The following is a 227,532-nucleotide window of genomic DNA, read 5'->3' as shown; positions in this document are numbered from 1 at the left end:
CGCGGCTAATCCCGTTGCGCGCGCCGGGGCCCGACGGCAGGCTTCAGGTCGCCCGCCCGCCCCTCCCCGTGACGGAGACCCGCTTGTCCTTCGACATCACCCCGCTCGCCGACCCCGAAGCCTCCGCCTCCAGCCGTCGTGTCGCCTGGATCGCCTCCGGGGACGACGGCGTGCCGCTCGGATCGGCCTTCCTGCGGCTGTTCACGAAGGCGGGACAGGAGCACCTCGCCGAACTCCAGCTCGCGGTGCACGGCGCCGAGCGACGGCAGGGCGTCGGAACCCGGCTCCTCGAGGCCGCCGTGGAGGCGGCGAGGTCGGAGCGGCGACGGTCGGTGATCGCACAGGCCGTCCAGGGCTCCCCCGCCGACCTGTTCCTGGCCGCACGCGGCTTCCGGCAGGTCCTGACGCTCACGTACGCCCGTCTCCCGCTGGCCGACGTCGACCGGGCCGCCGTCGAGGCGCTCGTCGAAGTGCCCCACCCCGGCTACCGGTTGACCGAGTGGGAGGGCACCGTTCCGGACGAGCTGGCGCGGTCCTTCGCGGAGTCCCGGCGCGCGATGGACGACATGCCGATGGAGGGCACGGACTTCGGCACGGTCGTCTGGGACGTGGAGCGCGTGGTCGAGGCCGCGGAGGCCGTCGCGCGGCGCGGCGAGCTGCTGCACACCGTCGCCGTCCTGGACGCGACGGACGGCGGCGTGGTCGGCTTCTCCGAACTCGTCGTGCCGGGCGACGGGTTGGGCGACGGCCAGCACTACGGCACCGCCGTGGTCCCCGCGCATCGGGGGCGCGGGCTGGCCCGCTGGATGAAGGCCGCGGCCGTCCGCCACGTCCTTGCACGGCATCCGGCACTGTCCGGCCTGCGCACCGACACCGCGCAGAGCAACGGGCCGATGCTCGCCGTCAACGACTCCCTCGGATACCTGCCGACCCACCATGCGGTGGAGTACCAGCTCGACCTGTGACCACCGGGTCGGTCACCGGGTGGCGGCCCGCAGTGCGGCCAGACCGTCGCGGCAGGAGGGGTACCTGGGCGTCCAGCCCAGTTCCCGCTCGGCCTTCGCCGCCGACACCCGCATGCTCGACGAGAACATGGTGTGCACGTAGGCCATCGGCCTGGTCGTCCACAGCGGTACGGTCAGCGGCTCGGGCACCCCGAACTCCTCGGCCACGCACAGCAGATGGGCCCGGAAGCCGAGCGGGTCGCCGTCCACGACGTTGTACGCCTGCCCCGGGCGCCCGTGTTCGACGGCGGCGGCCACCGCGCGGGCCGCGTCCGTGAGCTCGATCCACGGCAGGACCCGGCCGCGGTCGGCGGGGGCGGGCAGTTGCCGCTTGCGCAGCAGGGGCAGGAGTGCCTCGGTGCCGCCGGGGCCGTAGAAGAGCCCGAAGCGGAGCGCGATTCCCTCCAGACCGGACGCTTCGAAGGTGAGTCGCTCCTTGGTGCGCATGCCGGCGACGTGCCGTTCGAGCCGCGGGTCGGTGCCCTGCGGTCCGAAGTCGTCGTCCTCGGTGATCAGGCGGTCGCCGAAGTCGCCGTAGCCGTATCCGAAGACCATGGACTCGCTGACGAAGCGGCGGGCCCCGGTGGCCCGGGCCGCCTCGATCAGATGGGCGGTGCCCTCGACACGCAGGGCGTCGGTGGCGTACATGTCGCGGTGGCGCATGGGCGCCTTGCGCAGGGCGGTCGCCGCGTGCACGACCGTGTCGAAGTGCTGTCCGTCCACGGCCCGCAGCAGGGCGTCACGGTCCATGAGGTCGGCCCGGACGCCGTTGACCGGGCTCCGGCCGAGGGCGGTGACCTTGTGGCCCGCGTCGGTCAGCGCCTTGGTGATGTGGCGGCCGAGGACGCCGCTCGCGCCCGCGAGGAGGACGCTCTGGTTCTGGTTCGTCGTCATACCGGTGCGACGGACGGGGCGAGCCCGGATGTGACATCGGGGCCGCCGGCCCGTCGTGCGGCGCCCGGCTCTACGGCTGGTACACGTGCGGTTGCGTGATGGTCAGCGGCTCGAATCCGAGGCGTTCCAGGATGGGGCGGCTGGTGGCCATCGCGTCGACCTGGAGGTAGCGGTAGCCCCGCTCCATGGCGGCGCGGGCGCGGTGGGCGACCAGGGCGCGGTAGATGCCACGGCCGCGCCAGCCCTCGACGGTGCCGCCGCCCCACAGCCCGGCGAAGCGGGTGCCGGGCACGAGCTCCATGCGGGCCGCGCTGACCGGCACGTCACCGGCGAGCGCGACGACCGCGACGACGGTGTCGGGATCGTCCCGGAGCCGGGCGAGCAGTTGGTGCCGCAGCCGGGAGCTGTCGGTGCCGAACGCCTTCTCGTGCACGTCCGCCACGAGGTCGACGCCCGCGCGGTCGGTGACCGGGAGGAAGCGGACCCCCTCGGGCGGCTCGACGTCCAGGGTGAGGTCGGCGACCTCGGCGATCATCAGCGTCTCCTCGGGCTCGGGCGTGAACCCGGCCGCCCGCAGCCGCTGTCCGAGGTCGACGGGCAGGTCGTGGCCGTACAGCTTCCACTCGAACTCCCGGCCGAGCCCGGTGTAGTACGCGATCTGCTCGGCGATCGCCGCGTCGGCGCTCGATGCGTCCAGGCCGGACCAGACGACGCCGTTCCAGCCGTGCTCGGCGGCGACCTGACGGACCACGCCGCCGACTCGCTCCACACGTGCCCCGGGACCGTCCGGCTGTGCGCCTTCGCGCATGTCCCGGTCGTAGAGGGCGAGTACCGCAACATGATCCATGTGCTCACTTCACCACCTGGACGCCCGCGCGGCAACGATGTTTACGGCCGCCCGGCCACCGCGCACACCACCGTTCCAGGGGGACCGCGCGGCCGGGGTCCGGCGGCCGGCGGAACGCGTTTCCGCCCGGGCCGTGCTGATCCTAGGCTCGGGGCATGGTCGTGAAAGAGAGCGAACTGCCGTATCTGCGCCGCTGTGTCGAGCTGGCCGCCGAGGCACTGGAGGCCGGGGACGAACCGTTCGGCTCGGTCCTGGTGGGCGCCGGGGGCGAGATCCTCGCCGAGGACCACAACCGCGTGGCCTCCGGTGACCGTACCCGCCACCCCGAGTTCGAGCTGGCCCGCTGGTCCGCGGCGCACCTCACGCCCGAGGAGCGGGCCGCGGCCACCGTGTACACCTCCGGCGAGCACTGTCCGATGTGCGCCGCCGCGCACGCCTGGGTGGGCCTGGGACGCATCGTCTACGTCGCCTCGTCCGCGCAACTGGCCGCGTGGCTGGAAGAGTCGGGCGTCCCGGCACCGCCGGTGCGGACCCTGCCGGTCAACGAGATCGCCCCGGGCGTGGTGGTGGAGGGCCCGGTGCCCGAGTTCACGGAACGTGTACGAGAGTTGCACCACCGGTTCCACCGGCGCTGACCGCCGTCCTCCGGGATGCAGGCCGTCACTGCCCGTGCCTAGGATCGGAAGGTCCCGGACCAGGTGGAAGACCCGGTCTCCTCCAGTGGCCAGTGGGGGGAGGCGCTCGCCTTGCAGTGGGCACGCCGGGCGACGGCAGCCCATGTCTGTCTGGTCGCCGTCGCCACGCTCGTCTACATGACGGTCCCCGCCGCGCGCACACCGCTGTGGGCCGTGATCGGCCTCTCCGGCGTCTGCGCCGTGCTCGTCGGCGTCCGGCTGCACCGGCCCGCCCACCGCTGGCCCTGGTGGGCGCTGGCGGCGGGCCTGCTCACCTTCATCACGGGCGACACGTACTACAACGTCCTGGAGGAGTACTTCGACGCCTCCAACCCCTTCCCCTCCCCCGCCGACGCCAGCTACCTCGCCACCTACCCGCTCTTCGCGGCCGGCCTGTACGGCCTCATCCGCTACCGCCGGGCGAGCCACGACCTGCCCAGCCTGCTCGACGCCCTGATCTTCACCGCGGGACTCGCGCTGCCCGTGTGGGTGTACCTGGTGCAGCCGCTCGCCGAGGTGGAGGGCCTGACCTGGCAGCAGCGGGCCATCAGCATCGCCTACCCCCTCGGTGACGTGCTGGTCCTCGCCCTGCTGGCCCGGCTGCTGACCACGAGCCCGGTCGACGGGCCCAACCGGTCGGTGCAGCTCCTGGTGGTCGGCACGCTGACCCTGCTCGGCTTCGACATCGCGTACGGCATCCTCCAGCTCAACTCCCTCTGGCAGGCCGGCACCCTGATGGACTCCGGGTGGATCGTCTTCTACACGGCCTGGGGCCTGGCCGCGCTGCACCCCTCGATGGCGGCGCTCACCGCCGCCGTGCCCCAGCGGCAGGCCCCGCTCCCGCCGCCCCGGCGGCTCGTGATGCCGGCGGCGGTCACCCTCGTCGTGCCGGGGATGCTGCTGTACGAGGCCGTCACCCACAGCGCCCACCACGCGGCGGTGATCGGCGCCTTCTCGGCCCTGCTGTTCGTGCTGGTCATCCTGCGGCTGGCGGGCATGGTGGTGGCCCACCGGGGCGCGGTGGCCCGCGAACTGGCCCTGCGCCGGGCGGCCGGGTCCCTGGTGTCCGCGGTCCGGCAGCAGGACGTCGTACGGTCCTGCGAGGTGGCCGTCGCCATGCTGCTGGGGCCGGCGGTCCGCCACCGCACCCTCCTGCTGTCGGCCGAGGAGGCCGCGCCCCTGCATCCCCGCGAGGCCCGCCGGGCGGCCCCGCCCGACCTCGGGCCCGATGTCGCGGAACGGCTGGACGGGCTGCCGGCGGTCCAGGTGTGCCCCATGACCTCGCCCGACCGCCCGGCCACCCATGATCCCGGCGTCCTACTGGTCGCCGGGCCGCCCGGGCCGCTCACCGAGACGCGCGGCTCCCTGGAGATCCTCGCCTCCCACGCCGGGCTCGCCATGGAACGCGTCCTGCTGCGCCAGGAGGTGATCCGCCAGGAGAGCGAGGCCTACTTCCGCACCCTGGTGCGCAACACCTCCGACGTCATCCTGATCGTCGAGGACGACGACACCATCCGGTACGCCAGTCCCTCCGCCGCGGCCGTGTTCGGCACCGCGGACCTCGTCGGCACCTCGCTGCCGGACCTGGTGGACCCCCGCGACCGGCACCGGGCGGCCCGCGAGCTGACCGCCGTACGCGACCACGGGCCGAGCGTCTCCCACGACCACTGGTGGGTGCGGCACCGGTCCGGGCGGGTGGAGGTGGAGGTGCGGTGCAGCGACTTCCGCGACGAGCGGACCGTGGCCGGCCTGGTGGTCACCCTGCGCGACGTGACCGAGCAGCGCAGGCTGGAGCACGAGCTGACGCAGCGCGCCTTCCACGACTCGCTGACCGGTCTGCCCAACCGGACACTGCTCCTGGAGCGGATCGAACGCGCCCTGTTGCGCGGCAGCCGCGAGTCGTCCCTGACCTGTCTGCTCTTCATCGACCTGGACGACTTCAAGCAGGTCAACGACACCATGGGGCACTCCGCGGGCGACCATCTCCTGGTCGACGTCGGCAACCGGCTGACCCGCACCCTCCGGCGTACCGACACCGCGGCCCGGCTGGGCGGCGACGAGTTCGCCGTACTGATGGAGGACGCCCGGGAGCCGTTGGACGCCGAACTGCTGGCGGCCCAGGTGGTGCAGACCCTCACCCGGCCCTTCGTGCTGGGCGAGGAGTCGGTCACCGTCTCGGCCAGTGTGGGCGTGGCCACGGCCCGCGACAGCACCGACGCCGAGGAGCTGCTCGGCCATGCCGACCTGGCGCTGTACGCGGCCAAGGCGGCGGGCAAACGGCAGTGGCGGCGCTACCGGCCGATGCTGCACGCCCGCATGGTGGAGCGGCACGACCTGCAGAGCCGGCTCGCCCGGGCGGTCGCCGCGCAGGAGTTCGCCCTGCGCTACCAGCCCGTCGTGGACATCGACGCGGGCGAGGTGGTCGGCTTCGAGGCGCTGGTGCGCTGGCCGCGGGCCCCGCACCAGCCCGTCTCGCCCGAGCAGTTCATCAGCCTGGCCGAGGAGACCGGGCACATCGCCCCGCTGGGGTCGTGGGTGCTGGAGAACGCCGTCGTCGACATCGCGGGCCTCCAGCGGCTGCCGGCGCCCGCGGCTCCGCCCTACGTGAGCGTGAACGTGTCCGCGCGGCAGTTCCGGGACGCCGGGTTCGTGGACCAGGTGGGCCGGGCGCTGCGGACCCCCGGGCTGGCCCCGGGGTCCCTTCAGCTGGAGCTGACGGAGACGGTGCTGCTGCGCCGGGACGCCCAGATCCAGGGTGTGCTTCAGGCCCTCAAGGAGCTGGGGGTGCACATCGCGGTCGACGACTTCGGCACCGGGTTCTCCTCGCTGCGCTACCTGCGGGACTTCCCCATCGACATGCTGAAGATCGACAAGACGTTCATCGACGACATCACGCGTGACGCCCGGCAGGTCGCCCTCGTCGAGGGCATCGTCCGCATCGCCGACACGCTCGGGCTCCAGGTGATCGCCGAGGGCATCGAGGATCCGGCGCAGCGGGACATGCTGGCCGCGATGGGCTGCCGGTTCGGGCAGGGGTTCCTGTTCGCCCGCCCCATGACGGTTCTGCAGAGCGAACGGGTGCTGCGCCAGGACGGCGGCCGCTTCGCCCCGGGTTCCGGTGGCGCGAACGGGCGCCCGGCCCGCCGTTCCGCGCCGTCGGCGGCCGCCGGGAAGCGCTCGGCGGACCTGGAGCACCTGCGGCGCACCAGTCCGATGAGCGACGCGGTCATCGACGAGGTGCGCGGTCGCCGCATCCGCTGCCGCGACCACTGGCTCACCGACTTCGCCTCCTGCAACTACCTCGGCTTCGACTGGGACCCGGAGATCGCCGCCCGCATCAATCCCGCGGTACGCCGGTGGGGCACCCACCCCAGCTGGTCGCGGCTGCTGGGCAGTCCGCGGCTGTACCCCGCGCTGGAGGAACGCCTCGCCGCGCTGCTGGGCGCCCCCGACACCCTGCTGCTGCCGACGCTGACCCTCATCCACGCCTCGGTGATCCCGGTCCTCGCCGACGGCGGTCACGTCTTCGTCGAGGCGAGCGCCCACCGCACGGTGTACGACGGCTGTGTGGTCGCCCGCGGCCAGGGCGCCACCCTGCACCGCTTCCACGCCGAACGGCCCGAGGAACTGGACGCGCTGCTCTCCTCCGTGCCCGGGCGCACCACCCGGCTGGTCTGCATGGACGGCGTGAACAGCATGACCGGCAACATCCCCGACCTGCCCGTGCTGGCCGCGCTGTGCCGCAGGCGGGGTGCGACGCTGTACGTCGACGACGCGCACGGCTTCGGGGTGATCGGGGAACGCGCCCCGGACGAGCCCTGTCCGTACGGCCGGCGCGGCAACAGCGTGGTGCGGCACACCGGGGAGTCGTACGACGGAATCGTGCTGGCCGGCGGTTTCTCCAAGGCGTACTCGTCGCTGCTCGCGTTCCTCGCGCTGCCCACCGCCCTCAAGAACCGTCTCAAGACGACCGCGGCCCCCTATCTGTACTCGGGTCCCTCGCCCACGGCGTCGCTGGCCACCGCGCTGGCCGGCCTCGAGGTCAACGACCGCCGGGGGGACGCGCTGCGGGCCGACCTCTACCGCAAGACCCTGCGGGTGCTCGACCATCTCGCGGAGCTCGACGTGAGCACCCTCAACCGGGACCGGCTGCCCATCGTGGAGATCCCGCTGGCCGACCCGGCCGATCTCGACGCGGTCGCCGCGTTCCTGTGGGAGGAGGGCATCTACGTGACGCTCGCCGCCCATCCGCTCGTGGCCCGGGACCGGGTCGGTTTCCGGGTGCAGATCACGGCACTCAACTCCGACGAGGACATCGACCGGCTGAACGCCGCGCTGACCGGGCTGGCAGGGCGCTTCCGGCTGCGCCCGCGGACCTGAGGAGGTGGATGCGACGGTGACGACGCACAACGACGACGTGGACTGGGACCGCTGGCCGGTCGCCGACTACCTCGCCGAGAACTACCGGGAGTTGCACCGCGCGGACGCCGAGGTGATCGCCCACCACTCCGCGTTCTACCGGCGTCTGCCCCCCGGCGGGATCGCGCGCTCGGTGGAGTTCGGTGCCGGGCCCAACGTGTACCCGCTGATCCTCGCGTCCGCGGCGAGCCGGCACGTGGACGCCGTCGAGGCCGGCGCGGGCAACGTGGCCTATCTGCACCGGCAGATCGTCTGCGGTCCGGACGCGAGCTGGGTGCCGTTCCACGCCCTGTGCCGGCGTCTCAATCCCGGTCTGCCGCGGACCCTCGCGGGATCGCTGGCGCAGGTGCACGTCGTGCACGCGGACGTCCGGGACCTGGAGCCGGGAGGGTACGGGCTGGCGTCCATGCACTTCGTCGCCGAGGGGGCCACGGAGGACTTCGCCGAGTTCGCCGACTTCTGCCGGGCGTTCGCCCAGTGTGTGGTGCCGGGCGGTTACCTGGTGGCCGCGTTCATGGAGAACATGCCGACCTACCGCATCGGACCGACCTCGCGCTGGCCGGGCTGTCCCGTGTCCCCGGAGTCCGTCACGGAGGTGTTCGCACCCCTCACCCGGGAGCTGTCCGTCACCCGCGTCGACGCCGATCCGACGCTGCCGGACTACGGGGACTCCGGGATGGTGCTGCTCACGGCGGTGACGGCGGACGGGCGGCGGTGAGCGGACACGGACGGTGAGGTCCGTCGGTGATCGCTCGTCCGGAGGCGTACGGCCACAGGGCCGCTTATCGTGATCGAGGGCGCCGATGGGCGTCCTTGGAGGCATGGATGCTCGCCAAGGTGACGAGGCGGCGATGCGCCGTGTCCGGAGCCGTGGGGCTCGCCCTGCTCGGCGCCGGGCTGCCGGCCGTGGCCGCGGACGGCTCCGGACCGGACCTGTCGCGCTTCTACAGCCAGAGGATCAAGTGGTCGAAGTGTGTGGGCATGGAGACACCGAAGGACCTCCAGTGCGGAAAGGTCACGGTGCCCCTCGACTACACGAGGCCCCGCGCGGGCACCCTCGACCTGGCACTCGCCCGCTACCGGTCCACGGCCCGGCACAAGCGCGGTTCGGTACTGATCAACTTCGGCGGCCCTGGCGGTGCGGGCGTCCCCGCGCTCGCGGCCGGCGGCGACGACTTCATGGGCCTGACCGACGAGTACGACGTGGTGTCCTTCGATCCGCGCGGCGTGGGCAGGTCCTCGCCGGTGAGCTGCGGCGCCGGCACCGACGAGGCGCTGGCGGCCACCGACGACGAGACGGCCGTCGCCCAGGACCCGCGATCGGTGCTCGGGAGGCTGCGGGACGCGGCCGCCCAGTGCGCCAAGCACTCCGGGCCCGTGCTCCGGCACATCGGCACGGTGAACGTCTCGCGCGACCTGGACGTCATGCGCCAGGCCCTCGGCGACAAGAAGCTCAACTACCTCGGCTTCTCCTACGGCAGCCGGCTCGGGGCGGTGTACGCCGCCCAGTTCCCGAAGAAGGTGGGCCGGCTGGTGCTGGACGGGGTGGACACCCTGACCGAGCCGCTGTCCGAGCAGGGCGTGGCGGGCGCCGCCGGTCAGCAGACGGCGCTGGAGGACTTCGTCGACTGGTGCGTGAAGGACATCGCCTGTCCGTTCGGCACCGACGCGCGCGGGGCCCGGGAGCAGGTCCTGCGCCTGGTGGCGTCGCTGGACGAGGACCCGGTGCCGACGGACTTCGGCCCCGCCTTCACCGGCCAGGACCTCGTGGGCGCCATCAGCCAGGCCCTCTACAGCGAGGATCTGTGGCCCTCACTGGAGCGGGCGCTCGCCGAGCTGGTGGAGGACGGCGACACGACCGGCGTCATCGCCTTCGCGGGCGGCGGCTCCGGTTTCCTCACCCGCGCGCGCCCGCCCTCCGACGACCCGACGCACACCCCCCTCTCCGACGTGGAGGACGTACCCTTCGACAATCTTCCGGCGGCGCTGATGGCGGTCAACTGCGCGGACGATCCCGACCGCCCCGGCGCCGACCGGATCGCCGGGGAGATGACCCGGCTGCGCGCCGCCTACGAAGAGGCGTCCCCGGTGTTCGGGCGCTACCGGCTCACCGAGTACCTCATGTGCTACGGCCGCCCGAAGGGCACCGACTTCATCCGCGAGAAGGTCCGCGACGTCCCCACCCCGAAGATCCTGCTCGTGGGCACCCGCGGCGACCCGGCGACGCCGTACCGCTGGACCGTGGAGACCGCCGAGCGCCTCGGCGACTCGGCCGTGGTCCTCGACAACAAGGGCGAGGGCCACACCGGCTACGGCTCCTCCAAGTGCGTGCACCGCAAGGTCGACGACTTCCTGCTGTACGGCAGCCTGCCGCCCGACGGCAGCTCGTGCGGGGCCGAGAACGAGGACTGAGAGCGGCCCGCTAGGACTCCCAGTGGGCGAGCCGGTGCATGGCCGTCGCCGCGCCGGTGAAGCCGTCCTCGCCGAGCAGTTCGCGCAGTTCGGCGTTGAAGCGGTCGATCTCCGGCCGGGCGGCCCGCAGGGCGTCGGTCCCGGCATCGGTCAACTCCAGGACGACGGCCCGGTGTTCGCGCGGGTGCGTGTCCTTGGTGACGAGGCCCGCCGCGGTGAGCCGTCCGACCAGCCCGGTCACGGCCGACTCGCGCAGGCCGAGTGTGCGGGCCAGCCGCTGCTGGGTGATCCCCGGCTCGTCGTGCACGGCGAACAGCGCGCCGAGCTGGGCCGTGGTGACGCCCGCAGCGGCCAGGCAGCGCCGGTCCGCGGTGGTGCGCAGGCGGTGGGCGGCCCGCTGGAGCAGGAAGTAGAGACGCTGGTCGTCGGGCTCGGACATGGGCCGATGTTGACAGACCGGAGGGACGGGCGCCACTCTCACTTCACCAGTGAAGTGAGGTGGAGTGGGATGACCCGGACCCTGGATGCGGAGCTCGCCCGGAAGGTGCTGGCGGATCAGCCCTTCAGCAGGCTGGTCGGCGCCCGGCTGACCGCCTTCGAGGAGGGCGCGGCGACACTCGAGTTCGACATCCGCGCCGACCTGCTCCAGCAGCACGGCACCGTGCACGGCGGAGTGCTCGCTTACGCGGCGGACAACGCGCTCACCTTCGCGGCGGGTTCGGCGGCCGGCCCGGCGGTGACCACGGCCGGCTTCTCCATCGACTTCCTGCGGCCGGCCCGCGGTGAGGTGCTGCGGGCCCGCGCCCGGGTCGTCCGGGCCGGCCGCACCCGCGTGGTGTGCCGGTGCGACCTCAGCACCGTGGACGCGGAGGGCGCCGAGACCCTGTGCGCGGTGGCCCAGGGCTCGATCGCCGTCCTCGGACCGCTGCCTGCGTGAGCGGTCAGAACTCCACCGGGTCCCGCACGATCGGGCAGGTCATGCAGTGCCCGCCGCCGCGGCCGCGCCCCAGTTCGGCGCCGACGATGGTGACGACCTCGATCCCGGCCTTGCGCAGCAGGGTGTTGGTCTGGGTGTTGCGGTCGTAGGTGAAGACCACGCCGGGTTCCAGGGCGACGGCGTTGTTCCCGCTGTCCCACTGCTGGCGTTCCGAGGCGTAGACGTCCCCGCCGGTCTCCACGACCCGCAGCTCCGCCAGTCCGAGGGCCTTGGCGACGACGTCGACGAAGGCCGCCGAGCCCTCGTCGACGACCTCGATGCCGGGCGCCTTGTCGGAGGGCCGCAGGGAGAAGGTGTGGACGGCTTCCATGATGGCCGGGTAGAGGGTCACGAGGTCGCGGTCGGCGAAGGTGAAGACGGTGTCCAGGTGCATCGCGGAGCGCAGCCGGGGCATCCCCGCGACGACGACGTGCTCGGCGGCACCGTTCTCGAACAGGGCGGCGGCCACCTGGGTGATCGCCTGCCGGGAGGTGCGTTCGCTCATGCCCATCAGGACGACGCCGTTGCCCACCGGCATGATGTCGCCGCCCTCGAACGTCGCCTGCCCCCAGTCCCGTTCGGGGTCGCCCCACCAGACGGTGGCTCCCGCGTAGTCGGGGTGGAAGGTGTAGACGGCCTTCATCAGCAGCGTCTCGTCGTGCCGGGCCGGCCAGTACAGCGGGTTGAGGGTGAGGCCGCCGTAGAGCCAGCAGGTGGTGTCCCGGGTGTACAGGGTGTTGGGCAGCGGCGGCATCAGGTACTCGCGGACGCCGGTCGACTCGCGGGCCAGCGCGATGTGGGCGGAGCGGTACTCCTCGGGCAGGTCGGTGGTGGCCAGGCCGCCGATCAGGTAGCGGGCGAGCCGGTCGGGTTCGAGGGTCTCCAGGTAGGCGCGGGTGGCGTCGATGAGGCCGATGCCGACCTCGTTGGCGACGATCTTGCGGTCGAGGAGCCAGTCCCTGGCCCCGGGGACCGCCATCGTCTGCGCGAGCAGGTCGTGCAGCTCGACGACGTCCACGTCCCGTTCCCGCAGCTTGTTGACGAAGTCGGCGTGGTCGCGCTGGGCGTTCTCCACCCACATGACGTCGTCGAAGAGCAGGTCGTCGGAGTTGGTGGGGGTGAGTCTGCGGTGGGCGAGTCCGGGCGCGCAGACCAGCACCTTGCGCAGCCTTCCGACCTCGGAGTGGACGCCGTATGCGGTACCGGTCACGAGGTGCACCTTTCCGAGCGTGTACGAGGGTCAGAGGCTGATCCAGCCCAGCGCGAGAGCGACGATCCCGAGGACCGCGCCGGCGATCGAGACGCCGAGGACGACGAGTTCGCGCGCCGAGAACAGCCGTCTGCCCTGCTCCTTGCGGGCCATCACGAACAGCGCGGTGGCGGGGGCGTAGACGATGAAGGAGACGAGGACGAACTTGAAGCCGGCGGCGTAGATGAGGAACGCGGTGTAGAGCGTGGCGAGGACGGCGACCACCAGCTCGCCCCGCACCCCGATCCGCACCGCGAACGCGGCCGCGAGCAGGAAGGGGATCAGGGTCAGCGCGCTGGTGAGGTCCAGGGCGAAGTTGAAGGCGTCGTCGGAGAACAGGGTGACGACGAGGAAGAGCTGGCTCAGCAGGGTGGTCAGGACCAGCGCGGGCACCGGGACGTCGGCCGCCGTCGAGCGCCTCAGGAACCGCGGCATGTCGTCGTCCTTGGCCGCCACGAACAGCACTTCGGCGGCCATGAGCGTCCAGGCGAGGTAGGCGCCGAGCACGGAGACGATCAGGCCGACGCTCACGAAGACCTTGCCCCAGGTGCCGACCGCGTGCTCCAGGACGCCCGCCATGGAGGGCTGGCGCAGCTCGGCGATCTCGCTCATCGGCATGAGGCCGTACGACACGATGGTCACCGAGGCGAAGGTCGCGAAGACACTGAGGAAGCCCAGCACGGTGGCCCTTCCGACGTCCTCGCGGCGGCGGGCGTGCCGGGAGTAGACGCTGGCGCCCTCGACTCCCAGGAAGACGAAGACCGTTGCCAGCATGGTGCCCTTGACCTGCTGGAACAGTGAGCCCGCGTAGTCGGCGCCGCCGAAGTTGTCGGCGAACACGGACGGCCTGAGGTAGAAGAGCGCGAGGATCACGAAGACGAGGATCGGCACCACCTTGGCGATGGTGACGATCCGGTTGATGGCCGCCGCCTCCTTCACTCCCCGGCTGATGAGCGCGAAGAACAGCCACAGGCCGGCCGAGGAGAGCACCACCGCGAGCACGGTGTCGCCCTCGCCGAGCGCGGGCGCCAGGGTCCCGATCGTCGACATGATCAGCACCCAGTACGTCACGTTGCCGACACAGGCGCTCGCCCAGTAGCCGAACGCCGAGAAGAAGCCGAGGTATTCGCCGAAGCCCGCCTTGGCGTAGGCGTACACGCCGGCGTCGAGGTCGGGGCGGCGGACGGCGAGGTTCTGGAAGACGAAGGCCAGCATCAGCATGCCGGTGCCGGCCACGGCCCAGGCGATGAGCGCCCCCGCCACGCCCGTCTCCTGGGCGAACCGTCGGGGCAGCGAGAACACACCGGCGCCGACCATGGAACCGACGACCATGGTGGTCAGCGTCGGGAGACTCAGCTTCGCCGGGGTAACGGGGGCCTGGATCTCGATGTCGTTCTTTGCCATGAGATCATCACGTTAACAATGAAATGACCTGATTGCCCGATCGAGTTGCCCCAAATGCCTGATCGGCGGATCGGTCCTATGGTGCTGTTATGGAGCACGCACTCAGCCCTGCGACCCTCTCCGAACTGCGCCGACCGCGCCCCTATCCGGCGGTGTCCGTGCTGACGCCGACCCACCGCCGCGAACCAGAGAACGCCCAGGACCCGGTCCGGCTGCGCAATGTGGTGGCCGAGGCCAAGAAGCAACTGGAGGCCGACCCCGCGGTCCCCCGGGAGCGGCGCATCGACGTCGTCCGGCAGCTCGACCAGGCCCTCACCGAGATCGATCTGGCGCACGCCGAGGACGGACTGGCGATCTTCGCCGCGCCGGGCGAGCACCAGGTGTGGTCCCTGGCCCGTGCCGTTCCGGAGCGCGTGGTGCTCTCGGACACCTTCCTGACCCGCAACCTCGTCTCCGCGCAGGCCTCCGAACGGCCGTTCTGGGTGCTGTCGGTCTCCGCCGACCGCGCCACCCTGTGGAACGGCGGCGTCGACCGGGTCGTCGAGCACCGGGCCGGGGGCTTCCCGCTGACCAGGACCCGGGTGAACTTCGACGCCGAGCGCCTGGAGCGGATCGGCGACATGCCGAGCACCTTCCGGGACGAGGACACCCGACACTTCTTCCGGGACGTCGACGCCGCCCTGGCGAAACTCCTGCGCGAGGAACCGCGGCAGTTGTACGTCACCGGCGAGACCGGGGCGTTGTCCGCCCTCGACGACGTCGGCAGCGTCACGAAGGAGGCGGTGCACGTCCCGCACGGCGGGCTCACGCACGGCACCCCGGACGCGGTGTGGCAGGCGATCGCTCCGGTGGTCGCCGCGGAGGCGCGCAGGAGCACCGACGCGGTCACCCGCGAGCTCGAATCGGCGCGCGGGCGGCGGGCGTTCGCGGCCGGCGTCGACGAGATCTGGCAGAGCGCCCGGGAGGGCCGGGTACGCCTGCTGGCCGTCGAGGAGAACTACCGGGTGACGGTCCGCGACGAGGGCGGCGACCATCTGGTCCCGGCCGAGAGCGGTGACCTCGACGCCCGCGAGGACATCGTGGACGAGATCGTCGAACAGTGCCTGGAGACGGGCGCCGACGTCCGCTTCGTCCCGGACGGCACGCTGGGCGGCGCCGACGGGATCGCGGGCGTGCTGCGCTACTGAGCGGGACGACGGTGACCGGGCCGCCGCTCACACGCTGCCGAAGAGGGCGCTGAGCCCCCGCTCGACGGCCTCGCCGAGGTCCTCCTGCCCGGCACCGACGACCGCGTAGCTCCGCAGCAGGAAGTCGCGCAGGGTGGGCGTGGGGAACTGGAGGAGGGCGAGGCCGTACGGCGAGTGGAACTCCACGACCGTGACGTCCCGGCCGCACGGCCAGATGTGCACGTCCCCGCCGCCGGCCGGTCCGCGCAGCCCCTCCTCGAGCAGGGCGCGGGCGAAGGTCCATGTCACCGCCTGCCCGTCCAGGCAGACCTCGGCCGGGAAGTCGACGCACACCGCCAGCGGGTCGGCGGAGCCGTAGCGCAGGGTCGCGGGGACGGGCAGCTCCCGGTTCTCCGCGGTGATCAGACGGGCGGGGGCGGGCTGCTCGAAGGTCGTGTCCATGTTCTTAGGAGCTCGCAGGGGCCCTTTGCATTACGTCTGAACGGGGGCGAATTATGTGACCTGCATCACACTGATGGCCGCACGATCCGCCCGTGCCACACTCCTTAGAACACAGGGTCGTCGAACGCACGAATGAAGAGCCCCTCGGCCACCCCTTCGGCCCCTCAAGTCACGTACGCCCCCTACGACTTGAGGACCGGAAAGGGGTGGACAACCCGCCCGGTACGAGCACTCCGTGAAGACTGTGGCATATGCCAGAAGCACCACCGGATCGTGTGTTGCCAAATCCCTTACAGCGCGTCGCGGCCTGTGCAACAGTCGTAACGGTCCCTCCGTCCCGCCTTGGTCGAACCGTCCCCGCATCGGAGTGCGTCATGCCGTCCCACCTCTCCGCGGACCGCCCCGCCGCCCAGCCGCCCGGACGCGGCTCGGTCGACGCGCTCATATCGCAGACCCGACGGCTCAAGGGTGAGGTGGACGCCGTACGACGGGACGCGCCCATCGACGACACAGACCCCCAGGAGCGCTGGCAGCGCGCGCTCTACGACCTCGCGCTGCACCAACTCAGCGATCTGGACGAGCACTTGGCGCAACTGCGGGACGGCCCGCCGCCCGTGCCGTCGGCATCCGGCGCGGAGACCGCCGCGCGAACCGCGCCGCCCGCTCCCCGGCGCGGCTCGCTGCTCAGCCGGGTCGGCAGCGCGGAGTGGAACCTGCTGACGGACGAGGCCAGTTGGTCCGGGGAGCTGTACGAGATCCTGGGCCGCGACCGCAGCGCTCCCCCGCTCACCCTCGACGAGCTCCCTTCCCTGGTGCTCGACGAGGACCGGCCGCAGCTGACGGTCATGGTCACGGCCTGTCTGGTCGACGCCAAGCGCATAGACGGCGAGTTCCGGGTCGTGCGGCCGGACGGCGAGGTGCGCACCGTCCACATGATGGGCGAGCCGGTGCTCGCCGCCGACGGCAGCACCGCCTCGATGTGGGCCGTGCTGCGGGACGTCAGCGAGCTGCGCCGCAGTGAACGGGCGGTGAGCGAGACCCGTGACTCGTTACAACGCCACCGGCAGCGCGCGCAGAGCGAACACCGGCTCGCGGTCGAGTTGCAGGAGGCCGTGCTGCCGCCGTGGCGCGGCTCCCTGCGGCTCCCGCACCGCGGCACCGAGACCCTGGACCTGGCCGCCCACCACCTGCCCTCGTCGGCGCACACCCTGATCGGCGGCGACTGGTACGACGCACTCGAACTGGCCGACGGCGAGACCCTTCTCAGCGTCGGCGACCTCACCGGCCACGGAGTCTCCGTGGCCTCCGGCATGGCGACCCTCCTCGGCGCCGTGCGCGGCATGGCGATGGCGGGCACCCAGCCCGGCCAACTGATGTCCCTGCTGAACCAGTTGCTCGACGCCACCGTGCAGCCGGCCCTCGGCAGCGCGGTCTGCTGCCGCTACCGACCCGAGTCCCGCACCCTGGTCTGGGCGCAGGCCGGGCACCCCGCCCCGCTGCTGTTCCGGGGCGGGACGGGGCGCAGGCTGGACTCCCCCGAAGGCGTGCTCCTCGGCGCGACCTCCGGAGCCGTCTACACGCAGGCCGAGGAGACCCTCGAACCGGGTGACCTCCTCCTGCTGCACACGGACGGACTGGTGCCGGGACACGGCGACACGGCTGCCGTGGACCGCCTCCTGGCCCTCGCCCCCCGGTTCGGCGGGGCGCACACCGCACAGGACTGCGTACGGACGGTCGTGGAGGAGTTCGGCGCCACCGAGCGCGAGGACGACGCCTGTGTGCTCATCGCCAGGGTGACTTCATAACAACCTCACGCACGTGCGCTGTTGCCACCCCTTCCCTTCGGCTTCGGCAGCGCCTGCCTGATCTCCTCGCGCAGTTCGTTGATCTTCGGGTAGCTGGAGTACTCGGCGGTGAGCCGGTACATCTGACGCAGCCGGTCCCAGGTGCGGTGGGAGGAGTTGGAGCCCATCGACACCAGCGCCAACCGCGCGTAGCGGTCCGCTTGTTCGGGGTCGTCGGCGATGAAGCAGGCCGAGGCCATCGACAGGAAGTCGAAGATCTTCGACCGCTGGCGTCCGTCGACCCGCAGGGCGAGGGCCTTCTCCGCGTAGTGCTGGGCGTGCGCGGCCGCACCCGGCTCGTGCTCCGCCAGCGTGCGGTAGGCCAGGGCCTGCATGCCGTACAGGTCCTCCTCCTTGAAGGTCTGCATCCAGCTCGGCGGCGGCACGTCGCTCTTGTCGGAGACGAAGAGGTCCTCCGCCTGTCCGAGGGTGCGGCGCATCGCCTGCCCCTTGCCCATGGACGCCTGTGCCCAGGCCTCGATGGTGTAGAGCATCGCCTTGGTGCGGGGCAGCACCTCCTCCCCGGAGCCGGACTGGGCGAGCTTCATCAGGTCGAGCGCGTCGTCGGGCCGGCCCAGGTGCACCATCTGGCGGGCGGCACGGGAGAGCGCCTCGCCGGCGCGGGGCCGGTCACCGCCCTCGCGCGCGGCATGGGCGGCGATCACGAAGTACTTCTGGGCGGTGGGTTCGAGGCCGACGTCGTGGGACATCCAGCCCGCGAGGACGGCCAGGTTGGCGGCGACGCCCCACAGGCGCCGCTGGAGGTGGTCGGGGTGCCGGTAGGCGAGCATGCCGCCCACCTCGTTGAGCTGGCCCACGACGGCCTTGCGCTGCAGCCCGCCGCCGCGGGCCGCGTCCCAGGCCCGGAACACCTCGACCGAGCGCTCCAGTTCCTCGATCTCCTGCGACCCGATGGGGGCGGCCTCGTAACGGTCGAACCCAGCGGGGTCGGCGTGCAGGGGGTCGTCGAAATGGGGGGCATCGGCGGTGAGGGCCGGATCGGTGTGCAGCCAGTCGTGCATGGCACTGGTGAGTGCGGATCCCGCGGCGAGCGCGGCACCCGCGCCCACCAAGCCGCGTCGGTTGAGCATGAGGTCCATTCCCGTGAATTCGGTGAGGACCGCGGCGGTCCGGTCGGGCGCCCACGGCATGCCGTCGGGATGTTCCGCGCTCCCGTCGCCCTGCCGTTTCCCCGTACGCCCGTGCCGGACCAGACCGAGGTCCTCGATGGTCACGACACGGCCGAGACGCTCGGTGAACAGAGCCGCCAGCACCCGCGGCACCGGATCGCGCGGGATCTCTCCCATGTCGATCCACCGCCGCACCCGCGAGGTGTCGGTCGAGAGCTGCGGATGGCCCATGGCCGCCGCCTGCCGGTTGACCAGCCTCGCGAGTTCACCCTTGGACCAGCCGGCCAGGCCGAACAGGTCCGAGAGTCGGGTGTTGGGTTGTCCGCTCACGTCAAGCCCCCAGGTTCTCGGCTGAGTTGACAGTAGCCCCGTGTCAGTTGCTCCGGGACTATTCGCCAGGGTTCGCCAGGGTGCGCCAGATGGTGTGCCACGCGGCATATGCGCTGAGGTAGGAACGCGCCACCCCGACCCGGACCGCACAGGGACATTCCCCAGGGTGCACCCGGTGGTCCGGGCCGGGCAGCGCGCTGCTTCTCCAGGCACAGCAGGCACACGAAGGGATCTGTCTCGCCCATGTACGCAGCATCGTCCTCCGTGTCCGCCCCGCCCCGGTCGCCGCACCTCCGCCCGGCGGGCGGTGGCGGCCCCTACCTCGACCCCGCGCGGCCGACGGCCCCCGTACCGGGTACGGGCAGGGCACGACGCGTCCCCGGGCTCGGTACCCAACCGCTCAGCGGGAGACTCGACTTGTCCGGCCCCCAGGGCGCCCAGCTCCGTACGGCGATCGCGTCGGTGCACCGGATCTGCCCGGAGTTCGCCCCGGTGCAGGTGCTGCGCCGCAGCGGGCGCTCCGTGCTGCTGGTCGGCACGACGGGGCGCAGCACGGCTGTCGCCAAGTGTTTACTCGACCACTCCCCCGTATGGGCCGACCGGATCCGGCACGAAATAGCCGCGTACCGCTCGTTCGTCCGGCACCGCCCTCCGGTGCGCGTGCCGCGGCTGATCGCGGCGGACCCGGACAACTGCACCCTGGTCATCGAGCGGATGCCCGGCCGCGTGGCGGCCCTGCACCGGCATCCGGCGGAGGCTCCGCCGCGCGCGGACATCCGGGCGGCACTCGGCGCGGTGTGCCGGCTCAACGCCTGGCGTCCGCCCGCGGGCACCTTCGACGCCCCGCTCGACTACGCGTCCCGCATCTCCCGCTACCACGAGCTGGGGCTGCTGACCGACCGGGACATGGGCGACCTCCAGAAGCTGCTGCACGGCATCGCGCACTCCGCGGGCCGGCAGGGCATGGGCCAGTTCTGCCACGGCGACGCACTGCTCTCGAACATCCTGCTCTCACCGGCCGGTCCAGTGCTGGTGGACTGGGAGCACGCGGGCTGGTACCTGCCGGGGTACGACCTGGCGACGCTGTGGTCGGTCCTCGGCGACGCCCCCGTGGCACGCCGTCAGATCAGCCAGATCGCCCAGTCCGCGGGCCCGGCGTCACGGGACGCGTTCCTGGTGAACCTGATGCTGGTCCTGACGCGTGAGATCCGTACCTATGAGACGGCCGTGCAGCGTTCGATGCACGACTCGACCCCGGCGGCACCGGGAGCGGCCCACCCCGGTGCTGCGCCGTCCGGCGAGGAACAGCGGCTGCTGCTGAGGCGACTGCACGACGACTGCCAGCTGGCCCGTCGGGCCGTACGCGCGGCGGTCGGCACTCGCTGACGGGGACGGTGGTCCGCGGTGCGCCCGGTGGAGCGGCGCACCGCGGACCGTCGTATGTCCGCAGCCCTTCGGCAACCGGTCAATGGTGTACGCCACTGACGCCCCGCAGGCCCGCGGGGCGTCCGCCACGAAACTCCCGTGAACCCGGATTGACGTGGGAAATCCCCTGCGCCTGGGCATGATTGACGGATCGTCGACAAGCCGGTAGCACTGACGCACGCCCGGCCCCGCTCGGCTCATCGCGCTCGATCGTCCCTGGAGGCTGCATTGCGAGGATCCGCCACCGACTCCAACAGAGCCACCCGGAGGGTGCTCGGCACGCTGGCCGGTACCGCCCTGCTGCTGCCCCTGCTGGGCGCGGCCCCGTCGTCGGCCGGGGACTCCTCGGCCGGTCTCCAGCGGGCCTTCGCCGCGGCGGCCGCCGAGTACCACGTGCCGCAGAGCGTCCTGCTGGGGGTCTCGTATCTCCAGTCCCGCTGGGACACGCACGCCGGTGCGCCCAGCGTGACCGGCGGCTACGGTCCGATGCACCTGACCGACGCCCGTACCGCGCTCGCCTCGGCGCCGCACCACAGCGAGGGCACGGAGGACGCGCGCGGCGACAGCGCCCGCGCGGCCCTGCTGCCCGACACGAAGGTCCCCGAGCCGGCCGGTCTCCCCGGCCGCCTGGAAACCCTGCCGAGGGCCGCCGAGCTGACCGGCCTGAGCGCACAGGACCTGCGCACCGACCCCGCGGCCAACGTCGCGGGCGGTGCCGCGCTGCTGGCCGCCGCGCAGAAGGACCTCGGCGAGCCGTTGAGCCAGGACCCCGCGGACTGGTACGGCGCGGTGGCCCGCTTCTCCGGCGCGGACGACAGCGCGACCGCGGCGGCGTACGCGAACGACGTCTTCGACGTGCTGCGCACCGGCGAGGAACGCACCACGGACGCCGGCCAGCACATCGCCCTGGCGGCCCGCCCGGAGCTCGCCCCGGACACCGCGCAGCTGGCCCGGACAGGTCTCAGGAAGCTGAGCGCGGCGAACACCGAGTGCCCGAAGAGCGTGTCCTGCGAGTGGATCCCGGCGCCGTACGAGCAGTTCGGGGACAACGACTACGGCAACCACGACCTGGGCGACCGTCCGGCGTCGCAGAGCATCAAGTACATCGTCATCCATGACACGGAGGGCGCCTGGGACGGTGTCCTCAACCTGGTGCAGGACCCGACCTACGTGTCCTGGAACTACACCCTGCGCTCGACCGACGGTCACATCGCCCAGCACGTGAAGGCGAAGGACGTGGCCTGGCACGCGGGCAACTGGTACGTCAACGCCAAGTCGATCGGCCTGGAGCACGAGGGCTTCCTGGCGAACCCGGACGCCTGGTACACGGAGGCGATGTACCGGTCCTCGGCGCGGCTGGTGAAGTACCTCTCCGCGAAGTACGGCATCCCGCTGGACCGGCAGCACATCCTCGGCCACGACAACGTGCCGGGCCCGACCACCTCGACCGTGGCCGGCATGCACACCGACCCCGGCCCGTACTGGGACTGGCGGCACTACTTCGAGCTGCTGGGCCACCCGTTCCGGGCGACCGCGCCCAGGCAGGGCGGCCTGGTGACGATCCGGCCCGACTACGCCACCAACCGGCCGCTGTACACCGGCTGCGTCACCAAGGGCGAGCCCTGCGCGGCCCACGGTTCGAGCGAGGTACGGCTCTACTCGGCCCCCGACGAGAACTCGCCCCTCATCACCGACGTCGGTCTGGGCGGCAAGGCCCCGACCGTCGACGTCAACGACCTGTCGTCGCGGGTCTCGACCGGCCAGCAGTACGCGGTCGCCGGGCGGGACGGCGACTGGACGGCGATCTGGTACCTGGGCCAGAAGGCCTGGTTCAGGAACCCCGCGAGCGACCCGACCGCGGTGAACGCCGCGGGCCTCGTGGTGACCCCGAAGGAGGGCCTCGACAGCGTCCCGGTGTACGGCCGCGCCTACCCCGAGGCCTCCGCCTATCCGACGGGAGTTCCCGCGCAGGCGGTGTCGCCGCTGCCGTACAAGGTCCTCAAGGGCCAGTCGTACGTGGTCGGTGACAAGGTGCCCGGTGAGTACTACTACGCGGTGACCTTCACGACGGACTCGCACAAGGTCGTCGTCGGCGAGGACCGGTACTACGAGATCCAGTACGGCCACCGGGTGGCGTTCGTGCGGGCGGCGGACGTCGACGTGAAGCCGTCCGTCCGGCGGTAGCGCTCCGGCTCCGCGGCGGGACGTGCTGTCCCGCCGCGGACAGCGTGCTGTCGGTGGAGGTTCAGCCCTGCTGGAACAGCTCCGCGGGCAGCGGCTTGAGGAGGGCGTAGAGGTCGTCCGTGATCGGGCGGTCCCAGGCGGCGATGGTCACCAGGACGTTGTCGCTGCGGTCGAACTGGACGCAGGAGATCCGGCTCTCGGACAGCTTGAGACGGCGCACGATGAGGAGGTTGTCGCCCTGCATCACCGGCACGTCCTCGGTGTCGGTGACGGTGACCTCCTCGTCGTTCTCCAGCGCGATCAGGAGCTGGGCCACCTCGAAGGGGATCTCGCACTCGCCGACCTCGCGGGCCGGGGAGCCCTCGGGGAGGTTGCCGATGATCATCGCGGGGCCGCGGCCGCCGAAGAGGTCGTAGCGCAGGAAGACGCCCTGGCAGGTGCCGTCGGGGGCGGGCAGGAGACCCGCGCCGAGGTTGCCGGGCCAGTCGCCCGGGTCCATGGCCAGCACGTCGAAGTCTGGACCGGCGGGGGTTGCGCTGCGGCGGCGGAGGAACGACATGCGCCCATGGTAATGGCGCCCAGGGGGTCGTGCGGGCGCAGGTGCACGGGGGTCGGCCGCCCGGTTTCGCGCACCGCTACGAGGGATCACTCACGGTTCGCAGGCCGGTGCTGTCCGTCCCCGGCTTGCGGCAGACGGCCGACAACAGCCGCGTCGCCGTCTGTTCCGCACGGGCGGTCTCGTTCAGGGCGTTAACGCCGCACTGGACGGCGGTGCCGGGGCCCCGGTGGAGGTGTTCGGCCGCCTCCCGGGCTCGGCCCGCGCGCCGGAGTTGCCGCCGGCCGCCTCCGACGTCACGGCCGCTGCACTTGGCTCCGGTGGCGTTCATGATGGCGTGCCACCCGGGCGCGGTTTCCGCAGGAGGGCTTGCACCACTCCTGCCGCGGATGTTCCTTCAGGAAGTAGCGCACGCAGCGCGGGGCGTGACAGGCGCGCAGCCGTCGCCGGTCGGCGCCGGAGAGGAACGCGATCGCGGCGTGCGCGAGCACGGCCGCGAGGTCGGTCGCCGGCGCCGCGGGCCGCCGGTGCACGGCGGGTTCGGCGTCGTCGGTCCAGCGCAGCACGGGGACGGTGGGGGTGCGGGCGGCGGCCGTGTTGAGGCGGGCGAGGGCCTCGGGCACCGGCAGGAGGCGTGCCGCGTCGGCGGGGCTGGGGGCGCCGGGGCGCACGGCGCGGGCGAACAGGGCGCGGACGGCGGCCCGCAGGTCACGCACCGCGGCGAGGGCGCTGTCGTCGAGGACGAGGTCCGGGGCGTCCGGCAACGCCTCGGCGTGTTCCCCGACCCACGTGGTGAGTCCGGCGAGGTCGCTCAGGTCGTCGGCGACTCCGCCGTGACCGTCGTGCCGGATGGTGAGGGCCAGGTCCAGGGCGAGCCGGGTGTCGCTGTCGATCGTGTCCCGCATGCGGCTGATGCTAGATGCCGACGCACGCGTTGACACGCCGCCGCCGCACCGCCTGCTCCGCCGAGGGGTCCGGTCGTCGCTCAGTCCTCCGGAAGGTCCTGCGGCTCCACCGCCCCGGGCGGCACCACCGCCACCGGGCTCGCCGCGTGCAGCAGGACGGCCTGGGTGACGGACCCCATCATGCGGGCCGGCGCCAGCAGGCGGCGCCGGTGCCGGCCGACGACGACCAGGTCGGCGCCCTGGGAGGCCGCGACCAGATGCCCGGCCGCGTCGCCGGGGAGCACGTGCGGCTCGGCCACGACTCCGCGGTGCCGGGCGCTGTGCGGGGCGAGGAAGCCCTCGGCGAGAGCCCGGGTCTCGTTCTCCACGGCGTCCTGGTCGACCTTCGGCGGGATCACCTCGCCCGGGGTCGCCCAGCCCTGCAGGGGCCACTGGTAGGCGGCGATCACCCGGAGGCGGGCGCCGCGCAGGCCGGCCTCGGTGTACGCGAAGTCGAGGGCGGCGTCGTCGGGGCTGTCCACGTGCAGGCCGACGACCACACGCGGGCCCGGCCCGGCGGGCGCCGCTCCGTCGGCCTGGCGTCCGGGGCGGGGCACGACGACCACGGGGCACTCGGCGTCACGGGCGGCGGCCATGCCGTTGGACCCGAGCAGCAGACTGGCGAAGCCGCCGCGGCCCCGGGAGCCGAGCACCAGGAGCTGGGCGCCGGAGCCCAGTTCGGGCAGCACGGCACCGGGCGCGCCCTCGACTCCGAGGTACTCCGTCCGCGGTGGGCCGGGACGGTCGGGGCCGTCGGTGCGGTCGGGGCGCTCCTCCAAATAGGTGCGCACCCGGTCGAGGACGGGATCGTCGTCCGCGTCGGGCGCACCGGCGACGAGGACGTCGGGCTGGGCCCAGACGGCGTACTGCCGGACATGCACCACCCGCAGCGGTGCTCCGCGTCGACGGGCCGCGTCGAGTGCCCAGTCCAGGGCGCGCAGGCTGTCGTCCGAACCGTCCACCGCGGCGATCACCGGCAGGGTGCTCATGTGTTCCTCGCTTCCGGAAGTCGACCCTTCCCCTCCTCGGGTCAGCCTGGCTCAGGCGTCGGCCCCGGGAAGGTGCTCAAGGTCGCGTGTCCGGAAAATCGGAAGGAACACCGCCGGATCGGCCCGTCGGTTCCCGCCCCCATGTGCTCACCCGCGGGTGAGGTCTCGCTCTCAGGTGAGGTCGAACTCTCCCTCCCGCGCCCCTGACACGAACGCGCCCCACTCCGCCGGGGTGAAGATCAGGGAAGGGCTCTCCGGGCGGCCGCTGTTGCGCATCGCGATGAACCCCTCGACGAAGGCGATCTGGACATCCCCCAGACCGCGGCTGCTCGAGTGCCAGTCGGCGTTGCTCAGGTCCAGCTCCGGCTTCTCCCAGCCCATGAGCGGCTGCTGCTGGATGGTGGTCTCGGCCACGTCCTGCTCCTCCCGATCGCTTCGTCCGCGGCCAGCCTAGCGATCGACTCCGACCGCCGACAGGCCACGTGAGGGGGACCTTTCAGGAGGCGTTTCAGGCATCCGGGGGCTCGGACCCCACGAGCCACATGGAGAAGAACTGGGATCCGCCGCCGTAGGCGTGTCCCAGCACCCGGCGGGCGCCCTCCACCTGGTGTTCCCCGGCCTGTCCGCGTGCCTGGAGGGCGGCCTCGGCGAACCGGATCATGCCGGAGGCGCCGATCGGATTGGTGGACAGGACACCGCCCGACATGTTGACGGGCAGGTCCCCGTCCAGCTCGGTGACCCCGGCCTCGGTGAGCTTCCAGCCCTCGCCCTCCTCGGCGAAGCCGAGGTTCTCCAGCCACATGGGCTCGTACCAGGAGAACGGCACGTACATCTCGACGGCGTCGATGTCCCGGCGCGGGTCGGCGATCCCGGCCTGCCGGTACACGTCGGCCGCGCAGTCCTTGCCGGCCTGGGGGGACACGGCGTCCTTGCCCGCGAACAGCGTGGGCTCGCTGCGCATGGCACCCCCCAGCATCCAGGCGGGCGGCCGGGGCGCGCGGGCGGCTCCGGTCCGGTCGGTGAGCACCATGGCGCAGGCGCCGTCGGAGGAGGGGCAGGTCTCCGAGTAGCGGATCGGGTCCCAGAGCATGGGCGAGGCCTGGACCTTCTCCAGGGTGATGTCGTGCTCGTGCAGGTGCGCGTACGGGTTCTTGAGCGCGTTGCGGCGGTCCTTGTACGCCACCAGGGAGCCGACCGTGTCGGGCGCGCCGGTGCGCCGCATGTACGCGCGCACGTGCGGCGCGAAGAAGCCGCCCGCCCCGGCCAGCAGGGGCTGCTGGAAGGGGATCGGCAGGGACAGGCCCCACATGGCGTTGGACTCGGACTGCTTCTCGAAGGCGAGGGTCAGGACGGTGGCGTGCACCCGGGCGGCCACCAGGTTCGCGGCGACCAGGGCCGTCGACCCGCCGACGCTGCCCGCCGTGTGCACTCGCAGCATCGGCTTGCCCACGGCGCCGAGCGCGTCGGCCAGGTACAGCTCCGGCATCATGACGCCCTCGAAGAAGTCGGGCGCCTTGCCGATCACCACGGCGTCGATGTCGGCCCAGGTCAGCTCGGCGTCTGCCAGGGCCCTCGAAGCGGCCTCCCGGACGAGCCCGGCGATCGACACGTCCCGGCGGGCCGCGACGTGCTTGGTCTGGCCGATGCCTACGACGGCCACGGGCTCCTTGCTCATCGGGGATCCCCTTCGAGTACGGCGACCAGGTTCTGCTGGAGACAGGGCCCGGAGGTGGCGTGGGCGAGGGCACGGTCGGACTCGCCCCGGTGGACACGGGCGGCTGCCTCGCCGATGCGGGCGAGACCGGCGGCCATCATCGGGTTGGCGGCGAGGGCGCCGCCGGACGGGTTGACCCGCGTGGAGTCGTCGAGCCGCAGCGCCTTGCGCAGGACGACCTCCTGCGAGGTGAACGGAGCGTGCAACTCGGCGGTGTCCACGGGTCGTTCGAAGACGCCGGCCTTCTCGGCCGCGAGGCGCGTGGAGGGTGAGTCCGTCAGGTCGCGGACCCCGAGCGAGTGGGCCTCGATGCGGTGGTCGATGCCGCGGATCCAGGCGGGGCGCCCGCACAGCTGCCTGGCCCGCTCCCCCGCCGCGAGGACCACGGCGGCCGCCCCGTCGCCGACGGGCGGGCAGTCGCCGGTGCGCAGCGGCCGTACGACGTAGTCCCCGTGCGGGACAGGGCCCTTGAGCTGGGCGCGCGGGTTGTCGGTGGCACGGCTGCGGGCGCCGATCGCCGCCAGCTCGTGCTCGTCGGTGTGGCCCGCGTCGATGAGGGCCTGGGCCTGGAGGGCGGCGAGGGCCACGGAGTCGGGCCACAGCGGGGCGAGGTAGTACGGGTCGAGCTGCCGGGTGAGCACGTCCCGGAGGGAACCGGGTGAGGACTTGCCGTAGGAGTACACCAGCGCGGTGTCGGCGTCCCCGGACAGCAGTTTGGTCCACGCCTCGTACAGCGCCCACGCCCCGTCCGTCTCGACGTGCGACTCGGAGATGGGCGGCCAGGCGCCCACGCCGTCGAGGGCGAGGGTGAAGGAGAAGGCGCGCCCGGCCAGGTAGTCGCAGGAGCCCGAGCAGGTGAAACCGATGTCGGCGGTCTTCAGGCCGGTCTGCGCGAGGACGTCGTGCAGGACCGGCATGAGCATCTCCACCTCGGACAGTTCGTCGGTGGAGCGCAGGGTGTCGGACTGGGCGAACGCGACGACCGCGATGTCACGGGTCACAGCAGCTCCTTGTAGGTGTCGTACTCCGCGTCGGGTTCGCCGGTCGGCCGGTAGTGGTCCGGGTAGCGGCCGCCCTCGGTCCACACCGGTTCGACCCGCAGGCCCATGCGGACCTGGTCGTAGGGGATGCCGCCGATCCGGCCGTGCAGCGCGAGGTCGGCGCCGTCGAGGGCGATGTGGGCGTAGACGTACGGCACTTCGATGTCGAGGTTCTTCGCCTTGATGTTGACGATGCAGAAGGTGGTGACCGTGCCGCCCGGGCCCACTTCCACCTGTTCCGACGTGGCGAGACCGCAGGTGGGGCAGGCGCCCCTCGGCGGGACGTACACCTTGCGGCAGGACGGGCAGCGCTCGCCGACGGCCCGGTGCTCGGCGAGGGCGTTGATGTAGGCGGTCTGGGCGCGGCCGGGCGAGTAGGTGTAGTCGAGGCGGGCCTCGGCGACGATGCCGCGGACGGGGTCCTCGAACTCGCCCGGGTGGGCGGGGACTTCGGAGTCGTCGCCGTCGTACGGCTCGAAGCAGGCGATGTCGGTGATGGCGCCGGTGCGTTCCCCGGCCCAGCGGACCCGGACGCGCATCCCGGTGCGGACGGCGTCGGGTCCGGGGGCGTCGAGGGCGTGCAGCAGGGCGGTGTCGGCGCCGTCCAGGCGCACCAGCACCCAGGCGAAGGGCGTGTCCAGGGGCTGGCCGCGCCGGGGCTCGTGGTTCCAGGCCCAGGTGGTGACGGTGCCCGTGAGACCGACGGCGACCAGCTCGCGGATCTCCTCGGCGGTGACGGGGTCGTACTCGACGGGCGGAACCAGCGTGCGCCCGTCACGGGTCCGCACCCCGAGGACCACCCGTTCCCGCAGGCCGGTCAGGAAGGCGCTCTGCACGGGCCCGAGGGAACGGGTGAAGGGGAATTCGACGACGAGCGGCGCCTTGAGTACGTCAGCCATGGGCGCGTGACTCCTTCAGAGGTCGGTGCGGGGGCGCCCCTTCGGGGGCCCGGGATACTGCGCGACCAGCCACGACGAACCCGCGGCCATGGACTGGTCCGCGCCACGCGGCACTACGCTCGCCTGTAACGGGGCGGCCGTTTCTCCGCGAAGGCACGCGCCCCCTCCTTCGCATCGGCGGTGTCGAAGATCGGCCAGCCCCGTTTCAACTCGGCGGCCAGCCCGTCGGTCTCGGTCATCTCGGCCGTCTCGTACACCGATGCCTTGACCGCCTCGACGGCCAACGGACCGCAGGCGTTGATCAGTTCGGCTATCTCCAGGGCCTTGGCGAGCGCCGTGCCGTCCGGGACCACGTGCCCGACGAGACCGATGTCGGCGGCCTCGCGCGCGGTGTACGGGCGCCCGGTGAGCAGCATCTCCAGGGCGTGGGTGCGCGGGATCTGGCGTTGCAGCCGGACCGTCGAGCCGCCGATCGGGAACAGACCGCGCCTGACCTCGAAGAGGCCGAAGGTCGCGGATTCGCCGGCGACCCGGATGTCGGTGCCCTGGAGCATCTCGGTGCCGCCGGCGACGCAGTGGCCCTCGACGGCCGCGATGACCGGTTTGCGGGGGCGGTGGTGGCGCAGCATCGCCTTCCAGTGCAGGTCGGGGTCGGCGGTCAGCCGCTCCCGGTACTGCTCGCCGCCGGTGTCCTTGCCCGCGAGCGCCTTGAGGTCCATGCCGGCACAGAACGAGCCGCCCGCGCCGGTGAACACGACCGAGCGGATCGAGTCGTCCGCGTCCGCCTCCACCCAGCCGTCGTACAGGCCGACCAGCATCGGCAACGAGAGCGCGTTCTTCGCCTCGGGCCTGTTGAGCGTGAGCACCAGTGTGGCGCCCTCGCGCTGGATGTCGAGGTGTTCCGTCCCACCCATGGACCTCTCCCCTCTGCCAGAACGAGAACAGGTTGCAGGAGGCGCCGATGCACTTCAAGGGTTTTCTGACAGACAGTCAGATTTATTCGCGCGAGCCCTTCCCAGTCGGGCCGCCCTTTGCTCTGATGACCCGCGAACCCTCGCAGAGCCGGGCCGGGACCAGTTCAGGAGGAACGGTGGAGTACAACCTTGCCGACCTGTTCGAGTCGGTCGTCGACGTGGTGCCGGACCGTGAGGCGCTCGCGTACATCGACGTTCCCGGTACGGGCGCGGAGCGCCGGCTGACGTACGCGGAACTGGACGCCGCGGCCGGCCGTATCGGCCACCATCTGCTCGACAGCGGGGTACGGGCCGGTGAGCACGTCGGACTGCACCTCTACAACGGAGTGGAGTACGTGCAGACGCTGCTCGGGTGCATGAAGGCGCGGATCGTGCCCGTCAACGTCAACTACCGTTACGTGGAAGAGGAGTTGGTCTACCTCTACCGGGACGCGGATCTGGTGGGTCTGGTCTTCGACGCCGAGTTCTCGCAGCGGGTGGCGGCCGCGCTGCCGCACACGGAACGACTGCGGCATCTGATCCGGGTCGGGGCGGCACAGCCGGGCGGACCGGCGGCGGTGGACTTCGCGGACGCCGAGGCGTCCGGATCGCCCCAACGCGGGTTCCCGAAGCGTTCGGCCGACGACCAGTTCATCATCTACACCGGCGGCACCACCGGGATGCCCAAGGGCGTGATGTGGCGCCAGGAGGACCTGTTCTTCTCCGGTCTGGGCGGGGGCGCTCCCACGGGCGAGCCGGTGCGGCGGCCCGAGGAGCTGGCCGAACGGGTCGCGGCGGGCGGGGCCGGGATCACCTTCTTCCCCACTCCCCCGCTGATGCACGGCACCTCGACCCTGACCGCCCTCATCGGGTTCAACTTCGGCCAACGGGTCGTACTGCACCGCAGGTTCGTCCCCGAGGAGGTGCTGCGGACCGTCGAGCGGGAGAGGGTCAGCGCCATGTCCCTGGTGGGCGACGCGATGCTGCGGCCGCTCATCGACGCCCTGGAGGGGCCGATGAAGGGCACCGACATGTCGTCGCTGTTCAGCGTGTCCTCGTCGGGCGCGATCATGTCGGACACCGTGAGCCGGCAGTTCCGGGCGCTCGTGCCGAACGCCGTGCTGCTCGACAACTTCGGCTCCTCCGAGTCCGGCTTTAACGGGACGGCGACGGACGACTCCGGCCCCGAGCGGGGTTTCCGGGTGCGGGTCAACTCCCGCACCCAGGTGGTCGATCCGGCCACGCACGAGCCGGTGGCCGTGGGTGAGGTGGGCCGGGTGGGGCAGTGCGGCCATGTGCCGCTCGGCTACTACAACGACCCGGGGAAAACCGCCGACACCTTCTTCGAGAAGGACGGGGAGCGGTGGGTGCTGCTCGGCGACATGGCCACCGTCGACGAGGAGGGCGTGGTCACGGTCCTCGGGCGGGGTTCGCAGTGCATCAACACGGGCGGCGAGAAGGTGTACCCGGAGGAGGTCGAGAAGGCGCTCAAGGCACACCCGGACGTGTACGACGCGCTCGTGGCCGGGGTGCCGGACGCCAAGTGGGGCCACCACGTGGCGGCCGTCGTGCAGTTGCGCCAGGGGGCGGGGCGGATGTCGCTGGACGATCTCCAGACGCACTGCCGGACGCGGCTCGCGGGGTACAAGGTGCCGCGCCAGCTCGTGATCACGGACTCCATCCGCCGGTCGCCGAGCGGCAAGGCGGACTACCGGTGGGCGCAGAAGGTGGCGGCGGGCGCGACCGGGGGCTGACGGCCGGAACCCGGCCCCGTGCGATTGAACCGAACGCGACGTGCGACCGTACTGGTGGTGGCAGGCCCGGTCACCGGGCGCTGTTCGTCATGCCGTCGCGTCAGAACCCGACGGCACCGGCACGACCGCACGTCACAGCACGACCGCACGGAAGGACCACCGGGTGTCGCTCTTCACTCGCTCAAGCCAACCGCAGGACATCACCGAGGGCGAGAGTGATGCGGACGGTGCGGGTGCGACGGGGGACGAGAGGACACAGGAGGCCGGGGAGCACGGCAACCCGGCGCGCCCCGGCTGGTTCGGCTGGCGCCTCCGCTGTCCCCGTGCGGCGCGCGGGGTGTCCGTGGGGACGAACGTGCTGGCGGGTCTGCTGGTGCTGCTGGTGCTGCTCTTCCCCAACCGGCTAGACCACATGAACCTGCGGTCGTTCCTGCGTCTGCCCGTCGAGGCGATCGTCATCGCGGCCGTCCTCCTCGTGCTGCCGCCGAGGGCGCGCCGGATCGCGGCGGTTCTCTTCGGGCTGTTCCTCGGCCTGTTCACCGTCCTGAAGTTCCTCGACATGGGCTTCTACCAGACCCTCGCCAGGCCGTTCGACCTGGTCTTCGACTGGATCATGCTGGGCAACGCGACGGACTGGCTCAGGGAGTCGTTCGGCCGCACCGGCGAGGTGCTCGCGGTGACCGGGGTGATCGTCCTGTTCCTCGCCCTGCTCGCGCTGAGCACATGGGCGGTGGTGCGGCTGGCTGACGTGATGTCCCGGCACCGCCCCAGGGCCGTCGGCACCACCCTCGTGCTCGGCACGGTGTGGGTCACCTGCTTCACGGTGGGCGTGCAGTTCGGCGGGGTCTCGTTCGCCACCAAGGGCAACTCCGAGTTCCTCGCCAACCGTGTCCAGCACGTGCGCAACGGGCTGGGCGACGCCAAGGTCTTCGAGAAGCAGTCCGCCGTCGACGCCTTCGCCGCCACCCCGCCCGACCAGCTCCTGACCGGACTGCGCGGCAAGGACGTCCTGTTCACGTTCATCGAGAGCTACGGCCGGGTGGCGATCGACGACCCGGCGATGGCACCGGAGATGGACGCGACCCTCAAGAAGGGCGACGCGACGCTCAAGGCGGCCGGTTTCGCCTCGCGCAGCGGCTGGCTGCGGTCCCCGGTGACGGGCGCCGGGAGCTGGATGGCCCACTCGACGTTCCTGTCCGGGCTGTGGGTCAAGAACCAGCAGCGCTACCTGAACCTCACCTCCAGCGACCGCGCGACGCTGACCAGCTACTTCCAGAAGACGGGTGACTGGCGCACGGTCGGCATCGTGCCCGGTGTGCGCAAGTCCTGGCCCGAGGGCAAGTACTTCGGCCTCGACCACATCTACGACTCCACGCACCTCGGCTACAAGGGCCCCTACTTCAGCTGGACGCCGGTGCCGGACCAGTTCAGCCTGGAGGCCTTCCAGAAGCTGGAGCACGGCAAGAAGAACCGCGACCCGATCATGGCCGAGATCATCCTGGCCTCCAGCCACAACCCGTGGTCGCCGATCGCCCACACGATCGACTGGGACGACCTCGGAGACGGTTCGGTGTTCGAGCAGATCAAGAAGGAGGGCACCGACCCGACGGAGGTCTGGAAGAGCCAGGAGCGGGTGCGCACCGAGTACCGCAAGGCCGTCCAGTACTCCGTGGACAGCCTGACCCAGTGGATGCAGCGCTACGGCGACGAGAGGACGGTCCTGGTCTTCCTCGGCGACCACCAGCCCGTCCCGACCGTCACCAAGGGCTCCACCAGCAGGGACGTACCGGTCACGATCGTCGCCAAGGACCCGAAGGTGCTGGACCGGGTCGACGGCTGGAACTGGACGGACGGCCTCAAGCCCGCCGACGACGCGCCGGAGTGGGGCATGGACAAGTTCCGCGACCGCTTCATGACGGCGTTCGCCAAGTGAGGTCCGGCGGCACGTCCGGTCCGCCCTGACGGTGTCCGCGGTCCGGCGGCACTGTTGCACCGCGCCGGACCCTTGCCTCGGGCCGCCTCGCCTGGATTACTGATCCCCAGCACATCGACCGAATGATCGGTCGCCCGTAATGATGTGGTTGGAGGGACGTTCCGATGGCGGATGCGGAGCTGCTGGACTCGGGGGAACGGCTGGACGCCGGGGCGCTGCGGGCGTTGCAGCTCGAGCGGTTGCGGGCGTCGCTGCGGCACGCGTACGAACACGTGCCGTTCTACCGGGAGTCCTTCGACAAGGCGGGTGTCCGGCCGGACGACTGCCGGTCTCTGGGCGACCTGGCGAGGTTCCCGTTCACCACCAAGGCCGACCTGCGCGAGAACTATCCGTACGGGATGTTCGCCGTGCCCCGGGACCATGTGCGCCGCATCCATGCCTCCAGCGGCACCACCGGGCGCCCCACGGTCGTGGGCTACACCGAGAACGACCTCTCCCTGTGGGCCGACATGGTGGCCCGTTCCCTGCGGGCGGCGGGCGCCCGGCCCGGGGACGTCGTCCATGTGGCGTACGGATACGGGCTGTTCACGGGCGGGCTCGGCGCGCACTACGGCGCCGAGCGGCTCGGCTGCACGGTCGTCCCGGCGTCCGGCGGCATGACGGCACGCCAGGTCCAGCTCATCCAGGACCTGGAACCCGGGGTCATCATGGTGACCCCGTCGTACATGCTGACGCTGCTCGACGAGTTCGAACGGCAGGGTGTCGACCCGCGGAGCACCTCCCTGCGGGTGGGTGTCTTCGGTGCCGAGCCCTGGACCGAGGAGATGCGCCGGGAGATCGAGGAGCGGTTCGCGATCGACGCCGTGGACATCTACGGGCTGTCGGAGGTGATCGGCCCGGGCGTCGCGCAGGAGTGCGTGGAGACCAAGGACGGGCTCCATGTGTGGGAGGACCACTTCTACCCCGAGATCGTCGACCCGGTCACCGGGGAGGTCCTGCCCGACGGTGAGCGGGGTGAGCTGGTGTTCACCTCGCTCACCAAGGAGGCGATGCCCGTGATCCGGTACCGGACGCGGGACCTGACCCGGCTGCTGCCGGGGACGGCCCGGGTGTTCCGGCGGATGGAGAAGGTCACCGGACGCAGCGACGACATGGTGATCCTGCGCGGGGTGAACCTCTTCCCCACGCAGGTCGAGGAGATCGTCCTGCGCACCCCGGGCGTCGCGCCCCACTTCCAGCTGCGGCTCACCCGCGAGGGCCGCCTCGACGCCCTGACCGTGCGGGCGGAGGCCCGGCCGGACGCCACACCCGAGACCAGGGACGCGGCCGCCCGCTCCATCGCGGCGGCAGTGAAGGACGGCATCGGGGTGTCGGTCGGCGTCGAGATCGTCGAACCGGAGTCCCTGGAGCGGTCCGTGGGCAAGATCCGCCGGATCGTCGACCTGCGTTCCCGCTAGCCCGTCACGACGAGAAACGGTCCCGCAGCTCCCGCTTGAGGATCTTGCCGCTGGCGTTCCGCGGCAGCTCGTCCACGAACAGCACCCGCTTGGGCGCCTTGAAGTGGGCGAGCTTCTCCCGGGCGTGGTCGAGGAGTTCGGCCTCGGTGACCTCGCCGCGCGGGACGACGACCGCGGTGACCGCCTCGATCCAGCGCTCGTCGGGCAGGCCGATCACGGCGACCTCGGCGACGCCCTCGTGGGTGTAGAGCGCGTCCTCCACCTGGCGTGAGGCGACCAGCACGCCACCGGAGTTGATGACGTCCTTGACCCGGTCGACGATCGTGAAGTAGCCGTGCGCGTCCCGCACCGCGAGATCGCCGGAGCGGAACCAGCCGTCCCGGAAGGCCGCTTCGGTCTCCTCGGGCTTGTCCCAGTAGCCCTCGCACAGCTGCGGTGACCGGTAGACGATCTCGCCGGGAGTGCCGTCCGGCACGTCCTTGCCGTCCTCGTCCACGACCCGCGCGTCCACGAACAGGACGGTACGGCCGCAGGAGTCCATCCGCCCCTTGTGCTCGTCGGGCGCGAGGACGGTGGCCAGCGGGCCGATCTCGCTCTGTCCGAAGCAGTTGTAGAAGGCGAGCTTCGGCAGCCGTTCGCGCAGTCGCTCCAGGACGGGCACGGGCATGATCGAGGCGCCGTAGTACGCCTTGCGCAGTCCGCTGAGGTCGCGGGTGGCGAAGTCGGGGCGGCCGGCCAGTGCGATCCACACGGTGGGCGGCGCGAACAGGCTGTCCGCGCGGCCCTGTTCGACCAGGTCGAAGAGGCGGTCGCCGTCGGGTGCGTCGAGGATGATGTTCGTCGCGCCGACCGCGAGGTAGGGCAGCAGGAAGACGTGCATCTGCGCGGAGTGGTACAGCGGCAGCGAGTGCACCGGGCGGTCGCCGGCGCTCAGGTCGCAGGCGGTGATCGCGCTCAGGTACTCGTGCACCAGGGCGCGGTGGGTCATCATCGCGCCCTTCGGCAGGGCCGTCGTCCCCGAGGTGTACAGCAGTTGGACCAGGTCCTCGCTGCGTGCCTCGGGGCCGTCGTACGGGTCGGTCGCGGCCAGCCGCGTCAGCAGGGAGTCGCCGGAGTCCCGCAGCGGCAGCGTGCGGACGCCCTCGGGGAGGCGCCCGGCGAGACCGGGGTCGGCGAGGACGAGGGTGCTGCCCGACTGGCCGAGGATGTACGCGAGGTCGTCACCGGTGAGGTTCTGGTTGACCGGCACATGGACCAGTCCCGCGCGGGCGCAGGCGAGGAAGGCGATCAGATACGCGTCCGAGTTGTGGCCGTAGGCGCCGACCCGGTCGCCCCGGTCGAGGCCCTGGTCGAGGAGCAGTCGCGCCGCGCGGGAGACGGCGTCGTCGAGGTCCTCGTACGTCCAGGAGCGCTCGCCGTACTCGACCGCGACGCGCGCCGGGGTGCGCCGGGCGCTGCGCCGCAGCACCCCGTCGACCGTACTGCCGTGTCCAGGCGTCATACGGGACAACCTACCGGTTGGTACGCTCAACCGCTCCTTCCCTCACTGACGTTGGGAGGCACGATGCGCACCCGCCCCAGACGCGCCGTCGTCGCGGCCGTGGTCCTGTTCGCCGCCGTCGGCACGCTGCCGTCCGCAGCCGCGCAGGACCGGCAGAAACAGGAACACCCGTCGCACGGCGGCCTGTCCGCCACCATCCGCTACACCGAGTACGGCATCCCGCACATCCTCGCGCGGAACTACGCGGACCTAGGCTTCGGCACCGGGTGGGCGCAGGCCGCCGACCAGGTGTGCACCCTGGCCGACGGGTTCGTGACCGTGCGCGGCGAGCGTTCGCGTTTCTTCGGGGCCGACGCGCCCTCCGACGCCGCGCTCTCCTCGGCCACGAAGAACCTCTCCAGCGACCTGTACTTCCGCGGGGTGCGGGAGGCGGGGACGGTGGAGAGGCTGCTGGCCACGCCCGTGCCTCGGGGTCCGAGCCGTGACGTGAAGGACCTGATGCGGGGCTTCGCGGCGGGCTACAACGCCTGGCTCAAGAAGAACCGGATCACCGACCCGGCGTGCCGGGGCGCCGACTGGGTGCGTCCCGTGTCGGTCCGGGACGTGGCCGCCCGCAACTACGCGCTCGCCGTCCTGGGCGGCCAGGGCCGGGCGGTGGACGGCATCACCGCCGCGCAGCCGCCCGCGTCCACCGCGCCCACGACCGGCGCACCCGACGCCCGGGACACCGCCCGCGCGGCCCGGGACCTGTTCGCGGCCGACTCGGCCGACATGGGCTCCAACGCCGTCGCGTTCAGCGGAGCCACCACGGCGAACGGCCGCGGGCTCCTCCTCGGCAACCCGCACTACCCCTGGCAGGGCGGCCGCCGCTTCTGGCAGTCGCAGCAGACCATCCCCGGCGAACTGAACATCGCGGGCGGCTCGCTGCTCGGCTCCGCCACGGTCTCCATCGGCCACAACTCCCGGGTGGCCTGGAGCCACACGGTGGCCACCGGCGTCACCCTCAACCTGCACCAGCTGACCCTGGACCCGGCCGACCCGACGACGTATCTCGTCGACGGCAGGCCGCAGCGGATGACACGGCGGGAGGTGACCGTCGCCGTCCGGGGCGGCGCACCGGTGACGAGCACCCAGTGGTGGACGCGGTACGGCCCGGTCGTCACCTCGCTCGGAGCCGCGTTGCCGCTGCCCTGGACGACCACGACGGCGTACGCGCTCAACGACCCCAACGCCGGCAACCTGCGTGCCTCCGACACCGCCCTCGGCTTCAGCAAGGCGCGCGGCACGAGCGACGTGCTGGACGCGCTCAGGCGCACCCAGGGGCTGCCGTGGGTCAACACCGTCGCCGCCGACTCGCGGGGGCACACCCTGTTCACCCAGTCCCAGGTGCTCCCCCGGATCACCGACGAACTGGCGCAGCGCTGCTCCACCCCCCTGGGCAAGGTCACCTACCCGGCCTCGGGGGTGGCGATCCTCGACGGCTCGCGCGGCGACTGCGCCCTGGGCAGTGACCCGGACGCCGTGCAGCCGGGGATCTTCGGGCCCGCGAGGATGCCCGTCCTGAAGGACGCGCCGTACGCGGAGAACTCCAACGACAGCGCCTGGCTGGCCAACGCCGAGCGGCCGCTGACGGGTTACGAGCGGATCTTCGGCACCGTGGGCACCCAGCGCTCGATGCGCACGCGGGGGGCCGTCCAGGACGTGGCCGCGATGGCCGCGCGCGGGAGGCTGACCGTACGGGACCTCCAGGCGCAGCAGTTCGCGAACCGGGTGCCCGCCGGTGACCTGGTGGCGGCCGACGCGGCGAAGGCGTGCGCGGCCCTGCCCGGCGGCACGGCGACGGGCAGCGACGGCAGGGCCGTCGACGTCCGCGAGGCTTGCGGGGTGCTGGCGGCCTGGGACCGCACCGCGGACACCGGCAGCCGGGGCACGCTGCTCTTCGACCGGCTGTGGCGGCGGCTGCCGACGGCCCAGTTGTGGAAGGTGCCGTTCTCCGCGGCCGATCCGGTGGGCACCCCGAACACGCTCGACACCGGCGCGCCCGCCTTCACGGCGGCCCTCGCGGACACCGTCACCGAACTGCGGGCGGCGGGCATCGCGCTGGACTCCCGGCTCGGCGAGCACCAGTTCGTCGTGCGGAACGGACAGCGCATCGCCGTGCCGGGCGGCACCGAGTCGCTCGGGGTGTGGAACAAGGTCGAGCCGGTGTGGAACCCGGCGGGCGGCGGATACACGGAGGTGACGACCGGGTCCAGCTACGTCCAGGCGGTGGGCTGGGACGGCGGCCGCTGTCCGGTGGCCCGGACCCTGCTGACGTACTCCCAGTCCTCGGACCCGAACTCGCCGCATTTCAGCGACCAGACCCGGCTGTTCTCGGCGGAGCGGTGGGTGACGTCCCGGTTCTGCGAGAAGGACATCCTGTCCTCGCCCGCGCTGCGGATCGTGCGGGTGCGCTCCTGAAGCCGCCGGGACCCACACTCACACCGGTCGCGAGCGCCCCTGCCAGTACGGGTCCCGCAGGCGTCGCTTGTACAGCTTGCCGTTGGGGTCGCGGGGCATCTCGGTGATGAAGTCGACGCTCTTCGGGCGCTTGTAGCCCGCGAGCCGTTCGGCGCAGTGGGCGAGGACGTCGGCGGCCAGGTCCGGCCCCGGGGTGTGGCCCGGGGCCGGTTCCACCACGGCCTTGACCTCCTCGCCCCAGTCGTCGTGCGGGATGCCGAAGGCGGCGGCGTCGGCGACCGCGGGATGCTGGAGCAGCACGGACTCGATCTCGGCGGGGTAGATGTTGACCCCGCCCGAGATGATCATGTCGATCTTGCGGTCGCGGAGGAAGAGGTAGCCGTCCTCGTCGAGGAGGCCGAGGTCACCGACGGTGAAGAAGTCACCGATGCGGTTCTTCCGCGTCTTGGCCTCGTCCTTGTGGTAAGTGAAGCCGCCGGTGTTCATCTTCAGGTACACGGTGCCGAGTTCACCGGGCGGCAGCCGGTTGCCGTCGTCGTCGAAGATCGCCAGCTCGCTGATCGGCCAGGCCTTGCCGACCGTCCCGGGCTTCTTCAGCCAGTCCTCGGCGGTGGCGAAGGCTCCGCCGCCCTCGCTGGCCGCGTAGTACTCCTCCACGCAGGGCCCCCACCAGTCGAGCATCGCCCGCTTCACATGCTCGGGGCAGGGGGCGGCGCCGTGGATGGCGTGCCGCATCGACGAGACGTCGTAGCGCGCCTTCACCTCCTCGGGCAGGGCCAGCAGCCGGTGGAACTGGGTCGGGACCATGTGGGTGTGGGTGCAGCGGTGTTCGTCGATCAGCCGCAGCATCTCCTCGGGCGTCCACTTGTCCATCAGGACCAGCGGGTGCCCGATGTGCAGGGACGCGGCGGCGAACTGGAGGACGGCCGTGTGGTAGAGCGGTGAGCAGACGAGGTGGACGTTGTCGTCGAAGGGCCGGATGCCGAAGATGCCGAGGAAGCCGCCGAGGTACGCCTCCTCCGGCAGCTTGCCGGGCAGCGGACGGCGGATACCGCGCGGGCGGCCCGTCGTACCGGAGGTGTAGTTCATGACCCAGCCGAGCTCACGGTCCGCGGGCGGCGACTCCGGTTGGCCTTCGAGGAGTTCGGCGTACGGCCGGAAGCCCTCGACCTCGCCGACGGCGTACCGGTGGCTCGCCGGGAGGCCGGCCTCGTCGGCGGCCCGGCGTGCGGTCTCCCCGAACCTCTCATGGGCCACGAGGACCTTCGCGCCGGAGTCGGCGACGATCCAGGCGATCTCGGGGGCGACGAAGTGGTGGTTGACCGGGACCAGGTAGAACCCGGCCTGGCTCGCGGCGAGATGGACGGCGAAGAACTCCGCGCTGTTGGGCAGGACGACGGCGAAGGCGTCCCCGCGTTCCAGGCCGGCGGCCCGCAGACCGTGCACGAGCTGGTTGGCGGCGGCGTGGAGGCGGCCCGCGGTCCACACCGAGCCGTCGGGGGCGACGAGGGCCGTGCGGGCGGGGTCCTGCGCGGCCTGGGCCCAGAAGCCCGCGGGAGGTGTGCTGGTCACTGGCCGCCCCTTCCGGCGATGCGGTTGATGCGATCGACGGCTTCCTCGAAGCCGCGGGTGAGGTCGTCGAAGACGGCCTGGACGCTGCGTTCGCTGGTCATCCGGCCGACGATCTGGCCGACGGGTGTGCCGAGGAGGGGCTCCACCTCGTACTTCTGGATGCGCGAGATTGCGTCGGCGACCAGCAGCCCCTGGAGGGGCATGGGCAGGGTGCCGGGCCCGTCGGCGGAGTCCCAGGCGTCGGTCCATTCGGTACGGAGCTGGCGCGCGGGTTTCCCGGTCAGCGCGCGGGAGCGGACGGTGTCGCCGGAGCCGGCCGCGAGCAGTTTCGCGATCAGCTTGGGCGAGGGGAGTTCGGCCTCTGTGGTGGTCAGCCATAGGGAGCCCAGCCACACGCCCTGGGCGCCGAGTGCCAGTGCGGCCGCCACCTGCCTGCCGCTGCCGATGCCGCCGGCCGCCAGCACGGGCAGCGGGTCCACGGCGTCTACGACCTCGGGCGTGAGGACCATGGAGGCGATGTCCCCGGTGTGGCCACCGGCCTCGTAGCCCTGCGCGACCACGATGTCGATGCCGGCCTCCTGGTGCTTGACCGCGTGCCGGGCGCTGCCCGCGAGGGCGGCGACCAGGACGTTCCGTTCGTGCGCGCGGGCCACCACGTCGGCGGGCGGGGAGCCGAGGGCGTTGGCGAGCAGCCGGATCGGGTAGTCGAAGGCGACGTCGAGCTGGTTGCGGGCGACCTGCTCCATCCAGCCCGTGATGCGCCACCCGGACGCCTCGCCCTCGGCGAGTTCGGGCACCCCGTACCTGGCGAGGGTGTCCTTGACGAACTGGCGGTGTCCCTCGGGGATCATCGCCTCCACGTCCGCCTCGGTCACCCCTTCGACCTTCCTGGCGGGCATGACGACGTCCAGGCCGTACGGCCTGCCGTCGACGTGGGCCTCGATCCAGTCGAGGTCGCGTTTGAGTTCGTCGGGGGCCGTGTAACGGACCGCGCCGAGCACTCCGAAGCCGCCGGCCCGGCTGATGGCCGCGGCGACGGCGGGGAACGGCGTGAAGCCGAAGACGGCGTGCTCGACTCCCAGGGTCTTGCTCAGCTCCGTCTGCATGGCCGCAGGATGCCGCAGACCCCCGGACGACGGAAGAGGTTTTCTGATGCTCCGTCAGATAAGCCGGAGCGCCCTCCTGCGACGAGGAGACGGCTACGGCCCTCCTGAGCGACCGCGCCTGGTACGTCATCGGCGCGGTGCTCCGGGTCGACGACGGCGGCCGGGCCTGAGCGCGCGCGGGCGGGGCCGTCAGCCGCCGAGGTCCTCCAGTACGGCCATCGCCGCGTTGTGCCCCGGCACCCCGCTCACCCCGCCGCCGCGCACCGCGCCCGCCCCGCACAGCAGCACGTTGGCGTGCCGGGTCTCCACGCCCCAGCGGCCGGTGCCCTCCTCGGCGTACGGCCAGGACAGTTCGCGGTGGAAGATGTTGCCGCCGGGCAGCCGCAGGTCCCGCTCCAGATCGAGCGGGGTCTTCGCCTCGATGCAGGGCCGGCCGTCCGCGTCCGTGGCCAGGCAGTCGGCCAGCGGCTCGGCGAGGTGGGCGTCGAGCCGGGCCAGGGTCGACTCGAGGAGTTCCTCGCGCACGGCGTCGTTGTCCCGGTCGAAGAGCCGGGCCGGGGTGTGCAGGCCGAACAGGGTGAGGGTCTGGTAGCCCTGCTCGACGAGGTCCGGGCCGAGGATCGTCGGGTCGGTGAGGGAGTGGCAGTAGATCTCCGAGGGCGGTGCCGCGGGGAGCCGGCCGGCGGCGGCCTGGGCGTGGGCCGTGGCCAGCTCCTGGTAGCCCTCGGCGATGTGGAAGGTGCCGGAGAACGCCTCGCGCGGGTCGACCTCGCCGTCCCGCAGCCGCGGCAGGCGCTTGAGCAGCATGTTGACCTTGAGCTGGGCGCCCTCGGCGGGGGCGGGCGGCCGGTCGCCGGTGAGTTCGGCGAGGGCCTGCGGGGAGGCGTTGACCAGGACGTGCCGGGCCTCGACGGTACCCTCGGTCTCGTCGGTCCGGTAGGTGACCTCCGCCGAGCTGCCGTCCGTGGAGATCCTCACGACCTCGTGTCCGGTGGCCAGGACGGCGCCGGCCTGCCGTGCCGCGGTGGCCAGGGCGTCGGTGAGGGCGCCCATGCCGCCGACGGGTACGTCCCAGGCGCCGGTCCCGCCGCCGATCACGTGGTAGAGGAAGCAGCGGTTCTGCTTGAGGGAGGGGTCGTGGGCGTCGGCGAAGGTGCCGATGAGCGCGTCGGTCAGGACCACGCCCCGGACCAGGTCGTCGGCGAAGCGGTCCTCCACGGCGACCCCGATCGGCTCCTCGAACAGGACCCGCCAGGCCTCCTCGTCGTCCACCCGCCGCCGCAGTTCGTCCCGGGTGGGCAGGGGTTCGGTGAGGGTCGGGAAGACCTTCCGTGCGACGCGGCCGGTCATGTCGTAGAACCGCTGCCAGGCGCGGTACTCGTCTTCGCCGCCGGTGAGCCGGGCGAAGGCCTCCCGGGTGCGGCGCTCGCCGCCGCCGACGAGCAGCCCGGTCGCCCTGCCGTCGCGTTCGACGGGGGTGTACGACGAGACGTCGCGGGTCCGGACGCGGAAGTCCAGGCCGAGATCACGGACGATCTTCCTGGGCAGCAGGCTGACCAGGTACGAGTAGCGCGAGAGCCGGGCGTCCACCCCGGCGAACGGCCGCGTGGACACCGCGGCTCCCCCGGTGTTCCCGAGCCGCTCCAGGACCAGTACGGACCGTCCGGCCCGGGCCAGGTAGGCGGCGGCGACGAGTCCGTTGTGGCCCCCGCCGACGATGACGGCGTCGTAGCGGCGGCGGTGTCCCTCGTGTGCAGGCATGGTTCTTCGTAACACGTGATGATCTAGGTCGGCCAGAGGTGCGCGGCAGTCGACCCACGGCCCCGCTCGAAGGTCACTGCGCTCCGGAGGCCCGCTGCTGCCGCAGTGCCGCGACCCGGCGGTAGAGCGCGACCGCCTCCGCGCCCCGGCCGAGCTGCTCCAGGCAGTGGGCCTCGTCGTTGCGGCTGGCCAGGGTGTCCGGGTGGTCGGCGCCGAGGACGCGTTCGCGGGCGGCGGCGACGGTGCGGTACTCGGTGAGGGCGTCCGTCCAGCGGCCGAGCCAGCCGAGCCCCACGGCCACCTCGCGGCGGCTGACCAGGGTGTCCGGGTGGTCGGGGCCGAGGACGCGCGCGCGGATCGCGCACACGTCCCGGGACTCGGCGAGGGCTTCCTCCCAGCGGCCCAGGCGGCCGAGGTTGACGCCGAGGCCGTGGCGGGCGCGCAGGGTCTCGGGGTGGGCGGGTCCGTGGACGCGGGTGCGGTCCTCGATCAGGTCGTGGTAGAGGCGGAGCGCTTCCGCGCTGCGGCCCAGGCGGCCGAGGCTGATGCCGACCTCGTAGCGGGCGGCGAGGGTGTCGGGGTGGTCGGGGCCAAGGGCCCGGGCGCGGGCCTCGGCGACCTCGTGGTAGGTGTGCAGGGCCTCCGCCCAGCGGCCCAACTGGCCGAGCGCGTAGGCGACTTCGTAGCGGGTGACGAGGGTGTCGGGGTGGTGGGGGCCCAGCACCCGGGCGCGGGCGGCGGCCACCTCGCAGGCCATGCGGTAGGAGTCCTCCAGACGGCCGAGACGGGAGAGGTTGAAGGCGAGGTTGTGGCGGCAGCGCAGGGTGTCCGGGTGGTCCGGTCCCATCTCGCGCTCGCGGGCGGCCAGGACCGAGTTGTAGACCTGGTGGGCGTCGAAGTGGCGGCCCAACTGGCCCAGCACGTAGGCCATCTCCTGGCGGGCGGCGAGGGTGTCGGGGTGGTCGGCGCCCAGCGTGCGGGTCCGGGTCGCGGCCACGTGCTTGTACTCGCGCAGGGCGTCGGCGGCGCGGCCGGTGCGGCTCAGGGTGAAGGCGACCTCGTAGTGGCTGGCGAGGGTGTCGGGATGGTCGGGGCCGAGCAGGTGCTCGCGTTCGGCGGCGACCGCGCGGTGCACCTCACCGGCCTCGGCCCAGCGGCCCAGGCGTCCGAGGCTGAGCCCCGCGTTGTGCCGGCCGGCGAGGGCCAGGAGGGCCTGCGCGGAGGGCACGGGCGGCCCGTCGGGCACGGGTTCCTCTACGCGGCCGGTGGCGGGGCGGGCCACCCACTCGCCGGTGAGGGCGGCCCCGGCGTCCGGGGGCGTGGTGACGAGGCCTGCGCCGGTCGCCTTGTGACCGGTGGTCATGCCGCGGGTCCAGGACGGCAGCCGGGTCTCGCGGTCGCGCTCCGGCTGCGGCCGGACGTCGGGCCGCGGGGTCACCACGGTGGGCACGTACGCCGGTGTGGTGCGGCCCAGGGTGATCCGGCGGCCCAGCTCCCGGGCGTCGGGCGGGCGTTGCCCGGGCTCCTTCGCCAGCAGGTCGAGGATGACCCTGTCGAGGTACTCGGGGAGTTCGGCGCGATGGCTGCGCGGCGGCCGGGGCGGGGTGTCGCGGTGGCCGACGAGGATCGCCCAGGCGTCCTCCAGGTCGAACGGCGGTGCCCCGGTGGCGATCTCGTACAGCACGCAGCCCAGGGAGTACAGATCGCTGCGCTGGTCGACCTCGGAACCCCCTATCTGCTCCGGCGACATGTAGTGCGGGGTGCCCATCGCGATGCCGGTGCCGGTCAGCCGGGAGGTGAAGTCGACGTCGTGGCCGAGCCGGGCGATGCCGAAGTCGCAGATCTTCACGGTGCCGTCGGTGAGCCGGACGATGTTCGCGGGCTTCAGGTCGCGGTGCACGATGCCCTGCTGGTGGGTGTAGGCGAGGGCGGCGGCCACCTGGTCGGCGATGTCGACGACGTCGGACACCGGCAGGGGGTGCTGTTTGTTGTCCTCCAGGAGCTGGCTGAGGTTGCGCCCCTCCAGCAGCTCCATCACCAGGTACAGGACGCCGTCGGACTCGCCGAAGTCGTGCACGACGGTCACGCCGCGATGGCTGAGCGCGGCGGCCACCCGGGCCTCCCGCCGGAACCGCTCCCGCAGGACCCGGGTGAAGGTCTGGTCGTGCTGCCCGCCCAGCGGCTTGAGGCACTTCACGGCGACATGGCGCCCCAGCGACTCGTCACGGGCCCGCCACACCTCGCCCATGCCCCCGCGCCCGATCAGGTCGAGCAGTCGGTACCGCCCCTGGATGAGCCTGCTGTCCCCCATCTTCCGCGACCGCCCCCGTCGAACTCGCCCCGCATCCCCTGGCCTGTCCAGTATGGCGACCTATCGTCCGAGTTTGTACGGGGCGGGACGGGTGCCCGGGCCGAGCCGTGCCATGGCACGCAGGATGTGTTTGGGCGGGAGTTGCCAGCGCAGACGTGCGGGGACGCGGCGCAGGACGGTGCCGGTGGCGCGCAACCGGCGGGTGACGGTGCCGGGTTCGGGGGCTTTTCTGCCGTACAGCTCGTGGGCGTACGGCGGCAGGGCGGCGTACGCCAGCTGCGCCACGCGCCGCCACAGCACCTCACGCGCCGGGACGAGGAGGGGGTGCGTCGGCGGGCGGAGCAGGAAGTCGTCCACCGCGCGGGCCTCGGGCGTAGCCGCGAGTTCGGGAAGCACCTTCTCGAAGTAGGCGCTCATCTCCGCCTGGTTCGCCGGTACGTCCTCCGGGTCCAGGCCCACCAGGCGGGCGCTGACCCGGTGTTCGCAGATGTAGCGGTCGGCCTGCTCGTCGGTGAGGCGGAAGCCGGAGCGGCGGACGACGTGGAGGTAGGAGTCGATCTCGGCGCAGTGCACCCACAGCAGGAGCGCGGGTTCGTCGACGCCGTAGCGTTCGCCGGTGTCGGGGTCGGTCGCGCCGAGCATGGCGTGGATCTTCCGGACCCGGGCGCCGGCCTTCTCCGCGGCCTCGGTGGTGCCGTAGGTCGTGGTGCCGACGAAGTCGGCGGTGCGCATCAGCCGGCCCCAGGCGTCCCTGCGGAAGTCGGAGTTCTGCATCACGCCTCGCACCGCGCGCGGGTGCAGTGCCTGGAGGTAGAGCGCGCGGATGCCGGCGACCCACATCATCGGGTCGCCGTGCATCTGCCAGGTCACCGACCGTGGACCGAACAATCCCGGATCACCCGTCATCCCGGAAGGCTAACGCCGTACGCGCGGCATACCCAGGCCGATCCACGAGATGAGCTCCCGCTGGATCTCGTTGTTGCCGCCGCCGAAGGTGAAGATGACGGCGGAGCGGTAGCCGCGTTCCAGTTCGCCGTGCAGGACGTCGCCGGCCGAGCCCTCCTTCAGCGCGCCGGCCGCCGCGACGATCTCCATGAGCCAGGCGTAGGCGTCCCGGCGGGCCTCCGAGCCGTAGACCTTGACCGCGGAGGCGTCCTGCGGGGTGAGGGTGCCGTCCTGGACGGCGTTCACCATCCGCCAGTTGAGGAGTTTGAGGGCGTCGAGCCTGGTGTGGGTCTGAGCCAGGCGGCGGCGCACCCACGGCAGGTCGATCACACGGCGGCCGTCGGCCAGCTTGGTCTCCGTGGCCCAGCGCTGGACGTCGTGCAGGGCGCGGATGGCCATGGTGCCGTGGGCGGCGAGGGTGACGCGCTCGTGGTTGAGCTGGTTGGTGATCAGCCGCCAGCCCTGGTTCTCCTCGCCGACCCGGTGCGAGACGGGGACGCGGACGTTCTCGTAGTAACTGGCCGTGGTGTCGTGCGAGGCGAGGGTGTTGATGACGGTGCAGGAGTAGCCGGGGTCGGTGGTCGGCATCAGGAGCATGGTGATGCCCTTGTGGGGCGGGGCGTCGGGGTCGGTGCGCACGGCGAGCCAGACCCAGTCGGCGGTGTCGCCGTTGGTGGTCCAGATCTTGTGACCGTTGACGACGTACTCGTCCCCGTCCCGTACCGCGCGGGTCGTCAGGGCGGCCAGGTCGGTGCCCGCGCCGGGCTCGCTGTAGCCGATCGCGAAGTCGATCTCACCGGAGAGGATCCGCGGCAGGAACCAGGACTTCTGCTCCTCGGTGCCGTACCGCATGATCGTCGGCCCGACGGTGTTGAGGGCCATGAGCGGCAGCGGTACGCCGGCCTGGGCGGCCTCGTCGAAGAAGATGAACTGTTCCATCGCGGTCAGGCCGCGGCCGCCGTACTCCTTCGGCCAGCCCACGCCGAGCCAGCCGTCGGTGCCGAGGCGGCGGATGGTGTCGCGGTAATAGCGCTTCTGGGCGTCCCGGTCGGTGAACCGGGCGTGCGCGTTGTCCGGGACCAGGCCGGTGAAGTAGGCGCGCAGTTCGGTGCGCAACCGCTGCTGCTCGGGCGTGTGGTCGAGATGCACGGCGCCTCCAGGCTCCCAGGCCGGTCCTGACGGCGCACACGGTAGAACGTGTTCCAGTAATTGGGAACGGCCAGGAGGAGGTCTCTGCCGCGCGGGCGGGCTCGGTCAGACCAGGGTGGCCATGAAGTCCGTGCACGCCTGGGCGCACTCCCGGCACGCCTTGGCGGCGTCCTGGGCACCGGCGTGCTGGTCCATGACCTGCGCGCACTCCAGGCAGACCGACCTGCACCATTCCAGCTGGACGCGGATGCCGGCCTCGTCGATGTGGTTCTCCTCGGACAGCACCCGGCAGGTCGCGTCGCACACCTCGGCGCACATGATGCCCTTGCGCCGCAGCAGTTCCTGGTCCTCGGTCCCGTCCGGATCGACCAGGCTCGCGCGCAGCGCACAGGCACGCGCACACTCGGTGCACGCCTGGGCACACGCGAAGCGGTCCTCCAGGAACCGGATGAGCTCCTGTTGCGAAGTGGAAGTCGTCACGGGGGGCGGGTAGCCGGGGGCCGAGCCGCCAAACCCGGAGTTCCCGGGGTTTCCGGGACTGCGGGGCAGGTCGGTTCGCTCGCAGGTCCCGGGGTACCCGCGTGACATGAACGAAGCCCTGAACAGCGAATGGATGGACCTGGCCGCGGGCCGGGGCGGCCTCGCGGCCGGAGTGATCGCGGCGGGTGTGGTGGTCGTGGCGGTGCTGATCGGCGCCTTCTTCCTGGGCTCCCGTGTCAGGCGCCGCGAGTCCCGTCCGCCCACGCCCGAGGAACAGCCGAGGCTGCCCGAGGGCGGGCCGGTCCGCGAGGTGAGGGAGCACCGGGAGCCCGACGAGGTGCCCCGCAGCGACACCCGGCTGACCCCGCACGAAATGCCCAACCACGGCAACAGCCCGACCCGGACCGGTACGGGCCGTGAACGTCCCCGCTGGGACGAGGGCAGCAGCGGTTCGTTCGGCAGCGGCGGCCCGGGAGGCGGCTGAGGTCAGCGGCACATGTCGCGGACCCTCTCGCGAAGGCCGTCCGGCAACCGTCCCGCACAGTTCTGGACCCGCTGGAGGCGGGCGCCCGGTCACTCACCGAGCCGGGCGGCCGCCTCCAGCAGCAGTGCGTGGACGAACGCCTGCGGGAGGTTGCCGCGGAGCTGACGCTGGGCGATGTCGAACTCCTCCGCGTGCAGCCCCGAGGCCCCGCAGGCGCCCCGGTTGCGTTCGAACCAGCGGTACGCCTCGACGGTCCGCCCCTGCTGGTGCCCGGCGAGAGCCATGACGAACCCGCACAGGACAAAGGGATCGTCGGCGGGCAGGGCCCGCGGACGCCGGGCAGCAGCAGGGCCGCGTCCACGGACGGGTCGTCGGGAGTGCGCTGCCGGCGGCCGTCGCGGGGAGGCAGGTCCGCTCGGCGGTGCGGAGGAGGGTGTCGGCCAGGGCGGTGCAGGTGTCGGCGAGTGGGTGACGGGGCGCCGCCGCCGCTACGGCCCGCAGACCCGCGACGCAGATGAGCCCGCTGTGGGTCCACTCCTGGTCGCTCAGCTCCCGGGTCGCTGCCCCTGGGCGGGCCCGCAGGCCCGCGACGCAGATGAGCCCGCTGTGGGTCCACCCCTGGTCGCTCAGCTCCCGGGTCGCTGCCCCTGGGCCCACGCCCGGCCAGGCACCCAGCCCGCCCCCGCTTCACCTGCCCCGTCAGCCCTCCCCGCGCCCCTCACCCCCCGGCACGGTCGCCGCAGCGACCTCACCCGGTGCCGTCCCCCTCTCTCGGCCCGACGCGGCGACCTGCGTGTGACCGGGGGCCGTGCCGCGGGGTCGGCGGAGCAGGACGAGGGCCACCGCTGCCGCCAGCAGGGTGAGGGACCCCGCGACCGTAAGGCAGAGCCGCAGTCCGTCCAGGAAGGCATCGGCCAGGGCGCCCATGGCCCGGCCGGTGTCCGCACCGAGGTCGAGCCCGGCGACCGCGCCCAGTCCTCCCTGGTCGGCCGCTGTGACGATCCGGTCCCGTGCCGCCCCGTGCAGACCGGCGTCGGCGAGGTGGCCGGGGAAGCTGTCCAGCGCCCGGGAGGTCAGCAGGGCGCCCAGGACGGCCGGACCGAGCGCCCCGCCGAGCTGACGGAAGGCGTTGTTGCCCGCCGCCGCCATCCCGGCCAGGTGGTGCGGCACGGAGGCCACCGCCGTCGCGGTCATCGGGGTCATGACGGCCCCGAGTCCCAGCCCCAGCGGCGCGAGCCGCCAGGCCAGGCCGGCGAAGGAGGTGTCCGCGTCGACACCGACGAGCGCGAACAGCGAGGCGGAGACGACCACCAGACCGCCCGTGATCAGCACGCGTGCGGAGATCCGGTGCATGAGGCGCCCGACGGGCCCGCCGACCAGGATGGCGCAGGCGGTCACCACCAGCATCCGCCAGCCCGCCTGGAGGGTGTCGAGCTGCTGCACCATCCCGAAGTAGAGGCTGAGCAGGAAGAAGAAGCCGATCAGCCCGAGGAAGGTGATCATCGCGACGAGCGTGGTGGCCGTGAAGGCCGGGCTGCGGAACAGCGCGAGGTCGAGCATCGGGCTGGGGCTGCGCCGCTCGGCGAGCACGAAGGCGGCGCCGCCTGCCACGGCCACCGCGAGGGCTGTCAGCACCTTGGGAGCGGTGAAGGAGTCCGCTCCGCCCTCGATGACGCCGTACACCAGGGCGGTGACCGCCACCGTGGCGGTGATCTGCCCCGGCCAGTCCAGCCGCCGCTCGTGGGGCGCGCGCGAGTCGGTGAGCAGCCGGGCCGCGAAGACGGTCGCGAGCAGTGAGACGGGGATCGGCAGGAGGTAGATCCAGCGCCAGGCGAAGTGGTCGAGGATCACTCCGGCGACCAGTGGTCCGACGGCCAGCGCCGCCATGAGCGAGGCGGCCCACAGGCCGATGAACCTGCCGCGCTCTCGGTGATCGGGCACCGCGTGGCTGATCAGCGCGAGCGTGGTGGGCAGCAGCGTGGCCGCGCCGAGTCCGGCGAGGGCCTGCCCGATCCACAACGCCTGCACCGACTGCGCGGTGAGCGCGACGGCGGCCCCGGCCGCGGAGGACAGCAGCCCGGCCTGGAACACCTTCTTGCGCCCGTGGACGTCGCCGACGACACCTGCGGTCAGGATGAACGCGGCCATGGGCAGGACGAACGCGTCCTGGACCCACGACAGTTGCGCGGTCGTCGCACCCAGCGCCGACTGGATCGCGGGCAGGCTCACGGCGACCGTGGTGACCGGCAGATAGGCGACGAAGACGCCGAGGCAGGCCATGACGAGCGTGGCGGCCCGCCGGTCGGCCGGCCCGCTCGCCGGGGTCGTGACATTCACGGGGATCTCTCCTCTACGGCGACGCGCGCCGCGGTCGTTCGGGATTTCTCGGGCGCCCCAGCTTCGGCGAAGGCGGACCCGATCCCCAACGTCACGCCCGGAAGTGGACACATACATCCACCGGTGCGCCAGCCGCTGACACACTTCTCCCATGTTCGACGAGATCGACGGAAAAATCCTCCGCGCCCTCCAGTACCGCCCCCGCGCCTCGTTCCGCCTCATCGGCGAGGTGGCCGGGGTGTCGGAGCAGACCGCCGCCCGCCGCTACCAGGCCCTGCGCCGCGAGGGGGTGATGCGGGTGGTGGGTCTGGTCAACCCCGAGGTGCACGGCCTGGCCCGCTGGATCACCCGCATCCGCTGCCGCCCCGACCGTGTCGCCCCGCTCGCGGACGCCCTCACCCGCCGGCCCGACATCTCCTACGTCGGTCTCGCCTCCGGCGGCTCGGAGATCGTCTGCCTGATCCACGCACCGGTCGACGCCCCCCGCGACGACGTCCTGCTCCGCCGGCTCCCCAAGGCGGCCTCCGTGCTGGACGTCAGCATCGACCTGCTGCTCCACCCGTTCGGCACGGTGGGCACCTCCGAGTGGTCCGGATACGGGGGCCGTCTGAGCGCCGACCAGGTGGCCCGGCTCACCGCGGACCCGCCGCCGGCGCCCACCGGCCCGGTGCAGCCGCCCACCGCCGAGGACACCCCGCTGCTCGACGCCCTGGCCGAGGACGGCCGTACCACCCACACGCGGCTCGCCGAACTCACGGGCTGGTCCAAGGCGCGCGTCGCCCGGCGGCTCGACGCCCTGGAGTCCTCGGGAGCCCTCACCTACGACGTCGACCTGCTCCCCGAGCGGCTGGGCCACCGCCTCAACGCGACTCTGTGGTTGCGGATGGCCCCGGCCCATGTCCACCGTGTCGGCGAGGAGCTGGCCGGGCACGACGAGGTGGCCTTCGCCGGTGCCATGAGCGGTGACCACAACATCATGGTGGTCGCCAACTGCCGTGACGCCGAGGACTTCTACCGCTACCTCACGACCCGGGTGGCGGCCGTCCCCGGGATCGACGCCTACAGCGTCAGCGTCCGCGTGCGCCGCCTCAAGCAGGCCGCTTCCCTCATCGCCGGCGGCCGTCTGATCCCCCCGGCCCCGGCGTGAAGGCGGCTCTGGGTGCGGCATACGTTCGCACCGGCCGGCGTGCCCGTCCCGAAGGCCACACCCCGCCGCCCCGACCGGCGCGTACAACGCCCGCACGCGGTTCGGCGGCGCCCGCGCCTGACCAGACACCTCTCACCTGCTCGGCGACCGCCCCAACTGCTGGTCCGCTCCCAAGCGTTGACCCACCCCCGCCGCGACAGCAGAATGAGCGCGCCGCTTTGAGAGCGCTCTCAGAACCAGTCGGCCCGACTTCCCGAGGAGACCCATGACCGGCAGCCCGCGCCCGTCCCTCAGCCGCCGCACCCTCATCGGGACCGGCCTCGGCGCCGCGGTCCTCGCCGCGACCGGCACCGGCACCGCCCACGCGGGGCCCCAGGGCGCCTCCGCGACCTCCGCGCCCCGCCGCGCGCGGGCCTTCCTGGCCGCCGCCATGGACGCCTACCCGGACCACGGGACGATCCGGCTCACCCAGAGCTACACGGACCAGGCGGGACTGTTCAGCACGGCGTTCACCTACGACAACGCGCTCGCGATCCTGGCCCACCTCACCTCCCCGGGCGGCCGGTCGCGGGCCGTGGCCCTCGGCGACGCGCTGCTGTACGCCCAGGCCCACGACCCGGTGCACGACGACGGACGGCTGCGGCAGGCCTACAACGTCGGGCCGTACACCTTCTACGACGGCTCCCCGCAGCCGGACGGGTTCGTCAGGGCGGACGGCACGGCCAACGTGGGCACGCAGTTCGGCTTCACGGGGACCGCCGTGGGCGACATGGCGTGGGCCGGCATCGCGCTCACCGCGCTCGCGGCGCGTACCGGTGAGCGGCGCTTCCTCACCGGCGCGTCGCGGATCGGCGAGTGGATCGAGCGGGTGGGACGGACCGACGAGCCGCTGGGCGGCTACAAGTTCGGGGTGGACGGGGCCGGCAACAGACTGCCGTTCACCTCGACCGAGCACAACACCGACCTGGTCGCTCTGTTCGGGCGGCTCGCCCGGCTGACCGGGGACAGGGTGTGGCGGGAGCGCCGTGCGCGTGCCAGGGCCTTCGTCGAGAAGATGTGGGAGCCGTCGGGGGGCTTCTTCTACACCGGCACCAACGACGGCGTGACGATCAACAGGTCTCCCGTCCCGGAGGACACCCAGACCTGGACCCACCTCGCCCTCGGCTCCCCGGCCCACTCCCGCTCCCTCGACTGGGCCGCGGCCGAGCTGGCCGTCCTGGACACGGCCGACCGCCCCAACAGCACGGTCCCCACCGGTCAGTCCTACGAGGGCGTCACCTTCAGCTCCGCGAGCCTGCTGGCGAACGAGGGCGCCCCCATCGCCGACGGCCAGCCCCGGCCGGACCGCAACGGCGTCTGGTTCGAGGGCACCGCCCACCTCGCCCTCGCGCTCCGCCACCGCGGACACCCCGGCGACGAGAAGCGCGCCCGCCGCCTGCTCGGCTCGGTCGAACGCGCCCAGGACCACCTCGGCGGCGCCCAGACCGTCGGCGGCAGGGCCCTGCCGGCCCGCTCCGGGGTCGTCTCGGCGAGCAGCCCGCTCGACACCGGTTTCGGGTTCGGCTACTACCCCTACCGGCACACCGGCGCCACCGCCTGGTACCTCCTGGCCACGGCCCGCGCCAATCCCTTGCGGGGCTGACGGACGTCGGGCGGCGCCTGGACGAGCCGGCCCGGACGCACGGCGGCAGCTGCCCGGTCGTCCGTCCTCCGGCCGCCGGACTCGGCAGGAGCTCGGGCTCCTGCCGCTCGCGACGAGGGGCCGGGCACGCCCGGGCCGCTCCGTTCACGTGACCTTCACCGGCACAGGGCCGATACTTCCGACAGCGGTGCCGCCGCTCCCGTTCGCCGCGGGGCGGCAAGATCGCCTACTGGTCACACTTGTTGTGAACTGTTAGAACGCAGACCACGAGCCCAACCGTTGTCGCACCCGGAGGTACCCATGAAGATGCTGATCAACGTTCCGGAAACCGTGGTCGCGGACGCCCTGCGCGGGATGGCGGCCGCCCATCCGGAGTTGACCGTCGACGTCGAGAACCGGGTGATCGTACGGCGGGACGCCCCCGTGGCCGGGAAGGTCGCCCTGATCTCCGGCGGTGGCTCCGGGCACGAGCCGCTGCACGGCGGGTTCGTCGGGCCCGGCATGCTCTCCGCGGCCTGTCCGGGCGAGGTGTTCACGTCCCCGGTGCCCGATCAGATGGTGCGTGCGGCGGCGGCCGTGGACAGCGGGGCGGGTGTGCTGTTCATCGTGAAGAACTACACGGGTGACGTGCTCAACTTCGACATGGCGGCCGAACTCGCCGAGGACGAGGGCATCCAGGTCGCGAAGGTGCTGGTCAACGATGACGTGGCGGTGACCGACAGCCTCTACACGGCCGGCCGGCGGGGCACCGGCGCCACGCTGTTCGTGGAGAAGATCGCGGGGGCCGCCGCCGAGGAGGGGCAGCCGCTGGAGCGGGTGGAGGCGATCGCCCGGCAGGTCAACGAGAACTCCCGCAGCTTCGGTGTCGCGCTGAGCGCGTGCAGCACCCCCGCCAAGGGCAGCCCGACCTTCGATCTGCCGCCCGGCGAGCTGGAACTGGGCGTCGGGATCCACGGCGAGCCCGGCCGGGAGCGGCGGGCGATGATGACCGCACGGGAGATCGCCGACTTCTCGGTGCACGCGATCCTGGACGACATGAGCCCGCGCAATCCGGTGCTCGTCCTGGTCAACGGCATGGGCGCCACCCCGCTCCTGGAGCTGTACGGCTTCAACGCCGAGGTGCAGCGGGTGCTCGCCGACCGCGGGGTCGCCGTCGCCCGCACCCTCGTCGGCAACTACGTCACCTCGCTCGACATGGCCGGCGCCTCGGTCACCCTGTGCCAGGTGGACGAGGAGCTGCTGCGCCTGTGGGACGCGCCGGTGCGGACGCCGGGGCTGCGCTGGGGCGTGTGAGCAGGTGATCAACGTACCGACCACGCAAGGAGATCCAGTGCTCGACGTCGATTTCTTCCGCCGTTGGATGACGGCGGCCGCCGCCGCCGTCGACCGTGAGGCGGAACGGCTCACCGCCCTCGACTCCCCCATCGGGGACGCCGACCACGGCAGCAACCTCCAGCGCGGGTTCACCGCGGTGGCCGCGGCCCTGGAGAAGGAGTCCCCCGGCAGCCCGGGCGCGGTCCTCCTCCTCGCGGGCCGCACCCTCATCTCGACGGTGGGCGGCGCTTCGGGGCCCTTGTACGGGACCCTGCTGCGGCGGACCGGCAAGGCGCTCGGGGAAGCCGGCGAGGTCAGTGCCGAACAGCTGACCGAGGCGCTGCGGACGGGAGTGGAGGCCGTCATGACGCTGGGCGGGGCCGCCCCGGGCGACAAGACCATGATCGACACGCTGGTGCCGGCCGTCGACGCGCTCGGCACGGGCTTCGCCGCGGCCCGCTCCGCCGCCGAGGAAGGGGCGCTGGCCACCACACCGTTGCAGGCCCGCAAGGGCAGGGCGAGTTACCTCGGCGAGCGCAGCATCGGGCACCAGGACCCGGGCGCGACCTCGGCCGCCCTGCTGATCGCCGCGCTCGCGGAGGCCGCCGGTGAGTGACGCAGGGCTGGTCGGGATCGTGCTGGTGTCGCACAGTGCGGAGGTCGCCGCGTCCGTGGCGGAACTGGCGAAGGGGCTCGCGGGCGGCGGCACGGAGGTGCCCGTGGCCGCGGCCGGCGGCACCGAGGGCGGCGGCCTCGGGACGAGTGCGGAGCTGATCGCCGGCGCGGCCGCCGCCGTGGACCGGGGCGCCGGGGTCGCCGTCCTGACGGACCTGGGCAGCGCGGTGCTCACCGTCAAGGCGCTGCTGGCGGAGGGCGACGAACTCCCCGCGGGCACACGGCTGGTGGACGCCCCGTTCGTCGAGGGAGCGGTGGCCGCGGTCGTCACGGCGGCGACCGGGGCCGACCTCGCGGCGGTGGAGTCGGCGGCCGCAGAGGCGTACGGCTACCGGAAGGTGTGACGGGCGCCTGTGGCGGGCCGGCCGCCCGGCGGGGTCACTTCCCCTGCGCGAACAGTGCCGCCAGCCGCTCCCCCGTGGCGACGGCGGCGGCATGGTCCTCGATCGGCTTCACCTGCGTGTCCCTGAAGACGATGTAGGTGACGCCGGAGGGCGTGCCGCCCCCGCGCGGATCGGGACGGATCCCGAGGGCCTTGGCGGTGGCGTAGGACGCCTCGCCGATGATGTGACCCGGCCCCACGTCCCCGACGACGGCGTACTGCACCCGGTCCCGGTACACGACGGCCGCGACCGCGCCGCCGCGCACCCCGTGCGCGCGGTGGTCCCAGACGGGGCTCGGGGCCGGCACCACGATGTAGGGCAGCTGTTCGGCGCTCAGGTAGCGGCCGTCGGACTGCTGGAAGGCGGTGGCGTCCGAGAACAGCGGGTCGGTGCGGCGGTTGCAGCGGCTGCCGGGCCGGCCGTCGCAGTCGATGTCCATGTCGGCCTTCCAGAAGACGGCCTCCCGGGTGCCGCAGACCGGGATGGTCGCGGCCGTGCCGTCGTCGCTGCGGTAGCGGCCGCGTGAGACGGGAGCGCACTCGCGCACCCTGGCCAGGAGGTCGGCGGCCGCGACCTTGCCCTCGCGCCGCACCACCGGCTCGCCGCGGGCGGCGGTGGGCTGCACGGCGGGGGACGTCGTCGGGGCGAGCAGAGCGGCACTTGCCGCGGCCAGCGTCAGCGACTGGGCACGCACGATAAGACCCTCTCCTCGGGGGCGTGACGGGCACTCAGCGCCCAATCTGATGCCGCTTCAGCCGGGCGGCCACCGCAGGGGGTCCGGACGGGGCAGGGGCCAGGGGCCGGAGCCCTCGACGAACCCCGGCCTCCCGGCCACCCGTACGGCGCGGGAACAGCGACGACAGCGGCCCGCGCCACCGGCGCGAACTCCGTTTCCCTCGTGGAGAGTTCGGCCGTGAGGGTGTTCAGCATACGTAATCCGGCCGAGTGCGCCCCACACGGTCCGCCCTCTTGCTGCGGGCGGGCGACCGGCGTCATATTGGTCCGGACCATTGCCGTGCCTGGTGTCCGGGAGGGCAGAGACGTGCGAGGTGTGCCCGTACCGCTGTCCCTCTGCGCCGTGCTGGTCCTCGTCGCCTCGTGCGGCTGGGCCGGATCGGACGGCACCGGGAGCGGCGGCCTCCCCGCCGCCCCGGTGGGAGTCACCGCCGCCGCGGGGAGTGCGACCACGGTGCACGTGATGTGGAACGCCGTCGGCACGGGGATCGAGCGCTACGAGGTGTATCGCGGCACCACGAAGATCGAGGACGTGCCGGGTTCGCAGCACATGGTGGATGTCGGCAGGCTGAAGCCCGCCGGCTCGTACGTCTTCACCGTGCGGGCCCGGGACACCGAGGGGCGCCTCGGCCCGCCCAGCCGGGAGGTGCGGGCGACGACCCCGCCGGCCGCGGCGGCCGACCGCTCCGCCCCGACCCGCCCCGGCGGACTGCGCGGACGGACCGTGGGCAGCCGAGCCGTCCAGTTGGACTGGGCCGCCGCCACCGACGACCGGGACGTGGCGTCGTACGACATCTACCAGGCCGGCACGAAGATCCACAGTGTGGGCGGCGAGCAGACGGCGGCCGTGGTCACCGGGCTGCGACCGGGCACCCGCTACTCCTTCACCGTCCGGGCGCGGGACGCGGCCGACAACGTCTCGCCGGCCGGGAACACCGTCCGCCTGACGACACCGGGCGGCGACGACGGCCGGGCCACGGCACCGACGGGGTTCCGCGCGGCCGCTCGGCGGGCGGCGGACGGCGCGTACTACCTCGACCTGTCCTGGACGCCGCCCCGGACGGACGGCGTCGTCACGGAGTACCAGGTCCACCTCGACGGCAGGGCGGCCACCTCACTGGTGTTCGGCGGGACGCCTCCGCGCGGCAGGGCGACGTACAGCTTCTACCTGGGACGCGCGGCCGGCGAGCGGCACCGGGTGCGGATCCGGGCGCGGCTGCCCGACGGCACCTGGGGCGGGTTGTCGGCGGAGCGGGCGGTGACGACGGGCGTCTCCGCTCCCCCGTAGCGGCTGTGCCGGACGGAGCAGTCCGTCACCTGTCCGGCGCAGCCCCGGGTGCGCGCCGGGCCCGGGGCGCATTGGCTGTCCCCGAGGCAGCACGGGCTTCCCCCACCTCGGCGGCGCCACGGATGTACCGCCAACCGTGCCGCCGGAGGGCAGTCCATGCGCACTGAAAAGCTACTTCTCCGCTCCGGCCTGACCGTCGCGGCCGTCGCCGCGCTGCCGCTCGTCCTGACCGCCGGGCCGGCCGCCGCGGCGTCGGGGATCTCCGTGAGCACCTCCGGATCCACGGTCTCCGTCACAACCACGGCCTGCTCCCGCACCGCCACCACCGGTGGCTGGGGCACCGCCTCGCTCCTGACCAGCAGTCAGGCGAACTTCAGCCAGGGCCGTCAGGTGGCCCTGTCCGGGACCACCTCGCTCCAGTCCGCGGCCTGGTCGAACGTGAGCCCGGGCACCTACACCGTCATCGTGATGTGCGCGTACAACAACAGCACGGCGGGCACCCAGTCGATCATCGTCTCGGGGTCCGCCACGCCCACCATCTCAGCGACGGCCACGGCCTCCCCGTCACGCGGTGTGATGGGCGGTCTGGGCGGCGGCACCGAGGACTACGGCACCCTGACACTGGTGGCCGGCGGCAGCCTGGTGGCGGTCGGCGCGGTGGCCGCCGGGTGGTTCCTGCGCCGCCGCTCGCGCCCGTACCGCCTCTGACGCTACGGCGCCTGGTCACCGGGCAGTTCGGCGAAGGCTTCCAGCGCCTCGGTGAGCCACTGCGTCCAGAAGGTCTCCAGCTCGATGCCCGCGCGCAGGACCAGGTGCTGAAGCCTGGCCTGCGCGCTGTCGTTGCCGGGCGGGAAGTCGCGCTGCTCGATCTCCTCGTACTCGGCCAACTGCCGCCGGTGCAGGTCGAGATGGCGGCGCAGGTCGGCTTCGAGGCCCGCGGTGCCGACGACGGCCGCCGCGCGCAGCCGCAGCAGCAGGGCGTCCCGGTGCGGCTTGGGGTCCTGCGCCGCGGCCGTCCAGCGCTCGAGTTCGGCGCGGCCCGCGGGCAGGACCTCGTAGCTCTTCTTCTGCCCCCGGGTCGGCCGGTCCTCCGGAATGGCCCGGATGTGGCCCTCGGCTTCCAGTTTCCCCAGCTCGCGATAGATCTGCTGGTGCGAGGCCGACCAGAAGTAGCCGATCGACTTGTCGAACCGGCGGGTCAGGTCCAGCCCCGCCGACGGCCTTTCGAGCAGTGCGGTGAGGATCGCGTGCGGGAGTGACATGGAGTCATCCTAGGGACGGCCCTCAGAGGGCGGCCGCGACCTCGGTGCCCTGCTTGATCGCCCGCTTGGCGTCCAGCTCGGCGGCCACGTCGGCACCGCCGATCAGATGCGCGCTGCGACCGGCGGCGAGGAGCTCCTCGTACAGGTCCCGGCGCGGTTCCTGCCCGGTGCACAGCACGATGGTGTCGACCTCCAGGACCGTGCTCTCCTCGCCGACGGTGACGTGCAGTCCGGCGTCGTCGATCCGGTCGTAGCGCACCCCCGGGACCATGGTGACGCCGCGGTGCTTCAGTTCGGTGCGGTGGATCCAGCCGGTGGTCTTGCCGAGCCCCGCGCCGACCTTGCTGGTCTTGCGCTGGAGGAGGTGCACGGTACGGGGCGGGGCGGGGCGTTCGGGGACCGTGAGTCCGCCGGGTGCCGTGTAGTCCATGTCGACGCCCCACTGGCGGAAGTACGTCTCGGGGTTCTCGTGGGCCTTGTCGCCGCCGTCGGTGAGGAACTCGGCGACGTCGAAGCCGATGCCGCCGGCGCCGAGGATCGCGACCCGGTCGCCGACGGGCGCGTTGTCGCGCAGGACGTCGAGGTAGCCGACCACGCTCGGGTGGTCGACGCCGGGGATGTCGGGGGTGCGCGGGGTGACGCCGGTGGCCACGACGACCTCGTCGTAGGCGTCCAAGTCTCCTGCCGACACGGGGGTGTTGAGCCGTACGTCCACGCCGTGGGCGTCGAGCCGGTGGCGGAAGTAGCGGATCGTCTCGTCGAACTCCTGCTTGCCGGGTACCTTGCGGGCGACGTTGAGCTGGCCGCCGATCTCGCTCGCGGCGTCGAACAGGGTGACCTGGTGGCCGCGTTCGGCGGCGGAGACCGCGCAGGCGAGACCCGCGGGGCCGGCTCCGACGACGGCCACGCGCTTCTTCAGCCGGGTCGGGGACAGCACCAGCTCGGTCTCGTGGCAGGCGCGCGGGTTGACCAGGCAGGAGGTGGTCTTCCCGCTGAAGGTGTGGTCCAGGCAGGCCTGGTTGCAGCCGATGCAGGTGTTGATGGCCTCGGGCGTCCCGGCGGCAGCCTTGTTCACGAACTCCGGGTCGGCGAGCATCGGGCGGGCCATCGACACCATGTCGGCGTACCCGTCGGCGAGCAACTCCTCGGCCAGTTCCGGGGTGTTGATGCGGTTGGTGGTCACGAGCGGGACCGACACCTCACCCATGAGCCGCTTGGTCACCCAGGTGTAGGCGCCGCGCGGGACGGAGGTGGCGATGGTGGGGATGCGGGCCTCGTGCCAGCCGATGCCGGTGTTGATGAGGGTGGCCCCGGCGGCCTCGACGGCCTTGGCGAGGGTGATCACCTCGTCGAGCGTGGAGCCGCCCGGGACGAGGTCCAGCATGGACAGCCGGTAGACGATGATGAAGTCGTCGCCGACGGCCTCGCGCACCCGGCGCACGATCTCCACCGGGAAGCGCATGCGGTTCTCGTACGAGCCGCCCCAGCGGTCGGTGCGCCGGTTGGTCTGCGCGGCGATGAACTCGTTGATGAGGTAGCCCTCGGAGCCCATGATCTCCACGCCGTCGTAGCCGGCCTGCCGGGCGAGGCGGGCGGTGCGGGCGTAGTCGTCGATGGTCCGCTCGACCTCGGCGTCGGCGAGCTCGCGGGGTACGAAGGGGCTGATCGGCGCCTGGAGGGGGCTCGGGGCGACGAGGTCGCGGTGGTAGGCGTACCGGCCGAAGTGCAGGATCTGCATCGCTATCCGGCCGCCTTCGCGGTGCACGGCCTCGGTGACGGTCCGGTGCTGCTCGGCCTCCGCGTCCGTGGTGAGCTTGGCGCCGCCCTCGTAGGGCCGTCCCTCGTCGTTGGGCGCGATGCCGCCGGTGACGATCAGGCCCACTCCCCCGCGCGCCCGCTCCGCGTAGAAGGCGGCCATGCGCTCGAAGCCGCGCTCGGCCTCTTCGAGACCGACGTGCATGGAGCCCATCAGCACGCGGTTGGGCAGGGTGGTGAAGCCCAGGTCGAGCGGGTTCAGCAGGTGCGGGTAACGGCTCATCGGGCCCCTCCGTCGCGGTCTCGTGCCTCTCTGTTGTAGAGGACCGCGACACTTTTATGCAACTAGTTGCACAACAGGGAGGGGGTGATCCGAGCCACGTGGTCGTCTCAGGTGTCGGCCGTCCGGTCCGCGGGGGCCTCGGCCGCGGCGAGGCTGCCCAGCAGGGCGAGCGCCTGTTCCGACGGGCTGCCCGGCTCGGCCTGGTAGACGACCAGCTGCTGACCGGGGGCGCTGTTGACGGTCAGCGCCTCGTAGTCGAGGGTCAGCTCACCGACCAGCGGATGCCGGAAGCGTTTGCTCTCGCGGGTCTTGCGGCGGATGTCGTGGCGGGCCCAGAGCGCCCGGAACTCCTCGCTGCGCAGCGAGAGTTCACCCACCGTGGTGATCATCCGCGGATCGTCGTGGGCGGCTTCGGCACCGGCCCGCAGAGCGGCCACGGTGTTCATGGCCACCGACTCCCAGTCCGGGTAGAAGTCCCGGGCGTCGGGGTCGAGGAAGACCAGGCGCGGCAGATCGCCGCTGTGGGCGTGGCCCGCGAAGAGGGCACCGCCCAGGACGTTGTGGGCGAGGACGGTCAGACAGCGGCCGAGGACCACGGCCGGGGTGCGGTGCCAGCCCTCCATCATCCGCAGCAGGGCCGGGCTGACCACCTCCCGCCGCGGACGTGGCCGGTTCGCGGCGGGGCGCGCCAGGCGGTGCAGGTGGTCGGCCGCGTCCTCCTCCAGGCCCAGGACCCGGGCCAGCGCGTCGACGACCTGCGCCGAGGGGTTGCGCTCGCGGCCCTGTTCCAGGCGGACGTAGTAGTCGGTGCTGACCCCGGCCAGCACCGCGACCTCCTCGCGGCGCAGGCCCGCCACCCGACGCCGGCTCCCGGCCGGCAGCCCCGCGTCCTCGGGCCGTACCAGGGCGCGGCGGGCACGCAGGAAGAGGCCGAGCCGGTTGTCGGTGTCCATACGCCGACCCTAGGTCCGCCCGCCGTCCCGCGGGAGTCCGCAAGGTGGCCGCGGTACTCCTACGATCCGCTCTCCTCGGCGCGGTACGGCCTGGTCAGAGCCCTGCACCGGCCCCACCGTGGACGGCATGACAGACACCTGGAACCTCACGAACCGCATCGCCGTCGTCACCGGCGCGTCCAGCGGGATCGGCGCGGCCACGGCACGCCGCCTCGCCGCCGGCGGAGCGAGCGTCGCCCTGCTGGGGCGACGCGAGGACCGACTCGAGCAACTGGCCGACGAGCTGGCCCGTACCGCCGACGGACGGATCCTGCCGGTCGCCGTGGACCTGACCGACGCCGAGGCGGTCGCGGAGGCGGCCGCCTCGGTCACCGGAACGCTCGGCACCGTCGACCTGGTGGTGGCCAACGCCGGCGTCATGCTCGGCGCCCCCTTCGAACGGGCCGCGACCGACGAGTGGGACCGCATGATCGACGTCAACCTGCGGGCTCTGCTGCACACCGCCCGCGCCTTCACCGACGGCCTGCTCGCCACGGCCTCCGGCGGCGGCCGTGCCGACCTCGTCCACGTCGGCTCGGTGGGCGGCCATCTCCTCTTCCCCGACTGGTCCGTCTACTGCGCCACCAAGGCGGCCGTCGCCCACCTCACACGCAATCTGCGGGCCGAGCTCGGCCCGCGCGGGGTCCGGGTGAAGAACATCGAGCCGGGGGTCACGGCCACCGAGCTGGGCGCGGACATGCGGGACACCGGGACCAGGGAGTCCCTGTCCCGCATGCGCGCCGGCCTGACCCCCCTGACCGCGACGGACATCGCGGAAGCCATCGCCTTCGCGGCGGCGGCCCCGCCGAACGTCAACGTCGCCGAGATGGTGGTGGTGCCGGTGCGGCAGGGCTGATCACCCGTAGGCCGGGCGCGCCCGTGCACAAGGGCGGAGGCGACACCGGTCGGCCGCGCGCGCCCCCGCGGAAGCGCGGGGGCGCGATGGCCGAGACGGCGGCACGGACGTCAGCGGCTCTCCAGCCGCACGTGCAGTTCCCGCTCCTGGTCACCCGACGCGGACGCGAGGTCCCGCACCGTGAACATCGAGTCCAGCGTCTCCCGGAGCTTCTCGATGGCCCAGTACCCGCCCTGCGCGTCGGCCTCCACGGACGACGACAACCGCGCGGGCGGCGGGCAGGACCGCGCCTCGGTGACCTCGAACGTCCCCAGCCACACCATCGGCCGCGTCTCGTGCAGTTGCTGAGGCACCTCGTCGGCTCCCCGGTCCGACTCGAAGCACGTGCTCAGTGTGTCGAGGACGATCCGGGCGTCCTCCGCGCTGCATCCGCTGATCTCCAGCGAGACGGACTCGTCGTGCGCTCGCTCACGATCCATCGTGGTCGCTCCTCTCGTGGCCATGACCGGTACCGCCGGGTTCCCCGCGAACCGCGCCACACCCCCAGAAAAGCACCCCGATTCGTGGAGCACTACCGGCGGCGGGGTCAGCGCGGCGGTCGGTCCCGGTGCGGATCGAACAACGGGACGGCGATACCGGCGAGGACGAGGCCGGCCGCCACGAGGATGCCTTCGGGCAGGGCCATGCCCGCGGCGAGGAGGCTCAGGGCGAGCGCGAGGGTCCCCCAGGCGCCCGCGCGCCGGTACTCGCGGGGCCGGGCGGGGCGGCCCGCGCCCAGCGAGCGGGCGAACCGCGGGTCGTCACGCTCCAGCCGTGCCGCGAGATCGATCAGGCGTTCGTCGTCGGGCTGGCGCATGACTCCTCCTCCACACGGCCCCTGCCGTTCGGCGTCCGCCCCCACCGCGACGGAGACCGGCGTGGACGCGGTGTCGTCCTCCTGCTTGCGGGCACGACGTGCACCCGGCCCTTGGGCCGGCGACGGGCCCGCCCCGCGGCCACGGAGCCGAGAACGGCCAGGATGAGGACATACCCGGTGACGAACGGCGCCAGACGTGCGTCGAGTCCCGCACTGGCCGCCGTCGCCCCGGGAATCAGGGCGGATTCGCCACGGCCGGCAGGGTCGCGGCGATGTCGGCGGCGGCCTGGGCGCCGGGCCGTGGAGGCGGGCGACGAGCACGCCGGCGACGACGTCCATGACCACCGTCGCGACGATGGGGTGTTCGTCGCCACCGTCGCATCCGGCCCAAGGGCCCGCCATCGGTGCCGGCCCCCATTTCCGCGAGGGCCCGCACTGCCCGTCAGGAGCTCAACTCCTGGTGAAGCGGTACGTCTTGCTGTCCGTCAGCACACAGAAGCCGGGTGAGACGACGATCACCCGCAGGGTTCCGGTGCGGCGGTCGTAGTCGATGCCCTCCGCCTCGAAGGTGCCGGAGCAGGAGCTGCGCAGGGGCAGTTGGCGCAGTGCCGTGACCTGTCCGGTGACGTTCCCCGAGCCGGTCGGGGCCGCGGACAGGTCGATCTGGAGGAGCGGCTTGGTGTAGCCGAACAGCGTGCCCGCCGGGTCGTCGGAGGAGCACAGCAGCCGGGTGGCGCTGAGGAAGTCGCAGCCCTGTACGTCCCGGACGGCGTGGTCGAGGGTGACGGTGGCCGCCTGCGGGAGGTTCGCCGAGGGCGAGGTGCTCGCGTTGACGCCGGGCGTGGGGAAGACCAGGAAACGGGTCATGGTGCCCCACTCGCCGGACAGCATCCACTGTCCGTCCGGCGAGATAGCGACCCAGGAGTTGTTGAGCGCCTCGCCGGGGCTGAGGGTGTGGACGTACTCGGACCAGGTCCCGTTCGGCGCCTGCACGCGGTACATCTTCGCGGTGCCGGAGTCGGCCTGGTAGGGCTCGATGTAGTGGCCGTCGTAGGAGGCGTCGGGGTCGCCCACGTGGTTCCAGCCGCGGGTGGAGACGCCGAACGGGATGGTGCCGATGCCGGTGTACCGGTTGGCGGATCCGGCCGGGACCTCGACCGAGGTGAGGCCCTGGCTCTCGGTGAGCGGGTCGGCGCGGTCGCTGCCGGCCTCGGTCCAGGTGTCCGCCGCGGAGGCCGGCGGCGCGGCGGCCAGGAGGGCCGTCGCGGTGAGGGTGACGAGGGCGGCGAGGACCGCGTGACAACGCTGTCTGGCGCGCAGGGGCATGGAGAACTCCTGGGGCTCCTGGAGCGGGGGTGAGCTGGGTCGGCGCACAGTCTGGCGCCCCTACGGCGGTCATGTACAGGCCAAACGAATGAACAAGCGGCCTTCGTCACCCCGGCGCACTTCACCGGACGCGCCCGCGCGTGTTGAGGGATGGTGGAAGAACACGACCACGTGGTCACGGAGACGGTTGAACGCGGTAGAACAAGGGGAGTCGGCACGGGGGTACGGCGTGCCGCGAGGACGGCATAAGGCGGTTCGTGCAATGGGTGCAGCCGGTATACCAGCGTCCGAGGGCGGTGAGCCCCCGCGCGGGGCGGTACGGCCGAGCGGGCTGCTCGACGAGTTGGGCATGGCCTCGGTGGTGCTGGACGCCGAGGGGCGCATCGTGCTGTGGAGCCCGCAGGCCGAGGAGCTGTTCGGGTACAGCGCCCAGGAGGCGCTGGGGAAGTACGCGGCCCACCTGATGATCCACGAGCAGCACGCCGATCTGGTCGTCAAGCTGTTCGCCGACGTCATGGAGACCGGGCAGAGCTGGGCGGGCGCGTTCCCCGTCCGGCGCAAGGACGGCGGCACCAGGCTGGTGGAGTTCCGCAACATGCGGCTGCTCGACGACCGCGGCGACGTCTACGCGCTCGGGCTGTGCGCCGACCAGTCGACCGTGCGCCGCCTGGAGCGGGACGTGGCGCTGTCGACACGGATGGTCTCCCAGTCGCCGATCGGGCTGGCCGTACTGGACACCGAGCTGCGGTACGTCTCGGTGAACCCGGCCCTGGAGCTGCTGAACGGCGTGCCGGCCGGGGAACACGTCGGGCGGAAGATCGGCGAGGTGCTGCCCCACCTCGACGTGGCCGCCTTCGAGGCCGCCGCCCGCGAGGTGCTGCGCACCGGCACGCCGCTGGTGGACCAGCACACGGTCGGCCGTACGCCCGCCGACCCCGACTCGGACCACGCCTGGTCGGTCTCGCTGTACCGCCTGGAGGACGCGCTGGGGACCGTCCTCGGGGTGGCGGCCTCGGTCCTGGACGTCACCGAGCAGCATCTGGCGACCGTGGAGGCCGAGACGGCCCGGCGCCGCCTGGCACTCGTCGCCGACGCCTCCGCCCGCATCGGCACCACCCTCGACCTGGACCGCACCGCCCGTGAGCTCGCCGCCGTGGCCGTGCCTGAACTCGCTGACGTGGCGGCCGTGGACCTGCTGGAAGCGGTGGCGCAGGGCAGGCCGAGCACCCTGCGGCCCACCGAGCCCGCCGTGATGCGCCCGCTGGCCGTCGAGGCGTCCGGTGCCCCCGACGCCCTGGGCGCGGCCGATCCGCCCGGCAAGGTCGCCCGGTACGCCCCCGAGCGCCTGGTCACGGAGTGCGTGCGCACCGGGAGCCCGGTGCTGGTGGCGCGGGTCGGACCGGAGGACCTCGCCCGTATCGCCCGCTCACCGGAGGCTGCCGCACTGCTGGCCAGGGCCGGTGTGCACTCCTATCTGGCCGTGCCGCTGATCGCGCGCGGCGAGGTGCTCGGCGCCCTCGACCTCAAGCGCGTCCACAATCCGGAGCCGTTCGGCGAGGACGACCTGCTGCTGGCGCGGGAGCTGGCGGCCCGCGCGGCGGTGCAGATCGACAACGCCCGCTGGTACCAGGACGCCCGCAACACCGCCCTCACCCTCCAGCGCAGCCTGCTGCCCAGCCATCCCTCCGTGACCGGCGGTCTGGAGGTCGCCTCCCGCTACCAGCCCGCGGGCGCCACCGCCGAGGTCGGCGGCGACTGGTTCGACGTGATCCCGCTGGACGAGGGCAAGACGGCGCTGGTCGTGGGCGACGTGATGGGCAGCGGCATCACCGCCGCCGCGACCATGGGCCGGCTGCGCACCGCCACGAACACCCTCGCCTCCCTCGACCTCGACCCGGCCAGGCTCCTCGAACACCTCGACCGGATCACCGAGGACCTGGACCACTCCATCGCCACGTGCGTGTACGCCGTGCACGACCCGCGGCTCGGCCAGTGCCGGATCGCCAACGCCGGGCACCTGCCCCCGGTACGGCTGCGCCCCGGCCGTCCGCCCGAGCTGCTCGAACTCCCCACCGGGGCGCCGCTGGGCGTGGGCGGTGTCGCCTTCTCCACGACCACCGTCGACCTCGCACCCGGCGACCGGCTCGTCCTGTACACGGACGGCCTGGTGGAGACCCGCCAGCATCCCCTGGACGAACGCCTGGACGCGCTCCTCGACCTGCTCGACAGCCCCGACGGGCCGCTGGAGGAGGTCTGCGACCTGCTGCTGCGCACCCTGCACCAGCCGGACAACTCCGACGACGTGGCACTGCTGATCGCCCGCGTGCAGACGCCTGCGGCCTGAGAGATGTGCGTCGGCGCGGGTACGCGGGTGCGCGGAACCTGAGTACGGCAGCCCCGCGGAACGCGCGCGCGGTGATCGCGGCGGCCCGGGGTCGGCGACGCGGGCCGGGACGGGACCACCGCTCGCACTGCGGCCCCTTCACCGCGGTCCCGCGGTGGCTGCAACCAGGAGCGCCGCCCGCATCCCCGCACGCGCCCGGGCCTACGACGACGGCCCGCCCCCAGCCGCAGTCCGGGCGCCCGATGTCATGAGGACCCCGCGCCGGAAGGCAGGGCTTCCTGGCTCGTCCCGGGCACGGGCGCGGGCCGTCGGGGCAGCAGGAGCGGGGTGGCCAGCAGCAGGAGACCGGCGAGGGCGATGGCCTTGCGGGTTCCGGTGAAGGTGGCCAGGAGGCCCCACAGGGCGGTCAGGGCCGCGGTGGTCAGCTTGCCGGTCATCGACCAGGCGGAGAGCGTGCGGACCACCCGGTCCGTCGGGGTCATGGTCAGCCGGTGGGTGGAGAACACCGGGTTGAAGACGGCGCAGGAGGTGATGACCCCGAGTTCCACGGCCATCACGAGCAGCAGTCCGGTCGTACCGGGGCCGACGAAGGCCAGGCCGAGCGGCCAGCACGAGCGCAGGACGCCCGAGGCGACCAGGACGCGGTGCTGTCCGTACCGGGCGACCAGGGGGCGGGCGAGCCGTGCGCCGAGCAGGCCGCCGAGGCAGGGCACCGAGAAGGCGAGGGCGTACTGCCAGGGGGCGAAGCCGAGGGGGCCGAGCATGAGGACGGTCAGCAGCGGCACCGGCACCATGATCAGGGCGTTGACGAGGACCGTGTTGAAGAACAGGGGCCGCAGGGCGGGACTGGCCAGGATGTGGCGCCAGCCCTCCAGGAGGGACCCCTTGGCCGCCCCCGTGGGCACCGGGTGCGGCTCGCCGCCGCCGCTCGCGCGGATGCCGAGCGCCGACAGCAGATAGCTCACCGCGTCGGCCAACAGGGTGGTCACGGGCCCGAGGAGCCCGATGGCGGCTCCGCCGAGGGGAGGTCCGATCACGATGGTGGTCCAGTTCGTGGCCTCGAACCGCGCGCTCGCGACCAGCAGGTCGTCCGGGCCGAGGAGGGACTTGAGGTAGGCCCCGGATGCGGCGGTGAAGGTGATGTCGGCCGCCGCGACGAGCACCGACACGAGCAGGAGCTGGACGAAGCTCAGCGCACCCAGCGCGTAGGCGGCGGGGACGCTCAGCAGGGCGGCGAACCGGACGAGGTCCATCGCGACCATCACCGGCCGCTTGCGGCGGAACTCCACCCAGGGCCCGAGCGGCACCGCCACCGCCGCCCCGACCGCGAGCCCCGCGGCCGCCAGCGCGGACACCGCGGCGGGTCCGGCGTGCAGCACCAGCACGGCGATGATCGGGAAGGCGCCGAACGACAGCGAGGTGCCGAACGCACTGACCGCGTAGGCCGCCCACAGCCACCCGAACCGCCGTCCCAGCGACCGTGTCCCGCCCACTCCGCATCCCCTCGCCGACAACCTCACGTTGACCGACGCCATCCAACCCAGTGCCGGGCCCGCCGATCAAACAACCAGGGCCCCGGTCGGCCACAACCCGGGGTTGTGCGCGGACGGCCTACGCTTCCCGCATGGATCTCGACGCCGTACGCACCTTCGTCGCCGTGGCGGACGCGGGGCGGTTCCAGGAGGCCGCCGACCGGCTGGCGGTCACCCAGCAGGCGGTGTCGAAGCGGGTGGCCGCGCTGGAGAAGGACCTCGGGGCACGGCTGTTCACCCGCACCCCGCGCGGCGCCCGGCTGACCATCGACGGACAGGCGTTCCTGCCGCACGCCCGCGAACTGCTCCGGGCCGCGGAACGGGCGGCGGCCTCGGTACGGCCGGGCAGCCGGGCCCTGCGTGTCGACGTGATCGGCCGCCGGCTCGCCCCCGCGGAACTGCTGCGCGCCTTCCACCGCGCGCACCCCGGCATCGAGCTCGACGTCGTCACCCTCTTCGACGCCGACGCGGCCCTCGCCGCGCTGCGGTCCGGCACGATCGACGCCACCTTCCGCGCCGTGCCGCACTCCGCGGGGCGGTCGGCCGACGGTGTCGAGTCAGCGCGGGTCTACGACGAACCGGTGCAACTGCTCACCGGCCCCGGCCACCCGCTCGCCGGGGCCCGCTCGGTGACCCCCTCCGGCCTGGCCGGGCACCGCATCTGGATGCCCGGCCTGGTCACCGGGACCGAGTGGGGCACCTACTACGACGACCTCGCCGCCGCCTTCGGCCTCACCATCGAGGTCACCGGCCCGGACTTCGGCACCGACCCCCTCCTGGACACCATCGCCGACTCCGCGAGCCTGGCCACGCTCGTCGGTGAACTGACCCGACTGGTCTGGCCGTCCGACCAGGACCTGCGCCGCATCCCGGTGCACGGGCCCACGCCGGTCTACCCCCACTCCCTGCTCTGGCGCGCGGACAACCCCCACCCGGCCCTCGCCGCCCTCCGGGACCACCTGCACGCCACACGGCCCGAACCACCGGGCGCGGGGACCTGGGCGCCGAGCTGGGCCTAGGTCCTGGTGCCGGTGACGACGTGGGCGTACAGCTCCTCCGAGACCGCGAGGCGGGAGGTGAGACCGCTGCGGGTGAAGGCGTCGAGGGCGGCGGCGGCCTGGCGTTCGCTGGTCTCGACGAGGAGGCAGCCGCCGGGGGCGAGCCACCGCGGGGCGCCGGCCGCGACCCGGCGCAGGACGTCCAGGCCGTCGGTGCCGCCGTCGAGGGCGACCAGGGGCTCGTGGTCGCGGGCCTCGGTGGGCAGGAGGGCGACCTCCTCGGTGGGGACGTAGGGGACGTTGGCCGCGAGGATGTCGATCCGTCCGCGCAGGCCGGCGGGCAGGGCCTCGAAGAGGTCACCGGTGTGGACCCGGCCGCCCGCGGCGGCGGTGTTGCGGCGGGCGCAGTCCACCGCGGCCGGGTCGATGTCGGCCGCGTGCAGTTCGACCGGGCCGAGCGCGGCCGCGAGCGCGGCGCCGACCGCGCCCGAGCCGCAGCACAGGTCCACGACGACACGGGCGCCCGGTGCCAGGGCGAGGGCCTGGTCGACGAGGAACTCGGTGCGGCGGCGCGGCACGAAGACGCCGGGGGCCACGGTGATGCGCAGTCCCCTGAACTCGGCCCAGCCGACGACGAGTTCGAGAGGGTGGCCGGCGACCCGGCGGTCGACCATGTCGGCCAGTTCGTCCGGGGTGCGGGCGGCGGCGAGGATCAGCCGGGCCTCGTCCTCGGCGAAGACGCAGCCCGCGGAGCGCAGGGCGGCGACGACGGCGTCGGGGGTGGCGAAGCGGTCGGAGAGTGAGGGCATGGAAGCCGAGAGCCTTTCGAGAGCCGAAGGGCGCTCCCGCGGTCACCTGGGCTACCGGCGGTGACCCGCGTCGACGCGAGGAGGGAGCACCCGGTCTGACACAGCGTTGATGGGTCTCACCTCCTCGGTGCCTCTCGGCCGGGACCTCCCCCGGCCGGACGGCCACCCTACCCCAGGGGCCCCTGAGTTGTACTCTGCAACCAGTACGGCGAAGGAGGTCCCGGTGGAAGCAGCCACGGCCGTGGAGACGATCCAGCGCGAGATGACGGTCTTCGCGCGACGGGCCCGCGCCTCGGCGGGCCGCCTGCATCCCGAGCTGTCGCTGGTGTCGTACACGCTCCTCGGGCATCTGGAGGAGCGCGACGGCTGCCGCGCCACCGACCTGGCCGCCCACTACGCCCTGGACAAGTCCACGGTGAGCCGCCAGATCACCGCCCTGGAGCGGGCCGGCCTCGTCGAGCGGCGCCAGGACCCGGAGGACCACCGGGTCCAGGTGCTGCATCTGACCGGGGCCGGCCGGCGCATCCTGGGCCAGGTCACCGTGAGCCGCCGCGCGGCCGTCGGCGAGCGGCTCGCGGACTGGTCGCGGGAGGACCTGGAGCGGTTCGCCGGGTACCTCGTGCGCTACAACGCCTGGCCCGGGCCGGCCGACGGTCCTCAGTAGGCCTCCTCCGGCAGCCGCTCGGGCACCCGTGCGGCGAGGAAGGCGGTGGTGCGCCGGAGCCGGAAGCCGAGGGACTCGTAGAGCCGGACGGCCTGGGTGTTGTGGGCGCCGGTGTGCAGGAAGGGCGTCTCCCCGCGCTGCCGTATGCCGTGCGCGACAGCGCGGACCAGCCGGGTCGCCAGGCCCTGTCCGCGGACCGCGGGGTCGGTGCAGACCGCGCTGATCTCGGTCCAGCCCGGCGGGTGCAGCCGCTCCCCCGCCATCGCGACGAGGGCGCCGTCCCGGCGTATGCCCAGATAGGTGCCCATCTCTATGGTGCGGGGCAGAAAGGGCCCGGGGCGGGTGCGGGCGATCAGGTCGAGGATCTCGGGCACGTCGGCGGGGCCGAGGCGGACCGCCTCCGGGTCGGGCGCGGCGTCGAGGCCGTCGTCCACGAGCTGCACGCCCTCGACGTGGAAGGTGACCTCCCAGCCCTCGGGCACCTGTCCGGAGTACGCCGTCAGCGGGACCTCCGCGCCGGCGCCCGCGAGCGCGGCGAGGTCGGCCCAGTCGCCCGCGTCGGGCTCGTCGGGCAGGGCCAGCCACGGGGAGACGTCGACGGGGTAGCGCAGGACCCGGCCGCGCTTCTCGGCGAAGTGGGCGTGCGGGCCGGTCAGGGAGGCGAGGGCCGGGTTGTCGAGGACGTGCGGTGCGCCGCCGGTCATCGGGCGACCTCGATGACGGTCTTGCCGCGGGCGTGGCCTTCCTCGACGGTGCGCAGCGCGTCGCCCGCCCTCTCGAGGGGAAACGTTTCGGTGATGTGCGGGTCCAGGTCTCCGGCGACCACGAGCCGCGCGACCTCCGCCAGGACGGCCCCGTTGCGGGCCCGCACCACGCGTGCGCCGCCCAACCGCCGCACGTCCTCCTCCGGGGCACCTGCGGTGATCAGCTTCGACCGGTCGGTGAGCAGCTCGGCGGCCTCGGCCAGCACCCGGCCCCCCACGAGGTCGTAGACGCCGTCCGGCGCGGTCGCCCGGGCCCGCTCCGCCCAGCCGGGACCGGAGGGGACATGGACCGCGCCGAGCGACTCGACGAAGTCCTTCTTGCCCGCGCTCGCCACGCCGACCACGCGCAGACCGACGGCACGGGCGATCTGCACGGCCGCCGCGCCGACTCCGCCGCCCGCGCCGGTCACCAGCAGCGTGGCGCCCGGGGGCAGGCCGAGCTGGCGGACGCCGTCGTAAGCGGTCGCGGCGGCCACGGGCAGGGTGGCGGCCACCGTGTGGGGCAGCTCCGCCGGCTTGTGCGCGGCGACGGAGGCCGGCACCAGGGTGTACTCGGTGTAGCCGCCCGCGAGCGCGGTGCCGAAGACCTCGTCCCCCACGGCGAACTCATCGACGCCGTCCCCGATCCCCTCGACGACACCGGAGACCTCGTTGCCGAACACGACCGGGAAGACCGGCTCCTCGTGCTCGCCGGGGCGCCGGAAGCCGTTGCGCTGCTTCCAGTCCACGGGGTTCACGCCGGCCGCGCGGACGGCCACCAGCAGCAGGCCGGGGCCCGGGCTCGGCCGGTCCACGTCCACGAACGCCTCGGTCTCCGGTCCGCCGTACCGCGTGAAGACGTACGCCTTCGGCATCTGCTCCCTCACTCTCCTCGCGCAGTCACCGGGCCACCGGCCCGGCACACCAGCGCCAAGGAGCGGCGTGCGACGGCTATTCCCGGGCCCTCCCAGTGTTCATACGGCTGCAACGATCGGGGCACTGACCTGGGACGGGGCACCCGCGGCGAGAGCGTACGGTTGAAGCATGAACGTCACCCGAGGCTTCACCGGACGCCCCCGCGTGGACAACGCCGGGCTGCCCCCAGGCCAGTACGACACGGGCGACGACTGGCCCGTCCTCTCCGCGGAGGTCACGCCGGACCTGTCACCGGCCGACTGGACGTTCCGGGTGGACGGGCTGGTCGAGCAACCGCACACGTGGGACTGGGACGAGGCGCACGCGCTGCCCGCGTCGGCCTACGAGGGTGACATCCACTGCGTGACGAGCTGGTCGAAGTTCGGGGTGCGGTTCGCGGGGGTGTCGCTGGACGCGTTCCTGGCCGTGGCGCGGCCCCGGGCCTCCGCCACCCATGCCGTCGCCCGCTCCCACACCGGGTACACCACGAACCTGCCCCTCGCGGACCTGACCGGCGGGCGGGCCTGGATCGCGTGGGAGTACGGCGGGAGGCCGCTGCCCGCCGAACACGGCGGTCCCGCGCGGCTGCTGGTGCCGCACCTGTACTTCTGGAAGAGCGCGAAGTGGATCGCGGGGCTGACGCTGCTCGACCACGACGAGCCCGGCTTCTGGGAGCGCAACGGCTATCACGCGCGGGGCAACCCGTGGGAGGAACAGAGGTACGCCGGTGACTGAGGCGCTCTCCTCCCCCGCCCCCGCTCCGGTCACCCGGTTCGCGGTGCCGGGGCGCATCGCGGTCGCCGAGGGCGTCGGCGCCGTGTGGCAGACCGCCACGCTGACCGAGATTCGCCGCGAGACGCCGTACGTGTCCACGTTCCGCTTCGCGGTGCCCGCCTGGCAGGGGCATCTGCCGGGCCAGCACTTGATGCTGCGGCTGACCGCCGAGGACGGCTACACGGCGCAGCGCCACTACTCGATCGCGTCCCCGCCGGAGGACACCGGGCACATCGAGCTGACCCTGGACCACGTCGAGGGCGGTGAGGTCTCGGGCTGGTTCCACACGGTCGCCCGGCCCGGGGACGAGATCGAGGTGCGGGGGCCGCTGAGCGGTTTCTTCGCCTGGCCCGGCGACCGGCCCGCGCTGCTGGTCGGGGCCGGTTCCGGGGTCGTACCGCTGATGTCGATGGTGCGCCACCACCGGGCCCGCGGGCTGTCCGTGCCGCTGCGGCTGCTGGTGTCGGCGCGCAGCCCCGAGGAGCTGGTCTACGCGCGGGAGTTCGGCGCCGAGACCACGCCTGTGTTCACGCGGAGCGCCCCGGACGGGGTGCCGGTGGGACGTCTGTCGGCGGCACATGTGGCCCCCCTCCTGGCCGAGCGGCCCGAGGGCGGCTGGGAGGCCTATGTGTGCGGTTCCAACGCGTTCGCCGAGCACGCCTCGCGGCTGCTGGTGAAGGCGGGTCAGCCGGTGGACCGCATCCGGATCGAGCGCTTCGGCTGACCGTGTGCGCCTGCACACCGCGGGCGGGTGTGTCCGCCCCCTGTACGTGAACGACGCGGATGGAGGGGTACTACATCTGTGTGACCACTCGCAGGGGTGCGCGGTGCGGAGGTCCCACGATGCGAACCCGGGTGCGCGGCTGGCGCTGGCGGCGCAATCCGCTCCGGCGCCGGTCGGACGTCGTCGAGGCGTGGACGGTGCTGGCCGTCGCCGTTCTGATGCTGCTGGGCGCCCCGCTGATCGGCGCGGTGGCGGGCCGGTGGGCGCATGACGACGCCCGTGCGGTGGCGGTCGAGCAGCGCTCCGAACGCCACCGGGTCCGTGTGGAGGTCGTGGGCAGGGCCCCGGACTCGCCGCCCACGGTCCCGGGCGCCCGGGAGCGCTCCTACCGGGTGACCGTGCGCTGGACGGAGGCCGGGGCCGCGAGGACCGCCGTGGCCCGGGTCCCGGCCGGTACCGACGAGGGCGAGAGGGTCGACGTGTGGTTCGACTCCCGCGGGCGGAGCGTGGCCCCGCCGCCGGACGAGACCGCGATCTGGCAGCACACCCTGGTCATGGGCGCCTGCGGCGCGGGCGCCACGATCGCCGTGATCCTGCTCGGCCACTCGCTCGTCCGGGCTGTGGCGAGCCGCCACCGGCTCGCCGAATGGGAACGGGACTGGGCGCTGACCGAGCCGCAGTGGACCCGCCGCCGGGCCTGACCGCGCCGGCCCTCGACCACGGCGGTGGTGACCCGACCATTCGCAACGGCCGTCGATCCCCCGCTCGCCGTGCCCGGCCGCCGGTCCCGCCCTCTTGACCAGCAGGTCCACGACCGTCGGGAGGCCGGCAGCCGGCCGGCCGGTGCCGCAAGGGCCTGGCGATTCGTCCGACCACCCACGTACGGTGTGATCATCCGGCACTGTCCCTTCGTGAAGGCGGTCCTGCATGGCCCTGTTCGACCTCCCCATCGACGAGTTGCGCGAGTACCGCAGCGCCTCCACCGAGCCCGAGGACTTCGACGCGTTCTGGTCCAAGACCCTCCAGGAGGCCCGCGAGCACGACCTGGACGCCCGCTTCGAACTCGTCGACACGGGTCTGTCCACGGTGAAGGTGTACGACGTGACGTTCGCCGGGTTCGGCGGCCACCCGGTCAAGGGCTGGTTCACGATCCCCGCCGAGGTCTCCGCCCCGGTACCGGTGGTCGTGGAGTTCATCGGGTACGGCGGCGGGCGTGGTCTGCCGCACGAGCACCTGCTGTGGGCGTCGACGGGCCGGGCCCACTTCGTGATGGACACGCGCGGTCAGGGCAGCGCCTGGGGCGGCGGCGGAGACACCGCCGACCCGGTGGCCGGCGCGCCCGCGTACCCGGGGTTCATGACCCGGGGCGTGGACGCACCCGAGAACTACTACTACCGCCGGGTGTTCACCGACGGTGTGCGGGCGGTGGAGGCGGCCCGTTCGCACCCGCTGACCGACCCCGCGCGCACGGTCGTCCTCGGCGGGAGCCAGGGCGGGGGCATCTCGATCGCGGTCGGCGGTCTGGTGCCGGACCTGGCGGCGGTCGCCCCGGACGTGCCGTTCCTGTGCGACTTCCCGCGCGCGGCGACCCTGACGGACCGTCACCCCTACCGGGAGATCGGCCTCTACCTCAAGACGCACCGCGGCCGCGCCGAGGACGTCCTGGGCACCCTCGCGTACTTCGACGGCGTGCACTTCGCGAGCCGCGGCCGCGCCCCGGCGCTCTTCTCGGCGGCGCTGGAGGACCAGACCTGCCCGCCCTCGACCGTGTTCGCGGCCTTCAACGCCTGGAACCACGCCGACAAGGCGATCGAGGTCTACGACTTCAACGACCACGAGGGCGGCGGCCCCTACCAGGAGGCCGCGAAGCTGCGCTGGCTGCGCTCGTACGCCTGAGTCCCGCCGGCAATCTTCCCTCCAGCCCGACCAGTCGGTATGTTCACGGGACCCGGATCGCGCTGCCGCGGTCCGGGTTTCCGGCGACGACGGGGGGCCCATGTCCGAGTACCGCCCGGCTGTCCACGGCCACTGCGACCAGCGCTTCGCGGCGGTGCGGACGGCGTTCGAGGAGAACTTCCGGGACCGGGCCGAGCTGGGCGCCGCGGTGAGCGTCACGGTCGACGGCCGGACCGTCGTGGACCTGTGGGGCGGCTGGGCCGACACGGCCCGCACCCGCCCCTGGGAGCGCGACACCCTCGTCAACGTGTGGTCGACGACGAAGGGCCCGACGGCCCTGTGCGCCCACGTCCTGGCCGACCGCGGCCTGCTCGACCTGGACGCCCCGGTGGCCGCCTACTGGCCGGAGTTCGCCGCGGCGGGCAAGGACAAGGTCCTCGTACGGCACCTGCTCTCGCACCGGGCCGGACTGGCCGGGCTGCGCGAACCCCACTCCCTCGCCGAGCTCTACGACTGGGAGCTGACGACCCGGCGGCTCGCCGCGACGGAACCCTGGTGGGAGCCGGGCACGGTGTCCGGGTACCACGCGTTCACGTACGGCTTCCTGGTCGGCGAGGTCGTGCGGCGGGTCTCGGGGCTGCTGCCGGGCGCCTTCCTGGCACGGGAGGTGACGGGACCGCTCGGCATCGACTTCACCGTCGGCCTGCCGGAGCAGGAGGCCGGGCGCGCCGCCGAGCTGGTGCATCCGCCCGCCCCGTCCGCGAGCGAACAGGCGGCCGTCTTCGCCCAGATGACTCCCGCGGCGATCGCCGCCCTGACCAACCCGGCGGCGGGCGCCGCGGAGGCGAACACGGCGGAGTGGCGGGCCGCCGAGATCCCCGCCGCGAACGGCCACGGCACGGCCCGGGCCGTCGCCGCCCTCTACGGGATCTTCGCCGGGCGTGGTTCCCTCGACGGCCACCGCGTCCTGTCCCCCGAGGCCGCCGAACGGGTCCGCGAGAGCCAGGGCAGATGCCGTGACCTGGTGCTGGGCGCGGGACTCGACAGCGACACGGAACTCGGGCTCGGTCTGTGGCTCAGCGGGCCGAACGGCTCGTACGGGCCCAATCCGCGGGCCTTCGGACACGACGGCTTCGGCGGGTCGTGCGGTCTGGCCGACCCGGAGGCGGGGATCTCGCTGGGCTATGTCATGAACCGGATGGGGCCGCACATCGCCGACGACCCGCGCAAGACGGCACTGATCGGGGCGTTGTACAGCGCCCTGTGAGCCCGGCCGCCCGGCACCGGCCTCAGGGACGCTCGCCGCGCACCACGCGGGACTGACGGCCCAGGGCCAGCAGCCGGCCGTCCGCCGCCCAGACGGCGCTGTCGTCGACCGCCCAGCCGGCGCCCGCGTGATCGGTCCGGATCCGCACCAGCGTCCAGCCGGTACCGGCGCCCTCGTCCAGGGCGTCGGTGAAGTGGACGGTGAGTTCCGCGCTGGGCACGGGGCGCGGGGTGCGCCAGACGGCGTACAGCGCGGGCGGGAGCACGTCAGTGAGGGTGACCACCGCTCCCGCGTCGAGCGCCCGCCCGTCCGTGAACCGCACCCAGGCGAGCAGTTCGGCCCGGTCACCGCCGGCCAGCGGGAGGTCCCCGGTGGCCGGCCGTATCTCCAACTGCCGGGCGAAGGGCGCCAGATGGCCCGGCAGCCGGATCGTCCGGCAGTCCTCCGGACCCGGCACGTCCGGGGCCGGCTGTCCGTCGTACGGCGTCCCGGGGCGCCCGGAGCCGAACAGCGCCGATCCGACGACGACCGGCAGGCCGTCCTGGTGGCCGGTGAAGACGCAGGCGGCGGTGCGGCGGCCGGAGGCGGGCGCGGTGCCCGAGACGTGCAGCGGGCCGGCGGCGGCCGGGGCCAGGAAGTGCGTGGTCAGGGTGCGCACCGGGTGGGCTCCCCCGGCGAACCGGGCGCGTACGGCTGTCAGGGCGACGGCGGCGACATGGCCGCCGTGCGCTCCCTCCCAGGACCGCCACAGGGGATCGATCCGCGGCTCGTTCTCGGTGGATGTGGTCACGCGCCTCACCATAACCTGGCGAGTTGGAAAATCAAACGGATCAGTTGGAAATCCGGACCGACTACAGCGGGCGCGTCGCCACGACCATCCGGACCCGTGGGCTGCCGTCCCGGCGCTCACCGAACTCGGGCAGGGCTCGCAGTTCCACGCGCAGGCCGGCCCGTTCCAGTTCCCGTCGCACGTCCCCGAGCCGGAAGGCCCGGTAGTACATGACGAAGGGCGGTCGCCACAGGGCGTTGCGCACCCGCATCACGGCGTCGAAGCCGAGGAGCGCCCAGTAGGCGGGGGACGAGGGGCGGGGCGGGGCGACGACCGGGAAGGCGAAGCGGCCGCCCGGCCGCAGCACCTCACGGACCTGCGCGAACAGGCCGGGCAGTTCGCGGGGCAGGAAGTGGCCGAAGGCGCCGAAGCTCACGACGAGATCGAAGGAGGCGGGTGCGAACGGCAGGGCGCGCGCGTCTGCCCGCACCCAGGACAGGCGCGGCCCCGCGGACCGGGTCCGCTCGCGCGCCACGTCGAGCATCCCGGCACTGAAGTCGATTCCGGTGACGCTCTCCCGGCAGACCCGGGTGAGCACTCCGGCTCCGGCGCCGGTGCCGCAGCACAGGTCGAGCCCCGCGTCGAAGGGGCCCGTCCTGCGCAGCGCGGACGCCACGGCGTCCAGCACCGGGTCGGGAGTACGGAAGGGGGTGTGGTCGAACTTCGGGGCGAGCAGGTCGTAGCCGCGCTCGACGGACGACAGCGCCTGGACGGCGAGTTCGCGGAGGCTGGGGCCTTCTGGGCTGAACATCCGCGTCAGCTTAGGGGAGCCCGGCGTTTCAGGAGGGCAAGTGCGCGCTCGCACCAGCGGACGGTCTCCGCCTCCAGGGCGATCCCGCCCAGGAGCGTGAGGTACGGGCCGATCCGGTCCGCCTCGGCGAGGTAGCGCTCCTCGGTGCGGCCGGCGAGGAGGCGCTCGCGGACGCGCTCATAGCGGGCCAGCTTGCCGCGCGCCCAGGACAGGCGCTCCTCGAACAGCTCCCGGGTGACCTCGGGATCGACGCCGTCCATGGCCTGGATCTTGATGAGGAACTCGTCGCGGAGGGCGGCCGGCCTGCGGGGCGGTTCGGCGGCGAACGCGCCCAGTTCGCGCCGGCCGGTCTCGGTGAGGGTGAACAGCCGCTTGTTCGGCCTGCGTTCCTGCTGCACCACGCGTGCCTCGATCAGCCCGTCCTGCGCGAGTCGCTCCAGTTCGCGGTAGAGCTGCTGGGGGGTCGCGGGCCAGAAGTTCGCCAGCGAGACGTCGAAGACCTTGGACAGTTCGTAGCCCGAGGCCTCGCCCTCCAGCAGGGCGGCCAGGACGGCGTACTTGAGCGACATGTGGACACGCTAACAGCCGGTGATTACTCTACTCCACACCTACTCAACAAATTGACTATGGAGGCTCGATGCGAGCGTTCCGAGAAGCGGTCGAAGCGGGCGACCTCGGCGCCGTGGAGGCGTTGCTGGCCGAGGACGTGGTCTTCACCAGCCCGGTGGTGTTCAAGCCGTACGCGGGCAAGGCCATCACGGCGGCGATCCTGGGCGCGGTCGTCGAGGTCTTCGAGGACTTCCGCTATGTGAGCGAGCTGAGCAGCGAGGACAGCCGCGACCACGCGCTGGTGTTCTCGACCCGGGTCGGCGAACGGGCCCTGGACGGCTGCGACTTCATCCATCTCGACGACGACGGCCTGATCGACCGGTTCATGGTGATGGTCCGTCCGCTGTCGGGTGCGCAGGCCCTCGCGGCGGCCATGGGGGCACGGTTCGAGCAGATCGCGAAGGAGGCGGAGGCGCGGACCGCCGCCGCCTCCTGACGTCACGCGCCGGTCGGGCGGGAGGTCGGCGTGACGGTCCGGTCAGCCTCCCAGGCGGAGGAAGGCCAGCCACACGTCGGGGGCGCTGCCGGTGCCGGACTCGCCCAGCAGGGCGGCGAGGGCGCGGCGGAGCCGGCCGGCGGGGCGGGTGCGCGGGTGAACGGTCATCAGGGCCTCCGGTGTCGTGGGGTCGCTCTCACCCCACCGACGAACGGCGCCCGGCCCTGTCGACACTCCGTGAGACGTCTTTCGAGGAATTTCCGCTCGGCGTCGTTCTCCACCAGCTCCAGCGCCCGCTCGTACGCCTCGGCCGCCTCCGCCGTACGGCCGCTGCGGCGCAGCAGGTCGGCGCGCGTGGCCGGGAGCAGGTGGTAGCCGTTCAGCTCGCCCTCCCGCTCCAGCTCCGCGACCAGCGCGAGCCCGGCGTCGGGGCCCTGGGCCATGCCGACGGCCACCGCGCGGTTGAGGCGGACCACGGCGGAGGGCACGAACCGCGCCAACTCGCCGTAGAGGGCGGCGATGTCGGCCCAGTCGGTGTCCTCGGCGGTGGGCGCCGTGGTGTGGCAGGCGGCGATGGCGGCCTGGATCTGGTAGGGCCCGGGGCGGCCCCGGCGCAGCGCGGTCTCCAGCAGGCCGGCGCCCTCCTCGGCCTCGGCACGGTCCCACGCCGTGCGGTCCTGATCCTCCAGGGTCACCAGCTCACCGTCGGCGTCGACCCGGGTCGCACGGCGGGCGTCGTGCAGGAGCAGCAGCGCGAGCAGGCCGAGGGCCTCGGGCTCGTCGGGCATCAGCCGGGCCAGGACGCGGGCCAGCCGGATTGCCTCCGCGCACAGGTTCCGCCGTACGAGATCGGCGCCCGAGGTGGCCGCGTACCCCTCGTTGAACAGCAGGTAGATCACGCCGAGCACGCCCGTGGTGCGCTCGGGAAGCAGGTGGGCGGGCGGTACCCGGTAGGGGATGCCGGCATTGCGGATCTTCTTCTTGGCACGTACCAGACGCTGCGCCATGGTCGCCTCCGGGACGAGGAAGGCGCGGGTGATCTCCGGCGTGCTCAGTCCGGCCAGGGTGCGCAGGGTCAGCGCGACGCGGGCCTCGATGTGCAGCGCCGGGTGGCAGCAGGTGAAGATCAGGCGGAGCAGGTCGTCCTGGACACCGCCGTCGTCGTACGGCTCCCCGGGTGCCGTGAGCACGGCCGCCTCCCGTAGTTTGCGCTCCCCGACCGCCTCCCGGCGCAGGACGTCCATGGCACGGTGGCGGGCCGTCGTGGTGAGCCAGGCGCCGGGGCGGCGCGGGACGCCGTCACGCCGCCACCGGTCGAGGGCCTGGGCGAAGGCGTCCTGCGCGCACTCCTCGGCGAGGTCCCAGTCGCCGGTCACCCGGATCAGGGTGGCGACGACCTGGCCCCACTCCTCCCGGAAGGCGGCGGCGACGGCCTCCTCCGGAGTCACTCCCACACCGGCCGCACTTCCACCGACCCGCCGCCGACCGCCACCGGGTGCCGGGACGCCAGCGAGATCGCCTCGTCCAGGTCGGCGACCTCGATGAAGTCGACGCCGGCGAGGTACTCCTTCGACTCGGCGAACGGGCCGTCGGTGAGCAGGACCTCGTCGCCCCGGACCCGCACGGTGGTGGCGTCCGAGGCCGGGCGCAGCCGGGCGCCGCCCCTGACGAGGTCCCGCCTGCGGACCTCCTCGATGTACGAGCCGAAGCGGGGGTCGTCGGCGGTCTCGGCGGCGCTGAGTTCCGCACCGTCCACGGGGGCGCAGATCAGCAGGGCGTACTTCATGACGTGGCCTCCGTGACGTGCTGGTGGACGATGAGCCAGCGGGGGCCGGTGTCGCGGTACCCGGTGGTGACGCGCAGCAGCCTGTCGCCGGTGCGGACGAGGGCGTGGCCGAAGGCGATGCTCTCGTCGACGTGGACACGGGACTCCAGCACCTCGCGGGCGACGGGCCCGGTCTCCTCGAAGAGCTTGCGGAGCGCTTCCGCGCCCTGGTGCGGCCGGCCGTTCTGCACCGCCTCCGCGTCCTGCGCGTAGCAGGCGACCGCACGCTCGACGTCCCCCGTACGCGCGGCCTCGGTCAGTTCCGCGTCGAGCCGGCGGATCTGTCCCTCGGCGTCCTCGTCCTCCCAGAACGGCCGTACCTCCATGGCGCCGATCGTCGCCACGGGGTGCTTCGCGGCCGCCTCGACCGCCTCCTCCAGGCTGTCGCACTCCAGGATGTCGAAGCCGGCGACGTACTCCTTCGTCTCCGCGAACGGCCCGTCGGTGCGCAGCACCTCACCGCCGCGCACCCGCACGGTGACCGCGTCGGCGGTCGGGGCGAGCCGGTGCCCGTGCAGGCGCACGCCACGGTCGCCGAGTTCCTCGACCCACGGTTCGACGGGGGCCATGCCCGAGGCGTCGGCGGTGTCGTCGCCGCAGACGAGCAGCATGTACTTCATGGTTCCTCCCGGTGCTCATGAGCTTCCTACACCCCGCCGACGAACGGGACCGGCCCGAATCGACACCCGGGCGAGAGAAAACTTCTCCGCGAGGTGACGGCGACGGAGCCGGGGTCGCGGTTGGATGGCCCCATGACGTCCGACGAGCACGCGCGGCTGATGCGGGTCAACCAGGCCAACTGGGACGCCCGCACCCCCGTCCACCTCGCCAGCCGGTTCTACGGCCTGGACCAGGACCTCGATCCCGAGCGCTGGTTCGCCGCCTTCGAGTGGGAGGACCTCGGCGAGCTCGCCGGCCGTGACGTGCTCCACCTCCAGTGCCATCTCGGCACGGAGACGGTCGCCCTGGCCCGCCGTGGGGCCCGGGCCGTGGGCCTGGACTTCTCGGCGGCCTCCGTCGCGGCCGCCCAGGGGATCGCGGCGCGGGCGGGCGTGGCCGTCGAGTACGTGCGGGCGAACGTCTACGACGCCGTGGAGGCGCTGGGCGGGCGGCAGTTCGACGTCGTGTACACCGGGAAGGGCGCGCTGTGCTATCTGCCGGACCTGGCGCGCTGGGCGCGGGTGATCTCCCGACTGCTGCGCCCGGGCGGCCTGTTGTACGTGGTCGAGTTCCATCCGCTGCTCAACTCCCTCGGCCCGAAGCCCGCTCCGGACGAGGGACCGGAACTGCTGTTGCGCCACGACTACCTGGGCGGCGCCGGCCCCGTGCACCGGGACGCCACCCACACCTACACCGACGGCCCGGCCGTCGAGGGCGCCACGGAGAGCGTCGAGTGGATGCACGGAATAGGCGAGGTCGTCACCGCGTTGACGGAAGCGGGACTAGGTGTCCTGCGGTTGCGCGAGGGTGATGAGCTGCCCTGGCCGCGCTGGCCGCGGATGACCCGTACGGCATCCGGCTGGTGGCGGCTTCCCGAACCGCGGATCCCGCTGCTGTACGGACTCCTCGCCACGCGCTGAGTCGCCGTGGTACCGTCCCGATAGCACTTGTGTACGCCCGTTTGTGGCGCCGGTGCCAGTTCTCCCTCATCCCGCCGGTCGACGTACCGGCTTCTCCGCAGCACCGCACAGGTCTTGTGAGTGCTGTCCTCCGCCGCCCGAAGGCGTTGTCCGCCTTCCCTCTCGCGGCTTCCTCCCTCCCTTCCGCATGTCCCGTGCCTTCCGTCCTCGAAAGGACAGACCACCATGACGACCACTCTCGAAACCCCTCCGGTCCAGCAGCAGCCCCCGGTCCGCGCCGTCACCGGCGTCCTCGACATCGACGCCGGCGGCAAGGGTCACCTGCGCGCCCCGGACCTGCTGCCCTCGCCCTCCGACCTCCAGGTCTCCCCCGCCCTGATCCGCAGGTACGGCCTGCGCAAGGGGGACGTCGTCGACGGGGTGCGCGGCACCCAGCGCGCCCTCACCGAGGTCGCCCGTGTCAACGGCCACGGCCCCGACCGGGGCCGTCGCGCCTTCCACGACCTCACACCGCTGCACCCGCGCGAGCGGATCCGGCTGGAACACCCGGCGTCCGGCCTGACCGGGCGGGTCGCCGATCTGATCGCGCCCGTCGGCAAGGGCCAGCGCGGGCTGATCGTGGCCCCGCCCAAGACCGGCAAGACGGTCCTGCTCCAGCAGATCGCGGCCGCCGTCGCCGACAACCACCCCGAGTGCCGGCTGATGGTGGTGCTGCTCGACGAACGCCCCGAGGAGGTCACCGACATGCGGCGCTCCGTGCGCGGTGACGTGTACGCCTCGACGTTCGACCGCACGCCCAGGCAGCACATCGCGCTCGCCGAGCTGGTGATCGAGCGGGCCAAGCGGCTCGTCGAGGCCGGCGAGGACGTCGTGATCCTGCTCGACTCCCTGACCCGGCTGTGCCGGGCCCACAACAACGCGGCCTCCGGCAACGGCCGCACCCTGAGCGGCGGCGTCGACGCGACCGCGCTGATCGGACCGAAGAAGTTCTTCGGCGCCGCCCGGCTCGCCGAGGAGGGCGGCTCGCTCACCGTCCTCGCCACCGCCCTGGTGGAGACCGGCTCACGCGCCGACGACTTCTACTTCGAGGAGCTGAAGAGCACCGGCAACATGGAGCTGCGCCTGGACCGCGAACTCGCCTCCCGCCGCGTCTTCCCGGCCGTGGCGGTCAACCCCTCCGGTACCCGCCGCGAGGAACTCCTGCTGACCCCGGCGGAGTTGACCGCCGTACGCGGCCTGCGGCGGGCGCTTCAGAACGGCGACGGCCAGGGCAACCTGGAGACGCTCCTGCAGCGGATGCGCGAGACGCCGGACAACGCGACCTTCCTGCGGCGGATCCAGCCGACCCTGCCCGCCGGCTGACGGACCATCGCCTGCCTGCTGATCGCCCGCCTGCTGACGGACCATCCCCCGTTTGGGTGCTCACGCGTCCCGCACGGCCCGGGCAGCACGGTGCACGGCCCGTCCGTTCCTAGCTTTGCGGTATGACTATCGGATTTCCCTCCCGGGTTGCCGTCTCGGTCTGCGCCCTGTGCATGACGGGACTGCTGGTGTCCGCCCCCGCGACGGCGGCCGCGCACACGGGCTCCGACCCCGGCGCGCCACCGGCCGCCGCCGCGTCGCCCGCCCTGCTGTACCGCTCCGGCGTCCAGGTCCGGCCGCACCGGGGCGCGCCCCGGGTCCCCGACGTGTCCGCCCTGTCGTGGGTGGTGGCCGACGCCGACAGCGGGGAGGTCCTCGCGGCACACGACGCCCACCGCCGGCTGCCGCCCGCAAGCACGCTCAAGACCCTGTTCGCCCTGACCGTGCTGCCGGTGCTGCCCGGCGGGCTCCGGCACACGGTCGCCGAGAGCGAACTCGCGGACATCGGGCCCGGCAGCAGTCTCGTCGGCGTCGCCGAGGGACGGACCTACCGGGTGGCCGACCTGTGGCGCGGGGTCTTCCTCAACTCCGGCAACGACGCCGTGCACGTCCTGGCCGGGCTCAGCGGCGGCTGGACCACGACGGCCGCCCGGATGCAGGCCAAGGCGCGCGCCCTGGGTGCCCTGGACACCCAGGTGCGCTCCCCCGACGGCTACGACACCCCGGGCCAGGTCTCCTCGGCGTACGACCTCGCGGTCTTCGGCCGGGCGGGGCTGCGCAACGCGGACTTCGCGCGGTACTGCGGCACCGCCGAGGCCACCTTCCCCGGCCGGGGCGGATGGCGGTACGGGATCCGCAACACCAACCGGCTGCTGACCGGCGCCGACGGCGTGGAGCCCTACTACGGGCTGATCGGGATCAAGAACGGCTACACGAGCCACGCGGGCAACACACTCGTGGCCGCCGCCCGCCGGGGCGACCGGACGCTCGTCGTGACGGTGATGAACCCTCAGTCGGGCGGCGGCTTCGCGGTCTACGAGGAGGCGCGCGCGCTGCTGGACTGGGGGTTCGGCGCGGCCGGGCGGGTGGAGCCGGTGGGCTCGCTGGACGCGCTCCGGGCGAAGCCGCAGCCGGGGCCCGAGGCCACGCCGGTCGCGGCAGCGGCGCCGGTGTCACCGGAGCACAAGGGGCCCGGCTGGCTGGAGACCTGGGCCGTCCTGGGCGCCGCCGGACTCGGTGCGGGCTCGATGGCGTTGGCGCTGCGGGCCCGGTTCGGGCGGTCGGCGCGCGACTGACCGGCCGGCAGCCACAGGAGCAGCCCGAGCGTGATCCACGTGTACGTGTTGGCGCCGAGGAGGCCGTCGACGCCGGACGCGTCGTCGAACCACAGCCAGACCACGCTGGTGCACAGCACGGCGTACAGGGCGCCCGCGATCCGCGGGTGCCCTGCGCGCACGAGAACGGCGAAGGACGGCAGCAGCCACACGAGGTGGTGCACCCAGGTGATCGGGCTGACCAGGCAGGCGGTCAGCCCGGTCAGCGCGAACGCGGCCGCCCAGTCGCCGGCCACCGTGGCCCGCCGGGCCCGTACGGCCCACACGCCCAGGGTCAGCAGCACGGCCACCGCCCACACCGCGCGGTCCGTCTCCCCGAGCCGGGCCAGGACGCCCTGCAGGGACTGGTTCGAGACGTAGTCCAGGCGGCCCACCCGGGACGTGTCCCACATCGCGTCGGTCCAGTAGAACCGCGAGGCGTCCGGCGCCGCGACGGCCGCGAACCCCGTCGCCGCCAGGGACACCACCGTGGCGACCGCCGCCGCCCGCCATCGCCGGGCGACGAGGAGCAGGCCGATGAAGAGGGCCGGCGTGAGCTTCACCGCGGCGGCCAGTCCGATCCCGGCACCGGCCCACCGCTCCCGGCCGGTGGCCAGCAGCCGCGCGTCGACCAGGACCAGGGCCAGCAGCAGAAGGTTGACCTGGCCGAAGCTGAAGGTGTCGCGCAGCGGCTCGAACAGCGCGAGCACGCAGGCGCCCAGGACGCAGCCGTACCAGCCGTAGCGCCGCCAGGCCCGGCCGGTGAGCAGCCGCACGACCACGGCCAGCGCCCCCAGGTTCAGCAGCAGGCCGACCGCGATCGCGGGGCGCAGGCCCAGCAGGGCCATCGGCGCCATGGCGACGGCCGCGAACGGCGGGTAGGTGAAGCCGTACGCCGTCCCCGGCACCCGGTAGTCGTAGAGCCGGCCGCCGTGGTGGACCCAGGAGTCGACGGCTCCGTGGTAGACGCGCAGGTCGAACCAGTCGCGCAGGAGCGGCACGGTCGCCGTGAAGACGGTGACGGCGGCGACGGCGGCGAGGGCCGTCAGCAGCCGGCCGCGGTCCGTGCCCGGCGCCCTCATGCCGGGCGTCCCGTCGCGGGGGCCCGGACCGTCTGATGCGCCTGGACGAGCACCACCAGGGCGAGCACGCCCCCGGAGACGGCGAGGACGAGTTGCCCGGCGTCGGCCGGGCCGCCGCTCGGGAGGGTGGCGAGCGCGAGCACACCCGTCACGGCGGCCACCCGGTGCCGTACGGAGGCGCTGGGAGCGGCGGCCGCTATGAGGAACAGGCCCCACAGGGCGTACCAGGGCCGGATCGCCGGGCCGAGGGCGGCGACGACGGCCAGGCTCAGGCCGAGGGCGTAGACGGGTCGGGGGCGCAGCCGCAGCCATATGTGGCCGATGAGGGCCAGGGCGGCCGTCACGCCGAGCGCGTGCCAGGCCGGGACGGCGAGCGGGGCCAGGTCGCTGCCTAGGCGCTCCAGCAGGGTTTCGGTGGCGCCGCCGAGGAGACTGGTGAGTGCCCAGTTCCCGGACGACACCGGGGTGTCGAGGGCGCCGATCCAGCCGTAGCCGGTGCCCGTGACGGCTGTCGCGGCGACGGTGGTCGCGGCGGCCGAGGCGAGGACCGTGAGGACGGCTCTCGCCGGTCGGTCGCCGGCCCGGACGCGGAGCACGACGATCGCGGCGAGTCCCAGGACGGCGGGCACCTTGACGAGGGCGGCGAGCGTCACGAGCACCGCGCCCAGGAGCGGCCGGCGGCCGAGGGCGGCGACCAGGCCGAGGCCGAGCAGACCGAGCATGACCGCGTCGTTGTGGGCGCCCGCGACCAGGTGGAGCAGCACGAGCGGGTTGAGGGCTCCGAGCCAGAGCGCCGCGACCGGGTCGGCGCCGCTGTGGCGGGCCAGCCGGGGCAGGACGGCCGCCATCAGGGCCACGCCGAGCAGGGCGACGAGACGCATCCCGAGCAGTCCGGCGGGGAGTTCACCGCGGGACGCCTTGGCCAGCGCGGAGGCCACCCCCACGAACACCGGACCGTACGGGGCCGCCGTGTCGCGCCACATGGGGGCGACCTCGGCGGCGAGGGGGCCGCCGAGCAGGGCGGGTCCGTGGGCGTAGACGTCCATGTGGGCGTCGGCCATGGCGCCCTGGGCGAGGTAGCTGTAGACGTCCCGGCTGAACAGGGGCGGGGCGAGCAGCAGCGGGAGCGACCAGACGACGAGGACGGCCATGAGCTCGCGCGGACCGGGCCGCTCGTCCGGGGCGCGCACCAGGCGGCCGAGGAGCAGCCAGGCCGCGATCAGCAGGACGAGGCCGAAGTAGGCGCCGACCAGGCCGAGGGCCGCCCGGGGCGAGGCGGGGGCGAGGAGTTCGCGGACGGGGAGGGCGCCCGCTGTCTCACCACCGGCGGCTAGGAAGGCGGTGCCGACCAGACCGAGGACCTGGCAGCGGCGGAGATCGACGGGGACGTTGACCGGCACGTCGGCAGCGTGGCAGTCGTGGGTGGCCGGAAGACGACGCGGCGGCGACCGGTCCGTGACGGGTGCGTGGTCGGTCGCGCGCCCGTCTCGGAACGGTCGCGCCCCGGCTCAGAACACGGAGAGGCCCGTCAGCGTCGTGAACCTGTCCAGCGCCGCCACCCCCGCCACCGAGTTGCCGCGCTCGTCCAGGCCCGGACTCCACACGCAGAGCGTGCAGCGGCCCGGCACGACCGCGATGATCCCGCCGCCCACTCCGCTCTTGCCGGGCAGCCCGACCCGGTAGGCGAAGTCGCCGGCCGCGTCGTACGTGCCGCAGGTGAGCATGATCGCGTTGACCTGCTTGGCCTGGCTGCGGGTGAGCAGGCGGCTGTCGTCGGCGCGGATGCCGTGCCGGGCCAGGAAACCGGTGGCGAGGGCCAGGTCGGCGCAGGACGCCCGGACCGAGCACTGACGGAAGTACTGGTCGAGCAGGACCGGGATGTCGTTGTCGATGTTGCCGTAGGCGGCCATGAAGTGGGCCAGGGCGGCGTTGCGGTCGCCGTGGGAGGCCTCGGAGGCGGCCACCTCCTCGTCGAAGTCCAGGCCCGGGTTGCCGCTCTCCGCGCGCAGGAACGACAGGAGCTCGCCCGCCGCGTCCCCGGTACGGGTCTGGAGGCGGTCGGTGACGACGAGGGCGCCCGCGTTGATGAACGGGTTGCGCGGGATGCCGTTCTCGTACTCGAGCTGCACCAGCGAGTTGAAGGGGTTGCCGGAGGGTTCGCGGCCCACGTGCTCCCAGAGTTCGTCGCCCTCGCGGGCCAGGTCGAGGGCGAGGGTGAAGACCTTGGTGATGGACTGGGTGGAGAAGGGCTCGCGCCAGTCCCCCACGCCGTACACCGTGCCGTCCAGCTCCGCGACGGCCATGCCGAAGCTGCGCGGGTCGCAGGCGGCGAGCGCCGGGATGTAGTCGGCGGCGCGGCCGCGGCCCGGAGTGCGGCCGATCTCCTCGGCGATGCGCTCCAGGACCGGCTGGAAGGTGAGCGACGACGTCGTTGCCATGATCACCATTGTGCCTGCGGGCCGGTCCTGGCGCGTGTCCTCCCGGGTGGGGCCGTCAGGCCAGGGGGGAGCCGCTGCCCGCGAGGATCTCCGGGCGCAGGAGTTCGGTGAGCGTCTCGGCGGGCAACAGGCCCTTCTCCAGGACGAGTTCGGCCACCCCGCGGCCGGTGGCGAGGGCTTCCTTGGCGATGTCGGTGGCGGCCGTGTACCCGATGTGCGGGTTGAGGGCGGTGACCAGGCCGATGGAGTTCTCCACCGTCCGGCGCAGTGCCTCGGTGTTGGCGGTGACGCCCTCCACGCAGCGCTCGGCCAGCGTCAGACAGGCCGCCCGCAGGTGGGTGATCGACTCCGACAGGGAGTGCAGGATGACCGGCTCGAAGGCGTTGAGCTGGAGCTGTCCGGCCTCGGCGGCCATGGTGATGGTGACGTCGTTGCCGATCACCTCGAAGGCGACCTGGTTGACGACCTCGGGGATCACCGGATTGACCTTGCCGGGCATGATCGACGAACCGGCCTGCACGGGCGGCAGGTTGATCTCCCCGAGACCGGCCCGCGGCCCCGACGACAGCAGCCGCAGATCGTTGCAGGTCTTGCTCAGCTTGACCGCGATCCGCTTCAGCACGCCGGACATCTGGACGAACGCGCCGCAGTCCTGGGTGGCCTCGACCAGGTTGGCGGCGGTGACCAGCGGCAGCCCGGTGATGGCGGCGAGGTGGCGGCGGGCCGACTCGGCGTACCCGGCAGGAGCATTGAGTCCGGTCCCGATGGCCGTGGCTCCGAGGTTGATCTCATGGATCAACTCGACGGCCTCGTCAAGACGGGACCGGTCCTCGCCCATCATGACCGCGTACGCGGAGAACTCTTGACCCAGCGTCATGGGCACCGCGTCCTGCAACTGTGTACGGCCCATCTTGAGCACATCGCGGAACTCGACGGCCTTGCGGGCGAAGGAGTCCTGAAGTACAGCCATCGCCTTCAGCAGTCCACGCACCGCGTAGACCGTCGCTATCTTGACGGCGGTCGGGTAGACGTCGTTGGTCGACTGCCCCAGGTTGACGTCCTCGTTGGGGTGCAGGAACGAGTACTGCCCCTTCCGGTGCCCCAGCAGTTCCAACGCCCGGTTGGCGATCACCTCGTTGGCGTTCATGTTCGTGGAGGTGCCGGCCCCGCCCTGGATCACGTCGACCACGAACTGGTCGTGCAGCTTCCCGTCCCGGATCTCACGGCAGGCCTCGACGATCGCGGCCGCCTTCCTCGCCTCCAGCAGCCCCAGCTCCTCGTTGGCCAGTGCGGCGGCCTCCTTGACGGCGGCCAGCGCCTCGACCAGGTGGGGATAGGTGGAGATCGGGGTGCCGGTGATGGGGAAGTTCTCGGTGGCCCGCAGGGTGTGCACACCCCAGTAGGCGTCCGCGGGAACATCCCGGTCACCCAGCAGATCGTGCTCACGGCGACTGACGGCGGCGGTCATGAGGGTGTCCTTCTTCCGAGAGGGGCTCAGGTGAGTGCTTTGAGGGGCGCGGGGAACTGCGCGACGAGCCACACCGGCCCGCAGTCGCCCTGCGCGGGATTCCGGCTGCTTCTAGGCGCAGGCAGGCACGGCAAGGGGCTCCAGCGAACGAACGGGCCGCACACGCCCGACCTCGACACCACCCCCGAGCAGCGCCTCGCCCTGGAACCGCGTGAGCAGATCCGGCGAGACCCCGGCCCACGCGAGCGCCGCCGCGGCGACCGGCACCCGCGCCCGGTCCGCCCCGTCGGAGATCTTGACGGCGACGGCCCGACCGTCGGGCAGCGCGGCGACCTGCACGCCCTCGAAGCCGTCCTTGGCGAGCAGCCCCGGCACGGCCTTCATCAGCTCGGCCACGTCCCGCCCCGCCCCGGACGCCATCTCCGCATGCGCACGCATCGCGTCGGCGACCCGGGCCTCCGGCGTACCGGGGGCCGCCGAGGTGATCCGTGCGGCGGCGCGGGCGAGGCCGTGCAGCGAGACGGAGAACAGGGGCGCACCGCAGCCGTCGACGGTCACGCGCGCGATCCGCTGTCCGGTGAGGTCCTCGACGATCTCGGCGATCGCCTGCTGGAGCGGGTGCCCGGGGTCGAGGTAGCCCTCCAGCGGCCAGTCGTTGAGCACGCACGTGTACAGCATCGCCGCGTGCTTGCCGGAGCAGTTCTGGGCGAGCCGGGACGGTCCGCGCCCGTCCCGGATCCAGGTGTCCCGTACGGCCGGGCCGAACGGCATGTCGGGGACATTGCGCAGGGTGTCCTCCGAGAGGCCCGCCAGCTCCAGAATCCGCCGGGTTCCGGCGAGGTGGCGTTCCTCGCCGGAGTGGCTGGCCGCGGCGAGCGAGAGGAGCTCTCCGTCGAGGGGCAGCCCGGCCCGGACCATGGCGACGGCCTGGACCGGCTTGAGCGCGGACCGCGGATAGAACGCGGCCTCGATGTCGCCGAGTTGGAAGCGGACGTTCCCGTCGCCGTCCAGGACGACGACGGAACCGTAGTGGGTGCCCTCGATCAGCCCGCCGCGGATGAGGTGGGCGACGGGGGCGTGGAGGGGCTCACGGACCAGGGGTGCGGCCGCGACGGAACTGCTGTACATCACTTCCTGCTTCTCCGGGGACGCCACGCGGGTCACGCGTGCGTGCCGGTCGGTTCGGGCTGGGGACGCGCGCGGGCTGTCACGCGCCGGTCGGTTCGTTCTCGGTGGAGGTGCGGGAGACCCGGCCGCGGACGGCGAACCATCCGGCGACCAGGGCCGCGACGATCAGCGGGAGGCACAGCACGGTGGTGCGCCCCGCGCCGCCGTCGGCGTACATGAGGACCAGGACGGAGGCGAGGAAGGCCAGCGTCACGAGTTCGGTCCAGGGGGAGCCCGGCATTCGGTAGCCGGGGCGGGTCAGGTCGCCCTTCTCGGTCCGCTGCCAGAAGAGCAGGTGACAGACCATGATCATGCCCCAGGTGGCGAGGATGCCGAGGGCGGCGAAGTTCAGCACGATCTCGAACGCGTCGGCGGGGACGACGTAGTTGAGGCCGACGCCGAGGACGCAGACGCCGCTGGTGAGCAGGATGCCGCCGTAGGGGACCCGGCTGCGGCTCATCACGCCCGTGAACCTGGGCGCCGAGCCGGACACCGCCATCGAGCGCAGGATGCGCCCTGTGGAGTAGAGGCCGGAGTTGAGCGAGGACATGGCCGCGGTGAGGACGACGAGGTTCATCACGCCGCCGGCCGCCGGGATGCCGATGTTGGACAGGACGGTCACGAAGGGGCTCTCGCCGCCCGTGTACTTGTTCCAGGGCAGCAGCATCGACAGCAGGAGGACGGAGCCGACGTAGAAGAGGCCGACGCGCCACATGATCGAGTTGATCGCCTTGGGCATGATCTTCTCGGGGTTCTCGGTCTCGCCCGCGGCGACGCCGACCAGTTCGACGGAGGCGTAGGCGAAGACGACGCCCTGGATGATCAGCAGCATCGGGAGCAGGCCGTTGGGGAAGACGCCGCCGTTGCCGGTGATCAGTGCCGGGCCGGGGTGGTGGCCGTCGATCGGGTGCTGGGTGGCCAGCAGGAAGAGGCCGATCAGCATGAACGCCACGAGCGCGCCCACCTTGATGATGGCGAACCAGAACTCCAGCTCGCCGAACATCTTCACCGAGATGAGGTTGACGGTGAGGACGACGGCGAGCGCGATCAGGGCGATCACCCACTGGGGGATGTCGGAGAACATGCCCCAGTAGTGGGTGTAGAGCGCGACGGCGGTGATGTCGGCGATTCCGGTGGTGGCCCAGTTGAGGAAGTACATCCAGCCGGCGGCGTAGGCGCCCTTCTCGCCGAGGAACTCCCGGGCGTACGACACGAAGGCCCCGGAGGACGGGCGGTACAGGACGAGTTCGCCGAGGGCGCGGACGACGAGGAAGGCGAAGACGCCGCAGACCGCGTAGGCGATGAACAGGGAGGGGCCGGCGTCGGCGAGGCGGCCGCCGGCGCCGAGGAAGAGACCGGTGCCGATCGCGCCGCCGATGGCGATCATGTTGACGTGCCGGGACTTGAGGGACTTGCTGTAGCCGTCGTCTCCGGCGTCGACATGGCCGGAACGTTTCTGCACCCCATCGTGCAGGGACTGCTCGCTCACGCCTCTGATCCGCCTTCCGTGGAACTGTCCGTGCGCGGGGAACGCACGATGTCGGTGAGGGTGGTCTCGACGCGGTCGAGGTGGTGGGACATCGCCTCCACCGCGTCGTGCTCGGAACCGTCGATCAGCGCCTCGACGATCGCGCGGTGCTCGCGGTTGGACTGCTCCCGGCGGCCGCCCAGTTCGTTGAGGAAGGCCGACTGACGCGCCAGTGCGTCCCGGATCTCCTCGATGACCCGGCGGAAGACCGGGTTCTGGGCGGCCTCGGCCACGGCGAGGTGGAAGAGCGTGTCCATGGCGACCCAGGCCGTGGTGTCGGTCTCGCGTTCCATCCGGTCCAGGAGGTGGGCCAGGTGGTCCAGGTTCTCCGGGGTGCGGCGCCGGGCCGCGTACCCGGCGACCGGGATCTCGACGTGGCGGCGCACCTCCAGCAGGTCGCTGGCCGCGTAGTCGCCGAAGGTGGGGTCCTCCACCGCGTTGGCCACCACGAAGGTGCCCTTGCCGGTCTTGGAGACGGTCAGGCCCATGGTCTGGAGGGCCCTGAGGGCCTCGCGCAGCACGGGCCGGCTGATCTCCAGGGTGCGGCAGAGCTCCGCCTCGGAGGGGAGCTTGTCGCCGATGGCGTACTCCCCGCGCTCGATGGCGCCGCGCAGGTGCGCCAGCACCGCCTCCATGGCGCTGACACGCCTCGGCGGCTGACTGGCTGTCCGGCTGTCTGACAGGTTCACGGGAGTGATACTCCGGGCGGCGGGAGGGTGCTGTCAAGGGGCCGGGGCTACGGGGTGCGAGGTGCGGGAGCCGCCTCGCACCCCCATGGCGGCCGGCGGTGGCGGGTCAGCTCGAAAGCGTCCCCGTGGCCAGGAGGCCGAAGAGCAGCAGGCCCACGACGATCCGGTAGATGACGAAGGCGTTGAAGGAGTGCTTGGCGACGAACTTCAGCAGCCAGGCGATGGAGGCGTAGGCCACGACGAAGGAGACGGCCGTGCCGGCGGCCAGCGGGGCCGCGCCGACGCCCGCGCCCAGGGCGTCCTTGAGCTCGTAGATGCCGGCGCCGGTGAGGGCCGGGATGCCGAGGAAGAAGGAGAGGCGGGTGGCGGCCACCCGGTCGAGGTCCAGGATCAGGGCCGTGGACATGGTGGCTCCGGAGCGGGAGAAGCCGGGGAACAGCAGGGCCAGGATCTGCGAGCTGCCGACCAGCATCGCGTCCTTGAACGAGGTGTCGTCCTCACCGCGCTTGTGCCGGCCCATCTGGTCCGCCGCCCACATCACACCGCTGCCGGCGATCAGGGAGCCCGCGACCACCCACAGGGAGGCGAGCGGCCCCTCGATGAGCGGCTTGGCGGCGAGCCCGACGACGACGATCGGGACGGTCGCGGCGATCACCCACCAGGCGAACTTGTAGTCGTGGTGGTAGCGCTCCTCCTTGTGGACGAGCCCTCTCCCCCACGCCGAGACGATCCGCACGATGTCCTTGAAGAAGTACACGAGCACGGCGGCGATGGCGCCGACCTGGATGACGGCCGAGAACCCGACGACGGCGTCGTCGTCGACGGGGATGTTCATCAGCCCCTCGACGATCTTCAGATGGCCGGTGGAGGAGACGGGGAGGAACTCGGTCACTCCCTCGACGGCTCCGAGGACGACGGCCTGACCGACGCTGATGACGCTCATGGGATCCAGTTCTTCTCAGGGGAAGGCAGGTGCGGAGGGCACAGTCTTACTACACGCGGACAAGCGTCGAGGCTTACGTCCACACCGCCTGCGCCAGCGCCACTCCCGCGAAGGCCGCCCCGAGTCCGGCCACCACACTGGCGGCCACGTTGGCCACGGCGTACAGGCGTGCCCCGGTCCCGGCGAGCCGGAGGGTCTCGTAGGAGAAGGTCGAGTACGTCGTCAGGGCCCCGCACAGGCCGGTGCCCAGGAGAAGCCGGAGGTGGGATCCGGCCGCCCCGGCGGCGGCGGCGCCGGTGAGCAGGCCGAGGACCAGACAGCCCGTGACGTTGACGGCGAAGGTGCCCCAGGGGAAGACCGAGTCGTGGCGGGACTGCACCGCGCGGTCGGTGAGGTAGCGCAGCGGTGCGCCGACCATGGCACCCATGACGACCAGCAGCCAGTTCACAACGACTTCTTACCCTTCGCGTCCGCTATGTCCTGGTTCCCGTCGCGGCCCACGTACCGGATGACCTCGCAGTCCTCGAGGGTCACCAGGCCCTCGGTGACGAGTTCGTCGAGCTGCGGCAGGAACTCCCGTACGCGTGACTCCGTGTCGACGATGACGACGGCCACCGGCAGGTCCTCGCTGAGGGACAGCAGCCGGGAGGTGTGGATCAGGGAGGACGCGCCGAAGCCCTCGACGCCGCGGAAGACACTGGCCCCGGCGAGCCCCGCGGCGTGGGCGCGGTGCACGATCTCGGCGTAGAGGGGCTTGTGGTGCCAGGTGTCGTTCTCGCCGATGTGGACGGTCAGGCGCAGGGCGCTCCCGGTCAGCCTCGTCATGGCTGCCTCCGCTTCAGGACGCGGCGGGTCGCCGTGGACGCCAGCCACACCGCGGTGAGGGCCGCGAGCAGGGTCGCGGCGAGATAGGCCAGGCCCGTGCCGGCCCGTCCGTGGTCCACGAGTGTCTGGATGTCGACGGCGTAGGTCGAGAAGGTGGTGAAGCCGCCCAGGACCCCGGTGCCGAAGAAGGGCCGGACCAGGCGGTGGACGGCCCGCATGTCCGTGATGACGGCCATGAACACCCCGATGACCGCGCAGCCGACGACGTTGGTCCAGAAGGTCGCCCAGGGGAATCCGCCGGGCGGGGTGGGCCAGTGGAGGGCGAGCGCGTACCGGGCCGTCGCGCCCAGGGCGCCGCCGAGCGCGACCACGGCGACCACGGGTGCCTGGCCGCGCCACAGGGACGGACGCGCGGGTCCGGCGGGGGCACGCACACTCTGGGGGGCTGTCATGGTCGTGTCTCTCCTACTCGCCGGGGCCCGGGTGCACGGGCGCGCTCCATCGCAAGTAGGGACCGTTGGCGGCGCCTTCGCCGCGGTTCGGGTACGGCGGGCCCCACCGCCGTGCCGCGAGGGTGATCGCGACCGGGGACCAGCGTAACGCCGGGGCGCGACCGGGGTCACTTCGCGGCGGGCGGCTCGCACAGCGCGATGCCGCGCTCCCAGGGGTCACTTCGCGGCGGGCGGCTCGCACAGCGCGATGCCGCGCTCCCAGAGGCTGCCGAGGACCAGGTGGCCGGAGGCCTCGCAGACGCTGGTGACCATGCGGAAGCGGGACCCGCGGCGGGCGAGGTGGTGGACGATCTCGCCGGTGTCGTCGACGGCGAGGACACCGATGCCGCCCGTGGGCCGGTAGGGGGCGTGCACGGCGACGCGGGCGGCGGCTCGGCGGACGGGCGCCGCGGCGCGGTGCAGGAGGTCGAGCGGGGGGATGCGGGGGCCGGCCAGCGAGACCCAGACGGGCCCGTCGGGTCCGCCGCGCCAGATGTTGTCGGGCATGCCGGGGAGGTTCTCGGTGTGGGGTTCGGCGCGCCCGGCCCGCGGTCCGTCGAGCCGGTAGCGGGTGAGCCGGCGGGCCCCGGTCTCGGCCACGACCAGGAAGGATTCGTCGGCGCTCACGGCCAGGCCGTTGGCGAACCGGAGCCCCTCCAGCAGGACCTCGGGGGTGTCGTCGCCGGGTGCCAGGCGCAGCAGGCGGCCGGTCCCGGTGTCCTCGACGATGTCGCCGATCCAGTGGTCGAGGGGGTAACGGCGGCTGGAGACGGTGAAGTACACGCTGCCGTCGGACAGGGCGACCACATTGCTGGCGAACCGCAGCGGCTCCCCCGCCACCTCGTCGGCGATCACCCGCACGGTGCCGTCGGCGAGGTCGACGCCCAGCAGTCCGCGTTCCGCGTCGCACACCAACAGGGTCTCGTCCGGGAGGAGTTCGAGACCGAGTGGGCGGCCGCCGGTGTCGGCGAGCACCTCGACCCGGGCGGCGAGCGGTTCGGTCAGTCCGTCGACGCGCAGGATGCGTCCGTCCGCCACTCCGGTGAGCACCCGGCCGCGGGCGTCGGCGACGACGTCCTCGGGACCGTGGCCGCCGATCGCGACGTAGTGGCGGGGCGTCAGTGCGGTGGGACGGTCCATCGGGTGCCTGCCCTTCCGGCGTGGATCGCTACCAGCCCTTCTCGAACATGCGCGCCACCTCGGCGATGCGCATCTCGTCGCGACGGTAGTACGTGCGCCACCGGATCCTCCTGGTGCGCAGCAGGCCGATGTCCACGAGGAGGCCCAGGTGGGTCTCCGCGACCGAGCGCGGGACGCCGAGTTTGCCCGCGACCGCGTCGGCGGTGACTCCGTCCTGGGCGGGATCGCCGTGCCGCTGCGCCGGGAAGTGCGCGGCCGGGTCCTTCAGCCACTCCAGGATGTCCAGGCGCCCGTGGTCGGCCGGAGTCCTCAGCATCTCGTCCCCTCCGCCCCTCCTTCTGCGTCTGTCCACTGTCCCGCAGTCGAAGCCGCCCTGTCCCCGAGTCGCCGAGCTTGTCCGAGATCGTGCTCCTCGGTGGCGGAGCGCCGTTCGGCGACACGGCGGCCAACGGGCAAAAGTGCGCGGCCCAGGGGGAGTTGGGGCCCCCTCCGCCCGCGGCTCGTGGTCTCGCGGGCGGAGGGGAGTCGGTTCAGCCGTCGAGCCGTACGACCCGGACGGCGCCCGCGGGGACGGCGAGGCGGCCCGCGGCACGTTCGCCGGTCAGCAGTTCGGTGCCCGCCGCGTCCAGGGGCACCTTGGCCTCCGACGCGGCGTGGTTGACCACGAAGACGTAGGAGCCGGTCTCCCCGTCCCGCCGGACCACCTCGACATCGTGGGGCAGGTCGGCGCGCGCGGGGAGCTGTGCGTCCTCGGCGGCCCAGCCGAGCAGCGCGTCGAGGCCCTGGGCGGCCAGGCGCGTGGAGACGTACCAGGCGGTGCCCGCGCCGTGCCGGTGCCGGGTGACGGCCGGACGGCCGGCGGCCAGGCCGTCCGCGTACGTCCACACGGTGTCGGCCCCGCGCGGCACCACGAACTCGGTCCACACGTCGCCGGTGAGCTCGGAGCCGTCCGGCCCGGTGATACGCACCGACTGGTCCGGCAGCAGCGGCGAGAACTCCTCGACGGTCAGGCCGAGGACGTCCCTGAGCGCGCCCGGGTAGGCGCCCGGGTGGACGGCGTCGTGCTCGTCGACGATGCCGGAGAAGTACGACACGACGAGGGTTCCGCCGTTCTCGACGTACTCCCTGAGGTTGGTCCCGGCGGCCTCCGTCATGAGGTAAAGGGCGGGGACGACGACAAGGGGATAAGCCGACAAGTCGGCTTCCGGGTGCGCGAAGTCGACCGTGAGGTGGCGGTCGTAGAGGGCCTCGTAGAAGGAGTCGGCGCGCTCGCGCGCGTCGTGGTCCGCGCTGGGGCGCCAGTCGAGGTTCTGCGCCCACCAGGAGTGCCAGTCCCACAGCACCGCCACGTCCGCCCGGGTGCGGGTGCCGCGGATCGAGCTCAACGAGTCGAGGCAGGCGCCCAGTTCGACGACCTCGCGCCAGACGCGGGTGTCGGTGCCGCCGTGCGGGACCATCGCCGAGTGGAACTTCTCGGCGCCGCGCCGGGACTGGCGCCACTGGAAGAACATGGCGCCCTCGGAGCCGCGGGCCACGTGCGCGAGGGAGTTGCGGGCCATCTGGCCGGGGGCCTTGGCGGGGTTGCGGGGCTGCCAGTTGACGCCGGAGGTGGAGTGCTCCAGGAGGATCCAGGGGGCGCCGCCCGCGACCGAGCGGGTGAGGTCGGCGGCCATCGCGAGGTTGACGTGGGTGCGGCGGCCGTCGGTGATCAGGTAGTGGTCGTTGGTGACGATGTCGACCTCGCGGCCCCAGGCCCAGTAGTCGACGGAGTCGCACTGGCTGAGCGCGGTCATGAAGTTGGTGGTGACCGGGACGCCCGGGGAGAGCCGGTGCAGGATGTCCCGCTCGGCCACGAAGTTCTCGCGCATGGTGGCGTCGGCGAACCGCTTGTAGTCCAGCGCCTGGCCGGGGTTGCCGACGGTGGCCGCGGTGCGCGGCGGGTCGATCTGCGCGAGGCTCGTGTAGTGCTGGCCCCAGAAGGCGGTCCCCCAGGCCTCGTTGACGCCCTCGACCCCGCCGTACGTCGTCTCGAGCCAGCGGCGGAAGTGGGCGGCGCAGGAGTCGCAGTAGCAGGCGGACACGGGGACGCCGTACTCGTTGTGCACGTGCCACATCGCGAGGGCCGGGTGGTCGGCGTAGCGCTCGGCGAGCCGGGTGGTGATGTTCGCGGCGGCCGCGCGGTAGGCGCTGTTGCTGTGGCAGATGGCCCCTCGGGAGCCGAACGCGAGCCGGTTGCCGTCGGCCGTCATGGGCAGGGCGTCGGGGTGAGCGCGGTAGAACCAGGCGGGCGGGACGACCGTGGGCGTACCGAGGTCGACGCGGACGCCGTTCTCGTGCAGGAGGTCGAGGACCCGGTCCAGCCACCCGAAGTCGTACACGCCCGGCTCCGGCTCCAGGAGCGCCCAGGAGAAGATCCCGACGCTGACCATGGTGACGCCGGCCTCGCGCATCAGCCGGACGTCCTCGTCCCAGACGCTCTCGGGCCACTGCTCCGGGTTGTAGTCCCCGCCGAAGGCGAGCCCGGTGAGGCCCCTGGGGGTGATCTCCGGCATGGTCTCTCCCGTTTCGAGTGGTATGGGAACGTGCACACACGGTTCCAGACGTGTGCGGCCCAAGATAACCGCACGAAGGCGCCCCTTGCCAAGGGCCTGGCGACGCGCCCTCCCTGTGCACGATCCCAGTTCGCCCGCATCCCCTCGGTGCCGTGCCGCCGTACGGGCGCCCTCTCCCGCCCCCCCAGGGCCTTAGAGTCTTGACCATGAACAATGCGGGGGGCCGGCGTAGACCGCCGACGATCCACGACGTGGCCCGCGAGGCCGGGGTCTCGCGGGGCACCGTCTCGCGTGTGCTCAACGGCGGACACTACGTCAGCCCGCCCGCCCTGGAGGCGGTCAACGCCGCCATCCGCAAGACCGGGTACGTCGTCAACCGGCACGCCCGCTCACTGATCACCGGCCGCTCCGACTCGGTCGGCTTCCTGCTCACGGAGCCCCAGGAGCGGTTCTTCGAGGACCCCAACTTCAACGTGCTGCTGCGCGGCTGCACCCAGGCACTGGCCGCCCACGACATCCCGCTGCTGCTGATGCTGGCGGGAACCGAGGACGAGCGGCGCCGCATCAAGCGGTTCATCACGGCGGGCCACCTCGACGGTGTCCTCCTGGTGACCAGCCACTCCGCCGACCCCGTGGCCGAGGAGCTGCACAAGGCGGGTGTGCCCGTGGTCCAGTGCGGCAAGCCCATGCGGCCCGGCTCGAAGGTGAGCTACGTGGCCGCGGACGACCGCGACGGCGCCCGCGACATGGTCCGCCACCTGCTGTCGCTGGGCCGGCGCCGGATCGGCATCGTGACCGGCCCGCCGGACTCGCCCGGCGGGGTCGACCGGCTCGCCGGCTACAAGGAGGTCCTCACGGAGTCCGGCATCGAGATCGACGAGCGGCTCGTCGTCTCCGGCGACTACAGCCGGGCCGCCGGGGAGGCCGGCGCCGAACGGCTGCTCGCCCAGGCCCCCGACCTGGACGCCGTGTTCGTCGCCTCCGACCTCATGGCCCTCGGCGCCCTGACCGCCCTGCGCCGGGCGGAGCGCCGGATCCCCGAGGACGTGGCCGTGGGCGGCTTCGACGACTCCATCGCGGCCACGGAGGCCACCCCACCGCTCACCACCATCCGCCAGCCCTACGACCGCATCAGCGCCGAGATGGTCCGACTGCTCCTGGCCCAACTGGGCGGCGAGGACCCGGCGGCGGTGATCTTGCCGACGGAACTGGTGCGGCGGGAGTCGACCTGAGCGGGGGGCGGGGCGCGGGGGGGGCTCTTTGACGGCAGGCGGCACAGGGCTCTTTGACGGCAGGCGGCGCAAGACGCCAGGCTCAAGGCCGAGCGGGGTGGTCCTGAGCCCGCGTCCAGGTCGGGCCGGTCGCTGTCGGAGGGTTCACCGTGTCCGGCGAACCGGTCGGCGGCTGGATGCGTGAGGTGCCTGCACGGCGAACTTGCCGAGGGGCTGGTGCGGAGCGGGGCGACCTGAGCCGGGAGTTCAAGGCAGGTCGGCGGCGCGCGCCACAGGACAGTCGGTGCCGCCCCCCGGCAGGGAGCGGTAGTCGAGGCTTCGGCGGCAGCGCCTCCGCCGACAACGCCGTTATGGCGGAAGTCGAGGGAGGCGCGGCAGTCGGCCCTGCCCGTCGGCGGTGCGCTCACGCTGCTCGTCGAGCCGCGTCCAGGCACCACCGACGTCGACCGGAGAGGACGGACCGCTGATCCCGTCCGGCCCAGCGTCGGTCCGTTCGCGCAGCTCGGATGACCCGGGCAGCGGACCTGCCCCGTACGGGCGGCAGCACGCCGATCCCATCCCGCCGCACCACCACGCCACCGCACCGCACCGCACGGCACCGCACCGATCAGGATCGGAGAAGCGTCCCTCCCCTCCCCCGGCCTAGCGTGAAATCACCGACGCGGATCGTCGGGGACATCACACGGAGGAGCACACCATGACTGCCGGCCTGAAGACGATCATCTACCCGGTCAAGGACCTGGCCGCCGCGAAGGCCCTGTTCGGCGCGCTGCTGGGCGTGGAGCCGTATGCCGACGAGCCCTACTACGTCGGCTTCAAGGACGCGGGGCAGGACGTCGGACTGGACCCGAACGGGCACGCCAGGGGCATGACCGGCCCGGTTCCCTACTGGCACGTCGACGACATCCGCGCCACGCTCGCGGCGCTGGTGGCGGCCGGGGCGGAGACGCTCCAGGACGTCCAGGACGTGGGCGGCGGCAAGCTGATCGCCTTCGTCAAGGACGCCGACGGCAACCTGGTGGGGATCACCCAGGACCCGCAGGCCTGACCTTTCCTTGCACACGCACTAGTTGCACAGGCAACAACCGGCCGGAACGGTGTTACCGTGCATGTATGGCGGCGAACACGGTCGGAACCGGCCTCGAGGAGCAGTGGCGGGACATCCTGTCGGTGCACGCGCGCACGATGTGCGAGATCGACCGCGTGCTGCACCCGCACGGCCTGGGCGCGAGTGATTTCGAGGTGCTCGACATCCTCGCCACCGAGTCGCCCCGGGAGGGCGACCAGTGCCGGGTGCAGAACCTCGTCGGACGGGTGCATCTGAGCCAGAGCGCACTCTCCCGCCTGATCGGCCGTCTGGAGAAGGACGGCCTGGTGGAGCGGTCCGTGTGCGCTGAGGACCGGCGGGGCGTGTGGGTGTCCCTCACCCGCAAGGGCCGTGACCTGCACTCCGAGGTACTGCCGCTCCAGCGCGAGGTGTTGGCGAAGATGCTCGACGGCTAGCGCGACCTGTCGCGCGGATGCGTGAAGAGGAGAGCACGCCGGGGGTCGTCGAGCGCGAGATCACGGCTTCGTGCCCCCCACCCCCCCACCCCCCGGAAGAGCGCTGTGAAATCCGTGTCGGCCCTGGCAGGGCATGACCGGCCGTCCCCGGGTCATGCTGAACAGCAGACGCCGAGCGGGGAGGGGGCTGACGCGCCTTGGCCGGGGAAGAGGAGCGGGTCGCCGAGTTCAACAGCTACGCGACGACTTCGCTGGAGGAGGCGCACGACGCGATCGCGGCCCACTACTACGACCTGCGTCTCGAAGTCACCGGTCGGCGCGCGGAGTTCGCGACCACTCTCAGCGTCGTCGACCTGGGCGCGCTCGTCGTGGGCGACGTCCGCTTCGGCACCGAGATGCGGATGAGCTTCGGCGAGCCGGGCGTGTACCACGTCGCCGTGCCCTTCGGCGGCCGCTTCAGCGTCCAGGAGGGGCACGGGGGCGTGGAGTTCGCGACCGAGCGGCGGGCGGTGGTCTTCGATCCGGCCCAGGACATCCACATCGACACCTGGTCCGCCGACTGCCAGGCACTCACCGTGAAGATCGACAAGGCGGCGGTGCTCCGGCAACTGGAAGTGCTGCTGGGTCGGTCGGTGCGGCGCCCGCCGCGCTTCGAGCCGTACATGGACGTCTCGCGGGGACCGGGGCTGAGCTGGATGCGCCTCGCGCTGTGGAACCTGCGGGAGCGGGACGTGCCGCTCGGGCTGCTGAGCCATCCGATGATCCGCGGTCGTCTCGAACAGACCCTCCTGGAGGGGATGCTGCTCGCCACCGACCACACGTTCCGCGCCGCGCTGGACGCCCCTCCCCCGCCCATGCGCCCGGCGTCGGTGAAGCGGGTCATGGACGCCGTGCAGGAGCTGCCCGCCGAGCCGTACGACGCGAACCGGCTCGCGGCCATCGGACAGGTCAGTCTGCGCACCCTGCAGGAAGCTTTCCGCAAGTACGTCGGCATGTCGCCCATGGCGTACGTCCAGGAGGTGCGGCTCCAGCGCGTCCACCGGCAGCTGCGGGCGGCGACACCCGGGACGACGACCGTGACGGACGTGGCGCACGCGTGGGGGTTCGTCCACCTGGGCCGGTTCGCGCGGCGGTACCGGCAGCGCTTCGGGGAGTCCCCGTCGCAGACACTGCGCGCCGTGTGAGCCGTCGCGACCGCCGATCCGCCGCGTTTTGCGGACACGCGCCACGCATTCCGGAGCGACGGCCCGCCGGATCGGTCCTATCGTCGGGTCACGGCGATCGTACGGCGCGCCGGGGATGAGCAGGGTCGGCGCCGCTCATCCTCGTTCACGCCTGCGAGAACCCGTGGTGCGGCAGCGGGAGCAGGTCGCACCCCTTCGCGGGCCCGGCCGCTCCCCCCTCCGTCGCACGTGGTGGCCGGGCCCCACCGTGTGAGCCCGGCGTCCGGTTCAGCCCTGCGGCCGCGCAAGCAGCGTGCGCACGCCCTCGGACGTGAGCGTCAGCGGGTGCGTGGAGCTGGCGTCGATGGAGAGCGAGAGGTCGCCGTCCGGCCACTGCGCGGCGAGCGCGCCCAGCGGCACCAGGCGATAACGGGAGACGAACGGCAGCAGCTCGGCCATCTCCGTCTCGGAGGTGAACACCGGCACCACGGGAGCGCCGTCCTGCTGCTCCAGCACGGGCAGCGCCACGGTCGTGTCCTCGTCCGCGGCGTCGTCGGGCACCGGAATGAGCACGTCACTGGTCGCGAGCGTGTTCAGCGCCGTCGCGTCCTCGGTGTTCTGCGTCAGCGCGTCCAGCGCCCGCTGAGCCGGAGTGGCGTTGTGGTCGTTTGCGGGTGTGTCCATGGCAGATCCCCTGGTAGCGGCGGTCGTGCGTCGCGTCCGCGGACATGATCGCCCGGGGCACGGTTCTGCTCGCGTACCCGAGGGTGCCGGGGCCATGCGTTGAGGACCTCAGGGAATCAGCGCGATGTGTTCCGAGCGCAGGCCGAGGGCGTCGCACCCGACCCGGCGCACGAGAGGACAGATGCAGCGCTGCCGCCGTCGCGCGCGTGGCGGGAGCCGGCCGTGCGGAACACGATGCCCTGGAGGACGTCCCAGGCCATGCGCCCGGCGTTGAGAAAGGTCAGGGCGAGCCGGTTGTCCTCGGCCGTGGTGAACGGAGCCTCACCGCTCACGTCGCGGCGGCAGGCGTCCATGCAGTCCTCGGCGGTCTGCCTCAGACAGGCCTCGGCCGTCCGGACCACGCCGAGCGCCTCGCCGAGGTGGCGCTGGTAGTCGTGCAGGTCGGCGTGGGTGCGATCGGGTTCCAGGAGCAGGGACCTGCCGGCGACGATCCGGGCGTCCTCGTCGGCGGCGTACACGGTGCCGATCATGACGGCGGCCGGCTCGCCCTGGAAGAAGCTGGGCGCCCGGCCCGCGTACATCGGGTTGCCGTGCGGCTGGGAACCGACGCTGCCGCCCTCCACCGGCAGGTCCAGCAGGCTCGTCTCGTGCGTGAAGTGGACGACGTGGCCTGGGACGTCTGCCCGTGCCACGCCTACGGGGGCGACCGTGGAGGTGGCTATGAAGTCGCCTTCCGGGGCGAGGAGTTCGTCCTGGGCCTGCTCTCCGAGGACCGTGCAGACCTGGAGGACATGGGCCGCGGTCAGGGACAGGGCCCAGCCGGTGGAGGGGCAGCCGCGGGCGATCTCGACGACGACGCGGTAGAAGACGGGCAGGCCGAACTCGTGGCCGCCGTAACGGCGCGGCTGGAGGATCCGGTGGAAGCCGGCGTCCATGAAGTCGTCGCGGGTGGCCTCGGGGTAGTGCGTGAGCCGCTCGGTCTCCGCCTGGCGCGCGAGCAGCGCGGGCCTCAGGCCACGGCCCGTTCGATGAACTTCCGCTTGGTGGGCCGGGTTCGGGCACGGCCGCCACGCTGCCTCCTGACGTGGGGGGCTGTCCTGCCGTGCTGCGCTACCGGCAATGCAACACGGCCGAGCACCGCCCGGTACCGACCGGATATCGCCAAGTGCCGTCAGGTGCCGATCAGTTGGTCCACGGTGACGATCCGGATCAGCGGCCCGTACAGCTCCATGGCGGCCAGCGCCCTGGTGTGCGAGTCGTCGTCGGCCCCGGCGCAGGCGTCGGACACCACCAGGGTCTCGACGCCCGCGTCGGCGGCGGCGAGGGCTGTGGACAGGACGCAGCAGTCGATGCTCACACCGGCCAGGACCAGACGGCCCTCGGGGCCGACCCGGGCGGCGAGTTCGGGGGTCCACTTGCCGAAGGTGGTCGCGTCCATGATGTGCGGTGCCCGGTCGGCGAAGCCGTCGGTGAGGTGCCACAGCGGCGCGGTCGGCGGCTGGAGGGCGAAGGGCCACTGCGCGTAGTAGGCACGCCAGGCTCCGGTGGGCTCGGCGGGGGCGAGGAAGCGGGTGAATGTGACCCGTTCGGCGAAGGCCGGCAGCAGTCGTCGTACGCCTGCCGCCGCCTCGGCGTAACGCGGGGCGGCCCAGGGGCTGTCGGGCTCGGCGAAGACGCGCTGCATGTCGATGACGGCGAGCCACCCCGGCGTCATACGGCGCCCTCCTGTGCCCGCACCCGGCCGCGGCCGAGGACCAGGGTGCCGAGGAAGCCGAGCGCGAGTGCGGCCAGCACGCCCAGGTTGGCGTACGCCCAGGCGCCGGACGTGCCGCCGAGGCCGAACGGGTCGAGGAGGTAGCCCTGCCAGTCCAGCCAGCTCGCGGCCGAGTTGGTGACCAGGCCCCAGCCGAGGGCGGTGGCGAGGACCGTGAGGATCAGCGGGACGGGCGGTACGTCTCCGTAGCGGCCGCCGGGGCGGTAGAGGTCGGTCTCGTCGTAGTCGCGGCGTCGCAGGAGCAGGTCGGCGAGCATGATGCCGCACCAGGCGGCGATGGGGACGCCGAGAGTGGTGAGGAAACCCATGAACTGGCCGAGGAAGTCGTCGGCGAAGAACACGATGTAGACGGAGCCCGCGATCATCAGGACGCCGTCGACGAGCGCCGCCAGGGGGCGCGGGATCCGGATGCCCGCCGACAGCAGGGCGAGACCCGAGGAGTAGATGTCCAGGACCGCGCCGCCGACCAGGCCGAGGACGGCGACGACGGCGAAGGGCACCAGGAACCAGGTGGGCAGGATCGTGGTGAGCGCGCCGATCGGGTCGGCGGCGACGGCGTCGTCGAGCTTGCTGGACGAGCCGGCCAGCAGCAGTCCGAAGACCAGCAGGAGCAGGGGGGCCACCGACGCGCCGAAGGTGGTCCAGCCGACCACGCCCCGGCTCGACGAACTGCGGGGCAGATAGCGGGAGTAGTCGGCGGCGGCGTTGACCCAGCCGAGGCCGAAGCCGGTCATCATGAAGACGAGGGCGCCGATGAACTCCTGGGCGGAGCCGGCCGGGAGGGCGCTGACGGTGCTCCAGTGGATGTGGTCGGCGACCAGCCCGACGTACACGACGGTCAGGACGCCCGTCACCACGGTGATCACGGTCTGCAACCGCATGATCAGGTCGAAGCCCATGACGCCGCCGACGACGGTGAGCCCAGCGACCACGACCAGCGCGATCACCTGGGTCTCCGTCCCGCCGCCCCAGCCGAGCCGTCCGAAGACGGTCGCGGTGGCCAGGGTGGCGAGGGCGCACAGCACGGTCTCCCAGCCGACGGTGAGCATCCAGGACACGACCGAGGGCAGGCGGTTGCCGCGCACCCCGTAGGCGGCGCGGCTGAGCACCATGGTCGGCGCGGAGCCCCGCTTTCCGGCGACCGCGACGAACCCGCAGAGCAGGAACGAGAAGACGATCCCGATCACTCCGGCGACCAGGGCCTGCCAGAAGGAGATCCCGAAGCCGAGCGCGAAGGAGCCGTAACTCAGGCCGAGGATGGACACGTTGGCGCCGAACCACGGCCAGAACAGGGTGCTGGGGGTGCCCTTGCGCTCGGCGTCACCGATCACGTCCAGTCCGTGTGTCTCCACCTGGAGCTGCCGGGCGGTGGATCTGGTGGCGGTGGGTCCGTCGTCGAGGGACCCGTCGGGGGCCCCAGAGGAGTGCGTCATCGTCCACCTGCCTGTTCAGACGTGTTGGGGCGACGGTAGGCAGGGGGTGCGGCCGCGTCAATCGGGCGAGGGAGGCGTCGCTTCGGCCGGACGTCGATCACCCTTCCGCCGACCGCGGGCGCGCCGGCCCGAGCCGGGGCCGTGTGCGGGTCGGGCCGGCGGTCGCGTTCCGGGTGCCGCCTGGACCGGGCGGCCTGTGCGGGCGAGGTGGAGGTGGCTGAGGACGCCACCGTCACCCCCGGCTTCGTACGAGGCGCACCCGGCCAGGGAATCCTCGGCTCTGACCACGCGGTGGCGGTGTCGGTGTCGGTGAGGTGCGTGGCTCGGAGCAGTCCGGCGGTGTGCTGCCCTCGGTAGAGCGAGCGGCGGCCACCGCCGGGTGCGAGGAGTGGCCCGGCCGTGCGGGGTCAGCGGTGTTTGACGCCTGCCTGGGCGCCGGGGGCGAGGGTGGGTTCGGTGACGGGGACGTCGCCGAGGGCCCGGTCGACGGCCGCGAGCAGGTCGTCCGACAGCTCGACACCGGACGCGGCGGCGTTGGCGCGGACCTGTTCCGGTCGTGAGGCGCCGGTGATCGCGGAGGCGACCTCGCCGCGGCGCAGCACCCAGGCGAGCGCGAGGGTGGGCATGCTCATCCCGGCCTCCTCGGCGATCGGGACGAGACGCTGGACCGCTTCCAGGATGGCGTCGCTGTAGACCAGGTCCTGGGAGACCGCCATGTCGGCGGACGCGAACCGGCTTCCCTCCGGCACGGGCTGCCCGGGCTTGTACTTGCCGGTGAGCACGCCCTGCGCCAGCGGCGACCACACGATCTGGGAGATGCCGTTGGCCGCGCACAGTCCGAACACCTCGGCCTCCGGGGCCTGCCACAGCATGGAGTACTGCGGCTGGGAGGAGACGAACAAGTCGGGGCCGGCGAGGTCGATTGCCGCCTTGATCTGCTCCGGGGTCCACTCGCTGAAGCCGATGTAACGGGCCTTGCCCTGCTGGACGACCTTCTGGAACGCCTCGACGGTGTCCTCGACCGGCACCGTGGTGTCGAAGCGGTGCGCCTGGTAGAGGTCGACGTGATCGGTCCTCAGCCGGGTGAGGGAGGCGTCGATCTGCTGGGCGATATGGGCCGGGGACAGGCCCCGGTCGGCCGGGTCGTCCGACATCGGGAAGTAGACCTTGGTGGCCAGGACGTACGAGTCCCGCGGGTGGGCGGACAGGATCTCGCCCCAGGCGGTCTCGGCGGCGCCCCGGCCGTAGGCGTTGGCGGTGTCGAAGAAGTTGATGCCGACGTCGAACGCGGCCTCGGTGCAGGCGCGGGTGGCGTCCGCCTCGACACCGCCGGAGTAGGTGAGCCAGGATCCGAGCGAGATCTCCGAGACGTTCAGGTCCGAGCTGCCGAGTGTGCGGTACCGCATGGTTGTCGCTCCTTGTTTCGGGCCGGCCACCGGCTTGGGGCGGGTGGCGCACCTGCTGTCCACGCTGCTGTCCACGCGACGCACGACCATGCCACGCTCACCGCACGGTCGCCCCCTGTCAGTCGGTGTCGAGCTGGTGATCGGCCCAGACGTAGCTCTCGGGCAGCAGGTCGGTGATGCGCACCGTCCGGGTGCGGGCGCCCGTGCCGACGATGACCCGGAGGTCGGGGAAGTAGTCCAGCAGGACCTGCCGGCAGCGACCGCACGGCGGAACGACCCCGCGGTCGCGGTCGCCGACGGCGACGATCGTGTCCAGCTCGTAGGCGCCCACGGTGGCCGCCGCATCGATGAGGACCAGTTCGGCGCACGGGCCTCCCGTGAAGTGGTAGGCGTTCACGGCGGTGACGATGCGGCCGTCCCGGGCACGGGCCGCGGCCGCCATGGTGTGGTTGTCGCCCCGGCACCGCGTACGGGCGACATCCGCCGCGGCCTGGACGAGTTCGTGGTCGACGGGGTGGGTCTGCTCGACCGGGTGGGTCTGCGGGGTCAACTGCTCTGCCTTCGTCGTCGGTCAGGCGAGGTTGACCCGCGTGCCGGGCACATGCAAGCGAATATCCGCCCCTCGCCTCGGGAACCGGAGGCCGAGCACCACGTGGAGCACGTCCACACCCGGGTGGAGCAGCTCGTGCGGGCCGTACCCGGCGCCTCCCCGTCCGCTCGTCTACTGCGGGCGCAGTAGAGGCAAGTGTCTGCGGACGGCCGACGACGGGAGAACGCGCGGCTGCGAGCGTGAGGGTGGGCCGGGATAGCGCCGGCCCGATCACGTGGTGCACCCCTCGAAAGGCTCGTCGATGTCCCCTCTCGCCCGCTGGTGCCACCGGCACCGGCTCGCCGTCGTCCTGGTCTGGGTGGGCCTGTTGCTCGCTCTGGGAGCCGGGGTCGGCGCGGCCGGCAGCGCCTTCGGCAACAGCCCGACCTCGCAGGACACCGACTCGGCCAAGGCGACGGCCCTGCTCCGGCAGGCGTCCGACAGCGCGGCGGGCAAGAGCGGCAGGATCGTCTGGCAGGCCGACGGCGGCCAGGTCACCGGGCCGGGCACCGAGCGGACGATGAGCCAGGCGCTGGGGGGCATCGCCGAGGCGCCCGGTGTCGCCTCCGTGACCAGCCCGTACACCGCGGCCGGCGCGGCCCAGGTCAGCGAGGACGGCCGGACCGCTTACGCCACGGTCGCGTTCGACCAGGACGTGAGCGACGCCCAGATCGATCACGTCAGGGAACTCGCGACCGCCCCGGAGTCGGACCGTCTGCACATCGCGCTGAACGGGCAGGCGTTCACCGTCAACCCCGAGCCCAACGCGGTCGCCGACGCCATGGGCATCGCCCTCGCCTTCGTCGTGCTGCTGTTCGTCTTCCGCGCGGTCTGGGTGGCGGTCCTGCCGATCGTCACGGCCGTCGTCGGCGTCGGCACCTCCGCGGTCGCGGTGATGCTGCTCAGCCACCTCATCACCCTGTCCGACACCACCCTGACCCTCGGCTCGCTGATCGGTCTCGGGGTGGGCATCGACTACGCCCTGTTCATCGTCAACCGGCATCGCGCCAACCTGAAGGCCGGGCTGGGCGTCGCCGACTCCACGGCGAAGGCGCTCAACACCTCGGGCCGGGCGGTGGTGTTCGCCGGACTGACCGTCGTCGTCGCACTGCTCGGCATGCTCACCCTGAACGTCGGCATCATCAACGGCATGGCCATCGGCGCGGCCGTCACCGTCGTGCTGACCGTCCTGGCCGCCATCACCCTGCTGCCCGCGCTGCTCGGCATGATCGGACACCGGGTGCTCAGCCGTGGCGAGCGCCGCGCCCTCGCCGCCCGCGCCGGCGGCCCGGAGAGCGGGACCGCTGCGTGGAGCCGCTGGGCACAGCGGGTGCAGGACCGGCCCAAGGCCCTCGGGCTGCTCGCCCTGGCGGTGCTGGCGGCGCTCGCCTTCCCGACGCTCTCGCTGCGCCTGGGCGCCTCCGACGACGGCAACCTGCCCACCACCTCGACCAACCGCCAGGCCTACGACATGATCGCGGACGGCTTCGGACCCGGCTTCAACGGCCCTCTCGTCCTCGCCGTACAGGCCCCCACCGCGGCAGACAGGGCGGCCGCGGCGAAACTCGTCACCGCGCTCAAGAGCGTGGACGGCGTCGCCGGTGCCGACGCCGCCCCGATGCGGGAGGGCCGGACGGTCGGGGTCATCTCCGTCGTCCCGACGACCTCACCCCAGTCGGCGGCCACCTCCGACCTGATCGGCCACCTGCGCGAGGACGTGATCCCGCGGGCCGAGCAGGGCACCTCGCTGAAGGTCTTCGTCGGCGGTACGACCGCGAGCAACGACGACTTCGCGTCCGTCCTGATGTCGAAGCTCCCGGTGTTCGTACTGGTGATCGCGGGGCTCGGCTTCCTGCTGCTGACCGTCGCCTTCCGCAGCCTGCTCATCCCCGCCGTCGGCGCCGTACTGAACCTGCTCAGCATCGGGGTGGCCTTCGGCGCGATCGTGGTCGTCTTCCAGTACGGCTTCGGGGCCTCGCTCCTCGGACTCGGTGCCGCCGGACCGATCGAGTCGTTCGTGCCGATCCTGGTCGTCGGCATCATGTTCGGCCTGTCCATGGACTACCAGGTCTTCCTGGTCAGCCGGATGCGCGAGGAGTGGGCGCACACCGGGGACAGCCACCGGGCGGTCCGGGTCGGCCAGGCCGAGACCGGCAGGGTGATCGTCGTCGCCGCCGCCATCATGTTCTGTGTCTTCGGCTCCTTCGTGTTCGGCGGGATGCGGGTGATCTCCGAGTTCGGTGTGAGTCTCGCCGTGGCCGTCGCCCTCGACGCGCTGCTGATCCGGATGGTCGTCGTGCCCGCGCTCATGCACCTGTGCGGGCGGGCGAACTGGTGGCTGCCGCGGCGGCTGGACAGGGCGCTCCCGAACGTGTCCGTGGAGGGGCCGTCGGACGAGCCGGTGACCGCGCGGCACCCGGTGCGGGAACCGCAGCCGGCCGGACTGTCCGACTGAGTCCGTCCGTCACGTCGCGGCGGCGGCCCACGCGCGGGCCGGCACGGAGGCCGGGGCGGGCCCGGCCGCGCCGGCCCGCGCTCCTTCCCGTGCCCGCGCTCCTTACAGTGAGGAAATGCAGGTGACAGCGATGAGGCGGTGGGTGGCCCGTCATGACCGGTTCCGGGACGCGCTGCCCGCGATGGCGCTGATGGTCGTCGCCGTGGGCGCGGCGGCCGCCGGGGACTCCGGCTGGCACGCGCCGCGGGCGGCGGGGGTGGCCTGGACGGCGTTGTCCTGCGTGCCGCTGGTGTTCCGGAGCCGCCGGCCCCTGGCCGTCGTCGTGCTCACCCTCGCGGTCGACCTGACCGCCATGGCCGTGGTCCCCGACCGAGTGTCGACACCGGCGGCGAGCCTCGTCGCCGTGTACACCCTGGCCACCCGCAGCGATCGGCGCACCGCCTGGACCGTCGGCGCCCTCGCCGCCGTCGCCGTCACCGGCGTCTACGCGGCCACCCACGAGGAGCCGCTCCTCGTGGGGACCAGTCTGCTGCGGCTCGACTTCATGATCGCCGCCACCGCCCTGGGGGACGCCGTGCGCAGCCGCAGACTGCACCTCGCGCGGGTCGAGGCACGCGCGGACCGCGCCGAGCGCACCAGGGAGACGGAGGCCCGGCGGCGCGTCACGGAGGAACGGGTCCGTATCGCGCGTGAGCTGCACGATGTGGTGGCCCACCACATCACCCTCGTCAACGCGCAGGCGGGGGTGGCCCATCACCTCATGCGCACCGACCCCGACCGGGCCTACGAGGCCCTGGCCCACATCAAGGAGACCAGCCGTGCCGCGCTGGACGAACTGCGGGCCACCGTGGGCCTGTTGCGCCAGCCGGACGACGCTCCCGACTCCCGCTCGCCCCTGCCCGGGCTGGCCGACCTCGACGCCCTGGTCGGCGGGTTCCGGGCCGGCGGCCTGTCCGTGACGGTGACCCGCACCGGCCTCGTCCGGCCGGTGGCCCCGGCGACCGACCTGACGGCCTACCGCATCGTCCAGGAATCCCTCACCAACACCCACAAGCACGCCCGCGCGGCCCACGCCGACGTGCTGCTGGACTACGGTGACTCGACGCTGCGGGTCACCGTCGCCGACGACGGCCGCCCCCAGGCGGCCCGGGCTGCCGGTACCGGTCACGGGCTCATCGGCATGCGCGAGCGCGCCACCGCCATCGGCGGCTCCCTGACCGCCGGCCGGGACCCCGGCGGGGGCTTCACGGTCGTCGCCGAACTGCCGTTGTCCCTCACCCCCGCGACCGCCTGACCAGCCCCGGAAAGCGCCGCCCATGACGATTCGTGTACTGCTCGCCGACGACCAGGCCCTGCTGCGCGGCACCTTCCGCCTCCTCATCGACGCCCAGCCGGACATGGAGGTGGTCGCGGAGGCCGCCAACGGCCTCGAGGCGGTGCGCCTGGCCCGTTCCGAGCGGGCCGACGTGGTGGTCATGGACATCCGGATGCCGGAGGTCGACGGCATCGAGGCCACCCGGCTCATCTCCCGCGACGAGGACCTGGCCGGGGTGAAGGTCCTCGTCCTGACGACCTTCGAGGTGGACGAGTTCGTCATCGAGGCGCTCCGCGCGGGCGCCGGCGGCTTTCTCGGCAAGGGCGTGGAACCGGCCCAACTGCTCGACGCCATCCGCCTCGTCGAGGCGGACGAGGCGCTGCTGTCCCCCGCGGCCACCAAGAGCCTCATCGCCCGCGTCATGGCCCAGCCCGCGGCGGGCGACCTCGCCGACCCCGCCCGTCTGGCCGCGCTCACTCCGAGGGAACGCGAGGTGATGACCCTGGTGGCCACCGGCCTGTCCAACGACGAGATCGCCGAACGCCTTTTCGTCACGCCTGTGACCGTCAAGACCCACGCCAACCGCGCCATGGCCAAGCTCGGCGCCCGTGACCGCGCCCAACTCGTCGTCATCGCCTACGAGACCGGCCTGGTCCGCGCCGGAGAGCGCCCGGCCTGACGCGGGTCGTTCGATGCCGCCCGACGGCGGTGGCGGTCGAGGCGGCGGCCTGTTCCCCTCTATCGTGGAAAATCACATCATGATGGCTCGTGTCGAGGCAGGCTGCACATGAGGAAACCGCAGATCGACTACGCGGCGGTCTTCCGTGCCCTGCCCGGCATGGTGGCGCTGCTGACGCCCGAGCTGGTGTACGTCGACGTCAACGACGACTTCGTACGTCTCACCGGTCGCCCCCGCGAGCAGCTCCTGGGCCGCTACATCTTCGACGTCTTCCCCGAGAACCCCCACGACTCGGCCGCCACCGGGATGCGGGAGACGCGGGAGTCGATGCTGCGGGCGGTGGCCACCGGCGAGCGCGACACCATGGCGGTCCTGCGCTACGACATCGAGGACCCCCAGCGGCCCGGCCACTGGCGGGAGCACTTCTGGAGCCCGGTCAACGCGCCCGTCCTCGGCACCGACGGGAAGGTGACCCTTCTCGTGCACCGGGTGGAGGAGGTCACGGAGCTCATCCGTGCCCGCGGCGGACCGGGCGGCGACAGCCGGGCGCGGGTGCTGGAGGCCGAGCTGTACACCCGGGCCCGGGAGCTCCAGGAGGTGAACGAACGCCTGCGCAGGGCGCACGCCCGCGAACGCGAGGTCGCCCTGGCACTCCAGGAGGCCCTGCTGCCCGCCCACAGACCCCTGGACCACCATCAGGCGGCCGTCCGCTACCGGCCCGCCGTCGGCGCGCTCAACGTGTGCGGCGACTGGTACGACCTCGTCGACCTGCCCGGCGACCGCCTCGCCGTCGCCGTCGGTGACGTCGTGGGCCACGGTCTGGCGGCCGCCTGTGTGATGGGCCAGCTCCGCAGCGCGCTGAGCGCCGCCGCCCGTGTCGCCGACGGCCCGGCCCGGGCTCTGGAGGCCCTCGGGCTGTACGCCCGGTCCGTGGACGGCGCCGAGTCGACCACGGCGGCGACGGCCTTCATCGACTGGGACGCCCACACGCTCACCTACAGCAGCGCGGGCCACCTCCCGCCCGCGCTGCTGCATCCCGACGGCACGGTGTCCTTCCTGGACCGGGCCACCGACCCGCCGCTCGGCGCGAGTCCCGAGCACACCATCCGGCCGGAGGCCACCTCGTCCTTCGACGAGGGCGCCACGCTGGTCCTCTACACCGACGGTCTGATCGAGCGCCGCACCGAGGACATCGACACCGGCCTGGCCCGTCTCACCGACGCGCTCGGTCGCCACCGCCACGCCGCTCCCGAGGATCTGGCCGACGCCCTCCTGACCGAGCTGCTGCCCGCGACCGGCAACGCCGACGACACCGCTCTCGTCGTCATCCGCCTCTGAGCGGGGCCGTCGTGTCGCACGGCGCGAACCCTCAGTCCTCCGCGGGCATGACCCGGGTCACCTTGCCCTTGGGCGTCGCGTCCAGATAGCCGGACTGGCTGTACTCGTTGCTCAGGTAGACGGCCATGCCCAGGGGCGTGTCGAAGGTGTCGTTGGGCTGCCTGACCAGCACGTAACGGGTCTCCGGATCGTCGACGTTGAGCTTCTTCTGCGCCTCCGCGAGCAGCGCGGGCACCTTGCCCCAGTCGAAGTCGTCGAGGCGGAAGGGCCGGTCGCCGCCGGACAGGGTGCCCTTGATGATGCCCTTCTCCACGCCCCGTCCCACGCGGTACGTGTAGCTGTCGTACTTGCTGTCGCTGCCGTCGACCATCACCTCGGCCGACACGAAGTCGTCGTACACGGTGAAGTCGCCGAACCTGTCCCGGCCGGTCTCCTTCTCCAGCGCCCGGATGGCGGTGCGGATGCCGTCAGGAGTGAGCAGGCTCGTGGTCGTCGCGTCCTTCGACTGCCTCCCTGCCGGGGCGGTGACCCGGGAGCCGGCCGAGTCCGCGGTCGAGGTGACGGAGGACGAGGCACCGGCGCCCGCCGCGCCGCCCGCACCGCCCGAGTCGTCCGCGTCGCCCCCGATGGGCAGCAGCCACCACAGCAGGGCCAGGGCGCCCGCGAGCGAGGTTCCCGTGACGCCCAGCACGACACCCCGTCCGGACCGGTTCCCGCCGCCCGCCCGCACGGGCGCGGTCACGGACCGGCCCGGGCCGCCGAGCACGGGCGGCGGCCCGAATCCGGCGGGGGCGCCGGCGACGGGCGTGGTGGGCGGGGCGTAGGCCCCGGGGTAGGAAGGGGGCTGTGCCTGCGGGTGGGCGGTGGGCCGCTGCCAGGCCGCCGACGGGCCGCCCTGCCCCGACTCGATCTCGGCCAGCCGCCGGTCCAGCACGGCGGCCGGCGGGCGCGCCGCCGGATCCCGTACGAGCGCGCTCATGAGGACGTCGCCCAGGGCTCCGGCCCGCACCGGCGGCGGCACGTCGTCGTTGAGGACGGCGGCGAGGGTGGCGAGGGTGCTGCCACGGCGCAGCGGATGGTGGCCCTCCACGGCGGCATACAGCATCATCGCGAGCGACCACAGGTCCGAGGCGGCGCCGCCCTCGTGGCCCGAGATCCGTTCCGGTGCCATGAAGTCCGGTGTGCCGATGATGGAGCCGGTGACGGTGAGGCTGGTCGTCTCGCGGATCGCGGCGATGCCGAAGTCGGTGAGGACGGGGCGCCCGTCGGTCCGCAGCAGGACGTTGGCGGGCTTGACGTCCCGGTGCTGGATGCCGGCGTCGTGCGCGGCGGCCAGCGCGGCCAGTACCCCCCGGCCGATCCGCGCCGCCTCGGCCGGTGGCATCGGGCCCTGGGCGAGCCGGTCGGCGAGGGAGCCGCCGCTGACCAGCTCCATGACGATCCACGGGTAGGTGCCGTCGCCGCCGTCGACGATGTGGTGGATGGTGACGACGTTCGGGTGGTCGATGCGGGCCAGGGCCCGCGCCTCGCGCAGCACCCGCTCGCGCAGCGTCCGCGCGCTGTCGGGGTCGTACTCGGCGAGGTCCCGGTCGGGCGGGCGCACCTCCTTGACGGCGACCATGCGGTGCAGCGCCAGGTCCCTGGCCCGCCAGACCGTGCCCATCCCCCCGCCGCCGAGGCGGGCCTCCAACTCGAAGCGCCCGTCGACGACTCGTCTGCCGGGACCCTCGTCTGACTCACTCATGGGCGGGAGCTTACGGCGACGCGGCCGCCGCCTCCCAGCCGAGGTCGGCACCGGGCCGCCGGGGCCGCAGCCGGCTCGGGGTACGGGAGTTCAGTGGGCCGGGCTGCCCTCGGCCGTCCGCTGCGCGGCCGCCGGTTCTCCGGCCGCGGACCGGACGATGTGCTGGGCGGGCTCGGCCGGGGCGGCGGCGCTCCGCGCGGTGCCGTCCTCCTTCATGGCCTTGGCCTCGCTCTTGAGGATGCGCATCGACCTGCCGATCCCGCGGGCGGCCTCGGGCAGCTTCTTCGAGCCGAACAGCACGATGATCACGATCGCCACGATCAGCAGGTGCCAGGGCTCCAGTCCGTTGCGCAGCATGCCGCCCGTCCCTTCTCCGCACTCATTGTTGCCAGCTTGCGCAACTGTACAACCAAGGCACTGGTCCCCGCCTCACTTGTCGGAGTCCTTCTTGTCGGTCGCCTCCGCGTACGCCTGCGCCGGTGTCATCGCGACCCCGTTGAGCGAGACGGTCTTGTAGGGGCTGACCTTGGCGCAGGTCTTGGCCTCGTCGGCGGTCTGGGCGTGCGCGTTGGAGACCGCGGCCTTGGTGTCGGCGGGCGCCTGCGACGCCTTGCCGCCCGGGAACGTGGTGCCGCTCGTCCAGTCGGCGCCTATCACCAGGGTCAGGCCGGTACCGGTGCCCGCCTCCAGGTGCGAGGTGGGCAGCCCGAGCGCCTTGGCGACCGTCCGGGCCTCGTCCTTGTGGCCGGTGCCGTAGGTGAGCGTCGTGGTCGCCGCCGGGCTCGGCGCGTTGGCCGTGGTGGTGCCGGAGCTGAAGCCCTGGCCGGTGAGCGCGTTCGCCACGTCGGAGGCACGGCCGGTGATCGCGGTGCCGTTCTCGACGGTCACGGCGATGCGGGAGGCGGGGACGGCCGGGGCCGTGGCCGCCGCGGAGGCCGCCGCGGACTTCTTGCCGGACGTGGTGGTCAGCGACTGGTCGTCGGCGATGCTGGAGAAGAGGGCCTTGGCGCCCGCGCCCACCACCACCCGGTTGGTGTCGTTCGGGTCGGCGGCGGTCTGCATGGTGGTGAAGGTCATCCGCTTGGTGGGGACCTTGTTCACGTCGGCCGCGAGCCCGATCAGCTTCTTCACGCTGCCGAGACCGTCGTCCACGGTGAGCGCCTTGGTCGCGGCGTTCGCGAGGTCGTAGACCGCTGTCGGGTCGGTGAGCGTGCCCGCGCTCTTGAACTTCCGGATCATCGCGCTGAGGAAGATGTGCTGGGAGACCGTGCGCCCGAGGTCGCTGCCGTCCCCGAAGCCGTGCCGGGAACGGACGAACTCCAGGGCCGCCTCGCCCTTGAGGGTGTGGTCGCCCCTGGACAGCTTCAGGTGCGAGTAGGTGTCGTAGACGTCGTTGTTGACGCACACGGAGACACCGCCGACCGCGTCGGACATCTTGACCACGCCGGAGAAGTCGAGCTTGACGAAGTGGTCGATGGGGATGCCGGTGAGCTGGTGGATGGTGGCGACCTGGCAGGCGGGGCCGTACCGCAGCGCGCTGTTGATCTGGCCGTAGTAGCCGGGCGTGGACTGGCCGCTCTCGCTGTCCTTGCAGGCCGGGACGTCGACCATGGTGTCACGGGGGATGCTCATGACGGTGGCGTTGGAGCGGTCCGCGGAGATGTGGACCACCATCTGCACGTCGGCGTTGCCGTTTCCGCTCTGCACGCCGGTCCGGGAGCAGCCGCCGCCCAGTTTGCAGTCCGCCTTGCTGGTCCGGCCGTCGGAGCCCATGACCAGGATGTTGATCGGGGTGCGGCCGAAGGCGTCGGCCTTCTCCGAACCGCCCTTGCCGTCCAGCGCGACGCTGTTGATGTTGCCGTTGAGGTGCTGGTAGAACCACCAGCCGGCCCCGGCCGTGCCCAGGACGAGAAGCGCCAGGCATATCCCGACGATCTTCAGGACCCGCCTGCCGCGCCGTACCGGGCGGACCCGGCGCCGCGACCGCCTGCCGCCCTGCGAGCGGGCTGCCGCCCGGGCAGCGGCCCGGCCGCCGGGCTGCCCTCCACCGGCCTCGCCCTCCCGCTGCCCCGGCGCCCGGCCGGAGCGGCTGCGCGTGGCCTGACCGCCCGGGCTGTCCCACCGGTCGCTCATCTACCACTCCCACGAAACGGTCGGGCCCCTCAGGCCGGGCCATGAGGGAGGCGGCCGGGCGTGCGCGGCGGTGTACGGGCAGGCCGAGGGGGAACTCGGTCTAGGTTGCGTAGTTGCGCAATCTAACAAAGCCCTGGCCCGGCCAGCACGGACCGCGTCGCATTTCACGGGTGAGAGATCTCATGGAGGAACGCGGCAACCTCCTGGAGACCTCCGCCCTCGCCCACGGCCTGTCCCGCCTTCGCCCGGTGCGCTTACGGCCCGCCCCGCCTGCGGCTTGTCGAGGTACGACCGGGCCTGGCCGCCCGGCGCCGCACCGCGCGCGAAGACGGCCGGCCGGCCCGGCCCGGACACCGAGGACGGGCTGTCGGCCCTCCGCTGCGACACGCGCGCCGACAACGTGCTCGCTGCGGCTGTCGACGTCGGCGCGGGAGTGGACTGTGCGCTCGGGCCGGTGGCCGGCACCGGCGTGAGGGCGGCAGGCGTGGGGATCGAGGGCTCGCCCTGCGAGGCGTTCGTCCCCTGCATACAGGGGGGCGGACTATGACCCGCGTGAGGCGTTGCCGTGCGCGGCGGCCGGGACGGTACGGGCGGTCAGCTGGCCGACCATGACGCGGACGACGGTCACGATGTCGGGGTCGTCGACGAAGTAGACCTGCCGGCGGCCCTCGCGGCGGGACCGGACCAGGCCGGCGAGTTTCAGTTTCGCGAGGTGCTGGCTGACCGCGGGCAGCGCGCCGCCGACCCGGTCGGCGAGGTGGGTGACGTCGCTCTCGCCCTGGGACAGCGCCCACATGATGTGCAGCCGGGCGGAGGAGGCGAGCAGTCCGAACGCGGCCGCCGCCTCGGCGAGCACCTCGTCGGACGGGTCCTCGAAGCCACCGGCGAGTGTCGCCACGATCCCCTCCCGCCCCGGTCACCGTCACCGCACATGCGCTGTCTCAGTGTAAGGGGCCGGGTGGGGCCGACAGCCCGACTCCACTTCGTCGTTTGCGCAATGTAATAAGCGTGTGAAAGAACATCGACGACTCGCCATCAACTGCCGCTGGAACTCGTTGCCCATCGACCCCGATCCATAGACTTGCGCAATCAGGCAACCGAAGTGTCGGGCCGGGCGGACTCCGCCGGACCCGGCCCGACTGGAGGACTACCACGTGGGCATCATCGGCTGGATCATCCTGGGTCTGCTCGCCGGGGCCATCGCCAAGATCCTGCTGCCCGGCCGAGATCCGGGCGGCCTGATCGGCACCACGCTCATCGGGGTCGCGGGAGCGTTCGTCGGCGGCTGGCTCTCCGCCCGCTTCCTCGACCGTCCGGTGGAGAAGCACTTCTTCGACCTCTACACGTGGGGCGCAGCGATCGGCGGCTCGCTGGTCCTGCTCATCGGCTACCGCCTGCTCTTCGGCAACTCGCGGGACTGACCGGCGAGTTGTCCCGCAACGCCCAGCACAGGCAGGCATGGTGGCCGAAGGGATAGCCAACCGCAGAACTATGTTGTGCCGCCACATGTGCCCTTGACGTGCGCGTTCCTACGGTGTGCGAACACGTACCCGTCCCCACCGCACACGAGGAAGTGGCGCACATGGCCTCCGCAGCATCCGCTCCCCCGACGCCGAACAACCTGAAGCGCATCGTCGCCGCCAGCCTCATCGGCACCACCATCGAGTGGTACGACTTCTTCCTCTACGGCTCCGCGGCCGCCCTGGTCTTCAACAAGCTGTTCTTCCCCGACTCGGACCCGCTCGTCGGCACGCTGCTGTCCTTCCTGACGTACGCCGTGGGATTCGCCGCCCGTCCGCTCGGCGCCCTGGTGTTCGGGCACTACGGCGACCGGCTCGGACGGAAGAAACTGCTGGTCCTGAGCCTGCTGCTGATGGGCGGGGCGACGTTCGCGATCGGTCTGCTGCCGACGCACGCGACCGTCGGCACGGCCGCTCCCGTGCTGCTGACCGTCCTGCGCCTGGTCCAGGGCTTCGCGCTGGGCGGGGAGTGGGGCGGAGCCGTCCTGCTGGTGTCCGAGCACGGGGACGCGCGGCGGCGCGGCTTCTGGGCATCGTGGCCGCAGACCGGCGCACCGGCCGGGCAGCTCCTCGCAACCGGTGTGCTGTCGCTGCTCACGGCCGTCCTGTCGGACGCGGCGTTCGGGAGCTGGGGCTGGCGCATCCCCTTCCTGCTCTCCGGAGTCCTGGTGGTCGTCGGTCTGTGGATCCGGCTGTCCGTCGACGAGTCCCCCGTGTTCAAGCAGGCGTTGGCGCAGGCCGAGGCCCGCAAGGCGGCCCGGGACGGTGCGGCCGAGAAGCTGCCGCTGGTCTCCGTGCTGCGCCACCACTGGCGCGACGTGCTGGTCGCGATGGGCGCCCGCATGGCGGAGAACATCAGCTACTACGTCATCACCGCCTTCATCCTCGTCTACGCCACCACCTCGGCGGGTGTCTCCAAGCAGACCGCCCTCAACTCGGTGCTGATCGCCTCGGCCGTGCACTTCGCGGTGATCCCCGCCTGGGGAGCCCTGTCGGACCGCGTCGGCCGGCGCCCGGTGTACCTGCTCGGCGCGGTCGGCGTCGGACTGTGGATGTTCCCGTTCTTCTCGCTCGTGGACACCGGCGGCTTCGGCAACCTGATCCTCGCGGTGACCGTCGGACTCGTCCTGCACGGCGCCATGTACGCGCCCCAGGCGGCCTTCTTCTCCGAGATGTTCGCGACCCGGATGCGGTACTCCGGTGCCTCCATCGGCGCCCAGTTCGCCTCCGTGGCGGCAGGCGCCCCGGCCCCGCTCATCGCGACCGCGCTGCTCTCCGACTACGGCAGCTCCACCCCCATCGCCCTCTACGTCATCGGCGCCGCCGTGCTGACGGTCATAGCCGTGGGGGTCGCCAAGGAGACCAGGCACCGGGACCTGTCCGACGTCGAGCCCGACGCGGAGCCGGAGCCTGCGCCCGCCTCCGCCGCGGCGGACGCCCGGACCGTCTGAGTCCCGTCCTTCCGACCGGCCCCCGTACGCCCGTGCGTGCGGGGGTCAGGGCCGTGTCGGCGCCGACAGCCGGTGCAGCCGCAGCGCGAGCTGTATCTCCAGCGCGCGGGCCGGGCTCTGCCAGTCCTCGCCGAGCAGCCGGCCCACCCGCTCCAGGCGCTGGGCGACGGTGTTCACATGGACGTGCAGCTCGTCCTTGGTGCGGGCCGGGCTCATCCCGCAGGCGAAGTAGGCGTCGAGGGTGCGCAGCAGATCGGTGCCCCGCCGGTCGTCGTAGTCGACCACCTGGCCGATGGTGCGGTCGACGAAGCCCGCGATGTCCCGGTCACCGGCCAGGAGCAGCCCGAGGAACCCGAAGTCCTCGGCGGCGGCCCCGTCCCCCGAGCGGCCCAGGAGGCGCAGCGCGTCGAGGCAGCGCCGGCCCTCCTCGTAGGCGGCGGCCACCGCGTCCGGACGGACGGCGAGGTCACGGACCGGGGCCGAGGCTCCGACGGTCACCGCCTCGTGGACGGCTGTGCCGAGGTGCCCGGCGGTGCGGCGAGCCAGTTCGGTCGCCGTGTCCCCGGCGGCGAGGGGCAGCAGCAGGACGGTGCCGCCGTCGCGTGCGGCGGCCAGGCCGTGCCGCGTCGCGGCGAGGTGGGAGGCCGCCGACCACAGGCGCCTGCGGGCGGCCGCCTCCTGGTCGGCGTCGGCCGCGGGACCGTCGAGACGGGCGGCCAGCACGACGTGGGTGGCGTCGAGGTCGGCGTCGAGGCGGGCCGCCCGCTCGCGCAGCAGCCGTGGGTCCCGGTCCCGGGCGTCCAGCAGGTCGTCCAGGAGCTCGCCGCGCACCCGTTGTTCGGCCTCGGCGGCGGAACGTCTGGCCAGCAGGAGCAGCGAGGTAACCATCGCGGCGCGCTCCAGGGTGCGCTGGTCGACGGGGTCGAGCCCGGGGTGGCCGCGCAGCACGAGCGCGCCCAGGAGCTCTCCGCCGGCGGCCACCGCGGCGATCCAGTCGTCCCCGTGCCGCACGGCGTGGCCTTCGGCCCGGGACGCCTCCAGTGCCTCGGCGGGCGCGGTCTCGGCGAACTCGACGGTGCCGTCGAGGACCTCGGAGACGGCCGCCGCCACGTCGTGCACCCCGCCGCCGCGCAGCACCAGTTCGGCGAGCCGGTCGTGGACGTCGGAGGCGCGCTCGATGACACCGCTGCGGTCCTGGATGATCTCGTTGGCCCGCTCCAGCTCGGTCAGCGCCGAACGGGTCTCGGTGAGCAGGTTCGCGGTGTCGATGGCGGCCGCGGCCAGCGCGGCGAAGGACCCGAGGAGGGCGATCTGCTCCCGCTCGAAGACCCGGGCCCGCCGGTCCGCCGCGAACAGCACGCCGATGACGTGGTCGCCCAGGGTCAGCGGCACGCCGAGGATGGCGACCAGGCCCTCGTCGCGTACGCCGGAGTCGATGGTGAGGGTGTGCTGGAAGCGGTCGTCCTTGAAGTAGTCGTCGGTGACGTAGGGGCGGGCGGTCTGGGCGACCAGTCCGCCGAGCCCCTCGCCCATCCCGAGCCGCAGCTGCTGGAAGCGGGCCGCGACCGAGCCCTCGGTGACCCGCATGTAGGTGTCGCCCCGCGCCGGGTCGTTCAGGCTGAGGTAGGCCACGTCCGTACCGAGCAGGGAGCGGGCGCGCTGCACGATGGCCCGCAGCACCGCGTCCAGGTCCCGGAGGCCGGCCAGGTCGTGGGCGGTCTCGAACAGGGCGGACAGCTCGGCCTCCCGCCGGCGCCGGCCCTCCAGCTCGGAGCGCACGCGCAGCGCGACCGCCTTGGCCTCCTCGAGCGCGGCGATCCGCTCGGCCGGCCTGCCCTCGGCACGGGCGATCAGCACAGGCTGCTCGTAGGCGTCGGCGGACGCGCCCCTGGCCAGCAGTTCGAGGAAGGGGGCCTCGGCACTGCCGAAGGGTCGCCCGGCACTGCGGACAGGGCGCTCGACGGACTGCGTGTGATCGCTGGACATGCCCACAGGATTGCTCATCGCGCGCTCACCCCGTCAGGCCTGTGGAAAACTCCCGTCCGGTGCCGCTCAGTGCGCGGTCCAGCCGCCGTCGAGGACGAGTGACGTGCCGGTGACGAAGGACGCCTGCGGGCCGCACAGGTAGGCCACGGCCTCGGCGACCTCCTCCGGCTCGATGAGCCGCTTGAGTGCGCTGTCCTGGAGCAGCACCTCGGACACCACGCGCTCCTCGGGGATGCCGTGTGCCCGGGCCTGGTCGGTGATCTGCCGCTCGACCAGTGGGGTGCGCACATAGGCGGGGTTCACACAGTTCGAGGTCACGCCGTGGGGCGCGCCTTCGAGGGCCACGGTCTTGGACAGGCCCTCCAGCCCGTGCTTGGCGGCCACGTAGGCGGCCTTGTAGGCCGAGGCGCGCAGACCGTGCACCGAGGACACGTTGACGATCCGCCCCCAGCCCTGCCCGTACATGTGCGGCAGGGCGCCGCGGATCAGGCGGAACGGCGCCTCCAGCATCACGGTGAGCACCGTGTGGAACACCTCGGGCGGGAACTCCTCGATGGGGCACACCAGTTGGAGGCCGGCGTTGTTGACGAGGACGTCGGTGCCGGCGGCGGCGTGCTCGGCGGCGTCCAGGTCGGTGAGGTCGAGGACCCGCGGCTCGACGGTGCCCGCCAGGCCCGCGGCGCGTTCGGCGAGCGCCTCCAGACCGGCGGCGTCCCGGTCGACCGCTCTCACCTTGGCCCCGGCGGCGGCCAGCCGCAGCGCACAGGCGCGGCCGATGCCGCCGGCGGCGCCGGTGACGAGGGCGGTGCGGCCGCCGAGGTCGAGCAGGGGGGCGTGGGGGCCCGGGAGGGCGCTGCTGCCGGTCATGGTGTCGACCCTAGGCAGCGCCCCGTCCTGACCACATATGGTCAGGCCCCATACTTCACTCGGAAGTCGTGGGGTCGAACCATGTGGGTGCGTCCGTCAGTGCCTGCTTGATCCGCAGCATCCCGAAGTCGTCCAGCTCCGGCAGGGCGTCCACCGCGAACCACCCCACCTCCAGCGACTCGTCGTCGTTGACCCGCGCCTCGCCGCCGAGGGCCCGGCAGCGGAACGTGATGTCCATGTACTGGCAGACGTCGCCGTTCTCGTACGTCACGGGCTTGAGCGCCTGGACGACGATCACCCGCTCGACGGCGCAGTGCACGCCCGTCTCCTCCTCGACCTCCCGCACGGCGCAGGCCGCGGGCTGCTCTCCCGGGTCCGGGATGCCGCCGATCAGCGACCACTTGCGGGTGTCCGAACGGCGGTTGAGCAGCACTCTGCCTTCTTCGTCCAGGACGACGGCGCTGACGCCGGGGAGCCAGAGGGGGTCGTGACCGATGGACGTCCGAAGGGTGCGGATGAAGTCAGGAGTAGCCATGGAGCGACCCTAACCGCCGCCGACGACACCCCGGTGATCTTCCGGAGGGCGCGGGACCGGCGTACGGTCACACGTCCTGGGCGCGACGGCCGCGCAGTCCCGAGCCGATCGCCCAGCCGAGGCCGCCCGCGGCGACCAGCACCAGGGCCATCTCGGGCAGGATGCCGAGCCGGGTCGCCGGGGTCTGCGTCGAGCGCAGCGGCACCTTCTGCACCAGCGAGTCGGCCACGAACATGCCGGTCCTCTGGGTGATCCTGCCGTCCGGCATGATGATCGCACTGACGCCGCTGGTCACCGGCACGGTGACGGTCCGGCTGTGCTCCACCGCGCGTACCCGGGACATGGCGAGCTGCTGGTAGGTCATCTCGCTGCGGTCGAAGGTCGCGTTGTTGCTCGGCACGGAGATGAGCTGCGCGCCGTCGGTCACCTCGGAGCGCACGGCCCAGTCGAAGGCGGCCTCGTAGCAGGTCACCAGGCCGACCTTGGCGTCGGCCATCCGGAAGACGCCCGGCTTCGTGCCCCGGCTGAAGTCCTGGCGGACCATGGAGGTCCAGTTCTTGTTGATCGCGCCGACGAGGGAGCGCAGCGGCAGGTACTCGCCGAACGGCTGGATCTGCCGCTTGTCGTAGGTGTCGGTGGGGCCCTTGACCGGGTCCCACAGGATCTGCTCGTTGTAGAGCCTGCCGTCCCGCTCGACGACGCCGCCGACGGAGATCGGCGCGTCGATGGCCTTGGCCGCCTGTCCGATGACCGAGGCCGCCTCGGCGTCGGTGTAGGGGTCGACGTCGGAGGAGTTCTCCGGCCACAGCACGATGTCCGGTTTCGCGATCCTGCCGGCCTTCACCTCGGCGGCCAGCCGCTCGGTCTCACGCGCGTGGTACTCGAGCACGGCCCGCCGCTGGGCGTTGAACTCCAGCCCCGCGCGCGGCACGTTGCCCTGGATGGCCGCGACGGTCACGGTGCCGTCCTCGGCCTTGTCGCTCACCAGCGTCCGGGCGGCGAACGCCCCGACGACCGGTACGGCCACGCTCAACAGGGCCACGGCCGCGGCCGGGCGCCGTACGGCACCTGTCCCCCGCCGCTCCACGAGCAGCCGCACGATCTCGTACAGCCCGAAGCCGCACAGCACGACGGCGAAGCCCAGCACGGGCGTGCCGCCCACCGCGGCGAGCGGCAGGAAGACGCCGTCGGCCTGACCGAACGCGATCTTGCCCCAGGGGAAGCCGTGGAACGGCGCACGCGCGCGTGCCGCTTCCCCGGCGATCCACACGGCGGCCGCCCACACCGGCGAGCCGGGCAGCTTCGAGACGGCGGCGATGCCCACGCCGACCAGCGCGACGAAGATCGCCTCGATCGCCACCAGGGCGAGCCAGGGCCCGGGGCCGACCTCGACGCCGGTCCACACGAGGAGCGGCAGCAGGAAGCCCAGACCGAAGAGATAGCCGAGACCGAACGCCGCCTTCCAGCCGCGCCCGCGCAGCACCCAGCCGAGGACGGCGAAGGCGGGCAGAGCCAGCCACCACAGGGTGCGGGGCGGGAAACTGACGTAGAGCAGCACTCCGGAGAGCGCCGCTGCGGCGGCCGGGACGAGACGGCGGAGCCGGACGGCCCATCGGGAGGCGGGCGGGGACTGCGGTTCCAGCCGATCCGACTCGTCCACGGAAGTTGCGGTGACGGTCACTCCGGGAGTGTACGGCGGTTGACCTCGACGTCCACAGCGCGGTCCGCCCGCCGAGCGCGGCCCCGGGCACCCGCCCGGGTCCCGTGATCCCGCACAACTCGTCCACAAATCGCCCATGAGCGGTTACGGTGTGCCGGAGTCCTCGCCGTACGGGCTGTGCGCGTGCGCCGCTGGGGGCCACAGGTCGGGGGACCGGCGTTTCGGGGGGCGGGGTGGGTTCCACGGGGATGACGTCTGTGGCCGGTGCCGACGAGGACGGCGACAGACGAAACGTTTCCGACGTGGTGGGCGTCCTGGTGCTCGGCGCCTGTGCCGCCTGGTCGCTGATCACCGCGGCCGCTCACGACGGGCGCCCGGAGGGCGTGCTGCTCGCCCTGCTGGCCGTCGCCGCGGGTTATGCCGCCGGCCGCATCTCGGGGGCGCTGCTGCCGGTCGCCGCCCCGTGCGCCGCCGCCCTCACCGGAGTGGGTCTGGCTGTCGGACTGCCCCGTCTCGCGCCCGGACCGGAGATCGTCGGTCCGCTGGGGCACGCGGGCGCCACGGCCGCCCTGACCACGCTCGCCACCGGCGCCGCGTGCTGCGCCGCCTGGAGCACCGGCTCTGCGGGTCTGCGGGCCCTGCTGCGGCTGCTGGCCGCCGGCATCGCGGTGGCCTCGGCCGCCCTGGGCTCGGTGTCCGGGCTGATCACCTGCGCGGCGGTGCTGCTCTGCTCGCTCGCCGCGGGCCGGATGCGCCATCGCGGTACCGGCATCGCCGGTCTGGCCCTCGCCGCGACCGCGGTGACCGGTCTGACCTGGGCGGTGGCCGCGCACGCGGTGCCCGAGGGGCTCGCCGCGACACTGCGCGGCCGGCTCACCCCGCACCGGATCGACCTGTGGCACGACGCCCTCCGCCTGGCCCGCGAGGACACCGCCCTCGGGGTGGGTCCGGGCCGCTTCGGGGAGCTCAGCACGACCGCGGCCCAGTCCCTGCAACCCGACGGGAAACCGCACTCGGCGCCGTTGCAGATGGCCGCCGAGCAGGGCGTGACCGGGGTGCTGCTGCTGGCGGCGGCGTTCTGCTGGCTGCTGTACGCGCTGTGGCGTTCCCCCCGCGCCACCCCGGTCGTGCTCACCGCGGGCGCGGCCCTGACGGCACTGGCGGCGATCGCCGCGGTCGGCAACGCGCTGAGCTTCACGATGGTGACGGTGGGCGTCGGGTTCCTGGCGGGCCTGGCCACGGCCCACCCGCTCACCGACGAGCCGGCCGGAAAGTGAGCGAACGGCCCGGTCTCAGTGGCGCGGCCCCGCGGCCCTGGGCCGCAGCCGGTCGCGGATGATGCGCACGGCGGACTCCGCGTCGTCCACGGTGACCGTGAACGTGTGGCCGTCCCAGAGCTGGAGGACCAGGCCCTCACCGCGGCGCACGACGACGGCGGTGCCCTTCTCGGGGCGCCAGCGGTAGCCCCAGCCGCCCCAGTGCCGGGGCGTGACGTGCGGGACGAACTCGGCTCCGGCGACATGGGCCAGCGGGATCCGGCGGCGCGGTACGCCGATGTGGCCGCAGCGCACCTCCAGGTGGTCCATGTCGACCCTGAGGGCGACGTGGACGAAGGCGAGCGTGAGGAAGAGGACGAGCAGTCCGGCCGCGATGCAGCCGACCACGGACATGACGAGCGGGGCGATGCCGGAGGTCCACGCCGAGTCGACGGCGAGCTCGACGCCGAGCGCCACGATGGCGGCGCCCCCGAGCGCCAGCAGCCACTGGATCCGGTTGGACGCGCGGCCGGTCCAGACGTCGGTGTGGTGCGAGGTGTGCTCGCCGTGGAGGTGGTCCCTCATGCCTACGAGACTACTCAGGTTTCGCCCCGCGGGTAGGCCGTCGCACTGCGTGACTGCTCCGGGCGGGGCTTTCCGGCCGCCCGTGCGGCGGTCAGCGGGCGGGGGTGGCCGTCATCAGGAGGCGGCCCTCCGCGTAGGCCAGGGCGGGCGCGGGCAGGGCGGCACCCTCGCGTCCGCTCAGCAGCACCGTGAGGGTGCCGGTGGCCGCGGCGTCGGGCGCGGGCTGCTCGCCGAGCCGGCGCAGCGCCTGGGCGGCGACCGCTCCGGCGGAGCCGTGCAGGACGAGCGGCGGACGGCCGGGGCGCTGCACGGCGGCGCGGATGCGCTCGGCGACGAGTTCGTAGTGGGTACAGCCCAGGACGACGGTCGTGACGTCCTCGGGGGTGAGGGCGGCGGCCGCGGCGACGGCGGCGTCGACGGCCTCCTCGTCGGCGTGCTCCACCGCTTCGGCGAGGCCGTGGCAGGGCACCTCGGTGGCCGGCACGCCGTCGGCGAACTCCGCGAGGAGGCCGCGCTGGTACGGGCTGCCGGTGGTGGCGGGGGTCGCCCAGATGGCGAAGGGCCCGCCGGCCGCCGCGGCGGGCTTGATCGCGGGCACGGTGCCGATGACCGGCAGGTCCGGTTCGAGGCGGGCGCGCAGAGCGGTCAGGGCGTGCACGGTGGCGGTGTTGCAGCCGACGATCAGGGCGTCGGGACCGTGGGCGGCGGCGGCCTCGGCCAGATGCAGGGCGCGCCCGACGATGTCGTCCGGTGTGCGGGGCCCCCACGGCATGCCGTCGGGGTCGAGGGAGAGCACGAGATCGGCGTCGGGGCGCAGTCGCCGTACCGCGGCGGTCGCCGCCAGCAGACCGATTCCGGAGTCCAAGAGCGCGATCTTCACCCGGCCACGATAGACGATGAGCCTTCGGGGGCCGGTTCGGTGGGGCAGACTGCGCGCGTGAGCGCCATCGCGTGGACCGCCGCCGTGTCCCTTGCCGCCTGGTTGTGGCTGCTGCTCTGCCAGGGCTTCTTCTGGCGCACGGACGTGCGCCTGCCGCCGGAGCGGGATCCGGTGTCCTGGCCCTTCGTGGCGGTGGTGGTGCCGGCCCGTGACGAGGCCGGGGTGCTGCCCGCGAGCCTTCCCTCCCTCCTGGCCCAGGACTACCCGGGTCGGGCGGAGGTCTTCCTCGTCGACGACGGCAGCACGGACGGCACCGGAGAACTGGCACGCGAACTGGCGCGCCGGCACGGCGGACTGCCGCTGACCGTGTCCTCGCCGGGTGAGCCGCCGGCGGGCTGGACGGGCAAGCTGTGGGCCGTACGCCACGGTGTCGGTCTGGCACGCGCGCGTGAGCCCGAGTACCTGCTGCTGACGGACGCGGACATCGCCCACGGTCCGGACAGTCTGCGGCGGCTGGTGGCCGCCGCGCACGCCGGGGGCTTCGACGTCGTCTCGCAGATGGCGCGGCTGCGGGTGGAGAGCCTGTGGGAGCGGCTCGTGGTGCCGGCGTTCGTCTACTTCTTCGCCCAGCTCTATCCGTTCCGCCGGATCGGCAGGAGGGGGGCGCGCACGGCGGCCGCGGCGGGCGGCTGCGTCCTGCTGCGCGCCGATACCGCCGAGCGGGCCCGGATCCCGGACGCCATCCGGCACGGCGTCATCGACGACGTGGCTCTCGCGCGGGCGGTCAAGGGCGGCGGCGGCCACATCTGGCTGGGCCTCGCCGAACGGGTGGACAGCGTGCGTCCCTATCCCCGCCTGCACGACCTGTGGCGAATGGTGTCGCGCAGCGCGTACGCCCAGCTCCGCCACAACCCGCTGGTGCTGCTGGGCACGGTGGCCGGGCTCGCGCTGGTCTATCTGGTGCCGCCGGCCGCCGTCCTCGCGGGCCTGGCGACGGGGAGCGCGGCGACCGCGGTGACCGGTGCCCTCGCCTGGCTGGTCATGACGGGGACGTACGTGCCGATGCTCCGCTACTACCGGCAGCCGCTGTGGCTCGCTCCCCTGCTGCCGTTCACCGCGTTCCTCTATCTCCTCATGACGGTCGACTCGGCGGTGCAGCACTACCGCGGGCGTGGCGCGGCCTGGAAGGGCCGCACCTACGCGCGCCCGGACGCCGTCGTGGGCGAGGAGCGCTGACGGCTCACTTGCAGCCCGGTGTCCAGTTCATGCCCCAGCCGTAGACCTGGTCCACCGTCCGCTGCGGGCTCACCCCGCGCTCGGGCACCAGGTAGCGGGCCTCGCGCTGGACGACCAGGTCGTCGCCGGTACCGGTGATCAGGGCCAGCGCGCACACCGTCGAGGGCACCGTGCACTCGTCGAGGGAGAAGTCGATGGGGGCGCCGTACTGCGGCTGGAGGGTGACCGTGGCGTGCAGGTCGGCGAAGGAACGCGCGCCCTCGTAGATGGTCACGAAGACGAGGATGCGCCGGAAGTCCCGCTTGTGGTCGAGGTTGACGGTGAGGTTCTCGCCGCTCGCGACGGCACCGGTGCGGTCGTCGCCGTCGAGGTGGATGTACGGCGGCTGGTGCAGCGCCCCATAGGCGTTGCCCAGCGCCTGGACGACTCCCTTGCGGCCGTCCGTGAGTTCGTACAGGGCGCACAGGTCGAGGTCCAGGTCGGCGTGCATGGCCACCGCGCGTCCCCGCTTGCTGCCCCACCCCGAGAACTGTTTGCGCACCTGCCAGTTGAGGTTCACCCGCATCTCCCCCGAGCTGCCGCCCTGTTTGGCGAGGGAGACGGAGGGAGCGGACTTGGTCAGGGTGATTTTCGAGAGGCTGACAGGGGGCGCGGAAGGGGCGGGCGGCGGCTCCGCCGGGGCCGTCTGCTGCGGCTCGTCCACGGTGATCCCGAAGTCCGTTGCCAGTCCTTCCAGTCCGCTGTCGTAGCCCTGACCGACGGCACGGAATTTCCAAACACCCTGGCGTCGATAGAACTCCCCGAGCACGAAAGCGGTTTCTACCGTCGCGCCCGTACTGTCGAAGCGCGCCGCCACGTCACCGCGGGCCGCATCCCGCACCTCGATGTAAAGATCCGGGATGCGGGCGAAGGTCCCGCCGTCCGCGGAAGCGGCCAGTACGACGGTCTCCACCGACGGCTCCACGCGCGCGAGATCGACGATCAGGGTGTCGGTCACCCGGCCGCCGTCGGTCCGTTTGCCCTCGTGGCGGACGGCCCCCGAGGAGTGCTGGGGCTGGTTGTAGAAGACGAAGTCGGCGTCCGAACGGACCTTTCCGCCGACGAGCAGCAGGGCCGAGGCGTCGGCGTCGGGCACCCCCGGTCCGGTGCGCCAGCCCAATTCGACGCGCAGTGCCGTGGTGGGCACCGGAGCGTTCGATCCTTTCGGCATTGACATGTCCGCCCCCATCGGGTGTCGGCAGGCCAGGACGCGCCCCGGCGATCCATCGAGTTCTACCCGCTCAACCTATTCCCCGAGGGCGGCGAACTCCCATCCCGCGTACCTGAAGATCACCGGTCAACCCTCGGTAACCCGCTCGGAACTCGGCCTTTACCGGGATGGGACCTGGATTGGCGTCCTTTTTTGCCGAGTTCGCTCGCATTGGGGGTCCCAGGTCACTGCCGACACGGAAAACAACCCTCTTATCGGTCTCCCCAACCAGCACATCGTGGGCTTAACTTATGTGCCATGACCTCCCCCCGCTCCACTTATGGCGGCGGCTACTACTCCGCCTCCTTCCCGGACACTCCGATCTACGACTCACTCGTGGCCGAGCGGGGCACCCCGCAGATCGCCCCGATCCGGGTCCCGGCCGCGTACGACGTCCCGGCAAGCCACCTGCCCGCGCTGCCGTCCGCGCTGCCCGCCCTCCCCGCGGGCCCCTCCCAGTCCGCCTACGGCTACCCGCAGATGCAGCAGCCCGCGCCGCTGCAGCAGGCGCCCGCGGCGTACATCCCGCAGCAGGCCGCCGCCCCCCGCGGGTATCCCGGTCCGCAGCAGCAGCCGCGTCCGGCCGGCCCCGGCATGGCCACGGGCTACGAGGCGATGCGCCCCGCGGCTCCCCGGCCCGCCCCGGCGGCCCCCTACCAGGACCCGTACAACCAGCAGTACCGCGGGTACTGATTCCCCTCCCGGGCTGTCGGTGCCGCCTGGCACGATGGCCCCATGGGGAATTCACAACTGCTGTCGATCCATGTCCATCCGGTCAAGGCGTTCCGGGCTCTGGGGCTCCGGGAAGCCGAGGTGGAGCCCTGGGGGCTGGCCGGTGACCGGCGCTGGGCGCTGGTCGACGACGGGGGAAAGGTCGTCACCCAACGACAGCAGCCACGCCTCGCGCTTGCCGCCGCCGAGCTGACGCCCGGCGGCGGCGTCGTGCTGTCGGCGCCCGGCATGGACCCGCTGACCGTGCCGGTGCCGGAGCCGGGCGAGACCGTCACGCTGGACCTCTTCGGGGACAAGATCGAGGGCGTGCCCGCCGCCGACGCGGCCGCGCACGCGTGGTGCAGCGAGTACCTCGGCGCGCGAACCCTCCTGGTCCACATGGACGATCCCGCCACCCGCCGCCCGGTCGAGCCCGAGTACGCGCTGCCGGGCGAGACCGTCACCTTCGCCGACGGATACCCCCTGCTGCTCACCTCCGCGGCCTCCCTCGACGCCCTCAACTCCCTGATCTCCGCGGGCCCGCACGCGGCCGAGGGCCCACTGCCCATGAACCGCTTCCGGCCGAACGTCGTCGTGGGCGGCGCCGACGCCTGGGCCGAGGACGACTGGTCGCTCGTCGCCATCGGAGACGTCACCTTCCGCGTGGCCAAGACGTGCGGACGGTGCGTGGTGACCACCACCGACCAGGACCGGGCACTGCGCGGCAAGGAGCCCCTGCACAGCCTGGGCCGGCACCGGCGCCTCGGCGGCAAGCTCGTCTTCGGACAGAACCTGGTGCCCCGCTCCCGAGGCACGATCCGGGTCGGGGACCCGGTCACGATCCTCGAATAGGGCGCCGGCGCGGCGGCCGGAGGACGCGGTCCCGGCGGAGATCCACCCGGGGCCGGGCCGCGGGAACACCGCCCGGGGGCCCGCACGTTGGAGCCTGCGTGAGGAGTTCATGAGAGGACCCGGCCGCAGGTGATTTCGCTCTCTCTTCGGCAGGTCCCGCGCGTGGACGACTCCGTCAGGGGTTATCACGGAGCGGGAAGGGGGTGCGGACAGTGCGAGCGATCAGCGGACTCTGGCGTTGGCGGCACAACCCGCTGTGCCGTCGGACCGATCTGGCGGAAGCCTGGGCCGGCCTCCTGGCCCTGCTGCTGATCCTGGTCGTCGGACCCGTGATCGGCGCCCTCACCGGGACCGCGGCCCAGGACGCGCTCCAGCGGTCGGTCCGTGAACAGCAGGACTCCCGGCGGCTGGTGACGGCGACCGTGGTCCGCGAACTGGACCGGTCGCCGCTGGACGCCGACCCGGAGGCCGCCTCCGGGCGCGAGCCGCGCACCCGGGTGGTGGCCGACTGGACCGCCCCGGACGGCAGCACGCACCAGGGCACCGTCATGGCCGCCCTCAAGACCCCGCACCCCGGCGACCACTTCACCCTGTGGACGGACCTCCACGGCCGCACGGCGGCCCGCCCGCTGGACCCCGCCACCGCCACCACCCATGCCGTCCTCGCGGGCGTCGGGGCGGCCCTGCTGACCGCGGGCCTGATCGAGGGCGGCAGACGGCTCGCCGTCTGGCGCATGGTCCGCCGCAGGTACGCCCGTTGGGACCAGGCCTGGGACCGCGCGGGCCCGGACTGGGGCCGGACCGGCACCGGGAGCTGACGGCCTCACGGCTCTGGTCAACCCACCACCCGCGCGCACGCTACGGTGGACCGGCCGAGGTCCCTCGGCAGCACAAACCCGCGTACTACGAGGTGGGGGCACGGCAACGCCATGGCACAGGGCACGGTCCAGGTGACGCACACCGGCACATCGCGGTGGCGGCGCCGCACAGGTGAGTACGCGTCGCTCGCCGCTGCCCTGGAGGCCGCGGCGGACGGGGACGTCCTGACGATCGCGCCCGGCACCTACCGGGAGAACCTCGTCGTGCAGCGGGCGGTGACCCTGCGCGGCCCCGAGGGTTCACCCGGCTCCGTGCGGATCGCGCCCGTGGACGGGGTGCCGTTGACCGTGCGGGCCTCCGCCGTCGTCCAGGACCTGCACGTGGAGGGCCAGGACGCGGCCGCGCCCGCCCTGCTCGTGGAGGAGGGCACACCGGAGCTCACCGACATCCGGGTCGTCACGCGGTCCGCGGCCGGCATAGAGGTGCGCGCAGGCGCGCGCCCGACCGTGCGGCGCTGCACCGTCGACAACCCGGCCGGCATCGGCATCGCCGTACTGGACGGCGCGGGCGGGGTGTTCGAGGAGTGCGAGATCGTCGCGTCCGGCCAGTCCGGGATCGCGGTGCGCGGCGGTGCCCACCCCCGCCTGGAGCGCTGCCGCATCCACCACACCGGGGGCGCGGGACTGGCGGCGACCGGCGAGAACTCCGCGCTGGAGGCCGTGGGTTGCGAGGTGTACGAGGTCCGCGGCAGCGGGGTCCAGATCACCGGCCGGGCCACCGCGCACCTCACCGACTGCGATGTGCACCGCACCACCGGCGACGGCGTCACCCTCGACACCGACGCGGTGCTGACCCTGGCCGACTGCCGCATCCACGACATCCCGGAGAACGCGGTCGACCTGCGTTCCCGCTCGGTGCTCACGCTGACCCGCACGACGGTCCGTCAGTTCGGGCGCAACGGCCTGTCGGTGTGGGACCCGGGCACCCGCGTGGACGCCAACCAGTGCGAGATCTTCGACAGCACGGGCGACTACCCGGCCGTGTGGGTCAGCGACGGCGCCACCGCCGTACTGGACTCCTGCCGGGTGCACGACGTGCCGGACGCCCTGTTCGTCCTGGACCGCGGCTCCCGCGCGGACGTCGTCGACAGCGACATCTCCCAGGTGCGCAACACCGCCGTGTCGGTGAGCGACGGGGCCATCGCGCAGCTCGACGACTGCCGGATCCGGGACGCGGCCACCGGCGCCTGGTTCCGCGACCACGGCAGCGGCGGCACCCTCAACGGCTGCACGGTGGACGGCACCCAGACCGGAGTGATCGTCACGAAGGGCGCCGACCCGACCATCGAGCGGTGCACGGTCGACTCCCCCGCGGAGGCGGGCTTCTACGTGTCGGCGGGCGGCCGGGGCAGCTTCCTGAACTGCCGGGTGACGGGCAGCGGCGGGTACGGCTTCCACGTGATAGACGGCTGTCGTGCCACGCTCAGGAAGTGCCGCACCGAGCGCTGCGCGCGCGGGGGTTACGAGTTCGCGGACGCCCCGGACGCGGCCGCCGGATCGGGCCCCGTCGTCGAGGACTGCACCAGCGACGAGAGCGGCGGCCCGACCCCGCGCGCGGCCCGGGAGACGGTCGTGCAGACGGAGTCCCGCTCCCCCGGGCTGCTGGGGTCGATCCCCGGGCAGCGCGCCGCCGAGCCGGCGCCGCCGGCCGCCCCCGACGAGCCGGCGAAGCCCGCGCGCACCTCGAAGGACGTCCTCGGCGAACTCGACGCCCTGGTGGGCCTGGACAGCGTCAAGCGCGAGGTGCGGGCGCTCACCGACATGATCGAGGTCGGCCGGCGCCGCCGGGAGGCGGGCCTGAAGGCGGCCTCCGTCAAGCGCCACCTGGTCTTCACCGGCTCCCCCGGCACCGGCAAGACGACCGTCGCACGGCTCTACGGCGAGATCCTCGCCTCCCTCGGGGTGCTGGAGAAGGGGCACCTCGTCGAGGTGTCCCGGGTCGACCTCGTCGGCGAGCACATCGGTTCCACGGCCATCCGCACCCAGGAGGCCTTCGACCGGGCACGCGGCGGTGTGCTGTTCATCGACGAGGCGTACGCGCTGTCGCCGGAGGACTCGGGCCGTGACTTCGGCAAGGAGGCCATCGACACGCTGGTGAAGCTGATGGAGGACCACCGGGACGCGGTCGTGGTGATCGTCGCCGGCTACACCGCCGAGATGGAGCGGTTCCTTTCCGTCAACCCGGGCGTGGCGTCCCGTTTCTCACGGACCATCACCTTCAGCGACTACACCCCGGACGAACTCCTCAGCATCGTGGAGCAGCAGGCCGAGGAGCACGAGTACCGGCTGGCGCCGGGCGCCGCGGAGGCTCTGCTGAAGTACTTCACGGAGCTACCCAGGGGCGCCGCCTTCGGCAACGGCCGTACCGCGCGCCAGACCTTCGAGGCAATGGTGGAGCGGCACGCGAGCCGGGTCGCCCAGGTGGACGACCCGACCACGGACGATCTGACCCTGCTCTACGCCGAGGACCTGCCCGTCTCGTCCTGAGACCGCGGGCCCGGCACATCCGGCTGGAGCCGGCCCAGCAGTCGCGTCCGCTCCTCGGCGAAGACCGGGTCGGCCTGGTAGTCGGAGTGGCCGAGGATCGGCGCGGGCAGCGGGTGCAACCCGGTTCGGCCGTAGGCGAGCGGGTCCATGAGGGGCTCCCGGTCCACCTCGGGGCCGCAGTCGCCGGGCAGCCGCACGGGGCCGCCGATCGGGTCGGTGAGCCGGTAGAGGTTGCGCCAGCAGTCCACGTCGTGGTGCAGGGCGGTGAGCGCGGCCGGGCCGAAGTGGGCCGGGAACCAGCGGCCGTAGAGGCGCTCCAGCGGGGAGCCGTAGGTCAGCAGGGCGACCCTCTTGCGGACGGACGGCTCCAGCTGCCAGGCCGCCGCTGCCGCCAGGACGCTGCCCTGGGAGTGTCCCGAGATGACCAGCCGGCCGCGCGTGGCCCGGACCCAGGTCGCGATCCGCCAGGTCAGGTCCGGTACCGCGCGCTCGGCGTAGCAGGGCGGGGCGAAGGGGTGGGCGGCGCGCGGCCAGAAGGTGCCCACGTCCCAGAGGATGCCGATGGTCCGGCGCGCGGAGGGGTCCTTGTAGGCGCGGCGCCCCCAGGTGACGAACAGGATGAAGCCGAGGCCGATCAGCCAGGAGCCGAGTGCCTGCGCGGTGTCGGCGGCGCTCTGCACGAAGGCGTACGCCCCCTCGGCCGCCTTCGCGGGTGTCTCGCGGGAGGTCAGGGCGCCGACGAGCGCTCCGGCGCCGAGGAGCAGGGTGCTGGCGGACGTCACCCCGAGCAGGCGGGGCCCGCGGTCCGTCAGTGCCGCCATCGCGCGGGTGCGGGCGATGCGGCGGGTGCGTGCGGCGTCCTTGGGTTCCTCCGGGTACTCGCTCTCGACGGTGTCCAGTTGGGCCAGGCCGGAGCGCCAGGTGCGCCGGCCGAGCCAGGCGCAGTGCCCCAGCAGCACGAGGAGGACCAGCGGGATCACCGACGCCTGCCAGGTCAGCAGCACCGGTGGGCCCGGGATGGTGGCTCCGGTGCCGTCCAGCCAGTCCGCCACGCGCTGCGAGACGCCGCCGGACATCACACCGCCCAGGGCGCAGGCCAGTGTCGCGACGGCGGGTCCGGCCAGGCCGCGCATCGCGGCGCGCGGGTCGGGACGGGTGCGGTACAGCAGGTGGGCGACCACGGCCAGGGCGATCACCAGGAGGCCCTGCACGAAGGCGATGCCGCCGAAGGTGGCGTCCCCCGACAGCCGGCCGTGCGACTGCCAACCCGGCCGCTCCCAGCCGGCGTACACCGCGGCCAGGGCGAGCAGGCCGAGCGCGGCGAGCGGCAGGCGCCGTACGAGGTGCTCGTCGAGCCGGCGGTCGAGGTACTTCTCGCTGCGGCCGCGGCGGCACACCACCCAGACGACGGCGATCCCGGCGGCGACGAGACCGGTCTGCAGGAGCAGGCCGAGCGTGTCGAGGAGCGCGGGGCCGCCCGGGGCGCGGTCGTGGCGGGCCGCCGTGGAGCTGACCGCCGCGGCGATCGTGAGCAGGCCCGCCGCGGTGTGCGCGGCCCGCAGCCGGGCGACCAGGCGGCGGCCGTACCAGAAGCCGGGGCGGCCGAGCGCGGTGCGGCCGGGGTCCTCCTCCGGCTCGCCGCCGCGGGACATGGGCTGCTGGGACTCGTAGTCGCTCCAGGTGCGGTGGGACAGGTACCACAGGAGGCCGGTCAGCGCGGCCGGGACCAGGGCCGCCAGGGCGAGGCGGCGGCCCGGCCTGCTCCACCAGCCGCCGTCCGACACGTCGGGCGACAGGAAGCCGAGCCAGGTGTGCGACTCGGCGCACGCGCGTGTGCCCGCGCACTGCCAGGCGGCGAGGTCCAGGGCGACCTCGCAGGCGGCGGCGACCAGCAGAACGGTCAGGGTCAGGCCCGCGAGGCCTACCAGGAGGCCGTACAGGCGCACGGTCCGTCTGCGGCCGCCGGCCGCCGGGCGCATCCAGTGGGCGAGGTTGACCACCATGAACGGCAGCAACAGCAGCCACAGGGCACGGGTGCCGTTGCCGGAGGTGAGGTTGCACCAGACGTACGCCTCGGGCACCGGGCCGGTGCCCGCCTCGTGCGGTCTCTTCTCCGCGTCGACGTCGTCGGCGCGCCGGAAGACGGCCGCGATGCCGTCACCGGTGATCCGCACCGTGCGCGGATCGTCGAGCATCTGCTCGGGCGTGGTGCCGCCCACTCCGTGGACCAGGAGTTCCAGGGCGGCGGTTGCGGATTCTTCGGGCCCGGCGGACGAACCGCCGTCCTTGCCCGTGGTCGTGACACGTTCCACTGTCTTCTGCTCTTCCCCCGTGACGCGCGGCCGGCATCTGTCCGTGCGGGCACAAGGATCGCCGCTCGGCGCGCCGCGCACACCACTCGTCACGGAATCTCCCCCGATCCGTGCGCCGACCGGAACCCGGCTGTCACCCCTGTGGCGGGAGTGCGTCGGGGCGGTCGGTGGCGCTCCCGGTGGGGCCCCGTGCGAGTATGGGACGTCCCGCGCACCAGGGACGGGCAAAGTGTGCTTGTGGGAGTGGGTGCGCAGGGCGTGTCGGACAGCCCAGGCGAAAGGACCGGAGCGTACGTGAGTGAGAATCAGAACCTCCTCGCGGAGCAGCGGCGCGCCCTGATCCTGGACGAGGTCCGGCGCCGAGGCGGGGTGCGCGTCAACGAGCTGACCCGCAAGCTCGGCGTGTCGGACATGACGGTACGGCGCGATCTGGACGCGCTGGCCCGCCAGGGTGTGCTGGAGAAGGTGCACGGCGGCGCGGTCCCGGTGGTGGAGGCGAGCACCCACGAGCCGGGCTTCGAGGCGAAGTCGGGTCTGGAGCTGACCGCCAAGGAGGACATCGCGCGGTCCGCGGCGGAGCTGGTCGCCCCGGGCACCGCGATCGCCCTGTCGGGCGGTACGACGACGTACGCGCTGGCCCATCATCTGCTCGACGTGCCGGACCTGACCGTCGTGACCAACTCGGTGCGGGTGGCCGACGTCTTCCACGCGGCCCAGCGCACCACGGGTCCGCGCCAGGGTGCGGCGACCGTCGTGCTGACCGGCGGTGTGCGCACGCCCTCCGACTCGCTGGTGGGTCCGGTGGCCGACCAGGCCATCGCAGCACTCCACTTCGACGTGCTCTTCCTCGGGGTGCACGGGATATCGGTCGAGGCCGGCCTGTCGACGCCCAACCTCGCGGAGGCCGAGACCAACCGGCGGCTCGTGCAGTCGGCCCGGCGGGTCGTGGTGGTCGCCGACCACACCAAGTGGGGCACCGTGGGCCTGAGTTCGTTCGCCTCGCTGGAGCAGGTCGACACGCTGGTGACGGACGCGGGGCTGCCGGAGTCGGCGCGCGCGGAGGTCTCGGAGCATCTGCGGCGGCTGGTCGTGGCGGGCGACTCCCTTGACGGTACAGACATCTGACGGAGCGACAGCTAGGGTGGCATCTCCCGTTCACACCTGGGGGGTTGGCCATGGCTCACCAACTGCGCGAGGTCGGGCTCGACTTCATCGCGACCGCGCCTGTACGGATGGTGTTCGTGCAGGAGATGTCGGCGCCGCCGGGGGCGGTGTACCGGGCGCTCGCCGATGATGTTCCGGGCTGGGAGGAATGGTTCGCGGCGGTGACACTGGCCCGCTCGACCGGGGACGGTACGACGCGGGAGATACGCCTCAGGGGCGGCGGGCGCTTCCACGAGACGATCATCGCGGCCAAGGACCCGGAGGTGTACGCCTACCGGGTGGACGTGGCCAACGCGCCGGGTGCGCGTGCCATCGCCGAGGAGTGGCGGCTGACGCCCGCCGGGGCGGGCACCCAGGTCCGCTGGACGTTCGCCGTAGACGGCATTGCGGCCTTCCGCCTCGTGACCAAGCTGGGGCGGGCCGGGCTCGGCCGGGCTTTCCGGGACGCGGTACGGACCCTGGACCGGCGGCTCGCGGCTCGGAGCGCGTAGCCGGGGTCGCGGCTGGCGGGGGGCGGGGCCCTTGTACGTGCGCCTTGGGAGGCGCGCGGGCGGTCTGTTGCCAGGGGCGCACCTCGTCCATGGCATTGTCACCGCGGCGGGCATGAACACGCTCGCCGTCGACCCGTCCGACGTCGACCGCACGCGGCCCCGCATCGGGCAGACTCGGCACGGGTACGGCGCCCCCCTGCGCCGGCTACCTTGCCGGCAGCCCCGTCGTCCTGCGCAGACTGGTGAGCGACGTCTACGGGCCTTGCCCGCGGATGGGGTCTGAAGGAGGCAGAGGGCCGTGAGCCACGCTTCCGCGCCTCGCCTCAGGACGGAACCCACAGCAGGCGCAGGGCCGGGAGCGGGACAGGCGCAGCGCCCCCGGATCGAGCCCGCAGGAGGCGCAGGGCCGGGAGCCGCCCTTACACGCCTCCCTCCCCCGGACGGAACCGGCAGGAGGTACAGGGCCGGGAGCCACGCACACACACCTCACCCCCGGACCGAGACCGCAGCAGGCGCGGGGCCGGGAGCGGCCCGGGCGCAGCGCCGCGACGGGGGTCCGTCGCGTGCCGGTGACGGACCGCGAGGGCGTCGGGAACGCTCTGCGCCTCGACCGGACGTCCCGCGGAGAGCGGACGCCCGGGATCGGTCGATCGGGGGCCGCCGGAAGGGTCAGGTTGGCCCGATGCCGGGACTCTCGTCAGGGCCTAAGGGATGCCGGGACCGACCCGGCCGGGCCAGACCCCCGTCTCCAGCAGTGCGGCGATCGCCGCCGTGTAGGGCTCGATGTCGAGGCCCTGCTCGGCGAGCCACGCGTCCGAGTAGTACTTGTCCAGGTACCGGTCGCCGGGGTCGCAGAGGAGGGTGACGACGCTCCCCCGGCGCCCCTCGGCCACCATCTCGGCGATGATCTTCAGCGCGCTCCACAGGCCGGTGCCCGTCGAACCGCCCGCGCGGCGGCCGATGGCCCGCTCCAGGGCGCGCACGGCGGCGACACTGGCCGCGTCCGGGACCTTCATCATGCGGTCGATCGCCCCGGGCACGAAGCTGGGTTCCATGCGGGGCCGGCCGATGCCCTCGATGCGCGAGCCGCAGTCGCACGTGACGTCCGGATCGCCGGTGCTCCAGCCCTCGAAGAAACAGGAGTTCTCCGGATCGGCGACACAGATGCGGGTGTCGTGCTGCATGTAGTGGACGTACCGGGCGATGGTCGCCGAGGTGCCGCCGGTGCCGGCCGTGGCGACGATCCAGGCGGGCTCCGGGAAACGCTCCAACTCCAGTTGCCGGAAGATGGATTCGGCGATGTTGTTGTTTCCCCGCCAGTCCGTGGCGCGTTCCGCGTAGGTGAACTGGTCCATGTAGTGGCCGCCCGTCTCCACCGCGAGGCGGGCGGACTCCTCGTACATGGTGCGCGGGTCGTCCACGAAGTGGCACCGGCCGCCGTGGAACTCGATGAGGCGGATCTTCTCGGCGCTCGTCGTGCGCGGCATGACCGCGATGAAGGGCACGCCGATCAGTTTGGCGAAGTAGGCCTCGGACACGGCGGTGGAGCCGCTGGACGCCTCGATCACCGGGCGGCCCGGCCGGATCCAGCCATTGCACAGGCCGTAGAGGAACAGCGAGCGCGCGAGCCGGTGCTTGAGGCTGCCGGTGGGGTGGGTCGACTCGTCCTTGAGGTACAGGTCGATGCCCCACCTCTCCGGGAGGGGGAAGCGCAGGAGGTGGGTGTCGGCCGAACGGTTGGCGTCGGCCTGCACCTTGCGGACGGCTTCTTTCAGCCAGCCGCGGTAGGCGGTGTCGCTGTGGTCGATGTCGAGGGTGTCGCCGGGTCGGGTCTGCTGGGGGGTGCTCACGGCGGGGCTCCTAACACTTCGCGCCGACGGCGCGTCGCGCGGCCGACGGCTCGATCATAGACACCTTCCGCACGCTTCTCACCTGCATAAACACACCTTTGAGAGCCTCAAAGACACCCTGGGGGCACCCCCGCGCACAGGGGCGGGGGCGCATTCGGACGAGTGCTCCGGGCGCTTCCGGCGAGATGTCATGCGTACTGGTGCTCGACGCTCGTGGCGGGCAGACTGCACCGGGCGGGACGGACGTCTCGGACGGGGGCGCGCACACTGGATCACGACAGAGATGCCGGCTCTCGGTCCACGCGGGAGCACGGGCCGGCACACCACGCGCACAAGGGGGCGGGGCGGCAATGGCGGAGCCGGAGTTCACGGCGACGGGCGTGCGGATCGGGAAGCGGCTGCGATCGCTCACCCGGGCCGGTCAGGTCCGGATCAACGACGGCAGACTGGAACTGCTCACCAGCTACGGCAGCGAGATCGACAGCGCGCCGGTACAGGCGGTGCGCGCCTCCAAGCCCTGGTTCGCCTCGGACGACCGGGCCCTCGCCGACCTCAACGGCAACCGGTACCTACTGACCCTGGGCGAGCACGATCCCGCTCCGGGCGAGCCGGGGCCGCCCGCGGCCCGCCGGTTCATCGAGGCCGTCCGCAGGGCTGCGGGGCGTAGCGAATAGGCCACCGCGAGTTGCGGTGTCGCGCCTCCTGCGTCACGCTGGTCTCACATCACTCTGGGTTTACCGGCGATCACGCTGCAAACCAGCCCGCCGGGCACGACAGCAGGCGGCCGTTTCACGCAGGCACCTGCTGGATCGATCCGAACTCCGTGTTCTTCCGGACCTCACGTCGGGGAGTCGCAGCCGTGATCAGTCACCCAAGCAGGCATTGCACGGTGGAGCTCCAGGCTCTGCCCTCGCGGATCGGCCAGGTCCGCAGAATCCTTTCTGCGCAGTTGCGCTACTGGCACATGGATCCCCTCATAGACCGGGCCGTGCTCGGTGTGACGGAGTTGTTGACCAACGTCCACCGCCATGCCCAGCCGGACAAGACGTGCACCGTGGAGATCGAGCTGCTGCTCGACCGGCTCATGGTCTCGGTGCACGACCATGACCCGCGTCTGCCGGTCGTGGCCGACATCAAGGACACCGAGCCGCTCGCCACGTGCGGGCGGGGGCTCGCGATGGTCGCCGCGGTCAGCGAGAGCTGGGGCGTACGGCCGGACGGCGACGCGGGCAAGTTCGTGTGGTTCTCACTGCCGACGCCCGCCGCCGCGCGACCGCAGCGGCACACCGTCCTCGACAAGAGCGCGCTGCGGTTCACCGAGGTGCGGGCCGAAGCCCGCAGGCCCGAACACGCTCCCGCCCGGTCCGCCGTTGCCGGCTGACCGGGCGGTGACGGCTCCTCCTCCTGCACGTCATCCCGCGGGGTGCGCGCGGTCCGGGGCCGGGGCGAGGCTCGTGGCCGGCCCGTCGGCCTCGCCCCGCCCACCGCCCGGTCGGGCGCGTCGACTCAGCCGCCCCGGGTGGGTGCTCGACCGTTTCCCTCGGTGGGGCTTCCACGCGTTCGGCATTCCCGTAGGCGAGCGCTTCCGGTTCTGTGTCGGCCTGCGCCTCGGCTCGCGGACCGTCGGTGGCTCCTCGCCCGATCGCTCGCCGCCCAGGCGTTCGGCGCCGGAGTGCGCCGGCTGGTGAAGCCTCCGTGGCAGGGCGGCCGTACGAGACCCTCCCCAACGGGGCTTCCCACGACCGCCGTTCCGGCGTCTTCCACCGCTGTGCCCCTCCGACGCCCTCCCAGCCGCACGAGCCGGAACGGCAACCGCCGGTGGGCCCTGTCTCGTTCACTCGGTCGCGATCGCTCGCAGTACGTCGAGACGGGCCGCACGGTGCGACGGGCGCAGACCCGCGAGGGCTCCCGCGGCCAGGCCCACCAGGGCGACGATCGCCAGTTGCACGGGTGGCAGTGCGAAGGCGAAGGTGCTGTCGCTCGTGCCGTCCGAGGCCCTGACGAGGACCCAGCCCAGGAAGGCGCCGAGGCCGAGTCCGCCGACCGTGCCGAAGGCGGCGACCAGGACCGACTCCCAGCGGACCATGGCGCGAAGCTGGGAACGGGTCTGGCCCACCGCCCTGAGCAGACCGAGTTCGCGGGTGCGCTCGTGGATCGCCAGGGTCAGCGTGTTGGCGATGCCCAGCAGCGCGATGAGGACCGCGAGGGCGAGCAGCGCGTAGACCAGTGTCAGCATCATGTCGATGCCGCCCGCCGAGGACTGCGCGTACTCGTCACGGGTCTGCACCTCGGGACGGCCGTAGCGCGCCGCCGCCTTCTCCACCGCCGCCTTGCCCGTGTCGGCGCTCACCCCTTCCTTGAAGGAGACCGCGACGAGCGTGTCCGCGTCCTGGGTGCGGTGCGGGGCCCAGGCCGCCCGGGTGATGACGTAGTCCCCCGCCAGCTCCGACCTGCCGTAGACCGCGCGGACCGTGAAGGGGAGCTTCGCGCCGTCGGTGAAGGCGAGCCGGACCTTGTCCCCGGTCGTGAGACCCCGCTTCTCGGCCTCCGCCCGGGTGACGGCGATACCGTCGGTGCCGAGGTCGCTCAGGGAGCCGTGCACGGTGCCCAGGTCGAAGGTGCGCTCCAGGGCGAGCGGGTCGGTGACGGTCAACGCCCGTCCCTCGCCGTCGATTTCGGCGACACCGCGGCCGAGGCCGACGGCCGTGTCCACCTCGGGGAGGGACTCGAGCGCTCCGGCGAGCCGGGGGCTCAGGCCGCTGCCGCCCGCGCCGAACGACGGGGTGCTGACGGCGACATCGCCCGCGAAGGACCGGGAGACCGTCTGGTCCATGGTGGCCTTCAGGGACGCCCCGAACACCGTGAACAGCGAGACCACGGCCACGCCGATCATCAGCGCGCTCGCGGTGGCGGCCGTCCGCCTCGGGCTGCGCAGGGCGTTGCGCCGGGCGAGGGAGCCGGTGACACCGCGGAGCCGGTCGAGGGGACCGCCGAGGACACGTACGGCCGTCGTGGCGGCGACCGGGCCGAGGACCACGAACGCGGCGAGGGCCAGGACCGCGCCGGTTCCCGCGAGCGGGAGGGACGGCGACACCAGGACGCCGGTGAGGGTGATGGCCACCGCGAGCGCGGCCAGACCGGCCCCGGTGACGGCTCGGACGCGGGAGGCGCCCGACTGGTCGACGGCCGTCTCGCGCAGTGCGGCGAGGGGCGCGGTGCGTCCGGCGCGTACGGCGGGCAGCAGCGCGGAGCCCAGGCAGACCAGGACGCCGACCGCGAGGGGCAGCAGCATCGACAGCGCGCTGATCACCAAGTCGCCCTCGGGGAAGGGAAATCCGATCGCCGGGAACAGGCTCTGGAGGCCGGCCGCGATCCCGATGCCGCCCGCGAGGCCCGTGGCGGAGGCCGTGACGGCCACCACGCTCGCCTCGGTCAGGGTCGACGTGGCGACCTGGCGGCGGGAGGCGCCGAGAGCCCGCAACAAGGCGTTCTCACGCGTGCGTTGGGCGACGACGATGGCGAAGGTGTTGTGGATGGAGAAGGTGGCGACCAGGAGGGCCACGCCCGAGAACACCAGCAGGAAGGTCGTGAAGAGGGTCAGGAACTGGCTGGAGATCATGTCGGTGTTCTCCGCGGCCGACTCCTGGCCGGTGATCGCCTCGACCCCCTTGGGCAGGACGGGAGTCAGCCGGTCGACGAGTTCGCGCTGACTCACACCGGGCCCGGCGCGCACCTTGATGCCCGACGCCTCGCCGGGCCTGGCCGTGAGGTACTTCTCGGCGTCGGCCCGGGTCATGCCGGTGAAGGTCACCTGGGCCATGCCGTCCTCGCCGCCGAAGGTCGCGAGACCGACGACGGTCACCTCGACGGGGTCGGGCGTCCGCAGGATCGTCGTGTCGCCGATCCTCAGGCCGCCCTTCTCGGCGGCGCCGCGGTTGACGACGACCTCGCCGGACCGCTCCGGGGCGCGTCCCTCGGCGAGTCGGTACGGGTTGAGCTGCGGGTCGTCGATCCAGTTGCCGGCGAGGGTGGGCGGGCCCTGGCCTCCGACGGGCTCGCCGTCCGCGCCGACGAGCTGGCCCGCGCCCTGGATGTCGGGCGCGGCGGCCGCGACGCCGGGTACCTGCTCGACGGCCCTGACCAGGGCGGTGGCGACCGGCTCGCGCACCCCCTCGCTCTCCCCCGGCGTGGTGATGGCCTCGGCACTGCGCACCACGGCGTCGGTGCCGCTGGTCGCGTTGCCGAACATGGTGTCGAAGCCGGCACGCAGGGTGTCGCCCATGACGAGGGTGCCGGCGAGGAAGGCGACACCGAGGAACACGGCGAGGAAGGTTCCGGCGAAGCGCCGCTTGTGGGCGCGCAGGGAGGAGGCGCTCAGGCGGAGGGCGGCGTTCATGAGGGGTCCTCCGTCAGAGTGCGCGCGGCCCTTTCCGGCCCCGGACCGGAACGGGCCCGCGTGCGCGAGAGCGCCTCGGTCCGCGCGGGCGTCTCGAAGGCCTTCATGCGGTCCAGGACCCGGTCCGCGGTCGGTGCTTCCATCCGGTCCACCAGGCGCCCGTCGGCGAGGAAGACGACCTCGTCGGCGTGGGCGGCGGCGACCGGGTCGTGGGTGACCATGACGACCGTGCGGGCCGTGCGGCGCACGGTGCTGCCGAGGAGGCCGAGGACCTCCCCGCCGGAGCGGGAGTCGAGGTTCCCGGTGGGCTCGTCGGCGAAGACGACGTCGGGGCGGCTCGCGAACGCCCGGGCGACGGCGACGCGTTGCTGCTGGCCTCCGGAGAGCTCGGCCGGCCGGTGGCGGAGCCGGTCGCGCAGGCCGACGACGTCGATCAGCGCGTCGATCCACTCGGGGTCGCCGCTGCCGCCCGCGAGGTCCAGCGGCAGCCGGATGTTCTCCTCGACGGTCAGCGTCGGCACCAGGTTGAACGCCTGGAAGACGAACCCGACGCGGTCCCGGCGCAGGAGGGTCAGGCGGCGGTCGTCGAGGGAGCCGAGGTCGGTGTCACCGATGTAGGAGGCGCCCTCGGTGAGCGTGTCGAGGCCGGCCGCGCAGTGCATGAGGGTGGACTTGCCGGAGCCGGAGGGCCCCATGATCGCGGTGAAGCGGCCGGCCGGGAAGTCGACGCTCACCCCGTCCAGGGCCCGCACGCCGGTGTCGCCGCTGCCGTAGACCTTCACCGCGTCGACCACCCGGGCGGCCGGCGACGTCCCGGTGGAGGGGGTCGTGACGGTCATACCGCACCGCCCTTGCCCGCCGCACGACCGAACTGCTCGTCCAGGACGGACAGTCGGCGCCAGTACTCGTCCTCGTCGATCTCGCCGGAGGCGAAGCGGCGGCCGAGCACGGCGATCGGCGAGTCGCCCGAGGGGCCCGCGTCGGCCGTGGCGCGCCACGGCCCGCGGCGGCCGCGCCAGGCGGTGCGGCGCAGGACGGTGACGACGCCGAGCACGACGGCCGCCCAGATCAGCGGGAAGAAGAGGATCCACGGGCCCGGACCACCGTCCCAGTGCGCGAGTGTCTGCATGTCGGTCATCTCCCTGGAGTTGCTGAAGGTGTCGTTCGGAGCTGCTTCGAGACTGGCTTCAGGAAGGGGGCCGGGTCGTCGTACGGCCAGCGGCAGTGTGCGTACCTCCCGGGGAGTACGCGGGCCTGTTCCGCCTGCTCCCCAGGGGTCTCGACTTCTGTAACTACTAGTATGTACAGTGCCGGTATGAGCACCTCGGACCGACTGATCGAGTCCACGCGTGAGCTGCTGTGGGAGCGCGGATACGTGGGGACCAGCCCCAAGGCCATCCTGGAGCGCGCGGGCGCCGGACAGGGCAGCATGTACCACCACTTCAAGGGCAAGCCCGACCTCGCCCTGGCCGCGATCCGCAGGACCGCCGAGGAGCTGCGCGCCGCCGCGGAGGACGTGCTCGGCGGGCCCGGGACGCCGTACGAGCGCATCGAGGCGTATCTGCGGCGCGAGCGGGACGTGCTGCGCGGCTGCCCGGTCGGCCGGCTCACGATGGACCCCGACGTCGTCGCCAGTGACGAACTGCGCGCGCCGGTCGACGAGACGATCGACTGGATCCGCGAGCGCATCGCCGGGATCGTCGAAGAGGGCAAGGAACAGGGCCAGTTCGCGGCCTCGCTGGACGGCGAGGAGATCGCGGCGACCGTGCTCGCGACGGTCCAGGGCGGCTATGTCCTCGCCCGCGCGTCCGGCTCGCCCGCCGCGTTCGACACCGGCGTGCGGGGCCTGCTCTCGCTGCTCGCCGGCTCGCAGCCGGGGCGCGCGCCTTCCTGACCCGTCTCGCGGTCGCCGGGGCCGCGCAGGACGACACGACGGCCGACCGGGACGCGCACCCCGCCCGGAAGGACCACCACGCCCGAGGAGACGCCGATGCACGCCATGCAGTACGAACTCACCCTGCCCGCCGACTACGACATGGGCGTCGTCCGCGCGCGCGTGGAACGGGTCGGGCATCTGCTGGACGACTGGGAGGGACTCGGCTTCAAGACGTACCTGATGCGCGAGCGCGGGGTGCACGGCTCGCCCGTCAACCAGTACGCGCCCTTCTACCTCTGGAACACGATGGAGGGCATGAACACCTTCCTGTGGGGAGGTGCCTTCCAGGGGCTCAGCGACGACTTCGGGCGGCCGACGGTACGCCAGTGGACGGGTGTGGCGTACGAGGAGGGAGGCGCCGCGGGCCCCACCGCAGACCCCGCCGGTGCCGCCGTCTCCCCCGCCCGGTGGGCCGTGCGACGGCGGCAACCGGTGTCCGACGGCGTCGAGTTGGCCCTGGTGATGGCGGACGCGGTGGGTGAGACGGAGCGGCTGGCCGGGGAGGACGGCGCGGTGTGCGCGGCCGCAGTCGTGGACACCGCCCGCTGGGAACTCGTGCACTTCTCGCTCTGGACGCACGAGTCGCCCAAGGCGGACGGCGAGATGTTCGAGGTGCTGCACATGTCGGCCCCTGGCCGGGAGCGCCTGCCGCGGGGGCGGCAGTGGTGAGGGTGGCAGCCGTCCGCACGGTGGCCGGTGACGTCCCCGCCGAGCGGCTCGGGGTGTGCGACGCCCACGACCACCTGTTCTTCGGCAGTCCCCGGCTGCCCGGGCAGGAGCTGCACAGCGTCTCCGCGGCGCGGGCGGAGCTGGCCGCGTTCGCCGCGCAGGGCGGCGGCGCGGTGGTGCAGTGGACGCCGTACGGGCTCGGGCGGCGGGCCGCCGAACTGCCCGCGCTGTCGCGGGAGACCGGGGTGCGGATCGTCGCCGCGACCGGGCTGCACCAGGCCGTCCACTACGACGACGACACGCTCGCCGGGCTGCGCGGCAGGCTCGCCGAGGTGTTCGTGGCCGAACTGACCGAAGGCATCCGCGAGTCGGGGGTCCGGGCGGGACTGATCAAGGTGGCGGGCGGTTTCCACGCCCTGGACGCGCACGCCCGCTGGACGATGTCGGCGGCGGCCGAGGCCCATCGTGCGACGGGGGCGCCGATCGCCGTCCACCTGGAGCTGGGCACCGGCGCGCTGGACGTACTGGACCTGCTGTGCGGGGAGTTGGGGGTGCCGCCGGAGCGGGTGGTCCTCGGGCACCTGAACCGCTCCCCCGACTTCACCGTGCACCGCCAGGCCGCGGCGTCGGGCTGCTGGCTCGCCTTCGACGGGCCGTCGCGCGCCAACCACGCCACGGACTGGCGCATGCCGGACGCCGTACGGAACCTGGCCGAGGCGGGTCACGGGGACCGTCTGCTGCTGGGCGGCGACACCACGACAGCGGCCGCCCGGTCGGTCGACGGGGGCCCCGGGATGCCGTACCTGCTGCGCCGGGTGCGTCCGCGGCTCGCGGCCGAGCTGGGTGAGGACCTGGTACGACGCATCCTGGTCGACAACCCCGGTCGGGCGCTGGCCGTGGAGTGGACGCGTCCCTGACTCGGCCGCTCAGCGGCACCGGGCGGTCCGGGAGGCCGGCGTACGGCTCCTGCTCCATGACCCCCGTCGGTCCCGGTCCGTCCGCCGGCACCCACGGGAAGTCGGACAGGTTCACCGCGACGACACCGCGCTCGCCCTCAGAGCCCAGGAACACGGCGGGCTGCTCGACGTGCGGCTAGGTCCGGTCGGCGTCCAGGCGCTTCACCCGGGCCACGTTCTCGCGGTCCTCGGCGTCCTCGCTCGGCGCCGCGGCGAACCAGGCGTCGAGGATCTCCTTGAGAAGCGGCTCTGAGGTCAGGCGCAGGCTGAGGGCCAGGACGTTGGCGTCGTTCCAGCGGCGGGCGCCGTCCGCGGTGCGGGCGTCCGTGCACAGGGCGGCCCGTACGCCCGGGACCTTGTTCGCGGCGATGGAGGCGCCGGTGCCGGTCCAGCAGCACACGACGGCCTGGTCGGCCGTGCCCTCGGCCACGTCACGGGCCGCGGCCTCGGAGCAGACGGCCCACTGCGGGTCGGCGCCGGGGCGCAGGGCGCCGTGTGCGACGACTTCGTGGCCGCGTGCCCGCAGCTCGGCGAGGAGGGTGCGCGCGACCGGTTCGTCCATGTCCGAGGAGACGGAGATCCGCATGTCACGAGCCTACTCGGCGGTGCGTCCAACGGACCACGGGTTCCAGGTAGACCACGTGCGGGCCGGTGAGATCCGGCAGCTCGGCCGGTGAGCCGACGAGGGCGATCCGGTCGAACTCGGGGACGCGCCCGCGTGCCGTCTCGGCGGCCACGAGTGCCTCGAAACGCTCGTGGAGCAGGGGCGCGGGCAGGGGCGGCGCCAGGTAGTGGACGCCGACCTGGCCGTCCTCGCCGTAGGTCACCAGGCATCGGCTGAGGTCGGCGGGCGGCAGGTCGACGCCGGTCTCCTCGGCCAGTTCCACCGCGGCGTGGCGGCGCAGGGCGTGCTCGTCGAGCGGCTCGTCGCCGGTGGGCGGTTCCACCGATCCGCCGGGGAACTGCCAGCGGCCGGGCGCGGCGGTGGCCGGGGACATGCGGCCCACCAGGACGCGTCCGTCCTCCGTCGGCTGCACCACGCTCACGAACAGGGACCGCAGGACGGTGGCGCCCGGGACGCGGCGCAGGGCGAAGTAGCGGTAGGTCGTCCGGGACCAGGAGACGACCAGGGTGTCCGGGGCCGGCCGGGAGAGTCCCGCGCAGACCGCCACCGGGCCGTCGAACAGGGCCGGGTTGGCCAGGACGGCGTCGCCCCACGCGCGGTCCATGGCCGTCCGCGCCTCGGGCGGGAGCAGCGGGGCCGCCACCTCGACCAGGCGCAGTCGCCCGGCCTCCAGCAGTTCAGCCACGGGCCAGTGCCCCCAGTGGGTCGTCCAGCACCGGTTGCCACGCCAGCTCGGCCGCTCCGACGAGGCTGTTGTGGTCCAGGGTGCAGGCCAGGATGGGGACGCCGCCGCTCTGCCCCCACAGGCTGCGGTCGGCGACGACGGCCCGCAGACGCCCGGGGTCGGCGTCCAGGAGGGTGCGGTGGAGGCCGCCGAGGATGATCCGGTCCGGGTTGAGGATGTTGACCAGCCCTGCGAGCCCGAGGCCCAGGCGGTCGATCAGCGACTCGGCCGCCCTGCGGACGGCAGGGTCGTCGTAGTGGTCGCGCACGAGGTCGTCGGCCTGCCGGAGCAGGGACTGTTCGGGACCGGGGTCGAGTCCCGCGGCCGTGAGCAGGGCCAGCGGGTCGGCCTCGACGTCCAGACAGCCGCGGCTGCCGCAGTGGCAGGGGCGGCCCTCGGGGTTCACGGTGAGGTGGCCGACCTCCAGGGCGAGGCCCGAACTGCCGGTGTGCAGCCGCCCGTCGAGCACCAGGGCGCCGCCCACGCCCCGGTGTCCGGTCGCCACGCACAGCAGGTCGCGGGCGCCGCGGCCGGCGCCGTGGCGGTGCTCGGCGAGTGCGGCGAGGTTGACGTCGTTGCCCGCGAAGGCCGGTCCGGTGAGGCCGGCGGCGCGCACGCACTCGCCGAAGATACGGCGGACGGGGGCTCCCGCCGGCCAGGCCAGGTGCAGGGGGTTGAGGGCCAGTCCGTCGGGTTCGGCGACCGCGGACGGCACGGCGAGTCCCGCGCCCACGCAGCGCCTGCCCGTCGAGCGCAGCAGGTCGGCGCCCGCCTCCACGACGGAGCCGAGGACCTTCGCCGGGTCGGCGTCGATGGTCTCGCTGCCGGGGGCGGTGGCGACGATACGGCCGCCCAGACCGACCAGGGCGGCCCGGAAGCCGTCGGCGTGCACCTGCGCGGCCAGGACGACGGGGCCGTCCTCGGCGACCGCGAGCCGGTGGGAGGGCCTGCCCTGCGAACCGGCCGGCGCGGTGGGCCGGGCGTCGACGCGGATCAGCCCGAGCGCCTCCAGCTCGGCGGCGACCGCGCCGGCCGTGGCCCGGGTCACCCCGAGTTCGGCGGTGAGCACGGCCCGGGTGGGCGCCCGTCCGGTGTGCACGAGCTCCAACGCGGGCCCGAGCGCACCGCGCCCCCGGTCCAGCCGCCCCCTCGAGGGGGTCCCTTCCCCCGCCGTCCGGGGGTCCGCCTTGCCGCTCATGAGGGCGAGTCTCCCATGATCCGCCGGCCGTCCCGCGCTGGAGGCCGCTGACCCGCAGCGTGATGTTCAGCCGTCCCGTCAGCCCCAACTCGGGCGGCGCGGTGCCCGGATGCACACGGGGGACCCCGTGGTACGCGAGCCGCGAGGGGCCGCCGAAGACGAACAGGTCGCCGCTGCGCAGCTCGACGTCCGTGTACGGCCTGGTCCGGGTCTCGGGGTTGCCGAAGCGGAAGACGCAGGTGTCGCCGAGGCTCAGGGAGACCACCGGCGCGTCCGACTTCTCGTCGCTGTCGCGGTGCATGCCCATGCGGGCGTCCCCGTCGTAGAAGTTGATCAGTGCGATGTCGTATCCGGCGGCCTCGGCGTCCAGGGCGTCCCGCACGGCCTCCCGGCCCAGCTCGCCCAGCCACGGCGGGAAGGGCTTGACCGGCGCCCCGTCGCCGTCGACGACCGTGCGGGCGTAGGCGTACGGGTACCAGTGCCAGCCCAGGCAGACCTGCCGTGCGGTCATCGTGCCGCCGCCGGGGGTGCGGACCGTGCGCAGCCCCGCGGGCGGGCGCGCCCACCGGCGGCAGGCCGCCAGCAGCTCGCGCTGCCGTGCCGGGTCCAGCCAGTCCGGCACGTGCACCGCGCCCGGCGCGACCTCCGTACGGGCTCGGGGGAACAGCTCGGCGTCCATGGGTTCCATCCTGCCCGAGGGGTCTGAGCTGCGGCTCCGATAGCCTGGACGCACGATGGACGACCGAATGACGACGCCCTGGGGCGAACTCGCCCTCACCCGTTTCCCCGAGGACCCGCGCGACCTGCTGCGCGCCTGGGACGCCTCCGACGAGTACCTGCTGAGGCATCTCGCGGACGAGGGGGTGGCGCTGTCCGGCACCGTCGTGGTGGTCGGGGACCGCTGGGGCGCCCTGGTCACCGCGCTGGCGGCGCACCGGCCCGTGCAGATCACGGACTCCTGGCTGAGCCAGGAGGCGACCCGTGCCAACCTGGCACGCGCCGGTGTCGAGCCCGGCACCGTGCCGCTGCTCACCACGCAGGACCCGCCGCCCGACCGGATCGACGTCCTGCTGGTGCGCGTGCCGAAGAGCCTGGCCCTGCTGGAGGACCAGCTCTCACGGCTGGCGCCGGCGGTGCACGAGGGCACGGTGGTCGTCGGCACCGGCATGGTCAAGGAGATCCACACCTCCACGCTCCAGCTGTTCGAGCGGATCCTCGGCCCGACCCGCACCTCGCTGGCGTGGAAGAAGGCACGGCTCGTCTTCTGCACGCCCGAGCCGTCGCTCGAACGGCCCGCCAATCCGTGGCCGTACGGCTACACGCTCCCGGACGGCATCGGTGCCGTCTCCGGGCGGCCCGTCGTCAACCACGCGGGCGTCTTCTGCGCGGACCGGCTCGACATCGGCACCCGGTTCTTCCTCCAGCACCTGCCGTACGGCCGAGGCCACCGGCGGATCGTGGACCTGGGCTGCGGCAACGGCATCGTCGGTACGGCCATGGCCCTCGCCGACCCCGAGGCCGAGGTGCTGTTCGTCGACGAGTCCTTCCAGGCCGTGGCCTCGGCGGAGGCGACGTACAAGGCGAACGGGGTGCCGGGGCAGGCGGAGTTCCGGGTCGGGGACGGTCTGGCGGGGGTCGCGGCGGACAGCGTCGACCTCGTCCTGAACAACCCGCCCTTCCACTCCCACCAGGCCACGACCGACGCGACGGCCTGGCGGATGTTCTCGGGTGCACGCAGGACGCTACGGCCCGGCGGCGAGCTGTGGGTGGTCGGCAACCGGCACCTCGGGTACCACGTGAAGCTGCGGAAACTGTTCGGCAACAGTCAACTGGTCGCGAGCGACCCGAAGTTCGTGGTGCTCAAGGCGGTAAAAAGGTCGAGTGACTGAACCCCCGGCCTCCCCGGCTTTCCCGGCTTCCGCGGCTTCCCCGGCTTCCTCGGCGCGGGAGTTCTACGACTCGCTCGCTCCGGACTACCACCGGATCTTCGCGGACTGGGACGCGAGCATGGCCCGGCAGTCGGCGGCGCTGGGCGCGCTCCTCGGGCCGGGTCCGCACCGGGTGCTGGACTGCTCGTGCGGGATCGGGACCCAGGCGATCGGGCTGGCGCTGGCCGGACACCGGGTCGTCGGCAGCGATATCAGTCCCGTCGCGGTCACGCGCGCCGCGGCGGAGGCGGCATCGCGCGGCGCCCGGCTGCCGGCGGCGGCCGCGGACATGCGACGGCTGCCGTTCGCGCCGTCCGTCTTCGACGTGGTCGTCTGCGCCGACAACTCCGTGGCCCATCTGCTGACGGCCCCGGATGTGGCGGCCGCACTCGCGGACATGCGGCGGGTCCTGCGGGACGGGGGGCTGCTGCTGCTCACTCTCAGGGACTACGACGAGATCCGCAGGACCCGGCCCGGGGCCGCTCCCCCGCAGGTCTCGCAGGGCCCCGACGGCCGGGTGATCACCTTCCAGTTGTGGCACTGGCACCCGGACGGCGAGCGCTACGACCAGGAGTACTTCCAGCTCCTGCCCGGCGGCGGGGACGACTGGACGGTCCGCGTCCGCCGTACGACGTCGTGGGCGCTGACCCGCGCGCGGCTCACGGAGTTCGTGACCGCCGCCGGTTTCGCCGACGTGCGCTGGCACGATCCGGCGTCCAGCGGGTTTTACCAGCCCGTCCTCACCGCGCGAGCAGCTCGATGATCCGCCGGGCCGCCCCGGCCATGGCGTCCCGTCCGGTTCTCAGGTAGGTGCGCGGGTCCACCGCGTCGGGGTGGGCCGCGAGGTGGTCCCGGAGCGCGCCGGTCAGGGCGAGGTTGAGCGCGGTGCCGACGTTGACCTTGGCGATGCCGCCCGCGACGGCCGCGGTGAGTTCCTCGTCGCGGACTCCCGAGGAGCCGTGCAGCACGAGGGGGACGTCCAGGGTGCCGGACAGGCGCTTGAGGAGATCGTGGTCGAGCGTGGCGGTGCGCTCGGTCATCGCGTGGGCGCTGCCGACGGCCACGGCGAGGGCGTCCACACCGGAGTCGGTGACGAAGGCACGGGCCTCGCCGGGGTCGGTGCGGGCGCCGGGGGCGTGGGCGTCGAGCGGGGGTGCGCCGTCCTTGCCGCCGACCTCGCCCAACTCCGCCTCGATCCAGATCCCTTGGGAGTGCGCCCAGTCGGTCGCGGCCCGGGTCGCGGCGAGGTTCTCGGCGTAGGGAAGGTGGGCCGCGTCGTACATGACGGAGCTGAATCCCGCGTCGGCCGCCTGGCGCAGCAGGTCGTCGCTCCTGACGTGGTCGAGGTGCAGCGCGACGGGTACGGCGGCGCGTTCGGCCGCGGCGACGGCGGCCCGGGCGAGCGGGTGGAGGCGGCCCTGGCGGAACTTGACGGCGTTCTCGCTGACCTGGAGGACGACGGGCGTGCCCAGGGACTCGGCGGCGGTGACGACGGCCTCGACGTGTTCCAGGGTGATGATGTTGAAGGCGGCGACCGCGGAGCGGGTGCCGGCGGCGCGGGTGACGAGCTCGCCGGTGGTGACCAGGGGCACGACGTCTCCTAGGGGCGGGCGAGGATCACCGAGCGGGTGAGGTGGCGGGGCCGGTCCGGGTCGAGGCCGCGGGCCGCGGCGACGGCGACCGCGAGGCGCTGCACGCGGACCAGCTCGGCGAGGGGGTCCAGGGTGCCCGGCACCCACAGTGCGCCGGTCTCCCGCACCTGTTCGGCCAGGCCCTCGGGAGCCTCTCCGAGCATCCAGGTGGCGGTACCGCGCGTGGTGACGCTGATGGGGCCGTGCCGGTACTCCATCGCCGGGTATGCCTCGGTCCAGGCGAGAGCGGCCTCGCGCATCTTCAGTCCGGCCTCGTGGGCCAGTCCCACCGTCCAGCCGCGGCCGAGGAAGGTGAACTGCGTGCGGTCGACGAGCCCTTCGGGCAGGGGCGTCGCAAGCGCGGTGCGCGCGTCGGCGACCACGGCGTCGGTGTGCAGGCCCAGGTGGGCGCGGAGCAGGGTGAGGGCGGTGGTCGCGAACCTGGTCTGGACTACGGAGCGTTCGTCGGCGAAGTCGAGGACGACGACCTCGTCGGCTGCGGTCATGACGGGGGTGTCCGGGTCGGCGGTGACCGCGGTGGTGCGGGTACGGCCCTTCAACCGCCCGAGCAGCTCGAGTACTTCGGTGGTGGTGCCGGAGCGGGTGAGGGCGAGGACCCGGTCGTATGCGCGGCCGGCCGGGAACTCGGAGGCGGCGAAGGCGTCGGTCTCGCCCTGCCCCGCGCTCTCCCTGAGCACCGCGGCCGCCTGCGCCATGAAGTACGAGGTGCCGCATCCGACGATCGCGACCCGCTCCCCGGCCGCCGGAAGCGCGCCCGAGTGGCGTGGCACCTCGCTCGCGGCCCGGGTCCAGCACGCGGGCTGGCTGGTCAGCTCGTCCTCGACATGAGTCACGCCGTACCCCTCCCTCGTCATGATTGTTCTTGCAAGATATAGCTATGTTTCAAGCACAATCAAGCATTCCAACGGGGAAAGGGTGCGCTAGGGTCGCCGGGAGGGCGAGGGACGGAGGGTGCGGATGTCGCGGGACGCCCGTTGGAAGGCGCTGCTGGAACTGCTCGTCGAGCGGGGCCGGCTGGACGTCGAGGAGGCGGCCGCCGACCTGGAGGTCTCGGCGGCGACCATCCGCCGTGACTTCGACCAGCTCGCCGAGCAGCAGATGCTGGTGCGCACCCGGGGCGGGGCGGTCGTGCACGGCGTCTCGTACGAGCTGCCCCTGCGGTACAAGACGGCCCGCCACGCCTCCGAGAAGCAGCGCATCGCGAAGGCGGTCGGGGAACTGATCGCGCCCGGCGAGGCCGTCGGACTGACCGGCGGCACGACCACCACCGAGGTGGCCAGGGCCCTCGCCGTGCGCGGGGACCTCTCCAGCGGCTCCCCCGGCCTGACGATCGTCACCAACGCGCTCAACATCGCCAATGAGCTGGCCGTACGCCCCCAGTTCAAGATCGTGCTGACCGGCGGGGTCGCGCGTCCGCAGTCGTACGAACTCGTCGGGCCGCTCGCGGACGGGGTGCTGGGTCAGGTGACGCTCGACGTGGCGGTGCTGGGTGTCGTCGCGTTCGACGTCACGCACGGTGCCGCCGCCCACGACGAGGCGGAGGCCGCGATCAACCGGCTGCTGTGCGAGCGGGCCGAGCGGGTCGTCGTGGCCGCCGACTCCAGCAAGCTGGGGCAGCGGGCGTTCGCCCGGATCTGTGCCACCGGGCAGGTCGGCACCCTGGTCACGGACTCGGCGGCGGCCCCCGAGACGGTCCGGCGGTTCGAGGAGGCGGGGCTGCGGGTCCTCACGGTGTGAGGACCGTTCCCCTGACACCCGCGGGGAACCTGCCTAGGCTGATCGGCAGGAGGCTGCGATGAACGGATCAGCCAGGGATCACCTGGGCTACCTGCCGATCGCCGAGCACGGGCTGATCGGCGACCTGCGCAGTGTGGCGCTGGTCGGGACCGACGGCACGATCGACTGGTACTGCTGCCCGTCCTTCGACGCGCCGAGCGTGTTCGCGTCGATCCTGGACGCGGAGCGCGGGGGCAGCTTCGAGCTGGCGGCGGCCGTGCCGGCCCGGACCAAGCAGTTCTACTTCCCGGACACCAATGTCCTGATCACCCGGTTCTACACCGAGGACGGGGTGGGCGAGGTCCAGGACTTCATGCCGGTCGACGGCGACGCGGTGGAGACCGAGCGGCACCGGCTGATCCGGCGGGTGGTGTGCGTGCGCGGTTCGATCCCCTTCCGCACGCGCGTGGCGCCGCGCTTCGACTACGGCACCCAGCCGCACACCGTGCGCATGGTCGGCGATGTGGCGGTCTTCGAGTCCCCGAAGCTGTCGCTGGGGCTGACCGCGACGGTGGCACTGGAGACCGATGGCCCGGACGTACGGGCGGACTTCAAGCTCGCCGAGGGCGAGTCGGCGGTGTTCGCGCTCGATCAGGTCGGCGGCGAGGTGACCCCGCGCCGGTGCGCGCGCACCGAGGCCGAGGAGCAGTTCAACAGCACGGTCGCCTACTGGCGGCACTGGCTGTCCGCCTCCAAGTACCGAGGTCGCTGGCGGGAGATGGTGCACCGCTCCGCCCTCACCCTGAAGCTGCTCACCTACGCGCCCACCGGCGCCATCGTGGCCGCGCCGACCACCAGCCTGCCCGAACAGCTCGGCGGCGAGCGCAACTGGGACTACCGGTACGTGTGGGTGCGCGACGCGGCCTTCTGCGTCTACGCGCTGCTGCGGCTCGGCTTCACCAGCGAGGCCGAGCAGTTCATGGACTTCCTGATCCGGAACGTCAGCCCGGAGGGCCACGGCCCCTCGGGGCCGCTCCAGATCATGTACGGCATCGACGGCCGCACCGATCTGGCGGAGCGTGAACTGCCCCATCTGGAGGGGCATCGGGGCTCGGCGCCGGTCCGGGTCGGCAACGCCGCCGCCGACCAGCTCCAGCTCGACATCTACGGCGCGCTGATCGACTCGGTCTACCTCTACGACAAGTGGGCCAAGCCGATCTCCAGCGGCCAGTGGGACGACGTGTGCACGCTGGTGGAGTGGGTGTGCAAGCACTGGGACCAGCCCGACGAGGGCATCTGGGAGACCCGCGGCGGCCGCAAGAACTTCCTGTACTCACGCCTGATGTGCTGGGTGGCGATCGAGCGGGCGATCCGCATGGCCAACCGGCGCGGTCTGCCCGCCGACCTGAACCGGTGGCGCGAGTGCCGGGACACGATCTACCGGCGGATCATGGACCGCGGCTGGTCGGAGGCGCGGCAGGCCTTCGTCCAGCACGAGGACGGCGATGTGCTCGACGCGGCCGTGCTGATGATGCCGCTGACCAAGTTCATCGCGCCGACCGACCCCAAGTGGCTGTCCACGCTGGACGCGCTGACCGAGGAGCTGGTGTCGGACTCCCTCGTCTACCGCTACGACCCGATGGCGAGCCCCGACGGGCTGCGCGGCGACGAGGGCACCTTCTCGATCTGCTCGTTCTGGTACGTCGAGGCCGTGGTGCACGCCGGCCGGATCGACGAGGCACGGCTGGCCTTCGAGAAGATGCTCACCTACGCCAACCATCTGGGCCTGTACGCCGAGGAGATCAGCAACACCGGCGAGCAGCAGGGCAACTTCCCGCAGGCGTTCACCCATCTCGCCCTGATCAGCGCGGCGTTCAACCTGGACCGGGCCCTCGGCTGAGCACCCGGAATAGCCGCCGCCTGGTCCCATGTTGCCGTCAGACATGACGACGAACGCGCCCCGGCCCGAGGTTCTGCGCTACACCGCCTTCTCCAGCAGCCCCGAGGGCGGCAACCCCGCCGGCGTGGTGTTGGACGCCGCCTCTCTCTCCGACGGCGACATGCTGGCCGTCGCCGCCGAGCTCGGTTACTCGGAGTCCGCGTTCCTCACCGCCCCGCCCGAGGGGCTGGAGGGACCGGAGGGGCGGACGTTCCGCATCCGCTATTTCAGCCCCAAGGCCGAGGTGCCGTTCTGCGGGCACGCCACCGTCGCGACCGCCCTCGCGCTGGCCGAGCGGATCGGCCCGGGAGAGCTGGTGTTCGCCACCTCGGCCGGGACCGTGCCGGTGTCGGTGGCGGAGGAGGACGGGACCTTGCGGGCCACGCTGACCAGCGTCGAGCCACATGTCGAAGAGGTCTCCGACGCGGCCCTCGCGGAGGCGCTGGCCGCGCTCGACTGGCCGGCCGGCGATCTCGACCCGGCGTTCCCGCCCCGGATCGCGTTCGCCGGTGCCCGCCACCTCGTCCTGGGGGCGGCGACCCGCGCGCGCCTCGCTGAGCTGGCGTACGACTTCGCCCGGCTCGAAGCCCTGATGCACCGGCTGGACCTGACCACGGTCCAGTTGGTGTGGCGGGAGTCGGCCACCGTCTTCCACGTCCGTGACCCGTTCCCGGTCGGCGGTGTCGTCGAGGACCCGGCGACCGGTGCGGCGGCCGCGGCGTTCGGCGCGTACGCGCGTGACCTCGGCCTGGTGCCCGAGGACGCGGTCCTCACCCTGCACCAGGGCGAGGACCTGGGCCGCCCCGGCGAACTCACGGTGACCCTGCGCCCCGGCGACCCCAGGGTGCGGGTCGCCGGCACGGGAGCCCGCATCGGCTGATACCGAGCGGCCTTGCTCGGCGGAGGAGTCCGGGCACCCCGTCGGCTGACGGTCAGTGGCCGTGCTCGGCGGAGGAGTCGTGTGGGGCCTCCTGGGCCGGGGCGGCGGCCGCTTCTCCCGTCCTGACGGTGAACGCGGCGGTGTGCACCTTGCCCTCGTGCTTGAAGTCGAGGAACAGCCGGTAGCTGCCGCTGCTGGGCGCTGTCGCCGTGAAGGAGATGTCCGGGCCGGCGGGGGTGGTGCCCGGCTCGCCGTTCGGGTGGACGTGGAGGTAGGCGAGGTCGCCGGAGCGCAGGGCGACCAGGTGGCCGTAGGCGCCGAGGTAGGGCTGGAGGTCGGTGACCGGCCGGCCGCCCCGGGAGACCGTCAGCTTCAGTTCACGGGCGGCGCCGGGGCGCAGCGCTCCGCCGAGCTTGACCTGGTAGCCGTCGGTGGTGGCGGTGGCGTTCGGCGCGGGCAGGTCCCGCGGGGCGTAGCTGCCGGACACGGCCAGGTCCGCGCCGAGGGTGAGGTTCTCGGCGCCCTTCTTGTCGGGGGTGAAGTCGGCGAAGACCCGGTAACCGCCCGCCCGGGGCAGGGAGACGGGGATGCTCCAGGTTCCGTCGGCGGCCCGCGTGGGGTGCAGATGGCGGTAGGTGTTCAGGTCGCGTGAGGCGACGATCAGATGGAGCTCCTTGTCGTGCTCCCGGCGGAAGGCAGTGACCGGGCGGCCGTCGTCGCCCCGGACGGTGAAACGGAGGTCGGCGGTGCGTCCGGCCTCAAGGCGGGGGGTTCGCAGGTCGAGCGTGTAGCCGCCCTCGGAGATCTGGAGCCCACCGGCCGGGGCCGACTCCTGCCCGGAGTGCCCCGCGTGTCCCGACCCGCGTGCGGCCGGCGGTGACTGTGCGGCGTCTCCGCCGCTCGCGTGGGTGTCGTGGCGGGCGGGCGGCTCGTCGTCGACGACAGGGCCCATGCCCTGGCCCACGCCGTACGCGGTGCCGAACGTCGCTGCCAGCGCGGCGGCGAACGCGGTGATCTTCAGTCCAGCGTGCATGACCGGCTCCTCCGGCTCGACAGGGGTTCCCGATGCACTTCACCATACCCCTGGGGGGTATCAAGTCAAGCCGTTCGATCACTTGCTCCGGATACCTGCCCGGGGTATACAGGAGACGCGTCACAGCATACCCCCACCCCGTATCCACGAGGAGCGCCCGATGCCCACCACCGCAGCGGCCGAGACCGAGCTCGCCATCGGCGGCATGACCTGCGCCTCGTGTGCGGCGCGCATCGAGAAGAAGCTCAACCGGATGGACGGGGTCACCGCCACCGTCAACTACGCCACCGAGAAGGCCCGGGTCACCCACACCGCGGACGTCTCGGTCCGGGACCTGATAGCCACGGTCGAGAGGACGGGGTACACCGCCCAGGAACCGGCGCCACCCGAGCCGGCCGCCACCGACGAGGACGAGCCCGACGAACTGCGGTCCCTGCGCGAGCGGTTGGTGACCGCGGTGGTGCTGGCGGTGCCCGTCATCGCGATGGCGATGGTCCCGGCGCTCCAGTTCGAGTACTGGCAGTGGCTGTCGCTGACACTGGCGGCACCCGTGGTGACGTACGCCGGGTGGCCCTTCCACAAGGCGGCGTTCACCAACGCCCGGCACGGCGCGGCGACCATGGACACGCTGATCTCGGTCGGTACGACGGCCGCCTTCGGCTGGTCGCTGTGGGCGCTGTTCCTCGGGACCGCCGGCACTCCGGGCATGAAGCACCCCTTCGAGCTGACGATCGCCCGCGGTGACGGCACCGGGAACCTGTACCTGGAGGCCACGGCCGGGGTCACCGCCTTCATCCTGGCCGGCCGGTACTTCGAGGCCCGCTCCAAGCGCAAGGCGGGCGCGGCCCTGAAGGCGCTGCTGGAGCTCGGCGCGAAGAGCGTGACCGTGCTGCACCCGGACGGTCATGAACAGACCGTGCCTGTGGCCGAGTTGCAGGTGGGCGACCGCTTCCTCGTCCGTCCCGGCGAGAAGATCGCCACCGACGGTACCGTCGTCGAGGGCTCCTCCGCCGTGGACGCCTCGATGCTCACCGGCGAGTCGGTACCGGTGGAGGTCACCCCCGGGGACTCCGTCACCGGCGCCACCCTCAACGCGGGCGGACGGCTCGTCGTGGAGGCGACCCGGGTCGGCGCGGACACCCAACTCGCCAGGATGGCCAAGCTGGTCGAGGACGCCCAGACCGGCAAGGCGGCAGCGCAGCGGCTCGCGGACCGGATCTCCGGGGTGTTCGTGCCGGTGGTGATCGCGCTCGCGCTCGGCACCCTGGGCTTCTGGCTCGGCAACGGCGCCGGTACGGCCGCCGCGTTCACCGCCGCCGTCGCCGTACTGATCATCGCGTGCCCGTGCGCCCTGGGCCTCGCCACGCCCACCGCGCTGCTGGTCGGCACCGGGCGCGGAGCTCAACTCGGCATCCTGATCAAGGGCCCTGAGGTCCTGGAGTCCACTCGCGAGGTCGACACTGTCGTCCTGGACAAGACCGGCACCGTCACCAGCGGCCGTATGACCCTGCTGGCCGTGCACACCGTCCCCGGCACCGACGAGGCCGACGTCCTGCGGCTGGCGGGCGCCCTGGAGCACGCCTCCGAGCATCCGGTGGCCCGCGCGGTCGCCGGCGCGGCGCTGGAGAAGCTGGGTTCACTGCCCGCGCCGGAGGACTTCGCGAACGTCCCGGGGCTCGGTGTTCAGGGCGTCGTCGACGGGCACGCCGTCCTCGTCGGACGCGAGCGGCTGCTCGCGGACTGGGCCGTCGAGCTGCCGGAGGATCTGCGGCTCAGCAGGGCCGCGGCGGAGTCCTCCGGCCGTACGGTCGTCGCGGTCGCCTGGGACGGGGAGGCACGGGCCGTCCTAGAGGTCGCCGACGCGGTCAAGGACACCAGCCGCGAGGCCGTCACCCGGCTGCGGGGTCTCGGGCTCACGCCGATCCTGCTGACCGGTGACAACCGGGCCGTGGCCGAGTCCGTCGCCCGGGAGGTCGGCATCGCCGCCGAGCACGTGATCGCCGAGGTCCTGCCGCAGGACAAGGTCGACGTCGTCAAGCGCCTTCAGGGCGAGGGACGTTCGGTCGCGATGGTCGGCGACGGGGTCAACGACGCGGCCGCGCTGGCCCGGGCCGACCTGGGCCTGGCCATGGGCACGGGCACGGACGCCGCGATCGAGGCCGGTGACCTGACCCTCGTCCGGGGCGACCTGCGGGCCGCGGCGGACGCCATCCGCCTCGCCCGCCGGACCCTGGGCACGATCCGGTCCAACCTGTTCTGGGCGTTCGCGTACAACGTGGCCGCGCTGCCGCTGGCGGCGGCCGGACTGCTCAACCCGATGCTCGCGGGGGCGGCGATGGCGTTCTCGTCGGTGTTCGTGGTCGGCAACTCGCTGCGGCTGCGGTCGTTTCGGGCGGCCCACTGACCTGGCGGGCAGGGGAGCGCTTCCCCCGCCCGCCCCCTTCTCGTCAGCCGAACGCCTTGACCGCCTGGTAGTAGGTCCAGGCGGTGCTGTCGCACGCGGACTTCGTCCCGCCGCCGTACTTGGCGCAGACCCGCTTGAGGTCCTCGTAGAAGGCGCTGTCGAGGCGGGACTTGTTGGCGCTGAAGGCGCCCGCGGCCTTGTAGTTGCGGTAGCCGAAGTCATGGCGGGCGCAGGACATCGAGAAGGGGAAGCCGAAGGGGTTGTCCGGCGAGGAGGAGCAGTAGTCGGTCGACCAGTCGAAGGCGTAGGCGCTCCAGGGGGCCCGGTCGGCGCGGGCGGCGGCCCACGTGGTGTAACTGGACGCGCTGGTCTGCGTCCAGCTCGCGAGGACCTCGGGCTTGTCGGCGGGGGCGGCGTCGGCGGTGGCTGCGGTGGCGACGACGGTGACGAGGGCCAGCGTCGAGGCGCTCAGTGCGGTGGCGAGTCTGCGGTGCATTCCACACCTCCATGAGACCGCGACCCGCCCGTCGGGCCGCAGGTTCATGTCAAGATGATGGGCTTCGCGGATGTCGCCTACACTCCGTGCGCTCAAATGCCCGCTGAACTCCGCGGATTAGACCGGACTGGACGCCGTCAGCGCCGACGCGAGCGGTCGGACGCCAGAGCGACTCGGGGTGGGCGCCTGCGGGCAGGCCCGCCATCGGGACGGCAGCCCCGATACCGCCGAACTACCGTGCCCCGGCAGCGAGTCGGCCTCTCCCGACCCGCGCAGCACCCGTGGTCTGTCCGCGCCTCCTCGCAACTCCCCCTGTAACCAGTGGTGTCACCGGCCGTCGTACGGCACCGTCGTCCCCGGCAGGTTGTACTCGTCGCGTCTGCCGCACATCCCGAAGCCGCCGAGCCGGGTCGGCGCGGCCTCGTGGGCGGTCGCCTCGCCCAGGTACGCCGGTTCCCCGGACGCGAGCGCGTCGAGCTGGGCGCCGGTGCGCTCGGCGGTGGCCAGGGCACCGGCCCGCCACAGCTCGCGCCAATGAGGCACCTTGTCCCGCACCAGTCGGGCGGCGGTCCGCTGGAACTCCAGGAAGGGACCGTTGTCGCCGCCGGCCAGGGCCTCGCGCAGCACGAGGTAGCCCTCGACGGCTAGGTCCCTGCGGCGCCGGGCGGCGGCGGCCGTCTCCGGTCCGGTGCCCGGCGGGAGCAGGGCCGCGGCGGCGTACCGCGCCGGGTCGGCGAGGACCTCCGGCGGGAAGGTGAAGACGGCGTCCCCGGCCTCGGGCAGGCCGCTGTTCTGCATCAGCACGGTGATGCGCAGATCACCGCCCTGGACCATGCGGTGCACGGTCCCCGGGGTGAACCAGGCGATCGAGCCGGGCTCCAGGGGGATCTCGCGGTAACCGTCGGGGCTCAGCGTCTGCACAGTGCCCCGGCCGCCGGTGACGACGTACGCCTCGGTGCACACCAGGTGCAGGTGCGGGCTTCCGCCGCAGACGCCGTCGGCGGCCTCCCAGTCGTAGGCGCTCAGGTGGGACAGGCCCACGGCGCCCGGCAGCGGGTGGGGAAGGCCCGGCTTCACCAGGGCAGGCCTTCCAGGCGCGCGGAGACGCGGTCCGCGTCCCAGGCGCCGTCGGCCACGACCAGCCGGTAGCGGTATGCGAAGGACTCCCCGGGCGGCAGCTCGAACTCCTCGAAGAACGCCCACGAGAACGCGACCGTCGGGAAGGGCTGGGAGCGCACGAACCAGTGCGACTCGTGGATCGCGGTCCCCGGATCGAGGTTCTCCGGGGCGTGCGCGAAGACGAGCGTGGAATGGGCGTCCACGTCGTCGTGCTCGGCGCTGAAGGCGAGCCAGGGGCCCTGGCTGCCCATCAGCTTGTCCGCGTCCGCGTCGGTGTCCGGACCGAAGACCGCGCCACCGGTGAAGTCGCGGGGGCCGCGCCACTGGAGCCCCGTGTACCCGGCCATGTCCCGGCCCGCGGTGGTGGGGGAACCGAAGGCGAGCGGCTCGGCCCGCAGGTTGGTGAGCCGGATCGACCAGTCGAGCACCCAGGAGCCGGCCTCCTCGTCGACCGAGTGGACGGCGAGTCCGCGCTCCTCCCGGGCCCACTCCTCGCCGCCGTTCTCCACCCAGGTCAGCGCCTCGGTGACGTCCAGCCGGGCCTCGCCGGCCTGGAACGCGGTGAAGCCGTCGTGCCGCATCGAGCCGACGCGCTCCGGCAGGGGGAGGTAACCCTGGCCGTGGACATAACAGTTGCCGCCCCAGAAGTTCTGCCCGGACAGATGGCTCGCCGTCATCTGCAGACCCTTGTGCCAGCGGTGGTCGTTGGGCCGGTAGCCGGTCACCGTGCGGCCGGAGAGGGTGCGCACGGGGTGGGCGTACGGCTTCCGGGCCTCGAAGGCGTCGGGGTCCGGGCGGTAGACGTAGCGGAGGATCTCCGTGCCGTTCGCCGCCTCGACGGCGATGTGCTCGCCGTGGGCGTGGCTGACGCGGATGCTCATGCGCGCTCCTTGGGGGCCCAGTGGGGGTGGTCGCCGTGCATGGCCGGGTAGAAGGGGTCGCCGGGCGCGATCTCGCCCGCGTGGACGGGCTTCCCCGTGAACGCGGACTTGTAGAGCGCGGCGGCGAACTCGAGCGTGGCACGTGCGTCGGCGCCGCTGCCGGGGGGCCTGACACCGTTGTCGTACGCATCGAGGAGCGCGCCGAGCTGGGCCGTGTGGGAACTGGGCACGTCGGCGGCCGGCGTGCGCCAGGCGTCGACGCGGTCGGCGGCCACGTGGGGGGCGGGCGTGTAGGTCCAGTCCTCGTTGCGGTGTCCGTACAGATGGGTGAGTTCGACGGTGGCGTCGGCGCAGTCGATGCGGATGCGGCTCACCTCGTCGGGTGACAGCACGCTGTTGACGACGGTGGCGAGGGCGCCGTTCTCGAAGCGGACCAGTGCGGTGGAGACGTCCTCGCTCTCGGTGTCGTGGACCAGCCGGGCGGCCATGGCGCGGATCTCCGCCCAGGGGCCGAGCAGGTACAGGAGGAGGTCGTACTGGTGGATGCCGTGGCCCATGGTCGGGCCGCCGCCCTCGCTCGCCCAGGTGCCGCGCCACGGTACGGCGTAGTAGGCGGCGTCCCGGTGCCAGGTGGTCTGGCAGTGCGCGACCCGGGGGGCGCCCAGCTCGCCGCTCGCGATCAGCTCGCGCGCGTGGGCGGCACCGGAGCCGTAGCGGTGCTGGAAGATCACCGAGGCGTAGGCGCCGGACGCCGCCTCGGCGGCGGCGATCTCGTCGTACTCGGCGAGCGACAGGGTCAGCGGCTTCTCGCACAGCGCCCAGGCGCCCGCCTTGAGGGCGGCCACCGTCTGCTCCCGGTGCAGCGACGGCGGGGTGCCGATCAGGACCAGGTCGGGGCGTACGGCGTCCAGCATCTCGTCGACCGAGGCGTACCCGGCGACCTGGCCGCCCGCGAGCTCGCGGAAGGCGTCGAGTCTGCCCTGGTCCACGTCGACGGCGGCGACCAGTTCCGTGCGCTCGGCGTGAGCCCTGAGCGCGGACAGGTGGCTGCCGCTGACGATGGCGCCGGTGCCGACCACGGCTGCGCGGCGGCGGGCTGGACGGGGCATACGGTCCTCCTGGGACGTCCGGCGCGGGGACGCTGACATGCGGGGAAAGCGCTTGCTCCCCGGGTTGACCCTAGATCCCGGCGATTGTCCTAACAAGACCCCCGGCGGTGATATCGGTGAACACACCACGCACACCGTTCCCCACCCGCCCGACTCGGGTGAGCCGGTGCGCCCACGTCCCCGCCCCCGCCTCCCGGTGCTCCTGCTCCGGCCGGGGGCGGGAGATCCCCTCTCAGAGGGCGGCGAAGAGGTCGTCCAGCGGGGCCGGTACGCGGTCCGGGTCGAGGGCCTCCACGAGGACGCGGCCGTAGTGGATCTTCCGGCCCGACTTCGTGCCGATGAAGCGCCGCAACTGCTGCTGGGCCGTACGGTCCCGCTGGGCGGGCTGGGACAGGAAGGTCTGGAGTTGCCGCAGCTCGCCCTCCTCGCGCACGAGTTCCCGCACCCGTGGCACCCCCAGCGCGCGGATGAGCTCGTCCTCCAGGTCCGCCGCGCAGACGAAGTACCCGTCCGGCTCCGCACCGGCCCGTTCCCAGCCCCGGGCGTAGAAGGGCCGTTCCCGCTCGTCGCACAGTCCCGTCAGGCGCAGGCCCAGGCCCGACGGGCCCAGCAGCCCGGCGAAGCGGCCGACGCTCATCGCCCCGCCCATCGCCAGGACGCAGAGCCCCTCGGCGGCCAGGTCCCGGCCCCGGCTCGCGGCCAGCGCCTCGACCGCCGCCACGTCGCTGGGTCCTTCGAGCAGGACGACGGTCCGGACGGACAGTCGTGCGGCCAGTTCGCGTGCCGGCTCGCCGGGGCCACCCGCCGCCCACGCCGTGACCGCGTCCCGGAACTCCCCCATGTCAGCCATGGGACGAGTCTGTGCCCTCACCGGCCCCGGCGACAGGCAATTTTCACCGCCGCCACCGCACCGGCCCGCCACCCCGGGCAGTGTCCGGACCGGAACGGGCCCCGGCCCGTGCTTCCCGGCCACCCGGTGACCGCATCGCCGACCCCCTCTGTGCTCCGAACCAGCGCCGGCGTCAGGCCATTGCAGGGGCCTACGCCACCCCGTGCGTCACACGGATCTTGGACTGGCCGTGCGGCAGCTCCTCCCAGTCCTGCATGAACCTGGCGTGCAGACCGTGCTTCTCCGCCAGGGCCACGAGCGTCTCGACGCGGTAGTAGAAGTCCTCCCGGAGCACATGGTGCTCCTCGCCCTCGGTGCGGTCGAAGGTGAAGTCGAACCAGCCGCCCGGGGCGAGGACCCGGCCGACGTGCGCCAGGCACTCCTCGATCACGGGCAGCGGCGAGTGCGAGAAGACGCTGTGCGCGTGCACGACGTCGAAGTGGGCGTCCGGCAGGAAGCGCAGGGTCAGGTCGCGCACCGGCGTCAGGTTCGGCAGCCGCTTCTGGAGGGACATCTCGACAATGGTGTCCTGCGCGGCGAAGAGGATGTCGGGCGAGATGTCGATCCCGTAGTAGTGGCCGGGCTCCAGATGACGGATGAAGCGCCAGCCGCCGCGCAGGTTGCCGCAGCCGATCTCCAGCATGCGGTGCCCGGGACGCAGACCGTGGCCCACCAGGTAGTCGAACTGCATCGCGCCGAGCGCCAGCCAGCGCTCCCGGTTGCGGCTGCCGACGGCCGCGTCCGGGTCGGCGCGGGTGTCCGAGCGCATCACGGCCCGGTAGTAGGAGATGTGGTCCGGGTGCAGGCGACGCAGCCACAGGTCGCGGGCGGCGCGGGCCACGTGGCGGGGCACGCGGTCGGGGTGGCGCAGGGCGTAGCCGACACGGTGGCCGAGGGCGGCGCGGTTGGCGGTGAGGTTCCTGGCGGGCATCGGGAGGCCTTTCGGAGGGGTTCGCTCTGCCCCAAGCCTCGGTGCGGCGGCCGGGGGTCCGGCTCGGCCGACAGGCTCGTGCCGCGGGGAGGTCCGGGCGACGGCCGTGTCAGCCGATCGGTTGATGCGGTCCCGCGCCCGGCACGTTAGACACGGAGCATGGACCACACCGATCCGGACGCGCGCTGGCTGGGCGCGATCGTGCACGGCGCGTTCTTCGTGCTGCTGGGCTCGTCGTTCGCCCGCTTCCTGAGCCGCGACCAGGGCGGGGCGCGCACCGGCTGGGTGGTGGCGCTGTTCGCCATCTTCTGTCTGCTGTACGTGCTCGGCCACCTGCTGGCCCCGCCGCCCCGCCCGGGACTGCCGCCGACAGGCCGTCATCTGGTGTGGCTCGGTTCGGTCACCGCCGTGTGGGTCGTGCTGCTCGCGCTCGCGCCGAGCGCCACCTGGTGCGTGATGCCCCTGCTGTTCGCCGGACTGCACGCGCTGCCGCCGAGGATCGCGGTGCCCGTGGCTGCCGTCCTCACCGCGCTGGTCGTGCTCTCGGAGATGCGGGTGGCCGACGGGCCGCTCAACCCCAACATGGTCGTGGCCCCGCCGGCCGTCGCCGCGGTCGCCACCGCCGTGCTCGTGCATCTGCAACGGCAAGGTGCCCGGCAGCGCCTGCTGATCGGGGACCTGGTGCGCACCCGGCACGAACTCGCCGCCACCGAGCGGCGGGCCGGGGTCCTGGCGGAACGGCAGCGGCTGTCCGCGGAGATCCACGACACCCTCGCGCAGGAGCTGTCCAGTCAGCGGATGCTGCTCCAGGCCGCCGAGCGGGTGTGGGAGGCCGACCGGGGCGCGGCCCGGGAACACGTGCGGGCGGCGGCCGGGATCACCTCACGCGGCCTTGCCGAGGCCCGCCGCTTCGTGCACGACCTGGCCCCGGCCGACCTCGCCGAGCGCTCCCTCGCACAGGCCCTCGCCGAACTCGCCCGGCGCGAGAGCGGTCCGGGGCTGACCGTGGGGTTCCGGCTCGACGGGGAACAGGGGCCGCTGCCGGAGCGGGTGGCCGCTGCGCTGCTGCGGATCGCCCAGGGCGCGCTGGCCAACGTACGGGAGCACGCGGCGGCGACCCGGGCCGCGCTCACGCTGACGTGGCTGGACGACCAGGTGTCGCTGGACGTCGCCGACAACGGGCGGGGGTTCGAGCAGACCGGGCAGACCGAGCAGGGGGCCTCGCGGTCGTCGACGCGCGGGCACGGGCTTCCCGCGATGCGGATCCGGGCCCGCCAGGCCGGCGGCACCCTCACCGTGGAGTCCACGCCGGGCGAAGGCACCGTGGTGTCGGCCGCCGTCCCGCTCGTCGTCGAGGAGCCCGCCCTGTGAGTACGCCGCCGCGCCCCGTGAGTACGCCGCCGTCCTCCTCCCCCGTCCGGCTGCTGCTCTGCGACGACCATGCCGTGGTGCGCGCCGGGCTGCGGGCCCTGCTCTCCAGCGCGGACGGCATCGACGTGGTCGGGGAGGCCGCGACCGGCGAGGAAGCACTCGCCATGGCGGCCCACCTGCGCCCCGACGTCGTACTGATGGATCTTCAGCTCGACGGCGGTATGGACGGGGTCACCGCCACCCGGCGGCTCACCGCCCAGGGCGAGCGGGGCCCTCGGGTGCTGGTGCTCACCATGTTCGACACGGACGCCGACGTCACCCGCGCCGTCGAGGCGGGCGCCACCGGCTATCTCCTCAAGGCGGAGCAGCCGGAGGAGCTGTTCTCGGCCATACGGGACGCGGCGTCGGGCCGCGGCGCGCTGTCCGCCCCGGTGGCCGACCGGCTGCTGACCCGGCTGCGCAGCCCGCGCCCCGCCCTGTCCGCCCGCGAGCACGAGATCCTCGGGCAACTCGCCCTCGGCCTCGGCAACCGGGAGATCGCCCGCGCCCTGTTCATCAGCGAGGCCACGGTCAAGACCCATCTGGGGCGCATCTACGGCAAGTTGGGCGTCGAGACCCGGTCGGGCGCGGTGGCCGTGGCGAAGGAACGACGACTGCTGCCGTGACCGCAGGCGGGAACCGACGGCTCCCGGGCGGATCTCCCGCAAGTGCACCGTCAAAACCGGGCCGGACACGGTCACCGCCGCCAAGGAGCTGCGGCTCCCACCGTGACCGCAGGCGGGAAGGGCCGGCTCGGGCCGATCCACACCGAGCGGAACGCCGTGACCCCGCCCGGCACCGTCACCGTGGCCGGAGCTGCGACTCCCGCCGCTTGCCGGAGGCGGGAACCGGCGGCGTCCGATCCGCACTCTTCCGTTACGGCAGGCACCCTTGACAGCATGCGTACTGTTTGGCGACGTTTGATCCTTGCCGGCACTTCGACCGGCGGGACGCGGACGCCGCGTCGTGGGGGGAATTGGGGGGAACGATCGCCCATGCGGTCCATGAGCAGTGACACGGACATAACGATCCACAGACCCGGAGAACTCGACACCGCGCTCCGCACGGCCTGGCACCGGGCGATGGACGAGTCGCCCGACTACGCCAACCCGTTCCTGGCACCGGAGTTCGCGGCCGGGATCGACCGGCACCGCGGCGGGGCCCGGGTGGCGGTCCTGCACCAGCGCGGCGAGGCCGTGGGCTTCCTCCCGTACGAACGCGGCTCCTTCGGCGTCGGCCGGGCCATCGGCCTCGGACTGTCCGACTGCCAGGGCCTCGTGCACCGTCCCGGGGTCACCTGGGACACCCGGGCGCTGCTGAAGGCGTGCCGGCTCTCGGTGTTCGAGTTCGACCACCTCGTCGAGGAGCAGCAGCCCTTCGCCCCCTATGTCACAGGGACGTTCGCCTCCCCGGTGATCGATCTGAAGGTCGGCAGCGACAGTTACCCGGAGTGGCTGCGCGGCGCGTACCCGGGGCTGGCGAAGACGACTCTCAAGAAGGAACGCCGACTCACCCGCGACCTCGGCGAGATGCGGTTCGTGTTCGACGAGCGCGACCCGCGGGCCCTGCGCACGCTGATGCGGTGGAAGTCGGCCCAGTACCGCAGGACGGGCCGGATGGACCGGTTCGCGCGACCGTGGATCGTGCGCCTCGTCGAGGACCTCTTCCAGGTCCGCGAGGAGCACTTCACCGGGGTCCTCTCCGTGGTGTACGCCGGTGACCGGCCGGTGGCCGCCCACTTCGGGCCGACCTCGCGCACGGTGTTCGCTCCCTGGTTCACCGCGTACGACCCGGAACTGCGCTACTACTCCCCCGGCTTGATCATGCACCTGCGGATGGCCGAGGCCGCGGGCCGGCGCGGGATGCGGCTGATGGACATGGGGCGTGGCGACAAGGAGTGGAAGGACTGGCTCAAGACCCGTGAGCTGCGCGTGGCGGAAGGATTCGCCACCCGTCCGCACCCGGTCGCGACCGCACACCGCCTGTGGCGCCGGCCGGTGCGCGGCCTGCGCAACACGGTCAACGCCCACCCGGCCCTGCGCGAGCCCGCCGACCGCCTCCTGAAGACCGTCGGCACCCTGCGCACGTCCGGGCACCGCTCGGACTCCGGGAGCGCGGGACCGCTGGCGAGCTGACGCGAGCCCGCTCACCCGGTTCGCAACGGGGCGCCCGCGCGCGGGTCCTCTCCCCCGCCCCTGCCGCGGCCCGCCCAGGCCCATCTCTGGTCCTTCCCCGGTCCTTTTCTGGCCCGTCGACACAAGGGGTGCCGATGCCGTACGGCTCGCGGCTGGCCGCGACGATGACCCGCCGACTGGGACGCGAGTGCGTCTACACGCCCTCCGCCCGGCTGGCCCTGTACCTGGCGCTGCGGCGCTGGTGCCGGCCGGGCGCCCGGGTGCTGATGTCCCCGGTGAACGACGACGTGATCCTCTTCGTGGTCCTCGCGGCCGGACTGCGCCCCGTGCTGGCGCCGGTGTCCGTGTGGGACGGCAACATCGACCCGGCCGCTGTGCCGGAGTCGACCTGGCGCGAGGTGGACGCGGTCCTGACCACCAACCTGTACGGCGTGCCCGACCGGGTCCTCGAACTGCGTCGCCGTTGCGACCGGTTGGGGATCCCGTTGTTCGAGGACGCCGCGCACGCGATCGGCAGCCATGTGGACGGGCAGCCGGTCGGCACCTTCGGCAGGGCGGCGGCGTTCAGCCTGTCCAAGCACGTGGCGGGGATGGCGGGCGGTTTCCTCGCGGTCGAGGACGCGCGCACGCGCCGGGAGTTGGAGCTGCTGCGGGACGATCTCCTGACCCCCGGCAGGCTGCGCGAGGACCTCGCCACGACCCTGCGTCCGCTGGCCCGGTCCGCCGTCCGGTCGCTGCACCTGGTGCGCCCGGTGTGGCGGACCATGGAGCGCCTCGGGCTCATGGAGCGGGACGCGTTCCGGATGGCTCTGCACGCGCCCCGGCTCGCCGCCTCCGCCCGGGAGGCCCCGAGCCTGCCCGCCTACGAGGGCTGGGTCCGCGTCGACCTGCACGGATACCGTTCCCGGCACGGCGCGCTGGTCCGCGGCCAGTTGGGCCTGCGGATGGCCCGGCTCGACGAGGACCTGGCCCGGCGCAGGGCCGGCGTCGCGCTGCTGGCGGGCACGAAGTGGGCTTCCCCGGCACTGCGCGACCGGACGGCGCACGACGGCCCCCTCCCCCTGTTCCGGGTGCCGCTCCTGGTCCACGACCGCGACGCCCTGGTCCGGCGGCTGGTGCGGCACGACCTGGTCTGCGGATACGTCTACGACCCGCCGCTGGACGACTACGCGGGCGCGGAGTTCGTCGAGCCCTCCCCCGACCCGGCGCCCGCCCGCTGGTTCGCCGCGCACACGCTCCCGGCCGATCCGCTGCTGGCCCGACGGATCGTGGCCGCGTTCACGAAGGAACGGGTGGCCGACGCGCACCCCGCCCTGCTGCGGCCGGTCCCGGACGCCGCACCGCCCAAGCTGCTGGGGCAGTGAGCTCCGCCACCCCGACGATCGATCAAAACATCAGGGGGTTAGCATATGAGCGCTGCCTAGCTCGAAAGAGAATTCTGTGACTGTCAAGGACGACTCGTTCACCGACTGGAAGAACCGCGAAGAGATCGCGGAATCGATGATCCCGATGATCGGGAGGCTGCACCGGGAGCGTGATGTAACGGTTCTTCTCCACAGCCGTTCCCTGGTGAACAAGTCGGTGGTCAGCATCCTCAAGACCCATCGGTTCGCCCGGCAGATCGCCGGCGAGGAACTCTCCGTCACCGACACCCTGCCCTTCCTCCAGGCCCTCACCGAGCTGGACCTCGGCCCCTCGCAGATCGACATCGGCCGGCTGGCCGAGATCTACAAGGGCGACGACCGCGGCCTGTCGGTGGCCGAGTTCACCGCCGAGGCCGTGGCCGGCGCCACGGGCGGCAACAAGATCGACCGCCGTGAGCCGCGGGACGTCGTCCTCTACGGCTTCGGCCGCATCGGGCGCCTGGTGGCCCGGCTGCTGATCGAGAAGGCCGGCTCCGGCAACGGACTGCGGCTGCGCGCGATCGTCGTGCGGGGCGGCGGCGAGCAGGACATCGTCAAGCGGGCCTCGCTGCTGCGCCGGGACTCCATCCACGGCCAGTTCCAGGGCACGATCACCGTCGACGAGGCCGAGAGCGCGATCATCGCCAACGGCAACACCATCAAGGTGATCTACGCGAACGACCCCTCCGAGGTCGACTACACGGCGTACGGCATCAAGAACGCCATCCTCATCGACAACACCGGCAAGTGGCGTGACCGCGAGGGCCTCTCCCAGCACCTGCGCCCCGGCATCGACAAGGTCGTGCTGACCGCGCCGGGCAAGGGCGACGTCCCCAACATCGTGCACGGCGTCAACCACGACACGATCAAGCCGGACGAGCAGATCCTGTCCTGCGCGTCCTGCACCACCAACGCGATCGTGCCGCCGCTCAAGGCGATGGCCGACGAGTACGGCGTGCTGCGCGGCCACGTGGAGACGGTCCACTCGTTCACCAACGACCAGAACCTGCTGGACAACTACCACAAGGCCGACCGCCGGGGCCGTTCCGCGCCGCTCAACATGGTGATCACGGAGACGGGCGCCGCCTCCGCCGTCGCCAAGGCGCTGCCCGAGCTCAAGGCGCCGATCACCGGCAGCTCGATCCGGGTGCCGGTGCCGGACGTCTCCATCGCGATCCTGAGCCTGCGCCTGGGCCGTGAGACCACCCGTGAGGAGGTCCTCGACCACCTGCGGGACGTCTCGCTGACCTCCCCGCTCAAGCGTCAGATCGACTTCACCACGGCCCCCGACGCGGTCTCCAGCGACTTCATCGGCTCGCGCCACTCCTCGATCGTCGACGCCGGCGCCACCAAGGTCGACGGGGACAACGCGATCCTCTACCTCTGGTACGACAACGAGTTCGGCTACTCCTGCCAGGTGGTCCGGGTCGTGCAGCACGTGACCGGGGTGGAGTACCCGACCTATCCGGCGCCCGCGGCCTGATCCCGCCCGCGGGTCAGTGCCGGCGTTCCCGGTACAGGTCGCGCAGCAGGGCGATCTCGGCGCCGTGGTGCAGGACTTCCTGGTTGACCCACCACACGATGTCCAGGAAGGGCTCCTCGGCATCGCTGCCGTGCGGGTAGGTGCAGCGGCCCACGGTGTCGAAATCGCTGTCGTCGGTGGCGCGCAGCGTCGTGCGCCAGGCGTCGACGGCCACGTCGAAGGCGGCGATCGCGTCGGCGGCGGTGCCGCTGACGCGGTAGTCGTCGCGGGTGAGGGCGTGGCTGCCGGTCGTGTGGTCGGCGCGCAGGAGGAGCATCTCGCAAAGATGGCTCAGGCGCCACGCGAGGGTCGTGAACGGCGGCGGTACCGGGTGCGGGTGGGGTGCGGCGTCCCGGCCCCAGTCGCCGGCCCCCGTCAGGAAGGCCGCCCGCGCCCCGGGGCCGTCCGTACGCCGCCGGACCGACCAGCAGTTCGGCACCGGTTCCCAGAGGTACTCCTCGTCGGTCAGCGCGCCGACCGGGGTCCGTGAGCCGTCGCCGCTGTCCATGACCGGCCCGGCGAGCCGGCCGGCCAGTCGCTCGCAGGACCAGTCGAACTGGTCGAGCAGTGGGGCGAGGCGAGGTCCTGCGGTCATCGGTGCTCCCCTGGGTGGTCCGGCCGGCCAGGCTGGCACATCCCAGGGGCGCCCCGCCTCTGCTTTTCCCGCCTCCGGGCGGAGTGCGGGACTCCCGTGGCCGCCCTAGTGCCCCCGGAAGGCCTCCTCCAGCCACCACGCCCCGCGGTCCCGCACCACCTTGGCGTCGATCAGCAGCGGTGCGGAGCGCGGTCCCGCGACCCAGTCCGCCACGGGCTTCAGATCCGTCCGTGTGCGTACGGTCACCGCGTCGAAGCCGTAGCCGCGGGCCACGGCCGCGATGTCGGTCGGCGGGAACACCACCGTGTCGAGCGGGTGTCCGTCGGGTCCGAAGTGGTGCACCTCCGCCCCGTAGCCGTCGTCGTTGTACACGACGACGACCATGGGCAGCCCGAGCCGCCGTACGGTGTCCAGTTCGGCGGCGCCCATCAGCGCGCCCCCGTCGCCGAGCGCGGCCACCGGAAGCCGGTCCGGGCGGGCCAGGGCCGCGCCGATCGCGGTGGCGAGACCGAGGCCGATCGACTGGTAGGCCTGCGTGAAGCAGAAGCCGTCCTGGTCCGGCACCGACAGGAACATGCTCGGGTGGCCCATGAAGTTGCCGGAGTCCACGCCGATCACCCGCTCCGCCGGGAGGATGTCGTCCAGCGCGATGCTGAGGGTGCGGGGATCGATCCGGTCGCGGGTGCCCGTGTCCTCGTAGGGCACGTCGCGCCAGCGCACCCGCGCCGCGACGGCCTCGGCGATGTCGGGGGTGCGCAGGCCCTGCCGTCTGTCGCCGGAGGCCGCCAGGACGTGTCGCGCGGTGAGTTCGACGTCGCCGGTGACCCCGAGATGCAGCTCCCGGTGCGCGCCGAGGGCCGCGGGGTCGTCGTCGACCTGGACCACGGTCGTGCCGGCTCCGATGAGGGCGCCGTGCCGCATGGTCCACATGTTCAGTGCGCAGCCCCAGCCGACAATCACGTCGGCGCCGCCGATCAGTTCGGCCGCCAGGGGCGATGCGAAACCTCCGGAGACGTCGAGCGACCAGGGGTTGCCGTGGAACAGGCCGCGGGCGACGGCCGAGGTGGCCAGCAGCGCGCCGCAGTGCTCGGCGAGGGCTTCGAGCGCGTCCCGGGCGCCGGGTGAGCGGCAGCCGCGGCCGGCCACGAAGACCGGTCGCCGCGCCTGCTCCAGCACCCGCACGAGGGCCGCCGCTCCGGACGCGTCCGGTGCGACCGCGGGGCGGCGCGGCACGGGTGCCACCCGGGCGAGGGTCCCGTCGGGAACCTCCGCCGCCTGCACCTCCAGGGGGAGGTTGAGGAGCACCGTGCGCCGCTCGTGCAGAGCCCGCCGCACCGCCGCGACCGCCTGTTCCACGGCGTCCTCGGCCGAGGTGATCCGCAGCGGCATCGCGCCCACCGCGGCGCCCAGCGCGTCCTGGTCGACGTGGAAGTTGGAGGTCGGCCGGGTGACCTCGGCCGCGAGCACCACGAGCGGTGTGCGGCTCTTGGCCGCCTCGGCGACGCCCGTCATCGCGTTCGTCAGCCCGGGCCCCTGGTGGACGCTGACCGCGGCCACCGTGCCGCTCACGCGCGCGTAGGCGTCGGCCATCGTGGCCGCACCGCCCTCGTGGCGCGCGGCGACGAAACGCGCGCCGGCCGCGACGAGCGCGTTGGTCAGGTGGAAGTTCCCGGATCCGACGACGCCGAAGACCTGCTCGACGCCGGCCGTGTGCAGGGCCCGTCCGACGGCCTCCGCGACCCTCATGACCGCTCCACCAGTGCCAGCACGCGCGCCGGGGAGCCGGAGCCCGCGACGATGGGCAGCGGCCCCGCGACGACGACACTGCCCGTGGCGGGCAGCGCGTCGAGGTTCCGGAGCTGGGTCAGGCCGTACTTGTCGCTGCCCATCAGGTAGGAATGGCAGGGGAAGGCGGGCTCGAAGGAGTGCCCGCGCCCGGCGTCCGTGCCGACCGTCTCCACCCCGAGCCCGATCACGGGCGACTCCTCGGCCACCCAGCGCGCGCACTCCGGGGACAGACCGGGGGTGTGCGGGCCGTTCTCGTCGGCGTTCAGGAAGGCCTCCTGGGAGTGCGAGCGGGCGTCCCAGCCCGTGCGCAGGAGCAGCCAACCCCCGTCCGGCAGCGGTCCGTTGTGCTCCTCCCAGGTCTTCACGTGGTCCACCTCCACGAGGAAGTCGGGGTCCTTGGCCGCCTCGTCGGTGAAGTCCAGTACGGCAGCGGGGGCGATCAGCCGTCCCGGCGGTACGGACGCCACGTCGGCGAGGTCCTTTCCGGTCACCCAGTGGTTCGGGGCGTCGAAGTGGGTGCCGGTGTGCTCTCCGCTGCGGAAGTTGTTCCAGTACCAGGCCGGTCCGCGGTCGTCGTACCGGCTGATCTCCTCCAGTTCGAAGACCGCCGTCTGGCCGAACTCCGGCGGCAGTTGGATCACGGGCGTGGACGACGACAACGGCGAGGTGAGATCGACGACTTCGATCGAACCGGCCCGCAGGGCGGACACCAGCGCGGCGAGAAGGGACGGCTGCTCGTGCATGAGGGCCTCCTGGAACGCTCCGAGGCTGCCAGCATGGCATCGCGCGGGCCGTCGGCGTCACCGTCTTCCCTGAAGGAGCCCGCGGTGGGACCCGGGACCACGACGGGCCCCGGATCGGATGATCCGGGGCCCGTGGCAGGCGTGCGGTCAGTTCACGCCGACGTGGGCGTTGACGCCGAGCGCGACACCCTCGGCGGAGACGAAGGCACCGGCGTCGGCGCAGACCTCGAGGTGCGCCACCTGGAGGTGGACACCGGCAGCGGTCGCGGCGGCGACGCCACCGGCGACGGTGTCCAGGTCGGCGTCGGTGAGCTCGGCTGCCTCGATGTGGGGGGTGACGTTCATGGCGCGCGGTTCCTTTCGCATGAGCAATCCTCAAGGAGGGGGGACACCGGATGGAAGCACGCCGGGCATGAACACGGCCAGTCAGTCGGCCCTGCCCAGCCGTAAGTTGTCGGTATCGGCTTCACCGCCGTCGCAACACGGTCACCCGATCCCCCTGTTTCTTCACAGGATTTGCTGGAGCGGTTTCCGCGCCTTCAACTCCGTGAGGTGCCCAAGACGGACACTCCGCCACCAAAGAATCCCGCGCCGGGACGTTCATGACTACGGTTCAGTTTCCGCGTGGCCGGCCGGTGAACGGTGTGCAGGTTCGCCGGATTTTCGATGCGGAGCCCCATGGGAGTCGCAGCGGCCGCCCTCGGTCCTGCGCCGGCCCCGCCATCACACGGGGTTCTCCCGCGCCCCGGTGCGGAAAACGTTTTATCCACGGCCGGGGTAGACTTGCGTCGCCCGTCCGGAGGAGCGTCCGAGGACTGCGTCCTTCCTGGTCCTGCCTGGTCGTACGGCTGCAACAGCGAGGGGGTGGACGTCATTTCGGTTCGCCCCGCCCGTATCCAGGACGTCGCGGCCGCCGCCGGCGTCTCGGTCTCCACGGTGTCGAACGTCCTGAACCGGCCCGAGCGGGTCAACGCGCGCACCGCCGCCCGGGTCCGCGACGCGGTCGCCGCCCTCGACTACGTCCCCCATCCGGGAGCCGCCGGTCTGCGCACCGGGCACTCCTCGTCGATCGGCCTGGTGCTGCCGGACGTGGCCAACTCCTTCTACTCGCGCATCGCGCGCGGCGCCGCGGACGCGGCCTACGAGCACGGCTACTCCCTCGTCCTGTGCGACAGCGGGGACGCGCCGGAGCGGGAGGAGGGCTACTTCACCATGCTGATCGAACAACGGGCGGTCGGCGCGGTGGTGGTCCCGCTCAGCGCCGATCCCACCCGGCTCTCGAGGCTGCGCGAGCGCGGCATCCCGCTGGTGCTGGCGGACCGCGCGATGCCCGCCCAGGAGGGCTGCTCGGTCTCCGTGGACGACATCGCCGGCGGCCGCATGGCCGTGCAGCACCTCATGGACCGCGGGGCCCGGGACATCCTCGTCGTCAACGGCGAGCGCACCATCCGCCAGTGCGCCGACCGCTACCAGGGCGCCCGCCAGGCCGTGCGCACCCGGCGCGAGGCCCGTCTCGGCCAGGTCGTCGCCGAGGAGATGACGGTGGCGTACGGCAGCGCGATCGCGCACGACCTCGACGAGCTGCCCGACGGCGTGTTCTGCACCAACGACTTCCTCGCGGCGGGCCTGTGCCGGGCGCTGGGCGAGCGGGGGGTGAAGATTCCGGAGGACGTCCAGGTGGTCGGGTACGGCGACCTGGACATCGCGAGCTTCGTGGGCACCACCCTCACGACGGTTCGCCAGCCGGTCGAGGAGCTCGGCCGGGCGGCCGTGGAGATGCTCCTGGACGAGGTGGAGGCCCGCGCCGAACACACCCACGAGGCCCGGGTGTTCGCACCCGGACTGGTCCTGCGGGACTCCACGCGGACGTCCTCAGACGCGCCGTTCTAGCGTCACCGGTCCCAGCAGTCCGGAGGGCAGCTGGGAGGGGAAGGCCCAGGCGGTCGGCGTGGCCTCGGCGAAGTAGGGGGCCAGGGTGTTGCGGACGGTCACCTCCAGGCGGACGGTACGCCCGGCGCTCCCGCGCAGCTCGAAGCGGTACGGTGCGCAGAACGCCTCGCCGACGAATTCACCGTCGACACGTACCTCGACGCTGCCGCGCACCCGCCCCAGGTCCAGCACCGGGTCGGGCCCGGCCGGCACCGTGAGCGTCCGCGCGTAGGTCACGCCCCCGCTCCAGCCGCCCAGCCCCAGCGCGCCCCACTCCCCGAGCGGCAGGGGCGCCGGTACCGTGCGCACCCGTACCGGTCCGCGCCAGGCGGAGCCGCCGCGCAGCACGGCCGTGGGGGCGGTGACGACTTCGCACTCGACGGCCTTGCCGAGGGGCCGGTCCAGCCGCAACTCGTCCCCGTCCAGCTCCAGTTCGGGGCCGTCGTCGACGCTCACCCGGGCCGGGAGCTCCAGGGGCAGGTTTAGGGAGACGGTTCCCGCCGGCACGGTGAACCGGAAGCGCTGTCGCGCCTCCCGGACATCGTCGGTGGACCGCAGGGGCAGTACGGCGGAGCCGAGCGCCGGGTCACCGGCCAGCCAGGCGGCCCCGGGCAGCGGATGCGGGCGTACCGCGGCGCCGCAGTGCTGCAACTCCCCCCAGCGGCCCTCGTGTTCGACGGTCACGCCCTGCCACTCACCCGTCCGGGCCTCCCAACCGGGACCGCTGACCAGGGCCGTCGTGCCCGCCACGAGGTCGACGTAGATCCCGTCCCGTGCGTCGGTGCTGTCGGCCACCAGGTCGAGGACGTGGTCGCCGCCGTCCAGTGTCAGTTCGTGCCGGAAGAACATCGGCACCGCGCCCCAGTCGGACTCGTAGTACTCGGTCTTCTCCTGCCGGGCCACGACGGCTCCGTCGAGCAGGACGGTCACGCCCACCGCGGCGCCCACGACGAGGACCGCCGCCGCTCCCTCACCGGGGACGTCGATCCGGCCGCTGTAGGTCACACAGCCGTCCGGAGCTACGCCGTCGGGCAGCCGCATGAACAGCGGGCGGGGCGCGAACCCGTCCGGGTGGGACAGGCAGAAGTGGCTGCCCAGCGGGGTGTCGGCGGCACCCGAGATGGTCTGCGGCCGGTCCTGGGCGTCGGACAGCTCGTACTCCAGGACGTTGCGGGCCCGTTCGACCCGCACCCGGGCCGACGCCAGGTAGCCGCCGCCGGTCTCCAGCGGACTGCCGTTCCACCACACGCGTTTGACCGCCGCCGCGCCGACGTGCAGGTCGGCGGGTCCGCGATGGCCGGTCTCCACGACGGCCCTGACCCGGGCGACCGTCCCGGACACGGGCACGGCGACGCGCACGAACTCCTCGGGGACCAGGCCCTTGTTGCCGAGCAGACCGTCCGGGTCGGGGATGCCACGACTGGAGGAGTAGAGCGAGACACCCCAGTCGGAGGGGACCAACTTCCGCTCGCCGGAGAGGACTTGTGCGACGGCGGCACGGTCCAGGGGTGGCGGCGCCTGGTGGGCGGGCACGGGCGGCAGGACGCGGACGCGGTTGCCGTAGGTCGCCCGGGCCGGCTCCCAGGAGTCCCCGGTCTCGGTCCACCGCACGGTCCAGATCTGCGGTTCCTCCAGGGCGGCCCCGGCGGGCAGGGCCAGGTCGCCCCAGGTGTTGTCCATGGTGGGGACGAGGCTGCCCTCCCAGCCCTCCGACAGGTCGACGGTCTCCGTCGGTCCCGTGGGCGGCGCCGGCACGGTGGCCGCGGCCGGGCCCTCGCGCCATACGACGAGGGCGGCGGGGGCACCCTCCAGGGGCACCTCGACGGTCGAGACGCCGTCGGTGACGGTGACCCGCCCCGGTCGGCGGGTGCCGGTCGCCGGGTTCCAGATCTCGGCCTCGGCGACCGGGGCCCGCACGGTGACGGTGGAGGTGCGGGCGTAGCGCGCGGGGTCGATCTCGTGGCGGCCCTCCGGCGGGTGCGTACGCGCGTCCGGGAACGCCCCGGTGACCAGCGCGACCGCGACGTCGCCCTTCCGCCTGACCAGCAGCGGCACCTCCCCCGTCGCGTATCCGGCGGCGTCGGCCACCGCCGCCGCACCGGCCTCGGCGTCGGCCACCCGCTCCAGGCGCGGATGCTCCGCGAGCGCCGCCACCACGGAGTCGTCACCGGCGAGCCCGGCCGCCCGTTCCGGCGGGCGGCCGACGACCACGACGCGCCCTCCGGCGTCGAGGAGTTCCGTCAGCCGGCGGGCCGTCTCGTGCTCCAGGACGCTCGCGGAGGGCAGCAGGACCGCGGTGTACGCCAGGTCCCTGACGCGCAGGGCCCCGTCGCCGGCCTTGGCCGCCTGCACGGACGTGTCGTCGATGACGTCGAAGGAGACGCGGCGCCGGTCGAGGGCTCCGACGGCGGGCCGCAGCCAGTTGTTGGTGCCGCACAGCTCCAGGTAGTGGCGCTGGGTCTCGTCGACGTCGGCGTGGGCCGCGCCGAGGCGGCCGTCGCCGAAGTGCTGGACGGGGGCGTCCAGGGGAAGGAGCGCCTGCATGGTGGCGGTGGGGTGCAGGACCGCCACGTCGGCGCTGTACGTGCCCCAGGACAGGATCGAGCAGATCCGGGCGACGGCCCGGGAGAAGGCGGGGTACTGCCGCCAGTAGGGCTGGCGCCAGTCGGTGGACGGCGGCGCCCACTCGAACCAGCCGCCCGCGGTGCCGAAGTAACTGGCGTGCGGGTTGTAGAGGTTGGCGCCGCTGCGCAGGAACGGCAGCAGCCAGTCGTAGGTCTCCTCCAGCGTGCCGCCCCAGCCGGAGGAGTGGAACGACTCGATCCAGACCCGCTCGTGCCCGTAGAGGTGGGCCATGGACGAGTGCACCTTGGCGTCGCCGTGGTGGTCGCTGCCGGCGGCGCTGTACCAGCGGTGGGTGCGGAAGTAGTCGCTGTAGAGCTGGGTGGACTGGGCCGGGTAGCCGGAGCGGGCGGGGTGGCTCTGGTCGCAGCCCAGCAGCAGGCCACGCTCCTCGTGCCAGGCGGCCAGGGGGCGGAACAGGGCCTCCTCGGTGAGTTCGGCGCGGACGGCGTAGTAGTCGGCGCGGATCTTCCGGGCCCGGTCGGAGTCGTTCCCCGCGAAGAGGGCGGGGAGGTGGTCGAGGAGCTCGTAGCCGCGCCGGGTCCGGAACTCCTCGGGGAAGCGGGCGGTCCAGGAGTTGGTGGCCGGCAGTTCGTCCTGGAAGCTGCCCGCGATGACGTTGCCCAGGTGTTCGGGTACGCGGCGGTCGTACTCACGGTGAATGGCGTCGAACAGGAGTCCGACGGCTGTGGGGTTCAGGTAGTCGAACGCCGTGGGGACGGTGAGGACCAGGCGGACCTCGGTGCCGTCGGGGGCGTCGACGTGCGCCGGTCCGGTGACCGGCAGGCGTGCGCCCGAGCCGTCGTACGCTCCCAGCAGTGTCTCGCCGCCGTGCAGGGCGACCGTGCCGCCCGAGACCGCCGCGCGGCGCGAGCGCAGGGCGCGGCCCGCCGCCTCGGGCCGGCGGCGGGTGATGCCGCCCTGGACGTTGGCGCCGGAGAAGCCGATCTGGTCGTAGAACCACAGGCGTGTGCCCAGGTCCCCGGCGATCTCGCAGGCGTCCTTGAAGCGGGCCCACCACTCCTCGCCGAACCACACCGGGTCGTCGGTCCGGGCGCCGAAGGTCGGGCCGGCCGGGGCCAGGTTGATCACCACGAGGTTGTGCACGCCGCCGTCCGCGAACCGGCGGAGCTGCCAGGCCAGGCGGTCACGGGTGACCTTGGCGCCGGACCACCACCACAGCGGGGTGGGGCCGAAGTCCCGGGGCGGGTCGTCGAAGAGCCGTTGCAGGGCTGGAGAGATCACGGATGGGTCCTTCCGACTACGGCCGGGACACTCTCACGGATCAAAAACGTTTTACGTCAGCCTCACCGTAGGACACCCCCACGACCCTCACCAGAGCTGGGGGGCCGTCAGGTCGTCTCCACGGATGGCCGCATGACGTCTTGTTGGAACGTTTTTACCCTCCTATAGTCGCTGGACATCGGCCGAGAACAGCGACGTCCCCCTCCGCTCGGACCCTCTCTCCCCAGACGGAGCCGCATCATGGCCCGAACCTCGCCTGCCCCGAACCAGCCGGAACCGCCCGTCGAGAAGCGCCTGTGGAAGGTCGCGACCCTCTCCGGCATGGCGTCCTACCTCGATGCCGCCCTCATCGTGAGCATCGGCGTCAACCTCGCCATCTACCGGGACGCCTACGACATGGGCGTCTGGATGGCCGGTGCGATCAGCGCGATCGTCACCATCTGCATCGCCGTCGGCTCCCTGGTCGGCGGGCGTCTCGCCGACGTCTTCGGCCGACGCCGTCTCTACAACCTCGACATCCTCTGTTACGCCGTCGGGGCGATCATCATCACGCTCGCGCCCGACGACATCACCCTTCTGGTGGGCGTCCTGCTCGCCGGTCTCGCGGCCGGTGCCGACCTGCCGACGTCCCTGGCCGTGGTGTCGGACGCCGCCCCCGACCACGCCCGAGGACGCCTCATCGCGTTCACGCAGGTCATGTGGATGCTGGGCATCATCGTGGTGGTCTTCGTCGGCTTCGCCCTGTCGGACACGGGCATGCTCGGGGCCCGTCTCATCACCGGCCATCTGGCGGTCGCCGCCCTGGTGACCTGGCATCTGCGCGCACGGCTGGAACTGGCCACCGGGCCCGACCCGGAGCAGGACCGGGTCACGGTCGACAAGCCCGCCGCCGAGCGGGGTGTCGCACTCAGGAACGTCTGGACCCGTGCCGCCCTGGTGCCCATGCTTGCGACCTTCGCCTTCTACGTCACCTGGGGCCTGGGCGCCAACACGATGGGCCAGTTCACGACGTATCTGCTGGTGACCGTCAGCGGTGCCTCGCAGAGCGTGGCCACCGGCATCAACCTGGCCTGTCTGCCGATCGGCCTGCTGCTGACGCTCGCCTTCGTGCGGATCGCCGACGGGCCACGGCGCGACCGGATGTTCTACGTCGCCACGGTCGTGCAGATCGCGGCCTTCGCGATCGGCACGCTGACCCTGGGCGCCATCGTCGGCTTCCTCGTCTTCTACGTCCTCTATCAGCTCTCCTATCCCTTCGCGGGCGAGGCCAACTACAAGGTGTGGTCGCAGCTCACGCTGCCCGCCGACACCCGGGGCACCACGCAGGGGATCACCTACGCCGTCTCGCGCGGGGTCTTCGCGGGCGTCGCGTTCGTCACGCCCGCCCTGCTCGACCGGAGCCCCAGCCTGCTGCTCTGGGTGATCACCGGCTGCATGGCGCTGTCGGCGCTGGCCGGCCTGTACATCGTCCGCGTCCTCGTTCCCCGCGCGTCCCCGGCCGCCACCGCTCCGGCGGACCTCAAGGTCGCGCAGACCTGAACCGAATCCCGAAGGAGCGCCGACCATGGCGACGACCGAAGCCACCACGACGTACTCCGGTGAACGGGAGGCCCCACTGGCCGAGTTGCTGCCGCCCGTGACCCGGCGCCGGCCGCGGATCGGGCTGGTCTCCGGCGGACTCGGCACGTACTGGCCGCAGTTCCCGGGTCTGCTGCCGCAGTTGAAGGAGTCGGCGGCCTATGTCGCCGACCGGCTGGGGCAGTTGGACGCGGAGGTGACGGACGCCGGGTTCGTCTCCGACGCGCAGGAGGGCGCGGCCGCCGCCGAGCGACTGCGGCAGGTGGACTGCGATCTGATCGTGCTGTTCCTGACGACCTATCTGACCTCGTCGATGGTGCTGCCGATCGCGCAGCGCACCAACACCCCCGTGCTGGTCGTCGACCTCCAGCCGTCCGAGCGGATGGACCACGCCTCCTTCGGCACCGGCGACTGGCTGGCGTACTGCTCGCAGTGCTCGGTCCCGGAGGTCGGCAACGTCTTCCGCCGGGCCGGGATCCCCTTCCGGTCGGTGTCCGGGTGGCTGCGGCAGGAGTCGGCGTGGCGGCGCATCGAGCGGTGGGTGCGGGCCGCGCACGTCCGGGCCGCGCTCCGGCACGCCCGGCACGGGCTCATGGGGCACGTGTATCCCGGGATGCTGGACGTGCAGACCGATCCGACCCTGCTGTCGGCGACGTTCGGCTCGCACGTGGAGGTGCTGGAGTTCGACGATCTGCGGCACCGGGTGGAGAAGGTGACGGAGGCGGAGACCCGGGAGCGGGTGGAACTCGCCCGGCGGATCTTCACCGTCGACGAGAGCGTGGTCGACGAGGACTTCGCGTGGGGCGCGACGGTGTCGGTGGCGCTCGACCGGCTGGTGGAGGACTTCGGCCTCGACACCCTCGCGTACTACCACCGGGGGCTCGACGGCGAGCAGCACGAGCGGCTCGGCGCCGGCATGATCCTGGGTGCCTCGTTGCTGACCGCGCGGGGCGTCCCCGCGGCCGGTGAGTTCGAACTGCGCACCAGTCTGGCCCAGTTGGCCTCGCAGAGCGTCGGCGCCGGCGGCTCCTTCACGGAGATCCAGGCGCTGAACTTCGAGGACGGGGTGGTGGAGATGGGCCACGACGGTCCGGCCCACCTCGCGCTCAGTGCCCGTGATCCGCTGCTGCGCGGCCTCGGCGTCTATCACGGCAAGCGCGGCTGGGGTGTCAGCGTGGAGTTCGACGTCCGGCACGGGCCCGTGACCCTGCTGGGCCTCGGCCAGGACGCCGACGGCAGCCTGTCGTTCATCACGTCGCAGGGCACCGTCGTGCCGGGCCCGCTGCTGGAGATCGGCAACACCACCAGCAGGGTCGACTTCGGCCGGGATCCCGGCGAATGGGTCGACGCCTGGAGCGCGACGGGGGTCGGGCACCACTGGTCGCTGGCGGTGGGTCACCACGGCGCCGACTTCGGGGCCGCGGCGAGTCTGCTGGGGATCGAGCACCGGGAGGTGTGATCCGGGTTCCTCGCGGAACGGGCCGGTTCCGGGGTCTGCAGCCCCCGGGCCGGCGGCCGGCCGTCAGGCTCAGCCGAACTGGCCGACCACGTAGTCGCCGGCCGGCTGCTGGGTCATGACGTTGAGCCGGTTGAAGGCGTTGATGACGGCGATCAGGGAGACCAGGGCGAGGAGCTGCTCCTCGTCGTAGTGCTTGGCCGCGTTCTCCCAGACCTCGTCCGGCACGCCGGTCCCGTCGGCGAGGCGGGTGCCCTGCTCCGCCAGCTCCAGCGCGGCCCGCTCGGCCTCGGTGAAGACCTTGGCCTCACGCCACGCGGCGACCATGTGGAGGCGCTGAGCGGTCTCGCCCGCGGCGGCGGCCTCCTTGGTGTGCATGTCGAGGCAGAACCCGCAGCCGTTGATCTGGCTGGCCCGGATCTTCACCAGTTCCTGGGTCGTCATCGGCAGTCCCGAGTCCGTGACCACCTTGCCCGCGGCGGCGAAGTGCTTCAGCAGCTTCCCGGCCAGCGGGCTGGTGAAGACGTCGAGTCGGGCTTCCATGGTGTGCTCCTTCGGCCGTTGTCGATGGCTACACACCTATGACCGAACAGCACGGCCGTTTGTGACACGTTCCGATGTGACCTGCGTCTCCCCGCACTTCAGCCGCCGTACGCCTGCTTCCAGCGGGTCCGGTGCCGGGCGTCGCCCTGACCGCGGCCGTTGACGCCGGCCAGCGACAGCAGGGAGGCCCCGCTGTTCCACAGGCCGAGGAGGTCGCGGTGCACGGCGAGGATGCCGTGCTCCACCGCGAACCTCTCGGAGGGGCCGGTGAAGCGGGAGGTGGTCACGAACACGGCCACGTCGGCGTGGAAGTGCACGCGGGCGCCCAGCAGATCACGCAGTTCGCGGTTCGGGACCGCCCTGTTCGGCGCGTACCGCTTGCACTGGACGACCATGGTCCGGCCGTCCGGCAGCCGCCCGAGGACGTCGGCGCCGTTGTCGCCCGCGCCGCCCACCCGCCGGACCTCGGTGCACCCGTCCCGCCGGCACAGCCCCGCGACCAGTTCCTCGAACTCGGTGCCGGTCATGACGTCCACCTCGGCGAGGGTCCGCCGGCCCGCCGCCACCGCGTCCTCCTGGCGCCAACGGCGGTCCCGGCCGCGCAGCAGCCTGTCCGTGCGCCACAGCCGCCAGCCGATCGTCCCCGCGGCACCGACCAGCAGGAAGCCCGTCAGGTACGGCCACACGCGCGTCCAGAACATCACCAGGAGGACCAGCGCCACCGTGCCGCCTCCCGCGCCCCACCTGATCCTCCGCGCCCGCCTCCGGCGAGCGGCCGTACCCCGTCGACACCTGGCCACGGCGGCCTCCCCCCGATGTCCCTGTCCAGAAGTCTGGGCAGTTCGTGGAGGCGCGGGTAGGGCGCGAGTCGGCCATGTCCGGAGGGTTGCCGTGGACACCGGCCGGCCGCGGCACCGAAGGGCGCCGCGGCCGGCCGGGGCTGTGGGGGGGATCAGCCCTGGACGGGCCTGCCGCGGCCCCAGGCCCAGGCGAGGCGGTCGGCGCCGGACTGGTTGGTGGTCTCCAGCCACGGGCGGTCGGCGGGACCGACGAGCCTCTGCACCGAGTAGGTGTCGTCGGTGCGCAGGCCCGGCCAGTACACGGAGCCCATCTTCAGCTCGCGGAAGGTGTCGGTGACGGCCTGGATGAAGTTGACGTAGTTGTCGTCCGGAGTCTTCACGTCGTAGTTCAGGCCGGTCGTCATCGGCGCGCCGAACTCGTCCGCCACGGTCCGGTTCGCGCAGTCGCCGATGCGGACCTTCAGGTCGGCCACCCACTGGTCGTAGGTGGCGTACGACTTCCAGAAGCCGTAGTGGTGCAGCGACAGGTAGGTGCCCTTCAGGCGCGGGTCGGCGCACACCGTGGTGACGTGGTCGTTGTAGCCGGCGCCGCTGACGAAGACGCGGTTGCGCGGCACCGACCTGTAGGTGTCCAGCCACTTCGCGGCGATGTCGGCCCACGCGGTGTCGGTGTAGCCGTGGGGTTCGTTCATCGGCTCGAAGTAGACCCGCGAGTTGCCCTTGTAGGCCTTGACGACGGTGTTCCACATCGGCCAGTAGGTGGCCTCGTCGTCGATGAAGCCGTCCTTGCGGTCGCCGGTGCCCTCCCAGTAGGACACGATGACCTTGAAGCCGTGGGCGGTCGCGGCGTCGATGACGCCCTTGTACGACTTCCAGTAGGGGCCGTCGACGGTGTACGGGTTGATCGGCAGCCGGACCGTGTTGGCACCGAGGTTGGCGCGGAACGCCGAGATGATCCGGCTCGCCTTGGTGTACGTCTGCGTGTAGGTGTCGGAGGTCGACAGGCCCGAGAGCTGGAGCTCGTCGTCGGCGAAGTTGTCGCGCGGGTCTGCCCAGTTGACCCCCCTGAACTGGGTCGTGTCGGTGGTCGGCGCGGCGGAGGCGGGGCTGCCGGTGAGCGTGGCACCGCTGATCGCGGCGAGCGCGACGGCGACGAGGGAGGCACGCAGCCTCGGGGCGCGACGGGTGCTGACGGGGGTCTTGCGCATCGACCAAACCCTTTCGGAACGACAGCATGTTTACGTAAACATGACGGCGCCGGAATCGTGGCATCCGCCTCCGCGACCGTCAAGGTTCCGCACACGTACCATCCGGTGCGACACGCAACACGTTCGTGTGCGCACGGAGGAGGCAGCAGTGGTGGAGCGGGGAGGTTCCGGTGTCCCCGGAGGCCGGCGCAAGCAGCGCGTGTCCATGGCGGACGTCGCCAGGCGCGCGGGCGTCTCCTCGCAGACCGTCTCGCGCGTCTCCAACGGCCACCCCGGGGTGATCAGTTCGACGCGCGAGCAGGTCCTCGCGGCGATGCGGGAGCTGGGGTACCGGCCCAACAGTGCCGCCCGGGCCCTGCGGTACGGCCAGTTCAACACCATCGGCGTGATCCTGTTCAGCCTCTCCTCCACGGGCAACAGCCGCACGGTGGAGGCGATCGCCACGCACGCGGCGGCGGAGGGGTACGCGATCACGCTGATCCCCATCGACGTCCCGACGCAGGACAACGTCCTGGGCGCCTTCACGCGCATGGGCGAGCTGGCCGTCGACGCGGTCATCGTCATCATGGAGGTCCACCTCCTCGACACCGGGACCGTGCAGCTGCCGCCCGGGGTGCATGTCGTCGTGGTGGACTCCGACGCCGGCGACCGCTACAGCGTGGTCGACACCGATCAGGCGGACGGCGCCCGGCAGGCCGTACGGCATCTGCTCGATCTGGGCCACCGGACCGTGTGGCACGTCACCGGGCCGCAGGCGTCCTTCGCGGGGCAGCGGCGGGCCCAGGCGTGGCGTGCGGTGCTCGAGGAGGCCGGGCGGCCGGTGCCGCCCGCGCGGTACGGGGACTGGTCCGCCGAGTCCGGTTACGCGGCCGGACTCGCGCTCGCCGAACAGCCGGACTGCACGGCCGTGTTCGCCGCCAACGACCAGATGGCGCTCGGGCTGCTGCGCGCGTTCCACGAGCGGGGGCTGTCCGTGCCGCACGACGTCAGCGTGGTCGGTTTCGACGACATCCCCGACGCCGCGTACTTCGTACCGCCGCTCACCACCGTCCACCAGGACTTCGCGGAGGTGGGCCACCGCTGCGTCCAGAAGGTGCTCCAGCAGATCCGCGCGGGCGAGAGCGCAGGCCCCGGCACCGACCTCGTCCCGACGCGGCTGGTGGTGCGGGGCAGCACGGCGGGGCCGCGGGGGTGAGGCGGCCGCGCGTCCGACGGGCGTGGGTGTGGAACTGCGGCCGCGGTGGTTCGAGGCGCTGGTCCGCACGGCACTGGTCCACCCGAGCCACCTGGACGAGATCTTCGGCGCCCTGAAGGCCGCGGACATCGCCGTGCACCACTTCTTCCTCGAGGTCGCGTCAGAGGTCCTGGTGCCGCGGGCCTACGAGGAACCGGCCGGCCAGGTGCTCGCCCACGTCGGTTGACCTTGCCCCAAGGGGAGGCAGCAGCATCGGGCCATGGTGCGAGGGAAGCAGCTGTTGGTCGATGCCGGGCCGCTGCGGGTGGGCGGGTTCCGGCGGTTGTGGACGGCCGGGATCGTGTCCGCGCTGGGAGCCCAACTCACCGCGGTCGTGGTGCCGTTGCAGATCTACGAGGTCTCCGGATCGTCGGCCTCCGTGGGTCTGGCGGGGCTGGTGGGGCTGGCCCCGATGGCCGCGGCGGCGCTGTGGGGTGGGGCGCTCGCCGACGTACGGGACCGGCGGCGGGTGCTGCTGACGACCACGGCCGGCATCGGGGTGACGTCCTTGCTGCTGTGGGCGCAGGCGTGGGCGGATCTGCGGTCGGTGGGGGTGCTGCTCGTACTGGTGGGTGTCCAGCAGGCCCTGTTCGGCGCCCACTCCACGGTGAGCAGGGCGGTGACCCCGCGTCTGGTACGGCCCGAACTGCTGCCCGCCGCCAACGCGTTGCAGTCGGTGGTCCTCCTGTCGGCCGGGATCGCCGGACCGCTGCTGGCCGGTGCCCTGCTGCCGGTCGTCGGGAGCGCGACGCTGTACCTGGCGGACGCCGTCGCCGTCTGCGCGACGGTGTGGGCGGTGTGGCGGCTGCCCGCCCTTCCCGCGGTCGGCGGCGGTGAGCGGCGGCAGGACCCGGTGCCGCGGCAGATCGCGGACGGCGTACGGTTCGTGACGCGGCGTCAGGTGCTGCTGACGGTCTATCTCGTCGACTTCGCCGCCCTGTCGCTCGGTCTGCCCACGGCGCTCTTCCCGCAGCTGGCCGCCGAGACCTTCCACCCGTCGGACATCGGGGTGCTGTACGCGGCCGTCTCGGCCGGTGGTGTGCTGGCGGGGCTGTTCTCCGGGGTCTTCACCCGCGTCCGGCGTCTCGGTGCGGCGGTGGCGGTGTCGGCCGGGGGGTGGGGCCTGGCGGTGGCGGGGTTCGGCTCGGCCGGCTCGCTGCCCGCCGCGGTGGCGTGGCTGCTGGCGGCCGGAGGTGCGCTCCTCGCGCTGGGCGTCTTCCGCAAGACGGTGTTGCAGACGGCCGTGCCCGACGGGATGCGCGGCCGGCTCCAGGGGATCGACACGGTGGTGGCCGTCGGAGGACCGCGGCTGGGTGACCTCCTGCACGGCACGGCCGGCGCCGCCTTCGGGGTCACGTGGACCGTGACGGGCGGCGGCGCCCTGACCGTCCTGGCGGCACTCGCGCTGCTCCTGTTCTGCCCGCGGCTCCGGCACCATCGGGCACCGGACGGGGGCGGGGAGGAGGCGCCCGGCGTACGGCCGTGCGCGACCGGCAGGTCTTCCCGGTCGACGACGTGAGCTGGTCGATACGCCCGGTGGCCTCCGCGACGACGTCGACGGGGAGCACCTGGGAGTGCCGAGCGCGATCAGACGCCGGGCGGAGGACCAGTTGCGCCGAGAAGAGACCTCGGCCGCGGCCGAGGTCTCCGTCATCCGGGAGGGGCCGCGGCTCCGATGGGCCGGGTGCTGCCGGGAAGCCCCTCCCCCGCAGGTCTCAGACGTTGCGGCGGTACTGGCCGCCGACCTCGAAGAAGGCCTCGGTGATCTGCTGGAGGGAGCAGACCCGGGTGGCGTCCATGAGCACCGCGAACACGTTCTCGCCGCGCACCGCCGCCTCCTTGAGGGCGTCCAGGGCGATCCGGGCCTCCTCGTGGTGACGGGCGTGGAAGTCCCGCACGCGCTCCAGCTGGGACTGCTTCTCCTCCTCGGTGGCGCGGGCGAGTTCGACGACACCGGGCTCGGCGGTGTCGGCGTGCGGGTTGCGGAAGGTGTTGACGCCGATCAGGGGCAGCGTGCCGTCGTGCTTGCGCTGCTCGTAGAGCATCGACTCGTCCTGGATGCGGCCGCGCTGGTAGCCGGTCTCCATCGCGCCGAGCACACCGCCGCGTTCGCTGATCCGCTCGAACTCCTGGAGCACGGCTTCCTCGACCAGGTCGGTGAGTTCGTCGATGACGAACGACCCCTGGAGCGGGTTCTCGTTCATCGCCAGGCCCCACTCCCTGTTGATGATCAGCTGGATGGCCAGGGCCCGGCGCACGGACTCCTCGGTGGGCGTGGTGACGGCCTCGTCGTAGGCGTTGGTGTGCAGGCTGTTGCAGTTGTCGTAGATGGCGATGAGCGCCTGGAGCGTGGTGCGGATGTCGTTGAAGTCCATCTCCTGCGCGTGCAGGGAGCGTCCGGAGGTCTGGACGTGGTACTTCAGCTTCTGGCTGCGCTCCCCGGCGCCGTACTTCTCCTTCATCGCGACGGCCCAGATGCGGCGGGCGACCCGGCCCAGGACCGAGTACTCGGGGTCCATGCCGTTGGAGAAGAAGAACGACAGGTTGGGCGCGAAGTCGTCGACGTTCATGCCGCGGGCGAGGTAGGCCTCGACGTAGGTGAAGCCGTTGGCCAGGGTGAAGGCGAGCTGGCTGATGGGGTTCGCGCCGGCTTCGGCGATGTGATAGCCGGAGATGGACACCGAGTAGAAGTTGCGGACCTGGTGCGCGATGAACCACTCCTGGATGTCGGCCATCATCCGCAGGCTGAACTCGGTGGAGAACAGGCAGGTGTTCTGGCCCTGGTCCTCCTTGAGGATGTCGGCCTGCACGGTGCCGCGCACGTTGGCCAGCGCGTGCGCGCGCAGTTCGGCCGCCTCCTCCGCAGACGGGTCACGCCCCTCCTCGGCGCGGAACCGCTCGATCTGCTGGTCGATCGCGGTGTTGAGGAAGAACGCCAGGACGGCCGGCGCCGGTCCGTTGATCGTCATGGAGACGGAGGTCGTGGGCGCCACGAGGTCGAAGCCGTCGTAGAGCGCCTTCATGTCCTCCAGGGTGGCGACCGAGACGCCGGAGGTGCCGACCTTGCCGTAGATGTCGGGGCGCTCGTCGGGGTCGCGGCCGTAGAGGGTCACGGAGTCGAACGCGGTGGACAGGCGGGTCGCCGGCTGGCCCTCCGAGAGGAGCTTGAAGCGCCGGTTGGTGCGGAAGGGGTCGCCCTCGCCGGCGAACATGCGGGCCGGGTCCTCGCCGTCGCGCTTGAAGGGGAAGACGCCGGCGGTGAAGGGGAAGTGGCCGGGCAGGTTCTCGTTCCGCCAGAACCGGACCAGTTCGCCGTGGTCGGTGAAGCGGGGCAGGGCCACGCGGGGGATCTTGTTGCCGGACAGGGACTCGCGGGTCAGCTTGGTGCGGATCTCACGGTCACGGACCTTCACGACCTGCTCGTCGCCGGAGTAGGAGGCGATGACCGAGGGCCAGTTCTCGATCTGCCGCACGAGGTCGTGCGGGAGGCGGGTGCGGGCGTCCTCCAGCAGCGCGTGCACGTTCGCCGGGTCGGAGCCGGCGTCGGCGAGCTCGGCACCGACCAGTTCCAGCCGCTGCACCCGCCGGGCCGCCTCGGCCAGCCGCTGGGTGTCGGCGTGGTAGCCGCGGACGGTCTCGGTGATCTCCGCGAGGTAGCGCACCCGGCCGGGCGGAACCACCTGCCGGATCCCGGAGGAGTGGCGTACGTCGACCCGCGGCAGCGCGCCCTCGGACAGCGGCAGCCCCTTCTCGGCGAGCACGGCCGTCAGGTGCTGGTGGAGCGCGGTCACCCCGTCGTCGTTGAAGGTGGCCGCGGAGGTGCCGTAGACCGGCATGTCCTCGGGCCGCTTGCCGAACGCCTCCCGGTTGCGGACCAGTTGGCGGCCCACGTCCCGCAGGGCGTCCTTGGCGCCGCGCCGCTCGAACTTGTTGATCGCCACGACGTCGGCGAAGTCGAGCATGTCGATCTTCTCGAGCTGCGAGGCAGCGCCGAACTCGGGCGTCATCACGTACAGGGAGGCGTCGACGAACGGCACGATCGCCGCGTCGCCCTGGCCGATGCCCGGCGTCTCCACGATCACCAGGTCGAAGCCGGCGGCCTTCACGACGTCGATCACATCGGACAGGTGCTCGGGCAGCTCACGGCTGCCGCGGGTGGCGAGGCTGCGGAAGAACACCCGGTCGCCGTCGAGGGAGTTCATCCTGATCCGGTCGCCGAGCAGCGCTCCGCCGCCCCGCCTGCGGGTCGGGTCGACGGCGATCACGGCGATGCGCAGGGCGTCCCGCTGGTCGACCCGGAACCGGCGCACCAGTTCGTCGGTCAGCGACGACTTCCCGGAGCCGCCGGTGCCGGTGATGCCGAGCACCGGCACCTGCCGCGCGGCCGCCGTGGTCCGCAGCTCCGCGAGGAACTCCGGGGGCAGCTTGCCGAGTTCGGCCCCGGTGAGGGCGCGGGCGATCGCGAACCGGTCACCGGCCAGGACCGCGGTGAGGTCGGCCGGCCTGCCGTCCCAGAGGTCGAAGTCGCAGTCCTTGACGACCGTGTTCACCATCCCGGCGAGACCCAGTCGCTGACCGTCCTCGGGCGAGAAGATGGTCACCCCGCTCTCCCGGAGCCGGGCGATCTCGTCGGGCACGATGACTCCGCCCCCGCCGCCCACCACCCGGATGTGCTCCGCGCCCTGCTTGCGGAGCGAGGCGACCAGGTACTCGAAGTACTCCACGTGTCCGCCCTGGTAGGACGAGACCGCCACGCCGTGCGCGTCCTCCTCGAGAGCCGCGTCCACGACCTCCCGCACGGACCGGTTGTGGCCGAGGTGGATGACCTCGGCGCCCTGCGACTGGAAGATCCGCCGCATGATGTTGATCGAGGCGTCGTGCCCGTCGAACAGTGCCGAGGCGGTGACCAGGCGGACGGGGTGGACGGGGCGATGCAGATCGCTCATGGCGGAGCCTTCCCAGGACACGTCGAAGAACGCGGGCTGAGAAAATAGTAGGACGTCCTAGTAAATAAATGGGGCACCGGGTGAGCCAAAGCACAGCGAGTCGCCCGGCGCCGAGGCGGCTCTCACCCCGCCGGCCCGTTCCCGGCCGGGCTCCCGCGGACCGGGGCCGCCCGCGGACGGGTCGGCGGTCCGTCCGGGCGGACCGACTCCCGGTTGAGCGATCTTGATCGGTGATCTCTAGGATGAGAGCTCAAGACAACCATTCCGGCCGTCCGACGGGGGGAACCCAGAGGGACCGCCGGGGGTCGCCGATGCCAGGGTCCGCTCCCCGGGCTGCGGTGATCTTCCTTCCCAGGAGGACCTTCCGCATGTTCCGACGTATTGGCAACGTAGTCGTCCGACATCCCGTCTGGACGATCGTTGCGTGGCTGATCGCCGCTGTCGCGATCGTGGCCACTGCTCCGAGCCTGCCCTCGAACAGCGACGAGAGCAGTTTTCTCCCCAAGAGTTACGAGTCCATCAAAGCGGCCGAGGTCCAGGAGAAGGCGTTCCCCAGCGCCTTCACCCCCTCCGCGATCGCGCTGTACCAGCGCACCGACGGCGGCAAGCTGACCGCCGCCGACCAGAAGGACGTCGCCCGGATCACCTCCGAGCTGGGCAAGAAGAAGATCGACCAGGTGCAGAAGGTCGTCCCCGGCCAGCCGTCCTCGGACGGCAGGTACGCCCTCACCCTGGTCCAGATGGACAGCAAGAAGGCCGGCCAGCCCGAACAGGCCGACGCGGCCAAGGTGCTGCGTGACGACGTCAAGCAGCTCGCCAAGGGCACGGACCTCGAGGTCAAACTCGGCGGTTCCGCCGCCCAGGCCCTCGACCAGCAGGACTCGTCCAAGCGCGGCGAGGCCCTGATCGGCATCGGCACCTTCGTCATCATCCTGGTGACCCTGCTGATCATCTTCCGGGCGCCGATCCTGGCCGTCCTGCCGCTGATCACGATCGGCCTGGTGTCGGCGATCGCCAACGGGCTGATCGCGTACGCCACCAAGCTGTTCGACCTCCAGGCCAACAGCTCGATCTCGTCGATCCTGATCGTCGTGCTCTTCGGCGTGGGCACGGACTACTTCCTGTTCCTGATGTTCCGCTACCGCGAACGCCTGCGCCTCGGCGACGAACCGAAGCAGGCCATGATCAACGCGGTCGACCGGGTCGGCGAGGCCATCGCCTCCGCCGCCGGAGCGGTCATCATCGCGTTCCTCGCGCTGGTCCTGTCGACGCTGGGCTTCCTCAAGCAGATGGGCCCGGCGCTCGCGATCGCGGTCACCGTCACCCTGATCGCGGGTCTGACGCTGATCCCGGCCGTCGTCTCCCTCATCGGCCCGAAGGTCTTCTGGCCGTCGAAGTCCTGGCAGCGCGAGCCGGAGAACGCCCGGTTCGCCGCCCTGGGCCGTGGGGTGCGCAACCGTCCGGCGCTCACCGCCGCGCTCTCCGGGATCGTCCTGCTGGTGCTCTCGCTCGGGACGTTCGGCTACAACGCCACGTTCGACCTGGCGTCCGGCTCCATGCCCAAGACCAAGGAGTCGATGGTCGTCCAGGACGAGATGCAGAAGGCGTACTCGGCGGGTGCCGCCGCGCCGACCGACGTCTACCTGTCCAGCACCGACGGCAAGCCGCTCGACAAGGCCGCCTTCGGCGCGTACGTGAAGAAGCTCGGGGCCGTGGACGGCGTCGCGAACGCTCGGCAGTCGCAGGTGAGCAAGGACGGCACCACCGTCGACTTCACCGTCACCCTCAAGTACGAGGCGTCCACGGACAAGGCCATCGAGACGGTGGGCCGGGTCCGCGAGGTCGCGCACTCCGACGCCCCGGCCGGCACCGAGGCCCTGGTCGGCGGAATGTCCTCGATCTTCAAGGACATCGACACGGCGGTCAACCACGACTACCGGACGGTCTTCCCCGTCGCCGCCGCGCTCATCATGCTCATCCTGGGTCTGCTGCTGCGCAGTGTGGTGGCCCCCCTGTACCTGATGGCGTCGGTGGGTCTCGGCTTCGGCGCCACGCTCGGTGCCACGGTCTGGATCTTCCAGGACGGACAGGGACACTCGGGCCTGATGTTCATGCTGCCGGTGATCATGTACCTGTTCGTGGTCGCCATCGGCACGGACTACAACATCCTCATGATCGCCCGGCTGCGGGAGGAGGCGCGTGAGGGCCGCGAACCCCGTGAGGCGGCCGGTATGGCGCTGCGGCACGCCGGTCCCACGGTGGCCGCGGCGGGCTTCATCCTGGCGGCGACCTTCGCCACGATGATGCTGGCCGGCAACGCCCTGCTGACGGAGATGGGCTTCGCGGTCTCCTTCGGCATCGCCGTCGCCGCCTTCGTCATGGCGATGTTCTTCACCCCCAGCCTCACCGCCCTGATCGGTCACGCGGCCTGGTGGCCGGGGCACGCGGACCGGGCGAAGGAGACGCCCGCCTCCCCCGCTCCGGTCTCCGGCGGTGACCGGGAGACCGCGGTGCAGGACGCGGCGGGCCGCCGCAACTGACACCGCCGGACAGGACGGCGTCCGACCGGGCCGCGTGGCCCGGTCGGACGCCGTCGTTCGTCCCCGCCCACCACCGCGCCGGACGCCGTCGTTCGTCCCCGCCCGCCACCGCGCCGGACACGGCCGGTCTCTGCCACCCTGGACCCCGTGCCGAACCTCTCTCCCGTCACCCCGGACGCCCCCTCCCTCATACGGGTCCCGCTGCTCACCCAGCAGTGGCTCGACCTCGCCTTCGTCCACTGGGCCGTCGAACCGGCGGTCGTGGCGGGGCTGTTGCCGCGCGGCACGGTCCCCGACACCCACGACGGGCTCACCTACGTCGGGCTGGTCGCGTTCCGGATGCACCGGGTCGGCTGGCTGGGGCTGCCGGGGGTGCCGTATCTCGGGACCTTCCCGGAGACCAACGTGCGCCTGTACTCGGTGGACGGGCACGGGCGGCGCGGGGTGGTGTTCCGCTCGATGGACGCCTCCCGGCTGATCCCGGTGGTGATGGGACGCGTCGGCTTCCGGCTGCCGTACCTCTGGTCCCGGATGAGTGTCCGCACGGCGGGTGACACCGTCACCTACCGCAGCTCCCGCCGCTGGCCCGGGCCGCGGGGCGCCCGCAGCCTCATCACGGTCCGCATCGGTGAACGCATCGGGGAGCCGACCGCGCTCGAGCACTTCCTGACCGCCCGCTGGGGCATGCACAACGCCTTCTTCGGCGGCCCCGAGCCCCTGGCCTACCTGCCCAACGACCATCCGCGCTGGCCCCTGTACCGCGCCGACCTCCTCACCTGCGAGCAAAACCTGGTCACCGCGGCCGGCCTGCCCGCCCCCGCCGACGCCCCGGTCAGCGTCCTGTACTCCCCCGGCGTCCCGGTCCGCCTCGGCCGCCCGGCCCGTCCCGCGGGCATCCCCACCCCCTGACGGCGGAGGAACGGCGTTCCCCGGACATTCACGGGGGGATCACGTCCGGGGGGGGGGTTGAACCGGTCCGCGGCCCCGCTAGCGTCTGTGGGCGTCCCGACCCACTCGAGTGAGGTGCCGATGTCCGCAAGACATGTCCTCGCCGGCCTGGCGCTGGTGCTCGCCCTGTCCGCCGCCCCGCCCGTGACGGCGTACGACGGCCACCAACCCCCGAGAGGGAAGCCGCACTTCGACCTCCAGGCGCACCGCGGCGGTATCGGCATGACCACCGAGGAGTCCCTGGAGGGCTTCGGGAAGGCGATGCGCCTCGGGGTGTCCACGCTGGAGCTGGACACCCATGTCACCAGGGACCTGAAGGTCGTCGTCAACCACGACCGGCAGATCAGCGCGGTCAAGTGCCGCGACACCGGGCCGGTGACGGCAGGGGACCCGATGTACCCGTACGTCGGCAAGTACATCAAGGACCTGACGCTGGCTCAGATCAGGACGATGGACTGCGGTTACCAGCAACTGCCGGGCTTCCCCGAGCAGGAAGTGGTCAAGGGCTTCCGGATCGTCGAGCTGAAGGACGTGCTGAACCTGGTGAAGAGCTACCGCGCCAAGCGGGTCAGGCTCAACATCGAGACGAAGGTCGAGGCCGGGGCGCCCGAACAGACCGCGCCACGTGAGCTGTTCGTGCGGCGCGTCCACGACGAGATCCACCGCTCCGGCATCGAGGACCAGGTCACCATCCAGTCCTTCGACTGGGGCGCGCTCAGGGAGATGCACCGGCTGGCGCCGAAGTGGCCGCTCGTCGCCCTCACCAACTACGACTTCCTCCAGGTCGGCAAGCCGGGCGCGTCCCCGTGGCTCGGCGGCATCGACGCCGACGACTACGGCGGCGACTTCGTCCGGGCGGCCGCCACGATCCCCGGTGTCCAGGCCCTCTCCCCCAACTACGGCTTCCCGCAGAGCGGCAAGGTCGGCGACCCCGGCTTCCGCTTCTACGCCGACCGCACGATGGTCGAGGCGGCCCACGCCCGGGGCCTGAAGGTCATCCCGTGGACCTGCGACGACCCGGCCACCGTGGAGGCGCTCATGGACATGGGCGTCGACGGCGTCATCACCGACTACCCGAACCGGGTACGGCGGATCATGGCCGAACGCGGCATGCCCCTGCCGAAGGGGTACCGGCCCCGCTGACGCGCCACCGTCCCGACCGGCGGCCTTCGGAACGGCGCTTGACCGCCTCCGGCACGGCACTCGGCGGCTTCAGACGCTGTACTCGGCGGCTTCCGGCGCGGCGATGTCAACGTACGTCCACGGACGGCGGGTGTCCGCCGGAAAGGCCCGCGGGAACCGGACGCCTGCTCACCCAGCCGTACAGGACCACCGAGCAGACCGCCGCCAGCGCACACCAGGTCGACACGAACTCCAGCCGCCACAGCAGCCAGCACACCAGGGCGCCGGTCCCGGCCAGGACGCCGAGCACGGTCAGCCAACGGTCGCCGGAGAGCAGCAGCGCGCCGACCGTGGCGACCAGGTAGCCCGCCACGAGCAGTTCCGGCCTGGGCAGCCCGATGACATAGGCCATCGTGTGGCCGCGGATCTCGGCCCGGACGGGCCGGGTGGCGAGGCCGTGGGCGAGGAGGGCGGAGGTCAGCGCGCCCACCGCCACCAGCCCCGCCACCCGGCGGCGTACGGCCCGGCGACCGGCGGCGCACCACACGCCCACCGGCACCCACACGGCGAGCACGGGCAGGGCGATGACGGCCCAGGCGACGGTGGCCGCGCCGGTTCCGCCTCCCTGGTGCCAGATCCGTGCCTCGACGAGTTGGTGGGCGCCGAGCAGCAGGGGCAGCGCGGCCAGGGGCAGTTCCTCGGGGCGGCGGGTCCGGATCACACAGGCCGCACCGACGGACGCGACGGCCGCGCCCGCCACGAGATCCGCTGTCGCACTCCAGCACATGACACCACCATGTCAGGCCGGCCCTCGCCCACACACCGCGCCACGACGTGGACGTGCCCTGCCCGGACCGCTCACTCGCAGATGTGCTGCGGTGGCCGGAACGTGGGGTCGGTGCCGGAGTCCCTGTTCGCCTGGACCCGTACTGTCTCCAACTGCGCGAGGAGCGAGGTGAGTTGTCGCTGCGTCGGGTCGCGGAAGAACTCCAGGACCGCTCGGTGGAAGGCGTCGCGGAGTTCGGGCGGCATCACGTCGGAGGCGTCGAAGCAGAGGACGCGGGCGCCGGAGAGCAGGGAGTCGATCCTCCGCTCGACCGGCGTCGCGGAGTCCGGCGGCGACAGCCCGGCCGTGGCCGGGAACAGCGGCCGTACCGCGGGCTCCGCCTCCGCCCACCACAGCTCCCGCCCGGCCGGGCTGGACAGTCGCTCCACGAGCTGCTGGGCGTCCGGGTCGTCGCTGAAGACGGCGGCCATGTCCCCCGCCACCTCGAAGGCGTCCCGGTACGCGGACGGCCCGTCCAGATAACGGGCCGACGGCTCCACCTTCACGTCGTCGCCCGCGTAGACGTAGCGGATGAAGGCGCTCTGGTGCTCGTGCGAGCAGGCGAACCCGGGTGAGTCGAGCAGGCCGCGCGGCTGCCCGTCGGCCCCCGGCACGCCCTCGAACGAGGTCGTCAGGGAGCTTTCCACCGACTCCGGGGAACGCTTGCCGAGCAGGTGCGCCCAGGTCGTCCAGGCGCGTTCGACGGCCGGGTCGCGCCAGTCGAGGCGGCCCCTGGCCCACTCGTCGTAGAGGGTGGGGCCCGCCTGGTGGAGCACGAGGTCCTCGATCCAGTCGGTGCCGGGCCAGCCGGAGGTGGCCTGGGAGGCGAGCCCCACGCACCAGGCGGGCCGGTCGTCGGGCGCGTCCCGTTTGCTCCACACCAGGCTCTTGAGGTCGGCCTTCAGCGGCACCCAGTACGGGCGTGCCTTGTTGTCCACGATCAGCACCGGCACCCAGGGCGGGAAGGCGCGCTGGGCGGTCTCCGTGTCGAGCGGCCTGAGCTTGTCGCGGCGGGCGTACTCGGTGAGTTCGCCGATGCTGTTGAGGACCGCCACGTCGGGCGGGTCGTCGGCCTCCAGCTGTGAGACGAGCGTCTCGCGCAACGAGCGGGTGCCCTCGTAGGTGTACGTCCGTCCGGTCCCGTCGTCCAGTTTGTCGAGGACGGCTTCGAAGGCCTTGCCCTCCTCCCCGGTCCAGGGGCCGAGGACGACCAGCGGGTCGCGGCTGTCCGACCCGCAGCCGGGGACCAGGGCGAGCAGACACGCCACGAGCAGGACGCGCAGGACACGGCTCATGCGACGGCTCCCGGCCGGGCGACGACGAGGTACTCACGGCGGTAGGCGTGCAGCGTGCCGGCGATCACGGCCGCGCCGACCAGGCCCGTGGGGAACACGAACGGGGCGATGCCGTCGAGGAAGGCGAGCCGTCCGTCCGCCAGGCCCTCGTCGATCCGGGCCCGGAGCGTCTCGATGGCCTGCGGTTCCGGTCCGGCGAAGGGCCGCTCCTCGGCGACCGTCTCCGTCGCGGGCGAGGTCCGCTCGGCCAGCGCGTCCGCGACGGGGACCGTCTCGTGCTGGGCGTGCAGGGCGAGCAGGGCGTCGACCGCCAGGAACGGCACGGCGAGCAGCGGCAGCGCGGCGGCCGTGAGGGGGATGCTCAGCCGGATCCGGAAGCGGCGGCGCAGGAAGGACACCGTCCGCCACAGCCCGGTGCCGAGCAGGGCGAGGGCGAGCGTGCCGGTCACGGTCGCGGCGATGGTGTCCGCGCCCCAGGCGGCCCGGTCGGCGAGGCGTGCGCGCAGCCGCCCCTCCAGGCCGGTCACCCGGTCGACGATCGAGGTGGCGGCGGAGCCGGTCGCGGCCGGACAGGCCGGGTAGGGATCGCTGTCGGTCGCCGCGGCGGCCCGCGAGCAGAGCATGCTGCGCGCGTAGGTGAGTTCGGCGTCGCGCAGGACCAGGTCGGTGGCGTGGCCCTGGGCCCGGCCGATCCAGCCGGTGTAGTCGACGACCAGCGCGGACACGACCCGCAGTTCCTGTTCCTCGGCCACGGTGAGGGCTCCGCTGCGGGTGACCTGGTTCAGGCTCTGCGTGGCGCGGGCGATCCGGGTCCGGTACCGCTCGCTGAGCCCGCTGAGCTCGGCCGCCCGTCCCTCGGCGAGGTTCCGTTCGGCCTCGCCGTGCGCGATGAGCAGCGAGGCCCGGGCGTCAGCGAGGTCGACCAGCGCGGGCGCCGCGCGTTCCCGGATGTACGCCGAGTCGCCGCGCACGTCCGCGTAGGCCCAGCCGAGCGCGCCGAAGGCCAGCACGGCGAGCAGCGGCAGCGCGACGAGCCGGTCCCGCAGGTAGGCGCGGTTGGGCCGGCCGTGCTCGGAGGGCCAGGCGTAGCGGTGGACGCGGCGGCCGAGTTCGGCGGTTACGGCGGCGACTGCCCGCGTGAGGCGGAGGGTGCCTTGTGCGACGGTCCGTAAGCGGCCGTCCGGAGCCAGTCGGCGACTCTCTTGCCGAGCCATGGGCTGTCCCTGTGGTGTCGGAAGGCGAGCGGGCGGACCTCGTAGGCGCGGTCCAGGAGGATCTCGGCCACGGCCGCGTCCTCGGGGGCGGCGGAGCGGGCGGCCTGGTGGGCGAGGGTGACATAGCGGCGGGACAGGGTCTCCCGCAGGCCGTGTTCGTCGGGCGGGAGGCCGAGCCGGGGGTCCGCGCCGGCGGACAGGGCCGCGAGGCCCGCCGCGTCGAGGGCGCCGCGGGCGAGGGCGCCCTGTACGGCCTCCCAGACCTCGACGGTCATCCGCACCCTGGCCTCCTCGTCGGTCAGGCCGTGCGCGTGGAAGAGCAGGGCGAGGCGCCCGACCACCTCGTGGAGCCGCTGCGGCACCTCGTCGTCCCGTCCGGCCCTGCGCACGTACTCGATGCCGATCCGCACGGCCGCGGTACGCGCGGCGGTCCGGTGCCGCGAGTGCTGCGGTACGGCGTCCAGTTCGCGTACGGCCTCCTCGCGCGCCCTCTCGCCGTCCAGCGCGAGCCGGGACCGTGCGGCGCCGAAGGCCGCGCTGCCCAGGGACGGGTTGCGCAGCCGGACCGCCTCGTAGAAGGTCAGGGCCTCGTGCCGGCGTCCGAGGCGTTCCGCGCAGTGTCCGAGGGCCAGCTTGGGCGCGTACTCGCCGGGGATCGCCGCGTACACCCGGTCGAAGTGCCGCCGGGCCGCTGCGACTTCGTCGCGGGCGAGGGCGAGGAGGCCGTGGTGCCAGTCAAGCCGCCAGTCGTACGGGGCGCGGCGGGGGCCGATCCGGGCCTCGGCCGCCCGGAGTTCGCGTTCGGCGGCATCCGGTCCGTCGGCCGGGTTGCGCAACCGCAGCCGGCAGCGCAGGAGGTGGACCTCCGTGGAGGCCCGCCAGTCACCGATGTGCTGGAGCAGGGCCTCCGGGGCGGCGTCGGCGAGCCTGCTCAGTTCGGCGTGGTGCTCGTCGTGGGGGTCGGGGCGCGGCACGGGCAGGCGCTGGGCGACCTCGACGGGCGAGGGCGGGGCGAACGGGGAGGGCGCGTCGGGGGCGGTCCAGTGCACGAGGGGTGGCGCGGAGCCGAGGGCGCCGTCGAGGGCGTAGGCCGACTGGAGGAAGAGCGGCGACGGCTCGAAGGTCTCGGCACCGGTTCTCAGTGACCGCAACTCCCTGAACACGCCCCGCAGTTGCTGCTCCATCTCCCGGGCGTCGGCGAACCGTCCGGCGGGTCGGCTCGACGTGGCCCGGTGCAGCACACGGGCGAGCGAGAGGAGCCCGAGGCCACGAGGGACGGGGGCGGTGGCGTCGGTGGGCCGCCAGGGCTCTTCGGCGGGCGCCCCCGGCGGCGGTCCGGGTTCCGCCGCGTCGCCCCGGGCGGGTCCGGACCGCGGGACTCGTCCGTCGCCGGGTTCCTGATCCCTCCCCGGCGCCTCGGGAACACCCTGCGCCGGGGGCGCACCCGATGCCCCGCCGACGTCCAGCAGCCCCTCGGCGCCCGGTCCCGGGACGGCACCCCGCACGCCCTCGCCGCCACCCGGCTCCTCACCGGTCCGCGCCCTCCGGCCGGGCGGCGTCCCACCCGCGGCCAGGGCCGTCCGGACGACCCGCGCCTGTTCGGCGGCGGACAGGGCACCCCCGGCGGCCCGTGCCACCTCGCCGTTCGCCGCAGTGCCGGGATCGCCCTCCGCGGCCTTCCCGGCGCCCACCCCGGTCGTCCCCGCGGCGCCCGCCCCGGCAGGCCGGCCGACACCCTCCCGCGCGCTCCCCGCCCCGTTCACTCCGGCCGCCCTTCCGGGTCCGGCCCCCGTCGACCCGCCCACCCCCTCACCACCCGCTTCCCCCGCCGGTCTCCCAGCGCTCTCCCCCGCTCCCTCCCCCAACACCCCGAGGTCCCCCAACCGAGCCAGGTCCTCCGCCGACGTGCCCAATCCGCTCAGGCGGCGCAGGGTTTCGCCCAGGCTGAAGAGGTCGTCCTGCTGCCTGGACTCGCCGTTCGGGCCCACGGTCGGGGCGCTGAAGCCGGGCGTGGTCATCCCGGGTGCCCCGGCCGGCCGTACGCTGCCCACGTCGATGATCTTCGTCGTGGTGCCGTCGTGCATGACGTTGTCCGGCTTGAGGTCGCCGTAGACCTTGCCGGGCCGGTCGGCGTGCAGATACGCGAGGGCGGACAGGATCCGCACGCCGTAGGCGAGCACGAACTCGTGGAAGCGCTGGTCGCCGAACTCCGCGGGGTTGAGCCGCGCCCGCGCCCGCACCTCCTCCAGCGTGAGCCCGTCCACGTACTGGAGGACGAGGAAGTCGCCCACCTCCGGGTGATGCCCGTAGTTGAAGACGCGGATGATGTCGTCGTGGCCGAGGTCGACGAGGGCCCGCCGCTCCCGGGCCAGCGCACCCGCCGCGGCCGCCGCCTGGTCGGGGTGCAGCATCTTGATGGCGACCTCGCGGTTGTCGACCTTGGTGTCGAGCGCGAGGTACACCTCGCCCATCCCGCCGTACCCGAGCGGCCGGATCAGCCGGTACTGGCCGGCGAGCAACTGCCCGGGCGGCAGCGGGAGTTCACCGGGGTCGCCGCCGGGGCCCCAGCCGCGGCCCAGCAGTGTGATGGTGGGCAGCACGGTCGGGTCGGGGTTCTCCGCGGGAAGCTCGACCTGCGCGGCCCTCAGGTACATCGGCTGTCCGGCGACGACGAGCGGACCGAACGACCCCTCGGATTCAGGTGTTCCACCGAACGCACTCCCGCCCCGAGCCCCCTTCATGCCTCCTCAGAATAGGGCCACGTGCCGGGATCGACCCCTTGCGTTCCCCTGGAGAACCCTGGGACCGCGGCGTCAGGGGGACGGCAGGCCCGGGATCGGGGTCCCCGTGGACAGGGGCCCCTCTAGAGTGAGGGGTCCCTGTCAGAAGCGTCCGGACCGCAGTTGTCCTGGCCAGAAGCGGTGAAGGAGACACGGTGACCCTGCGCGAGAACGACCCGGAGTCCGTCGGCGGCTACCGGATCGAATCGCGGATCGGGACCGGCGGCATGGGTGTCGTCTATCTCGGCAGATCGGCCTCGGGACGGGCCGTCGCGGTCAAGGTCGTGCACACCCGGTACGCCGACAACCCCGAGTTCCGGGCCAGGTTCCGGCAGGAGATCGCCGCCGCGCGCCGGGTCAGCGGAGCGTTCACCGCACCGGTCGTGGACGCGGACCCAGAGGCGGTACGGCCCTGGATGGCCACCGCGTTCGTCCCGGGCCGCACCCTCGCGGAACTGGTCGACGGGTCCGGGCCGCTGGAGTGGCCCGCCCTGCGCCGGCTCGGCACCGAACTCGCCGAGGCCCTGCGGGAGATCCACCGTGCGCAGGTCGTGCACCGGGACCTCAAGCCGAGCAATGTGCTCCTCCTGGACGGCGAGGGGGACGACGGCGCCGTACGCGTCATCGACTTCGGCATCTCGCGCGCGGCCGACAGCGACGTGCGCACCCAGACCGGCATGGTGATGGGGTCACCGCCCTTCATGGCACCGGAGCAGTTCAGCCGCCCGCACGAGGTCGGGTCCGCGGTGGACGTGTTCTCGCTGGGCGCGGTGCTCGTGTACGCGGCGACCGGGCACAGCCCCTTCGAGGCGGAGAACGCCTACCTGGCCGCGTACAACACCGTGCACGGCGAGCCGCGGCTCGGTGAACTGCCCGCGCAGTTGCGTCCGTTGGTCTCCCGCTGTCTGGCGAAGGAGCCCGCGGACCGGCCGACGTCCGGCGAGGTCCTGGAGCTGCTGGCGGCGCTCCCGGCGGAACTGCCCGAGGGGCGGCCGGGCCAGGAGGTGTCACCGGCTGAGCCGCTGCCGCCGACGGACGCGGTGACCTCACCGCTCGGCGACGCCACCGGACCGGTCCGGCGCGGGCGCCGCGGCCGGAAACTGTGGGCCGCCGTGGCCGCCCTGGCACTCCTCGGCGGGGCCGGGGCGGCCGCGGTCGCCGTGGTGGGCGAGGAACCGGCGCGCTCGGGCGACGCGTTCGACGCCCTCGCTCCGCGGACGACGGCACCCGGCGGGACGGCACCGGCGGGCTGGCGCCCCTGGCACAACGCGCTGGAGTCGGACGGGAAGGACGCGCGGACGGGCCCCGGCGCGTCGTGCACCCCGGACGCGCTGGGCGTCTTCTGCGCCTCCGGACATGTCGCCCTGATGCGGCTCGACCCGGCGACGGGCGACGTCGACTGGACCAGGCCCATGAGCCGCGCGCAGGTCAGCGTTCTCTCGGTGCGCGAGCCCGTGGTCCATGACGGTGTGGTGTTCGTGTACAGCGCGGACCGTTCGCAGGGCGTCGACGCCTTCGACGGCAGGACCGGCGAGCGTCTGTGGCATCTGAAGGGCCCGCTGGGCGAGTTCACGTACCTGAGCGGTGTGCTCGTGGTCCGCCTGGACGAGCTGGGCCTGTCCGACACGGCTCGCTACGCCGCCTACGAGCCGCGCACGGGCAAGGAGTTGTGGCGGCGCGAGCTGACCTCCAGCTCGTCGAGCCCCTTCCACGAGGGCCCCGAGGACACGCTCTACGCCGATCTGCGCGGCGGCGAGGGCGGCATCGCCCGCCTCGACGCGCGCACCGGCAGGACTCTGGGCAGTGTCGACGCGCCGAAGGGTGACCTGTGGCTGGCGACGGTCCACGCGGGCACGGCGTACTACGCGCGCTGGGAGGACGACTCCGGCGTGTCCGCCGCCTTCTTCGTCCAGGACCTCAGCAGCGGCAGGACCCGCCGGATCGACTTCCCCTGGAGCGTGGAGCCCGAGGCGCCGCCGCTGGTGCACGGCGACACCATGTACATCTTCGACTACGGCAACGAGACCCTGCTCGCCCTCGACGTCAAGCGCGGCAAGCCGCTGTGGTCCAGCTCCCGCGACCTGCGCGTCTTCAGCGAACCCTCGTACCACGCGGGCCGGTTGTACGTGACGATGCCGGACACCAGCGTGCTGGCCCTCGACCCGGCGACCGGCAAGGAGATCGGCCGCACCGCCCCGTCCTTCGACACGGCCGGCCGATCCTTCGAGGAACTGTCACCGAGCGCGGTGCCCCCGCTCCTGGTGGGGAACGTCCTGTACGGGGTCAGCGGCCCGGGGGTGTTCTCGGTGGCCGACGTCACCTGACGGGCCCGGCCCGCGGGCCGGGCCCGGACAGGCGCTCAGGCCGTGTGCAGGGTCAACCCGTACCGGTTCAGGATCTCGTTGACCGGCTGGAACCAGGTCTCGCCGCCGCTGGAGCAGTTGCCCCAGCCTCCGGAGGTGACGCCCTGGGCCTGGTCGCCGCTGATGAACGAGCCGCCGGAGTCGCCGGGTTCGGCGCAGACGCTGGTCTTGGTCATCTGACGCACCGCGCCCTGGCTGTAGTTGACGGTCTCGTTCATGGCGAGGACCGTGCCGCAGTGCCAGTGGGTCGTCGAGCCCGAGCGGCAGATCGAGGCGCCGACGGGGGCCACGTTCGAGCCGCGCACGAGCTGGTCGGAGACGGTGCCCCAGCCGAGCACGACCGGGACGGTCCACCAGCCGCTGCCCACGTTGACCCAGGCGTAGTCGTTCTCCGGGAACGACGAGCCCTGGAAGTTGCCGACGTAGCTGCGGTCCCAGCCGTAGACGCTGCCGGTGTGCTGGTCGCAGTGGCCGGCGGTGACGAAGCCGCCGTAGACCGAGAAGCCGATGGAACAGCGGACGTTGCCGGTGTAGTAGGGGTCGCCGCCGACGGTTCCGGCGGCGAAGGTGGTCGGCGCGGCGGCCACCTCCCGCACGGTCACGGGGCCTGCCGCCCGGGCCCGTGCGACGAACTTCCGGACATCGTTGTCACGCTCCCGTCCGCTGACGACGTTCACCACGACCGTGGCGGCCTTGGGGTCGACGTGCCAACTGCTCACGGCGTCCGGTGCGGGGAGCGCGTCCAGGCGGGCCTGGGTGGCGGAGAGTTCGCGGGCGCTGTGGGCGACGGTGCGGACCGTGGCGCCGGTGGCGCGTATCTCGCGCAGGGCGGTGTCGGAGATGGCGGGGGTGACGGCGACGGTCAGCGTGCCCTTGGCGGCGTCGAACCAGGAACCGCCGTAGGAGGCGCCCGCGGTCCGGCGTACCTTCGGTTCGAGCGCCGTGGCCTTGCGCTCGGCGGCCAGCCTCGTCACGGCCGCCTGGGGCGAGAGGCCGAGGTCCCGCTGCATCGCGGTGAGGATGCCGGCGGAGGCGGGCGCCTTCTCGTCGGCGGTGGCGGGCACCGTGCCCGCGGCCGCGCCGGCGCCGATCAGAAGCAGCACGGCGAGGCCCGCGCGCATGATTCGGGTGCGTCTCATGGAGATTGCCCTTCGTCGTTCAACGGGATGGCAGTGTTCTCTGAGAGCGCTCTCAGTGTGGCCCGGCAGAGCCTAGCCACTGGTGATTGACAGGTCCATACCAAAGTCGAGATTGTCGAAATCCCGTCCCCGGTCCGACTGTTCGTGCCCGGGACCGGGTGCCGGAACGGGGATTTCCCCCGACCCGCCCGGGGGATCTCACCCAGGAAACCTGTCCCGGCCCGCGAAGGAACAAGATGACACGGAAGAAAGCCCTGGTGGTCCGAGGCGGCTGGGAGGGACACCAGCCGGTCAAGGCCACGGAGCTGTTCCTGCCCTTCCTGGAGAGCAACGGCTACGACGTCCGGATCGAGGAGTCCACCGACGTCTACGCCGACGCCGACGAGATGGCCGCCACCGACCTCGTCGTGCAGTGCGTGACCATGTCCGAGATCACCGCCGAGCAGGTGGCGGGACTGAGCGCTGCCGTGGTGGCCGGTACCGGCCTCACCGGCTGGCACGGCGGTATCGCCGACTCGTTCCGCGCCAGTTCCGACTATCTCCACCTGGTGGGCGGCCAGTTCGCGACCCATCCCGGCAAGGAGCCGTGCGAGCGGCGGGGCGGCGAGGAGGACAACTTCCTGCCGCACACCGTCACCGTCACCGGTCTCGGCCGCGAACACCCCGTCACCGCGGGCATCGAGGACTTCGAACTGCACACCGAGCAGTACTGGGTGCTCCACGACGACCTCATCGACGTCCTCGCCACCACCACCCATCCCGCCCGGCCGTGGCAGCCCTGGCACCGTCCGGTCACCTCACCGGCGGTCTGGACCCGCAGGTGGGGCGCAGGACGTGTCGTGGTGACGACTCCCGGGCACAGCCTCGACGTCCTTGAACACCCCGCCGTCCGTACCGTCATAGAAAGGGGCATGCTGTGGGCGACCCGCACCGCATCGGCGTCATAGGTCTCGGTGTCATCTCCCGCGCCTACCTGGACACGCTCGTCGGCCGCTCCGCCGTGCGCGTCACGGCCGTCGCCGACCTGGACGCCTCCCGCTCGGCCGCCGTCGCCGCCGAACTGCCGGGCGTCCGGGCGCTGTCGGTCGCGGAACTGCTGAGCAGCCCGGACGTCGACACGGTGCTGAACCTGACCGTCCCGGCGGCGCACGCCGAGATCGCCCTCGGTGCCGTCGGCCACGGCAAGAACGTCTACGGCGAGAAGCCGCTGGCCGCCGAACTGGCCGACGCCCGCGCCGTGCTGGAGGCGGCGGACAAGGCGGCGGTCGGAGTGGGATGCGCGCCGGACACCGTCCTGGGCACCGGCGTACAGACGGCACGGGCGGCGGTGGAGGCCGGAGCCGTCGGCCGCCCGCTGTTCGCCACGGCCGTCATGGTCACCCCGGGCCACGAACGGTGGCATCCGCACCCGGACTTCTACTACACGGCCGGTGGCGGCCCCCTGCTGGACATGGGGCCCTACTACCTCTCCTCCCTGGTGCACCTGCTGGGTCCGGTGCGTGCCGTGACCGGAGCGTCCAGCCGGCTCCGCACCGAGCGGGTCATCGGGTCCGGCCCGCGCGCGGGCGAGCGGATACCGGTCGAGGTGGACAGCCATGTGTCCGGGGTCCTGGAGCACGAGGGCGGGGCCCTGACGACGATCACGACGAGCTTCGACGGGGTCGCCACCACGGCCGCGCCGATCGAGGTCCACGGCGACCGGGGCACCCTCACGGTCCCCGACCCCAACCACTTCGACGGCGAGGTACGGCTCCTCGAACTCGGCGCGGCCGAGTGGCGCACACTCCCGCCCTCCGCCGGCTACGCCGGTGCCGCCCGGGGTGTCGGTCTGCTCGACTTCGTCGCCGCCGACGAGCGGCGGGCACCGCGCGCGAGCGGTGAACTCGCCCTGCACGTCCTGGAGACGATGACCGCACTGCTGCGCTCGTCGGCCGAGGGGCGGCGGATCGAGCTGTCGACGTCGGCCGAGCGGCCGGATCCGGTGCCGTTGACGTCCGCGGAGGAGTGGCGCTGATCAGTCCACGGGCCAGGTGTGGGCGGGTGCGTTGAGGTGCATGTAGTCCATGTACGTCATCGTCATCCGCCGCAGCGCCTCCTGGCGGTCGCCGGCGCCCGTCTTCTCCAGGTGGTGGACCATGTCCGCCTGCCACAGCGCGCCGTTGCGGGCGGTGACGCACCGCTGCTCGACGACGCCGAGCAGCGGCTCACGCCACTCCGCGTCCATGCCGGCCAGTTCCAGGCCCCGGTGGGCGAGGGGCAGCAGTCGCCGCAACACCAGTTCGGTGACCGGCACTTCGCCCACGCCGGGCCAGTACAGGCGGGCGTCGATGCCGTCGCGGGCGGCGGTGTGCAGGTTCTCCTCGGCGACCGAGAAGGACATCCGCGTCCACACCGGCCGGTCCTCGTCGACGAGGGCGCGGGTCAGGCCGTAGTAGAAGGCGCCGTTGGCGATGATGTCGGCCACCGTGGGTCCGGCGGGCAGCACGCGGTTCTCGATGCGCAGGTGGGGGCCGCTGTCGGTGACGGCGTAGATCGGGCGGTTCCAGCGGTAGATCGTGCCGTTGTGCAGGGTCAGTTCGCCGAGTTCGGGGACCCTGCCGCCGTCCAGGGCCTCCTGCGGGTCCTCGTCGTCGCAGATCGGCAGGAGGGCCGGGAAGTAGCGGACGTTCTCCTCGAACAGGTCGAAGACGCTGGTGATCCAGCGCTCCCCGAACCACACCCGGGGCCGGACGCCCTGTGCCTTGATCTCCTGGGGGCGGGTGTCGGTGGCCTGCTCGAAGAGGGGGATGCGGGTCTCGCGCCACAGCTCCTTGCCGAAGAGGAAGGGCGAGTTGGCCGCGAGGGCGATCTGCACGCCCGCGACGGCCTGGGCCGCGTTCCAGTAGTCCGCGAACTCCTTGGGGGCGACCTGGAGATGGAACTGCGTGCTGGTGCAGGCCGCCTCGGGGGTGATGGCGTCGGCGTACATCGCGAGCCGGTCCACGCCGTCCACCTTGATGCGCAGGTCCTCGCCGCGGGCCGCGAAGATCTGTTCGTTGAGCAGCCGGTAGCGCGGATCGCCGGACAGGGCGGTCTCGCCGACGTCCGACTCCCTCAGCGTCGGCAGGATGCCCACCATGATGAGGTGCGCGCCGACCGCCGAGGCGCGTTGCTCGGCGTGGTTCAGGGCGTCCCGGATCTCCTGCTCCCAGGAACCGGGGCCGCCGGACAGGAGGCGCCGGGGCGGGATGTTGATCTCCAGGTTGAAGCGGCCCAGCTCGCTCGACCAGGCGGGGTCGGCGATGGCCTGGAGCACCTCGGTGTTCCGCATCGCCGGGAGCCCGTCCTCGCCGACCAGGTTGAGCTCGATCTCCAGTCCGACCTGCGGCCGCTCGCTCTCGAACCCGGACTCGCGCAGCATCTGCGCGAGGACGTCGAGGCAGGTGTGCATCTTGTCCCGGTAGCGTCGGCGGTCCTCCCGCGTGAACACCAGGGCCGGCACGTCACGTCCCATCGGGGCCTCCCGGGTCCCCTCGGCGGATGCCTCTCCCGTCCCAGAGTCCCACTTCCGGGACGTCCCAAACAGTCGGCGCACAGCACCGGGGCAGTGTGCGACGCGCCGCTCACGGAACGTGCGGCCCGGCGCACGTTCCACAGGGGCGCGGCGGATGCGGGGATCCGGGCCGAGTACGCGGTCAGGTGGAGGTACGGCAGCGGGCTCGTACGCGGTCGGGTGGAGGTACGGCACGGCCCGACCGCGTACGCCGTCCCACCGAAGTCCCACGGCAGCCGGGAGGCGTGCCGTGGGACCGGCCGAGGGGCGACAGCCGACGGAAGGCGCCCCGCAGGAGTCGGATGCGTCAGGTCCCGGGGCTCGTGGGGGCGCAGGCGTCTGTCCGGTGTCACCGTGCTTCTCCGGGCGTGCAAGGTCGGTCCGGTCTCACCGTGCCTCTCTCACAGCGCGGTCCCCGGATCGCAGCACCCCTCACGCCGCAGCTGCCGGCTCACCTCCAGCCAGTCCGCGTCGGACGACGCTCCGGAGGAGGTGCCGGTGCGCGTCCCGGAGTCGAAGGCGGCCACGAGGTCCGCCTGCTCGAAGGGCACACCCCCGCGCAGTACCGTCTCCGTGCGGATCAGGGTGTCGAAGTCGGTGAAGGGATCGCCGTCCACGATCGTGAGGTCGGCGAGCTTGCCCTCCTCCAGCGTGCCGAGGTCGGCGTCCGCACCGAACACGCGGGCGGGCAGCAGGGTGGCGGTGCGCAGGGTCTCGGCCGGCGAGAGACCGCCGCGGTGCAGCGCGCGCAGGGCGAGGTGGAGGTGGAGTCCGACCGGCACGAGCGGCTGGTCGGTGCCGAGCGCGACGAGACCGCCGTCGGCGAGGATGCCCCGGTAGACGGCCGACTCGCGGTCCAGGGTGGTGAGTTGTGCGGCTGTGGGTGGCTGCCCGGCCTGCTGACGGACCAGCGCGGTGTCCCACGGCGGCATCAGCGTGGTGACCCGGCGGTCCTCGGCGAGCGCGGGGTCAGCGCCGAGCAGGGCGAGTGCCGTGAAAGGGGTGGCGATCAGGTGGAAGCCCGCCTCGGTGTAGATCTCGTGGACGTCCTGGTAGGCGCGGCCCGTGGCGGAGGTGGCGTGCCCGAACTCCAGCCGCTGCGTGGCCTGAAGATGGGTCGTCAGGTCCTGCCCGAGCTGCACGCCCGGTGTGCAGAGGTGGCTGCCGCTGCGCACCCCGAGCCTGTCGTGCGCGAAGTCCGCGGCCTCCTTCATCACCCAGCCAGGGGCGCGGACGTATGTCTTCACGAAGTCCCAGTCCAGCGCCGCCCCGCGCGCCAGTGAGCGCCGCAGTCCCTCGGGGGTGCGGTGGGCGCGGCCCATGCTGTAGGCGACACGGGCCCCGTCGAGCAGTTCGCCGGTGGCCAGCAGCCGCGGTCCGGCGAGCGTACCGGCGGCGACCGCCTCGCGGATGCGGGCCTGCTCGTAGGCGAAGCCGCCCAGGGAGACGGCGGTGGTGATGCCGTAGGCGAGCTGGAGCGCGGTCTGCCGTCCGCCGTAGGTGCTCTGCCAGGGGTGGGTGTGGGCGTCCCACAGGCCGGGGAGCACGGTGCGCTCGCTCGCGTCGACCCGGCGTACGGCCGGCCGCCCGGCGCGGTGCGGGGAGACCTCCGCGATCCGGGCGTCACGGATCAGCAGGTCGACGTCCTCGCGGACGCCGGGTCCGGTGCCGTCCCAGAACCGTCCGGCGTGCACGAGGGTGTCGGCGGGGCGGGGCCGCCGGTAGTCCAACGGCACTTTGACGGTACGGGACTTGCCGCTGCGGACGTCGAGCAGGCGGAGGGTGCCTGCGGAGAGGTAGAGCAGGGAGCGGGCGTCGGCCGACCAGGAGGGGTGGTCGGCGGGCTCGGCGGTGAGGCGGCGCGGCTTCCCGTCGGGCGTGCCGTCCGAGCGGACCGGGAGCAGCCACAGGGCGGACTCGGCGACGACGGCCATCCAGCGGCCGTCCGGCGACCAGACCGGGCCCGAGTCGTAGCGGTCGGACAGCGAGGTGTGCGGGGCGAGGGCGTGCAGCGCGGCGGTACCGGTGGTGGTGTCGACGACCCGGATGAGGTTGTAGCCCTCCCGGAAGCGCTGGTTGAGCCGGTTGCGGTCGCACAGGGCGACGTACCGCCCGTCGGGGGACCAGCTCGGGCGGCCGGGCAGACCGCCCGAGCCGAGCGGGGCGGCGAGGATCCGCTCCCCGCCTTCGGGCAGGTCCCGCACGACCAGGTTGCCGGTCATGTCCAGGCAGGCGAGACGGGTCCCGTCGGGCGAGAGCGCGGGGAAGACCCGGCCGCCGTCGGCGAGCACGGTCTCCTCTCCGGAGTCGAGCTCGCGGCGCCGCACGGTGAACAGTCCGTCGCGGTCGTCGGCGTACAGGAGCCCGGTGCCGTCAGGCGTCCAGGCCGGCCCCGACACATAGCGGGTGGGCAGGACCTGGAGGATCTTCCGGGGCCGGCGCCCGCCCGACGTTCCGGCGGTCCACAGCGAGTTCAGGGCGGCGAAGGCGAGGCTGCGGCCGTCGGGTGAGAGGGCGGGCAGGTGCAGAGAGCGCACGCGACGGACGCCGGTGCCCTCGAAGTCGTACGCCTTGCCGCGGTAGCGGGGCCGTTCGACGGGCATGGCGGCCGTGAAGGGGATCTCCTCCCCCGCCGCGGGGGCCTCGGGGTCGACCAGGCGGAAGCGGCCGTCCACCGCGAGCAGGAGCCGTCCGCCGTCGGTCCAGCGGGGCGGGGCGGGCAGGACGTCGCCGTCGACGGGGACGGGCGCGCCGTCCACGACGAGGGTGCAGGAGGCGGCGGGCGTGGGCGTGGTGCGCAGGTAGGCGAGGCGGCCGGCGGGTGAGACGGCCGGGGTCATGAGCTGGGCACCGGAGTCGTCGGTGTGCACGGCGGCGACCGGTCCCGTCCCGTCGGCGGCGACCGAGGCGACGGTGTCGGCGCGCAGGGTGCCGGTGGCGGTGACGGCCGCGCGCACGAACAGCACGCGCTCGCCGTCCGCCGACCAGGTGGGGTCGAAGTCCTCCCAGGCGCCGCCCTGCGCCGGGCCCTGCTGCCCCGGGTGTCCAGTGAGCCGGGTCAGCGCTCCGGTGCGCACGTCCACGACCCAGACGCGGTACGGGCTGCCGGTCACGGTGTCACCGCCGCGCTCGGAGGCGAACGCGATCCGGGTTCCGTCCGGCGACCAGGCGGGGCCGCGGTCGTCCCAGGGGCCGTCGGTGAGTTGACGCACCTCGCCGCCGTCGGGCCGCAGTGTCCACAGGTGGAAGCCGCCGCCGCGGTAGGCGCACACCACGAGGCGGTTGCCGTCGGGCGAGAACTGCGGGCGGGTGGGTTGGAGGCCGGGCGGGGTGAGCGGGATCGCGGCGCCGCCGGTGCGCGGGATCGACCAGAGAAGGTTCTGCACTTCGGCGATCAGCCGGTCGCCGGCCGGGGAGAGCGTCGCGGAGCCGCCGGTGGCGGCGGTCAGGGTGAGCGTGGCCGGGCGGGCGGGAGTGGCCGAGGCGGTCGGGCCGCCGGCCGCGACGGCGCCGGCGGTGACGCCGGCCGCCTGGAGGAATCTGCGGCGGGAGAGCGGACCGGGCCAGGAAGGGTCGGGTGTGCCGTGGACGTCCAAGGGAGCCTCCAGTGCGCGCGTGGGGTGCCGGACGACAGGGGCCCTTCCCCGAGAGGACCGGCCCTGCGCCCGAACTCCGGGTCCGGGGGCGGTTTTTCGCCCCCGGACATCAACCCGTCAGCTCACAGTCCGTCACGCACCATCGCGGCGACGATCCGCACGTGGCGGTCGGCCGCCGTACCGGAGGACTCGTTCTCGTGGTTCAGGCCGTAGGGCCAGAAGTGCCCGCCGCCGGTGGACAACTTGGCCGAGGAGCCGTCGTACTGACGGACCAGGGCGGTGGCCTGGGCACCGGTCCAGGTGCCGCTGCCGCCCAGGGAGGACCAGCCCGGGTTGGTGCCCACGCCGATGGTGTGGGCGATCTCGTGCAGAGCGGTCCGCTCGGTCATGTAGCCGCGGTCGGTGCCGAAGCGGATGGTCCCGTTGACGTTGCCGTCCGCGGTGGGCACGCCCGTGTCGTAGCGGACCGTGAGGGTCTTGCCCAGGTCGCTGAGGTTGTTGTAGCGGGCCACCGCGGCGTTCATGGCCGAGGTGATCAGTGTGTACGCCGACTGCTGGTCCGCGGTCGGGTTGCTCGCTCGCTCCAGGGTCCAGGTGATGGTGGCCGCCGCGATCTGGCGGCGGCTGCGGCCTTTCGTGCGTTCATGTGCGGGTCCTCTTGTGGGGGGTGGATCCCGTGGGGGGAAGTCGAGGCATGAACTGGAAAGCGCTTTCCGGAGTGTGCCGGATGCTAGCGAGGTGTCTTGGCCATGTCAACGAGATCGACGCCGGGGTGCGGGAGCGACGGTGTGCCGACGCTGCTCCCGCAACCGGTCCGATCAGCGCACGAGACAGGGACGTTTGGCGTCGAAGGCCCAGTCCTTGACCAGGTACCGCATCCCCACGGCGTCGTCCCGACCCGCCGAGGCGACCTTCTCGTGCAGTTCCTGCGCCGCGAGCAGCCGATCCATGTCCAGTCGGACCCCGAGGCCGGGCGCGTTGGGGACGGCGACCTCGCCGCCGACGATCCGCGGGGGTTCGACGGTGAGCCGCTCCATGCCCTCCTGCCAGATCCAGTGGGTGTCGAGGGCGTTGTACTCGCCCGGGGCGGCGGCACCGCAGTGGGTCATCATCGCGAGCGAGATGTCGAAGTGGTTGTTGGAGTGGCAGCCCCAGGTCAACCCCATGGCGTGGCACAACTGGGCGACCCGGACCGAGCCCTGCATGGTCCAGAAATGCGGGTCGGCGAGCGGGATCGACACCGACTGGAGGGCCAGCGCGTGGGTCAACTGCCGCCAGTCCGTGGCGATCATGTTGGTGGCGGTGGGCAGCCCGGTGGCGCGGCGGAACTCGGCGAGGATCTCCCGGCCCGAGTAACCGCCTTCGGCACCGCAGGGATCCTCGGCGTAGGCGAGCGTGCCGACGAGCGGACGGCAGAGCTCGACCGCCTCGCGCAGGGACCAGGCGCCGTTCGGGTCAAGGGTGATCCGCGCGTCGGGGAACCGCTCCTTGAGGGCACGTACGGCCTCCACCTCCTCGTCGCCCGCCAGGACACCGCCCTTCAGCTTGAAGTCACGGAAGCCGTAGTGGTCGTAGGCGGCCTCGGCCTGCCGGACGATCGCCTCGGGGGTCAGCGCCTCCTCGCGCCGCACGCGGTACCACTCGACGTCCGCGCCGGCTTCACGGACGTAGTCGAGGTCGGTGCGGTCCGGATCGCCGACGTAGAAGAGATAGCCAAGCACCCTTACGGCTGCGCGCTGTTGGCCATCCCCCAGCAAGGCGGCGACGGGGACGTCGAGGTGCTGGCCGAGCAGATCCAGCAGCGCCGACTCGACGGCGGTGACCGCGTGCACGGTGGTGCGGAGATCGAAGGTCTGGGCGCCGCGGCCGCCCGAGTCGCGGTCGGCGAAGGTGTCGTGGATCGCCCTCAGCACACGCTTGTAGTCGCCGACGCGGGCACCGACGACCAGGGCCTCGGCATCGCGGAGGGTCTGGGTGATGCGGGCGCCGCCCGGCACCTCACCGAGGCCGGTACGTCCCTCGGAGTCCTCTAGGACGACGACGTTGCGGGTGAAGAAGGGGGCGTGGGCGCCGGAGAGATTGAGGAGCATGGAGTCCCGGCCGGCCACCGGGTGGACGGAGAACTTCGTGACGACGGGCTGGCTCATTGCGGGGCGGTGTCCTTCCGATGGATCGGGGGGAGGTCAGAGGCGGAGGGCGTCGGACACTGGGCGTCAGACATTGAGGGCGTCCAGCACCTGTTCCAGGACCAGCACACCGCCGAGGCCCAGGATCGCGAGGACGGTGGTGTAGGTGGTACGCGCCTTGATCGCGTCGATGACGGACAGGTTGAAGTACTCCTTGAACATCCAGAATCCCGGGTCGTTGACGTGCGAGAACGCGATCGACCCGCAGGAGACGGCGAGCACCATGACCTCGGCGTGGACCCCGCCGCCCGCGAGCAGCGGCAGTGCCACGCCGGAGGCGGTGACGACGGCGACGGTCGCGGAGCCGAGAGCGATGCGCAGGATGGCCGCGATCAGCCAGGCCAGGATGACCGGGGAGACGGACCAGCCGTCGGTCGCGTCCTTGATGTAGTCGGATATACCGCCCTCGACCAGGACGTTCTTGAAGGCGCCGCCCGCCCCGATGACGAGCAGGATCATCGCCATCGCCTGGGCGGCCTCCTTGCACGAGGTGCTGACCTCCGCGAGGCTGCGCCCCATCCGCGGCCCGAACACCCACACGGCGACGAGCAGGGTGAGCAGCAGGGCGATGGGCGCGGAGCCGATGAACGCGACGAAGTGCAGTCCAGCACTGTCCCCCGAGGTGGCGAGGTCGGTCACCGCGGCGCCGGCGATCAGAACGACGGGCAGCAGGGCCACCGCGAGCGACCAGCCCATGCCGGGCATGTCCTCCTCCTCGAAGATCCGTTCACTGACCAGGCCCTTGGGGATCTCGGGGTTCATCCGCCGGACGAACGGCAGGCGCGGCCACAGCAGCGCGATGAACGCGCCGACCGGGACGGCGATGAACAGGCCGTAGAACAGGGTGAGTCCGACGGAGGCGTGGAAGGTGGCCGCGACGGCCGTGGGGCCCGGGTGGGGAGGCAGGAAGCTGTGCATGGTGGACAGGGCGATCGACATCGGCAGGCCCACCCAGAGCAGGTTGGCCCGCGTGACCCGGACGAGCGTGAAGGCGACCGGCACGATGATGACGAAGGCCACCTCGTAGAACATGGTCACGCCGATCAGCATCGCGGAGAGCACCATGGCCACCTGCACCCAGCGCGGGCCGCACACGTCGAGGAGCCGGCCGGCGATCCGTTGGGCGGCGCCGGAGTCCCCCATCACCCGGCCCACCATGGCGCCGAGCCCGATGGTGAGCATGGTGTCGCCGATCTGGTCCCCGATCCCCTCGGAGAGGACGTCCGGGATGTCCTCCAGGCCGATGCCCTGGACCAGTGCGACCCCCACGGCGACCAGGAGGAGGGCGGCGAAGCCGTTCAGTCTCAGCTTCGTCATCAGAATGAGCAGGACGAGGACGCTGATCCCGACCACGACGAGCGGCATGTGTCAGTTCTCCCTTGAACTGGCGGTGCGATGAGGCGAGTTCACCGGAGCACCCGAACAAGCCACTGGGAAGTCACACGGCTGAACACTATCCTCATACAAAAACATCGTCTACATATGAGGACGGAGGCTAGATGGATGGATCACCGACGGTCAATGGGTCAGCGGGAATCGCCTTGCGATCGCCCCATGTCGCAGCCCCGGCGCACACCCGAGGTCAAGTCGGCGGTCGACACCGTGACGATGTACGAACCGCTCGCCGCACGGCGATGGCGACTTGCCGCCCCGGATGCGGGGCCACCCCGGATGCGGGGGGCTCGGGCTCGCCTCCATCACCCACACCCCCACCCGCCCCCATGGTCGGCGACCACTTCAGCGTGCTGTACCCGGGCACCAGGCAACCGTCCGCCGTCCGCGACCGGATCGCCCTGGACGAATGCACCGACCACGTGGCAAGCGGCACCGAACCCGCCGCTCTCAAGCACGAGTTGGCACAGGTCCGCGGCATCGGCACCGCAGCACTTCCCGAGGATGTCGATCCGACCGTGGCGATCGACGGCAAGGCCGCAGTGCCATGACGCAGGCGAAGTGGAAGGGAGAGACGCATCAGCAGGTGGGCTCCCGACCGCTCTTCCCGGCCCAGCAGTGGGTGTCCAGGGCCGCATCCCCGGATATGGACACGGGCACGGACATGGACATGGACACCCAGGATCGCCACCCCCCTACTCCCCCGTCGGCTGAACCCCCCGGCTCTTCCTGACGAGTCGAAGCCCGGCGACGATCCGGTACATGCCGTACGCCAAGGGGCTCCACACCACGGCGTACACGCCCCCGGCCCGGACCTGCCCGAACGTGACGACGGCGACGAGCAGCCCCCGATGCACCAGGCCGCGCCGAACTCGATCGAGCGCCTGCCCCTCGTCTCCTCTGTCGTCTCCTCCGCGACCCGTCGCTCCGGGCACACGATGCTGGGCGCGGCGGACGAACGCCCGCGCGGTCGGGCACCGTTGGCCGTCAATCCGGTTCCCGAGTCGATGGTGCCCGGGCCGGTCGGACGGTCCCCCGCGCCATCCGACCGGCCGTCGGTTGTGCCAGCGGGACGCTATCGGCGCGCCACCGGCGCCGTCTTGGAAGAATCTGCACTCCCGGAGAGGGCCACCGCCCCCTCCACCCGACGTGAGGCCACCATCTGTCCGGGCGTGGTCCCGGCGATGGCCCGGAACTCCCGGTTGAGGTGGGCCTGGTCGTAGAACCCGCAGGCCATGGAGATCTCGGCGAGGCTCGCCGCCCCGCGACCCAGCAGCGCCACGGCGCGCCGGAAGCGCAGCACCCGGGCGGACGCCTTGGGGGTGAGCCCCACCTGCTGGGTGAACCGACGGGTCAAGTACCCCTGGCTCCAGCCCACTTCATCGGCGATCCGGGCGATCGGGAGCGCGCCCGCGCTGCCGGCGAGCAGTTGCCAGGCGTGTCCCACCTCGGGCGCGGGGCGCGGACCGTGTTCGAGCCGGGCGAGCAGCGCCGCGTCGAGCAGGTCGAACCTGGCGGCCCAGTCCGGTGTCGCCGCCATCCGCTCCACCAGACAGCCGGCGTCGGGCCCCAGGACGTCCCGGATCTCGACGGTCAGGTTCGTCAGCTCGCTCATCGGCATGCCGAACAGCCGGTAGGCGCCCAGGGGCGTGAACTCCACCCGGATCGCCTCCTGGCCACCGGGATGCGTACAGATCGCGGGCCGGTCCTCCAGCCCCACCACCAGCGACCCGATGCTCCCGCTTCCCCCGCCCCGCACGCCCAGCCGCCGCACCTGCGTGAACGGCTCCGCCAGGCTGATCAACAAGGTCGCGCGCCCGGTCGGCACCAGCCGGGCCTCGTACGGTGTGGCCACCGCCTCCCAGTAACCGACGTAACTACGCAGGTACGGCCGTAACCCCGGATGCCAGGGCCTGGTCACCCGCCACAACCCTCCGAGCCGTGCGACCTCGACCGCACCGACGACACCGATCGCACCGGCCGTCCCCGCGCGCGTCCGTGCCCCCGCCGTGCCGTCACGTGCGCCGAGAACCACTTGAAGCGCTCCTTCCACCCCGAGGAACCGAAGGAACCAGAGGAACCGGAGAACCGGAGGCACCGGAGGCACCGGAGGAACCCGAGAACCGGAGGAACCGGAGAAGCTGACGGAATCAACGCCAGCCGCCCGACGGCTCCATCACGTCAAGCATCCACCGCCCCCGCCCCCGACTCACCCGTAGGCAGGTGAAGTTGGCATGCAGAAGCGTGCAGATCCGATGGCGACGCCCCTGGCGCCCCTCCACCGCTCACCCGAACACTCTTGCCCACAATCGAGCACGCGCCTACGCTGACTTTGTGCCGCTAATAAACAAAACGCGAACACGTACCGCCGGGCCGGACAACTCCCTCACCCGACTCCGTATCGTCCTCACCGTCTTCTTCGCCCTCGACGGCTTCGTCTTCGCCGGGTGGGTCGTCCGTATCCCCGCGATCAAGGAGCAGACCGGCGCCTCCGCCAGCGCCCTCGGTCTCGCTCTCCTCGGTGTCTCGGCCGGCGCGGTGATCACCATGATGCTCACGGGACGGCTGTGCCGCCGTTACGGCACCCACCGGGTCACCGTGGTCTGTGCCGTCCTGCTCTCCCTGAGCGTCGCCCTGCCACCCCTCACCCACTCGGCGCCGGCCCTCGGTGCCGTACTGCTGGTCTTCGGGGCCGCGTACGGCAGCATCAACGTCGCGTTCAACAGTGCCGCCGTCGATCTCGTGGGCGCGCTGCGGCGGCCGATCATGCCGAGCTTCCACGCCGCCTTCAGCCTGGGCGGCATGCTCGGCGCCGGGCTCGGCGGGCTGGTCGCCGGAGCCCTGTCGCCCACGCAGCACCTCCTCGGGCTCACCGTGACCGGCCTGCTCGTCACCGCCGTAGCGGGCCGGACCCTCCTGCGCATCCGGCCCCCGGCACCCGCCGAGGACGCACCGCGCCACGGGTCCGCACCCCACCCCCGGGACACCGCCCCCACCCGTACCCGCGGCCTGGTCGTCACCTTCGGCCTGATCGCCCTGTGCACGGCCTACGGCGAGGGCGCCCTGGCCGACTGGAGCGCACTGCATCTGGAGCACGACCTGGACGCCGCACCCGGCGTCGCGGCGGTCGGTTACTCGTGTTTCGCGCTGGCCATGACCATCGGCCGGCTGACCGGCACCAAGCTGCTCGAACGACTGGGTCAGACCCGCACGCTCGTGGGCGGCGGCACCACCGCCGCGCTCGGCATGCTGCTCGGTGCCCTCGCGCCCAACGTCTGGGCGGCCCTGCTCGGCTTCATGGTCACGGGGCTCGGTCTGGCCAATCTCTTCCCCGTCGCCGTCGAGCGGGCGGGCCGGCTGGCCGGGCCCGACGGCGTAGCCATCGCCTCCACCCTGGGTTACGGCGGCATGCTCCTCGGGCCGCCGGCCATCGGCTTCATGGCCGACTGGTTCTCCCTGCCGGTCGCCCTCACCAGCGTCGCGGCACTCGCCGCGATCGCCGCGGTCATCGCGGCGCTGACCCGACGCGCGGCGGCGGCCTGAGCACGCCCCGGCGCCGTACGCACACTG

At 72.7% G+C, this 227,532-nt stretch carries 193 protein-coding genes and 2 pseudogenes; 83 read left to right on the top strand and 112 right to left on the bottom strand.

What is annotated here, in order from left to right; genetic code table 11:
* The first annotated feature begins 83 nt into the window (after nt 1-83).
* On the top strand, nt 84-965 hold the full coding sequence (locus ACIQJT_RS11880; RefSeq protein WP_402642373.1) for a GNAT family N-acetyltransferase: 882 nt from the start codon (nt 84-86) through the stop codon (nt 963-965).
* A 12-nt stretch (nt 966-977) separates the two neighbouring features.
* Here ACIQJT_RS11880 and ACIQJT_RS11875 read toward each other — a convergent pair whose 3' ends face one another.
* Nucleotides 978-1,898: an NAD-dependent epimerase/dehydratase family protein gene (locus ACIQJT_RS11875; RefSeq protein ID WP_402642370.1), complete on the bottom strand. Its 921-nt coding sequence runs from the start codon at nt 1,896-1,898 to the stop codon at nt 978-980.
* A 70-nt stretch (nt 1,899-1,968) separates the two neighbouring features.
* Complete coding sequence (locus ACIQJT_RS11870) at nt 1,969-2,745, bottom strand: GNAT family N-acetyltransferase (protein WP_402642367.1); 777 nt, start codon at nt 2,743-2,745, stop codon at nt 1,969-1,971.
* A gap of 155 nt (nt 2,746-2,900) precedes the next feature.
* Here ACIQJT_RS11870 and ACIQJT_RS11865 point away from each other — a divergent pair, with 155 nt between their 5' ends.
* From ACIQJT_RS11865 to ACIQJT_RS11850, 4 genes are all read left to right on the top strand, one after another.
* Nucleotides 2,901-3,380 carry a nucleoside deaminase gene (locus tag ACIQJT_RS11865; RefSeq protein ID WP_402642365.1) on the top strand — a complete coding sequence of 160 codons (480 nt, stop codon included), beginning with the start codon at nt 2,901-2,903 and terminating at the stop codon, nt 3,378-3,380.
* A 177-nt stretch (nt 3,381-3,557) separates the two neighbouring features.
* The gene (locus tag ACIQJT_RS11860; protein ID WP_402642625.1) at nt 3,558-7,799 is read left to right on the top strand and encodes an aminotransferase class I/II-fold pyridoxal phosphate-dependent enzyme; all 4,242 of its coding nucleotides are present in this window, start codon (nt 3,558-3,560) and stop codon (nt 7,797-7,799) included.
* A gap of 16 nt (nt 7,800-7,815) precedes the next feature.
* Complete coding sequence (locus tag ACIQJT_RS11855) at nt 7,816-8,556, top strand: class I SAM-dependent methyltransferase (RefSeq protein ID WP_402642363.1); 741 nt, start codon at nt 7,816-7,818, stop codon at nt 8,554-8,556.
* A 107-nt stretch (nt 8,557-8,663) separates the two neighbouring features.
* The gene (locus tag ACIQJT_RS11850; protein WP_365449312.1) at nt 8,664-10,250 is read left to right on the top strand and encodes an alpha/beta hydrolase; all 1,587 of its coding nucleotides are present in this window, start codon (nt 8,664-8,666) and stop codon (nt 10,248-10,250) included.
* A 10-nt stretch (nt 10,251-10,260) separates the two neighbouring features.
* Here ACIQJT_RS11850 and ACIQJT_RS11845 read toward each other — a convergent pair whose 3' ends face one another.
* Nucleotides 10,261-10,689, bottom strand: a complete 429-nt coding sequence (locus ACIQJT_RS11845; protein WP_402642361.1) for a MarR family winged helix-turn-helix transcriptional regulator — start codon at nt 10,687-10,689, stop codon at nt 10,261-10,263.
* Nucleotides 10,690-10,758: 69 nt separating this feature from the next.
* On the opposite strand from ACIQJT_RS11845, the gene ACIQJT_RS11840 reads away from it, so the two are divergent.
* Nucleotides 10,759-11,187 carry a PaaI family thioesterase gene (locus tag ACIQJT_RS11840; protein WP_402642358.1) on the top strand — a complete coding sequence of 143 codons (429 nt, stop codon included), beginning with the start codon at nt 10,759-10,761 and terminating at the stop codon, nt 11,185-11,187.
* Between the two features lie 4 nt (nt 11,188-11,191).
* Here the strand turns inward: ACIQJT_RS11840 and ACIQJT_RS11835 are convergent, their stop codons facing one another.
* Entirely contained in the window at nt 11,192-12,436 is a 1,245-nt protein-coding gene (locus ACIQJT_RS11835) for an arginine deiminase (RefSeq protein WP_402642355.1), read from the bottom strand.
* Nucleotides 12,437-12,466: 30 nt separating this feature from the next.
* The gene (locus ACIQJT_RS11830; protein ID WP_402642353.1) at nt 12,467-13,879 is read right to left on the bottom strand and encodes a basic amino acid/polyamine antiporter; all 1,413 of its coding nucleotides are present in this window, start codon (nt 13,877-13,879) and stop codon (nt 12,467-12,469) included.
* 89 nt (nt 13,880-13,968) lie between these two features.
* On the opposite strand from ACIQJT_RS11830, the gene ACIQJT_RS11825 reads away from it, so the two are divergent.
* Nucleotides 13,969-15,066, top strand: a complete 1,098-nt coding sequence (locus tag ACIQJT_RS11825) for a chemotaxis protein (RefSeq protein WP_402642350.1) — start codon at nt 13,969-13,971, stop codon at nt 15,064-15,066.
* Between the two features lie 27 nt (nt 15,067-15,093).
* Here ACIQJT_RS11825 and ACIQJT_RS11820 read toward each other — a convergent pair whose 3' ends face one another.
* On the bottom strand, nt 15,094-15,507 hold the full coding sequence (locus ACIQJT_RS11820; RefSeq protein WP_365449300.1) for an SsgA family sporulation/cell division regulator: 414 nt from the start codon (nt 15,505-15,507) through the stop codon (nt 15,094-15,096).
* Nucleotides 15,508-15,881: 374 nt separating this feature from the next.
* On the opposite strand from ACIQJT_RS11820, the gene ACIQJT_RS11815 reads away from it, so the two are divergent.
* Nucleotides 15,882-17,312: a PP2C family protein-serine/threonine phosphatase gene (locus ACIQJT_RS11815; RefSeq protein WP_402642347.1), complete on the top strand. Its 1,431-nt coding sequence runs from the start codon at nt 15,882-15,884 to the stop codon at nt 17,310-17,312.
* A gap of 5 nt (nt 17,313-17,317) precedes the next feature.
* On the opposite strand, the gene ACIQJT_RS11810 is transcribed toward ACIQJT_RS11815, so the two are convergent.
* Entirely contained in the window at nt 17,318-18,811 is a 1,494-nt protein-coding gene (locus ACIQJT_RS11810; RefSeq protein WP_365449296.1) for a hypothetical protein, read from the bottom strand.
* 243 nt (nt 18,812-19,054) lie between these two features.
* Here ACIQJT_RS11810 and ACIQJT_RS11805 point away from each other — a divergent pair, with 243 nt between their 5' ends.
* Together ACIQJT_RS11805 and ACIQJT_RS11800 are read left to right on the top strand one after the other, a co-directional pair.
* Nucleotides 19,055-20,197, top strand: coding sequence for an aminoglycoside phosphotransferase family protein (locus ACIQJT_RS11805; RefSeq protein ID WP_053846854.1), 1,143 nt, complete (start codon nt 19,055-19,057; stop codon nt 20,195-20,197).
* 267 nt (nt 20,198-20,464) lie between these two features.
* On the top strand, nt 20,465-22,420 hold the full coding sequence (locus tag ACIQJT_RS11800) for an N-acetylmuramoyl-L-alanine amidase (protein WP_402642342.1): 1,956 nt from the start codon (nt 20,465-20,467) through the stop codon (nt 22,418-22,420).
* Nucleotides 22,421-22,481: 61 nt separating this feature from the next.
* Here the strand turns inward: ACIQJT_RS11800 and ACIQJT_RS11795 are convergent, their stop codons facing one another.
* The 8 genes from ACIQJT_RS11795 to ACIQJT_RS11760 all read right to left on the bottom strand — a co-directional run bounded on the left by ACIQJT_RS11795 (nt 22,482) and on the right by ACIQJT_RS11760 (nt 29,476).
* A complete protein-coding gene (locus tag ACIQJT_RS11795; RefSeq protein ID WP_402642340.1) occupies nt 22,482-22,979 on the bottom strand; it encodes a hypothetical protein in 498 nt (165 codons plus the stop codon).
* A 293-nt stretch (nt 22,980-23,272) separates the two neighbouring features.
* A complete protein-coding gene (locus tag ACIQJT_RS11790; RefSeq protein WP_402642337.1) occupies nt 23,273-23,881 on the bottom strand; it encodes a CGNR zinc finger domain-containing protein in 609 nt (202 codons plus the stop codon).
* An 80-nt stretch (nt 23,882-23,961) separates the two neighbouring features.
* On the bottom strand, nt 23,962-24,909 hold the full coding sequence (locus ACIQJT_RS11785) for a universal stress protein (protein ID WP_402642335.1): 948 nt from the start codon (nt 24,907-24,909) through the stop codon (nt 23,962-23,964).
* A gap of 171 nt (nt 24,910-25,080) precedes the next feature.
* Entirely contained in the window at nt 25,081-25,323 is a 243-nt protein-coding gene (locus ACIQJT_RS11780; protein ID WP_007379863.1) for a DUF397 domain-containing protein, read from the bottom strand.
* Nucleotides 25,324-25,417: 94 nt separating this feature from the next.
* The gene (locus ACIQJT_RS11775; RefSeq protein WP_365449284.1) at nt 25,418-26,584 is read right to left on the bottom strand and encodes a thiolase domain-containing protein; all 1,167 of its coding nucleotides are present in this window, start codon (nt 26,582-26,584) and stop codon (nt 25,418-25,420) included.
* Nucleotides 26,581-27,624, bottom strand: a complete 1,044-nt coding sequence (locus ACIQJT_RS11770) for a thiolase domain-containing protein (protein WP_402642331.1) — start codon at nt 27,622-27,624, stop codon at nt 26,581-26,583. Before ACIQJT_RS11770 ends, ACIQJT_RS11775 begins: the two co-directional genes overlap by 4 nt.
* On the bottom strand, nt 27,621-28,562 hold the full coding sequence (locus ACIQJT_RS11765; protein ID WP_365449280.1) for an OB-fold domain-containing protein: 942 nt from the start codon (nt 28,560-28,562) through the stop codon (nt 27,621-27,623). Before ACIQJT_RS11765 ends, ACIQJT_RS11770 begins: the two co-directional genes overlap by 4 nt.
* Nucleotides 28,563-28,675: 113 nt before the next feature.
* Nucleotides 28,676-29,476 carry a crotonase/enoyl-CoA hydratase family protein gene (locus ACIQJT_RS11760; RefSeq protein ID WP_402642327.1) on the bottom strand — a complete coding sequence of 267 codons (801 nt, stop codon included), beginning with the start codon at nt 29,474-29,476 and terminating at the stop codon, nt 28,676-28,678.
* 176 nt (nt 29,477-29,652) lie between these two features.
* Here ACIQJT_RS11760 and ACIQJT_RS11755 point away from each other — a divergent pair, with 176 nt between their 5' ends.
* From ACIQJT_RS11755 to paaK, 3 genes are all read left to right on the top strand, one after another.
* On the top strand, nt 29,653-31,269 hold the full coding sequence (locus ACIQJT_RS11755) for an acyl-CoA synthetase (protein ID WP_402642324.1): 1,617 nt from the start codon (nt 29,653-29,655) through the stop codon (nt 31,267-31,269).
* Between the two features lie 343 nt (nt 31,270-31,612).
* The gene (locus tag ACIQJT_RS11750) at nt 31,613-33,202 is read left to right on the top strand and encodes a sulfatase (RefSeq protein ID WP_402642322.1); all 1,590 of its coding nucleotides are present in this window, start codon (nt 31,613-31,615) and stop codon (nt 33,200-33,202) included.
* A gap of 164 nt (nt 33,203-33,366) precedes the next feature.
* Nucleotides 33,367-34,659, top strand: a complete 1,293-nt coding sequence (gene paaK, locus ACIQJT_RS11745; protein ID WP_365449272.1) for a phenylacetate--CoA ligase PaaK — start codon at nt 33,367-33,369, stop codon at nt 34,657-34,659.
* Nucleotides 34,660-34,663: 4 nt separating this feature from the next.
* On the opposite strand, the gene ACIQJT_RS11740 is transcribed toward paaK, so the two are convergent.
* Nucleotides 34,664-36,160: an acyl-CoA synthetase gene (locus ACIQJT_RS11740; RefSeq protein ID WP_402642319.1), complete on the bottom strand. Its 1,497-nt coding sequence runs from the start codon at nt 36,158-36,160 to the stop codon at nt 34,664-34,666.
* Nucleotides 36,161-36,223: 63 nt separating this feature from the next.
* Between ACIQJT_RS11740 and ACIQJT_RS11735 the strand changes: the two genes are divergently transcribed.
* Entirely contained in the window at nt 36,224-38,620 is a 2,397-nt protein-coding gene (locus ACIQJT_RS11735; RefSeq protein WP_402642316.1) for a penicillin acylase family protein, read from the top strand.
* An 18-nt stretch (nt 38,621-38,638) separates the two neighbouring features.
* Here the strand turns inward: ACIQJT_RS11735 and ACIQJT_RS11730 are convergent, their stop codons facing one another.
* From ACIQJT_RS11730 to ACIQJT_RS11700, 7 genes are all read right to left on the bottom strand, one after another.
* Nucleotides 38,639-40,192 carry an acyl-CoA synthetase gene (locus tag ACIQJT_RS11730; RefSeq protein WP_402642313.1) on the bottom strand — a complete coding sequence of 518 codons (1,554 nt, stop codon included), beginning with the start codon at nt 40,190-40,192 and terminating at the stop codon, nt 38,639-38,641.
* Nucleotides 40,189-41,298 (bottom strand): NAD(P)H-dependent flavin oxidoreductase, encoded by a 1,110-nt coding sequence (locus ACIQJT_RS11725; RefSeq protein ID WP_402642310.1) that lies wholly within the window; start codon nt 41,296-41,298, stop codon nt 40,189-40,191. Before ACIQJT_RS11725 ends, ACIQJT_RS11730 begins: the two co-directional genes overlap by 4 nt.
* Nucleotides 41,299-41,487: 189 nt before the next feature.
* On the bottom strand, nt 41,488-43,059 hold the full coding sequence (locus ACIQJT_RS11720; protein WP_402642307.1) for a phytoene desaturase family protein: 1,572 nt from the start codon (nt 43,057-43,059) through the stop codon (nt 41,488-41,490).
* A 73-nt stretch (nt 43,060-43,132) separates the two neighbouring features.
* Nucleotides 43,133-45,370: a tetratricopeptide repeat protein gene (locus tag ACIQJT_RS11715; RefSeq protein WP_402642304.1), complete on the bottom strand. Its 2,238-nt coding sequence runs from the start codon at nt 45,368-45,370 to the stop codon at nt 43,133-43,135.
* 60 nt (nt 45,371-45,430) lie between these two features.
* Nucleotides 45,431-46,276: an oxygenase MpaB family protein gene (locus ACIQJT_RS11710; protein ID WP_365449256.1), complete on the bottom strand. Its 846-nt coding sequence runs from the start codon at nt 46,274-46,276 to the stop codon at nt 45,431-45,433.
* Between the two features lie 9 nt (nt 46,277-46,285).
* Nucleotides 46,286-47,464: an acyl-CoA dehydrogenase family protein gene (locus ACIQJT_RS11705; protein ID WP_402642301.1), complete on the bottom strand. Its 1,179-nt coding sequence runs from the start codon at nt 47,462-47,464 to the stop codon at nt 46,286-46,288.
* Nucleotides 47,465-47,569: 105 nt separating this feature from the next.
* A complete protein-coding gene (locus ACIQJT_RS11700) occupies nt 47,570-47,944 on the bottom strand; it encodes a ferredoxin (RefSeq protein WP_402642298.1) in 375 nt (124 codons plus the stop codon).
* A gap of 106 nt (nt 47,945-48,050) precedes the next feature.
* Here ACIQJT_RS11700 and ACIQJT_RS11695 point away from each other — a divergent pair, with 106 nt between their 5' ends.
* Nucleotides 48,051-48,428 (top strand): DUF6479 family protein, encoded by a 378-nt coding sequence (locus ACIQJT_RS11695; protein ID WP_365449250.1) that lies wholly within the window; start codon nt 48,051-48,053, stop codon nt 48,426-48,428.
* Nucleotides 48,429-48,517: 89 nt separating this feature from the next.
* On the opposite strand, the gene ACIQJT_RS11690 is transcribed toward ACIQJT_RS11695, so the two are convergent.
* Together ACIQJT_RS11690 and ACIQJT_RS11685 are read right to left on the bottom strand one after the other, a co-directional pair.
* Nucleotides 48,518-48,712 carry a hypothetical protein gene (locus tag ACIQJT_RS11690; RefSeq protein ID WP_402642295.1) on the bottom strand — a complete coding sequence of 65 codons (195 nt, stop codon included), beginning with the start codon at nt 48,710-48,712 and terminating at the stop codon, nt 48,518-48,520.
* A gap of 415 nt (nt 48,713-49,127) precedes the next feature.
* Nucleotides 49,128-50,765: an MFS transporter gene (locus ACIQJT_RS11685; protein ID WP_402642293.1), complete on the bottom strand. Its 1,638-nt coding sequence runs from the start codon at nt 50,763-50,765 to the stop codon at nt 49,128-49,130.
* Between the two features lie 151 nt (nt 50,766-50,916).
* Here ACIQJT_RS11685 and ACIQJT_RS11680 point away from each other — a divergent pair, with 151 nt between their 5' ends.
* The 5 genes from ACIQJT_RS11680 to ACIQJT_RS11660 all read left to right on the top strand — a co-directional run bounded on the left by ACIQJT_RS11680 (nt 50,917) and on the right by ACIQJT_RS11660 (nt 55,887).
* On the top strand, nt 50,917-51,912 hold the full coding sequence (locus ACIQJT_RS11680) for an Lrp/AsnC family transcriptional regulator (RefSeq protein ID WP_365449244.1): 996 nt from the start codon (nt 50,917-50,919) through the stop codon (nt 51,910-51,912).
* Between the two features lie 265 nt (nt 51,913-52,177).
* Nucleotides 52,178-53,554, top strand: a complete 1,377-nt coding sequence (locus tag ACIQJT_RS11675) for a Tat pathway signal sequence domain protein (RefSeq protein ID WP_402642290.1) — start codon at nt 52,178-52,180, stop codon at nt 53,552-53,554.
* A gap of 300 nt (nt 53,555-53,854) precedes the next feature.
* Complete coding sequence (gene dhaK, locus ACIQJT_RS11670) at nt 53,855-54,847, top strand: dihydroxyacetone kinase subunit DhaK (protein ID WP_402642287.1); 993 nt, start codon at nt 53,855-53,857, stop codon at nt 54,845-54,847.
* Between the two features lie 37 nt (nt 54,848-54,884).
* Nucleotides 54,885-55,484 carry a dihydroxyacetone kinase subunit DhaL gene (gene dhaL / locus ACIQJT_RS11665; RefSeq protein ID WP_402642285.1) on the top strand — a complete coding sequence of 200 codons (600 nt, stop codon included), beginning with the start codon at nt 54,885-54,887 and terminating at the stop codon, nt 55,482-55,484.
* The gene (locus tag ACIQJT_RS11660) at nt 55,477-55,887 is read left to right on the top strand and encodes a PTS fructose transporter subunit IIA (protein WP_365449236.1); all 411 of its coding nucleotides are present in this window, start codon (nt 55,477-55,479) and stop codon (nt 55,885-55,887) included. Before dhaL ends, ACIQJT_RS11660 begins: the two co-directional genes overlap by 8 nt.
* Nucleotides 55,888-55,921: 34 nt before the next feature.
* Here ACIQJT_RS11660 and ACIQJT_RS11655 read toward each other — a convergent pair whose 3' ends face one another.
* Nucleotides 55,922-56,620, bottom strand: coding sequence for a glycoside hydrolase family 75 protein (locus ACIQJT_RS11655; protein ID WP_365449234.1), 699 nt, complete (start codon nt 56,618-56,620; stop codon nt 55,922-55,924).
* A gap of 348 nt (nt 56,621-56,968) precedes the next feature.
* Here ACIQJT_RS11655 and ACIQJT_RS11650 point away from each other — a divergent pair, with 348 nt between their 5' ends.
* Nucleotides 56,969-57,949 (top strand): fibronectin type III domain-containing protein, encoded by a 981-nt coding sequence (locus tag ACIQJT_RS11650; protein WP_402642282.1) that lies wholly within the window; start codon nt 56,969-56,971, stop codon nt 57,947-57,949.
* A gap of 156 nt (nt 57,950-58,105) precedes the next feature.
* Nucleotides 58,106-58,657 (top strand): hypothetical protein, encoded by a 552-nt coding sequence (locus ACIQJT_RS11645; protein WP_402642280.1) that lies wholly within the window; start codon nt 58,106-58,108, stop codon nt 58,655-58,657.
* Between the two features lie 2 nt (nt 58,658-58,659).
* Here ACIQJT_RS11645 and ACIQJT_RS11640 read toward each other — a convergent pair whose 3' ends face one another.
* From ACIQJT_RS11640 to ACIQJT_RS11630, 3 genes are all read right to left on the bottom strand, one after another.
* Nucleotides 58,660-59,211: a PadR family transcriptional regulator gene (locus tag ACIQJT_RS11640; RefSeq protein WP_365449228.1), complete on the bottom strand. Its 552-nt coding sequence runs from the start codon at nt 59,209-59,211 to the stop codon at nt 58,660-58,662.
* Between the two features lie 22 nt (nt 59,212-59,233).
* Nucleotides 59,234-61,249, bottom strand: a complete 2,016-nt coding sequence (locus ACIQJT_RS11635) for an FAD-dependent oxidoreductase (RefSeq protein ID WP_402642276.1) — start codon at nt 61,247-61,249, stop codon at nt 59,234-59,236.
* Between the two features lie 107 nt (nt 61,250-61,356).
* Complete coding sequence (locus tag ACIQJT_RS11630) at nt 61,357-62,202, bottom strand: helix-turn-helix transcriptional regulator (RefSeq protein WP_365449224.1); 846 nt, start codon at nt 62,200-62,202, stop codon at nt 61,357-61,359.
* 127 nt (nt 62,203-62,329) lie between these two features.
* On the opposite strand from ACIQJT_RS11630, the gene ACIQJT_RS11625 reads away from it, so the two are divergent.
* Nucleotides 62,330-63,097 carry an SDR family oxidoreductase gene (locus tag ACIQJT_RS11625; protein WP_402642273.1) on the top strand — a complete coding sequence of 256 codons (768 nt, stop codon included), beginning with the start codon at nt 62,330-62,332 and terminating at the stop codon, nt 63,095-63,097.
* Nucleotides 63,098-63,207: 110 nt separating this feature from the next.
* Here the strand turns inward: ACIQJT_RS11625 and ACIQJT_RS11620 are convergent, their stop codons facing one another.
* From ACIQJT_RS11620 to ACIQJT_RS11610, 3 genes are all read right to left on the bottom strand, one after another.
* A complete protein-coding gene (locus ACIQJT_RS11620; protein ID WP_365449220.1) occupies nt 63,208-63,576 on the bottom strand; it encodes a hypothetical protein in 369 nt (122 codons plus the stop codon).
* Between the two features lie 107 nt (nt 63,577-63,683).
* Nucleotides 63,684-63,953, bottom strand: a complete 270-nt coding sequence (locus ACIQJT_RS11615; protein ID WP_365449218.1) for a DUF3040 domain-containing protein — start codon at nt 63,951-63,953, stop codon at nt 63,684-63,686.
* A 450-nt stretch (nt 63,954-64,403) separates the two neighbouring features.
* Complete coding sequence (locus ACIQJT_RS11610) at nt 64,404-65,279, bottom strand: hypothetical protein (protein WP_365449216.1); 876 nt, start codon at nt 65,277-65,279, stop codon at nt 64,404-64,406.
* Between the two features lie 262 nt (nt 65,280-65,541).
* Here ACIQJT_RS11610 and ACIQJT_RS11605 point away from each other — a divergent pair, with 262 nt between their 5' ends.
* Nucleotides 65,542-67,623, top strand: coding sequence for a SpoIIE family protein phosphatase (locus ACIQJT_RS11605; protein ID WP_365449214.1), 2,082 nt, complete (start codon nt 65,542-65,544; stop codon nt 67,621-67,623).
* 245 nt (nt 67,624-67,868) lie between these two features.
* On the opposite strand, the gene ACIQJT_RS11600 is transcribed toward ACIQJT_RS11605, so the two are convergent.
* Nucleotides 67,869-69,116, bottom strand: coding sequence for an MFS transporter (locus ACIQJT_RS11600; protein ID WP_402642269.1), 1,248 nt, complete (start codon nt 69,114-69,116; stop codon nt 67,869-67,871).
* 131 nt (nt 69,117-69,247) lie between these two features.
* Here ACIQJT_RS11600 and ACIQJT_RS11595 point away from each other — a divergent pair, with 131 nt between their 5' ends.
* Nucleotides 69,248-70,174 carry a LysR family transcriptional regulator gene (locus ACIQJT_RS11595; protein ID WP_402642266.1) on the top strand — a complete coding sequence of 309 codons (927 nt, stop codon included), beginning with the start codon at nt 69,248-69,250 and terminating at the stop codon, nt 70,172-70,174.
* On the opposite strand, the gene ACIQJT_RS11590 is transcribed toward ACIQJT_RS11595, so the two are convergent.
* A complete protein-coding gene (locus ACIQJT_RS11590) occupies nt 70,171-70,962 on the bottom strand; it encodes a putative protein N(5)-glutamine methyltransferase (protein WP_402642264.1) in 792 nt (263 codons plus the stop codon). The two genes, ACIQJT_RS11595 and ACIQJT_RS11590, sit on opposite strands and share 4 nt — an antisense overlap.
* 223 nt (nt 70,963-71,185) lie before the next feature.
* Between ACIQJT_RS11590 and ACIQJT_RS11585 the strand changes: the two genes are divergently transcribed.
* A complete protein-coding gene (locus tag ACIQJT_RS11585; protein ID WP_402642262.1) occupies nt 71,186-71,626 on the top strand; it encodes a MarR family winged helix-turn-helix transcriptional regulator in 441 nt (146 codons plus the stop codon).
* On the opposite strand, the gene ACIQJT_RS11580 is transcribed toward ACIQJT_RS11585, so the two are convergent.
* Together ACIQJT_RS11580 and ACIQJT_RS11575 are read right to left on the bottom strand one after the other, a co-directional pair.
* A complete protein-coding gene (locus ACIQJT_RS11580; RefSeq protein WP_402642260.1) occupies nt 71,620-72,330 on the bottom strand; it encodes a GNAT family N-acetyltransferase in 711 nt (236 codons plus the stop codon). The two genes, ACIQJT_RS11585 and ACIQJT_RS11580, sit on opposite strands and share 7 nt — an antisense overlap.
* On the bottom strand, nt 72,327-73,244 hold the full coding sequence (locus ACIQJT_RS11575; RefSeq protein WP_402642623.1) for an NADP-dependent oxidoreductase: 918 nt from the start codon (nt 73,242-73,244) through the stop codon (nt 72,327-72,329). The genes ACIQJT_RS11580 and ACIQJT_RS11575 overlap by 4 nt, the downstream gene beginning before the upstream one ends.
* Before the next feature lie 169 nt (nt 73,245-73,413).
* Here ACIQJT_RS11575 and ACIQJT_RS11570 point away from each other — a divergent pair, with 169 nt between their 5' ends.
* The 5 genes from ACIQJT_RS11570 to ACIQJT_RS11550 all read left to right on the top strand — a co-directional run bounded on the left by ACIQJT_RS11570 (nt 73,414) and on the right by ACIQJT_RS11550 (nt 77,945).
* Complete coding sequence (locus ACIQJT_RS11570) at nt 73,414-74,019, top strand: sulfite oxidase-like oxidoreductase (protein WP_402642256.1); 606 nt, start codon at nt 73,414-73,416, stop codon at nt 74,017-74,019.
* Nucleotides 74,012-74,782: a ferredoxin reductase gene (locus tag ACIQJT_RS11565; RefSeq protein ID WP_365449198.1), complete on the top strand. Its 771-nt coding sequence runs from the start codon at nt 74,012-74,014 to the stop codon at nt 74,780-74,782. Before ACIQJT_RS11570 ends, ACIQJT_RS11565 begins: the two co-directional genes overlap by 8 nt.
* A gap of 119 nt (nt 74,783-74,901) precedes the next feature.
* A complete protein-coding gene (locus ACIQJT_RS11560; RefSeq protein WP_402642254.1) occupies nt 74,902-75,483 on the top strand; it encodes a hypothetical protein in 582 nt (193 codons plus the stop codon).
* 226 nt (nt 75,484-75,709) lie between these two features.
* Nucleotides 75,710-76,678: an acetylxylan esterase gene (locus ACIQJT_RS11555; protein WP_402642251.1), complete on the top strand. Its 969-nt coding sequence runs from the start codon at nt 75,710-75,712 to the stop codon at nt 76,676-76,678.
* Nucleotides 76,679-76,778: 100 nt separating this feature from the next.
* Nucleotides 76,779-77,945, top strand: a complete 1,167-nt coding sequence (locus ACIQJT_RS11550) for a serine hydrolase domain-containing protein (RefSeq protein ID WP_402642249.1) — start codon at nt 76,779-76,781, stop codon at nt 77,943-77,945.
* Between the two features lie 22 nt (nt 77,946-77,967).
* Here ACIQJT_RS11550 and ACIQJT_RS11545 read toward each other — a convergent pair whose 3' ends face one another.
* From ACIQJT_RS11545 to ACIQJT_RS11535, 3 genes are all read right to left on the bottom strand, one after another.
* Complete coding sequence (locus ACIQJT_RS11545; RefSeq protein WP_402642247.1) at nt 77,968-78,735, bottom strand: acyl-CoA thioesterase; 768 nt, start codon at nt 78,733-78,735, stop codon at nt 77,968-77,970.
* A 61-nt stretch (nt 78,736-78,796) separates the two neighbouring features.
* Nucleotides 78,797-79,525 carry a class I SAM-dependent methyltransferase gene (locus tag ACIQJT_RS11540; protein WP_402642245.1) on the bottom strand — a complete coding sequence of 243 codons (729 nt, stop codon included), beginning with the start codon at nt 79,523-79,525 and terminating at the stop codon, nt 78,797-78,799.
* A gap of 5 nt (nt 79,526-79,530) precedes the next feature.
* A complete protein-coding gene (locus tag ACIQJT_RS11535; RefSeq protein WP_365449186.1) occupies nt 79,531-80,094 on the bottom strand; it encodes a PadR family transcriptional regulator in 564 nt (187 codons plus the stop codon).
* Between the two features lie 68 nt (nt 80,095-80,162).
* Here ACIQJT_RS11535 and ACIQJT_RS11530 point away from each other — a divergent pair, with 68 nt between their 5' ends.
* A complete protein-coding gene (locus ACIQJT_RS11530; protein WP_402642242.1) occupies nt 80,163-80,570 on the top strand; it encodes a nuclear transport factor 2 family protein in 408 nt (135 codons plus the stop codon).
* A gap of 42 nt (nt 80,571-80,612) precedes the next feature.
* Here the strand turns inward: ACIQJT_RS11530 and ACIQJT_RS11525 are convergent, their stop codons facing one another.
* From ACIQJT_RS11525 to ACIQJT_RS11510, 4 genes are read right to left on the bottom strand one after another with little or no spacing between them, the layout of a single operon-like run.
* Nucleotides 80,613-80,738 carry a hypothetical protein gene (locus ACIQJT_RS11525; RefSeq protein ID WP_365449182.1) on the bottom strand — a complete coding sequence of 42 codons (126 nt, stop codon included), beginning with the start codon at nt 80,736-80,738 and terminating at the stop codon, nt 80,613-80,615.
* Entirely contained in the window at nt 80,738-82,018 is a 1,281-nt protein-coding gene (locus ACIQJT_RS11520) for an RNA polymerase sigma factor (RefSeq protein WP_402642620.1), read from the bottom strand. Before ACIQJT_RS11520 ends, ACIQJT_RS11525 begins: the two co-directional genes overlap by 1 nt.
* The gene (locus ACIQJT_RS11515) at nt 82,015-82,356 is read right to left on the bottom strand and encodes a YciI family protein (RefSeq protein WP_402642239.1); all 342 of its coding nucleotides are present in this window, start codon (nt 82,354-82,356) and stop codon (nt 82,015-82,017) included. Before ACIQJT_RS11515 ends, ACIQJT_RS11520 begins: the two co-directional genes overlap by 4 nt.
* On the bottom strand, nt 82,353-83,015 hold the full coding sequence (locus ACIQJT_RS11510; protein WP_365449178.1) for a YciI family protein: 663 nt from the start codon (nt 83,013-83,015) through the stop codon (nt 82,353-82,355). Before ACIQJT_RS11510 ends, ACIQJT_RS11515 begins: the two co-directional genes overlap by 4 nt.
* A 132-nt stretch (nt 83,016-83,147) precedes the next feature.
* Here ACIQJT_RS11510 and ACIQJT_RS11505 point away from each other — a divergent pair, with 132 nt between their 5' ends.
* The 3 genes and pseudogenes from ACIQJT_RS11505 to ACIQJT_RS11495 all read left to right on the top strand — a co-directional run.
* Entirely contained in the window at nt 83,148-83,975 is an 828-nt protein-coding gene (locus ACIQJT_RS11505; RefSeq protein ID WP_402642235.1) for a class I SAM-dependent methyltransferase, read from the top strand.
* Between the two features lie 225 nt (nt 83,976-84,200).
* Entirely contained in the window at nt 84,201-85,337 is a 1,137-nt protein-coding gene (rho, locus tag ACIQJT_RS11500; protein WP_402642233.1) for a transcription termination factor Rho, read from the top strand.
* 122 nt (nt 85,338-85,459) lie between these two features.
* Nucleotides 85,460-86,287: pseudogene (locus ACIQJT_RS11495) on the top strand (D-alanyl-D-alanine carboxypeptidase family protein); the annotation flags it as partial.
* Nucleotides 86,288-86,370: 83 nt separating this feature from the next.
* Here the strand turns inward: ACIQJT_RS11495 and ACIQJT_RS11490 are convergent.
* The 14 genes from ACIQJT_RS11490 to ACIQJT_RS11425 form a co-directional block, all read right to left on the bottom strand.
* On the bottom strand, nt 86,371-87,732 hold the full coding sequence (locus ACIQJT_RS11490; protein ID WP_402642230.1) for a glycosyltransferase 87 family protein: 1,362 nt from the start codon (nt 87,730-87,732) through the stop codon (nt 86,371-86,373).
* The gene (gene mptB, locus ACIQJT_RS11485; protein ID WP_402642228.1) at nt 87,729-89,132 is read right to left on the bottom strand and encodes a polyprenol phosphomannose-dependent alpha 1,6 mannosyltransferase MptB; all 1,404 of its coding nucleotides are present in this window, start codon (nt 89,130-89,132) and stop codon (nt 87,729-87,731) included. Before mptB ends, ACIQJT_RS11490 begins: the two co-directional genes overlap by 4 nt.
* 108 nt (nt 89,133-89,240) lie before the next feature.
* Nucleotides 89,241-90,179 carry a glutaminase gene (locus ACIQJT_RS11480; protein ID WP_365449168.1) on the bottom strand — a complete coding sequence of 313 codons (939 nt, stop codon included), beginning with the start codon at nt 90,177-90,179 and terminating at the stop codon, nt 89,241-89,243.
* A gap of 46 nt (nt 90,180-90,225) precedes the next feature.
* Nucleotides 90,226-91,638 carry an aspartate ammonia-lyase gene (aspA, locus tag ACIQJT_RS11475; RefSeq protein WP_365449166.1) on the bottom strand — a complete coding sequence of 471 codons (1,413 nt, stop codon included), beginning with the start codon at nt 91,636-91,638 and terminating at the stop codon, nt 90,226-90,228.
* A gap of 111 nt (nt 91,639-91,749) precedes the next feature.
* A complete protein-coding gene (locus ACIQJT_RS11470; RefSeq protein WP_365449164.1) occupies nt 91,750-92,766 on the bottom strand; it encodes an asparaginase in 1,017 nt (338 codons plus the stop codon).
* A 79-nt stretch (nt 92,767-92,845) separates the two neighbouring features.
* Nucleotides 92,846-94,294: an amino acid permease gene (locus tag ACIQJT_RS11465; protein WP_402642223.1), complete on the bottom strand. Its 1,449-nt coding sequence runs from the start codon at nt 94,292-94,294 to the stop codon at nt 92,846-92,848.
* Nucleotides 94,291-94,968: a FadR/GntR family transcriptional regulator gene (locus tag ACIQJT_RS11460; protein WP_053846680.1), complete on the bottom strand. Its 678-nt coding sequence runs from the start codon at nt 94,966-94,968 to the stop codon at nt 94,291-94,293. Before ACIQJT_RS11460 ends, ACIQJT_RS11465 begins: the two co-directional genes overlap by 4 nt.
* A gap of 160 nt (nt 94,969-95,128) precedes the next feature.
* The gene (locus ACIQJT_RS11455; protein ID WP_402642221.1) at nt 95,129-95,965 is read right to left on the bottom strand and encodes an undecaprenyl-diphosphate phosphatase; all 837 of its coding nucleotides are present in this window, start codon (nt 95,963-95,965) and stop codon (nt 95,129-95,131) included.
* Between the two features lie 73 nt (nt 95,966-96,038).
* Nucleotides 96,039-96,413, bottom strand: a complete 375-nt coding sequence (gene crcB / locus ACIQJT_RS11450) for a fluoride efflux transporter CrcB (RefSeq protein ID WP_365449158.1) — start codon at nt 96,411-96,413, stop codon at nt 96,039-96,041.
* Complete coding sequence (locus ACIQJT_RS11445) at nt 96,410-96,790, bottom strand: DUF190 domain-containing protein (protein WP_365449156.1); 381 nt, start codon at nt 96,788-96,790, stop codon at nt 96,410-96,412. Before ACIQJT_RS11445 ends, crcB (ACIQJT_RS11450) begins: the two co-directional genes overlap by 4 nt.
* Complete coding sequence (gene crcB / locus ACIQJT_RS11440; protein WP_402642217.1) at nt 96,787-97,242, bottom strand: fluoride efflux transporter CrcB; 456 nt, start codon at nt 97,240-97,242, stop codon at nt 96,787-96,789. The genes ACIQJT_RS11445 and crcB (ACIQJT_RS11440) overlap by 4 nt, the downstream gene beginning before the upstream one ends.
* Nucleotides 97,243-97,458: 216 nt before the next feature.
* Nucleotides 97,459-98,421, bottom strand: a complete 963-nt coding sequence (locus tag ACIQJT_RS11435) for an SMP-30/gluconolactonase/LRE family protein (RefSeq protein WP_402642215.1) — start codon at nt 98,419-98,421, stop codon at nt 97,459-97,461.
* Between the two features lie 28 nt (nt 98,422-98,449).
* Nucleotides 98,450-98,737 (bottom strand): ArsR/SmtB family transcription factor, encoded by a 288-nt coding sequence (locus tag ACIQJT_RS11430; protein WP_402642213.1) that lies wholly within the window; start codon nt 98,735-98,737, stop codon nt 98,450-98,452.
* 214 nt (nt 98,738-98,951) lie between these two features.
* A complete protein-coding gene (locus ACIQJT_RS11425; RefSeq protein WP_402642210.1) occupies nt 98,952-100,973 on the bottom strand; it encodes a beta-galactosidase in 2,022 nt (673 codons plus the stop codon).
* Nucleotides 100,974-101,173: 200 nt separating this feature from the next.
* On the opposite strand from ACIQJT_RS11425, the gene ACIQJT_RS11420 reads away from it, so the two are divergent.
* The 4 genes from ACIQJT_RS11420 (at nt 101,174) to ACIQJT_RS11405 (ending at nt 104,892) form a co-directional block, all read left to right on the top strand.
* Entirely contained in the window at nt 101,174-102,205 is a 1,032-nt protein-coding gene (locus tag ACIQJT_RS11420; protein WP_402642207.1) for a LacI family DNA-binding transcriptional regulator, read from the top strand.
* Nucleotides 102,206-102,902: 697 nt separating this feature from the next.
* Complete coding sequence (locus ACIQJT_RS11415) at nt 102,903-103,253, top strand: VOC family protein (protein WP_020138451.1); 351 nt, start codon at nt 102,903-102,905, stop codon at nt 103,251-103,253.
* 65 nt (nt 103,254-103,318) lie between these two features.
* Nucleotides 103,319-103,708 (top strand): MarR family transcriptional regulator, encoded by a 390-nt coding sequence (locus tag ACIQJT_RS11410; RefSeq protein ID WP_365449144.1) that lies wholly within the window; start codon nt 103,319-103,321, stop codon nt 103,706-103,708.
* Nucleotides 103,709-103,905: 197 nt separating this feature from the next.
* The gene (locus ACIQJT_RS11405) at nt 103,906-104,892 is read left to right on the top strand and encodes an AraC family transcriptional regulator (RefSeq protein ID WP_402642203.1); all 987 of its coding nucleotides are present in this window, start codon (nt 103,906-103,908) and stop codon (nt 104,890-104,892) included.
* A 267-nt stretch (nt 104,893-105,159) separates the two neighbouring features.
* Here the strand turns inward: ACIQJT_RS11405 and ACIQJT_RS11400 are convergent, their stop codons facing one another.
* From ACIQJT_RS11400 to ACIQJT_RS11375, 6 genes are all read right to left on the bottom strand, one after another.
* Nucleotides 105,160-105,555: an SseB family protein gene (locus ACIQJT_RS11400; protein WP_402642201.1), complete on the bottom strand. Its 396-nt coding sequence runs from the start codon at nt 105,553-105,555 to the stop codon at nt 105,160-105,162.
* 116 nt (nt 105,556-105,671) lie between these two features.
* A complete protein-coding gene (locus tag ACIQJT_RS11395) occupies nt 105,672-106,490 on the bottom strand; it encodes a hypothetical protein (RefSeq protein WP_402642199.1) in 819 nt (272 codons plus the stop codon).
* A 236-nt stretch (nt 106,491-106,726) separates the two neighbouring features.
* Entirely contained in the window at nt 106,727-107,269 is a 543-nt protein-coding gene (locus ACIQJT_RS11390; protein WP_402642197.1) for a cysteine hydrolase family protein, read from the bottom strand.
* Nucleotides 107,266-108,762: a purine-cytosine permease family protein gene (locus ACIQJT_RS11385; protein ID WP_402642195.1), complete on the bottom strand. Its 1,497-nt coding sequence runs from the start codon at nt 108,760-108,762 to the stop codon at nt 107,266-107,268. The genes ACIQJT_RS11390 and ACIQJT_RS11385 overlap by 4 nt, the downstream gene beginning before the upstream one ends.
* A gap of 407 nt (nt 108,763-109,169) precedes the next feature.
* Nucleotides 109,170-110,168: an aldo/keto reductase family protein gene (locus ACIQJT_RS11380; protein WP_402642192.1), complete on the bottom strand. Its 999-nt coding sequence runs from the start codon at nt 110,166-110,168 to the stop codon at nt 109,170-109,172.
* 118 nt (nt 110,169-110,286) lie between these two features.
* The gene (locus tag ACIQJT_RS11375; RefSeq protein ID WP_402642189.1) at nt 110,287-110,718 is read right to left on the bottom strand and encodes a cytidine deaminase family protein; all 432 of its coding nucleotides are present in this window, start codon (nt 110,716-110,718) and stop codon (nt 110,287-110,289) included.
* 301 nt (nt 110,719-111,019) lie between these two features.
* Between ACIQJT_RS11375 and ACIQJT_RS11370 the strand changes: the two genes are divergently transcribed.
* From ACIQJT_RS11370 to ACIQJT_RS11355, 4 genes are all read left to right on the top strand, one after another.
* Complete coding sequence (locus tag ACIQJT_RS11370; RefSeq protein ID WP_402642186.1) at nt 111,020-113,212, top strand: MMPL family transporter; 2,193 nt, start codon at nt 111,020-111,022, stop codon at nt 113,210-113,212.
* A gap of 115 nt (nt 113,213-113,327) precedes the next feature.
* Nucleotides 113,328-114,506, top strand: coding sequence for a sensor histidine kinase (locus ACIQJT_RS11365; RefSeq protein ID WP_402642183.1), 1,179 nt, complete (start codon nt 113,328-113,330; stop codon nt 114,504-114,506).
* 22 nt (nt 114,507-114,528) lie between these two features.
* Nucleotides 114,529-115,206: a response regulator gene (locus tag ACIQJT_RS11360; RefSeq protein WP_402642181.1), complete on the top strand. Its 678-nt coding sequence runs from the start codon at nt 114,529-114,531 to the stop codon at nt 115,204-115,206.
* A gap of 108 nt (nt 115,207-115,314) precedes the next feature.
* The gene (locus ACIQJT_RS11355) at nt 115,315-116,544 is read left to right on the top strand and encodes a SpoIIE family protein phosphatase (protein ID WP_365449122.1); all 1,230 of its coding nucleotides are present in this window, start codon (nt 115,315-115,317) and stop codon (nt 116,542-116,544) included.
* A 31-nt stretch (nt 116,545-116,575) separates the two neighbouring features.
* On the opposite strand, the gene ACIQJT_RS11350 is transcribed toward ACIQJT_RS11355, so the two are convergent.
* The 4 genes from ACIQJT_RS11350 to ACIQJT_RS11335 all read right to left on the bottom strand — a co-directional run bounded on the left by ACIQJT_RS11350 (nt 116,576) and on the right by ACIQJT_RS11335 (nt 121,319).
* Nucleotides 116,576-118,288: a serine/threonine-protein kinase gene (locus ACIQJT_RS11350; RefSeq protein WP_402642179.1), complete on the bottom strand. Its 1,713-nt coding sequence runs from the start codon at nt 118,286-118,288 to the stop codon at nt 116,576-116,578.
* 90 nt (nt 118,289-118,378) lie between these two features.
* Nucleotides 118,379-118,645: a Sec-independent protein translocase subunit TatA gene (tatA, locus tag ACIQJT_RS11345; protein ID WP_402642176.1), complete on the bottom strand. Its 267-nt coding sequence runs from the start codon at nt 118,643-118,645 to the stop codon at nt 118,379-118,381.
* A 72-nt stretch (nt 118,646-118,717) separates the two neighbouring features.
* Nucleotides 118,718-120,421, bottom strand: coding sequence for an LCP family protein (locus ACIQJT_RS11340; protein WP_402642174.1), 1,704 nt, complete (start codon nt 120,419-120,421; stop codon nt 118,718-118,720).
* Between the two features lie 541 nt (nt 120,422-120,962).
* On the bottom strand, nt 120,963-121,319 hold the full coding sequence (locus ACIQJT_RS11335; RefSeq protein ID WP_365449112.1) for a metalloregulator ArsR/SmtB family transcription factor: 357 nt from the start codon (nt 121,317-121,319) through the stop codon (nt 120,963-120,965).
* A gap of 256 nt (nt 121,320-121,575) precedes the next feature.
* On the opposite strand from ACIQJT_RS11335, the gene ACIQJT_RS11330 reads away from it, so the two are divergent.
* On the top strand, nt 121,576-121,842 hold the full coding sequence (locus tag ACIQJT_RS11330) for a GlsB/YeaQ/YmgE family stress response membrane protein (protein WP_053847320.1): 267 nt from the start codon (nt 121,576-121,578) through the stop codon (nt 121,840-121,842).
* A gap of 161 nt (nt 121,843-122,003) precedes the next feature.
* On the top strand, nt 122,004-123,392 hold the full coding sequence (locus ACIQJT_RS11325) for an MFS transporter (RefSeq protein WP_365449109.1): 1,389 nt from the start codon (nt 122,004-122,006) through the stop codon (nt 123,390-123,392).
* A 45-nt stretch (nt 123,393-123,437) separates the two neighbouring features.
* On the opposite strand, the gene ACIQJT_RS11320 is transcribed toward ACIQJT_RS11325, so the two are convergent.
* The 4 genes from ACIQJT_RS11320 to lnt all read right to left on the bottom strand — a co-directional run bounded on the left by ACIQJT_RS11320 (nt 123,438) and on the right by lnt (nt 128,461).
* A complete protein-coding gene (locus ACIQJT_RS11320; protein WP_402642168.1) occupies nt 123,438-125,378 on the bottom strand; it encodes a helix-turn-helix domain-containing protein in 1,941 nt (646 codons plus the stop codon).
* Nucleotides 125,379-125,444: 66 nt separating this feature from the next.
* Nucleotides 125,445-126,245, bottom strand: a complete 801-nt coding sequence (locus ACIQJT_RS11315) for a 3-hydroxybutyrate dehydrogenase (protein WP_402642165.1) — start codon at nt 126,243-126,245, stop codon at nt 125,445-125,447.
* Between the two features lie 55 nt (nt 126,246-126,300).
* Nucleotides 126,301-126,780 carry an NUDIX hydrolase gene (locus ACIQJT_RS11310; RefSeq protein WP_402642162.1) on the bottom strand — a complete coding sequence of 160 codons (480 nt, stop codon included), beginning with the start codon at nt 126,778-126,780 and terminating at the stop codon, nt 126,301-126,303.
* Between the two features lie 67 nt (nt 126,781-126,847).
* Complete coding sequence (gene lnt, locus ACIQJT_RS11305) at nt 126,848-128,461, bottom strand: apolipoprotein N-acyltransferase (protein ID WP_365449101.1); 1,614 nt, start codon at nt 128,459-128,461, stop codon at nt 126,848-126,850.
* 227 nt (nt 128,462-128,688) lie between these two features.
* Between lnt and ACIQJT_RS11300 the strand changes: the two genes are divergently transcribed.
* A complete protein-coding gene (locus ACIQJT_RS11300) occupies nt 128,689-129,717 on the top strand; it encodes an O-antigen ligase family protein (protein WP_402642159.1) in 1,029 nt (342 codons plus the stop codon).
* Nucleotides 129,718-129,732: 15 nt separating this feature from the next.
* Here ACIQJT_RS11300 and ACIQJT_RS11295 read toward each other — a convergent pair whose 3' ends face one another.
* On the bottom strand, nt 129,733-130,281 hold the full coding sequence (locus ACIQJT_RS11295) for a hypothetical protein (protein WP_365449097.1): 549 nt from the start codon (nt 130,279-130,281) through the stop codon (nt 129,733-129,735).
* Nucleotides 130,282-130,372: 91 nt separating this feature from the next.
* Nucleotides 130,373-131,161 carry a glutamate racemase gene (locus tag ACIQJT_RS11290; RefSeq protein ID WP_402642155.1) on the bottom strand — a complete coding sequence of 263 codons (789 nt, stop codon included), beginning with the start codon at nt 131,159-131,161 and terminating at the stop codon, nt 130,373-130,375.
* Between the two features lie 57 nt (nt 131,162-131,218).
* Here ACIQJT_RS11290 and ACIQJT_RS11285 point away from each other — a divergent pair, with 57 nt between their 5' ends.
* Nucleotides 131,219-132,397, top strand: coding sequence for a glycosyltransferase (locus ACIQJT_RS11285; RefSeq protein ID WP_402642153.1), 1,179 nt, complete (start codon nt 131,219-131,221; stop codon nt 132,395-132,397).
* A gap of 4 nt (nt 132,398-132,401) precedes the next feature.
* Here the strand turns inward: ACIQJT_RS11285 and ACIQJT_RS11280 are convergent, their stop codons facing one another.
* Complete coding sequence (locus tag ACIQJT_RS11280; protein WP_402642618.1) at nt 132,402-133,607, bottom strand: TerD family protein; 1,206 nt, start codon at nt 133,605-133,607, stop codon at nt 132,402-132,404.
* Between the two features lie 297 nt (nt 133,608-133,904).
* Between ACIQJT_RS11280 and ACIQJT_RS11275 the strand changes: the two genes are divergently transcribed.
* From ACIQJT_RS11275 to ACIQJT_RS11260, 4 genes are all read left to right on the top strand, one after another.
* Entirely contained in the window at nt 133,905-134,339 is a 435-nt protein-coding gene (locus ACIQJT_RS11275; RefSeq protein ID WP_365449091.1) for a DUF6643 family protein, read from the top strand.
* A 42-nt stretch (nt 134,340-134,381) separates the two neighbouring features.
* Entirely contained in the window at nt 134,382-135,209 is an 828-nt protein-coding gene (locus ACIQJT_RS11270; protein WP_402642150.1) for an MOSC domain-containing protein, read from the top strand.
* A gap of 212 nt (nt 135,210-135,421) precedes the next feature.
* A complete protein-coding gene (locus tag ACIQJT_RS11265) occupies nt 135,422-136,027 on the top strand; it encodes a hypothetical protein (RefSeq protein ID WP_365449563.1) in 606 nt (201 codons plus the stop codon).
* Between the two features lie 111 nt (nt 136,028-136,138).
* Nucleotides 136,139-138,574: a right-handed parallel beta-helix repeat-containing protein gene (locus ACIQJT_RS11260; protein ID WP_402642148.1), complete on the top strand. Its 2,436-nt coding sequence runs from the start codon at nt 136,139-136,141 to the stop codon at nt 138,572-138,574.
* Here ACIQJT_RS11260 and ACIQJT_RS11255 read toward each other — a convergent pair.
* The gene (locus ACIQJT_RS11255) at nt 138,544-140,886 is read right to left on the bottom strand and encodes a hypothetical protein (RefSeq protein WP_402642145.1); all 2,343 of its coding nucleotides are present in this window, start codon (nt 140,884-140,886) and stop codon (nt 138,544-138,546) included. The genes ACIQJT_RS11260 and ACIQJT_RS11255 overlap by 31 nt on opposite strands.
* Before the next feature lie 294 nt (nt 140,887-141,180).
* On the opposite strand from ACIQJT_RS11255, the gene ACIQJT_RS11250 reads away from it, so the two are divergent.
* On the top strand, nt 141,181-142,011 hold the full coding sequence (locus ACIQJT_RS11250; RefSeq protein ID WP_053852933.1) for a DeoR/GlpR family DNA-binding transcription regulator: 831 nt from the start codon (nt 141,181-141,183) through the stop codon (nt 142,009-142,011).
* Nucleotides 142,012-142,061: 50 nt separating this feature from the next.
* Nucleotides 142,062-142,541, top strand: a complete 480-nt coding sequence (locus tag ACIQJT_RS11245) for an SRPBCC family protein (RefSeq protein WP_402642143.1) — start codon at nt 142,062-142,064, stop codon at nt 142,539-142,541.
* Between the two features lie 704 nt (nt 142,542-143,245).
* On the opposite strand, the gene ACIQJT_RS11240 is transcribed toward ACIQJT_RS11245, so the two are convergent.
* Nucleotides 143,246-144,391, bottom strand: a complete 1,146-nt coding sequence (locus ACIQJT_RS11240) for a PLP-dependent cysteine synthase family protein (protein ID WP_402642140.1) — start codon at nt 144,389-144,391, stop codon at nt 143,246-143,248.
* Between the two features lie 350 nt (nt 144,392-144,741).
* Between ACIQJT_RS11240 and ACIQJT_RS11235 the strand changes: the two genes are divergently transcribed.
* Together ACIQJT_RS11235 and ACIQJT_RS11230 are read left to right on the top strand one after the other, a co-directional pair.
* Nucleotides 144,742-145,065, top strand: coding sequence for a hypothetical protein (locus ACIQJT_RS11235; protein ID WP_053847615.1), 324 nt, complete (start codon nt 144,742-144,744; stop codon nt 145,063-145,065).
* Nucleotides 145,066-145,250: 185 nt separating this feature from the next.
* A complete protein-coding gene (locus tag ACIQJT_RS11230) occupies nt 145,251-145,772 on the top strand; it encodes an ATP-binding protein (RefSeq protein ID WP_365449078.1) in 522 nt (173 codons plus the stop codon).
* 453 nt (nt 145,773-146,225) lie between these two features.
* Here ACIQJT_RS11230 and ACIQJT_RS11225 read toward each other — a convergent pair whose 3' ends face one another.
* From ACIQJT_RS11225 to ACIQJT_RS11215, 3 genes are read right to left on the bottom strand one after another with little or no spacing between them, the layout of a single operon-like run.
* On the bottom strand, nt 146,226-148,787 hold the full coding sequence (locus tag ACIQJT_RS11225) for an ABC transporter permease (RefSeq protein ID WP_402642135.1): 2,562 nt from the start codon (nt 148,785-148,787) through the stop codon (nt 146,226-146,228).
* Nucleotides 148,784-149,626, bottom strand: coding sequence for an ABC transporter ATP-binding protein (locus ACIQJT_RS11220; RefSeq protein WP_365449074.1), 843 nt, complete (start codon nt 149,624-149,626; stop codon nt 148,784-148,786). The genes ACIQJT_RS11225 and ACIQJT_RS11220 overlap by 4 nt, the downstream gene beginning before the upstream one ends.
* Nucleotides 149,623-149,916, bottom strand: coding sequence for an SHOCT domain-containing protein (locus ACIQJT_RS11215; RefSeq protein WP_365449072.1), 294 nt, complete (start codon nt 149,914-149,916; stop codon nt 149,623-149,625). The genes ACIQJT_RS11220 and ACIQJT_RS11215 overlap by 4 nt, the downstream gene beginning before the upstream one ends.
* Before the next feature lie 171 nt (nt 149,917-150,087).
* Here ACIQJT_RS11215 and ACIQJT_RS11210 point away from each other — a divergent pair, with 171 nt between their 5' ends.
* The 3 genes from ACIQJT_RS11210 (at nt 150,088) to ACIQJT_RS11200 (ending at nt 152,309) form a co-directional block, all read left to right on the top strand.
* Entirely contained in the window at nt 150,088-150,681 is a 594-nt protein-coding gene (locus tag ACIQJT_RS11210; protein WP_402642131.1) for a TetR/AcrR family transcriptional regulator, read from the top strand.
* A 96-nt stretch (nt 150,682-150,777) separates the two neighbouring features.
* Nucleotides 150,778-151,392 carry a DUF4865 family protein gene (locus tag ACIQJT_RS11205; protein ID WP_402642128.1) on the top strand — a complete coding sequence of 205 codons (615 nt, stop codon included), beginning with the start codon at nt 150,778-150,780 and terminating at the stop codon, nt 151,390-151,392.
* A 2-nt stretch (nt 151,393-151,394) separates the two neighbouring features.
* Nucleotides 151,395-152,309, top strand: coding sequence for a phosphotriesterase (locus tag ACIQJT_RS11200; protein WP_402642126.1), 915 nt, complete (start codon nt 151,395-151,397; stop codon nt 152,307-152,309).
* Between the two features lie 175 nt (nt 152,310-152,484).
* Here the strand turns inward: ACIQJT_RS11200 and ACIQJT_RS11195 are convergent, their stop codons facing one another.
* From ACIQJT_RS11195 to ACIQJT_RS11180, 4 genes and pseudogenes are all read right to left on the bottom strand, one after another.
* The gene (locus ACIQJT_RS11195; RefSeq protein WP_402642124.1) at nt 152,485-152,934 is read right to left on the bottom strand and encodes an RpiB/LacA/LacB family sugar-phosphate isomerase; all 450 of its coding nucleotides are present in this window, start codon (nt 152,932-152,934) and stop codon (nt 152,485-152,487) included.
* A 1-nt stretch (nt 152,935) separates the two neighbouring features.
* A complete protein-coding gene (locus ACIQJT_RS11190) occupies nt 152,936-153,658 on the bottom strand; it encodes an NUDIX hydrolase (RefSeq protein ID WP_402642121.1) in 723 nt (240 codons plus the stop codon).
* A complete protein-coding gene (locus ACIQJT_RS11185) occupies nt 153,651-154,895 on the bottom strand; it encodes an ROK family protein (RefSeq protein ID WP_402642119.1) in 1,245 nt (414 codons plus the stop codon). The genes ACIQJT_RS11190 and ACIQJT_RS11185 overlap by 8 nt, the downstream gene beginning before the upstream one ends.
* A 40-nt stretch (nt 154,896-154,935) precedes the next feature.
* Nucleotides 154,936-155,574 (bottom strand): annotated as a pseudogene (locus tag ACIQJT_RS11180) (alpha-ketoglutarate-dependent dioxygenase AlkB family protein); the annotation flags it as partial.
* A gap of 67 nt (nt 155,575-155,641) precedes the next feature.
* On the opposite strand from ACIQJT_RS11180, the gene ACIQJT_RS11175 reads away from it, so the two are divergent.
* Together ACIQJT_RS11175 and ACIQJT_RS11170 are read left to right on the top strand one after the other, a co-directional pair.
* Nucleotides 155,642-156,784, top strand: a complete 1,143-nt coding sequence (locus ACIQJT_RS11175; RefSeq protein WP_402642615.1) for a methyltransferase — start codon at nt 155,642-155,644, stop codon at nt 156,782-156,784.
* Entirely contained in the window at nt 156,777-157,586 is an 810-nt protein-coding gene (locus tag ACIQJT_RS11170) for a class I SAM-dependent methyltransferase (protein WP_402642117.1), read from the top strand. Before ACIQJT_RS11175 ends, ACIQJT_RS11170 begins: the two co-directional genes overlap by 8 nt.
* On the opposite strand, the gene ACIQJT_RS11165 is transcribed toward ACIQJT_RS11170, so the two are convergent.
* Nucleotides 157,564-158,415 carry a ketose-bisphosphate aldolase gene (locus ACIQJT_RS11165; protein WP_402642114.1) on the bottom strand — a complete coding sequence of 284 codons (852 nt, stop codon included), beginning with the start codon at nt 158,413-158,415 and terminating at the stop codon, nt 157,564-157,566. The two genes, ACIQJT_RS11170 and ACIQJT_RS11165, sit on opposite strands and share 23 nt — an antisense overlap.
* Nucleotides 158,416-158,423: 8 nt before the next feature.
* Complete coding sequence (locus tag ACIQJT_RS11160) at nt 158,424-159,308, bottom strand: SIS domain-containing protein (RefSeq protein WP_365449052.1); 885 nt, start codon at nt 159,306-159,308, stop codon at nt 158,424-158,426.
* Nucleotides 159,309-159,432: 124 nt separating this feature from the next.
* On the opposite strand from ACIQJT_RS11160, the gene ACIQJT_RS11155 reads away from it, so the two are divergent.
* The 3 genes from ACIQJT_RS11155 to ACIQJT_RS11145 are packed head-to-tail and all read left to right on the top strand — an operon-like array spanning nt 159,433 to nt 163,010.
* A complete protein-coding gene (locus tag ACIQJT_RS11155; protein ID WP_365449050.1) occupies nt 159,433-160,212 on the top strand; it encodes a DeoR/GlpR family DNA-binding transcription regulator in 780 nt (259 codons plus the stop codon).
* 58 nt (nt 160,213-160,270) lie between these two features.
* On the top strand, nt 160,271-162,091 hold the full coding sequence (locus tag ACIQJT_RS11150) for a glycoside hydrolase family 15 protein (protein WP_402642110.1): 1,821 nt from the start codon (nt 160,271-160,273) through the stop codon (nt 162,089-162,091).
* A gap of 43 nt (nt 162,092-162,134) precedes the next feature.
* Entirely contained in the window at nt 162,135-163,010 is an 876-nt protein-coding gene (locus ACIQJT_RS11145) for a PhzF family phenazine biosynthesis isomerase (RefSeq protein ID WP_402642107.1), read from the top strand.
* Between the two features lie 52 nt (nt 163,011-163,062).
* Here ACIQJT_RS11145 and ACIQJT_RS11140 read toward each other — a convergent pair whose 3' ends face one another.
* The gene (locus ACIQJT_RS11140) at nt 163,063-164,043 is read right to left on the bottom strand and encodes a hypothetical protein (RefSeq protein ID WP_402642105.1); all 981 of its coding nucleotides are present in this window, start codon (nt 164,041-164,043) and stop codon (nt 163,063-163,065) included.
* Nucleotides 164,044-164,203: 160 nt separating this feature from the next.
* Here ACIQJT_RS11140 and ACIQJT_RS11135 point away from each other — a divergent pair, with 160 nt between their 5' ends.
* Nucleotides 164,204-166,447 (top strand): heavy metal translocating P-type ATPase, encoded by a 2,244-nt coding sequence (locus tag ACIQJT_RS11135; protein WP_402642102.1) that lies wholly within the window; start codon nt 164,204-164,206, stop codon nt 166,445-166,447.
* 43 nt (nt 166,448-166,490) lie between these two features.
* Here the strand turns inward: ACIQJT_RS11135 and ACIQJT_RS11130 are convergent, their stop codons facing one another.
* From ACIQJT_RS11130 to ACIQJT_RS11105, 6 genes are all read right to left on the bottom strand, one after another.
* Nucleotides 166,491-166,943, bottom strand: a complete 453-nt coding sequence (locus ACIQJT_RS11130) for a phospholipase (protein WP_402642099.1) — start codon at nt 166,941-166,943, stop codon at nt 166,491-166,493.
* Between the two features lie 327 nt (nt 166,944-167,270).
* Nucleotides 167,271-168,020, bottom strand: coding sequence for a cupin (locus ACIQJT_RS11125; protein WP_402642096.1), 750 nt, complete (start codon nt 168,018-168,020; stop codon nt 167,271-167,273).
* Nucleotides 168,017-168,943 carry a PmoA family protein gene (locus ACIQJT_RS11120; RefSeq protein WP_402642093.1) on the bottom strand — a complete coding sequence of 309 codons (927 nt, stop codon included), beginning with the start codon at nt 168,941-168,943 and terminating at the stop codon, nt 168,017-168,019. The genes ACIQJT_RS11125 and ACIQJT_RS11120 overlap by 4 nt, the downstream gene beginning before the upstream one ends.
* Nucleotides 168,940-170,052, bottom strand: coding sequence for a Gfo/Idh/MocA family protein (locus tag ACIQJT_RS11115; RefSeq protein WP_402642090.1), 1,113 nt, complete (start codon nt 170,050-170,052; stop codon nt 168,940-168,942). The genes ACIQJT_RS11120 and ACIQJT_RS11115 overlap by 4 nt, the downstream gene beginning before the upstream one ends.
* 232 nt (nt 170,053-170,284) lie before the next feature.
* Nucleotides 170,285-170,902, bottom strand: coding sequence for a TOPRIM nucleotidyl transferase/hydrolase domain-containing protein (locus tag ACIQJT_RS11110; RefSeq protein ID WP_365449032.1), 618 nt, complete (start codon nt 170,900-170,902; stop codon nt 170,285-170,287).
* A 190-nt stretch (nt 170,903-171,092) separates the two neighbouring features.
* Nucleotides 171,093-171,872 (bottom strand): class I SAM-dependent methyltransferase, encoded by a 780-nt coding sequence (locus tag ACIQJT_RS11105; RefSeq protein ID WP_402642087.1) that lies wholly within the window; start codon nt 171,870-171,872, stop codon nt 171,093-171,095.
* A gap of 159 nt (nt 171,873-172,031) precedes the next feature.
* Between ACIQJT_RS11105 and ACIQJT_RS11100 the strand changes: the two genes are divergently transcribed.
* The 5 genes from ACIQJT_RS11100 (at nt 172,032) to ACIQJT_RS11080 (ending at nt 178,303) form a co-directional block, all read left to right on the top strand.
* On the top strand, nt 172,032-173,243 hold the full coding sequence (locus ACIQJT_RS11100; protein ID WP_402642085.1) for a sensor histidine kinase: 1,212 nt from the start codon (nt 172,032-172,034) through the stop codon (nt 173,241-173,243).
* 17 nt (nt 173,244-173,260) lie between these two features.
* A complete protein-coding gene (locus ACIQJT_RS11095; RefSeq protein ID WP_402642083.1) occupies nt 173,261-173,908 on the top strand; it encodes a response regulator in 648 nt (215 codons plus the stop codon).
* A 369-nt stretch (nt 173,909-174,277) separates the two neighbouring features.
* Complete coding sequence (locus ACIQJT_RS11090) at nt 174,278-175,417, top strand: GNAT family N-acetyltransferase (RefSeq protein WP_365449024.1); 1,140 nt, start codon at nt 174,278-174,280, stop codon at nt 175,415-175,417.
* Nucleotides 175,418-175,551: 134 nt separating this feature from the next.
* Complete coding sequence (locus ACIQJT_RS11085) at nt 175,552-176,781, top strand: DegT/DnrJ/EryC1/StrS family aminotransferase (RefSeq protein WP_402642080.1); 1,230 nt, start codon at nt 175,552-175,554, stop codon at nt 176,779-176,781.
* 76 nt (nt 176,782-176,857) lie between these two features.
* Nucleotides 176,858-178,303, top strand: coding sequence for a glyceraldehyde-3-phosphate dehydrogenase (locus ACIQJT_RS11080; protein ID WP_402642078.1), 1,446 nt, complete (start codon nt 176,858-176,860; stop codon nt 178,301-178,303).
* Nucleotides 178,304-178,316: 13 nt separating this feature from the next.
* Here ACIQJT_RS11080 and ACIQJT_RS11075 read toward each other — a convergent pair whose 3' ends face one another.
* The 4 genes from ACIQJT_RS11075 to ACIQJT_RS11060 all read right to left on the bottom strand — a co-directional run bounded on the left by ACIQJT_RS11075 (nt 178,317) and on the right by ACIQJT_RS11060 (nt 181,834).
* Nucleotides 178,317-178,937: a DinB family protein gene (locus tag ACIQJT_RS11075; RefSeq protein WP_402642076.1), complete on the bottom strand. Its 621-nt coding sequence runs from the start codon at nt 178,935-178,937 to the stop codon at nt 178,317-178,319.
* Between the two features lie 105 nt (nt 178,938-179,042).
* Nucleotides 179,043-180,683, bottom strand: a complete 1,641-nt coding sequence (locus ACIQJT_RS11070) for a thiamine pyrophosphate-binding protein (protein WP_402642073.1) — start codon at nt 180,681-180,683, stop codon at nt 179,043-179,045.
* Entirely contained in the window at nt 180,680-181,468 is a 789-nt protein-coding gene (locus ACIQJT_RS11065; RefSeq protein WP_365449014.1) for a cyclase family protein, read from the bottom strand. Before ACIQJT_RS11065 ends, ACIQJT_RS11070 begins: the two co-directional genes overlap by 4 nt.
* Nucleotides 181,469-181,615: 147 nt before the next feature.
* Nucleotides 181,616-181,834, bottom strand: coding sequence for a hypothetical protein (locus ACIQJT_RS11060; RefSeq protein WP_234358501.1), 219 nt, complete (start codon nt 181,832-181,834; stop codon nt 181,616-181,618).
* Nucleotides 181,835-182,332: 498 nt separating this feature from the next.
* On the opposite strand from ACIQJT_RS11060, the gene ACIQJT_RS11055 reads away from it, so the two are divergent.
* Nucleotides 182,333-183,358, top strand: coding sequence for a LacI family DNA-binding transcriptional regulator (locus ACIQJT_RS11055; protein ID WP_402642070.1), 1,026 nt, complete (start codon nt 182,333-182,335; stop codon nt 183,356-183,358).
* Here ACIQJT_RS11055 and ACIQJT_RS11050 read toward each other — a convergent pair.
* Entirely contained in the window at nt 183,341-187,264 is a 3,924-nt protein-coding gene (locus ACIQJT_RS11050; protein ID WP_402642067.1) for a glycosyl hydrolase, read from the bottom strand. The genes ACIQJT_RS11055 and ACIQJT_RS11050 overlap by 18 nt on opposite strands.
* Nucleotides 187,265-187,504: 240 nt before the next feature.
* On the opposite strand from ACIQJT_RS11050, the gene ACIQJT_RS11045 reads away from it, so the two are divergent.
* Nucleotides 187,505-188,803, top strand: coding sequence for an MFS transporter (locus ACIQJT_RS11045; RefSeq protein WP_402642065.1), 1,299 nt, complete (start codon nt 187,505-187,507; stop codon nt 188,801-188,803).
* Nucleotides 188,804-188,828: 25 nt separating this feature from the next.
* On the top strand, nt 188,829-190,301 hold the full coding sequence (locus ACIQJT_RS11040) for an arabinose isomerase (protein WP_402642062.1): 1,473 nt from the start codon (nt 188,829-188,831) through the stop codon (nt 190,299-190,301).
* Nucleotides 190,302-190,370: 69 nt separating this feature from the next.
* Here ACIQJT_RS11040 and ACIQJT_RS11035 read toward each other — a convergent pair whose 3' ends face one another.
* The 3 genes from ACIQJT_RS11035 to ACIQJT_RS11025 form a co-directional block, all read right to left on the bottom strand.
* Nucleotides 190,371-190,841, bottom strand: a complete 471-nt coding sequence (locus ACIQJT_RS11035; RefSeq protein WP_402642061.1) for a carboxymuconolactone decarboxylase family protein — start codon at nt 190,839-190,841, stop codon at nt 190,371-190,373.
* A 98-nt stretch (nt 190,842-190,939) separates the two neighbouring features.
* Nucleotides 190,940-191,542 carry a restriction endonuclease gene (locus ACIQJT_RS11030; protein ID WP_402642613.1) on the bottom strand — a complete coding sequence of 201 codons (603 nt, stop codon included), beginning with the start codon at nt 191,540-191,542 and terminating at the stop codon, nt 190,940-190,942.
* A gap of 251 nt (nt 191,543-191,793) precedes the next feature.
* Nucleotides 191,794-192,849, bottom strand: a complete 1,056-nt coding sequence (locus tag ACIQJT_RS11025; RefSeq protein ID WP_365449002.1) for a cellulase family glycosylhydrolase — start codon at nt 192,847-192,849, stop codon at nt 191,794-191,796.
* 148 nt (nt 192,850-192,997) lie between these two features.
* On the opposite strand from ACIQJT_RS11025, the gene ACIQJT_RS11020 reads away from it, so the two are divergent.
* From ACIQJT_RS11020 to ACIQJT_RS11010, 3 genes are read left to right on the top strand one after another with little or no spacing between them, the layout of a single operon-like run.
* Nucleotides 192,998-194,044, top strand: coding sequence for a LacI family DNA-binding transcriptional regulator (locus ACIQJT_RS11020; protein WP_365449000.1), 1,047 nt, complete (start codon nt 192,998-193,000; stop codon nt 194,042-194,044).
* A 28-nt stretch (nt 194,045-194,072) separates the two neighbouring features.
* Complete coding sequence (locus ACIQJT_RS11015) at nt 194,073-194,270, top strand: hypothetical protein (RefSeq protein WP_402642056.1); 198 nt, start codon at nt 194,073-194,075, stop codon at nt 194,268-194,270.
* A 33-nt stretch (nt 194,271-194,303) separates the two neighbouring features.
* Nucleotides 194,304-195,602, top strand: a complete 1,299-nt coding sequence (locus ACIQJT_RS11010; protein WP_402642052.1) for an MFS transporter — start codon at nt 194,304-194,306, stop codon at nt 195,600-195,602.
* 196 nt (nt 195,603-195,798) lie between these two features.
* Here the strand turns inward: ACIQJT_RS11010 and icmF are convergent, their stop codons facing one another.
* Nucleotides 195,799-199,029 (bottom strand): fused isobutyryl-CoA mutase/GTPase IcmF, encoded by a 3,231-nt coding sequence (gene icmF, locus ACIQJT_RS11005; RefSeq protein WP_402642049.1) that lies wholly within the window; start codon nt 199,027-199,029, stop codon nt 195,799-195,801.
* A gap of 368 nt (nt 199,030-199,397) precedes the next feature.
* Here icmF and ACIQJT_RS11000 point away from each other — a divergent pair, with 368 nt between their 5' ends.
* From ACIQJT_RS11000 to ACIQJT_RS10990, 3 genes are all read left to right on the top strand, one after another.
* Nucleotides 199,398-201,569, top strand: coding sequence for an MMPL family transporter (locus tag ACIQJT_RS11000; protein WP_402642046.1), 2,172 nt, complete (start codon nt 199,398-199,400; stop codon nt 201,567-201,569).
* A 147-nt stretch (nt 201,570-201,716) separates the two neighbouring features.
* Nucleotides 201,717-202,478 (top strand): YqjF family protein, encoded by a 762-nt coding sequence (locus ACIQJT_RS10995; protein ID WP_402642043.1) that lies wholly within the window; start codon nt 201,717-201,719, stop codon nt 202,476-202,478.
* Nucleotides 202,479-202,598: 120 nt separating this feature from the next.
* Nucleotides 202,599-203,660, top strand: a complete 1,062-nt coding sequence (locus tag ACIQJT_RS10990; protein WP_402642039.1) for a glycerophosphodiester phosphodiesterase family protein — start codon at nt 202,599-202,601, stop codon at nt 203,658-203,660.
* Between the two features lie 106 nt (nt 203,661-203,766).
* Here the strand turns inward: ACIQJT_RS10990 and ACIQJT_RS10985 are convergent, their stop codons facing one another.
* The 4 genes from ACIQJT_RS10985 to ACIQJT_RS10970 form a co-directional block, all read right to left on the bottom strand.
* Entirely contained in the window at nt 203,767-204,426 is a 660-nt protein-coding gene (locus ACIQJT_RS10985; RefSeq protein ID WP_402642037.1) for a DUF6629 family protein, read from the bottom strand.
* A gap of 71 nt (nt 204,427-204,497) precedes the next feature.
* Complete coding sequence (locus ACIQJT_RS10980; RefSeq protein WP_402642034.1) at nt 204,498-205,760, bottom strand: extracellular solute-binding protein; 1,263 nt, start codon at nt 205,758-205,760, stop codon at nt 204,498-204,500.
* Nucleotides 205,757-206,974, bottom strand: coding sequence for a hypothetical protein (locus tag ACIQJT_RS10975; protein ID WP_402642032.1), 1,218 nt, complete (start codon nt 206,972-206,974; stop codon nt 205,757-205,759). Before ACIQJT_RS10975 ends, ACIQJT_RS10980 begins: the two co-directional genes overlap by 4 nt.
* Nucleotides 206,878-209,715 (bottom strand): tetratricopeptide repeat protein, encoded by a 2,838-nt coding sequence (locus tag ACIQJT_RS10970; RefSeq protein WP_402642029.1) that lies wholly within the window; start codon nt 209,713-209,715, stop codon nt 206,878-206,880. Before ACIQJT_RS10970 ends, ACIQJT_RS10975 begins: the two co-directional genes overlap by 97 nt.
* A 194-nt stretch (nt 209,716-209,909) precedes the next feature.
* On the opposite strand from ACIQJT_RS10970, the gene ACIQJT_RS10965 reads away from it, so the two are divergent.
* The gene (locus ACIQJT_RS10965; RefSeq protein WP_402642027.1) at nt 209,910-212,078 is read left to right on the top strand and encodes a PQQ-binding-like beta-propeller repeat protein; all 2,169 of its coding nucleotides are present in this window, start codon (nt 209,910-209,912) and stop codon (nt 212,076-212,078) included.
* Nucleotides 212,079-212,113: 35 nt separating this feature from the next.
* On the opposite strand, the gene ACIQJT_RS10960 is transcribed toward ACIQJT_RS10965, so the two are convergent.
* Nucleotides 212,114-213,256, bottom strand: a complete 1,143-nt coding sequence (locus tag ACIQJT_RS10960) for an alpha-lytic protease prodomain-containing protein (RefSeq protein ID WP_402642023.1) — start codon at nt 213,254-213,256, stop codon at nt 212,114-212,116.
* A 236-nt stretch (nt 213,257-213,492) separates the two neighbouring features.
* On the opposite strand from ACIQJT_RS10960, the gene ACIQJT_RS10955 reads away from it, so the two are divergent.
* A complete protein-coding gene (locus tag ACIQJT_RS10955) occupies nt 213,493-214,203 on the top strand; it encodes a ThuA domain-containing protein (protein WP_365448975.1) in 711 nt (236 codons plus the stop codon).
* Nucleotides 214,173-215,270 (top strand): Gfo/Idh/MocA family protein, encoded by a 1,098-nt coding sequence (locus ACIQJT_RS10950; RefSeq protein ID WP_402642021.1) that lies wholly within the window; start codon nt 214,173-214,175, stop codon nt 215,268-215,270. Before ACIQJT_RS10955 ends, ACIQJT_RS10950 begins: the two co-directional genes overlap by 31 nt.
* Here the strand turns inward: ACIQJT_RS10950 and ACIQJT_RS10945 are convergent, their stop codons facing one another.
* The 5 genes from ACIQJT_RS10945 to ACIQJT_RS10925 form a co-directional block, all read right to left on the bottom strand.
* Nucleotides 215,271-216,749 (bottom strand): glutamate--cysteine ligase, encoded by a 1,479-nt coding sequence (locus tag ACIQJT_RS10945; protein WP_402642018.1) that lies wholly within the window; start codon nt 216,747-216,749, stop codon nt 215,271-215,273.
* Nucleotides 216,750-217,189: 440 nt separating this feature from the next.
* Nucleotides 217,190-220,384, bottom strand: a complete 3,195-nt coding sequence (locus ACIQJT_RS10940; RefSeq protein ID WP_402642016.1) for an amidohydrolase family protein — start codon at nt 220,382-220,384, stop codon at nt 217,190-217,192.
* Between the two features lie 122 nt (nt 220,385-220,506).
* Complete coding sequence (locus ACIQJT_RS10935) at nt 220,507-220,998, bottom strand: hypothetical protein (protein ID WP_402642610.1); 492 nt, start codon at nt 220,996-220,998, stop codon at nt 220,507-220,509.
* Nucleotides 220,999-221,202: 204 nt separating this feature from the next.
* A complete protein-coding gene (locus ACIQJT_RS10930) occupies nt 221,203-222,531 on the bottom strand; it encodes an enolase C-terminal domain-like protein (RefSeq protein ID WP_402642013.1) in 1,329 nt (442 codons plus the stop codon).
* A 66-nt stretch (nt 222,532-222,597) separates the two neighbouring features.
* Nucleotides 222,598-223,935, bottom strand: a complete 1,338-nt coding sequence (locus ACIQJT_RS10925; RefSeq protein ID WP_402642009.1) for a gluconate:H+ symporter — start codon at nt 223,933-223,935, stop codon at nt 222,598-222,600.
* Nucleotides 223,936-224,291: 356 nt separating this feature from the next.
* Here ACIQJT_RS10925 and ACIQJT_RS10920 point away from each other — a divergent pair, with 356 nt between their 5' ends.
* A complete protein-coding gene (locus ACIQJT_RS10920) occupies nt 224,292-224,513 on the top strand; it encodes a hypothetical protein (protein WP_402642006.1) in 222 nt (73 codons plus the stop codon).
* 524 nt (nt 224,514-225,037) lie between these two features.
* On the opposite strand, the gene ACIQJT_RS10915 is transcribed toward ACIQJT_RS10920, so the two are convergent.
* Entirely contained in the window at nt 225,038-225,934 is an 897-nt protein-coding gene (locus ACIQJT_RS10915) for a helix-turn-helix domain-containing protein (protein ID WP_402642608.1), read from the bottom strand.
* A gap of 362 nt (nt 225,935-226,296) precedes the next feature.
* Here ACIQJT_RS10915 and ACIQJT_RS10910 point away from each other — a divergent pair, with 362 nt between their 5' ends.
* On the top strand, nt 226,297-227,505 hold the full coding sequence (locus ACIQJT_RS10910; protein WP_402642004.1) for an MFS transporter: 1,209 nt from the start codon (nt 226,297-226,299) through the stop codon (nt 227,503-227,505).
* Nucleotides 227,506-227,532 lie beyond the last annotated feature (27 nt).

The sequence above is a fragment of the Streptomyces sp. NPDC091972 genome (assembly GCF_044756385.1).
Taxonomy (GTDB): Bacteria; Actinomycetota; Actinomycetes; order Streptomycetales; family Streptomycetaceae; genus Streptomyces.
Note: the sequence above shows the minus strand (reverse complement) of the source record. Positions and strands in the feature narration are given on the sequence as shown.

Bases quoted from the DNA above. Each gene is read 5' to 3' on its own strand.
- ACIQJT_RS11795 (WP_402642340.1), bottom strand. From the start codon at position 22,979: ATGTCGTTCCTCCGCCGCCGCAGCGCAACCCCCGCCGGTCCAGACTTC.
- ACIQJT_RS11640 (WP_365449228.1), bottom strand. From the start codon at position 59,211: ATGTCACTCCCGCACGCGATCCTCACCGCACTGCTCGAAAGGCCGTCG.
- ACIQJT_RS11635 (WP_402642276.1), bottom strand. From the start codon at position 61,249: ATGAGCCGTTACCCGCACCTGCTGAACCCGCTCGACCTGGGCTTCACC.
- ACIQJT_RS11365 (WP_402642183.1), top strand. From the start codon at position 113,328: ATGCAGGTGACAGCGATGAGGCGGTGGGTGGCCCGTCATGACCGGTTC.
- ACIQJT_RS11740 (WP_402642319.1), bottom strand. From the start codon at position 36,160: ATGACGCCTGGACACGGCAGTACGGTCGACGGGGTGCTGCGGCGCAGC.
- ACIQJT_RS11210 (WP_402642131.1), top strand. From the start codon at position 150,088: ATGTACAGTGCCGGTATGAGCACCTCGGACCGACTGATCGAGTCCACG.
- ACIQJT_RS11805 (WP_053846854.1), top strand. From the start codon at position 19,055: ATGTACGCAGCATCGTCCTCCGTGTCCGCCCCGCCCCGGTCGCCGCAC.
- ACIQJT_RS11460 (WP_053846680.1), bottom strand. From the start codon at position 94,968: ATGGAGGCGGTGCTGGCGCACCTGCGCGGCGCCATCGAGCGCGGGGAG.
- icmF (WP_402642049.1), bottom strand. From the start codon at position 199,029: ATGAGCGATCTGCATCGCCCCGTCCACCCCGTCCGCCTGGTCACCGCC.
- ACIQJT_RS11085 (WP_402642080.1), top strand. From the start codon at position 175,552: ATGCCGTACGGCTCGCGGCTGGCCGCGACGATGACCCGCCGACTGGGA.
- ACIQJT_RS11315 (WP_402642165.1), bottom strand. From the start codon at position 126,245: ATGACCGGCAGCAGCGCCCTCCCGGGCCCCCACGCCCCCCTGCTCGAC.
- ACIQJT_RS11540 (WP_402642245.1), bottom strand. From the start codon at position 79,525: ATGTTCAGCCCAGAAGGCCCCAGCCTCCGCGAACTCGCCGTCCAGGCG.
- ACIQJT_RS11390 (WP_402642197.1), bottom strand. From the start codon at position 107,269: ATGACGCCGGGGTGGCTCGCCGTCATCGACATGCAGCGCGTCTTCGCC.
- ACIQJT_RS11590 (WP_402642264.1), bottom strand. From the start codon at position 70,962: ATGCCCTCACTCTCCGACCGCTTCGCCACCCCCGACGCCGTCGTCGCC.
- ACIQJT_RS11765 (WP_365449280.1), bottom strand. From the start codon at position 28,562: ATGGCTGACGTACTCAAGGCGCCGCTCGTCGTCGAATTCCCCTTCACC.
- ACIQJT_RS11715 (WP_402642304.1), bottom strand. From the start codon at position 45,370: ATGGGGGACAGCAGGCTCATCCAGGGGCGGTACCGACTGCTCGACCTG.
- ACIQJT_RS11610 (WP_365449216.1), bottom strand. From the start codon at position 65,279: ATGCCCCTGCGCGCCAGACAGCGTTGTCACGCGGTCCTCGCCGCCCTC.
- ACIQJT_RS11445 (WP_365449156.1), bottom strand. From the start codon at position 96,790: ATGACGAGGCTGACCGGGAGCGCCCTGCGCCTGACCGTCCACATCGGC.
- ACIQJT_RS11560 (WP_402642254.1), top strand. From the start codon at position 74,902: ATGCGAACCCGGGTGCGCGGCTGGCGCTGGCGGCGCAATCCGCTCCGG.
- ACIQJT_RS11130 (WP_402642099.1), bottom strand. From the start codon at position 166,943: ATGCACCGCAGACTCGCCACCGCACTGAGCGCCTCGACGCTGGCCCTC.
- ACIQJT_RS11695 (WP_365449250.1), top strand. From the start codon at position 48,051: ATGAACGAAGCCCTGAACAGCGAATGGATGGACCTGGCCGCGGGCCGG.
- ACIQJT_RS11105 (WP_402642087.1), bottom strand. From the start codon at position 171,872: ATGCCCGCCAGGAACCTCACCGCCAACCGCGCCGCCCTCGGCCACCGT.
- dhaK (WP_402642287.1), top strand. From the start codon at position 53,855: ATGAAGATGCTGATCAACGTTCCGGAAACCGTGGTCGCGGACGCCCTG.
- ACIQJT_RS11505 (WP_402642235.1), top strand. From the start codon at position 83,148: ATGACGTCCGACGAGCACGCGCGGCTGATGCGGGTCAACCAGGCCAAC.
- ACIQJT_RS11275 (WP_365449091.1), top strand. From the start codon at position 133,905: ATGACCTCCCCCCGCTCCACTTATGGCGGCGGCTACTACTCCGCCTCC.
- ACIQJT_RS11395 (WP_402642199.1), bottom strand. From the start codon at position 106,490: ATGGACGCCGGCTTCCACCGGATCCTCCAGCCGCGCCGTTACGGCGGC.
- rho (WP_402642233.1), top strand. From the start codon at position 84,201: ATGACGACCACTCTCGAAACCCCTCCGGTCCAGCAGCAGCCCCCGGTC.
- ACIQJT_RS11710 (WP_365449256.1), bottom strand. From the start codon at position 46,276: ATGACGGGTGATCCGGGATTGTTCGGTCCACGGTCGGTGACCTGGCAG.
- ACIQJT_RS11840 (WP_402642358.1), top strand. From the start codon at position 10,759: ATGACCCGGACCCTGGATGCGGAGCTCGCCCGGAAGGTGCTGGCGGAT.
- ACIQJT_RS11735 (WP_402642316.1), top strand. From the start codon at position 36,224: ATGCGCACCCGCCCCAGACGCGCCGTCGTCGCGGCCGTGGTCCTGTTC.
- ACIQJT_RS10970 (WP_402642029.1), bottom strand. From the start codon at position 209,715: ATGAAGGGGGCTCGGGGCGGGAGTGCGTTCGGTGGAACACCTGAATCC.
- ACIQJT_RS11120 (WP_402642093.1), bottom strand. From the start codon at position 168,943: ATGAGCATCCGCGTCAGCCACGCCCACGGCGAGCACATCGCCGTCGAG.
- ACIQJT_RS10990 (WP_402642039.1), top strand. From the start codon at position 202,599: ATGTCCGCAAGACATGTCCTCGCCGGCCTGGCGCTGGTGCTCGCCCTG.
- crcB (WP_402642217.1), bottom strand. From the start codon at position 97,242: ATGACAGCCCCCCAGAGTGTGCGTGCCCCCGCCGGACCCGCGCGTCCG.
- ACIQJT_RS11760 (WP_402642327.1), bottom strand. From the start codon at position 29,476: ATGGGTGGGACGGAACACCTCGACATCCAGCGCGAGGGCGCCACACTG.
- ACIQJT_RS11435 (WP_402642215.1), bottom strand. From the start codon at position 98,421: ATGGACCGTCCCACCGCACTGACGCCCCGCCACTACGTCGCGATCGGC.
- ACIQJT_RS11830 (WP_402642353.1), bottom strand. From the start codon at position 13,879: ATGGCAAAGAACGACATCGAGATCCAGGCCCCCGTTACCCCGGCGAAG.
- ACIQJT_RS11785 (WP_402642335.1), bottom strand. From the start codon at position 24,909: ATGAGCACCCTGCCGGTGATCGCCGCGGTGGACGGTTCGGACGACAGC.
- ACIQJT_RS10960 (WP_402642023.1), bottom strand. From the start codon at position 213,256: ATGAGACGCACCCGAATCATGCGCGCGGGCCTCGCCGTGCTGCTTCTG.
- ACIQJT_RS11090 (WP_365449024.1), top strand. From the start codon at position 174,278: ATGCGGTCCATGAGCAGTGACACGGACATAACGATCCACAGACCCGGA.
- paaK (WP_365449272.1), top strand. From the start codon at position 33,367: ATGGCGGATGCGGAGCTGCTGGACTCGGGGGAACGGCTGGACGCCGGG.
- ACIQJT_RS11425 (WP_402642210.1), bottom strand. From the start codon at position 100,973: ATGCCGGAGATCACCCCCAGGGGCCTCACCGGGCTCGCCTTCGGCGGG.
- ACIQJT_RS11775 (WP_365449284.1), bottom strand. From the start codon at position 26,584: ATGAGCAAGGAGCCCGTGGCCGTCGTAGGCATCGGCCAGACCAAGCAC.
- ACIQJT_RS11270 (WP_402642150.1), top strand. From the start codon at position 134,382: ATGGGGAATTCACAACTGCTGTCGATCCATGTCCATCCGGTCAAGGCG.
- ACIQJT_RS11065 (WP_365449014.1), bottom strand. From the start codon at position 181,468: ATGCACGAGCAGCCGTCCCTTCTCGCCGCGCTGGTGTCCGCCCTGCGG.
- ACIQJT_RS11620 (WP_365449220.1), bottom strand. From the start codon at position 63,576: ATGGATCGTGAGCGAGCGCACGACGAGTCCGTCTCGCTGGAGATCAGC.
- ACIQJT_RS11295 (WP_365449097.1), bottom strand. From the start codon at position 130,281: ATGAGGGACCACCTCCACGGCGAGCACACCTCGCACCACACCGACGTC.
- ACIQJT_RS11145 (WP_402642107.1), top strand. From the start codon at position 162,135: ATGACGACGAACGCGCCCCGGCCCGAGGTTCTGCGCTACACCGCCTTC.
- ACIQJT_RS11515 (WP_402642239.1), bottom strand. From the start codon at position 82,356: ATGAAGTACGCCCTGCTGATCTGCGCCCCCGTGGACGGTGCGGAACTC.
- ACIQJT_RS11675 (WP_402642290.1), top strand. From the start codon at position 52,178: ATGACCGGCAGCCCGCGCCCGTCCCTCAGCCGCCGCACCCTCATCGGG.
- ACIQJT_RS11605 (WP_365449214.1), top strand. From the start codon at position 65,542: ATGGGTGCAGCCGGTATACCAGCGTCCGAGGGCGGTGAGCCCCCGCGC.
- ACIQJT_RS11470 (WP_365449164.1), bottom strand. From the start codon at position 92,766: ATGTACAGCAGTTCCGTCGCGGCCGCACCCCTGGTCCGTGAGCCCCTC.
- ACIQJT_RS11790 (WP_402642337.1), bottom strand. From the start codon at position 23,881: ATGCGGGACACGATCGACAGCGACACCCGGCTCGCCCTGGACCTGGCC.
- ACIQJT_RS11140 (WP_402642105.1), bottom strand. From the start codon at position 164,043: ATGCACGCTGGACTGAAGATCACCGCGTTCGCCGCCGCGCTGGCAGCG.
- ACIQJT_RS11215 (WP_365449072.1), bottom strand. From the start codon at position 149,916: ATGCAGACACTCGCGCACTGGGACGGTGGTCCGGGCCCGTGGATCCTC.
- ACIQJT_RS11725 (WP_402642310.1), bottom strand. From the start codon at position 41,298: ATGCAGACGGAGCTGAGCAAGACCCTGGGAGTCGAGCACGCCGTCTTC.
- ACIQJT_RS11235 (WP_053847615.1), top strand. From the start codon at position 144,742: ATGGCGGAGCCGGAGTTCACGGCGACGGGCGTGCGGATCGGGAAGCGG.
- ACIQJT_RS11615 (WP_365449218.1), bottom strand. From the start codon at position 63,953: ATGCGCCAGCCCGACGACGAACGCCTGATCGATCTCGCGGCACGGCTG.
- ACIQJT_RS11325 (WP_365449109.1), top strand. From the start codon at position 122,004: ATGGCCTCCGCAGCATCCGCTCCCCCGACGCCGAACAACCTGAAGCGC.
- ACIQJT_RS11550 (WP_402642249.1), top strand. From the start codon at position 76,779: ATGTCCGAGTACCGCCCGGCTGTCCACGGCCACTGCGACCAGCGCTTC.
- ACIQJT_RS11525 (WP_365449182.1), bottom strand. From the start codon at position 80,738: ATGACCGTTCACCCGCGCACCCGCCCCGCCGGCCGGCTCCGCCGCGCC.
- ACIQJT_RS11680 (WP_365449244.1), top strand. From the start codon at position 50,917: ATGTTCGACGAGATCGACGGAAAAATCCTCCGCGCCCTCCAGTACCGC.
- ACIQJT_RS11025 (WP_365449002.1), bottom strand. From the start codon at position 192,849: ATGCGCAAGACCCCCGTCAGCACCCGTCGCGCCCCGAGGCTGCGTGCC.
- ACIQJT_RS11035 (WP_402642061.1), bottom strand. From the start codon at position 190,841: ATGGAAGCCCGACTCGACGTCTTCACCAGCCCGCTGGCCGGGAAGCTG.
- ACIQJT_RS11010 (WP_402642052.1), top strand. From the start codon at position 194,304: ATGGTGCGAGGGAAGCAGCTGTTGGTCGATGCCGGGCCGCTGCGGGTG.
- ACIQJT_RS11845 (WP_402642361.1), bottom strand. From the start codon at position 10,689: ATGTCCGAGCCCGACGACCAGCGTCTCTACTTCCTGCTCCAGCGGGCC.
- ACIQJT_RS11355 (WP_365449122.1), top strand. From the start codon at position 115,315: ATGAGGAAACCGCAGATCGACTACGCGGCGGTCTTCCGTGCCCTGCCC.
- ACIQJT_RS11300 (WP_402642159.1), top strand. From the start codon at position 128,689: ATGACGTCTGTGGCCGGTGCCGACGAGGACGGCGACAGACGAAACGTT.
- ACIQJT_RS11245 (WP_402642143.1), top strand. From the start codon at position 142,062: ATGGCTCACCAACTGCGCGAGGTCGGGCTCGACTTCATCGCGACCGCG.
- ACIQJT_RS11875 (WP_402642370.1), bottom strand. From the start codon at position 1,898: ATGACGACGAACCAGAACCAGAGCGTCCTCCTCGCGGGCGCGAGCGGC.
- ACIQJT_RS11000 (WP_402642046.1), top strand. From the start codon at position 199,398: ATGTTCCGACGTATTGGCAACGTAGTCGTCCGACATCCCGTCTGGACG.
- ACIQJT_RS11070 (WP_402642073.1), bottom strand. From the start codon at position 180,683: ATGAGGGTCGCGGAGGCCGTCGGACGGGCCCTGCACACGGCCGGCGTC.
- ACIQJT_RS10955 (WP_365448975.1), top strand. From the start codon at position 213,493: ATGACACGGAAGAAAGCCCTGGTGGTCCGAGGCGGCTGGGAGGGACAC.
- ACIQJT_RS11350 (WP_402642179.1), bottom strand. From the start codon at position 118,288: ATGAGTGAGTCAGACGAGGGTCCCGGCAGACGAGTCGTCGACGGGCGC.
- ACIQJT_RS11135 (WP_402642102.1), top strand. From the start codon at position 164,204: ATGCCCACCACCGCAGCGGCCGAGACCGAGCTCGCCATCGGCGGCATG.
- ACIQJT_RS11115 (WP_402642090.1), bottom strand. From the start codon at position 170,052: ATGCCCCGTCCAGCCCGCCGCCGCGCAGCCGTGGTCGGCACCGGCGCC.
- ACIQJT_RS11870 (WP_402642367.1), bottom strand. From the start codon at position 2,745: ATGGATCATGTTGCGGTACTCGCCCTCTACGACCGGGACATGCGCGAA.
- ACIQJT_RS11320 (WP_402642168.1), bottom strand. From the start codon at position 125,378: ATGTCCAGCGATCACACGCAGTCCGTCGAGCGCCCTGTCCGCAGTGCC.
- ACIQJT_RS11555 (WP_402642251.1), top strand. From the start codon at position 75,710: ATGGCCCTGTTCGACCTCCCCATCGACGAGTTGCGCGAGTACCGCAGC.
- ACIQJT_RS11060 (WP_234358501.1), bottom strand. From the start codon at position 181,834: ATGCGAAAGGAACCGCGCGCCATGAACGTCACCCCCCACATCGAGGCA.
- ACIQJT_RS11595 (WP_402642266.1), top strand. From the start codon at position 69,248: ATGGATCTCGACGCCGTACGCACCTTCGTCGCCGTGGCGGACGCGGGG.
- ACIQJT_RS11260 (WP_402642148.1), top strand. From the start codon at position 136,139: ATGGCACAGGGCACGGTCCAGGTGACGCACACCGGCACATCGCGGTGG.
- ACIQJT_RS11430 (WP_402642213.1), bottom strand. From the start codon at position 98,737: ATGCTGAGGACTCCGGCCGACCACGGGCGCCTGGACATCCTGGAGTGG.
- ACIQJT_RS10925 (WP_402642009.1), bottom strand. From the start codon at position 223,935: ATGCCGCTCGTCGTGGTCGGGATCAGCGTCCTCGTCCTGCTCATTCTG.
- ACIQJT_RS11825 (WP_402642350.1), top strand. From the start codon at position 13,969: ATGGAGCACGCACTCAGCCCTGCGACCCTCTCCGAACTGCGCCGACCG.
- ACIQJT_RS11530 (WP_402642242.1), top strand. From the start codon at position 80,163: ATGCGAGCGTTCCGAGAAGCGGTCGAAGCGGGCGACCTCGGCGCCGTG.
- ACIQJT_RS11570 (WP_402642256.1), top strand. From the start codon at position 73,414: ATGAACGTCACCCGAGGCTTCACCGGACGCCCCCGCGTGGACAACGCC.
- ACIQJT_RS11630 (WP_365449224.1), bottom strand. From the start codon at position 62,202: ATGGACACCGACAACCGGCTCGGCCTCTTCCTGCGTGCCCGCCGCGCC.
- ACIQJT_RS11490 (WP_402642230.1), bottom strand. From the start codon at position 87,732: ATGAGGGCGCCGGGCACGGACCGCGGCCGGCTGCTGACGGCCCTCGCC.
- ACIQJT_RS11820 (WP_365449300.1), bottom strand. From the start codon at position 15,507: ATGGACACGACCTTCGAGCAGCCCGCCCCCGCCCGTCTGATCACCGCG.
- ACIQJT_RS11030 (WP_402642613.1), bottom strand. From the start codon at position 191,542: ATGTTCTGGACGCGCGTGTGGCCGTACCTGACGGGCTTCCTGCTGGTC.
- ACIQJT_RS11860 (WP_402642625.1), top strand. From the start codon at position 3,558: ATGACGGTCCCCGCCGCGCGCACACCGCTGTGGGCCGTGATCGGCCTC.
- ACIQJT_RS11205 (WP_402642128.1), top strand. From the start codon at position 150,778: ATGCACGCCATGCAGTACGAACTCACCCTGCCCGCCGACTACGACATG.
- ACIQJT_RS10975 (WP_402642032.1), bottom strand. From the start codon at position 206,974: ATGGCTCGGCAAGAGAGTCGCCGACTGGCTCCGGACGGCCGCTTACGG.
- ACIQJT_RS11415 (WP_020138451.1), top strand. From the start codon at position 102,903: ATGACTGCCGGCCTGAAGACGATCATCTACCCGGTCAAGGACCTGGCC.
- ACIQJT_RS10920 (WP_402642006.1), top strand. From the start codon at position 224,292: ATGGTCGGCGACCACTTCAGCGTGCTGTACCCGGGCACCAGGCAACCG.
- ACIQJT_RS11400 (WP_402642201.1), bottom strand. From the start codon at position 105,555: ATGGACACACCCGCAAACGACCACAACGCCACTCCGGCTCAGCGGGCG.
- ACIQJT_RS11040 (WP_402642062.1), top strand. From the start codon at position 188,829: ATGGCGACGACCGAAGCCACCACGACGTACTCCGGTGAACGGGAGGCC.
- ACIQJT_RS11385 (WP_402642195.1), bottom strand. From the start codon at position 108,762: ATGACGCACTCCTCTGGGGCCCCCGACGGGTCCCTCGACGACGGACCC.
- ACIQJT_RS11645 (WP_402642280.1), top strand. From the start codon at position 58,106: ATGCGCACTGAAAAGCTACTTCTCCGCTCCGGCCTGACCGTCGCGGCC.
- ACIQJT_RS11380 (WP_402642192.1), bottom strand. From the start codon at position 110,168: ATGCGGTACCGCACACTCGGCAGCTCGGACCTGAACGTCTCGGAGATC.
- ACIQJT_RS11480 (WP_365449168.1), bottom strand. From the start codon at position 90,179: ATGGTGATCATGGCAACGACGTCGTCGCTCACCTTCCAGCCGGTCCTG.
- tatA (WP_402642176.1), bottom strand. From the start codon at position 118,645: ATGCTGCGCAACGGACTGGAGCCCTGGCACCTGCTGATCGTGGCGATC.
- ACIQJT_RS11045 (WP_402642065.1), top strand. From the start codon at position 187,505: ATGGCCCGAACCTCGCCTGCCCCGAACCAGCCGGAACCGCCCGTCGAG.
- ACIQJT_RS10985 (WP_402642037.1), bottom strand. From the start codon at position 204,426: ATGTGCTGGAGTGCGACAGCGGATCTCGTGGCGGGCGCGGCCGTCGCG.
- ACIQJT_RS11155 (WP_365449050.1), top strand. From the start codon at position 159,433: ATGTCGCGGGACGCCCGTTGGAAGGCGCTGCTGGAACTGCTCGTCGAG.
- ACIQJT_RS11075 (WP_402642076.1), bottom strand. From the start codon at position 178,937: ATGACCGCAGGACCTCGCCTCGCCCCACTGCTCGACCAGTTCGACTGG.
- ACIQJT_RS10945 (WP_402642018.1), bottom strand. From the start codon at position 216,749: ATGGGACGTGACGTGCCGGCCCTGGTGTTCACGCGGGAGGACCGCCGA.
- ACIQJT_RS11410 (WP_365449144.1), top strand. From the start codon at position 103,319: ATGGCGGCGAACACGGTCGGAACCGGCCTCGAGGAGCAGTGGCGGGAC.
- ACIQJT_RS10930 (WP_402642013.1), bottom strand. From the start codon at position 222,531: ATGAGCCAGCCCGTCGTCACGAAGTTCTCCGTCCACCCGGTGGCCGGC.
- ACIQJT_RS11580 (WP_402642260.1), bottom strand. From the start codon at position 72,330: ATGACCGGCGGCGCACCGCACGTCCTCGACAACCCGGCCCTCGCCTCC.
- ACIQJT_RS11455 (WP_402642221.1), bottom strand. From the start codon at position 95,965: ATGAGCGTCATCAGCGTCGGTCAGGCCGTCGTCCTCGGAGCCGTCGAG.
- ACIQJT_RS11195 (WP_402642124.1), bottom strand. From the start codon at position 152,934: ATGCGGATCTCCGTCTCCTCGGACATGGACGAACCGGTCGCGCGCACC.
- ACIQJT_RS11690 (WP_402642295.1), bottom strand. From the start codon at position 48,712: ATGGCTCTCGCCGGGCACCAGCAGGGGCGGACCGTCGAGGCGTACCGC.
- ACIQJT_RS11110 (WP_365449032.1), bottom strand. From the start codon at position 170,902: ATGGCTGACATGGGGGAGTTCCGGGACGCGGTCACGGCGTGGGCGGCG.
- ACIQJT_RS11535 (WP_365449186.1), bottom strand. From the start codon at position 80,094: ATGTCGCTCAAGTACGCCGTCCTGGCCGCCCTGCTGGAGGGCGAGGCC.
- ACIQJT_RS11100 (WP_402642085.1), top strand. From the start codon at position 172,032: ATGGACCACACCGATCCGGACGCGCGCTGGCTGGGCGCGATCGTGCAC.
- ACIQJT_RS11185 (WP_402642119.1), bottom strand. From the start codon at position 154,895: ATGAGCGGCAAGGCGGACCCCCGGACGGCGGGGGAAGGGACCCCCTCG.
- ACIQJT_RS11510 (WP_365449178.1), bottom strand. From the start codon at position 83,015: ATGAAGTACATGCTGCTCGTCTGCGGCGACGACACCGCCGACGCCTCG.
- ACIQJT_RS10980 (WP_402642034.1), bottom strand. From the start codon at position 205,760: ATGAGCCGTGTCCTGCGCGTCCTGCTCGTGGCGTGTCTGCTCGCCCTG.
- ACIQJT_RS11175 (WP_402642615.1), top strand. From the start codon at position 155,642: ATGACGACGCCCTGGGGCGAACTCGCCCTCACCCGTTTCCCCGAGGAC.
- ACIQJT_RS11220 (WP_365449074.1), bottom strand. From the start codon at position 149,626: ATGACCGTCACGACCCCCTCCACCGGGACGTCGCCGGCCGCCCGGGTG.
- ACIQJT_RS11150 (WP_402642110.1), top strand. From the start codon at position 160,271: ATGAACGGATCAGCCAGGGATCACCTGGGCTACCTGCCGATCGCCGAG.
- ACIQJT_RS11310 (WP_402642162.1), bottom strand. From the start codon at position 126,780: ATGGCTACTCCTGACTTCATCCGCACCCTTCGGACGTCCATCGGTCAC.
- ACIQJT_RS11575 (WP_402642623.1), bottom strand. From the start codon at position 73,244: ATGCCGAAGGCGTACGTCTTCACGCGGTACGGCGGACCGGAGACCGAG.
- ACIQJT_RS11280 (WP_402642618.1), bottom strand. From the start codon at position 133,607: ATGCCGAAAGGATCGAACGCTCCGGTGCCCACCACGGCACTGCGCGTC.
- ACIQJT_RS11225 (WP_402642135.1), bottom strand. From the start codon at position 148,787: ATGAACGCCGCCCTCCGCCTGAGCGCCTCCTCCCTGCGCGCCCACAAG.
- ACIQJT_RS11850 (WP_365449312.1), top strand. From the start codon at position 8,664: ATGCTCGCCAAGGTGACGAGGCGGCGATGCGCCGTGTCCGGAGCCGTG.
- ACIQJT_RS11815 (WP_402642347.1), top strand. From the start codon at position 15,882: ATGCCGTCCCACCTCTCCGCGGACCGCCCCGCCGCCCAGCCGCCCGGA.
- ACIQJT_RS11625 (WP_402642273.1), top strand. From the start codon at position 62,330: ATGACAGACACCTGGAACCTCACGAACCGCATCGCCGTCGTCACCGGC.
- aspA (WP_365449166.1), bottom strand. From the start codon at position 91,638: ATGACCGCCGCCGTCAGTCGCCGTGAGCACGATCTGCTGGGTGACCGG.
- ACIQJT_RS11720 (WP_402642307.1), bottom strand. From the start codon at position 43,059: ATGCCTGCACACGAGGGACACCGCCGCCGCTACGACGCCGTCATCGTC.
- ACIQJT_RS11865 (WP_402642365.1), top strand. From the start codon at position 2,901: ATGGTCGTGAAAGAGAGCGAACTGCCGTATCTGCGCCGCTGTGTCGAG.
- ACIQJT_RS11360 (WP_402642181.1), top strand. From the start codon at position 114,529: ATGACGATTCGTGTACTGCTCGCCGACGACCAGGCCCTGCTGCGCGGC.
- ACIQJT_RS11370 (WP_402642186.1), top strand. From the start codon at position 111,020: ATGTCCCCTCTCGCCCGCTGGTGCCACCGGCACCGGCTCGCCGTCGTC.
- ACIQJT_RS11340 (WP_402642174.1), bottom strand. From the start codon at position 120,421: ATGAGCGACCGGTGGGACAGCCCGGGCGGTCAGGCCACGCGCAGCCGC.